Origin of the sequence: Saccharothrix obliqua, from assembly GCF_019375475.1 — a bacterium.
GTDB classification, from domain to species: domain Bacteria; phylum Actinomycetota; class Actinomycetes; order Mycobacteriales; family Pseudonocardiaceae; genus Actinosynnema; species Actinosynnema obliqua.
Genome location: NZ_JAHXGQ010000004.1, coordinates 1 through 230,686, shown reverse-complemented (window position 1 = coordinate 230,686; position 230,686 = coordinate 1). Strand labels below are relative to the sequence as shown.

The window sequence follows — 230,686 nt, the reverse complement described above, 5'->3', positions numbered from 1 at the left end:
GCAACGAGTACATCACGTGTCAGGCGCTCGACGGGGCCGTGTTGGAGGAGCTGGTGGACGACATCTACCTCCCGTTGTTGCGTGGTTTGCGGCTTGACTGAGGTGTGAGTGCGCGTTGTTCAAGAATTTCTCAAGCGGCGTGGCGCACAGTGTGTGCCCCGGGTCACCGCCGACCCGGGCGGCCGGTGGCGGGGAGGTCGACCGGCACGCGGCGGGGTCAGGTAGAGCGGGTGCACCCCAGGCGCCAAGCTCCCGACCCCGCCGCACCCCAACCCCCACCCCGCCGCACGAGCCACCCCCCCGCCCACCCCGGCTGCCGCTGCCCTGACCGCCGCCACGCCAACCGCCGCCGCTGCCGCGCCTCCGCCCTGCGCCGCGCCGCCGCACCCTGCCGCCTCGCGCCGCCGCACCCTGCCTCGCGCCGCCGCGCCTCGCCGCACCCTGCGGCCCCGCCTTCCCACCGCGCCTCGCGCCGCCGCGCCGCCGCACCCTGCGGCCCCGCCCTGCTGCCGCGCCGCCCCTGTCCCGCCGCGCCGCGCCCGGCGCGCCCCTCGCCCCGCCGTCGCGCGGACCCCGCCGCCGGTCCCATCCCGTCTCTCCGTCCAGCCGCTCCACCCCGGAGCGTGGACATCGCCAACGCCCTACGGGGTGTGCGGACCCGCGTGGACGATCTTCACCTAGGCTGGCGCGGACGTTGCCCACGGCGCTTCAGGGAGTGCGAACCGATGGCCGACTCGGCGCGAGAGCTGCTCGACCGCATCCGGCGGGAAGTCGCGGGCGAACACGGCGAGAACCGGTTCCTGCCCCTGGTCGCCGCCGGGCGCGTGCCGGTCGGGGTCATCGGCGCGCTGGCAGCCGAGGAGAGCCGGATCGTGCCCGGCGACTGGCGTGCGTTCCTCACCCTCGCGGCCCGCGCCGAGGACCCCGCCGGGCGCGCGTTCTTCAGCGGCTTGGCGCAGGGGGAGAGCCTCGCGCTCCCGCTGCTGCCACCCCTCGCCGCGGCGGCCGGGTTGGACGAGCACGCGGTCCGCGCCTACCGGCCGCGGCCGGGTTGCCAGGCGTACGCGGCCTACGTGGGGTGGCTCGCGCTGAACGCCCGCCCCGAGGTGGCCGCGCTCGCGATGCTGACCAACTTCGCCGAGTTCGGCGCGTACTGCGGCTCCCTCGCCGGGGCGCTGCGCGAGCACTACGGCTTCGCCGACGACGCGGTGGCCTTCTTCGAGTTCTTCGGCTCGCCCGTGCCGGAACTGGAGGAGCAGGGCCTGGCCGCCGTGCAGGCCGGGCTGGACGCCGGGGTGTCGTTCGACGGCGCGGTGGAGATCGTGCGCCTGCTGCAAGGTTTCGAGCTGCTGTTCTGGAACACCCTGGCCGAGCTAGCCGGGCACCCGGCCGGGTGAGTCGATGCGACCCCCCGCGTGGAGGTCCAGGAACAGGTCCACCACGTCCGGGTCGTACCGCGTGCCGCGCCCCGCGCGCAGTTCACGACGCGCCTCGTCCACGGTGCGGGCGGGTCGGTAGGGGCGTTCGGTGAGCATCGCCGCCCACACGTCGCACACGGCGATCAGCCGCGCCTCCCAGCGGATGGCGCCACCGGCGAGGCCCTGCGGGTAGCCGCTGCCGTCGTACCGCTCGTGGTGCTGCCGGATCGCCTGCGCCACCGGGAAGAAGCCAGGCAGCGTGTCCGCCAGCCGGAAACCGTGGTCGGCGTGCTGACGCACCACCCGCCACTCCTCCGGGTCCAGCGCGGACGGCTTGGACAGCACCGCGTCCGGCACGACGATCTTGCCGATGTCGTGCAGCCTGCCCGCGAGTTCGGCGATGTGCGCGGCCCGCTCGTCGTGCCCGAGTTCGAGCGCCAGCAACCGCGTCCACCTGGCCACCGCGCGGCTGCTGTGCGGCGCGCGCTGCTTGCGGTCCACCTGGTCCGCGACGCGGCACAGGTGGTCGAGCATGGCGGGCTCGCAGTCGGCGTGCGTCGTTCCGACCACGACCCGGTCGCGGCCCGCGAGCTTCGCCGCGTACAGCGAGCGGTCGGCCGCGGCGATCACCTCGGCCGGGTCGCCGCCGTGCTCCGGGTAGCAGGCCGCGCCGACGGACACCGTCGCGGGCAGCCACAACGTGTCGGTGGCGGCGATCGGCCGGTCCGCGACGGCATCGCGCAGGCGTTGCGCGATGGCCGTCAGCTCGCCCGGTCCCGCGCCCGGCACCAGCAGCGCGAACTCCTCGCCGCCGTACCGGGCGACCACGTCGCCCGCCCGCGCCGCACGGCGCAACCGGTCGGCGATCTCCGCCAGCACGCGGTCGCCCGCCGGGTGGCCGTGCCCGTCGTTGATGGACTTGAACCGGTCCACGTCGGCGATGAACACGGCGACCGAACCGCCCGACCGACGTGCCCGTTCCACCTCGATGGGCAGTTGCGCGACGAAGAACCGGCGCGTGTGCAACCCGGTCAGCGCGTCCGTGATGGCCAACCGCCGCTGGTCGGCCACCAACGCCGCTAACCGGGCGATCACCAGGCCGAACAGCGTCGCGCACGCCGCGGCGATCACCGGCACGTCGTGGAACCGGCCGGTGGCGTGCTGCACCACCAGCATCGCGGGCGCGACGAGGGCCGCGGCGCACAGGGCGGCCAGCCGGGCGGGGCCGAGCACGTTCTCGCGCACGGCGGTCGGCTCGGCCACGGCGCCCATCGCGGGGTGCAGTGCCGCCGCGCCCAGCGCGAGGTTGCCGCCGAGCCAGATGGCGTCCAGGTAGTTGCCCGCCTGGAACGTGCCGTTCAGCTGCTGGAGCACGTACAGCGTGTCGGCGGTCAGGATGGCCAGCAGGTTCGCCGACAGCAGCACGAACGCGCCGGGCCGCTTGCCGCTGCCCATGAACAACCGGATCGCCACGGCCAGCATCGCGAGGTCCATGACCGGGTAGGCGACCGTGGCGATCGTGACCACCACCGGCTGGTCGAGCCGGGCACGTGGGCCGATCAGGTACAGCCACGACAGCATCGCCGCGACCACCGCCAGCACGGACGCGTCCAGGGCGCTCGGGAGATCGCGGCCGGGCGTGCGGCGGCGGACGAACAACAGCAGCGCCGCCACCGTCAACGGGTAGTGCCCGAGGTAGAAGGCGTCGGCGGGGGAGGGGTAGCCGGTCCGGTCGAGCAGGTAGTGCAGGACGTAGAAGGTCGAGTCGGCGATCGAGTAGACCACCTGGCCGAGACCGAGCAGCAGCCACGGCAACCGCGCGCCGTCACGCCGGCGCAGCGCGACGGACACGACGACGACCGCGGCGGACGCGCTGGTGAGGCAGTACATGACGACCCGCGCGCCGACGCCCAGTCCCTCGCGGGGGATCGCGTAGTACACCGCGATCGCCACCAACCCGGCCCCCAGGTAGCCGAGCCAGGCCCTGCCCGCGACCGGGTGTGGGCCGTGCACGTTCATGGGTGGACTCCGCTGTCGCCGGAAAGTGGGACGGCTTGGCACGCGGCAGTGGCGGCGCTTACCGCCGTTGGATCATGCCGCACCGGTCGACGGGGGCGAAAGCGAGGTCGACTGGTCCATTCGTGTTGACCGCCACGGTGTCGATCACTCTCGGTCGCGACGCTCCATCGCGCCTGATCATGAGTGGAATATTCCTTCCTATAGCTTCAGTGTTGATTGAAAGAAACCAAAAAGCAGGGGGTCGCCGCGCCGGAGAACCCGACAGTTCTCGCACATGCCTGGAAGGACGGCACCGCCCCGCGTCAGCCGAGCCGCCCCGCCGCAGCGGGCCACCCCGATACGCACGAGCCCATCGGCGCGCGCTGCTCGGCGCACGACCTGCCCGATGCGCCCGGCTCAGCGGGGCAGCACGGGTGAGTCCTCCCGGACCGGGCGGAGGATGACGCGGCCGATCACCTCCACCAGCAGGGCCGCCACGCCGCCGATGGCCGCGCCGACCAGGAGGCGTTGCGGGGTCACCGCCAGCAGGAAGATCCCGTGCCCGATCGCGGGCACGGCGAGGACCAGCGCGAGCACCCCCGCGAGCCCGGCGAGCAGCGCGACCTTCCACGTGTTGAACGGCCGCGCCAGCAGCGACAGCGTCCACAACGACGCGATGGCGACGACGACGGTCGCGACGGTCTGCGCCGCCGACCGGTCCGCCTCCGGCTCCAGACCGCGGATGGTGAGGTAGCCCGCGTACGCCGCGATGCCGATGACCAACCCGGTCGGCAGCGCGAGCCGCAGCACCCGCCGCAGGAAGCCGGGGACGTAACGGCGGTGGTTGGGCGCGAGCGCGAGCACGAAGCCGGGGATGCCGATGGTGGTGGCGGAGATGAGGGTCAGCTGGATGGGCGCCAGCGGGTAGGCGAGGCTGGTGGCGACCACGATCATGGCGAGCACCAGCGAGTAGACGTTCTTCACCACGAACAGGTTCGCGGCGCGCTCGATGTTGGCGATGACCCGGCGACCTTCGGCGACGACGTCCGGCAGGTGCGCGAACCGGCTGTCCAGCAGCACAAGTTGGGCCACGGCGCGGGTCGCGGCGGCGCCGTTGCCCATGGCCACGCCGATGTCCGCGTCCTTGAGCGCCATGGCGTCGTTGACGCCGTCGCCGGTCATGGCCACGACGTGACCGCGGCGCTGGAGCGCGCCGACGATGGCGCGCTTCTGCTGCGGTGTGACGCGGCCGAAGACGGCCTTGTCCTCCAGCACGGCGGCGAGCTGGTCGGGGTCCTCGGGCAGGGTCCGCGCGTCCACGGCTTCCTCGGCGTGGCTGATGCCGGGCAGCCCGACGCGCACCGCGACCGCGCCCACGGTGCGCGGGTTGTCGCCGGAGATGACCTTGAGGGTGACGCCCTGCTCCGTGAAGTAGCGCAGGGTGTCGGGTGCGTCGTCGCGGATGTGCTCGGCGAGCACGACGAGGGCGCGCGGCGTGAGGTCGGTGGGCAGCTCCGAGCCCTCCACGGCGTTCTCGGTGTGGCCGAGCACGAGGACGCGCCGGCCTTCGGCGGCGATCTCGGCGGCGGTGCCCAGGAGGGGTTGGTCGCCCGCGTCGGGGAACACCATCTCGGGCGCGCCGAGCACCCAGGTGCCGTGGTCCTCGGCGGTCACGGCGGACCACTTGCGGGCGGAGGAGAACGGGACGCCGCCGGTCCGCCGCCACTTCGGCGTGGTGAACTCGGCGGCGAGGGCGGTGGAGGTGGCGTTGGCGTCGGGCGCGGCGGCGCACAGCGCCAGGGCCTCGCGGACGTCGGGTTCGTCCTCGGGCTCGACGACGAGCCGGTCGTACACGATGTCGCCGTGGGTGAGGGTGCCGGTCTTGTCCAGGCAGACGGTGTCGACGCGGGCGAGGACCTCGACCGCGGGCAGTTCCTGGACCAGGGTCTGCTTCCGGGCGAGGGAGACCGCGGCGATCATGAACGCCAGGCTGGTGAGCAGGACCAGGCCCTCGGGGACCATGCCGACGAGTGCGGCGACGGCGCCGGTGACGGCGTCCTGCCACTCGTCGTTGTCGGGCACGCGGAACTGGCTCCACAGCAGCAGCGGCGCGACGACCAGCATCATCAGCGAGATCCAGCGCAGCAGCCTGTTGGTGCCCGCGACGAGTTCGGAGTGCACGACGGTGAACCGGCGCGCCTCGGCGGTGAGCCGGGTGGCGTAGGCGTCCGCGCCGACGTGGGTGGCGCGGAACCGGCCGGTGCCGGCGACGACGATGGAACCGGACCGGACCTCGTCGCCGACGGACTTGTGCACGGGGTCGGACTCCCCGGTGAGCAGGGACTCGTCGACCTCCAGGCCGGTGGTGGCGGTGACGGAGCCGTCGGCGACCACCTGGTCACCGGTGCGCAGCTCGATCAGGTCGTCGGCGACGACCCCGGCCACCTCGATCTCGGAGGTCTCGCCGTCGCGGATGACGCGGGCGTGCGGCGCGTTGAGCACGGCGAGCCGGTCGAGGGTGCGCTTGGCGCGCAGCTCCTGGAACACGCCGATGGCCGTGTTGGCGACGATCACCAGCCCGAACAGGCCGTTCTGCCACCGGCCGGTGGTGAGGATGACGATGAACAGGGTCAGCAGCAGCCCGTTGAACGGGGTGACGACGTTGGCGCGGATGATCTGCGCCGTGCTGCGGCTGGTCTGCGCGCCGACCGCGTTGGTGCGGCCGTCGGCGACGCGCTCGGCGACCTGCTCGCCGGTCAGGCCGTTCGCGGCGTCGGGCGCGACCAGCACGGACCTCTCGGACATCCCCACCTCCACCGGTTCTGCGGCCATCCTGCCCCCGGTGATCCGGCCGTGCCCGACCAGGTCACCCGACCGCCCGGTGCTCAGCGCACGTCGGCGACGGTCGCGGCGGCGTTGTCGGAGCCGCCCGCCGCGATGGCGGCGTCGACCAGGACGCGGGCGGCGGTCGCCGGGTCGGCGACCTCGCGGGCCACGCGGGCGATCGCCGCGGCGTCGAGGTGGTGGTGCACGCCGTTGGTGAGCAGGACGAGGCGGCCCGCGCCCGCGGGTCCGGTGGCGAAGCCGGGCACGCCCTTGCGGGCGGTGGTGGTGACGACGTGGTCCATGCCGGGGTGCGCTCGGACGTCCCGGTCGCGCAGGTACTGACCGAGCGTGTGGTCCGCGGTGAGCAGGACCGGTGCGGCGGCGGTGTCGGGCACGAAGTACGCGCGGCAGTCGCCCACCCACGTGACGGTCCAGCCGTGTTCGGCGTCGCCCGCGGCGACGGCGAAGGTGGTGTCGCCGGTGTGGAGGTCGCCGGTGCCGTCCCCGGGTTCGATGTCGCGTGGTGGGGGAGCCGGCCCGTCGTGCGACCGGCGGGTCGGGATGGCGGGCGTTCCGTCGTCGGGTGACCGGCCGACGGGGATGGTGGGAGCGTCACCGGAGAGGGCGTGGCGCACGGCGGGCGGCGCGCCGGCGGTGTCCGCGGCCCACGCCTCGTCGACGGCGGCGGTGACGGCGAGTTGGGCGGCGAGCGCGGCCTCGGCGGTGTCGCCGACGCCGTCCGCGACGGCGATCGCGAACCGGCCGGCGGAGGTGCGCGCGGCGGCGGCGTCGGCGGGCACCCGGCGGTGTCCGCGTGCGGTGGCCCAGCCGGTGGTGCGGCGTACCGCGTGGTCCAAGGCGGTCATGGCGGCCTCCGGTGTGCGTGCCCGGTGTGCGTTCTCTGCCACCGATGGTCCGTGTGGATGCTGAGCGCAACCTGTGAGTTGCCTGTGCGGGGATTCTGGTTTCGGCGGACGGCGTTACCGGCTGCGCCCAATGGGGGGTTTACCGCCGCCCGTGTCCGGGTTGGACTGGACGCCATGCGATCACTGCTCGCCGTCGCGCTCGCCGTGCTGCTCATCGCGCCACCCGCGGTCGCGGAGCCACGTGGCGCGGCACTCGGGTTCGACCTGGACGCGGCGACCATCCCGGACCTGGCCCGCCGGTTCGAGGCGGGCAGCCTCACCTCGGTCGACCTGACCCGCGCCTACCTGCGCCGCATCCGGGAGGTGGACGGCCGGGTGCGTGCGGTGCTCGCGGTGGACCCGACGGCGCTCGCGCAGGCCGCGGCGAGCGACCGGCGGCGTGCCGACGGCCGTGCCCGCGGTCCGCTGGACGGCATCCCCGTGCTGCTCAAGGACAACATCGACACCAAGGGGCTGGCGAGCACGGCGGGTTCCCGCGCGTTGCGCGTCCCGCCTCGCGACGACGCGGAACTGGTGCGGCGGCTGCGGGCGGCGGGCGCGGTGGTCCTCGGCAAGACGAACCTGTCGGAGTGGGCGAACTTCCGCTCCACCCGCTCCACCTCCGGCTGGTCCGCGGTGGGCGGGCAGACGAACAACCCGCACGTGCTGGACCGCAACCCGTGCGGTTCCTCGTCGGGTTCGGGCGCGGCGGTGGCGGCGTCCTTGGCGCAGGTCGCGGTGGGCACGGAGACCGACGGTTCGATCGTCTGCCCGGCCGGGCAGAACGGCGTGGTCGGGTTGAAGCCGACGTTGGGCCGGGTCAGCGCGGACGGGATCGTGCCGATCTCGTCGGTGCAGGACACCGCGGGGCCGATGGCGCGGCACGTGGTGGACGCGGCGTTGCTGATGTCGGTGCTGGACCGGCGCGGCGGCGACTACCGCGTGGGCGGCGACGTGCTGCCGGGTGCGCGGATCGGCGTGTGGCGGCACGCCGGCGCGAGCCCGGAGGTGGACCGCGTGGTGGACTCGGCCGTGGCGGCGCTGCGCCGCGCGGGCGCGACCGTCGTGGACGTCGAGCTGCCCTACCAGGAGCAGGTGGGCGCGGCGGAGTTCCCGGCGTTGACCGCGGAGTTCAAGCACGACCTGGCGCGGTACCTCGCGACCCGGCCGGGTCCGCACCGCACGGTGGACGACCTGATCGCGTTCAACGAGCGCGACCCGGTGGAGCTGAGCCGGTTCGGGCAGGAGCTGTTCCTCGCGGCCCGCGACGCGCCGCCGCTGAGCGACCCGGTGTACCGGGAGCAGCGCCGCACCACGACCGACCTGGCGCGGCGGTCCCTGGACGAGGTGCTGGCGGCACACCGGTTGGACGTGATCGTCGCCCCGACCAACTCGCCCGCGTGGCGGACCGACTACGCGGCGGGCGACGCCTACGTGCTGGGCAGCTCGACGCCCGCGGCGGCGGCCGGCTACCCGAACGCGTCGGTGCCCGCCGGGTTCGCCGGTCCGCTGCCGATCGGGCTGTCGTTCATGGCCGGGCGGGACGCGGACGCGCGGGTGCTGCGGTACGCGGCGGCGTTCGAGCAGGCCACCCGCGCGCGGCAGGCGCCGCGCTACCTGCCGTCGCTGCCCTGACCGATCGCCGTCCAGCGCCACACCAGGGGCGGTCGGCCGCCCTTGGGCAGCGCCGCCGCGTGCTGGGCCGTGCGCTCCAGTCCGGGCACGCGGTCCATGGTGCGGCCCAGGTTCGCGGGGTAGGGCCGGTCGCCGGTCAGCGACTCGGTCACGTCCAGCGCCTGCGCCGTGGTGAACTCCCGGCCCAGCAGGCCGGCGGTGAACGGCGTGTCCCGCCACAGCCGGTCGGCCAGCACCGGTCGGCAGTCGGCCACGATCCGGTCGTGGTCGAACGCCAGCGGCGGCACGGCGTCCAGCGGCGCCCAGGTCGGCCCGTCGGCCGGCGCGGTGGGTTCGAGCGTCGCCCACAGCGCCACCGACAGCGTCGGCCCGCGGGGGTCGCGCGAGGGTTCGTCGAAGGTCCTCAGCTGACCGGTCGCCGACACCGCCGAACCGTCCAGGCCGAGTTTGCCGGTCACCGCGCGCAACGCGGCGTCCCGCAGCCGTTCGCCCCGGCCCAGCAGCACGCCGGGCAACGCCAACCGGCCGGCGAACGGGTCGAGCGCGCGGGGCGCGACACCGAGCAGGACGGTCCGCGCGTCCGGGTCGAACCGCAGCGCGAGCACGTCCACGGACACCAACGTCGACTCGATCACCGCCATGGCGGTGATTGTCCCGCACGTCAGGCCGTCGCCGGCACGCGCACGGCGTAGTCGGCCCGGTCCGGACCGCGGCCCGCGACCTCCACCGGCACGCCGAACTCGCGTGCCAGCCACGTTTCCGGGTCGGGCAGCGGCTCCAGCACCGGTGCGCACCCGGCGGGCAGCACGCCCCGGCGCAGGCGGGTGGTCGTGCCGCCGGTGTGCCGGTAGGAGGTGGCCACGGACAGGTCGTCGGCGTCCAGGTGGGTCACGGCCAGCGCGTCCACCCCGCACACCGCCGCGGCGTAGCGCAGCAGCACGGCGTCCAGGTGCCCGGCCCGCCACGCGCCCTGGTACTCGCCGGTCCCGTTGTGCCGCTCCGGGAACCGGTCGCGCACCGCCGGGTCCTCGGTCGGCAGCGGGCCCGCGCCGTGCCGCGTCTGGTAGGTGCGGGTCACGCCCAGCACCCGCGCGGGCCGCCCGCCCAGCAGTTCCCGCGCGTTGCGCGGGGTCACCGAGGACCACGTGGTGTGCGGGTGGAACCCGTGCCGCTCGTCCAGCAGGAAACCCTGCGCGCCCTCGAACACCAGCCTGCCCCGGTCGGCGAGGCGGCCCACCTCGTCGCCCGACGTGAACCGCACGGCGTCGGCGAACTCCCGGTAGACCGCCACCAGGTCGTCCACCCCGTACCGGTCGCCGACCAGGGGCGCGTAGCAGCGGGCGAGCGCGTCCAGCTTGCGGCGCAACGCGCGGGGCGACGCGCAGTCGCCCACGCGTGGCGCTTCGCCCGGCGTGCCCGGTACTACCTGGTCCTCCACGACGTCGCCGGGCCGGGCGTCGGCGAGCAGCGAGTACCAGACCGTCTCGCCGATGCCCTTGCCGCACGACCCGTGCCGGTCGCGACCGCGGGCGTCCTCCCGCGCCCGGTTGGCCGCGACGTGCCACGGTGTCGTCAGCAACGCGTCGGCGTCCACCGACAGCAGCCGCAGCGGGTCCGGCACGCCGAGCGCGGCCAGTTCCCGCGACTCGGCGGCCAGGGCGAGCGGTTCGACCAGCACGTGCCGGGACAGCACGGTGGGCACACCCGCGAGCGTGCCCGACCCGAACTGGCTGAACGTGTGGTGCCTGCCGCCGGCGACGACGTTGTGCGCGGCCTGCGCGCCGCCGTTGAACCGCACGACCGCCGACACCGACCCGTCGGCGCACAGCGCGTCCACCACCGCGCCCTTGCCCTCGTCGCCGAACCCGAGCCCGACGACGACCACGTGCCCGGTCATGACAGCGTCACGTCGTCGGGGCCGTCGAGCCGCGGGGGAGCGGCCGACGTCGCCAACTTCCGCGAGCCGACCCGGACCAGCGCCTTGCCGACCGCGTCCCGCTCGGCGGCCGAGCCCACGTCGGCCAGGTCGACCAGCGCCTGGTCCAGGTCGACCACGCGCTCCTCCACGCCGATCGTCGCGGCGATCAGCTCGCACACCGCGCCGGGGTCGTCCAGCTTGAGGAAGTTCTGCCCGAGGAGGTCGTGCCAGTGCTCGGCGATCTGCGGGTCGTCGTAGTACGAGGACTGGTTGGGCAGCACGAAGTACACGTGCCACTTGCGGGCCAGCTCCCGGTACACCGACGCGGGGTCGATGTCCTGGCGCACGTCGTCGCCGATGACGCGCCGGATGTGCCGGGCTTCCAGGCGCGGCTTGTTCAGCTCGTCGCCGATCAGGAACAGGTAGCCCTTGCGGCCCCGCTTCTGCCAGGCGTCGGTCACCACGTGGCGGGCCACGAAGTAGGCGGCCAGCTCGTACGACTCGCTCTTCTGCCCGCCGCCGTTGCCCTCCAGGAAGATCGTGCGCAGCTGCTCGTCCATCCGGTTGTCCGACTCGAACTGCCCCACCTGGAGCGGCACGCGGTCGCTGTCGGCGTCGCCGATCGCGCCGAACATCAGCTGCGGGTCGGTCACGTAACCCTTGCGCTGCAACAGGCCGTGCAGCTTGCCCAGCTTGCCCTGCATGATCTGCGGCACCCGGCGCATCGAGCCGGTCACGTCGAACAGCACCGCGATCGGCGTCGAGTCGGCGTGCTCCGCCGAGTCCCGGCACTCGCGTGCCGCCACGTCCAGCGGGTCCAGCGACGGGTGCGCCTTCCACTGGTCGCGGGGCCGCGAGCGCAGGCCCGAGGAGTAGCCGAAGTCGTCGATCCCCTTGGCCGCGCGGAAGGTGCGGGCCGCCGCGTAGGCGTTGTCGTCCCACTTGCCGTGTCCCATGTCAGGCTCCTGTCGTCTCGGGCAGGGCGAACGGGCGGAACACCCGCGCGCCGTGCAGTTCTTCGAGCAGTTCGTCGTACTCGGCGAGCAGGGCGGCGGCGTCCGGGCGGCGTGCCGGGTCGTCCTGCGTGCAGCCGCGCGCGAACGCGCGTTGCTGTTTTTCGTTGGGGGCCAACATGTCCAGCATCAGCGCGTGTGCCATGTGGACATCCGTGGCCGCGGTCACCGGGCCGCCGACCTCCGGTGGGTAGGTAATGGACTTGGCGGTGGCGGGCAGCGGTTGGCCCTCCTCGACCGCGAACGACCACCCGGCGAGCACCACGCCGTGTTGCGCGGGGTGCACCAGGACGTTGTCCGCGACGATCGCGCCGTGCACCAGCCCGGCCCGGTGCGCGCCCGCCACGGCGCGCAGCAGCCTGCGGTGCATCCACGCCCAGTCGCGCCCGTCGAGGCCGGCGGGGAAGGCCCGGCGCACGTCGGCCAGCGTCACGAACCCGTCGACCAGCGGTTCCAGCACGGTGAACGCCCGTTCGCCGCGGCGGACGTCGCCGGTGTCGACCAGTTCCGGGTAGTAGGGGCGCAGCCAGTCGTGCTCGTCGGTGAACCGGCGGAGCGTGCGCAGAGCCGCCCATTCGTTGTGCAGCAGGGGGTTGAGCGCCGGGTTGCGCACGATCTTCACGACGTGGCGGTCGGTGCGGTAGACGTTCGCGACGCTGCCGACGGCGTGCCGCGTGCCGACGGTGTAACTGCCGCGCGGGGTGTGCAGCACGACCGGCCGGGTGCGCCGCCACTGGTCGTAGAGCCGGGTCAGGTCGGCGGAGGCCGCGTGTGCCCGCGTGTCGTGCGGGCCCGAGTGGTCGGGGTGCAGGGCGGTGACCAGTGCCCGGTAACGCTGTCGGGCTTCGGGGTGGCGGTCGGGTTCGGCCGGGCCGAACAGGTCGTCTGCCGAAGCGCCTTCGACCAGTCGGAGCGCCTCTTCCCTCGTGAACATGGTTTGAGTCTAACTGACTCAAACCGGGATCGGCAACAGTGCGTCATCGGATGCGGCGGAAGGGGGACGCTCGGATGGGCTGATTTGGGTGTGGGGGTCGCGGACGGTCAGCTTGCTCCGCCCCGCCCCGCCCCGCGCCGCTCCGCCCCGCGCCGCTCCGCCCCGCGCCGCTCCGCCCCGCGCCGCTCCGCCCCGCCCCGCCTCGCCCCGCCTCGCCTCGCCCCGCGCCGCCCCGCGCCGCCCCGCGCCCCGCCTCGCCCCGCGCCGCCCCGCGCCGCCCCGCCTCGCCCCGCCTCGCGCCCCGCCTCGCGCCGCGCCGCCTCGCCTCGCCTCGCGCCCCGCGCCGCCCGCCTCGCGCCGCCTCGCGCCGCCTCGCGCCGCCTCGCGCCGCCTCGCGCCGCGCCGCCCCGCGTCACCCCGCCGTTCCGCGTCGCCCCGCCTCGCTCGACCCGATCCGGCCCGTGCCCCGCGGCGGTCCAGGTCCGAGCCGACCCCTGCCCGGCTCCCACCCCCCGCCAGCCCCGCTCGGTCCCAGCCCCGCGGGCGGTTGGCGCCTGACGGCAGGGGCGATCGGCCGACCTCGCGCCCGCCCCCGTCGGGTACCGTTCGCGCGAGCACGAGCCGGGGGAGCACGCCATGAAGACCGTTCTGCCTCTGTACGCGGCGGGATTCGTGACCGCTTTCGGCGCGCACGGCATCGCCGCCGGCCTGGGCGGCTACACCCACACGTCACTGCTCGCGCTCGGCATCCTGCTGGCCGTCTACGACGGGGCGGAGATCCTCCTCAAACCCGTGTTCGGCTCGCTCGCCGACCGGATCGGTCCGCGGCCGGTGCTGCTGGGCGGGTTGCTCGCGTTCGCCGTCGCGTCCGCCGCGTTCGTCCTCGCCGGCGACGCGGGCGCGGTCGGTCTCGCCCGGCTCGGGCAGGGCGCGGCGGCCGCGGCGTTCTCCCCGGCCGCGAGCGCCCTCGTCGCCCGCCTGACCCCGGAGTCCGCGCACGGCCGCGCGTTCGGCGGCTACGGCGCGTGGAAGGGCCTCGGCTACACCCTCGGCCCGCTGCTCGGCGGCATCCTCACCGCGCTCGGCGGGTACCCGCTGCTGTTCGCCGTGCTCGGCGTGCTGGCGGTCGCCGTCGCCGGGTGGGCGCTCGCGGTCGTCCCGGCCGTCCCGCCGCTGCCACGCACCCGGCAGACCCTCCTCGACCTCGGCCGCCGCCTGGCCGCGCCCGGTTTCCTGCGGCCGACGACCGCGCTCGCCGCGTCCACCGCCGCCCTCGCCGTCGGTGTCGGCTTCCTCCCGGTGCACACCGCGTCGGCCGGGCCGCTGGTCGCGGGTCTGGCCGTGTCCGCCATGGCCGCCGCCGCGGCGATCGTGCAGCCGTTCGCCGGCCGCGCCCGCGACGCCGGCCGCCTGCGGGAGACCACCGGCATGTCCGCGGGCCTGCTGCTCGCCGCCGCCGGCTACCTGGCCGCCGCCCTCGCGCCCGCCCTGCCCGTGACGTTCGCCGCGGCCGTCGCGATCGGCGCGGGCGCGGGCCTGGTGACACCCCTGGGCTTCGCCGCGCTGGCCGCCACGACCCCGCGCGAACGCCTGGGGCAGACCATGGGCAGCGCCGAGGTGGGCCGTGAACTGGGCGACGCCGGCGGGCCGCTGCTGGTCGGCGGCGTCGCCACCGCGACCGGCCTGCCCGGCGGCCTCCTCGCCCTGGCCGCCGTCCTCACCCTGGCCGCGACACCCCGCCTCCGCCGCTAGGGCAGGCCACGAACACGGCGGGCGCGGACAGGATGACCTCGCCGTCGCGCCGGTCCTGCTGTCCGAACGTGGCCCGCCGCGCGGCCGAAGCCCACGCGGCGGGCGGGACCGGCGCACGGCCGGTCGGGACTCAGAACGGGTAGTGCGCGTGCTCGGTGGCGAGGGTGATCCACCGGGTCGCGGTGAACGCCTCCACGCCCCAACGGCCGCCGAACCGGCCGTAACCGCTCGACTTCACGCCCCCGAAGGGCGCCTGCGGCTCGTCGCCGACCGACTGGTCGTTGACGTGCACGATGCCGGTCCGCACGCGACGCGCCAGCCGGAGGCCCCGCGTGCCGTTCTCGGTGAGGATGCCGCACGTGAGGCCGTGCTCCGTGTCGTTGGCACGCGCCACGGCCTCGTCGTCGGTGGCGAACGTCTCCACCACGCACACCGGCCCGAAAGCCTCGCCGTAGTGCAGTTCCATGTCCGGGGTGACACCGGTCAGCACGGTCGCCGGGTGCAGCGCGCCGTCCGGCTCGCCGCCACCGGTCAGCACGGTCGCGCCCTTGTCGCGGGCGTCCTCGACCAGCGCGGCGACCCGCTGCGCGGACCGGGCGCTCACCAGCGGCCCGATGATGGTGTCCGGGTCGGCCGGGTCGCCGTGCGCGAGCGAGGCGACCTTCGCCACGAAGCGCTCGGTGAACTCCTCGGCGATCCGCTCGTGCACCAGCACCCGGTCGCCGGACATGCAGATCTGGCCGGAGTTCATGAACACGCCGAACGTCGCCGCGTTCACCGCGTGGTCGAGGTCGGCGTCGTCCAGCACGATGATCGCGTTCTTGCCGCCCAGTTCGAGCACGGCGGGCTTGAGGTGGCGGGCGGCGTGGGTGCCGATGATCCTGCCGACCCCGGTGGAGCCGGTGAAGTTGACCACGCGGACCCGCGGGTCGGCGATCAGCGCCTCGGCGACCTCGGCCGCGTCCGCGGGGTCGTTGGTCACCACGTTGAGCACGCCGGCGGGCAGGCCCGCGTCACGCAGCACGTCCGCCAGGAACAGCCCGGACGCCAGCGGCGCGTCCTCGCTGGGCTTGAGCACCACGGTGTTGCCCGCCGCGATGGGCGCGGCGAACGCGCGGGTGCCGAGGATCAGCGGCGCGTTCCACGGCGCGAACGCCGCCACCACGCCGAGCGGCTCGCGCACGGCCAGGCCGAGCGCGCCCTCTTCCTGCGCGGCCAGCACTTCACCGAGCGGCGCGGTCACCGCCGCGGCGGCCTCGCGCAGGACGTTCGCGGCCAGGAAGACGTTGAACCGCGCCCACCGGCTGGTGCCGCCCGCCTCGCCCGCCATCAGCTCGACCGCCTGGTCGGCGCGCTCCTCCAGCAGGTCCGCCGCGTCCAGCAGGATCTTGCGGCGGGCGAACGGGCTCACCGCGGCCCAACCGGCGAACGCCGAGTCGGCCGCGGCGACGGCCGCGACCACGTCCTCGGGCCCGGCGGCGGCCACCGTCGCGAACACCTCGCCGGTGAACGGGTTGACGTCGGCGGTGGTGCGGCCCGACGCCGCGGGCACGTCGGAGCCCGCGATCAACAGGTTGCGGTGCGTCGTCATGGGTTCGGCGACCTCCAGACCGGTGCGGGGTTGGTCGGCAAGCATACGTACCGGTGTTCCGCCGAGTCTTGCACCCTCGTGTACGCCAATTGGCCGTAAGCGCACGCATTCCGGCTGATACCGGTGATGTGAACCACAGTGGCGAACACGGAGTCACAACGCAACTACCGCGTGCTGCCAACGGGAATCACCGGCAGGCCGACAACGTCCGGTCCAGCGCCTCCCGCTCCGGTGGCGTCACGGTCAAGCGGTACCGCGCTTTCACGCCGACGTAGATCCGGGCGTAGGCGCAGCTGTAGGCGGGGTTCGGCGGCATCCACTCGGCCGGCGTCCGGTCCCCTTTGGACTGGTTCACCTCGCCCCGCACCGCGATCAGGTTGCGGAGGTCGTTGGCGGCGGCGGTGCGCTGCTCGGTGGTCCACCCCGACGCTCCGCTGCGCCACATCTCCGCCAACGGCACCACGTGGTCGATCTGCACCTTCGACACGCCGCGGACGGTGTCACCGGTGTACGGGTCGTGCAGCGTGCCGCCGGTGACACCGCACCGGCCCTCCTTGCGCTGGACGCCCACCAGGTCACGCGCCAGCACCTGGCTGCGCTGGTCGCACCCGTCACCGTCCACATCGGACCAGGGGCGGCCGAACACGCACGCCGCGCCGTCGTCGCAGTCCCGCACGTACCCGTCGAGCCCACCCGCCGGGCCCTCCGCGAGCTGCCCGAGCTGGGCGCGCGCCGTGGCGGCGTCCGGTGTGCCGTCCGGCACCTTGTCCGAGCCGGCGCCGCCGGACGGCACCGCGCCGCAGCCGGACAGCGCCAGCACCACCAGGACGCTCAACACGCGCCGTGCCATCGGGTCCTCCGGTTCTCGGGGCGGCGCCCCCGGAGTACCCGGGCCGCGGGGACCCGGTAACGCGTCCCCGCGGCCCAACCCGCTGCGCCGGAAGGAGGTCCGGCCGCCGCGTCCCGGCCGGACCGGTGGCTCAGCGGCCCTGCAACGACTTCACGTTGCGGCCGAACGTCCAGCCGCGCGAACCGTCCCAGTTGATCGACCAGGTCATGAGGCCCTTGAGCTGGCCGCTGAAGCTGTTCCACGCCTGCCCGACCAGGCCGGTGCCCATGTAGCCGCCGCCCGCGCCCGCCTGGGCGGGCAGGCCCGGCACCTGCTTGTCGAACGGCACGCGGATCGTCGTGCCCTGGATGACCAGGCCCTTGTTCAGGCAGTTCGTCTGCGCCGTGAAGCCCTGCACGGTGCCCGCCGAGTAGGAGTCGCCGTTGCAGCCGTACATGTTGCCGTTGTAATACTGCATGTTCAGCCACCAGAGGCGGCCGTTGTCGGCGTACTTCTTCACGATCGGCAGGTACGCGCCCCAGATCGAGCCGTAGACGACGCTGCCGCCGGTCACGTACGCGGTCTCCGGCGCCATGGTGAGGCCGAAGTTCGACGGCATCTGCGCCAGCACGCCGTCGATGATCCGGATCAGGTTGGCCTGCGACGTGGACAGCGAGTTGATGTTGCCGCTGCTGGTCAGGCCGGTCTCGATGTCGATGTCGATGCCGTCGAAGTTGTACTTCTTCAGGATCGGCACCACGGTGGCGACGAACCGGTCGGCCACCGCCGACGAGCTGAGGTCGATGCCCGCGGTCGCGCCGCCGATCGACATCAGGATGGTCAGGCCCGCCGCCTTGGCCGCGCACATCTCGGCCGGGGTGGCGACCTTGACGGTCGAGTCCATCCCGTCTTCCCACAGCACCGTGCCGTCGGAGCGGATCACCGGGAACGCCGCGTTGATCACGTTGTAGCCGTTGTCCCGGATCCGCTGGTCGGTGATCGGGATCCAGCCCAGCGGCGGGTGCACGCCGTTCTTCGCGCCGTCCCAGTTCTCCCAGTACCCGTGCAGCACCTTGCCGGCGGGCTTGGACTTCACCGCGCAGGTGTCCTCGGCCGGTGCCGCGGTCGCCGCGCTGGGCAGCGTCGCGGCCAGGACCACCGCCGCACCGACGGCGAGCAGTCGTGAAAACCGACGAATCATTTCCGAACTCCTTCTCGGCGGCCCGCTTCCGCAGGGGCGGTGCCGCCGTGGTCGTTCTTCGGCGAGGTTCGCCGGCCGATCCCGGGATCAGGGCCGGGACCAGCCGGAACGCTTCGCGGAGAAGGGTTCTCCAGGGCAGCGCACGAACCTCCGGGGTGCTCGCTCACTGGCCCCCAGCGGGTGTCCGCTGGTTTGCGCCGCCAGAAGTGATCTATCGGAAGTCCCATGGAAGCAGGACGGCGGGTCGAGCCACAACCCGACGTTCGGCGGAACCTGGCGGCTCTGGTACGACCGTGGCGTGGCGGACATCGCGGTGGTGGGCAGTGGTGTGATCGGCTTGACGTGCGCGGTGCGGCTGGCCGAGGCCGGGCACCGGGTGGAGGTCGTGTCCGACCTCGCGCCCGGTGACACGGTCTCGGCCGTCGCGGGCGGCCTGTGGTTCCCGTACCTGGCCGCGCCGGCGGACGCGGTGCTGCGCTGGGCGGAGGTGTCGCTGCGCCGGTTCCGGGAGCTGGCGGCGGACCCGGCATCGGGGGTGTGGTGGCGCGAGGGCGTCGTGCTGCACCGGGCGGCCGACCCCGACCTGTCCTGGACGGCCGCCGTGCCCGCGCACCGGGCGGCCCGGCGGGCGGAGCTGCCGCCCGGTGCGGTGTCCGGTGTCGTCTGCTCGCTGCCGGTCGTGGACACGGCCGCGTACCTGGGCCGGTTGGTGGAGCGGTGCGCCCGGCTCGGGGTGGCGTTCCGCCGTGCCGTCGTCGCGGACCCGGCCGACCTCCCGCAGCGCGTGGTCGTGGTGGCCGCCGGCCTGCGGTCCGGCGCGCTGGTCGGAGATCCGGCGCTGACGCCCGTGCGCGGGCAGGTCGTGCGGCTGGCCAACCCCGGGCTGACCAGGTGGCTGGTGGACGACGACAACCCGGCCGGCATGGCGTACGTGATCCCGCGCGGCCACGACGTGGTGTGCGGCGGAACGGCCGAAGCGGGCGAAACCGGCACAACGCACGATTCGGCGGTGGAGCGGGCGATCCTGGACCGCGTCACCGAGCTGGAGCCGCGGTTGCGGGACGCGCCGGTGGTGTCGCGCGCGGTCGGACTGCGCCCGGCGCGGCCGGCGGTGCGGGTGGACCGGGTCGAGCGCGCCGGCCAGGTGGTCGTCAGCTGCTACGGCCACGGCGGCGCGGGCGTGACGTTGTCCTGGGGCTGCGCGGCGGACGTGGTGGACCTGCTCGACGGGTGACCCGGAACCGTTGTGGCGGCGGGGGTGCACGTCCCCTGCCGCGGAACTGCCTTGCGGCGGTTTGAAAAACCGCGGTCACCTGTCCGGCGCAGCCCCGGTCCAGGAGGGTGGGCTCGACGTGCCGGTGTGGCGACGGAGTGTGCCGTCGTCGCGCACGGTCGTGGGTGGTCCGTGGACAGAGGAGGTGTTCGGGTCCGTACACCTTGGACGGTGTCGCGGTGGTTGGTTTCATGGATCGCGGAGGGCCGCTGGTGCGACCGGTGGGATGAGGCCGGGAGCGCACGTGACCGGGGCCGGCGGACGACGTCGACCCCGCGTGGACCTCCACCGGAGGTGGACGCGCGCACGGTGTACGGGCCCGCGCCGTGGCTCCGCGAGGCGGAGTCGGCCACCCGTGAACCCGGGTTCCCGCAATGGAGGAGACCGACGATGTACGAGACCCCCAAGCTGGCCAGGATCGGTGATTTCCGGGCGCTCACCCGAGCCGTTCGGCCGGGCTACCGCCGGGACGGCCGCTACATCCGCGCCCGTCGCCACCACACCGACTGAGGCCACGGGTCTGACCACTGGTTGACGCACGGGCGGGGCGCGGTGGAGCCCACGCCCACGCGGTGACGGGCAACCGTCACCTCGTGCCCCGCCCGTGCCGCACAGACCTCCGCGCGACCGTGACCGGTGACGCGCGGCCCGGCGCCGGAAGACGAGGAAGCGGATGGACCGATGCGGTGCGGACAGCGGGTTCCACGGGCAGGACTGGTTCGCGGTGCTGCCCGACCACGAGGCCGCCGCGGCGGTCGCCGAGCGGTTGCCGCGGGCGGCGTCCCGCGTCACGCACCACTCGGGCAGGCCGTGGCTGGTGGGCCGGTGGGCGTCGACACCGCCGCGGGTGGGCTCGGCGGGCCGGGTGCGGCTGGCCGTGTTCGGCTGGTCCGAGGTGGGCGAGGAGCGCCTGGCGGAACTGGCGGCCGGGGTGCGCGGCGTGGCGGACGTGCCGCGGATCGCGCGCGCGGTGGGTGGCTGCGTCCACGTCGTGGCGTCGGTGGACGGGGTGGTCCTGGCGCACGGCGCGCTCTCGGGGCTGCGCCGCCTGTTCCACATCCGGGTCGACGGGGTGGCGGTGGCGGCGGACCGCGCGGACGTCCTGGCCGCCGCGACGGGGTCCGGTGTGGACGAACGCGCCCTGGCGATGCGCTTGCTGGTGCTCAGCGACGAACTGCCCTGCCCGGTCGACCCACCGCTGTGGCGGGGCGTCACACCGGTGCCGGAGGACAGCTGCCTGGTGCTCGACCGGCTGAGCCCGGTCCGCGTCGTGCGGCGGTGGTCGCCACCCGACCCCGTCCTGACGCTAGCCGAGGGCGCGGCGGCGGTGCGCACGGCGTTGGCGGCGACCGTCGCGGCGCACCGGGAGCCGGGACCGGTGGGCGCGGACCTGTCCGGTGGGCTGGACAGCACCACCGTCTGCTTCCTGGCCGCGCGCGAGGACCGGCCCCTGATCACGTTCACGACCGACACCGGCGAGCCCGACGACGAGGACATGGTGTGGGCCGACCGTGCCGCCGCCTGCCTGCCCGGCCCCGTCACGCGGATCGTCGTCCCGGGACGTGAGGTGCCGCCCCACTACGCCGACCTCACCGAACCCGGTCCCGCCTTGGACGAGCCGTTCCCCGGTGTCGCCGTGCGCGCCGAGTTCACCTGGACCGCCCGGCTGCTGACCGCGCGCGGCGCCCGGCTGCGCCTGACCGGCGACGGCGGTGACGAGGTGCTCCAGGACTCGTCCGAGTACCTGGGCGACCTGCTGCGGGCCCGACCGCTCGCGGGCGCCCGGCGGCTGTGGACGCACTGGCTGGCCGGGCGGTGGCCGTGGTGGCGGGGCCGGCGGCACCTGTGGCCCCGCCGGTCCGCCCGCGTGGAGCTGCGTGCGCTGGCCGCGGGCCTGGTCACCGCGCTGCCCGCGGACGAGCGCCCGCGGCAGGCGGCGCACCTGCCGCCGTGGGCGACACCGGCCGCGGCGGACCTCGTCGCGGATTACCTCCGGGACGCCGGGCGGGGCCTGTCCCGGCCCGCGCCCGGACCCCGGTCGCACACGCAGGCGTTGATGGTGCGGCAGGCCGTGTACTCCGCGCACGTGACCCGCGTGATCGGCCAGTTGTCGGCCGCGGCGGGACTGCCGATGTCCGCCCCGTTCCTGGCCGACGCCGTGCTGGACGCCTGCCTCGCCGTCCGGCCGGAGGAGCGGACGACGCCGTGGTCCTACAAGCCGCTGCTGGTCGAGGCCATGCGCGGCATCGTGCCCGAGCGGTCGCTCGCGCGGCGCACCAAGGCCGAGGGCTCGGCGCTGGTCCACGCCTCCCTGCGCGAGCAGCGGGCGAAACTCCTGGCGCTGTGCGAGGAATCCCGGTTGGCCGCGCACGGGTTGGTCGATCCCGCGGCGTTGCGCGAGGCGTGCGTCACCACCCTGCGGGACAGCCCCTACGAGCCCACCGCGTTGTCCCAGACCTTCAGCGCCGAGCGGTGGCTGCGCGACCTGCCCGTGGCCGGTCCACCGGTCACCGCGGAAATCCCAGTGACGACAAGGGGAATGGCATGACCGTACAGCTGTGCGACACCGTGACGCTCACCGAGACCGAGGACGGCGCGGTGCTGCTCGACCGGCGCTCCGGCGAGTATTGGCAGCTCAACGGAACCGGTTCGCTCATCGTCACCTCGCTGCTGCGCGGCGACACACCCGCCGACGTGGCCGACGCGGTGGCGCGGGCGTACCGGATCGACGCCGACCGGGCGACCACCGACGTCACGGCCCTCATCACCGACCTCACCAACGCCCACCTGCTGACCCGCACCTGACCGCGGTTCAGCCCAAGGCGAGGTCGAACGCGTTGCGCAGGATGCGGCGCACCGCGGCGTCGTGGGGCAACGCCCCGTTGAACGACATGGAGGAGGCGCTGAACACCCAGCCGCCGTTGGGCTTGCGCACCAGCACCATGTCCGCGCCGCCCGCCGGGTTGTCGCCCCGCGCGATGTGCTCCACCCCCGCCAGACCGGGCGGTGTGCGGTCGACCTCCCAGCCGCTGGCCGCGCCGTTGTGGGCGACCTGCCCGAACCGGTCGCCCACCGCGAGCCCGGTGCCCGCCAGCAGCGGGTGGTCCGACACGACGCGGTAGGGGTGGAAGTCCATGTACGCGGGGGAGAGTTCGACGCCCAGCACCTGTGATTCCGACATCCCGGCCACGTGGTACTCGTCGCGGCGGCCGGTCGCGTGCCGGTGCTGGGCCGTGGTCGCGTTCGGGTAGCTCATCCGTTCGTACAGGCCGTTGCCGCCGGTGTTGATCACATGACCACCCGCGGCCAGGTAGTCGACCAGGCGCTGCCGCATGAGTTCCGACCAGTATTCCGGGTGGCTGCCGAGCACCAGCACGTCGTAGTGGCCGAGCCACGTGCCGTCGGCTTCGAGGTCGTGGTCCGCGTAGCAGTCGTACCTGATGCCCTCGGAAGCCAGCCACCGCACCAGGAACAGGTCGCTGTAGAGGGTGTGCTCGATGCGCCCGGTGGGTTCCACGGGGGTCGCGGTGCTCGGGCGCAGGAACGTCACGTGCCGCCGTCCGCCGTCCCCGCCCCGCGAATACTGGTTGTGGCCGCCCCAGTTGTTGTAGGCGTTGTAGGTGTTGGTGGGCAGCAGGAACGCCACGCGCTCGACCGGTGCGGCCGGTCGCACGACGAACGGGACGTGCCGGCGCACACCGCCGGGCGAGGCGAGTTCCCAGGCGTACAGCGCCGAGCCCCAGGTGGCGGGCACGGTCAGGCCGACGCGCTCGGCCCAGCCGCACCCCGCGGTCCGGTAGTCGGCGGGGAGCTGTTGCAGGCCGGTGGCGACGAACGTCGGTCCCCACACCCGCTCCCGACCGGTGTCGAGCCGCACGACCGACGCGGTGACACCGGTCAGGCTGGTCGACACCGGGAACCCGGCGTGCTCGCCCGGCCGGACGCTCAACGTGCTCGCGTACCCCTGCAACGCGCCGGTCGCCTCGACCGAGAACCCGCGCCCGACCTCCACCGCGGCACCGCCACCGGACCAGTTCGGCGGGTTGCCCGCCCCGACCGCGTGCGCGTTGAGCAGGCGGTACCAGTGCAGGGCGTCGTCGTCGCCGGGCACCGCGCCACCGTCCACCGCGACCGCGTAGACACATCCCGCGTTGTCGGAGAACACCTGCTTGTGGATGCCCTCGCCCCAGCCCGCGCCGATCTGGAAGGGCTCCCCGTCGTTGTCCCACAGGCCGGTGTCCGCGTGGTAGCGCCACCAGTGCAGCGGATCGCCCTGGCGCACGCCGTAGATCACGCCGTCGGGACCGGCGGTCAGCGTCTGGTAGGGCTTGAACCCGGTGCCGATCAGCCTGCCCCCGCCGCCGTCGGTCCACCCGGCGGCGGTGTGCTGGTACCACCACAGCGCGCCGTCGGCGTCCTGGCAGTACAGCACGCCGTTCCAGCCGCCGAAGACGCGCGGGAACCGGTCGAAGCCCGCGCCGATCGCGGTGCCCGCGCCGTCGGTCCAGTGCCCTTCGCCGGTCATCGGGTTCGTCACGGCGTAGTGGTACCGCACGATCCGGCCGTCGCCGGTGCGGCCGAAGATCCGCCCGTCCTCGGCCGCGAGCACGTCGGCGAACCGCTGGAAGCCCGAGCCGAACGGGCGGCCCACCCCGGGCGACCAAGCTGCGGTCCCGGTCTGCCAGCCGGTGTGCCGGAACCACAGCAGCTCGCCGTCCGCCTGCAAGCCGTAGATGACGCCGTTGCCCGCCGGGATGAGCCTGAGGAACCGCTGCCTCGGGTCGTACGTCGTGGCGGCGGCCGTTCCCGCGGTCGCTCCCGTGCCGAGCAGGCCCGCTCCGGCGACGACCGCCGCGCCCCGCAGCACCGTCCTTCGTCCGAACTGCTCCACGTCGCTCCCCAATCGGATCGGTGCCCCCGTGCGTGACCAACGGGGACGCTAGGCGGGGCTGCTCACACTCACGTCACAGTCCGGCATAGGCTCCCGCCATGTTGCTTCGGCTGGTGGTCGGGCCATCAGGGCTCCGGTCCCGGTTCCCGGCGGAGGTCGCCGAGTTCTACGACGACCTCGTGACCGGCGCGCGGGTGGTGGCGGCGGACTTCCCGTTCGCGGCGTGGTCCGAACCCGGGGACGCGCCGCCGCACCTGGACCAGGTCGACGTCGCCGACCTGCGCCGCGTGGCGGCTCGACGGGCGGTGTCGGACGGGACCACCCCGCTCGGGACGGGTTCGGCGTTCACCGACCCGGTCCTGGCCGCGGTCTGGGACCGCGGACCCGAGCACGTCGTCGGGCGCGGCGCCCCGCCGGTCGTGACCGGTGTCGCCCGACTCGGCGCGTACGACCACTTCCTGCACCACACCGGTGAACCGGTGGTCTACTCGCCGGCTGATTTCGCCCCGGTGGTGCGGGACAACCGCGCGCCCGGCGGCGTGGTCCTCTCCGCGCCCCGGCTGATCGCCGAACTGCACCACCTCTCCGCCGTCATCGGCCCCGACGCGGGTGTCAACGCACTCGTGGCCGCCGCACGCACCGCCACCGCGGCCGGAGCGGCGCTGGTGGCCGAGTACGCGTGAGCGGCGGGTTGCCGAACCGGCAAGAGAACTGGCCCGCGTCGCGCCGGCCGGTGCACCCTGCGGCCATGACGACAGCCGAGCAGTATTGGGAGAACTTCTACCTGGAGCGGGACCAGGTGTGGAGCGGCGAGCCGAACCCGTTGCTGGTGCGTGAAGCGGCCGACCTGCCACCGGGACGCGCCCTCGACCTCGGGTGCGGTGAGGGCGCGGACGCGGTCTGGCTGGCGCGGCGCGGGTGGCGGGTCGTCGGCGTCGACGTGTCGGCCACGGTGCTCGACCGGGCCGCCGCGCGGGCGGCGGACGCGGCGGTCGCCGACCACGTCACGTGGGAGCGGCACGACCTGTCGCGTACCTTCCCGGACGGCGAGTTCGACCTGGTGTCCGCGCAGTTCCTGCACTCGCCGGTGGAACTGGACGGCGAGCGCGAGTCGGTGCTGCGGCGGGCGGCCGGCGCGGTCGCGCCCGGTGGCGTGCTGCTGGTCGTCGGCCACGCGGGTTGGCCGTCGTGGCACGAGCCGCACGACGAGGTGCACTTCCCGACCACGGCCGAGGTGCGGGCGGCGCTGCGGCTCGGCGACGGGTGGTCCGTCGAGCGGGAGGAACTGGTCGAGCGCTCGATGACCGGCCCCGAGGGGCAGGAGGGCCACCGGGTGGACAACGTGCTGCGGGTCCGCCGCGCCGGCTAGGGCGGGTCCTCGAAGCCGGATGGCGAGGGCGGCCAGGTCGATCACGTAGCAGGCCGGGTGGACGCCGGCGGTGGGGCCGCCGCGGGAGCGGCCGACGGCATGGTCACCTGGTTCGCTGTGCCCGCCACACGACCCGGGCCGCCCCTGTGTGGGGCGCGGGTCGCGGTCGTGCGGCGGCGGCCTGCTGATGGGCGCGCACGATGCCGGAGTCGACCGCCTCGGCGATCACCCGCGCCTTCGCCACCAGTGTGGTCGGGGTGCCGTCGCGCGACCAGCGCCGGAACCGGTTGTGGACCGTCTTCCGGCCCACGGCGTTCCGGCAGGTCGCGCCGTGCCACACCGCCCTAGCCGGTCCGGGCGCGGAGGTGGGCCCGCTCGCCCTGCTTGCCGAACAGGGTGAGCAGTTCGACGGGCGCGGTACCCGCCGCGTCGAAGTAGTGCGGCACGTGCGTGTCGAACTCGGCGGCCTCGCCCGGTTTGAGCACCATGTCCCGGTCGCCGAGCATCAGCCGCAGCCTGCCGTCCAGCACGTACAGCCACTCGTAGCCCTCGTGCACGCGCAGCTCCGGCCGCACCGGCTGCTCGGCCGTGCCGGGGATGATCAGCTTGAACGCCTGGAGCCCGCCCGCGCGGCGGGTGAGCGGGACGAACGTGCGGCCACCGCGGCGCACCGGTCGCAGGTGCACCCGCGGGTCACCGGTCGCGGGCGCGCCGACCAGTTCGTCCAGCGGCACGCCGTGCGCGCGGGCGAGGGGCAGCAGCAGTTCCAGGTTGGCCCGCCGCTGCCCGCTCTCCAACCGGGACAGCGTGCTCTCGGAGATCCCGGTCTCGGCCGCGAGTTCCGCGAGCGTCACGCCCCGCTGCCGGCGGACGGCCCGCAGGCGCGGGCCGACCGCCTTCAGCACGTCGTCCAGGTCGTCCACCCGGTCAGCTTGCCGAACCGGCAAGCCGGGGTGCAACCCGTCAGGCGCGGTCCATCAGCGCGAAAACACCCCATCCGAGGTATTCCCGCTGGTAGCGAACGTGCTGGACCGGGGCGTCGGTGAGTTCCGCACGCATGGTGGGCGCCAGCTCGTCATCCGGGTTGGCGTCGAGCCAGCGCCGGGTGTTGAGCCACTGCGCCGCGGCGTAGCGGTCCCAGCTGTCCTGGTCGGCCAGCACCATCTCCACGACGTCGCAGCCCAGTTCGCCGAACTGCGCCACGAGTCCCGGCAGCGACCGGAACTCCGCGCGGTCCGCGGCGTGGCACGCGCGGGCCGTCTCGTCGTCCTCCGGCTCACGCCGCCAGAACGGGTGGCCGACCAGCATCAGCCCGCCCGGCCGCAGGCTGCGGCGGAGCAGGTCGACGGTGCCCGGCACGCCGTCGCCGATCCACGTCGCGCCGAGGCAGGCGGCGACGTCGACCGGCGTGTCGGCGACGTGCCCGGCCGCGTCGCCGTGCACGAACGCGACCCGGTCGGTCACGCCCAGCGCGGCGGCGCGGTCGTTCGCCCCGGCCAGGAACGCGGTGCTGATGTCCACGCCCACACCGGTGATCCGGTGGTCGCGGGCCCACGTGCACAGCATCTCGCCGCTGCCGCACGCGAGGTCCAGCACGGACGCCTCCGGCGGCAGCCGCAGCGCCGCGCCGAGCGCCGCCAGCTTGGCGTCGTCGAGCGGGTTGTGGATGCGGTGGTGGCTCTCGCGGATGGTGAAGCTACGGTGCAGATCCACTTCGGGAAGTCCTCACGTCGAGGGGGTTTCGGGTCGCGGTGGTGTACCGGCGGTCGAAGGCGCCGGTGAACGGGACCGTCATTCAATGCACCCCATCAGGACGTGGTCGGGATCTGGCGCGCGCAGCGTAGAACGATCACCACGCGGCTGTCGCGGGAATTTCCGCTCAGAACGTGACGTCCACCGTGGCCAACTGGTGGTTGAGCGGCGGGCGGTACACGAGGTCCGGCTGCTCGTACGCGGGCCGGAGGTCGGGCGTCCGGTCCAGCAACGCGCTGAAGCACACGTCGGTCTCCATCCGCGCCAGCGCCGCGCCCAGGCAGTAGAACGTGCCCAGCCCGAACGCCGTGTGCCGGTTCGGTCGGCGGGTGATGTCGAACCGGTCCGGGTCCGCGAACACCTCGGGGTCCCGGTTGCCCGCCGCCATCGCCAGGTAGACGACGTCGCCGGGGTTCAGCGCGTGACCCGCGACCTCGGCCGGCTCCACCGCCACCCGCACGATGGTGGCGGCCGGACCGCCCAGGCGCAGCATCTCCTCGACGGCCGTGCCCATCAGCTCGCGGCGCTGCTTGAGCAACGCGAACTGGTCCGGGTTGGCCAGCAGCAGCGACACCCCGCGCGCGATCAGGTTGGCCGTGGTCTCGTGCCCGGCGAACAGCAGCAGCACGCAGTTCGCCACCATCTCGTCCTCGGTCACGACGCCCTCGCGCTCGGCCGCCACGAAGACGCTGAGCAGGTCGTCGCGCGGCTCCGCCCGCCGTTGCGCGACCAGGCCGCGCAGGTAGCCCTCCATCTCCAGGACGGAGTGCTGGCTCTTCTTGAGCTGGTCGAAGTCGGCGCGGTCGAACAACGCCAGGATGTCCCGCGACCACGCCCGCAACCGGTCGCGCTCGTCGGTCGGCATCCCGAGCATCTCGGCGATCACGTTGGCGGGCAACGGGTAGGCGAGGTCCTCGACCACCTCCATGCGGCCCCGGTCGACCACGGCGTCGATCAGTTCGTCGGCGAGCTGCCGGACGCGCGGGCGCAGGCCGTGCACGGTCGCCGGGGTGAAGTAGCGCTTCAGCAACTGCTGGAACCGGACGTGGTCGGCCTCGTTGGTGTGCCCCATCCACAGCGACACCGACCGCAGCACGGGCGCCAGCTCGGCGCGCTGCTCCGGGGTGAGCCGGTCCAGGCCCTGCGTCAGGTTGGCGGTGGTCAGCCTGCGGTCGCGCAACGCGGCGACGATGTCGGCGTGGCGGGTGGCCAGGTAGCCGTCCAGCTCGCGCACCCGCACCAGCGGGTGCTCGGCGCGCAACCGGTGCAGCACGGGGTGCGGGTCGGCGCCGAGGTCGTGGGCGAACAGGTCGAAGGTGGGGATCGTGGTGGCCGGATCGGTCATGGTCCGAGTCTGTCCGAACGGCGTCGTCGTTTCAGCGGGCCGGATGACTGAATCGGCGAGCATCCGGCGCAACACCGCGTGGGCCCTCCGGGGGTGCCCTCCCGTGGCCGACCGCGGAGGGGTTTGCGACGCTGTTCGGCATGGCGAAGAAGACCACCACCCCGAAGCGCTTCCCACGCGCCCTGTACGAGACCGAGCTGCTCCGCCTCCAGGGGGAGCTGGTGAGGATGCAGGAGTGGGTGCGTGCCTCGGGCGCCCGGGTCGTGGTGGTCTTCGAGGGCCGGGACGCGGCGGGCAAGGGCGGCACCATCAAGCGGGTGGCGGAACACCTCAACCCGCGCGTCTGCCGCATCGTGGCGCTGCCCGCGCCGACCGAGCGGGAGCGCACGCAGTGGTACTTCCAGCGCTACGTGGACCACCTGCCCGCCGCCGGCGAGATCGTGCTGCTCGACCGGAGCTGGTACAACCGGGCGGGCGTCGAGCGCGTGATGGGCTTCTGCACGCCGCAGGAGTACCAGCGGTTCCTGCGCCAGTGCCCGGTCTTCGAGGAACTGCTGGTGGAGGACGGCATCCTGCTGCGCAAGTATTGGTTCTCGGTGAGCGACACCGAGCAGGAGCGGCGGTTCCGGGAGCGGCAGCGCAACCCGCTCAAGCGGTGGAAACTGTCCCCGATGGACCTGGAGTCGATCACCCGCTGGGACGACTACTCACGGGCCAAGGACGACATGCTGGTGCACACGGACACCGAAGTCGCGCCGTGGACGGTGGTGGAGGCCGAGGACAAGCGCAAGGCGCGCCTCAACATGATCGCGCACCTGCTGGACACCATCCCGTGGGAGCCGGTGGAGCGGCCGGAGCTGGTGCTGCCCGAACGCCCCCGGCGCGGCGACTACGTCCGCCCGCCGCGCGAGGTCGAGCGCGAGGCGCCCGACCACGCCGCCGAACTGCTCCGGAAGTCCGCCGGGTGACGCGTGGTCACCGCAGGTCCGCCGGCAGCAGCCGAGTGGTCAGGAAGCGGCGCACGCGGCCCCGACCGTCGAGCCAGCCGTCCAGCAGCCGCCAGCCGTGGTAGTACGTGAAGACGTACGGGTTCCCGCCGGGCGTGTTCACCACCGCCATGGCGCGGTCCACGTCGGTGTCGTCGAGCAACGCCCAGCGCGTCAGGTAAGCGGCGACATCGGCGGCCGGGCGGCCCTCCGCCGCGAGATGGGTCGCGTTGGCCCACACGCCCCACAACAGGTTCTTCGCGTGGTGCACGGCGGCGAAGTCGCTGCCGTCCGGGCGGATGCCCTGCTCGGCGAGGACGTGATCGGTCAACCACCGCTGCGCCTCGTCGTCCGGGAAGACCAGTCGCTGCGCGTGCAGCCCGAAGCCCTCGCTGAGCACGAACGGCGGTGACAGCAGGAAGGACACCCCCAGCTCCGGGCGATCACCCAGGTGGATCTCCTTCAGCAACGCCTCGGCGATGTGACCGGGGTGTCCCTCGTGCGCGACCACGTACAGCAGGTCCGCCAGGTTGAACGGCGTGTCGGCGTTGACGAAGATCGTGGACCGCAGGCCGCCCGCGTAGCGGCCCGCCGCGAGGAACGGCGCGTTCGGCACGGGCTGGCAGTCCACGATCTCGTCGTCGGGCAGCGGCACGATCGCGTCGGTGCGGGCCCGGGTCTCCGCCACCGCCCGGCCGACCAGTTCCGGCAGCCGAGCCGGTTCGCCCAGCGTGTGGGCCCGCTGCCAGTCGGCCAGCCGCCGGGCGAGCGGAACCGCCGCGCGGGGCAGCGCGTGGTCCAGCAAGGCGTGCGCCTCCTCGAACACCGTCTCCGGCACCCACTCCGGGTCGATGCCCAGGCACCGGCGGGTGTACTCGGCCAGCGGCAACACCTCGCCGGCCAACCGGCGCGCGACGGTGCGCAGCGAACGCGTCTGGGCGACCAGGAACGGGGCACGTGCTGGCCCGAACGGGACGCGGGCGAGCAGGGCGTCCGCGTCGTCCACGAGCCGGTGCGGCGCGGGCGGCGGCCCGGACTCGGCTTCCGCGCGCCACTCCACGGGGCCGCGGTAGTCCAACGCCAACCCGGTGGTGCTCGGCCCGCCCGCTATCCGGTTCACCCGCAGCGCGAGCATGGCGTAGTCGCGTAACTAGCCCTGCTGTTCCGACGTCAACGCGCCTCCCGAGACCGCTGGGCGCCCAGTCTACGAAGTCCCGCCGGGTACCGTCGGGTCGTGCGCACCGCCGAACCGCCCGGCCGGGTCGTCCTGCTCAACGGGACCTCGTGCGCGGGCAAGACCACGTTGGCCCGCGCGTTGCAGGACGAGAGCGACGTCCCGTTCGTCTACTGGGGCATCGACACGCTGTTCGACCTGGTGCCGCCGAACTGGGGCGGCGGGCGCGGCGGGCCGCTCAGCCGCGAGGGCTTCCGCTACCACCGGCCGGGACCCACCGCCACCGGTCACCCGGTCCTGGAGATCCGCACCGGGCCGGTGGGACGGCGGATGGTGCGGTCCGGGCAGCACGCGGCGGCGGCGTTCGCGCGTGGCGGTGACCACGTCGTGATCGACGAGATGCTGCTGTCACCGGACCTGATGCCGGCCTGGCTGTCCGCGCTCGCCGGGCTGACCGCGCTGCTGGTGCGGGTGGACTGCCCGCTGGAGGAGGCGGAGCGCCGGGAACTGGCGCGTGGCAACGAACCCGGCCTCGCGCGTGGGCACTACGAGAGCGTCCACGACCACGGCGTCCCGTACGACGCGACCGTGGACACCACGACCGGCACGCCCGCCGAACTGGCCCGGTCCGTGCTGGACCGGGCCTTCGACGCGTGGTGACTCAGTCCCACCAGAACGCCCACGACCGTTCGCCCACCAACCGGTCCGCGTAGGCGGCGAGCGTCTGGGCGTCCCGGCTCTGCCACACGTTGTCCGGGCAGAACGCGAAGTGCTCGGCGGCGACCCGCAACGCCTCCTCACGCGTCGCGGGCGGTGCGGCGACGCTCAGGTACAGGGTGTCGAAGCCGACGCCGACGACCCGCGCGCCGAACCGCCGCTCCCAGTCCCGGACGACCGCGGACACCTCGGCCGTGTCGCCGATGCAGTTCACCGGGCCGGTCCAGCCGAGGGCGGTCAACGCGTCCGCGCCCCGCTCGGCGCGCACCAGGCCCAAGCGCATCGTCCCGAAGACCGCGAACAGCGTTTCGGCGAGGTCGACCGCCGCGTGCTCCGGGTCGGCGGTCGTCGCCGTCGTGGGCGCGAGACCCGGCCAGTCGCCGTACGGCGCGGTGACGCCGTCCCGTTCGGCGGGGGACAGGGCATCGTCCTCGTCTGGTCCCGTGTGGTCGCGCCACCACTCGGCGAGCAGCGCGGCGGCGTCGTGGTCGTCGGGCGAGGACATGTCCTCCGGCGCGACCTCGCCCTCACCCCACGGGCGGAAGTCCTCGGCATCGTCGTCCAACGCGCCGAGCATCAACGGCCACAGACCGGAACGCGGGTGCTCGTCGCGCAACGACCGCCACAGGGCGGGGGAGACCGGGTCGTCGCTGAGCCAGTACGCCGGCCGGTCGTCCTCGGCGTCCTCGGGGACGACGGTGCGACCGGCGGGCAGTGCGACGGACAGGGCGCGGCCGTCCGCCTCCCCGTCCGGGAAGAGCACGCGCAGGGTGTCGGGCAGCGGTGGTTCGGTGATCACCCGGTGGATGGTATGTCGTCGAGCGCGTGGTCCCCGGTGGACGGATCGGTGAGGCGCCCGTCGTGGACCGACACCACCCGGTCCACCCCGGCGAGGTGGGTCAGGTCGTGCGTCACGAGGACCGTGGCCAGCGCACGGCGGTGCGTGAGCCGCGTGAGCAGGTCGATCACCGCCGCACCGCGTTCGTGGTCCAGCGCGCTCGTGGGTTCGTCCACCAGCAGCACGGCCGGGTCGTTCACCAAGGCGCGTGCGATGTTCACGCGTTGCCGTTGCCCACCGGACAACTGGTGTGGTCGCCGTCCGGCCACGTCGGCGAGCCCCACGGCGGCCAACAGCCGCTCCGTGTGACGCGGACGGCGGCCGTCCAAGCGGGCCATCACCTCCAACTGCTCGGCGGCGGTGAGCGACGGCAGCAGGTTCGGCTGCTGGAACACCACGCCGACGTGCTGCCGCCGCAGCCGGGCCAGCTCACCGCGGGACAGGCCCGCGGTGGAGGTGCCGTCGACCACCACCGCGCCCGAATCCGGGGTGATCAGCGTGGCGGCCACCGCCAGCAGGCTCGACTTGCCCGACCCGGACGGCCCGACCACGGCGGTGACGCTGCCCTTGGGCACGGTCAGGTCGACGTGGTCCAGCGCCGTCAGGCGGCTGTCGCCGTCGGGGTAGGTGAGGGTGATATCGCGCAGTTCCAGGCTCATCGGGCACTTCCCAGGGCGGTGAGGGGGTCGACGGAGACGATGCGGCGCACGGCGAGCGTCGCGCCGAGCAAGCCGAGCAGCACCAGCACCGCGGCGGGGACCAGGACCGTCATCGGGGTCAGCACGAACGGCACGGCCTCGCCCAACGCCAGGCCGATGGCGACCGCCAGGCCCGTGCCGACCGCCGTGCCGCCGACCAGCAGCACGAGCGCCTGGCCGAGCGCGTCGCGCAGCAGGCTGGAGGTGGACGCGCCCAACGCCTTCAGCACGGCGATGTCCGTGCTGCGCTGGATGGTCCACACGGTGAAGAATGCGCCGATCACCAGTGCCGAGATGGCGAACAGGAAGCCGCGCATGAGCTGGAGCGAGCCGTTCTCCGCCGAGTAGGAGCCGATCCCGGACAACGAGTCGTCCTTGGCGACCGTCGTCGTGCCTGCTGCCGCGTCGACCGCGCTCAGGTCGACGTCAGACGCGTTGAGCGCGAGCACGGTGGCGAACGCGTCTTGCGTGCGCCATGTTTCGAGGGACGTCCAGACAACCGGTGTGTGGCTGTAGAACTCGTCCTCCGTCACGGCCGTGACGCGGAGACCCGTGCCCGTGAGCGCGACCGTGTCTCCTGTGCGCGCGCCGAGTTCTTCGGCTGCGGTGGACGACAACACGACACCCTCATGCGGGTCCACGGGCGCCAACGGCGAGTCCGGGCTGACGCCGAACACCGTCACCGCCGTGCTCTTGTCGCCTGTGGACGCCTTCGTGGTGGTGATGCCCAACGGCTCGGCGTGCACACCGGAGGTGTTCGCCCACCGTTCCCACTGCTCCCGTGTCACGGCGGAGTCCGCATAGGACGTCTTCGAGCCACCGAAGATGATGTGGTCGGCAGGCAGGCCCGTGATGGCCGAGATGTTCTGCCTGCCCAACCCGGCGGTCAGCCCCGACAGCAACCCCACGAGCAGGGTGATGAGCACTATGACGGTTCCCATGAGGGCGAACCGCCCCTTGGCGAACCTCAGGTCCCTCCAGCCGACGAACATCGCCCAGCCCTTCCGCGTGGTGTGAGTACGTCGTCCACAGTGGTCCCGCGGTGGGGGAGCGGGCATCGCGCGCGGGACTGGAACCCGGGTGTCGGAGGTGCGGTCGACGTCTCCACCTTTCGATTGATGCCGGGTCGGGTGGGCGGTACGTACGCTGGCGGTGCCGATGAACATGCCCGCCGCGCGAACGCTGACCTGGTGCCTGCACCTGCTGGTGGTCGGGCTCACCGCCCTGACCGCCATCCGGGCCGCCGACGCGCGGGTTCCTGTGCTGAGCGCGTTGTTCCTGCTGGTGTACGCGGTGGGACCGGCGGTGTCCCGGACACCGGCGCGTGCCGCGTGGTGGCTCGCGGCGGTCGGCGCGGCGTGGGTGGCGCTGCTGGTCGTGACACCGGACGCGGTGTGGCTCGCGTTCCCGCTCTACTTCGTGCAACTGCACCTGCTGCCCCGGCGCGCGGGCGTGGTCGCCGTGGCCGCCACGGCGCTCGCGGCGGTGCTCGCGTTCAGCGCCCACCAGGGCGCGCCCGCGCCCGCCGCGGTGCTCGGCCCCGCGCTCGGCGCGGCCGTCGCGGTGGCCGTCGCGTGGGGTTACCAGGCCCTGTACCGGGAGAGCGAGCAGCGCAGGCGGCTGATCGAGGAGCTGACCGCGACCCGCGCCGACCTGGCCGACGCCCAGCACGAGGCCGGTGTCCTCGCCGAGCGGCAGCGGCTCGCCCACGAGATCCACGACACGCTCGCGCAGGGCCTGTCCAGCATCCAGTTGCTCCTGCGTGCCGCCGAGCGAGCCCTGCCCGACCGCCCCGAGGACGCCGCCCGGCACGTCGCGCGTGCCCGGCACACCGCCGTGGACAACCTCGCCGAGGCACGCCGGTTCGTGGCCGCCCTCGCCCCGCCGACCCTCGACGGGACGACCCTGGCCGGCGCGTTGGAGCGGCTGTGCGCCACCACGTCCGCCCGGCACCCGCTGACCGCGCGCTTCCACCTGGCCGGGCAGCCGGTGCCGCCGTCCACCGCGCGGGACGTGGCGTTGCTGCGGGTCGCCCAGTCCGCGTTGGCCAACACCGTCCGCCATGCGCACGCGTCCACCGTCGACGTGACGTTGACCTACCACGACGACGAGGTCGTGCTCGACGTCGTGGACGACGGCACGGGTTTCGACCCGGCGGGGCTGCCCGCGCCCGACCCGGTGGCCGGCGGGTTCGGGTTGGCCGCGATGCGTGCCCGGATGACCGCGCTGGGCGGTGCGTTGACCGTGACGTCCGCGCCCGGCCGGGGCACGGCGCTGGCGGCCCGGTTGCCGGCGGTGGCGTCGTGACGCGGCCGGTGCGGTTGCTGCTGGCCGACGACCACCCGGTGGTGCGGGCGGGGCTGCGTGCCGTGCTGGAGACCGAGCCGGACCTGGAGGTCGTGGCGGAGGCGGCGACCGCCGAGCAGGCCGTGGCGCTGGCCGCCGAGCTGGACGTGGACGTCGTGCTGATGGACCTGCGGTTCGGCGCGGGGATGAACGGCGCGCAGGCCACCGCCGCCATCACGGCCCGGCCCGACGCGCCGCGCGTGCTGGTCGTGACGACGTACGACACCGACGCCGACACGCTCCCGGCCATCGAGGCGGGCGCGACCGGCTACCTGCTCAAGGACGCGCCGCCGGAGGAGCTGGCCGCCGCCGTCCGCACCGCCGCCGCGGGCCGGACGACGCTCGCGCCGACCGTGGCGGACCGGCTGGTGAACCGCCTGCGCACGCCCGGCACGGCGTTGACCAGGCGGGAGACGGAAGTGCTCGTGCTGGTCGCGGAGGGGCTGTCCAACCAGCGCATCGGGGAGCGGCTGCACCTGACGTTGGCGACGGTGAAGTCACACCTGGTGCACATCTACGCCAAGCTCGGGGTCGACTCGCGCACCGCGGCCGTGGCCGCGGCGGTCGAGCTGGGGATCATCCGGCGACAGTGACACTGCAATCTTGACAGTGTCGGGTCGAGGTGTCAGGATGATCGCGTGGACGACGAGCTGTGGACGATCGAACAGCTCCCGGACCGGGTGGCCGCGCTGCTGGCCGAGAACTACGACGGGCAGCGCAGCGGCCGGGTGCGGGAGCTGCCGAACGGGCGCGCCATCCGGTGGTACACCACCATCGGGCTGGTGGACCGCCCGGCGGCCCATCGCGGGCGCACCGCGCTCTACGGGCGCAGACAGCTGCTCCAGATCGTCGCCGTGAAGAAGCTCCAGGCGTCCGGGTACTCCCTGGCCGAGATCCAACTGCTGATGATGGGCGCGTCGGACGCGCGGCTGGGTGAGCTGGCCGGCACCTCGTCACGCGTGGACCGCTTCTGGAAGGAACGCCTGGCTCCCGCCGATCCACCACCCGCCGATCCACCCGCTGACAGTGTCAGCATCGTCCCGGCGCTGCGCCTGTCCGACACTGTCATCGTCACGCTCACCGCCGCCGATCGGCTCCCCGACGAGGGCGAGCTGGCCGAGATCCACGCCGCCGCGGCTCCGCTGCTCGACCTGCTCGCCCGCCTGGGCCTCGCGCCCACCCCCGGAGAGGACGACCGATGAGCACCCCGATCGAGGTCATCGCCACCGCGGCGCCCGTCACTGCGGCGCCCGCCACCGACGACGCCGGCCTCGGCTGCCTGCGCACCGAACGCGGCAACCTGCCGCTGGAAGCCGTCGACGTGCGTGCCGCGATCACCGGCCTCGCCGCGCGGACCACGCTCACCCAGGTCTTCCGGAACCCGCACGACGTGCCGCTCGAAGCGACCTACGTGTTCCCGCTGCCGTCCAGGTCCGCCGTCACCGCGTTGCGCATGGAGGCGGCCGGCCGCGTCGTGGAGGGCGTGCTCAAGGAGCGCGGCGAGGCCCGTGCCGACTACGCCGAGGCCGTCGCCGCGGGCAGGCGGGCCGCCATCGCGGAGGAGGAGCGGCCCGGCGTGTTCACCACCCGCGTCGGCAACGTCCTGCCGGGCGAGCGGGTCACCGTGCGGCTGACCCTGGCCGGTGCGCTCGCGTACGAGGACGACGCGGCCGTGTACCGGCTGCCGCTGGTGGTCGCGCCCCGGTACGTCCCCGGCACGCCGCTGGAGGGCGACCAGGTCGGTGCCGGCGTGGCCGCGGACACCGACGCGGTGCCGGACGCGTCCCGCATCAGCCCGCCCGTGCTGCTGCCCGGCTTCCCCAACCCGGTGCGGTTGTCGGTGGAGGTCGACGTGGACCAGGCCGGGCTGCCGCCGGTGACACCGTCGGCCAGCCTGCACGCGACCGTGACCGAGCGGACCGCGACCGGCTTCCGGGTGCGGGTCGAGCCGGGTGCGCGCGTCGACCGCGATTTCCTGCTGCGGCTGTCGTTCGCCGACGAGGGCGTGGTGCGCACGTCGCTCGCCGTGTGCCCGGACGAGGACGGGCGGGGCGGCACGTTCGCGGTGACCGTGCTGCCGCCGAAACCCGACCAGCGGGACCGGGGCAGGGACGTGGTGCTGGTCCTGGACCGCTCGGGTTCGATGCAGGGGTGGAAGATGGTGGCTGCCCGCCGTGCCGCGGCACGCATCGTGGACAGCCTCACCACCGCCGACCGGTTCACCGTGCTCGCGTTCGACAACGTGGTGGACACCCCGCCCGCCCTGCCGGACGGCCTGGTGGAAGCCACCGACCGCAACCGGTACCGGGCCGTGGAGTTCCTGTCCGGGGTGGACGCGCGTGGTGGCACCGAACTGCTCGCGCCGTTGCGGCAAGCGGCCGGCCTGCTGGGCGGGGTGGGGGAGCGGGAACGCGTCCTGGTGCTGGTGACGGACGGCCAGGTCGGCGACGAGGACCGCCTCCTGCGTGAGCTGGCCGACCCGTTGGCCGGGGTGCGCGTGCACACCGTGGGCATCGACCGGGCGGTGAACGAGGCGTTCCTGAGCAGGCTGGCCGGTTCGACGGGCCGGTTCGAGCTGGTCGAGTCGGAGGACCGCCTGGACGAGGCGATGCGTGCCATCCACCACCGCATCGGCAGCCCCGTCCGCACGGGCCTCACCCTCACCGGCAGGGGGTTGGTGGTGGATGAGGAATCCGTGACGCCCCAACCGGTTCCCGACCTGTTCCCCGGCGCGCCGGTGGTGGTCACCGGCCGGTACACGGGCGAACCGGGCGAGCTGGAGCTGTCCGACGACAGCGGCTGGCACGAGCTGCTGAATCCCGTGCCCAGCGACAACCCGAGCCTGCCCGCGCTGTGGGCCAGATCCCGAGTGCGCGACCTGGAGGACCGCTACACCGTGGGCCGCGGCGACCTGTCCGACCTGGAACACCAGATCGTCACGACGTCCCTCACCTTCGGCGTACTGTCCCGTTTCACCGCTTTCGTTGCAGTAGACCCGCGCACCGCAACCCAGCCCGGCGGCCAAACCCACCACGTGGTCCAGCCCGTAGAGCTACCGGACGGCTGGGCACCTGCCGCAGGCGCGTTCGGCGCACCCCCCAACACCTTCGCCCCGTTGTCCGCGCCGCCATCCCCAGCCCCGGCAGCCCCGTTCGCCCACCCCAGGCCGTCCAGGCCAAGGTCGGCAGCCCCTGCCCGAACCCCGGAACTCCACAGGCAAGCCGAACCCACCAGCCACTCGGCCCCCACTCAGCCGGAAACCCTCGCCCAGTTCGCCCAACGCCACCTGGACCTGCTTCGAGCCGCAACCCCCACAACCACAACCGAACTACTGGCCAACCTGGCCACCGAAATCAACCGCCACCACCCAACCTGGGCAGCCTCCGGCGAACCAGCAACCCACATCCAAACCCTCCGCGACCTGGTGACCCGCCTGACAACCCCCACCACACAGCCGGCCGAACTCCTAGAGGACGCCATCACCACCCTGACGACCCTGACCACCACCCCACCCACCCGCCGCAAGCCCTTCTGGAAGCGCTAACCCCACCCGGCCGCCTCCAAGGACCCGCCACAAACACAACTCCGCATCCCACCTGCGGCCGTCATCACCCGACTCACCCCACCCACCCCCGGCCCACATGCGTTTGCCCGCCCTCGTGCCTGGCCCTCGCCCGGTCCGGCGCGCCGCGTCCAGTCCGGGTGCGCCGGACCGGACAACGCTGCGGCCACCAGTTCCGATCGGAGTCGAGCAGTCCGACTGAGCAGCAAATGCGCGCTGCCGCCCAGTAGCTCCGCCGCAATCACGCACCGCATTCGAGGCCCCTCCGGTCTGCGCATTCTTCTCCCGACCGAACCGCAGGGACCCCGGTGGACGAGGAGGGTTCACTCCCCGTCCACCGGCCTGGTCCGTCAGGCGCTCTGGCCACCCCCTGTTTTTCGGCCAGACCGCCCGACCCGGTCGATCCCCCCACTTCCGACTGACGGACCGGTGTCGACTCGCGGACCGGGGATACAGTCGCAGGTGGAGCTGAAGGGAACCTGTAGGAACCTGAAGTGGATTTCAGTGACATGTGACGACGACTGCGTCATCGTGGACACATGCGGGTACTGGTGGTGGAGGACGACCGACGTCTGGCCGGCCTGCTCGTTCGCGGGCTCGTCGCCGAGAATTTCGTGGTCGATGTGGAATACAACGGCTCGGACGGTTTGTGGCGGGCGACTGAACACGCCTATGACGTGATCGTGCTGGACGTGATGCTCCCCGGGATGAACGGCTACCGGGTGTGCGCCCGGCTGCGTGCGGCGCGGGTGTGGACGCCGATCCTCATGCTCACGGCCAAGGACGGCGAGCTGGACGAGACCGAGGGGCTGGACACCGGTGCCGACGACTACCTGACCAAGCCGTTCTCCTACCCGGTCCTGGTCGCGCGGTTACGGGCGCTGGTGCGCCGCGGTGGCATGACCCGGCCGGTCGTGCTGCGTGCCGGTGACCTGGAACTGGACCCGGCCGCCCGCACCTGCCACCGAGGGCACCAACCCGTCACCCTGACCGCCAAGGAGTTCGCGGTACTGGAATTCCTGCTCCGCCGGCAGAACCAGGTGGTCACGAAGGCCGAAATCATCGCCGCCGCCTGGGACGAGGCCCGCGAACCGGACCCGAACCTGGTCGAGGTCTACATCAGCACCCTCCGCCGCAAGATCGACGCACCCTTCCACCGGCACACCATCACCACCGTCCGCGGCATCGGCTACCGCCTCGACGGCCACCGAGAGGCACGCCCGTGAAGCGAAGGATGCCCCAGTCGCGCCGACTGCGCCGACGCATAACCGTGATCGCCATGGTAGTGGTCGCCACGCCGGTACTAGCGGCTGCGGTGCTCGCTGCTGTTTTCCTGAAGGCCGAGGCGATGCGGTTCGAAAACGCGCCGATCACCTCCTTCGGCATCTGCGTCGACGCGCGGGTGGGTGAAAGCAAGGGAGGGGCGGAGGTCCAGAAGTGCGCCAACGATTCATCGGTGGTGTTGAAATGGGCCGAGGTTGACGAGCTGACGTCGAATGACATCACGGAAGAGGAGGTGCCGACCTCCGTCGGGGCGAGTTATCATTCCGTCGCGCTTATCCCGCAACTGTCGATCTGGCCCATGACCGACCCGGAGGAAATATTTTACGCTTTCCTGGGTGATACCGGCGAGGTGTATGAGTCGAGCCCTGTTTCGCAGATCACTCGACTGCGGCCCGGATATAATTCCCGGGGAAGCATGGACCAGGCGGACAGGAGTCGAGCGAAAATCACCCAGGTACAACGCACCCTCAACCACCAGGTGCTGTTGCTGACCGGCGGAGCAGTGCTGTTGATCAGCCTGGTCGGAGGCGTGGTGTGGGTGGCGATGGGGCGGGTGCTGCGGCCGGTGGAGGCGATTCGGCGGGAGATGGCCGACATCACCGAGCACGACCTGTCCCGGCGGGTCCCGGTGCCTCGTGCCCGCAACGAGATCGCCGCGTTGGCCACCACGGTCAACGCGACCCTGGACCGGCTGGAAGTCGCCGTGGAGGACAACCGGCGGTTTGTCGCCGACGTCTCCCACGAGCTGCGCAGCCCCATCGCGGCGTTGCGCGCGGAGTTGGAGATCGCCACCGCCCACCCCGACCTGGCCGACTGGCCTGCCGTGGTGGACGCGGCACTGGCCGACACCGACCGGCTTCAGCAGCTGGCCACCGACCTGTTGCTGCTCGCCCGCCTCGACCACGCGGGGCCCGCCACCGGCTGCGACGCCACCGTCGGACTCGTCACCCTCGTCGTCGAGCACACCGCACGCCGCCACACCACGCACACCCTGACCACCGACCTGCCGGACGACCCGACACCCGTGCACGGCAGCCGCGCCCTGCTCAACCGGCTGCTGGGCAACCTGCTCGACAACGCCGAACGCCACGCCACGACCACCATCACCATCCGCCTCACCACAGCCGACGACCACGCCGTGCTGGAAGTCCACGACGACGGCCCCGGCATCCCGGCCGAGGACCGCGAACGCGTCTTCAACCGCTTCACCCGCCTGGACGACGCACGCACCCGCGACACCGGCGGCACGGGGCTCGGCCTGCCCATCGCCCGACGCATCGCCACCGCCCACCGCGGCACCCTCCACGCCACCGCCAACCCCGACACCCCCGGCGCCCGACTCATCACCACCCTGCCCCTACAGCACACGACACCCCGATCACCACCGACCGCGGAGAGCAGCACGGCGTAGCGCCGGACCCGTTCGGCGAGGGCGCGCCGATGCCACCATATGACCATGGGGTCGGACTGGACGTGGACGTTGGTGTTGCCCGGTGGGGTCTTGCGCTCGGCCGCGGTCGAACGGGTGTTGGCCATCGCCGGCGCGGTGGGGTTGTCGCCGTGGCGGCCGGGCGGGGGGATCAACGGGTTCGACACCGCGCCCGGCCGCGAAGGCGAACACCGCGTGGTGGACTGGGCGCGGATGGTGGACGGCCTCGTCACGGGAACCTGGAGCACCAACCTGTGGACCCGGTCCGAAGTGGACATCTGGTTCTCGGTCAAGCCCGGCGGTCCACAAGACACGGTGACCATGTCCCTGAACTCGTGCCACTCCTGGCGGGAACCCGTCGCGGAGGCTCAACCGTTCCGGGACCTGCACCGGTTGCTCACGGAGCTGTGGGTGTCGATCGCGGGTGAGTTCGGTGCGGTCTTCGGGCGGGTCGAGGACGAGTGGTCGTGGGAGCAGATCTGGGCCGGGTTGGACGATCCCTACTCGTACGACGTCCCTCCGCCGCCGGGTTCCTGGCCGGAGTGGCTGAGTTGGACCACCTACTTCGGCGCCGACCGCTACCGGCGACTGCCGCCCCTCCCCATGGGGCCGAGCGTTCGAGAGATGCCCGACGGCGCGGCGGTGATCGCGTTGTTGGACGACCCGGCCGACGTCGACCCGGTGCGGTTCGCGCGGTTGCACCACGCGTTCCGGCAAGCGTTGGGCCCCACCACCACCTGAGCTGTGACGGACAGGTGGGAGCCGGGGGTGCTCGCTGGACCGGTGGGGAGGCCGACACCCCGATCGACCAAGGGCGTGGCGGGAGCCAGCTCGCTGCGTCGGCGAGGCCGACCGCGGTGGGGTGCCGGTGGCGGAACCACCGGCACCCGGTTCAGCCCACCAGGTCGCGGCTGCCGCCGAGCAGGTGGGCCACCTCGTCGTACTCGCCGATCGCCTCGACCCGGCCGTGGTCGAGCAGCACGATCCGGTCAGCCGCCCGGATCGTGGACGGCCGGTGGGCGATCACCAGCAGCGTGCACTCCGTGCTGATGTCCTCGATGGTCCGCGCCAGCACCGCCTCGTTCGCCGCGTCCAGGTGCGACGTCGGCTCGTCCAGCAGCAGCAACTGCGGCCGGGGCAGGAGGGCTCGCGCGATCGCCACCCGCTGCTGCTCACCACCGGACAGGGTGCTGCCGTGCTCGCCGACCAGGGTGTCCAGGCCCTCCGGCAGCCGGTCCACCAGGCTCTCCAGGCTGGCCAACGCCACCGCGCGCTCGATCTCGGCGTCACTGGCGTCCGGCTTGGCGTACACCACGTTCTCGCGCAACGTGCCGTGCATGACCGGCGCGCTCTGCTCGACCAGGCTGATCGCCTCCCGGCACTCGCGCACGGTCAGGTCGAGCACGTCCCGCCCGCCGAGCAGGATGTGCCCGGACTGCGGCTCGAAGAACCGGGCGATCAACGAGAACACCGTGGACTTGCCCGCGCCGGACGGCCCCACCAACGCCACGTGGGTCAGGCGCGGCACGGTGAACGAGACGTCCCGCAGCACCGGCCGGTCCGGCTCGTAGGCGAACCCGACCTCCCGGAACTCGATGGCGGGCGCGTCCGGGACCGGCTCCGGCGCGTGCGGCTGGGTCCGCACCGGCTGCGGGGACACCTCGTCCTCGGTCGGCACCTCCGCCACGTCGTTCACCCGCTGGAGCGCCGCGAGCCCGCGCTGGAGCGTGGCGAAGACGTCGAACATGTTCGCCAGCGGCGACGCGATGTAGGTGACGTACAGCAGGAAGCCGACCAGGTCGGCCAGCGACGCCGCACCGCTGGCCACGCGCAACCCGCCGACCACCAGCACGGTGATCATCGCGCCGTGCGTGGCGAGGGTCATCGCCGGGTTGATCACCGCGTTGCGCTTGACGGCCTGGATGCTGTTGTCGTAGGACTGCACGGCCAGCTGGCCGATCCGGTCCCGCTCGCGGTCCTCGGCACGCATCACGCGGACCGTGCGGATCGCCGACAACGCCCGCTCCAGCTCCGAACTCATGGCGCCCAGGCTGTCCTGCGCGTCCTCCACGGAACGCCGGATGCCCGCCAGCAGCAACGTGGTCAGGCCGCCGATGGCGCCCACGATCACCGCGACGATCAGGAACATCATCGCGTCCAGCCAGATCATCATGGCGACGCCGCCGATCACGACGAACACGCCGACGCCGGCCTCCACCAGGTCGTAGGCCAGCGAGTCGCGCAGCAGCGTGGTGTCGCTGGTGGTGCGGGTCAGCAGGTCGCCCAGGCGGTGCTGCTGGTACCGGCGCAGCGGCCAGCGCAGCAGCCGGTCCACGATGCGCTGCCGCAGGCCCAGCACGATCCGCTCGCCGGTGCGCTCCAGCAGGTAGTGGCCCAGCGCCGTGATCACCGCCTCCGCCACGAACACCGCGCCCAGCAGCACGAGCGCCAGCACGTACGGGCGGTGGTTGGCGAAGTCCTCGATGGTGCGGGTGGCCAGCAGCGGCTGCGCCAGCCCCATCAGGCCGCCCAGGAGGGACAGCGCCATCGCACCGGCGATCATGGGCCGGTGACCGCGGGTCACGCGGATCAGGTCGCGCCAGTCGACGCGGCGGGCATCGTCTTCCTCCGGCCCGTCGTCCTCCTCGTCCCGTTCGGCGGCGCGGGAAGGACGGATGCCGTTCAACATTCGGGTTCTCTCTCCTGGCGGTCGGGGGGTTCGACGGTCATCAACGGGCGGAAGGCGAGCACCTGCTCGCCCTCGTCAACGGCACGTCCCTCGGCCTCGACCCAGGCGTGCGCGCTGAACGGCGCGGTGCGCGCCCCGACCCGCCACGTCGGCCACACGCCGCGGGTGCGGCAGACCAGCGCGGTGGCGATGGAGCGGGGCAGGCACCCCTTGCCGGCGCAGGTGAGGCTGACCGCGATCACGGCCGACCGCGCGGCCCGCGCCTGGTTGAACGTCGCCGGCGCGGCGCCGCGGCGCGCCAGCTGGAGGACGCGCCGGATGCGGCGCGGCGGCAGGTGGGACAGGAGCAGCGCGACACCCACGGCCGCACGCACCGCGACCCGCGTGCGCCACGGCGGGCGGGTCGCCTCGAACAGGGTCTCCGGTGAACTCACCCGCCCACCACCAGACCGGCGTCCGCCAGTTGCGCCACCAGCTCCCGGATGTCCGCGACGGCCTGCGCCACGTCGCCCGTCCCGTCCTGGGCGCCCGCGAGCAGGGTCTCCGCGATGGTCGCCTCGTCCGCACCCGCGAGCCGCAGCTTCAACGTGGTCAGCCCGCTCGGGTTGAGCTGCCAATACTCCCCGGACCGCTCGTCGAGCAGCACGCCGCCGCCGTCCTCGGCCTCGGCCAGCGACACCTCCGCGCGCAACCGCAGCGTCATGACGCGACCTCCGCGTCCGCCACGGCGACCGGCTGCTCCAGGTCGCGCAACCACCGCTCGCTGCTCATCGTGATCGAGATCGCGTACGGCGTGTACTCGCGGATGCGGAAGCTGGTGCAGGTGTCCCGCAGCGCGTCCGCGTCGATCAGGCCGAGGCGCGACAACCGCGCGTCGTCGCACATCGCGGCCAACCGGTCGACGTTGTCGCGCAGGCCCTCGTGCTCGACGTTGGAGCCCTCGGCCTTGGTGGTCCGCGCCAGGCAGCGCTCCGGCACGATGCCCCGCATCGCCTCCACCAGCAGCGGTTTGTACTTCCACGGTGTCCGGCGCTCGTCGGTGCGGGTCGCCATGCACGCGGTGATCACGGCGTCGTCCAGGTACGGCGACGTCACGCGGATGCCCTCGGCGGCGTAGAGCGGCACGGTCGCGCGCACCAGGCTCGCGCACAGCCGGATGCCCCAGACGGTGTGGTGCGCGGTCCAGTTGTGGCCGTGCTGCCGAGCCGTCGCGGCCTCCTCCAGCAGGAGGTCGCGGGCGAGGTCCACGGCTTCCGGGGTGGCCCAGGGCGGCATCTGCACGAGGTTCGTCGCGCTCTCGCTCTCCAGCGGGGAGGCGATGAGGGCGCGTGCGCGGTCGGCCAGCCAACGCGGGTACGGGCGCCGCCGCTCCAACGCGAAGTGCGCGATGTCGCGCCACCGCACGTGTTCCAGCGCCCGGTAGGCACGCAGGTGCCGCCACGCGGTCAGCGGTCGGGTGCGCAGCAGCTCGAACACGCCGGACGCACCGCCCATCAGCGTCTCGTCGCCGCCGTCGCCGGTCAGGTGGACCTGCGAGCCGGTCGCGCCGACGCGTGCCGCCAGCGACCGGTACATCGGGCGGTCCTCCACGCCGGGGAACGGCTCCTCGGTCGGCGGGAACGGGGCGAGGACGTCGCTGTAGTGGCTGGGGATGCGGTCGCGCGGCACGGTGATGCGGGTCAGGTTCGGCAGGTGCTCGGCCGCCAGGTCCGCCCACAGCGGGTCGTCGTCACCGAGGTCCACGGCCAGCCTGGTCACTGCGGTCAGCGGCCGGCCGCCGCGCGAGGCGAGGAAGCACAGCGTGGTGGAGTCCAGGCCGCCGGACAGGTCGGCGGTCACCGCGAGGCCCGAGTCGAGCCGGGTCCGCACGGCGTCGGCCAGGGCCACGCGCACGGAACCCGCGGCCTCGGCCAGCGTCAGGTCGTCCGGCGGCGGCTCCCAGCGCCGCCGGACCCGTGCCCGGCCGCCGGGTGGCAGCACCAGGCAGGCGTCCTCGTCCACGGCGTGCACGCCGTGCCAGAGCGGGGCGTTCATGACGTGCAGCGGTACTTCCGACAGCAGTACCTTCAACGCCAGCCGCCGCCGGTCGAGCGAGCTGTCGAGGAGGTTCGCGAGCACGTCGGCCCGGGTGGCGGCCACCGGCACGCCCCGCACGTCCGCGTGCACGACGCGGCGCAACCCGGACAGGGTGCCCTGGACACGCGTGGTGCCGCCGACGCTGGCCAGCAGGTGGTGGCAGCCGGCGGGCGAGAAGCCGTCGAGCGCGGCGACGTCCGTGGTGCGCCGGGCGGTCGCGGCCAGTGCCTCGGGCGCGGCGGACGAGAACCCGAGCGTGGCGATCGCGGTGTCGCCGTCGACGCCGACCCGGAGGTCCACCGGGTCCCACCGGCCGAGCAGCCACGGCCTGCCGGACGGGTGGTCCACGCGCCTCGGCACGGGCCCGAGCGCGGACACCACCGCCGCGGCGTCGGGGTGGTCGGGCAGCACGACCAGCCATTCGTCGGCCGGACCGGCTTGATTCATGGGAACGCCCCCCTTCTCGTTCGACCCGGTTCGACCGGTAATTCGCGAAAATCGAGGTGGTGGTGCGGGGTTCACTCCGCCGAGCCCCGCACCACCACGCTCAGCGGCGATCAGAACAGGATCCGCCGCGGCCGGCGACGGCCGTCGCGGTCCTTCTTGACCGGACGGCTGTGCATGGTCAGCCGCTCGAACGAACCGAGCTTCAGCAGAGTCGGCTTCGAGTACATTGCGCACCCCCTTCCCCCGAGTCGTTCCCAATCCGGAACTCTCCCTGTGCACAGGTCTGCACGATCTCGTGCAGCGCCTACGGTACCGAGCGGCGGTGGGTGGTCCAGGATTTTTCGGGAAATTGCTCCCATCGGGCGACGACAACTGCGTGGGCGCATAAATGGTAATTCCAGGCAACACGGAAAGGGTCGAGGTAGGAGCATTTGACCTGGTCACTATCGGTGTCGTGGCGTCCCCCTATCAGGGGTGGTCGGCGGGTGAATCAGTGCTCTGTGATCGACACGTGAGGTGACGGTGGAGCGCGGTCGGGATGCACTCGTTCGGTCCGGTCTATGCTGGAATTGCCTCCCATCGCGATCCGATTGGCCGTGCGCGGTCGTGCGCGACGTCGTGGTGCGCGGCAAGTGGCACGGCCCGCGCCGGCCGCTCCGACCGGCGGTGGACCGTATTTGTGCGGGGACAATTCCGTACAATTCGCACACGCGCGAGCCGGCGGCAATGCCCGGTCGGGTGCGGCGAGCGGACGTGTAGTTCTTTCGGATAATTCTCCGGCGCGTGCTGGTTTTCGCGGGCGGCCCGGTGGGTGTCCAGCGCATTCGGGTCACGCCGCCGGGTGACCACCGTCCGAGTGCGGGTTCGGCGCGGGAGCGCTCTCGTCGTGGTCGGTCCCGGTGCGACCCGGCGACCGCGGCGATGGCCGGGCTTCGGCGGCACCGCGGCGCCCGCGGACGACGGCTCGCGGTCCGCGACCGCGTCGGGCCAGGACCCCGAAGCACCCCGGGGCCGCCACCCACCGCCGCCGCTACGATCGGGACCGGCCCAGCGAGCACCCGGGGGGTGCGGTGGAATTCCAGGAAGTCGTGCGCCGGCGTCGCATGGTCCGCGCGTTCACCGACCGGCCCGTCCCGGACGAGAGCCTGCGGCGGATCATGCGCAACGCGCTGCGCGGCCCGTCCGCCGGTTTCTCGCAGGGGCAGGTGTTCCTGGTGCTGCGCGGCGCGGAGGTGACGCGGTTCCACGAGATCGTGCGGCTGTGGGCGGTCGACACGGTCCGCACCGCGCCGGTGGTGGTCGTCGCGTTCGCGGTGAAGAACGCCTACCTCGACCGGTACGCCGAACCGGACAAGGGGTGGACCGACCGCAGCGAGGACCACTGGCCGGTCCCGTTCTGGTACGTCGACACCGGCATGGCGGTGCTGCTGGTCCTCCAGACCGCCGTGGACGAGGGGCTCGGCGCGGTGTACTTCGGCATCGGCAAGGAGGACTTCGACGCCCTCCGCGCGGAGTTCGGGGTGCCCGCGGACCACGAGCCGATCGGCGCGGTGGCGATCGGGTACTCCGCCGAGGAGGAGCTGTCGCCGACGGCGTCGCCGCGGCGACGCCCGCGCCGGCCGTTCGAGCAGGCCGTGCGGTTCGGCCGCTGGGCGTGAGGGCGCGCACCCGCGCCGGGGTACGCGGCTGATCGGCGGCTGGAACCCGGTCGGCCGGTCTCGGTAGCGTCGGTGGTCGCCGCGGCGGGGGGCCGGCCGCGGCGCCGGCGGTGCGCGGGGGCGATCATGGGTTCTGCTCGACGTGGCGTGTGTCGTGCCGGGGCGCGGTCGAACGGTGCGGGCCCATCCTGACGCCCGGTCGCTTCGCCCGCGCGGTCTTCGTGGTCGCGCTCGTCCTGGCCTACCTCGGCGCGAACGCGATCGGGGTGTACCGGTCGGTGACCCACGTGCGCGAGCGCCCGGACGTGCCCGCGGCGGAGCTGCTGCTCGACGTCGGTCCGCGGTGGACACTGGTGGGCCTGCTGCCGCCGCTGGACGAGCGGGGCAGGCCGCGGCCGGGCGTGGTGGCGGGCTGGGCGGACGGGCCGGACCGCCTGGTGCACACCGTGCTCAAGCACGTCAGCCCCGCGCGTGCCGAACTGGCCCACGTGCTGGCGAGGCCGAGTCGGGGCGAGGCGGTGGCCGGGTGGGGTCGGGGTGGCGACCGGGCGTCCGTCGCGTGCGTCGACCGGACGCCGCCGGACTGCCGCGTCTGGGTGTACGAGACGAGGTACGGGCAGTACACGGAGCGCCTGCTGCGCTCCAGCCCGGACGGGCCGGTCGAGGAGGGCGAGTTCCTCGCGCTGGCACGGGAAGTGGACGTTCGGGCCGAGTACGTGTTGCGGGGGTGAGCGCCGTGCCAAGATCACGCCCGGGAGTCGGACCGGAGGACGGTGGAGATGGACGACGAGCGGCGTGCGCACGACCGCGCGATCATCGCGGAGTTCCGCGCCCGCGGCGGAGCGATCGGCGACCCGCGTGCCGGGCGCGTGCTGGGCCTGCTGCACCACCGGGGAGCGAAGACGGGCCGGTCCTACGTCACCCCGCTGACGTGCCTGCGTGACGACAACCGCTGGCTGGTCGCGGCGGGCAACGGCGGTCGGCCGGAGTACCCGGGGTGGTACCACAACCTGCTCGCCGACCCGGAGGTCGCGGTCGAGATCGGGGTGGTGGCGCACCCGGTGCGGGCCCGGCCGGCGCGGGGCGAGGAGTGGGAGCGGTACGCCGCGCGGTTCCGCGTGGAGTTGCCGGTGTTCGCCGTGTTCGAGGCGGCCGTGACGCGGGACATCCCGATCTTCGTGCTGGAACCGCGCTGACCGCGGTCATGCGGTTCGCACGGCGGGGTGTTGCCGTAACGTCCGCGCATGACGGTCGTGCTGGTCGTCCTGGTGCTGGTGGCGTTCTTCGCGGTGGGCGGCTTCGCGGTGCTCGTCGTCTGCGCGGTGTTCATGCGGATGTGGCGGCGGGCGAAGGCCAAGGGCTACACCGGGCCGGTGGTGGCCGGCGTGCTGGTGCTCCTCGGTCTGCTGCTGCCGGTCGGGTTGATGGCGGTGGGGCTGCTGCTGGGTTTGTCCCCGCTGGTGGCGGCACCGCTCGGCGTGGTGTCGGCGGTGGGCGGCACGGCGCTGGGCGTGTGGCTGCTCCCGCCGCGACGGGTGCGGTCGGGTGCGCGGCGGCGCCCGCGGACCCCGTTCCGCGTGCTGGGCGTGACCGCCGTGGTCGTGTCGGTTGTCGCGCCGGTCGCGCTGGTGTTGTCCGGCCAACCGCTGGACGCGGGACTGCGCCCGATCCTGCCGGCGGTGTTCCTGTCGTACCTGTGCTTCTCCGCCGCCCGGCGTGCCGCGCGGATCACCGCGCCGCCGACGCCCGATCCCCGTCCGGCCGTGCTGTGGATCCGGGGGTTCGGCAACGAGGGCCGGGGGTTCGGCTGCCGGCGGCGTGAGCCGGGCGACGTCCTCATGGAGTCCGTGTTCGACCGCGTGGCCGAGCGCGTCATGACGTTCGAGGAGTATTTCGCGCCCGCCATCGCGGCGGGCCTCGGGCGCGGGCACGGCCTGGGCAACCCGCGTGACTACCTCCCGCCGCACGGGGTGGACCGGGACTACGCGACGGACGACTCCTGGCGCGACCGGTTCCGGGAGCTGGTCGCGGAGGCGCGGTGCGTGCTCGCGTCGCCCGGCGCGTGGCCGGAGCTGCGCTTCGAGTTCGGGGTGGTGCGCGACCTCGACGCGTGCCGCAAGCTCTTCATCTTCACGCCGCCGCGGTCGTCGGCGCGGCACACCCGGCAGTTCAACCTGATGCGCGGCTACCCGAACGAGACGTGGTCGGACTTCGCGGCGGCGCTCGGCGAGGGTACGGGCTTCGACCTCGGCCCCGATCCCGGTCCCGGCGCCGTGGTGGGTTTCGACGACGACGGCCGAGCCGTGGTCCTCACCCGCGCCGCCGCCGGTCCCGCCGACTACGTGGCGGCCGTGCGTGCCGCGCTGCCCGCGGTGGGGTGAGGTCCGGGTGCGCTGGTCCCGGTGCTATGGCGATCTGTGATCTCCCCGGCGTGATCGGGCGCTGACTACGTTCGGGTGACCGCCGGGGTGCGGCCGTCGACAGCCCGCCTCCGCCGCGCTCCCTGCCGCGCGGCCTTCGGCGGTCCCTGCACCGCGAGGAGATCCAGCATGTCCAGACTTCGTGTGCCGCCGGTCGTCGCGATGGTGGTGATGGCGACCGTCGGCGGCTTCGCGGCGGCCGTGCCGCCGGCGCTCGCCGATCCGCCCGTCGCCGAGCAGCCGGTGCTCGCCGCGTTGCGGCGTGACCTCGGCGTCGCCGACCCGGTCGCCCGGCTCGCCGCCGAACGCGCCGCGGCGGAAACCGACCGGGGGCTGCGTGCGGCCCTCGGCTCGCGGTTCGGCGGCAGTTGGTTCGACGCCGGGCGTGGCGCGCTGGTGGTGGCCGTGACCGACGCGCGGGACGCGCGGCTGGTGCGGGCCGGGGGAGCGGAGCCCCGGGTCGTGGCGCGCGGCGAGGCCGTGCTGGCCACCGCGAAGCGCCTGCTCGACCGGGCGGCGGCGAGCGCGCCCGCGGCGGTGCCGGGCTGGCGGACGGATCTCGCGGCCGACACCGTGGTGGTCAAGCACGCGCCCGGCGCGGCGGACCGCGCGCGGCGGTGGGTGGCCGCGTCCGGCGCCGACCCGGCCGCGATCAGTTACGCGGAGAGCCCGGAACGGCCCCGGCCGCTGATCGACGTCGTCGGCGGGAACCGGTACTGGACCAGCAAGTACGGCTGCTCGGTCGGCTTCTCCGTGCAGGGCGGTTTCATCACCGCCGGTCACTGCGGCGAGGTGGGCGAGACGACGACGCAGCCGGGCGGCCGGTTCGAGGGCTCCAGCTTCCCGACCGACGACATGGCGTTCGTGCGGACCAACGCGGCGGAGAACCCGGTCGGCGCGGTCAACGACTACAACGGCGGCCGGGTGGCGGTGAAGGGGGCGCGGGAAGCACCCGTCGGCGCGTCGATCTGCCGCTCCGGCGGCACGACCGGTTGGCACTGCGGGACGATCCGGTCCCGCGACGCCACGGTCGACTACGGCCCGGAGATCGGCAAGGTCTACGAGGCGATCGAGACGTCGGCGTGCGCGGAACCGGGCGACTCCGGCGGCTCGGCGATCTCCGACGGCCAGGCGCAGGGCGTCACCTCGGGTGGTTCCGGTGACTGCAAGGGCGGCGCGGCGACCACGTACTTCCAGCCGGTGCCGGAGATCCTGACCCGGTACGGCGTCTCGCTGCTGACGTCGGACGGCGGTCCGGGCAACCCGCCCGCCTGCGGCACGGCCGCGACCGGTGACGTCACCTCCGGTGGCAGCACCGTGCAGCCGGCGGCCGGTTACTTCGACGCCGGCGCGGGTGCGCACAAGGGCTGCCTCCGGGGGCCGGCGGGCGCGGACTTCGACCTGTACCTGCAAAAGCAGAGCGGCACGTCGTGGCGGACCGTCGCCTCGGGCACCGGTCCCGACGCGACGGAAACGGTGTCCTACAACGGGACCGCCGGCCGGTACCGGTGGCTGGTGCGCTCCTACAGCGGTTCCGGCCGGTTCACCCTGGAGACCACCAAGCCGTAGTGCCGGGTGCGGGAAGAGGGGTCCGCGCGGGCGGCGGACCCCTTTCCCGCGCGCGCCGGACGGCGGTACGGTCGCGAGACCACCCCGGGAGCGGGCGAATCGCCTCGCGCGGGGATGCGGAGGTCCCGTGGAGCTGGAAGTACGCCACCTGCGCGCGCTGGCCGCGATCGACGACACCGGCAGCCTGACCCGCGCCGCACGCCGGCTCGGCATGACCCAGCCCGCGTTGTCCGGGCTGCTGAAGCGGATCGAGCACAGCGTGGGCGGAGCGTTGTTCATCCGCGCCGAGCACGGCTGCCTGCCGACACCGCTGGGCGCGGAGGTGCTGGGTGAGGCGCGGGTCGTGCTGAGCAGCATGACGGCCATCGCCGAGCGGGTCGGCCGGTGGTCCCGCCGCGGTGACCCGTCGGACCCGTTGCGGGTCGGCGGTTACTGCGGTTTCCTGCACGTCGCCGTGAGCAGTTGGCTGCGGGAGCAGCCGTGGTGCGCGGGCGTGAACCTCCAGGAGGACACCGACGAGCGGATCAGCGTCGAGAAGGTGGCGATCGGGGAACTGGACCTGGCCCTGGTGTACCGGCCGCCGCTGCCCGGCCTGAGCACGCCGCCCGGTGTGGCCGACGTGCTGGTGCACGAGGCGGAGCCGGTGTTCGTGGCGATGGCGCACGACCACCCGTTGGCGGGGCCCGGCGCGGTGCGGTTGGCCGACGTCTTCGAGCACCCGTGGGTCGACGAGCCGCCCGGCACGACGCGGTGGTGGACCTACCTGACCCAGGTGTGCCGGGAGCACGGGTTGACGGTGCGCCAACCGCACAGCACGCAGTGCCTGTCCACGACGTTGGCGCTGGTGCAGGCGAAGTTCGCGATCGCGCCCGCGTTGGCGACCAGCGTGGACCGGCCGGGCGGCATCGTGGTGCGTGCCATCGAGGGCATGCCGATGTGGCAGGAACTCCGGCTGTTCTACCGGCCGGACACCGTGGTGGCGGCGCACATCGAGGAGATCCACGCGCACGTGCTGGCGAGCTACGCGGCACGTCAGGGGTGCAGCCCGGCGTTCGACGCGTGGTGGCGCGAGCGGGGGCGGGAGCTGCTGCCGACGGGGTGACCGACGCGTCGGGTGCGACCGCGGTCGAGGAGTTGCGCCGTGAGCCCGGCCGGGCGAGCCGTTGCCGGGTCGGCGGGCTGGTCCCCAGCGCGGCGTGCCAGGAAGTGCCCGCGGTGGCGAGGTGTTCTAAGATAGGTGCCCTAACTTGGATTCCGGAGGTGTCGATGCCTCCCAACCGGGTCAAGACCGGTGGCCGCACCGCACTGGTGTCACCGGGTTCGATCGTCGAGGCGGGCAGGCGGATCGGATTGGCCGACCTGTCCGTGCAGGCCGTCGCGCACGAGCTGGGCGTCAGCACGACCGCCGTGTACCGGCGCGTGCCGAGCCGCGACGCGTTGGAGACCCTGGTCGGCGAGTCGATCCTGGCCGACCTGGAGCCGGTGGACGTGCCCGGCGAGCCGGTGGCGGAGCACCTGCTGCGGTTCGCGGGTCGGCTGCGTGAGTTCGCCCTCGCCCACCGCGGTGTCGCCGCCTACCTCCTGCGCGCGTTCCCGCGCGGCCCGAGCGGCGGGCGCCTGCTCGCCGCGGAGGTCGCCGCGCTGGGTCGGCGAGGCTACCCGCCCGACGCCGCCGCCGTGCTCGCCGGCGCGGTCGCGGCGATCGCCCTCGGGCTGGTCGCCGGCGAGGAGGTGCGGGTGAGCGGCGAGATGGCCGGCGTGCCGCCCGGCATGGGCGCCGAGCGGTACTTCCGCCTGCTGGTGACCTCCGCCGTGGACGGCCTCCTCACCCGCCTGCCGCCGGGTCGTTCGGTGGACGGGCTGACACCCTGAGACGCGCGTGCCGGAGAATGCCGCCCCGGACAGGTGGACGTGATGGGAGCCGGTGTTGGGGGTTCGGATCGCCCTGCTGGGCGAGGTGTCGGCACGGGACGGCGCGCGGTGGGTGGACCTCGGGCCCGCGAAGCAGCGGTGCGTGCTCGCCGCGCTCGCCGTGGACCTCGACCGGGCGGTGACGGTGGACCGCCTCACCGAACGGGTCTGGGGCGCGCACCCGCCGCACCGCGCCCGCGAGACGTTGTCCAGCTACGTGTCCCGGCTGCGGCGGCTGGACCTGCGGCTGGATCGCCGGGCGGGCGGCTACGCGCTGGTCGCCGGCGAGGACGACGTGGACCTGCACCGGTTCCGGCGGCTGTGCGCGCAGGCCAGGACCGCCGACGACCAGCGTGCCGCGACCCTGCTCGGCGAAGCGCTCGGGCTGTGGCGCGGTGAACCGCTGGCCGGGCTGGACGGCGACTGGGCCGCGCTCGAACGCGACCGGCTGCGGCAGGAGCGGCTCGCCGTCGAGTGCGACCTGACCGAGGTGCTGCTGCGGCTCGGCCGGGGCGAGGAGCTGGTGGCGGAGCTGTCCACGCGGGCCGCGCGGCACCCGCTGGACGAACGGGTCGCCGCCCAGTACATGCTGGCGCTCTACCGCGGCGGACGCGCGGCCGACGCGTTGGAGCACTACCGGCGGTTGCACACCCGCCTGGTCGCCGAACTCGGCACCGACCCCGGTCACGTGCTGCGCGACCTGCACGGGCGCATCCTCAACGGCGACCCGTCGCTGACCGGCGCGCCCGCCCGGACCGGCGTGACGCCCCGCCAGCTACCCGCCGCGCCGGCCCCGTTCGTCGGCAGGCACGCCGAGCTGGACCGGCTGGACGCCGCGCTCGACGGCGCGGGCGGCACGGTGGTGATCTCCGCCATCGCGGGCTCGGGCGGCATCGGCAAGACGTGGCTGGCACTGCACTGGGCGCACCGCAACGCGCACCGCTTCCCGGACGGCCAGCTCTTCGTGGACCTGCGCGGGTTCAGCCCGGACGGCACGCCGATCAGCCCCGGCGCGGTGCTGCGCGGCTTCCTCGACGCCCTCGGCGCGGAACCGGACCGGATCCCGGTCGAACCACACGCGCGAGCCGCGTTGTTCCGCAGCATGGTGGCGGACAAGCGGATCCTGGTCGTGCTGGACAACGCCGCCGACACCGCGCAGGTCGCGGACCTCCTGCCGGGCACGTCGGCCGGCACCGTCCTGGTGACCAGCCGCAACCGGTTGACCGGTCTGATCACCGGCCACTCGGCCCGGCACCTGCCGCTGGACGCGTTGGCCGACGAGGAGGCCCGCGCCCTGCTCGCCGACCGCCTCGGCGCGGACCGGGTGGCCGCCGAGCCCGCGGCGGTGGCCGAGCTGGTGGCGTTGTGCGGCGGGTACCCGCTGGCGCTGAGCATCGTCGCCGGCCAGGTCGCCGCCGGCACGCCGATCGCCGACGTGGTCGCCGACCTGCGTGAGTTCGGCCTGGACGCGCTGGCCGACGGCGACCCGGCGGCCAGCCTGCCCGCGGTGTTCTCGTGGTCGCACCGGGCGTTGACCGCCGAGCAGGCCGAACTCTTCGCGTTGCTCGGCGCGGCGCCCGGACCGGACCTCGGGCTGCCCGCCGCGGCGGCGCTCGCCGGGTTGCCGCAGCCCCGCGTCCGGGCGCTGCTGCGCGAGCTGGAGCAGGCGTCGCTGGTGACGCGCGACGCCGCCGGCCGGTACCGGATGCACGACCTGATCCGCCGGTTCGCCGCGGACCGGGCCGCCGACCACGACCGGGACGCCGCCCTGCGCCGCCTGATCGACTTCTACCTGCGCACCGGCCACGCCGGGAACCTGCTGCTGCACCCGTACGTGACGCCGATCGAGCTGGACCCGCCGCTGCCCGGCGTCCGGGTGCGACCGCCCGCCGACGACGCGGAGGCGCTGGCCTGGTTCGACGCCGAGCACGCGGTCCTGCTCGCGATCGTGGAGGCCGCTGTCGCGCTCGGGCTCGACCGGGACGTGTGGCGGTTCGCGTGGACGTTGAACAACTACCACTTCCGCCGGGGCAACCGGACCGACCAGTTCGCGGTGTGGGAACACGCGCTGGCCGCCGCCGAACGCCTCGACGACCCCGCCGCGCGCTTGCTCGCGCACCGCAGCGCGGGCCGCGCCAACGCCGACGTCGGGCGGCCCGAGGAGGCGATGCGCCACCTGTACCTGGCGCTGGAGCTGGCCGAGCGGACGAACGCGCGTGCCGACCTCGCGCACACGCACCACGCGTTGACGTGGTCGTGGCTCCAGCGCGGCGACGACGGGCGCGCCCTGGCGCACGCCGAGAGCTGCCTGGAGATCCACCGGACGATCGGCAACCCGGCGTGGGTGGCGGACGCGCTCAACGCCGTCGGCTGGTGCGCCGCACGCGTCGGCCGCCACGACCACGCCCGGCGGCACTGCCTCGAAGCGCTTGCCCTGCAACGAACCCACGGCGACCGCGACGGCGAGGCGGACACGTTGGACAGCCTCGGGTTCATCGCCCACGAGACCGGTGATCACGAGAGCGCGGTGGACCACTACTCGGCCGCCGTCGCGCTCTACCGGGAGCTGGAGAACGACTCCCAGGCGGTCAGCACGATGGACCGGCTCGCGGCGTCGCTGCTCGCGCTGGGCCGCACCGACCAGGCTCGCGCCACGTGGCGGGAGGCGGAAACCCGGTACCGGGCCCACCAGCGGGACGAGGAGGCCGCCGAGGTGCGCCGCCGCCTGGACGCCTTGGACTCGGCGGCCGAAGCTCCCGGCTCGGCGGGGTGACGCCGCGCCCGGTGGCGCCGCGTCGCCGACCGGCTCCGCCGGCGGTGACACCGTTGAGACGGCCCGCCGCCATTCGGGTGGCCGGCCCCGGCCGCGCGGGTATCCGGCCCGGTGTCACCGCGCGCGATCGGGTTCCGGGGCCGTTCGGATGATTTTCCCGTTCGCGCTCAACGGCAGGTGCGCGCGGTGTTCGAACCGGTGCGGGAGCATGTACGGGGGAAGGCTGGCGTGGATTAGCGCGATCAGGTGACTTGCCGGCACGGGATTACCGGTGTAAGTCGCCAGCAGATCGGTGCGGTCGCCTTCGGTGATCGGCACCACCAACGCCTCTCGTACATCCGGGTGAGTGCACAACACCGCTTCGATTTCGCCCGGCTCGATGCGGTAACCACGCACTTTCACCTGGTTGTCCAGCCTGCCCAGGAACACGAGTTCGCCATCCCGCACCGCCACCCGGTCACCGGTCCGATACCAATGCCGGTCGGTCGGCGGCCCGCCCCCGGTGAATACCCGGGCCATTTCCCCGTCCCACGAGACGAATCGACCCGCGTTGTCCGCCGGGTCCAGGTAGCCGCCGAACCGCTGCGGCCCGCGCAGGCACAGCTCGCCCTCGGCGGCCCGCCTGCCGTCCTCGCCCAGCACCAGGTGCTCGGTGTGCGGGTACGGCGCGCCGATCGGCACGGTGGCCCCGGTCTCGTCGCCGGTGACCTCGTGCGCGCACGTCGAGATGGTCACCTCGCTCGGGCCGTACGAGTTCTCCACGCGGCTGTTCGGCGCGGCCCGGCGCCACAGCGCGGCGAGCTTCGGCGTCAGCCGGTCGCCGCCGAACACGCTGCGCCGCAGGGTCGGCATCGAGCCCGCCGGCAGGCCCTCCAGGCGGTCGGCGACGGCGATCATCGACGGCACCGAGTACCAGTGCGTGATGCCGCGCCCGGCCACGTACTCGACCGGTTTGAGCGCCTCGCGGTGGTCCGGCACGACCAGCGTCGCGCCCGCCGTCCACGTCAGCAGCATGTCGGCCACGGACGGGTCGAAGGTCAGGTCGAAGTTCTGGGACACCCGGTCACCTGCGCGGATACCGCGACGCGGCCCGTTGTGCGCGAGCCACGGCCGCAGGTTGCCCCACCGGATCGGCACGCCCTTCGGCCGCCCGGTGGAGCCCGACGTGGACACCACGTACACCACGGGGTCGTCGGCGGTGCGGCGCGGCGCGGGCCGCACCCGGCCGGTCAGCGCCTCCCGCGCGGACAACGCGAGACCGCCGCCGAGCGCGGCGTGCTGCGTGGTCGCGGCCTCGTCGGCGAGCACGAAGTCGACGCCCGCCGCCGCGGCGAACCGCTCGTTGCGCGCCGGTGGGAACGCCGGGTTCAGCGGCACGGCGGTCGCGCCCAGCCGCAGCGCCGCGAGCCACCCGGTGAACGCGACGACACCGCGCGGCGCGAGCACGCCGAGCCGCGCGGGCACGCCGCCGGAGGTCTCCGCCACCCGCCCGGCGACGCGCTCCACCGCCTCCGCGAGGGTCGCGTAGTCGAGCACGTGGCCACCCGCCTCCAGCGCGGTGCGGTCGTGGAACCGGGTGGCGGCGGCGGTGAACAGATCGAACGGCGACGCCTCGCTCATCGGCGCGAACCCCCACGTTGGCCGTGTGCGGAACTGCCCATTGTCCGGGCTTTTCCCAGTGAACCACAAAATGCCCGAAAAGTGGGCTCGGTGCTCACGGTCGCCACTGAACCGGCCGGTTTCGATCTTGGCGGGATTTTGGTCCTGGCGGGGTGGAAATGTTGTGGTACGGTCCGAACGACTGGGGAATTACGCCGATGGGCAGTTCGGGGACTGCCGCGCGGTGAATTGCGCGGAGTGGTTTCCGGGCGGTCCGGTCCGGACGCCGGGGGACGGGACAATGGCACTCGAACAGGACGACCAGCTGCGCGCGCTGTGGCGTGAGGTGCTGGGTCCGGACGCCGATCCGGCGGCCGGTTTCATCAACTCCGGCGGTGATTCGTTCAAAGCCGTGCTGCTGGCCACCCGCGTGTTCGAGACGACCGGGCGCGACCTGGACTACCTCGACGTGCTGGAGGCCGACGGGCTGGACGCGTTGCGCGCCCTGGTGGCACGCACCGCCCCGCGCGGCTGAGCGCGGCCCACCGATCGCACAACCCCGGGGGAGAGCCATGTCGGGTCACTGGCCGCTCGCGCCCAACCAGGCGGAGCTGTACGTCGCCGACCAGACCGCCGACCACGTCACCGCCTACCACTCGGCGTCCGTGCACGCCGTGCCGCCGGACCTGGACCCGGCCGAGCCGGCGCGCCGCCTCGCGGCGCTGGCGGCGGCCCACCCGCTGCTCGCCGCACGCGTCACGGCGGACGGCTGCTGGGCACCGGCCCGCCCACCGGTGCTGCACGTGCGGGACGCGCCGGACCGCTCGGCGATCCGCCAGGAGTGCGCGCGCCCGTTCGCGCCGCACCGCGGCCCGCTGCTGCGCGCCGTGCTGCTGCGTTACCCGGACGGCGCGGCCGACCTCGTGCTGGTGGCGCACCACCTGGTCACCGACGAGCGGTCCACCGAGCTGATGGCGCGGTGGCTGCTGGCGGGTGAGCGGCCGGAGCCCGCGGAGACCTACCGGCGGTGGACCGAGCGCCTGGCGCCGCCGGACCCGGACCGGGTGGCGGCGGTGCGGGAGCGGCTGCGTGCCGCCGACCTGGACTTGCCGCTGGACTGGGGCCAGGGCGTGCCCGGCGGTCCCGGCGACCGGGCCGACCTGCGCGTGCCCGCGCCGACGTGGCGCGGGGTGCGGCGGTCCGCCGCCGCGCTGGGCGTCACGCCGCACTCGGCGGTGCTCGGCGCGGCGGCCCTGGTGCTGGCCCGCTGGACCGGCGCCGCGAACCCGGTCCTGGGCACCAACGTGTCCCGCCGGTCGGCGCGGCACGCCGACACCATCGGCTACTTCGGCGCGACCGTGGCCGTGCCGGTCGCGGTGGACGAGGACCAGTCCCTCGGCGACTTCCTGCGTGCCGCGCACGACCGCTGCCTGGCCGCGTACCGCACGGCCGACATCCCGCTGTCCGCCGTCACCGACCACGCGCCGCGCTGCGTGGTGGTGCCGCGCACCGGGCGCACGGACGTGGACCTGGGCGCGGCGCAGTTCCCGCTCACCCTCTACCTGGGCGAGGAACCGGACGGCGGCGCGCACGCCCTGCTGCGGTTCCAGACCTCGGTGGTCGGGCGACCCGCCGCCGAGCGGTTCCTGCGCTGCCTCGACGTCGTGCTGGCGGCGTTCGCCGACGACCCCGGCACGCCGACGCACGCCGTGCCCACCATGGCGCGCGCGGACATGGACGCCGTGCTGGCGTCCGGGCGCGGCGCGCACCGGGACGCGCCCGACACCACGATCACCGAGCTGTTCGCCGCACGCGTGGCCGCCGGGCCGGACCGGGTGGCGGTGACGGCCGGCGACACGTCCCTCACCTACGCCGAGCTGGACGACCGGTCCACGGGTCTGGCCCGCGCCCTGGTCGACGCCGGTGTCGAACCGGGCACGCGGGTCGGCGTCCGGCTGGAGCGCGGACCGGACCTGGTGGTCGCGTTGCTCGCGGTCCTCAAGGCGGGCGCGGCGTACGTGCCGCTGGACCCCGACTACCCGGCGGAGCGCACGGCGTTCGTGACCGCCGACAGCGGTCTGCGCGTGGTGGTCGGCGACGTGCCGGACGCGACCTCGGTGCCGCCGTCCGCGCGCGGCTCGGCGGAGCTGTCCCGACCGGCCGCCGGCGACGCCGCCTACGTGATCTACACGTCCGGTTCCACCGGGCGGCCGAAGGGCGTCGTGGTGCCGCACCGCAACGTCGCCGCGCTGCTGGCCGCCGCCGACGGCTTCGGGCTCGGCCCGGACGACGTGTGGACGCTGTTCCACTCCTTCGCCTTCGACTTCTCGGTGTGGGAGGTGTGGGGCTGCCTGCTGACCGGCGGGCGGCTGGTCGTGGTGCCGCACTGGACGGCACGCGACCCCGACGAGTTCCACGCGCTGCTCGCCCGGGAGCGGGTGACCGTGCTCAACCAGACGCCGTCGGCGTTCGCCCAGCTCGACCCCGGTGACGACCTCTCGGTGCGGTTGCTGGTGTTCGGCGGCGAGGCGCTGGACGCCCGGCTGGTGCTGCCGTGGCTGGACGCCTACCCGCGACGGCGGTGCCGGGTGGTCAACATGTACGGCATCACCGAGACGACCGTGCACTGCACGTGGCACGACGTGACGCGGGCCGACGCGCTGGCCGGTCCCGCGCCGGTCGGCCGCCCGCTGCCCGGCTGGGAACTGCACGTGCGCGACCCGCGCGGCCGGCTCGTGCCGCCGGGCGTGGCGGGTGAGATCCACGTCGGGGGGCTCGGGGTCGCGCTCGGGTACCTGCACCGGCCGGAGCTGACCGCCGAGCGGTTCGCGGGCGGCCGGTACCGCAGCGGCGACCGGGGCCGCTACCTGGACGACGGCCGGCTGCTGCACCTGGGCCGCCTGGACGACCAGGTGAAGGTCCGCGGGCACCGGATCGAGCCGGGCGAGATCCGGTTCGCGTTGCTGGCCGACCCGCGCGTGACGGCGGCGGCGGTCGTGGTCCGGCGGTCCGCCGACTCGGCGGCCGTGCGGCTGGACGCATACGCGGTGACCTCGGCGCCCGCGCCGGACCTGCGGGCACGCCTGGTGGAGCGGCTGCCCGCCCACCTGGTGCCCGCGACCGTCACCGAGGTGGGCGCGTTGCCGTTGACCGCCAACGGGAAGCTGGACGTCGCCCGCCTGCCCGCGCCCGGCCCGGTGGTCGCGGAGACCGCCGCACCGGTCCCGGAGGACGGCGTGGAGGCCCGCGTGCGGGCCATCTGGGAGCGGCTGATGGGCGTGCCGGTCGGTCCGGACGACAACTTCTTCGAACTCGGCGGCAACTCGCTGCTCGCGGTGCGGCTGAACGCGGCGCTCCGCGAGTCCGGGTTCGCGACCGTGCGGTTGCGCGACATCTTCCGGCACTCGACCGTGCGCCGGCTGGCCCGCGTGTTGCGGGGGAGCGCGTCGTGACGCCCGCTTCCGCCGCGCAGACCCGGTTCTACCTGCTCGACCAGCGCGACGGCGGTGACACCCGCACGCTGGTCAAGCACGTGGTGGCACACGGCGCGCTGGACCCGGACCGGGTGGCGGACGCGGTGCGCGCGGTGCTGGCGGCGCACCCGGCGTTGCGCACCTCGCTGCACGTGGGCGTCGGGCTGGAGGCGCGGGCGCACCCGGTGGACGACGTGCCGGTGGAGGTCCGCCGCGTCGGGCCGCACCACGTGGCGGACGTGCCGCGCCGCCCGTTCACGCACGGCGCGGGCCCGCTGTGCTCGGTCGCGGCGTTCGTCGGTCCGGAGCGGACGGACCTCGTGGTGTCCGTGCACCACGCGGTGTTCGACGCGCCCTCCACGGCGATCCTGTTGCGGCACCTGGCTTCCGCGTACGCCGGGGAGTCACCGGTGGTCCACGCCGGCGGTCCGCCACCGGACCTCGCGCGGGCGCGGGCGCACTGGGCGGCGGCGCTGGCCGACCTGCCGGAGCACGACACGGCCGTGCCGCACACCGGTCCCGGTGGCGACCCGACCCGGGGTTCGGTGCGGGTGCCGTTGCCGGGGGAACACCTGCGCGCCACGGCCCTGGAGACGGGTGCTTCGCCGTTCATGCAGGTGGTCGCGGCGCTGGGGATCGTCCTCGGCCGCTACGCCGACGCGGACGACGTGCTGGTGGCGGTCGCCGTGGACGGGCGCGGCCCGCGGGACGGCGAGACCGTGGCGTGCTTCCAGAACACGGTGCCGGTGCGGCTGCGGGTGGCGGACCCGGCGACGGTGTTGGACCAGGCGTTGGACGGCGTGCTGGACGCGGTGGAGCACGCCGCGCTCCCGCTGGAGGAGATCCTGGACCTGGCGTCGGCGGACGGCGTGCGGCGTGCGTTGACCCGCGTGCTGTGCACCGAGGTCGGTCCGGCGGCGGCGGTCGAGGTGGGCGGTGTCCGCTGGGAGGTCGTGCCCGGTCCACCGCCCCGGGACGCCGAGTACGACCTGTCCGTCACGCTGGCCCCGGGACCGGAGCTGGTGGTGGAGTACCGGGCCGACCTGGTGGCCGGGCCGGTGGCGCGCCGGTTCGCCGACGCCGTGGCCCGCGCCGCAGCCGGTGATGTGGACGTGCTCGGACCGGACCGCGTGGTGCTCGACCGCCTCGCCGCCGGGCCGCCGCTGCCGCCGACGCGGCCGGTCACGGAGCTGGGTGGCGCACCCGACGTGATCGCCGTGCGGGACGGCGCCTCGGCGTTGACCTACGGCGAGTTGTCGGCGGCGGCCGACGTGCTGGCGCGGGCGCTGGTGGCGGCGGGCGTGCGGCCGGGCGACCGGGTCGGGGTGGCGTTACCGCGCGCGGTGGACCTCGTGGTCGCGGTGCTCGGGGTGTTGCGGGCGGGCGCGGCGTACGTGCCGCTGCCGCCGGACAACCCGCCGGAGCGCTTGCGGCACATGGCGTCCGACGCGGCGTTGGCGGTCGTCGTCGGTTCCGGTGTGGACGGTGTGGACGGTGTGCCGGTGGTGCCGGTGCGACCCGAACCCGTGCCGGCGGAGCTGCCCGTCGTCACCGGCGGCATGGCCGCGTACGTGGTCTACACGTCCGGGTCGACCGGGCTGCCCAAGGGTGTCGTGGTGCGGCACGGCAACGTCGCCGCCCTGCTCGCCGCGTTCGACCTGGTGGTGCCGGATCTCCCGGAGCACGTGGTCGCGGCCACCGCCCTGTCGTTCGACATCAGCGTGCTGGAACTGCTGTGGCCGTTGGCACGTGGGCGGACCGTGTTGCTGACCGACCACCAGCGGGTGGCCGGGTGGTCCGCGCCGGGTGCGTTGTACCAGTGCACGCCGACCGTGGCGCGGGTGTTGGCGGCCGACCCGGCGGGCCGGGACTTCCTCGGGGGCCTCGGTGTCCTGCTGGTCGGCGGGGAACCGCTGCCGGACGACCTGGCGGCGCGGCTGGCGGGCCTGGTGCCGGGACCGGTGTGGAACTGCTACGGGCCGACCGAGACGACCGTGTGGTCCACGGTCTGGCGGGTCGGTGGTGGACCTGTCCACATCGGACACCCGTTGGCCGGAGAGCGTTGGCACGTCGTGGATTCGCGCTCGCGACCGCGACCGGTGGGTGTGCCGGGGCGGCTGCTGCTGTCCGGCGCGGGCGTGGCCGCGGGTTACTGGCGGCGACCCGGGCTGACCGCCACGCGGTTCCACGCGCTGCCCGACGGGTCGTTCGGCTACGACACCGGTGACGAGGTGCTGGTGGACCCGGAGCACGGGCTGCGGTTCGTGGACCGGGCCGACGCGCAGCTCAAGGTGCTGGGGCAGCGGGTGGAGCCCGGCGAGGTGGAGGCCGTGCTGACGCGGCACCCGGCCGTGGGCGGCGCGGTGGTGGTGCCCGCGTTCGACCGGACCGCGCTGGTCGCCTACGTGGTGGCGGACCGGGTGGACGGGCTCGCCGAGCACGCCCGCCGGTTCCTGCCGCCGACCATGGTGCCCGTCGCGTTCCACGCGGTGGCGGAACTGCCGCGCACGGCGCACGGGAAGCTCGACCGGGCGCGGGCGGCGGCGTGGGCGGCCGACCTGGCGCCCCCACGTGCGCCGGACGGCGCGGCATTGGCCGTCGTGACGGGCTTGTGGGCGCGGGTGCTCGGCCGGGAGGTGTCCGACGTGGACAGCTCCTTCTTCGAACTCGGTGGCAGCTCGGTGCAACTGCTCCAGGTGGTGGCCGCGTTGCGGGAGCGGTACCCGCGGGTGCGGGTGGCCGACCTGTTCCGGCACGTCACGGCGCGGGCGCTGGCCGGGAGCCTGGAGCGGGGCGACGCGCCGGAACCGGCCGCGGGCCGGGGCGCGCGACGGGCGCGGGCGGTCGCGGGGTGGGCACGACGAGGGGAGCGGGCGTGAACATCGCGGTGGTGGGGTTGGCGATCCGGGTGCCCGGCGCCGGATCACCGGAGGAGTTCTGGGCGAACCTGGTGGCGGGTCGGGTGTCGTTGCCCGGCGTGGGTGACGACGGCCTGCCGCGCGCGGGGCAGCTCGACCGGGTGCGGGAGTTCGACGCCGACCTGTTCGGGCTGCCACCCGCGCACGCCGCCGCCACCGACCCGCAGCACCGGGTGCTCGCCGAACTGGTGTGGGAGGCGTTGGAGCGGGCCGGGTTGGACACCACGCGGTCGTCGGACGCGGTGGGCGTGTTCGCGGGCTGCGGCCCGGACACCTACCTGCACCGCAACGTGCTGCCCGCGGGGGACGTGGTGCGTGCGCTGGGTTCGCAGCAGGTCCGGCTGGGCAACGACCGCGACTTCCTGGCGACCGCGCTGTCCTACCGGCTGGGGTTCACCGGGCCGAGCATGACGGTGCAGACCGCGTGCTCGTCGTCGTTGGTGGCGGTGCACCAGGCCGTGCGGGCGTTGGCGACCTACGAGTGCGACGTGGCGATCGCGGGCGGTGTCACGGTGCAGCTACCGCTGAGCGGGCGGTACACGCCGGTCGAAGGGGGCATCACGTCGGCGGACGGGTTCTGCCGGCCCTTCACCACCGGGAGCACGGGCACCGTGCCCGCGAGCGGGGCGGGGGTCGTGGTGCTGCGGCGTGCCGAGGACGTCGGGGTGGAGCCGGTGCTCGCCCACATCGTCGGCACGGCGGTGAACAACGACGGCGCGGACCGGATGAACCTGGTCGCGCCGAGTCCGCGCGGGCAGGCGGCCGTGCTGCGGGAGGCGTTGGAGGTGGCCGGGCTGTCCGGGTCGGACGTCGGGTTCGTGGAGGCGCACGGCACCGGCACCGCGCTCGGCGACCAGGTCGAGCTGTCCGCGCTGGCCGAGGTGTACCGGGGCAGCGCGCTGGGCTCGGTGAAGGCCAACGTGGGCCACACCGACACCGCCGCGGGCGTCGTCGGGTTGGTGAAGGCGGTGCTGGCGCTGCACCACGGGGTGCTGCCCCCGACACCGCGCCAGGACGGCGACGGGCCGGACGTGGAGCCCGGCGCGGGCTTGCACGTGCCGCGCGAGGTGCTGCCGTGGCCGGACACCCTGCCGCGCCGCGCGGCGGTCAGCTCGTTCGGGCTCGGCGGGACGAACGCCCACGTCGTGTTGTCCGCCGTGCCTGCCGAGCCCGCGCCGGCTGCCTTGTCCGCGGACGAACCGGGGGCGGCGTCCGAAGGTCCCGGCTCGGTGGAGGAGTCGGGGGAAGGCGAGGCCGTGGTGGTGTTGTCCGCCGCGACCGAGGAAGCCGTGCGCGAGCAGGCGCACCGCCTCGCCGCGTTCCTCGCGGAGGACCGGTCGCCGTTGCCGGACGTGGCTTCGGCGCTGTGGCGCGGTCGGCGGCAGCTCGGGTGGCGGTGGGCCGGTGTGGCGCGGGACCGGGACGCGTTGCGTGCCGCGCTCGCTCGGCCGGACGGGGTGCGGCGGGCGGTGGCGGAACCCCCGGTCGCCGTGGTGCTGCCCGGCCAGGGCGGGCGGGTCGCGGGCGCGGGGATGCTGCGTCACGGGCCGTTCCGCGCGGTGTTCGCCGAAGCCGCCGACGCGGTGCGCGACGCGGCCGGCCCGGTGCTGCACGACTTCGCCGACTGGGCGCCGGACGACCCGCGCCTCGGCCGCACCGAGGTCGTCCAACCGCTGCTGTTCGCGGTGCAGTGGGCGGCGTTGCGCGTCCTCGCGGAGCGGGGCCTGGTGGCGGACGTGCTGCTCGGGCACAGCGTCGGCGAACTCGTGGCCGCCGCGCACGCCGGGGTGTTCGACTTCGCCGACGCGGCACGGGCGGTGGTGCGGCGGGGCGCGTTGATGGGCGCCGCGCCCGCCGGTGTGATGGTCGCCGTGCGGCTGGGCGAGCAGGACGCCCGCGAACTGGCGGGTGAGCTGGACGTCTGCGTGCTGAACGCGCCCGACAACACCGTCCTGGGCGGGCGACCGGACGCCGTCGCGGAGTTCGAGGAGCGTTGCCGGTCCCGTGGCGTGCAGGCCAGGCGGTTGCCCACCGCGCACGCGTTCCACTCCGCCGACATGGCCGCCGCGGCGGAGGAGTTCACCGGTTTCCTGCGCGGGGTGCGGTTGGCCGAGCCGCGGCGGGCGGTGCTGTCGAACGTGACCGGCGTCGCGCTCACCGCCGGGCAGGCGACGGACCCGGCGTACTGGGGCGGGCAGGTGCGGGCGACGGTGCGGTTCGCCGACTGCGTGCGCGCGCTGCCGCCGGGCCTGGTGGTCGGCGTGGACCGGGACGGCGCGGTCACCAAGCTGGCGCGGCAGGCGTTGCGGCGGTCGGGTGTCGACGCGTTGGTGCTGGACCTGTTCGGCGGGCGCGGCGCGACCGGTGACGAGGAACCGCGCGGCTTCACGACGGCGGTGGCCCGCGCCTGGACGGCGGGTGTCGACCTGACGCCGGTGACCGGACCCGCGCGGCACGTCCCGCTGCCCACCTACCCGTTCTCGACGCGGCGGCACTGGCTCGGTGACGACGACACCACCGCCGAAGCCGGACCGGCGGCCCCGCCGGTGACGCCGGACGACCTCGCGGCCCGCGTGATCACCGTGTGGCAGAACGCGTTCGGCGGTCCGCCGCTGCGGCTGGAGGACGACTTCTTCGCACTCGGCGGCACGTCGTTGCAGGCGGCCCAGCTGGTCGCGGTGGTGAACGAGGAACTGCTGCTCGACGTCCGGCTGCACGACCTGTACGAGTGCTCGACGCTCGCCGACTTCGTGGACCGCGTGCGGGACGTCTCGACACGTCGCGACGACGCGGAACTGCTGCGGCTGCTGGACGAACTCGAAGCCGAGGAGGAGGCGCGGCGATGACCACACCGGCGGACCGGTTGCGGGCCATGTCACCGGACGAGCGGGCTCGCCTGCGCGCGGAGCTGCGGGCGAAGGCCACCGCGGGCCCGCCGCCCGCCCGGCTGAGCCTGTACTTCTTCGCCAGCGCGGACAGCATGCCCGCCGACCGCTACTACGACCTGGTGCTGCGTGCCGCCGAGCACGCCGACCGCGCCGGGCTGCACGCGGTGTGGCTGCCGGAGCGGCACTTCGTCGACTTCGGCGGTTTCTCGCCGAACCCGGCGGTGCTGGCGGCCGCGGTGGCGGCACGCACCCGGCGGCTGCGGGTGCACGCGGGCAGCGTCGCCGCGCCGTTGCACCACCCGGTGCGGATCGCCGAGGACTGGGCGCTGGTGGACAACCTGTCCGGCGGTCGGGTCGGCGTGTCGTTCGCGAGCGGCTGGCACCGGGACGACTTCGTGCTGGCGCGGGAGGACTTCGAGCGGCGGCGCGTGGTCACGTCGGAGACCGTCGAGCGGGTGCGGTCGCTGTGGCGTGGCGAGGTGTCGCGCCTGCCGACGACCGCGGGCGGCGTGGCGGAGGTGCGGCTGAGCCCCCGCCCGGTGCAACCCGAGCTGCCGGTGTGGCTGACGGCGGCGGGCAACCCGGCGACGTTCGCCGAGGCGGGCAGGCTGGGCACGGGCGTGATGACCGCGCTGCTCGGCCAGACGCTGCCCGCGTTGCGGGACAACGTCGCCCGGTACCGGGCGGCGTGGCGGGAGGGCGGGCACGCGGGTCGCGGCGACGTGGTGGTGATGGTGCACGCGCACGTCAGCGACCGGCCCGACCTGGAGGACCGGCTGCGGCCCGCGATGCACCGCTACCTGGCGGCGTTCCGGCGGCAGACCGGCGGCGCGGCCGACGAGGTGCTGCTGGAGGAGGCGTTCCGCAGCTACCTGCGCGGACCGCTGTCGCTGCTGGGTGGACCGGACAAGGCGCGGTCGGTGCTCGCCGGGCTCGCCGCCGCCGACGTGGACGAAGTGGGGTGCCTGGTGGACTTCGGACTGCCCGCCGACGAGGTGCTGGCCGGCCTGCCCGCGCTCACCGCGCTGGTCGGGGGTGCGGCGTGAGCGTCGACGACCGCCTGGCCCGCCTCACGCCCGAGCAACGCGCCGCGCTGGCCGGGAAGCTCGCCGCCGCGAAGGCCGGTCCGCCGCTGCGGCGCAGGCCCGGTCCGCGTGACCGGTTCCCGCTCGGCCTGGACCAGGAGCGGCTGTGGCTGCTGGACCAGCTCGACCCCGGCAGCACCACCTACACGCTGAGCTTCGGCCTGCGGTTCCGGGGCGCGTTCGACGAGGCCGCCCTGATCGACGCCGCGCACGCCGTGGTGCGGCGGCACGAGCTGCTGCGCAGCGTCGTCGTCGTGGACGACGGCCGGCCGGAGTTGGTCGTGCGCCCCGACGCGCCGGTGCCGGTGCGTCGGCTGGACCTGCGGGGCGTGCCGGACGCCGAGCAGCGGCTCGCCGAGTTCGTCGCCGAGCAGGTGGACACGCCGTTCGACCTGACCACGGGACCGTTGCTGCGCTTGGGGATCGTGCGGCTGGCGGACGACGAGCACCAGGTGTGCGAGACGATGCACCACTCGGTGACCGACCAGTGGTCCTACGTGCGGCTGAACCGGGAGCTGTTGGAGCACTACCGGGCCGCGCTGGAGGACCGCGTGCCGGACGTGCCGGAGCTGCCGGTGCAGTTCGGCGATTTCGCGCACTGGCAGCGTGAGCTGTTCGCGGCCGACCACCGGCACCGCGAGTTCTGGCGGGACCACCTCGCGGGCGCGCCGACCACCCTGCCGCTGCCGTACGACGGTTCGCCGGACACCGCCGACCACGCCGGGGCGCACCACCGGTTCGTGCTGGACGAGCGGGTCGGCGCGGCGTTCCGGCAGCACACCCGCGACCGCCGCACCACGCTCGCCACGTCGCTGCTCGCGGTGTACGTGGCGTTGTTGTTCGAGGAGACCGGCGAGCGGGACATCGTGGTCGGGCTGCCCAGCGTGACCCGGTCGCGGCCGGAGAGCCGGGACTTGATCGGGTTCCTGCTGACGAACGTGCCGGTCCGGGTGCGGCTGCCCGCGGACCCGACGCCGGACGACGTGCTGCGGGCCACCACCGCGGCGTCGGCCGCGGTCGCCGAGCACCGCGAGGTGCCGTTCGCGGAGATCGTGTCGGCGGTGTCGCCGGACCGCTCGGCCACCCGGTACCCGTTGTTGCAGACCATGCACCTGGTGCTGGACTTCGACGACACGATCTTCCACGTGCCCGGCGCGGAGGTGTACGCCAACGGCGTGCGGGACGGCGTGTCGCCGATGGACCTCACGGTCGGCTGGTGGCGGGCGGGCGACCTGATGTACGGCCGGTTCGAGTACCGCACCGCGTTGTTCCGCCCGGCCACGGTGGACCGGCTGGCGCGTCGGCTGCTGACCCTGGTGGACGTGTTCACGCGCGAGCCGGGCACACCCCTGCGCCCGCGCGCCGTGCCGGTGGCGAGCGCGCCGTCCGTGTTGTCCGCCCGCACCGCCGAAGCCCCCGACGAGGACCGGCTGGCACGGGCGCGGCAGGCGTGGTGCGAAGCGCTCGACCTGCCCGACGCGGCGCCGGACGACACGTTCTTCGACGTCGGCGGCACGTCGGTGCTGGCCGTGAAGCTGACCAACCGGCTGCGCGCGGCGGGTTTCACCGCGACCGTGCGGGACGTGTTCACCCACCCGACGCTCGCCGGCCTGGCCGCGCTGCCGCGGGCCGACCGGACCGGCGCCGCGCCCCGGAGCACGCCGGACAGCGCGCCCGCCGGTCCGGAGCAGGAGCTGTTGCTGACCGCCGGGATGCCCGCGGTCGAGCGGTGGGCGCACACCCTGGTCCTCGACCCCGGCGGACCCGTGGACGCGGACCGCCTGCGGGACGCCGTCGCGGCGGTCGTCGCCGCGCACCCCGGTCTCACCACCACGTTCCGGCACGACGGCCGGTGGACCGCGCACCGGGGCGACCGCTGGGGCTGGCTGGTGACCGGTGACGGGCCGGACGAGGTCGCGCACCGGCAGCGGGCCGGGTTCGACATCGCCTCGGGACCGCTGTTCGCCGCCGCGCTCGCCGGCGACCGGGTCGTGCTGACCGCCGCCCACCTGGTGATCGACGGGCTGTCGTGGGACGTCGTGGTGGACGACCTGGCCCGCGCGTACGCCGGGGAGCCGCTGCCCGCCGAACCCGTCGACCCGCTCGCCCACGCCGCCGCGCTGCGCGCGGTGTCGGCCGCGCCCCAGGCGGACTACTGGCGCACGCGGCAGCAGGCGGTGCGCCCGGTCGCGTGGTCGACCGGCGAACCGACGCTCCAGGGCGACGTGGTGGAGGTCGAGTCGACCGCACCGCTCACCACACCAGGCACGTACCAGGCGGAAGCGCTCACGGCGGTGGCGCGGGCGTTGCGGCCGTTGACGGAGGACGTGGTGCTGACCGTGGTCGCGCTGGGGCGGGAGCCGGTGGCGGCGCTGCCGTACTGGGACGGCGCCCGCTCGGTCGGTTACCACGCCTGCTCCTACCCGCTGCACGTGCCGTCCGACGACCCGGCGGTGGTCGCCGCCGCGCTGCGGGCCGTGCCGGACGGCGGCAAGGGCTACGGGCTCCTGCGTGCCGCCGGGGAACTGCCGCCGGTGCACCCGGCGGTGAGCGTCAACTACGTGGGCGCGCTCGGCGCGGACCCGGGACCGTTCCGCCGGGTGCGGGAGATCGGGCCGACCGGCAACGACGCGTTCACGCGCACCGCCGACGTGGACGTGGTGGTGGCGGTGGCGCCGGACCGCGTGGTGTTCCGCTGGCGGTACAGCCCCCGCGCGGTGCGGGCGGACCTGGTGCGGGAGGTGGCGGACCGCGCGGCGGAGGCGTTCACCGCGGTGGTCTCGGCCGTCGACGCGGCGCCCGGCGAGACGGCGTTGTCCGACGCGCGGATGGACGAGTTGTCCGCCGAGCTGAGCCGGGCCCGGCGGGCGGCCGGGTGAGGCGTCCGCTGATCGTCCTGCTGACCGCCAACTACCTGTCGTGGTTCGGCAACGCCGTCACGGTCGTCGCCGTGCCGCTGTACGTCTTGCAGGAGACCGGGAGTTCGCTCCAGACCGGCCTGGCCGGGTTCGCCAACACGCTGCCGCTGGTGTTCGCGGGCGCGGCCGGCGGCGTCCTGGTCGACCGGTTCGGCGGGCGGCGCGTGGGCGTGCTGTCCGACCTCGCGGCCGGGGTGTGCATGGTGCTGGTGCCGCTGCTGCACGGCACGGTCGGGTTGCCGATGCCGGTGCTGCTGGCGTTGCTGTTCGGCCGCTCGCTGGCCGCGACGCCCGCCGGCACGGCCCGGTTGAGCCAGCTCGCGCCGCTCGCCGAGGCCGCCGGTGTGCGCCGGGAGACCGCGAACACGGTGCACCACTCGGCGCAGCGGCTGGCGCTGGTGCTCGGCCCGCCGCTGGCCGCCGCGCTGGTCGCGGTGACCGGGCCCGCGCCGACCCTGTACCTGGACGCGGGCAGCTTCCTGCTGGCGTCCCTGCTGACCTTCCTCGGCGTGCCCGCCACCGAACGCCCGGCCACGCCGCGTGCCGGGTTCGCGCGGCAGCTCCGGGACGGTTTCGCGTTCGTCGCCGCGACACCGGTGATCGGCGCGATCCTGGCGGTGCTCGTGGTGACGAACTTCGTGGACGACGCGTTCGCGCCGGTGCTGCTGCCGGTGTACGCCACGGAGGTCGCGGGTGACGTGCGGGCACTGGGCTGGCTGCTCGCGGCCGGTGGGGTCGGCGCGGTCATCGGCACGTTGGCGTACGCGCCCGCGAGCCGCAACGTGCTGAGGAACCGGTACGCGACGTTCATCGGCTGCTTCGCCGCGGTCGCCCTGCTGCGGGTGCTGATGGTCTACCTGCCGGGCGTGCCCGCGATGGCGGCGTTGACGTTCCTGGTGGGCCTCGCCGGCGGGCCGCTGAACCCGCTGCTCGCGACGGTCATGCAGGAACGGGTGCCGGAAGGGCTCCAGGGGCGGGTGTTCGGGTTGACCGGCGCGGTGGCGTTCGCGTCGGTGCCGCTGGGCGTGCTGTCCGCCGGGTGGTCGGTGGAACTGGTCGGGCTGCGGTACTCGCTGCTCGGGTTCGCCGTGGTCTACCTGGCGCTGGTGGTGGTGGCGCTGCGGCTCAAGTCGCTGCGGGAACTGGACGAGGGGGCGCGGTTGTGACGGATCGGCTGCGGGGCAAGGTGGCCGTGGTGACCGGCGCGGCGCGTGGCGTCGGGCGCGCGTGCGCGGTGGCGTTCGCGGCCGAGGGCGCGGACGTGGTGCTGGTGGACGTGGCGGCGGACGTGCCGGGCGTGCCGTACCCGCTGGGCACGGAGAGCCAGTTGGAGCACACCGCCGACCTGTGCCGCGAGCACGGCGGCGAGGTGGTGGCGGCGGTCGCCGACGTGCGTGACCTCGCCGCGCTGCGGCGGCTCGCGGACACCGCCCTCGACCGGTTCGGCGTGGTCGACGCGGTGGTGAACAACGCGGGCATCGCCGCGCCGTCCGGGAAACCCGCGCACGAGATCACCGAGGACGAGTGGCTGCTGATGCTCGACGTCGACCTCAGCGGCGCGTGGCGGGTGACCACCGCGTTCACCCCGGCCATGGTGGACCGCCGGTCGGGCAGCGTGGTCAACATCGCGTCCACGGCCGGCCTGGTGGGCTACCGGCACTTCGCCGGGTACGTGGCGGCGAAGCACGGGCTGGTCGGCCTCACCAAGGCGACCGCGCTGGACCTCGCGCCGCTGCGGGTGCGGGTCAACGCGGTGTGCCCGGGCAACATCCGCGACGACCCGGCGGTGGAGGGGCGGATGCTGTCCGAGATCGCCCGCAGCCTCGACGTGCCGGTGGCCGAGCACGAGGCGGCGTTCCTGGCGAACCAGCCGATGAACGCGCTGGTCGAGCCGACCGACGTGGCCGCAGCCGCGGTGTGGCTGGCCTCCGACGAGGCCCGGCACGTCACGGGCGCGGTGCTCACCGTCGACGCCGGGTACACGGTGAGGTGACGCCGTGACACCCGCGTCGCCCGCCGAGCGGCGGTTCTGGTTGGCCGAGCGGATCCGGCCCGGCGCGCTCGCCGCCGTCGCGTTCGGCCGGGTTCGGGTGGACGGACCGGTGCGGGAGCCGGAGCTGCGTGCCGCGGTGGCCGCCGTGCTGGCCCGGCACGAGGCGTTGCGCACGGCGTTCGCCGTCGTGGGCGGCGAGCTGGTGAGGTCGGTCCGCCCGGCGCCCGCCGACCCGGTGCGCGTGCTGCCGCCGGGCACCGGGCCGGACGAGGCGGCGGCCGGGCTGGCCGCGCGGCCGTTCGACCTGGCGGAGGGCGAGGTGTTCCGGGCTGCCCTGGTGCCGGACCGGCACGGCGCGGACCTCCACCTCGCCGTGCACCACGGCGTGTTCGACGGGTTGTCCGAGGAGGTGTTCACCGCCGACCTCGCCACCGCGTACGGCGCGGCGCTGGCCGGTGCGGACCCGGTGCTGCCGGTGCGCGGCCGGTCGCCGGTCAGCGGCCCGTCGCCGGCGGAGGAGGCGGAACTGGCCGCCTACTGGCGGGACGCGCTCGCGGGCGCGGGCGACCTGCCGGACGGCGGTGTCGAACTCGGGTTGCGGGAACTGGCCGACGACGTGCTGGTGTCGGTGCCCGTGGATTGCGCGCCCGACACCGTGGCCCGCGTGCGTGCCACGGCGCGGCGATTGGCGTGCTCGCCGTTCGCGGTCGTGTTCGCCGCGTACGGGCGGGCGTTGGCCGAAGTCGGTGGCGTCACGGACTTCTGCGTGGGCACCGCGGTGTCGGTGCGCGAGCGGGGTGCGGAGGACGAGGTGTGCTGCGCGCTGAACACGCTGCCCATCCGGTTCCGCGACCCGGCGCGGCCGGACGTGGTGGCCGCGGTGTGGGACGCGGTCGTCGCCGCGCTCGGGCACGCCGCGTTGCCGTTCGACCGGATCGTGGCCGCGGCCCGGCCCGCGCGTGGCAGGCGGATGCCGGTGCACCAGGCGTCCTTCGCGTTCCAGAGCTGGACCCGGGCCCGGCACCCGGCGGGACCGGCGGTGCTGCGGTCGGTGCCCGCGCCGCAACGCGGCCTCCAGCACGAGCTGCTGCTGGAGCTGCGTGACGAGGGCGAGGCGTGGCCGGGTCGGGCGCAGGCCGTCTCGCGGTCGTTCTGGGCGACGCGGCTGGACGAGCTGGCCGGCGCGTTCCACCGGGCGCTCGCCGACCTGACCACCCGACCGGAGGGATGAGCGATGCCGACGAGGATCATGTGCCTGCCCCACGCGGGCGCGGGAGCGAGCGTCTACCGGCCGTGGCGGGACCACGGCTCGGGGGCCGTCCGCATCACGCCCGTCCAGCTGCCCGGCCGGGAAGAGCTGTTCGTGGAGGACTTCTACCCGACGATGACGCGTGCCGCCGAGGGCACCGCGGCACGGGTGCTGGCGGCGGCGGGGGGTGAGCCGTTCGCGTTGTTCGGCCACAGCTTCGGCGCGGTCCTCGCCTACGAGACGGCGCACGTGCTGGTGGCGCGGGGCGCGCCACCCCGTCACCTGGTGGTCAGCGGCGCGCTCGCGCCGCCCCGCGTGGTCGGGCGGATGCCGGTGTCCGGGCTGGACGACGACCAGCTGGCCGCGGGCGTGCGGGACATGATCGGGTACGACCACGAGGCGTTGCGCGACCCGGACCTGCGGGAGCTGCTGCTGCCCGTGCTGCGGGCGGACATGGTGCTGCTGGAGGACTACCGGCCGACCACGCGCCCGCTGCCGACGCCGATCACGGCCCTGCGCGGCGCGGACGACGTGATGGTGAGCGCCGCGGCCAGTCGGGAGTGGGCCGACCACACGTCGGAGCGGTTCGCGCTGCTGGAGCTGCCCGGCGGGCACATGTACTTCACCGAGGCGTTCCCGCTGCTGTGGAAGACGGTCGAGGACCTGCTGTGAACCTCGTGGACGAAGACCCGGAGCTGGCGGGCGCGCTGGCGGCCGAGGTGCGCGCGCAGCACGACACCCTCGCGCTGGTGGCGCACGCGAGCCTCGCCGACCCGTCGGTGCTGGCGGCGGCGGGCGCGGTGCTGAACAACGTGACCGCCGAGGGCTACCCCGGCGCGCGGTACCACCCCGGCGCGGCGCGGTTCGACGTGGTGGAGCGCTTGGCCGTGGCCCGCGCCAAGGCGGTGTTCGGCGCGCGGTACGCCAACGCGCAGCCGCACTCGTGCTCCTCGGCGAACCTGGCCGTGCTGGTCGGCCTGCTGCCACCGGGCGGTGTGCTGCTCGGCATGGACCTGGACGCGGGCGGGCACCTCACGCACGGCGCGCCCGCGTCCGTCACCGGGCGGCACTTCCGCGCCGTCCACTACGGACTGGCGGGCGGGCTGATCGACTACGACCAGGTCGCGGAACTGGCGCGCGCGCACCGACCCGCCGTGGTCGTAGCGGGCGCGAGTTCGTACCCGCGTGCGTTGGACTACCGGCGGTTCCGGGCGATCGCGGACTCGGTCGGCGCGTACCTGGTGGCCGACATCTCGCACGTCGCCGGGCTGGTCGCGGCGGGCGAGCACCCCAGCCCGATCGACATCGCCCACGTGACCACGACCAGCACCTACAAGCAGCTCGGCGGTCCGCGCGGCGGCCTGATCATGAGCGGCGTCGAGCACGACCGCCCCGGACCGGGCGGCACGGGCACGCTGGCGGAGCTGATGCAGCGCAGCGTGTTCCCGCGCACCCAGGGCACGCCCAACCCGGGCGCGATCGCCGCCAAGGCACGTGCCCTCGACCTCGCGCTGCGGCCCGACTTCCGGTCCTGGGCACGCCGCGTGGCCGCCGACGCACGCGCGCTGGCCGCCGGGCTCGTCGAGCGCGGCCACCGGGTGCTCACCGGCGGCACCGACAACCACCTGGTGCTGCTCGACCTCCGCCCGCACGGCGTGACCGGTGTCGTCGCGGAACGGGCGCTGGAGGGCTGCGGCATCCTGGCCAACCGCAACCGCGTGCCCGGCGACACCCGGCCGCCGCTGGTGGCGAGCGGCCTGCGGCTGGGCACGAACGTCGTGGCGCGACGCGGCATGGGTCCGGCGGAGATGGCGCGGTGCGCGGAACTGGTGCACGTGGTGCTCGCCGCGGTCGCCCGCGACCGCTTCGACGGCGAGGTGCGCGCCCGCGTCCGGGCCGAGGTCGCCGCGTTGTGCGCGGAGTTCCCGCTGCCGTTCTACCCGCTGGAGGTGGGCGTGTGAGCACGCTGCTGCCGACCGACCGGGCCCGCGTGCCCCGCCCGGTGCGCCGCACGGCCGTGGTCCGCGTGCCCCGACCCGGCGGCCACCCGGTGACCCGCTTCGCGGAGGCGTTCGCGGAACTCCTGCGCCGCTACACCGGCCGGACCGAGGTGACGTACGAGGAGTGCGTGCTGCTCACCGCCGACGACGGCGCGCGGCGCGAGTTGACGGTCGTGGTCGGCGACGACCTGACCGCCCGCTACGACGCGGACCTGTTCGACGAGGGCACGATCCGCCGCCTGCTCGGCCACCTGGGCGTGCTGCTGGACGACCCGGACGGCGCGCTGCCCACGCCCGCCGAGCAGCGGCTGCTGCTGGTGGCGTGGAACGACACCGCGGCACCCGTGCCGGAGGGCTGCGTCCACCACCGCTTCGAGGCGCGTGCCGCCGCCCAGCCGGACGCCGCCGCCGTGGTCCGGGGCGACCGGGCGTGGACCTACGACGAGGTGAACCGGGCCGCCAACCGCCTCGCGCGCCGGTTGCGCGGCCTCGGCGTCGGTCCGGACGTGCGGGTCGGACTGGGCCTGGACCGGTCGCCGGACCTGCTGGTGGCGGTGCTCGGCGTGCTGAAGGCGGGCGGCGCGTACGTGCCGCTCGACCCGGGCTACCCGCCCGCCCGGCTGGCCGGGATGGGGCGCGGCGCGGACCTGGCGGTGCTGGTGACCCGCACCGACTTGGCCGTCGACCTGCCCGGCACGCCGACCGTGCTGCTGGACCGCGACCCGTTGCCCGGTCCGGACACCGACCTCGACGGCGGCGCCGGGCCGGACGACCTGTGCTACGTGATCTTCACGTCCGGTTCGACCGGCGCGCCCAAGGGCATCGCCCTGCGGCACCGGGGCGTGCTGAACAACCTGGTGGACCTCAACACCCGCTACGCGGTCGGTCCCGGTGACCGCGTGCTGGGCCTGTCGTCGCCGAGTTTCGACATGTCCGTGTACGAGCTGCTGGGCATGACCATCGCGGGCGGGACGCTGGTGCTGACCGACGCGGACCCGGCGACGTGGGCGCGTGAGCTGGTCGACCGGTCGATCACCGTGTGGAACTCCGCGCCCGCACTGCTGGAACTCGTGCTGGAACGCCTGGCCGGGCCGCTGCCCGCGGTGCGGCTGGTGCTGCTCGGTGGCGACTGGGTGGCCGTGTCGCTGCCGGACCGGTTGCGCCGGCACGCGCCCGGCGCGCGGGTGGTCGTGATGGGCGGGGCCACCGAGTCGTCCATCCACACCACGCTGTACGAGGTGGAGCGCGTCGACCCGGCGTGGACGTCCATCCCGTACGGGCGGCCGATGGCGAACCAGCGCGTGTACGTGCTCGACGAGCGGATGCGGCCGGTGCCGGTCGGCGTGCCCGGCGAGCTGCACCTGGCGGGCGTCGGGCTCGCGCGCGGCTACCTCGGACAGCCGGAGCTGACCGCCGAGAAGTTCGTGACGTGGTCGTGGGGACCGGTGCGGGAGCGGCTGTACCGGACCGGCGACCTGGTCCGGTACCGGCCGGACGGTCGGCTCGAACTGCTGGGGCGCTTGGACTTCCAGGTGAAGGTCAACGGGTTGCGGGTCGAGCTGGGCGAGGTGGAGGCGGCGTTGCGGCGGGTGCTCGGCACCCCGGACGTGGTGGTCGCGGCGGCCACCGACCCGACCGGCGACCGGCGGCTGGTCGGGTACGCGGTGGGTGCGTTCGACCCGGCGGGGGTGCGTGCCGAGCTGGCGGCCGTGCTGCCGCGCTACCTGGTGCCCGCGGTGGTGGTGCCCGTGGACCGCCTGCCACTGAGCCCGAACGGCAAGGTCGACCGGCGCGCCCTGCCCGCCCCGGTGTGGTCCGCGGGCGGCGAGTCGCCGGCGGACGAGGTGGAGGAGCACATCGCGGCCGTGTGGCGGGACCACCTGGGTGTCGCCGAGATCGGCCGGGACGCGGACTTCTTCGCGCTCGGGGGCGACTCGATGAAGGCGTTGCGCGTGGTCCGCGAGATCGACCCGGCGTTGACCATGGCGGACCTGTTCGCGCACCCGACGGTCCGGGACCTGGCCCGGCGGCTGCGCGGGTAGGCGCCGGCACCGGGCGATCCCGCATCAAATTCCTCGGAATTGGCTTTCGCAGATCACCGGCGGAGGGTGGCGGTCGTGCATCCGCCCGTGCGGCTGCACATGCGTTTCGGGGCGGGCGGGAATCCCGAGCCGTCCGACCGGGCACGGTGTCGAACACAGCTCGATATGCACCCTTCTCGGATGCCGAAGTACCTTTTCGTGATCCCGTCGATACCTCTCCGGCACGGCAAGTTCACACTTTTGTGTGGTTCTGGGGTGGTCAGCGGAGTGAGCCCCGTATCACCGCCGAGCGGTGTCCGCCTCAGGTCGGGCGGCACGGACCACCGCATTCCGGCGTGCACGTCGTCCGCAACAGTGCGGGCACAACCGCCCTATGCCCATTTACCGCGTTAACCGAGCCACCCGGCGAGGGGCTTAGGATACGCCCGCTTCAAGGAATTCATGGTCGGTTACCTCATTGCTTCGACGCCCGCGGGAGGGCATCGGGTGGTAGTGGAAGACCCGGGCCGGGCCGGCGGCCACCCGGTGGTGAACTCCGCGTCGGGCCACGCGGGAACGGTGTTCCAGGCGAACAACGTGAACGGCCCCGTCTCGCTCGGCGTGCCGAGGTGCGAGCCGCAACCCGGCCTGGTGTCGGTCGAACCACCGGTTGGCAGGCTCGCCGGCGAGCTGCACGGCCGGGACGCCCTGCTGGCGGGGCTCACGGCCGCGGTGGACCGGGCGGACGGCGCGTTGATCGTCTTATCGGGGGCGGGTGGCCTCGGGAAGACCGCGATCGCGCTCGCCCTCGCCCGGCGCCTGCGGCGGCGCGCACCGGACTTCCCGGTGTGGTGGGTGGACGCGGCCACCGGCCCGGGGCTGGTCGCCGGCCTGCGCGAGGTGGCCCTCGCGGCGGGAGCCGACCTGCCCGACGTGGTGTCGGCGTGGTCGGGCGGCCGGTCCGCGCCCGACCTGCTCCACCAGGCGCTGCGGAAGGCGCCCGGACCGTGGCTGCTCATCGTCGACAACGCCGACGACGTGCGCCTGCTCGCCAACGGCGGGTCGCCGAGCGACGGCACCGGCTGGGTGCGCCCGGTCACCGGCACGCGTGGCGTCGTCCTGGTCACCACCCGGGAGCGATCCGCCCACGCCTGGGGGACCGCCGCGGAGCACCACGACGTCCGGCCGCTCGCGCCCGACGCGTCGATCCGGCTGCTCAACGCCGACTCCGCCGCCGCGGCGGAGGCGGGCGAGCTGGCCGCGCGCCTCGGCCACATGCCGCTCGCGCTGCACCTCGCGGGCCGCTACGTGACCGCGGTCAGGGACGGGCTGGACGTGCCCGGCCTGGTCCGGCCACGCGACTACGCCGAGTACGGGGACATGTTCCGGGAGCGGTTCCCCGAGATCGACGCCCTGCACCGGCTGGGTGGCGAGCCCGACGAGCGGCGGCTGCTCAACCGCACCTGGGAGCTGTCGCTCGACCTGCTCACCGACCGCGGGCTGCGCTGGGCGCGGCAGCTGCTCCGCCTGCTGGCGTGCTTCGGTCCCGGCGCGGTGTCCTCCCTGCTGCTCGACGCACGGGTCCTCACCGGAACGGCGTTGTTCGAGGGCATCACGGCGGAGGACGTCGAGGCCACCCTCCGCGGCCTGCTCGACCTCGGCCTCCTGGAGCGCGCCGAACCACGCGCCCCCGAGTGCCTGTGGCTGCACCCGGTGATCCGCGAGGCCAACCGCCACCAGCAGGACGTGGTCGACCACGTCGCCACCTACCTCGCGCTGTGCCTGGCGGTGCTGGACGGCGCGACCACGGAGCTGGGCTTCGCCGCGCCGGACCGGGCCCGGTGGGCGGTGCTGGCGCCGCAGTGCGAGTACGTGGTCGCGCAGGTGGAGCAGCGTTCGGCGGAGCTGCGCCCCCGGTACGCGTGGGAGCTGATGGCCAGCAAGCTGACCTGCCGGCTCGGTCGGCTCGCCCGCGCCACCGGGTCGTACGCGCGGGCCGCCGACCAGTTCGACGCCGCGGTGCGCGTGCGCACCCGCCACCTCGACCGGTGGCACCCCGAGGTGGTCGCGATCCGCCGCGAGCGGCTGTCGCTGGAGTGGGAGCACCGGCCGGCGCGCGCGGTGCTCGACGGGCTCGCGGCGCTCGCCGAGAGCTGCCGCGCGTGGCTGGGCGAGCAGGACCCGCTGACCATCGCGTGCCTGCACGACGTGGCGCAGGCGCGTGCCGAGGCGGGGGAGGGCCGCGTCGGCGAGCACTACCGCGAGGTGGTCCGGCTGCGGCGGCGGCTGCTCGGCCACGACGACGTGGAATCGGTCAGCGCGCAGCTCGCCCTCGTCACCGCCCTGTGGGAGAACGGCTCGGACGCGTGCGAGGCGGAGTTCGGCGTGCTGCGCGCGATGGTCGACGGGCTCGGGGACGGGTCGGCGGTCGACCGGGAGTCGCTGCGCGAACACGTGGCGGGGTTGCTGGCGCGGTACCGCGAGACCCGCGGGTGATCACGGCAGCGTTGCGAAACGGCTGGTACGCGTCTTTTGTCGGTGGGCGTCGCTAGCCTCCGCCCCATCGAATCCGAGATCGACCCCCCGCGGGAGGGAACGTGAGCTGGCTGGACGCCGCGTCCGGTTACCAGGTGCGGTTGCGTGACGACGGACGCCTGGAAGCCCGGAACGCCAAGGGCAAGGTGCTGTCGGCGGTGCCGGCGTCCATCAAGGACGATCCGGGTGTCGTGCAGCTCCGGCAGCTCGCGGAGTGGCTGGACCGGCACGCGGCCGAGTGCCTGTCCGCCGTGGACGGTTGGATGGTGCGCTCGCTGCCGGTGCCGACCGCGCTGCTGGTCGAGGTGTGGCCGGACGAGGCGTGGGCGTCGGCCCTGCGCGACCTCGTGGTGGTGGCCGACGGCGAGGTCGGCTTCCTGCGCGACGCCGACCCGGAGCGCGGGCTCGGTGTGGTCACATTGGACGGCGACACGGTCCGGCTGCGGCCGGAAGCGGTGTCGATCCCGCACCCCGTGCTGCTGGAGGACCTGGCGGAGCTGCGCGAGTTCGGCGCGGAGCTGGGCGTCGAGCAGCGGGTGCAGCAGCTGTTCCGGCAGACGTTCCCGCGCACGCCCCACGCGGCGGGCAAGACCTCTGTGGACACCTACGCGGGCGGGAAGTTCGAACAGCTCAACCACGCGCTGGGCCGGTGCCGCTCGCTCGGCTACCCGGTGCGCGGCGGCGACGCGGTGTACGCCGCGTTCGAGGGCGGGCGGGTCGTGGAGGCCCGCTTCTGGCTCGGCTCGGACTACCCCGAGGGCGAGACGTGGACCGGCGAGCTGCGCTGGTCGCTGGATGACGGGACCGCGGTGCCCCTGTCCGACGTCGGACCGGTCGCGTGGTCGGAGGGGATGCGCATGGCCTCGGCGATCCACGCCGGGCGCGTCGTAGAGGAAGCGGTGGCCCGGTGAGCGAGCGCGACGAGAAGGCGATGATCGCGGCGGGCGCGGTCCTGCCCGGCACGGATTCGGTCGGCGACGACCGCGACACCATCACGGCCCGCCACTACACCCACCCCGGTCTCGCCGACCGCGTGGTGGTGCGGCTGGTGCCCGAGGTGCTCGGCCGCGCCGAGGACCTCACCGCCGAGTACCTGGGCTTCGCCGCACCGGCGCGCACGCCCGGCGTCGGCGTCGGCAAGCGGGTCGCGCTGGGCTTCCCGGCGTGGGCGCTGGTGCACGACCCGGCGAACGCGCACCACGCGTTGAACCTGGTGAAGGACGTGGAGCGGCTGGCGCGCACCGCCAAGTCGCGCGCGGGCGCGGCCAAGGACGGGTTCACCGCGCTGGCCGCGATGCTGGGCCGGTCCGCGCCGCACTTCCTGCCGACGTTCTACGAGGAGGCCGGCCGGATCTTCCTGGAGCACGGCAACCACACGTTCGCGGCGAGCATGTTCGGCAAGGCCCGCGAGGCGGAGGAGGTGCACGACCTGGCGGTGGACCCGGAGCGCACCCGGGAGGTGTTCCTGGAGTTCGCGTTCGCGGGCGCGCTGACCGCCAAGGCGTTGTCGGCGCACTCGAAGGGCTTGGCGCGCAAGCACGACCCCGATGCGGCCTACGAGTTGTTCGTGACGTTGTGCGTGGAGCGCACCCGTGGCGGCCTGCCCCCGTACACGGGGATGCCGGAGGACCTGCGGCGGCTGGCGAAGGCCGCGAAGCGCGACGTGAAGGCCGAGGACGAGCGCGTGCTGCGGGCCGTGCTGGAGAGCGCTTCGGTGAGCCGGGCGGGCGCGGCGTTCTGGCGGTCCTACCGGGATTCGCTGGTGGCGCTGGCCGGGCGCGACGCCGAGGTGCGTGCCGTGCTGCTGTCCTTCGTGCCCGACTCGACGTCCGTGCTCGACACCTGGTTCGAGATCCTGACCGCGAGCGGCGCGTCCCGCGAGCTGGTCGAGCCGGGCGGCGCCGCCCACGCGGCCGAGTGGCTGTCGAAGGTCATCGCCGTGCGCAACGGCACGTGGCGCACGGTCGGCCGGTCGCGGGTGTTGTTGGAACTGGTCGAGGCGATGGCGCCGCGGCTGGTCGCCGACGGCCACGAGGTGCGCGCGCTGCGCGGCTGGCGGCAGGACGAGCTGGACCTGCTCGACCTGCTGGTGGCGCACGGCGTGCCGCTGCTGGCCGCCGAGCGGGACATCTCGCTGCACGTGTCCGGCTGGCTGGCCGACGAGGGGGAGGGTCGCCGCGACCTGGCCGCGCTCGCCGGCTCCGGGCTGTTCGGCGAACCGCTCGGCCACGGCGTCGTGGAGTTCCTGCGCGGTGCGTCGCGGGGTGAGCGGTCGGTCTCGGTGGAATCGCTCAGCGACGTGCTGGTGGTGCCCGGCCTGCGGACCGCCCTGCGCGACTGGGTGACCCGCCGCGCGGGCCGCTCCGTCACCGCGCTGCCCGAACTCGTGCGGCACCTGGACCGGTTCGCCGTGCTGCGCCTGCCCGAGGCGTTCGTGGACGTACCCGAGGCCGCCGAGGCGCTGGGCGCCACCGACGTGGCCGCCGTGCTGCACGCGACGCTGCGCGCCGGCCTGGTGGACGAGCTGGGCTGGCCCGCCCTGGACGAGGCGGTCGAGCGGCTGTCGGCCATGCCGGGCGCCGACGAGGACATCGAGCTGTGCGGCGAGGGCTGGCCGGCCCTGGTGCTGCGGCGCGGTGACGCCCTGGTGGTGGTCGGTCCGGACGGCATCCTGGCCGAGCACCTGCTCCGCATCCCGGCGGGCACCCGCAACACGTGGGCGTTCCGCCCGAGCACGGCGTGGGTCGACGGGCGGCTGCTGGTCCGGTGGCACGGCAACGACGGCGAGCACGGCTACTGGTCCGACGCGCCCGACCACGTCTTCGACCCGGGCAGCGGCTCCAGCGCCTACTACCGGCGCGACAAGCCGCAGCCGTCGATCGCGTTGCCGAACGGCGCGCGGTTCGGCGGGCAGCGCGCGCTGCACCCCGGTGACACGCAGGTCGACGAACCCCGTCGGGCCTACAGCGACGGCACGTCCTACTGGACCTACGCCTACCAGGAGAGCCGGTACCGCTGGAGCGAGGTCGACCCGGCCACCGGCGACACCGGCCGACCGAGCGTGCCCCGGTTCCTGGAGGAGTTCGCCGTCGACGGCACGCGGCTCGACCACGGGCGGTGCGACCTGCGGCCGACCGCCCCGGGCACCGAGCACAGCCCGCTCGGCGCGGCGGGCGGCCTGCACGGCTGGCGGGTGCGGAAGGAGGCCGACGGCTCCTGGCTGGGCGAGGGCGTCGACGGCCGCCGCGTCCGCCTGCCGAGCGGCAACCGCCGCCCGACCGGCCTGCTCGACCTGCCGGGCACCCGCCTGGTGCTCGACGCCGACGACGACTCGGCCGCGTTGCTGGACGAGAACGGCCTCGCGCTGGCGGAGCTGTCGGTCGGCGCGTACGTCCAGGAGTACGCCGCCGGCACCCGGTTCGTGCCGCCGCCCGCGTGGTGGCACCTGCTCCGGCCCCGTGACGAAGCCGGGTCGGCCGCGTTGCGCGGGGTGACCGGGGAAGCGGTGGCGGCGATGCTCGCCGCGGTGCCGGACGAGGACGACCGGGAGCCCCGGTCGGCGCGGCTGACCGCGCTGGCCCGCGGTGAGCGGGACGGCCTGGCCCGCGCCGTGGCCGACGCGTTGCCCGGCCTGACCCACCCGGCGCTGCTCGCGGGGGTGGTGGACGTGGTGCGGTGCGCCGCGCGGCTGCGGCGGTCGTTCCGCGAGTACGCGGAGATCGCCGAACGCGCCCGGCGGGTGAACACGTCGGTGTTCGCCCCCCGGGGGCCCGCGATCAGCGAGACCGACGTCGACCGGGCGCTCACCTGGTTCAGCGGCGGCCGGGGTTCCCGCGAGGGCAGGCGCACCGCGCTGCCCGAGCTGCTGGCCGCGCTGGGCGCGGCGGTCGCGGAGCCGGCGGGGCGCGAGCTGCCGTCCACCGACCACTCCGACTGGTGGGCCGTGCTGCCCGACCTGGCCTCGATCGCCTACCGCGCGGCGTCCCCGCTGACGCCGGAGAACCTGCGCACGGCGGCGGTCGTGGTGTTGCGGTCCATCGCGGACAGCGGTCTGGCCGAGCACCCCGGGCAGTGGCGTGCCGTCGAGGTGACCGTGCCGAAGGGCGGTGCGAACCCGCTGAACCGGCTCGTCCCGGTCGGCGACGGGTTCATCGCGCCGTTGACCGAGCACCGTCGTGGCAACCGGCCGACCTGGTACGGCGGCGTGCAGTTCACCCGCACGCCCGGCGAGTTCGCGCTGCCGCGCGGCTGGACCCTGGAGCGGGGGCAGGTGCTGGAGCGGCCGTTCGGGAAGGAGCGGATCGAGCGGTTCCTGACCGCGCTCGCCGAACGCGGACCCGTGCCGTGGCGGCCGGAGCCGGTGGGCGAGCTGTCGGCGGCGACCGGGCTCGGCACGGCCGAGGCGACCGTGCTGCTGGCCGGCATGGCGGGCGTGGACCGCTGGGACGCGACCTACCTGACCACCGACGAACGCCGCCTGCTCGGCCTGTCCGCGGCCGGTGCCAAGGCGGGCAAGGAGCGGCTGCGCCCGCTCACCGACGAGTACCGCCGGTCGCTGCTGGCCGCCGCCGTGCCCGCCGACCCGGCGGACCTGTGGACCACCGGCCCGGACGTCGCCGCGGTCGCCGAGGTGTGGGTGGCCGAGCACGGCCGGCGGCGGCCCGTGCCGGACGACGTGCTGGTGGACGCGGCGAAGCTGCTGCCGCTGTCCGGTCCGGGTGACCGGGTGACCGGTGTGCTCAACGCCGGCGGCACCAGGTGGTTGGCCGAGGGCTCGGACACCCGGATCGTGCAGGGCGCGATGGTCCACGGCAACCAGGGCGGCTTCCGGGAGTCGGTGCTCCGGGCCGTGCCGGACACCCTGCTGTGGCTGGCCAACCGTCTCCCGGCGGGCTCGCCGCTGCGGCCGGGCCTGGCGGAAGCCCTCGCGCTGGCCCGCCTGCGGGTCGCCGAACCCGGTTTCGCCGTCGACCTCGGCAACTGGGTGGACCGCACCGACCTGGCCGCCCTGGTGCCGTTCGAGCTGCCCGCCGAGGACGCGGCGATCGACCGGGGTTGGCTGCACGTGATCGGGTCCACCTCGCACTACTGCCGCCTGGTGGTCCGACCCGGCCTGGTCGGGCCGGCGGACCGGGCGTTGTTCGACGCGTTGCTGGAGCTGACCGGGGCGAGCGAGGTGCGGCGGGCGTTGGAGCTGCTCGCCGACGAGGGCGTCGCGGCGGCCTGCGCCGTGCCGCCGACCGGTGACCCGGAGGCGTACCACCAGGTGCCGGACCAGGCGCTGGTGGCGGAGGTCGCCGAGCGGTGCGGTCTGGTGGAGGACGCGGCGGTGCTGTACCTCCAGCTGCTGGCGCTGCCCGACCCGACGGACGCGAACGTGGCCCGGTGGACCGGCTGGAAGCCGGCTCGGCTCCGCAAGGCGCGTGCCGCGTTGGCGGAGACGGACCTGGTGTTGACCGCGAAGCGCGCCCGCGCGGGCCGTTCGCTGTTCCTGCCGGGCGGCTGGCTGGCCCTGTCCGCGCCACACGTGCCGCTGGAGAGCTGGAAGGCGCCGATGTTCGGCTTCACCGATCACCCCGCCGGCGTGATCGCGCCCCGCGAACCCGTCGCCGCCCTGTTCGCCCGTGCGTGGCAGCGGGTGCTCGACGGCGACGCGCCCGCATACGAGGAACTCAGGACCGGAGGACGCAGGTGACCGCCGCACGGCAGATCGACCCGGCCGAGGACGCGCACGCCGCGGAGCTGGCCTTCCTGGCCGCCCACGACGACGGTCCCCGCCCACCCGGCTGGCGGCTGACGCCGCGTGCCGTCGTCACGTTCGTCACCGGTTCCGGCGACGCGTTGGCGTTGCCGGAACCCGTGGCCGGGCTGCCCGCGCGGATGGTGATCAGCCCGAAGTTCGTCGGGGAGCGGGCCCTGGTGGAGCGGGCCGTGGTGACGCTCGCGGGCGAGCGGGGCCTGCTGCTGGTCGGCGAGCCCGGCACGGCGAAGTCCATGCTCTCCGAACTGCTGGCCGCCGCGGTGTGCGGCAGCAGCCAGCTGGTCGTGCAGGGCACCGCGGGCACAACGGAGGACCAGCTGCGTTACGGCTGGAACTACGCGTTGCTGCTGGCCGAGGGGCCGAGTCCCCGCGCCCTCGTGCCGTCGCCGGTGCTGACCGCGATGCGCCGAGGCGGCGTGGTGCGGGTGGAGGAGGTCACCCGCTGCCTGCCCGAGGTGCAGGACGCGTTGGTGTCCATCCTGTCCGACCGCCGGATCGCCGTGCCGGAGCTGTCCGGCACGGAGGGCTCGACGGTGCACGCCGCGCCCGGTTTCACCGTGATCGCGACGGCGAACCTCCGCGACCGGGGTGTGTCGGAGATGTCGGCGGCGCTCAAGCGGCGCTTCAACTTCGAGGCGGTGGGCCCCATCGGCGACCTGGCCGCGGAGACGGCCCTCGTGCGTCGCCAGGCCACCGCCGCGCTGGATCGCGTGCGCGCGCCGTTCGCGGTGGACGACGTGGTGCTGGAGGTGCTGGTCACGGCGTTCCGCGACCTGCGCAACGGCGTGTCCGAGGAGGGGTGGTCGGTGGAGCGGCCGTCCACGGTCATGAGCACGGCCGAGGCGGTGTCGGTGGCCACCTCGCTGGGCTTGGCCGACGCGTACTTCCCCGGCGACCGCGACCCGTTGTCCCTGCTGCCCGGCCACCTGCTCGGCGTGGTCCGCAAGGACGACCCCTCCGACGCCGCCCGCCTGCTCGGCTACTGGGACGGCGCGGTGCGCAGGCGGGCCGAGTCGGGCGCGCGCACCTGGCGCAGGCTGTGGGAACTCCGGGACGTCCTCGATGCCTGACCCGACCCACCTCCGACCCGCCGGCGCACCCCTCGCGCCGGCGGGCGCCCACCCCACCGCGCCGCCGGCTGGTGAGGCCGGCGGTTCGGAGACCGGCGGCCCCGGCACGGCGAAACCCTCCGGTGCCACCGCTCCGGCGGGCGCCACCGGTCCGGCCGGTGTGGCTGATCTCGCCGGTGCCGCCGGTGTCGCCGGTCCGGTCGGCGTTGCCGATCCCGCCGGGTTCGCCGAATCCCTCGGCGCTTCGGCCGGCGGGCAGCCCGACCGGCCCCGGCTCCCGGTCTCGGCCGGCCGCTCCGCTCTGTCCAATTCCGACGTCCCCGCCGGCTCGGCGGGTTCGTCCGAAGGTTCGGACCGCTCCGGCGGTCCGGCTCCGTCCGGGCGCTCCGACGCCGAGGAGGACTTCGCCGCGGCCGAGCGGCTGGCGGCGCACCGCGCACCGTTCCTCATCGGGGTGCGCCACCACTCGCCCGCCCTGGCCGCCGTGATGCCGGAGTTGTTGGCGGCGGCCGATCCCGAGGTGTTGTTGATCGAGCTGCCGGCGGAGCTGGGGGAGTGGCTGCCGCACCTCGCGGACCCGGAGCTGGTCGCCCCGGTGGCGTTGTCGGGTGCCGGGCGGGACGGGGGCGGGTTGGCGTTCTACCCGTTCGCCGACTTCTCGCCGGAGCTGGCGGCGATCCGCTGGGCTCACCGGAACGGCGTCGAGGTGCTCCCGTGCGACCTCCCGCTGGCGGCACCCGACCGGGGTTACCGGGCGGTGGCGGGTGGCACGTCGCCGTTGACCGACGCGTTGTGCCGGTCCACCACCGGCCGCGACGGCGACGACCTGTGGGACCGCCTGGTGGAGGCGGTCGCGCCCGGCCAGTCGCCGGAGGCGGTGCGCCGCGCCGCCCTCCTGGTCGGCTGGGCGATGCGCCAGGACGCGGCGGGTGGTTCCGGTGTCGACCCGTACGACCTGCGTCGCGAGGAGTGGATGCGGCGCGTGGTGGCGGGTGCGGGAGGGCGGCGGACGGCGGCCGTGGTCGGGTCGTTCCACGCGGCGGCGTTGTTGGGCGGGCCGGTCGCGTCGGACGACGTGCCCGGTCGGGACGTGGTGACTTCCCTTGTCCCGTACGGGTTCGCGTTGCTCGACGAGCGCTCGGGCTACCCGGCGGGCATCCGCGACCCCGAGTGGCAGCAGGCGGTCCTGGAGGCGGCGGGCGATCCGGCCGCCGTCGAGGGAGCCGCGGCGTCGGTGATCGTCCGGATCTGCGCCCGCATCCGCGAACTGGGCCACCCGGCCGGGCCGGGTGAGGCGCGCGAGGCGCTTCGCCTGGCGGTCGACCTGGCCCGGCTGCGCGGCCTGCCCGCGCCCGGTCGGGGCGAGGTGGTCGAAGCGGTGCAGTCCGTCCTCACCCATGCCGAACCGCTCGGCCGCGGTCGCGTGGTGGCGCGGGCGGCGGGTGACGTGCTGGTCGGCACGCGGACCGGCGTCCTCGCGCCCGGTACGCCGCGGTCGGGCCTGGCCCCGGCCGTGGAGGCGTTGCTCGCCGAACTCCGCCTGCCCGGTCCGGGTTCCCGCGAGCCGGTGTCGCTGCGCCTGGACCCGTTGCGGTCCGACCTGGACGCCCGTCGTGAGACGACCCTGCACCGGTTGCGGGTGCTCGGCGTGTCCTACGGCGAGCCGACCGGGACCACGGGCGTGGGCGGTGGCGACGCGTTGACCACCCGGTGGACCGCTTCCTGGACCCCGACCACGGCGGCGACCCTGCCGGTGGCGGGGTTGTGGGGCGCGACCCTGCCGCTGGCCGCGCACGGCAAGCTGCGGGCGCGGCGCGCGGACCGCGAGCGGGCGGGTGGCCCGACCGCCGAGGACGTCCTGGGCGACCTGGCGACGGCGGCGTCCTGCGGTCTGCCGGACCTGGTGCGGGAGGTGCTGACCGACGCGGCGACCGTGCTGCCGTCCTCCGGGACGTTGCGCGACCTGCTGTCGGGCCTCGACCTGCTGGACCGCCTGCGCTCGGGCCACGTCCCGGGCACGCCGCCGGACGTCCTCGACACCCACCCGTTGCTGGCGCGGGAGTGGGAGACGTCGGCCGTGGCGCAGTTGGCGGGGCTGGCCGGTTCGGAGGACCCGGCGGACGCCCACGCGCTCGTGGAGCTGGGGCAGCGGCACGACGCGCACGGCAGCGGCATCCGCTTGGCGGCCACGTTGCGGCGCTTGGCGGACGAGGGCGTGCCGTTGATCGCGGGCGCGGCCGGGGCCGCGCAGGTCCTGCTCGGGCTGACGACACCGGCGGAACTGGGTGGGCGCGTCGCGTCGTGGGTCGACACGGCCACGACGCCGGACCGCAGGCGCACGCTGCGCCAGGGGTTGACCGGTGTGCTGGCGGCGGCGACCCCGCTGCTGGAGACGACGGAGGCGCTCGACCCGTTGCTGGAGCGGGTCGAAGCGCTGGGGGACCAGGCGTTCCTCGAACGCCTGCCCGCGCTGCGGGGTGCTTTCACGTCGATCGGCCCGGCGGCTCGGGCACGCGTGCTGGCGGTGGTGGAGGAACGCACGGGCGACCGCTTGGACGTGGCGGGCGCCTTCGACCCGGAACTGCTCGCGGTGTGGTTGGCAGCGGAGCACACCGCCCACTCCACCCTGACGGCCCACCACCTACCCCGCCCCGCCACCCTGGCGGACCACCCCGCGACGGGCGACCCGCACTCGAACGGCGGGCCGCCGGCATTCCCGGCGGATGCGGTGGGCGGGTCCGCCGGGCTGTCGGCGGATGCCGGCGCTGCCGGTCCGGTGGCCGCCGGGCGGGGAGCGGATGCCGGGCCTGCCGGTCCGGTTGCCGCGGGGTGGGCGGCCGATGGTGGGCCTGCCGGTCCGGTTGCCGCGGGGTGGGCGGCCGATGGCGGGCCCGCCGGTCCGGTTGCCGCCGGGTTGGCGGCGGATGTCAGGGCCGCCGATCCCAGTAGCGGTCGGACGTTGGCCGCCGCCGTCCGGTGGCGGTTGGTGTTGGGGGCCCGGGGTGAGCGGCCGGCGGGCGCGGCGCGGTATGCGGCGGCGTTGGACGAGTTGTACGGGCATGACCGTGGTGAAGGCGCGGTCGCGGGTGGGCTGGGCGCGGATCTCTCCTCGCCGTTCCCCGATGTGCGCGAGTGGTCCGAAGAACTCCGCTCGTTGTTCGGCGAGCGGGTTCGCGAGGAAGTGCTCGCGGCGGCTGCCGAGGGTGGTCGACTCGAGGCGGCGCTGGAGATCGACGCCGACTCCGTCCGGCCGTCCGTCGAGCTGCTGCGCAACGTGCTGTCGTTGGCGGGCGGGTTGTCGGAGCACGCGTTGGCCCGCCTGCGCCCCCTGGTGGAACGGCTGGTGCGGGAACTCACCGCGCAGCTCGCCAACCAGGTCCGGCCCGCGCTCGCGGGCATCCAGCTCCCGACACCGACCCGGCGGCCCGGTGGGCGGCTCGACCTGCCGCGCACCCTCCGCGCCAACATGGCCACCGCCCGTCGTGGTCCGGACGGCCGCGTGCTCGTGGTGCCGGAGCGCCCGGTCTTCCGCACCCGCGGCCGGCGGGCGACGAACTGGCGGCTGGTCCTGGTGGTCGACGTGTCGGGCTCGATGGAGGCGTCCACGGTCTGGTCGGCCCTGACCGCCGCCGTGTTCGCGGGTGTGCCGTCGCTGTCGACCAACTTCCTCGCGTTCTCCACGGAGGTGGTCGACCTGTCCGAACGCGTGTCCGACCCGCTGGCGCTGCTGCTGGAGGTCCGCGTCGGCGGCGGCACGCACATCGCGGGTGCGTTGCGGCACGCGCGATCCCTGGTGACCGTGCCGGAGCGGACGATGGTGGTGGTGGTCAGCGACTTCGAGGAGGGGGGCCCGGTGGCCTCGCTGGTCGGGCAGGTGCGGGAGCTGGTCGACTCCGGCGTCACGGTGCTGGGCTGCGCCAGCCTGGACGACCGTGGCAAGGCCCGCTACTCGACGTCCGTGGCGGGCGCGCTGGTCGCCGCCGGGATGCCGGTGGCGGCGCTGAGCCCGCTGGAGCTGGCGCGCTGGGTCGGGGAGAAGGTGCGCGGATGACCCCGCCCCCGGTCGCGCCCGCCGTGGTGGCCGACGTGCTCGACGCGCTCCCGCCGCGGCTGCGCAAACGCGTGGACGGCGCGCTCGGCAAACCGGCCGCCTGGGAGGTGGTCGGCGACGCCGACTCGGCCCGCGCCGAGCTGGACGCCGACACCACGATCACCTGGACCCTCCGCTCCGGCGTCCTCACCGCCGCCGACGACCTGGTGTGCAGCTGCCTGCTCGCACCCCGGTGCCTGCACCGGGGCCTGGCGGTCGCCGCCGCGACCGTGGTCGACCCGGCGGACGGGTCCGCGGGGGTGCCCGAAAGTGCAGACCCGGCGGACCCTTCGGGCACAGTCGGGGGCCTGGAGGGCGAGGCTTCCACGGCGGTCGGCCCGGCTGGGCGGGAGGCTCCCGCGGGAGTCGGCCCGGACGGGCGGGCCGCCGCCGAAGCGTCGGCGCGGGGAGCGTCCACAGCGGCCGGTCGGGCCGGCGCCGAGGCGTTGGAACAGGAGACGCCCACGGCGGTCGGCACGGCTGAACGGGCCGCTGCCGCAGCGTTGTGGGAGGCGTGCGGCGCGGTGCTGCGGTCCGGTGCGCAGGGCAGCGGCGCGGTGGTGCGGGCCGAGTTGTTGCGGGCGGTGCACACGGCGCGGGTCGCCGGGTTGCACCGGGCGGCGGCGGGTGGGTTGCGGATCGCGGCGGCGTTGGCCGCGGCACGCGCCGGGGACTCGTCGTTCGACCGCGAGGTGCTCACCGCCGAACTGGTCGACCTCCTGCTGCTGTGCCACGACCTGCGCGTGGTCCCGTCCGCGACCAGCGAGTTGCGGGGCACGGCGCGCCGCGAGTACCGGCCGATCGGTTCGCTGCGCTTGTTCGGCGTGTGCACCGAAGCCGTGGTCACGACCTCCGGCTACAGCGGTGTGGTGACGCACCTCGCCGACGAGTCCGGTGTGCTGTGGACGGTGCCCGCGATCATGCCGGGTGGACCCGAGCGGGTCGGCGCGGCGGCGAGCGGGCCGGTGGCGATCGGTGAATCCGGGCTTGCCCAACGGGAACTGGGCCGGGTGGGGTTGCTGCTGTCCGGCGGCACGGCGTCGGCGGACCGGCGGCTCGGCGCGGGCCGCGCGGTGCGTGCCGTGCGGGCGGCCGGCGTGGCGTGGGACGAGGCACCGCTGCGTGCCCTCTGGGACGTGCCGCTCGCCGACCAGGTGGCGCGGGCGTTCGACGCGGGCGCGCGGCCCGAGACGCACCGGCCGGCGGGCGCGGATCTGCTGTTCTGCACCGGGACCGTGCTCGGTGTCGCGGACGGCGCGTTGCGCGTCGAGACCGCCACCGGTGCGCTGGACCTGGTCGGCGACCACGACCGGGTCCGGGAGAACCTGCGGGTCCTCGCCGGTGCGGGCGGCGTGGTGCTGCGGTTCGTGGCCCGGCTGCGGCCCGACCGACCGGGTGTGGCGTCGGCGCTCGCCGTCGCGGGTGATCTCGCGCTGCCCGCGGGCCTGCACGGCCACGTCGACCTCGGGCTGGACCGGCTGCAACGGGCGAACGTCGACGGCCGGGCGGGGGAGCTGCCACCACGTCCCGCGCCGGCCGACCGGGTGCCGCCGCCGTTGCGCCCGCTGGAGAACGTGTTGCACCGGGTGACCCTCGGTGGACGGGCGGTAGCGGCGGTCGCCTCCACCTCGCGTGAAGTGAACGCGTTGTCCCGCAACGGCTTGAGCACCACCGCCGAACTGCTGTCCGATCTGGCGCTGGCGTGCCGCGACCGGGAGCGGGACGCGTTCGGGCGGGTGGTCCGGGACGCGGGTGACGCGTTCCCGACCGCGTGGCTGCGAGCCGGCTTGCACGTTCGCGAGTTCACCCGCGCGGTGTCGCGGCGGTGGTGGCTGGACGCGGTGACCCCGTCCTGACCCGGTGTCCGCTGTGGACCGCCGAGGGGCGCGGGCTGTTCGAGCGTGGAACAGCCCGCGCCACCGGAGTCCCGCGGCTGCGCCGATTTCCCGTCCGGTGATCGCGATGTGATTTACGCGGATGTGGTTGACATGTGAAAAGTTTTGTGGATGAGGTGTCGGCGGGTAATGCTGTAGGTGGAACGCGACCGGTAGATCCAATGTGGATCAGCACCGCCTGGTTGTGGGTCCTGCTGCGGAATTCGTCGATGGCCGGTGTGGTCGTGCGTGGGGTGATCGCGCGCGGGTGGACCCGAATTCCCGTGTGCCCCGAACTGTTCGGGCCGCGGGCACGGCAGTGGTTCGGGCCGCGTGCGTTTGATCCGCGTTGCGGGCACAGGGGTGGTTCGGGCCGCGGGCACGAGATCGACTCCGGTCGCGTGCGCGGAACCACCGGAGTGGTGGGCACGAGATCAATTCGCGCCGCACGTGCGAGGTCGTGCGGCGGTGTGTTCCGTGCGGGCGGAAGACGGTTTCGGGCGGGTCCCGGCGGCGGTCGCGCGATTGGGAATTGTGGGCCGGTTCTCCGTGAGGTGCGCTATGTCCGTTTTCCGATCCAGTCGTCCGGTGGTGCGCGACCGCGGGTTCCGGGTCGCGCTGATGACGATCGTCTTCGTGGTGGGCGTGGCGGCGCCGGTTCCGGCGGTCGGCGCGGTAGAACGTGACGCCGTGACCGCTGGTGGCGAGAAGGCGTACCCGAGCACGGGCGCCGCGAAGTCGTTCTGGTTGCACCTGAACAGCACGCCGGTGAGCGACGTCATGGCGGCGGTCGAGGCGAAGCGGCACGAGTACGTCGTGCTGAACGCCTGGGAGGGCGACCTGCTCCGCAAGCTCAAGGCGAGCAACCCCGCGGTCCAGGTGTTCGTCTACAAAGACCTCTCCTCCACCCGCAGCTACGCCTGCCGCGCCGGTGTGGACGACCGGTTCCTGCCGGCGGGCATCGGGTACTGCGTGGCGAACCGGGACCACCCGGAGTGGTTCCTCACCGGACCGAACGGCAACCGCTTCGAGTACAGCGGGTACGCCGGGCACTGGCAGATGGACGTGGGCAACCGCGCGTACCAGGACGCGTGGGCGACCAATGTGGTCACCGAGGCGAAGGCGACCGGCTTCGACGGCGTCTTCATGGACAACGCGTTGTTCCCGTGCGACGCGTACCACCCGGGCGTCTGCCCGGTGAAGTACCCGACGGACGCGGAGTTCCAGAACGCCTACAAGTCGATGTTGGCCAACATCAAGGGCCGGTTCGCCGACGCCGGTCTCACCACGATCGGGAACCTGTCCAACGCCCGCCTGCACGGCGACGTGTGGAACGCCTACACCGAACACCTCGACGGCGGTTTCGACGAGTGGTGGCTGGTGTTCGACCGGAACAACATGCTGCCCGAGTACGACCGGGGCTGGAGCAAGCAGGTCGCGGAGATCTCCTCCGGCGAGGCGCGCGGCAAGATCACCTGGGTGCAGCCGCACTTCACCTCCGGCGACGAGCAGCAGATGCGGTACGCGATGGCGAGCTACTACATGGTGGTCGGCACGCGGAGCGCGATCGCGGAGATGGGCGTCACGGACGGGTACGGCGACCCCACCGCGCGTAGCGCCATGTACGCCTGGCGGCTGGGTTCCGCGCCGGAGACGTACCGCGCGATCGGGACGAACCTGTTCCGCCGCGACTTCGCCTGCGGCGTGGCGCTGGTCAACGCCAACCCGACCGGCGCGGCGCCGGTGCGGGTGCCGCTCGGCGGGACCTTCGTGGACGAGGCGGGTGCCGCGGTGACTTCGGTGTCGCTCGGCGGCACGTCCGGGGCGGTGCTGCGCAAGCCCTGCCCGTGATCGCCGTGACCAGGGGCGACGGCCCCGCGTCTCAACCGGTGCGCCCCCTGGTGTGAGACCGGTTTCACACCCGCCGGAACCCTGTCCGGGCAAGGTTTCCAGCCCCTGGTAGCCGTCGGCTACGCGGTGGAACTTGATGTTGGATCAATCTACGGTGAGCAATAGGGGGCCGACTGTGGGTGACCGCACCGGGTGAGTGGCCGCTACACCCGGGACCCGGCGGCCGACCGGACCGGCAAAGGGGGAGCGGAATGGTGCATCCGGGGTTGCGGGTACCGCTGACGAACATCGGCGGGGTCCCGCCGTTCGAGGTGTTCCTGCCACTGGGGCGGGACAGGCACCCGGACACGGCCTCACCCGGACCGGACCGCCTCACCGTGCGTTGCGCCGCCGAGCGGGCGCTGTGCCTGCTGGTGTCGGGGCAGGACTGGGTGGGTGCGATCCGCAGTGCCGAGGAGGCGCTGGCGGACGAGGTGTGCCGGGCGAGCGAGATGTGCGTGGGCCGCGCGTTGTCCACGCTGGTCTACGGCGGTGAGCTGGTGCCGGCCGACGAGCACAGCCTGCTGCTCGCGGACCGGCCGGGCGTCGCCGGTGTGCCCGGTGTCGTGACGTTGCTGCGTGCGCGGGTGGCGCGGCTGTGCGGTGACGTGGACCGGGCACGTGAGCTGCTGGGCTCGCTGGTCGAGTCCGACACCGGCCAGGTGACCAGGATGGTGGCGGTCGCGTGGGCGGTCGAGCTGTGCGCGGAGTGCGGTGACGTGGACGGCGCGCGTGCGCTGGCCGCCGCCCACGACCTGGACGGCGTGCTGGCGTCCGGCGTCGCGTGCCGCCCGGTGCTGCTGTCCGCGCGTGGGGCGGTGTCGATGGCCGTGGGCCGGTTCGGCGACGCGGTGGCCGACTACCTGGCGTGCGGCCGGGAGCTGGTGTCGCGCGGCGTGGTGAACCCGGCGGTCATGCCGTGGCGCAGCGAGGCGGCGCTGTGCGCGTTCTCCGCGGGCCGCCGCGGTCTCGCGTCGGCGCTCGCGCGGCAGGAGTACGCGGCCGCCGTCGCGTGGGGCGAGTCGCGGACGGTCGGCCGGGCGCTGGCGGCGGTCGCCGTGGTCGACGGCGACGGCCAGGAGGTGGAGCTGCTGGAGGAGTCGGGGCAGCTGCTGGAGCTGGCGCAGGCGTGGCCGGAACTGGGGAAGGTCTGCTACGAGCTGGGTGTCCGGCTCGCCGCGCGTGGTGACGTCGCGGGCGCGCGCCAGCACCTGGGCCGGGCGCGGGCGCTCGCGGGCCGGGTCGGCAACCCGGGTCGGGCGGCGCTCGCGGAACGCGCGCTGCTCGGCGTCGCGCCGCCCCGCCGCCGGGCGCTGACCCGGCAGCAGGCGCGGATCGCCCGCCTGGCCATCGCCGGCTACTCCAACAAGGAGATCGCCGCGAAACTGTTCCTGGCGCTGCGGACCGTGGAGTTCCACCTTTCCAGCGCCTACGACAAGCTCGGCATCACCGGCCGGGAGGAACTGCGCACGGCGCTCACCGACTGCGCCTGAAACTTCGGACCCAGACGAAAGCCGCCCGCCCGCACGCCGGATCGCAATACGCGGTCCGACGTGCGGGCGGGCGTGCTCATTCCGGGAGCGTGTCCCGCGCCACAGCCCCGGTTGCCCTTGTGCACTACGGGCTTGCGGGTCACCCGTAGGTTCCCGCCGCAGCCCTTGTCGCCTGCGAAGCGACCGTGCCAACATCGGTCACACAGGAAACAAGACGGCTGTCCGTCTTCCGCAATCCATTAGATCGCCCGCGTTTGTTCCGCGTGCCGCGGAACTGGATGAAGGGTTCGCCATGTCCGATGAGCCGGATCTCGCCACGCAGGTGAAACTGCTCGCCGAGCGCGTGCGGGAGTTGGAGAACGTGCGCGAGCTGAACGCCCTGCGTCACGGGCTGCCCCGGCTGATCAACGACAACGCGTGGGACCGGGTCGGCGAGCTGTTCGCCGAGGACGCGAGCCTGGACTACGGCGCGGTGGGGCAGGCGGAGGGCCGGGCGGCGATCGCCGACTACTTCGCCGGCCTGCCGGCGCGGATCGACGCCGACAACCCGGTCGCCTCGGGTGTGCTGGTGAAGCAGTTCGTGCACGGCCACGACGTGGAGGTCCTGGGCGACCGCGCGACCGGGGTCTGCTACTTCGAGGAGAAGGTCGTGTTCGACCGCGAGAGCTACCTCGTGGCGGGCAAGTTCGACGACGAGTACACCAGGGTGGACGGCCGCTGGCTGTTCTCCGCGATCAAGCTCACGACGTTCTGGGTGATCCCGTACGACAAGGGTCACACGCGCTGACACGTCTCTACTGGGGGATACGATGCTTCAGCAGAACACCACCAAGCGCATCGGCTATTGGCTGGTGCTGCTCCACCAGGCGTTCGACGCGGCCACCACGAAGGCGCTGCGCGACGTGGGGCTGAACCGGCGCCAGTGGCAGGTGCTGCACGCGATCAGCATCGGCGTCCGCACGGTGTCGGAGATCGACGAGGCGTTCCGGCCGTTCCTGGTGGCCGACCGCGAGGAGTCCTACCGCCCGGTGGTGGAGGACTTCGCGCACCGCGGCTGGGCCGAACTCGACGGTGACGTGATCACCCAGACCGACGCGGGCGTGTCCGCGCACGAAAGCGCCGAGGTCCTGGTCAACGCGCACGCCGACAAGCAGCTGCGCGGTATCACGCAGGAGGAGTTCCTGCTCGCGAACGACGTGCTGCGCCGGATCGCGGAGAACATGCGGGCCGGCGAGTCCTGATCCCGGGCGGTTTCCCGCCGGCGGCTCACCGGGACCGCGCGCACCGCGCGGTCGTCCGGTCGGTGTCGGCCGCCCTTTTCCGGGAATGTCCGCTCGGGCGACAGATGGGGGTTCTGCCGTGCGAAAAGTGCTGGTCGCCAATCGTGGCGAAATCGCGGTGCGCGTGGTCCGGGCGTGCCGGGACGAGGGCATCGCGAGCGTCGCGGTGTACGCGGAACCGGACCGGGACGCGCCGCACGTGCGGCTCGCCGACGAGGCGTTCGCGCTGGGCGGTGACACACCGGCCACCAGTTACCTGGACGTCGACCGCGTGCTGGCCGCGGCGCGTGCCTCCGGCGCGGACGCCGTGCACCCCGGCTACGGGTTCCTGTCCGAGAACGCCGATTTCGCGCAGGCCGTGCTGGACGCGGGCCTGACGTGGATCGGGCCGTCGCCGGCGGCGATCCGCGCGCTGGGCGACAAGGTCGAGGCCAGGCGGATCGCCCGCGAGGTGGGCGCGCCGCTGGTGGCGGGCACGTCGGAGCCGGTGTCGGGCGCGGCGGAGGCCGTGGCGTTCGCGGACGAGCACGGCCTGCCGATCGCGATCAAGGCGGCGTTCGGCGGCGGCGGGCGCGGGCTGAAGGTGGCCCGGACCCGCGAGGAGATCGCCGAGCTGTACGAGTCCGCGGTGCGCGAGGCGACCGCCGCGTTCGGGCGGGGCGAGTGCTTCGTCGAGCGGTACCTGGACCGGCCACGGCACGTCGAGACCCAGTGCCTGGCCGACCGGCACGGCAACGTGGTCGTGGTGTCCACCCGGGACTGCTCGCTCCAGCGGCGGCACCAGAAGCTGGTGGAGGAGGCGCCCGCGCCGTTCCTGTCCGCCGAGCAGAACGCCGAGCTGTACCGGGCGTCCAAGGCGATCCTGAAGCACGCCGGGTACACCGGCGCGGGCACCTGCGAGTTCCTGGTGGCCGTGGACGGCACGATCTCCTTCCTGGAGGTCAACACCCGGCTCCAGGTGGAGCACCCGGTGACCGAGGAGGTCACCGGCATCGACCTGGTGCGCGAGATGTTCCGGATCGCGCGTGGCGAGCGCCTGGACTACCCGGACCCGACACCGCGCGGGCACTCGCTGGAGTTCCGGGTCAACAGCGAGGACCCCGGCCGCAACTTCCTGCCCGCGCCCGGCGCGGTCGTCGTGTTCGACCCGCCGTCCGGTCCGGGCGTCCGGCTGGACTCCGGCGTGGAGGCCGGTTCGGTCGTCGGACCCGCGTGGGACTCGTTGCTGGCCAAGCTGATCGTCACCGGCGCGACCCGCGAGCAGGCGTTGCGGCGGGCGGCCCGCGCGCTGGCCGAGTTCCGGGTGGACGGTGTGCCGACCACGATCCCGTTCCACCGCGCGGTGGTGGAGGACCCGGCGTTCGCGGAGGACTTCACCGTCCACACGCGATGGATCGAGACCGGCTTCGACAACCGCGTGCCGCCGCACACCGCGCCCGCGGAGCCCGCCGCCGCCGCGCCGCGGGAGACCGTGGTGGTGGAGATCGACCGGCGGCGGCTGGAGATCTCGCTGCCCGCGGTGGCCGTCGCACCACGTGGCGGTGTCGCGACGGCGGTGCGCAAATCGCGGGCCGCCGCCGCCCGCAAGGCCGCTCCCACCGGCGACGCGCTGGTGTCGCCGATGCAGGGCACGACGGTCAAGGTCGCCGTCGAGGAGGGGCAGCAGGTCGAGGCGGGCGACCTGGTGATCGTGGTGGAGGCCATGAAGATGGAGCAACCCCTGGTCGCCCACCGGGCCGGTCGCGTGCGCGACCTGGCCGCCACCGTCGGCGCGGCCGTCGCGTCCGGCGCGGTGGTCTGCCGGATCGCCGACTGATCAGCGGTTCCACGAACTTCCTGGGGAGAGACGAATGGACGCTTCGGTAGTCGTCGTCGGCGCCGGCCCGGCCGGTCTCATGCTGGCCGGGGAACTGCGCCTGGCGGGCGTCGACGTGATCGTGCTGGACAAGCTGCCCGCCCGCACCGGCGAGTCGCGCGGCATCGGCTTCACCATCCGCACCGCGGAGGTCTTCGACCAGCGGGGCCTGCTGCCCCGGTTCGGCGAGCTGAGCACCGGGACGTTCGGGCACTTCGGCGGCATCCCGCTGAACCTGGGCGTGCTGGGCGCGGCCCGCGAGTCGGCCAAGACCGTGCCCCAGTCCGCCACCGAGGAGGTGCTGGAGAGCTGGGCGCGCGGCCTCGGCGCGGACATCCGGCGCGGTGTCGAGTTCATCGGGTTCACCGAGGACGCGGACGGCGTGGACGTGACCGTGCGCGGCACCAACCGGACGCTGCGCACCCGCTACCTGGTCGGCTGCGACGGCGGGCGCAGCGCGGTGCGCAAGCTCGCGGGCTTCGACTTCCCCGGCACGGAGGCCACCACGGAGCTGTTCCTGGCCGACGTGCGGGGCGTCGACATCGAACCCCGGATGATCGGCCAGCAGGTGCCCGGCGGCATGGTGATGGCCGCCCGGCTGCCCGACGGCACGCACCGGGTCATCGTCGGCGAACGGGGCGCCCCGCCCCGCCGCCGGTCGGGGCCGCCCGAGTTCGCGGAGGTCGCGGACATCTGGAAGCGGCTCACCGACACCGACATCTCACACGCCGAACCGGTGTGGGTGAGCGCGTTCGGCGACGCCGCCCGCCAGGTCACCGAGTACCGGCGCGGTCGGGTGCTGCTCGCGGGCGACGCGGCCCACGTGCACCTCCCGGCGGGCGGCCAGGGCATGAACACCGGCATCCAGGACTCGGTGAACCTGGGCTGGAAGCTCGCCGCCGTGCTGCGCGGCACCGCACCGCTCTCCCTCCTGGACACCTACCACGAGGAGCGGCACGCGGTCGGCCGCGCGCTGCTGGCCAACACGAAGGCGCAGAGCCTGTTCATCCTCGGCGGCCCGGAGGTCACGCCGCTGCGGGACGTGCTGGGCGAGCTGCTGCGCTACCCGGAGGTGGAACGCCACCTCGCGGCCCGCGTGAGCGGGCTGGACATCCGCTACGACGTCGGCGGCGGGTCGAACCCGCTGCTCGGCCTGCGGGTGCCGCACCTGGAACTGGACCGCGGCGGCCGGCGCACCAGCACCACCGAGCTGCTGCGCTCCGGCCGCGGCGTCCTGCTCGACCTGGGGGACAACGAGGTCCTGCGCCGCCGGGCGGAGCCCTGGGTGGACCGGATCGACATCGTCACCGCCACCGCGCGCGACACGCCCGCGGGCGTCACCGCGGTGCTGGTCCGGCCCGACGGCCACGTGGCCTGGGCCGCGCCCGGAAGCCACCACGACCTGCCGATGGCCCTGAACCGCTGGTTCGGGCCGGTCGGCTGACCTGACGGAGAGAAGATGCACAGCACCCTGATCGTGGCTCGGATGCAGCCGGAGTCGGCAGGCGACGTCGCCGCCCTCTTCCGCGAGTTCGACCAGACCGAGATGCCCCACCGCATGGGCACCCGCCGCCGGCAGCTCTTCCAGTACCGCGGCCTGTACTTCCACCTCCAGGACTTCGACGGCGAGAACGGCGGCGAGCTGATCGAGGAGGCCAAGACCGATCCGCGGTTCGTGCAGATCAGCGCCGACCTCAAGCCGTTCATCGAGGCCTACGACCCCAAGACGTGGCGCTCGCCCGCCGACGCGATGGCGAGCCGCTTCTACCACTGGAGCACAACGTGACCCGCCGTGTGGTGATCACCGGGGTGGGCGTGACCGCGCCCGGCAGCCCCGGCGTCAAGAACTTCTGGGACCTGCTGACCGCCGGGCGCACCGCGACCCGTCGGATCTCGTTCTTCGACCCGTCGCCGTTCCGCTCCCAGGTGGCGGCGGAGGTGGACTTCGACGCGGAGCTGCACGGCCTGAGCCCGCAGGAGATCCGCCGGATGGACCGCGCCGCCCAGTTCGCGGTGGTCACCGCGCGGGAGGCGATCGCGGACAGCGGCCTGGAGTTCGAAGCGCTCGACCCGAGCCGCATCGGCGTGACGATCGGCAGCGCGGTCGGCGCGACGATGGGCCTGGACCAGGAGTACCGGACGGTCAGCGACGGCGGCCGGCTGGAGCTGGTCGACCACAACTACGCCGTGCCGCACCTCTACAACTACATGGTGCCCAGCTCCTTCGCGACGGAGGTCGCGTGGGCGTCGGGCGCGGAGGGCCCGAGCACGGTGGTCTCCACCGGCTGCACCTCCGGCCTGGACGCGATCGGCTACGCGGCCGACGTGATCCGGGAGGGTTCCGCGGACGTGATGGTCGCGGGCGCCACCGACGCGCCGATCTCGCCGATCACCGTGGCCTGCTTCGACGCGATCAAGGCGACCACGCCGCGCAACGACGACCCGGAGCACGCCTCCCGCCCGTTCGACGCGTCCCGCAACGGGTTCGTGATGGGCGAGGGCGCGGCGGTGTTCGTGCTGGAGGAGCTGGAGAGCGCCCGGCAGCGCGGCGCGAAGGTCTACGCCGAGGTCGCGGGTTACGCGACGCGCTCCAACGCGTTCCACATGACGGGGCTGCGGCCGGACGGCAAGGAGATGGCCGAGGCGATCCGGGTGGCGCTGGCCGAGGCCCGGCTCAACCCCGAGGACATCGACTACATCAACGCGCACGGCTCGGGCACCAAGCAGAACGACCGGCACGAGACGGCCGCGTTCAAGCGCAGCCTGGGCGAGCACGCCTACCGGACGCCGGTCAGCTCCATCAAGTCCATGGTCGGCCACTCGCTGGGCGCGATCGGCTCCATCGAGGTCGCCGCGTCCGTGCTGGCGATGCAGCACGACGTGGTGCCGCCGACGGCGAACCTGCACAACCCGGACCCCGAGTGCGACCTGGACTACGTGCCCCTGGTGGCGCGGGACTGGAAGACCGACGCGGTGCTGTCCGTGGGCAGCGGGTTCGGCGGTTTCCAGAGCGCGGTCGTGCTGGCGAACCCCGATCGGAGCGCGCGATGACCGAGGTCGTCGTCACCGGGCTCGGCATCGCCGCGCCGACCGGGCTGGGCCTGGACGCCTACTGGGCCAACACGCTGGCGGGCGTGAGCGGGCTGGGCCGGGTCACCCGGTTCGACCCGTCGAACTACCCGGCGCGGCTGGCGGGCGAGATCCGCGACTTCGCCGCGGAGGAGGTGCTGCCGAGCAGGCTGCTGCCGCAGACCGACCGGATGACGCGGATCGCGCTGGTGGCCGCCGACTGGGCGTTCGCCGACGCGGGCGTGGTGCCCGCCGACCTGCCGGAGTACGACGTCGGCGTCATCACGGCCAGCCACTCGGGCGGTTTCGAGTTCGGCCAGAACGAGCTGCGCGCGTTGTGGAGCAAGGGCGGGCAGTACGTCAGCGCCTACCAGTCGTTCGCCTGGTTCTACGCGGTCAACAGCGGCCAGATCTCCATCCGCAACGGGCTGCGCGGCCCGAGCAGCGTGGTGGTGACCGACCAGGCCGGCGGCCTGGACGCGTTGGCCCAGGCACGCCGCCAGATCCGCAAGGGCACCTCGATGGTGCTGGCGGGCGCGGTGGACGCGTCGATCTGCCCGTGGGGCTGGGTGGCGCAGCTGACCAGCGGCCGGTTGAGCGAGCGGGACGACCCGGCACGCGCCTACCTGCCGTTCGACGACCGCGCCGCCGGGCACGTCCCGGGCGAGGGCGGCGCGCTGCTGGTGCTGGAGAACGCCGAGCACGCCCGTGCGCGTGGCGCCAGGGTCTACGGCGTGGTCGCGGGCCACGCGTCCACGGTGGACCCCGCGCCGGGCCGGGACCGCGCGCCCACGTTGCAGAAGGCGATCGACCACGCGCTGGCCGACGCGGGCGCGGTGCCCGACGAGATCGACGTGGTGTTCGCCGACGCGGCGGCCGTGCCCGAGCTGGACCGCGCCGAGGCGGAGGCGATCACCAAGGTGTTCGGCCCGCGCGGCGTGCCGGTGACCGCGCCCAAGACCGGCACCGGCCGGCTGTACTCGGGCGCGGCGCCCCTGGACCTGGCGGCGGCGCTGCTCGCGATCCGCGACGGCGTGCTGCCGCCGACGGTCCACACCACCCTGTCCGAACGCTACGAGCTGGACCTGGTGACCGGCGCGCCGCGCCGCGCGGACGTGCGGTCCGCGCTGGTGGTGGCGCGCGGCCAGGGCGGCTTCAACTCGGCGATGGTCGTGCGCGCGCCGCGCTGACCCACACGAAAGGACCTGGCCATGGCGGTCGACAAGTTCACCATCGAGGACCTCACGCGCATCCTGCGCGAGGCCGCGGGCGCCGACGAGGGCGTCGACCTGGACGGCGACATCGCCGAGACCGATTTCGAGGAACTGGGCTACGAGTCGCTGGCGCTGCTGGAGACCGGTGGCCGGATCGAGCGCGAGTACGGCATCAGCCTGGACGAGGACGCGCTCGCCGCCGCCCGCACCCCCACCGCGCTGGTGGACCTGGTCAACGCACACCTCGCCGCCGCGCAGGCGGTCTGAGCCGACGAGGGGATTAGACATGACCGACGAGGGCAGGGTTGCGCTGGTCACCGGCGCGACCAGTGGTATCGGCCTGGCTTCGGCCCGGCAGCTCGCCCGCCAGGGGCACCGCGTCTTCCTGTGCGCCCGGGGGGAGGAAGCGCTGGTGCGGACCGTCAAGGACCTCCAGGACGAGGGCCTGGACGTGGACGGCACCACGGGTGACGTGCGGGAGAAGGCGGACATCGCCAACGTCGTCCAGGCCGCGGTGGACCGGTTCGGCACGATCGACGTGCTGGTGAACAACGCCGGGCGCAGCGGCGGCGGCGTGACCGCCGACATCGAGGACGACCTGTGGCTGGACGTCATCGCCACCAACCTCACGAGCGTCTTCCTGGTCACCCGCGAGGTGCTGAACACCGGTGGGATGCGCAAGAAGGACCGCGGCCGGATCATCAACATCGCGTCCACCGCGGGCAAGCAGGGCGTGGTGCTGGGCGCGCCGTACTCGGCGTCCAAGCACGGCGTCGTGGGCTTCACCAAGGCGCTGGGCAACGAACTCGCGCCGACCGGCATCACCGTGAACGCGGTGTGCCCCGGCTACGTCGAGACCCCGATGGCGCAGCGGGTCCGGCAGGGCTACGCGGCGGCCTACAACACCTCCGAGGACGCGATCCTGGAGAAGTTCAACGCCAAGATCCCGCTCGGCCGGTACTCCACGCCGGAGGAGGTGGCGGGCCTGGTCGGCTACCTGGCCTCGGACGTCGCCGCCTCGATCACCTCGCAGGCGCTCAACGTCTGCGGCGGCCTGGGCAACTTCTGATCCCACCGACCCCCCGAAGGAGCCCCGCATGACCGGGAACCCCGTCCGCGAGGTCGAGCACTCGATCACCGTGCACGCCGCGCCGCAGGACGTCTACCGGCTGCTCGCCGAGGTGGAGAACTGGCCCCGCCTGTTCCCGCCCTCGGTGTACGTCGACTACCTGGAGCGCGACGGCAACAGCGAGCGCATCCGCATCTGGGCCACCGCGAACGGCGAGCCGAAGAACTGGGCGTCGCGCCGCGAGCTGGACCCGGAGAACCTGCGCATCACGTTCGCGCAGGAGGTGTCCGCCCCGCCGGTGGCCCAGATGAGCGGCACGTGGGTCATCGAACCGCTCGACGACGACAAGACCCACCTCCGGCTGCTGCACACCTACCGCGCGATCGACGACGACCCCGAGGGTCTGAAGTGGATCGACGAGGCGGTGGACCGCAACAGCAAGGCGGAGCTGCCGTCGCTGAAGGCGAACGTGGAGCTGGCCACGCAGACCGCCGAGCTGACGTTGTCCTTCGAGGACAGCGTGCAGGTCAACGGTTCGGCGAAGGACGTGTACGACTTCATCAACGAGGCCGGCCGGTGGAAGGAGCGCCTGCCGCACGTCGCGTCGGTGACGCTCACCGAGGACACGCCCGGCCTCCAGGTGCTGCGGATGGAGACGCTCACCAAGGACGGCTCGTCGCACACCACCGAGTCCGTCCGGGTCTGCTTCCCGCACCACAAGATCGCCTACAAGCAGACCACGCTGCCCGCGTTGATGGACCTGCACACGGGCTACTGGACGTTCGAGGAGGACGAGAAGGGCGTCACCACGGCCACCTCGCAGCACACCGTGATCCTCAACGCCGACAACATCGCGAAGGTGCTCGGCCCGGACGCGGGCGTGGCGGAGGCCCGGCAGTTCATCCGGGACGCGCTGGGCAACAACAGCCGCGCCACCCTCGGCCACGCCAAGAACTACGCGGAAGCGCGGCGTTAAGGCGATGGACACCGACGTCGTGGTGGTGGGCGCGGGCCCGGTGGGGCTGCTGCTCGCGGGCGACCTGTGCGCCGGCGGCGCGCGGGTCACCGTGGTGGAGCGGCTCACCACGCCCACCACGGAGTCCCGCGCCTCCACGCTGCACGCCCGCACCATGGACGTCCTGGCCGAGCGGGACGTCCTGGGCAGGCTCGGCAAGCTCCCGTCGGGTGGCCCCGGCCACTTCGGCGGGCTGCCGCTGGACCTGACCCTCGCCGACCCGGAGCACCGGTTCGCCGGGCAGTGGAAGTGCCCGCAGACCCTCCTGGAGCGCGTGCTCCAGGAGCGGGCGGTGGAACTCGGGGCACGGGTGCGGCGCGGCGTCGAGCTGGTGGCGTTGACCGAGCAGGCCGACCACGTGGTGGCGGAGACCGCGTCCGAGCGCGGTCGGGAGCGGATTACCGCCGCCTACCTGGTCGGCTGCGACGGCGAGGACAGCTCGGTGCGCGTCCTCGCCGGCTTCGACTTCCCCGGCGAGGACGCCACGCTGGAGATGCTGCGTGCCGACGTGGTGGGGCTGGACATCCCGAACCGGCGGTTCGAGCGGCACCCGAAGGGGCTGGCCACCGCGTTCCGCTGGCCGGACGGCAGCACGCGGGTGATGGTGCACGTCTTCGGCGCCACGCCCAGGCCGCGCACCCCGGACTACCCGGAGATCGTCGCGGCGTGGGCCGAGGTGACCGGCGAGGACATCTCCGGCGGCACCCCGACGTGGCTGAACGCGTTCGGCAACACCCGGCGGCAGGCCGCGTCCTACCGGCGGGGTCGGGTGCTGCTCGCGGGCGACGCGGCGCACCGGCAGATGCCGGTCGGCGGGCAGGCCCTCAACCTCGGCCTCCAGGACGCCGCCGCCCTCGGCGGCGAACTGCTCGCCGCGCTCGGCGGCCACGACCGGTTGGCGCGTTACGACACCACGCGGCACGCGGTCGGCGCGCGCACCCTCACCAACATCCAGGCACAGGCGTTGCTGCTGCTCGGCGGGCCGGAGGTGGAGCCGTTGCGCGACACCTTCGCCGAGCTGATGCGGTACGACGCCGTCCGCGGGCACCTGGCCCGCATGATCAGCGGCCTCGACGGGCCGCCCGCCACCGCAGAGGATCAGGGGACCACACGCATGGGCAAGCTCGACGGCAAGACCGCGCTGGTCACCGGCTCCAGCCGGGGCATCGGCCGCGCCACGGCGCAGCGGCTCGCGGAGGAGGGCGCGCTGGTCGCCGTCCACTACGCCGCCAACGAGGAGGCCGCGAACGAGACCGTGGCGCTGATCGAGAAGGACGGCGGCCGGGCGTTCGCGGTGCGTGCCGAACTCGGCGTGCCGGGCGACGTGCACGAGCTGTTCCTCGGGCTGGAGCAGGGCCTCAAGGAGCGCACCGGCGACACCACGCTGGACATCGTGGTGAACAACGCGGGTGAGCAGACCGCGGCGGGCCTCGCGCCCGAGGACGTGACGCCGGAGCAGCTCGACCGGCTGTTCGCGGTCAACGCCAAGGCCCCGTTCTTCATCGTGCAGCGGGCGTTGTCGCTGCTGCCCGACGGCGGCCGGATCATCAACATCTCCTCCGGGCTGACCAAGTTCGCCAACCCCGAGCAGGTGGCGTACTCGATGACCAAGGGCGCGGTCGAGCAGATCACGCTGCACTTCGCCCGCCACCTCGCGCCGCGCGGTATCACCGTGAACACGGTCGCGCCGGGCATCACCGACAACGGCAGCCCGGTGTTCGACATCCCGGAGGCGGTCGAGGCGATGTCGCAGCTCTCCGCGTTCAAGCGGGTCGGCAAGGCCCGCGACGTGGCCGACGTGGTGGCGTTCCTGGCTTCCGACGACGCCCGCTGGGTGACCGGCTCGTTCGTCGACGCCAGCGGGGGCACGCTGCTCGGCTGACCGCTTTCGATTGGGGGACAAGGCCATGACGACCGTCCGGGAACCGGCTGGGTTCGTCGAACAGATCGAGGCGCTGACCGCGCTGAAGGAGACGAGCCGGTCGGGCGCCGACCCGCGCGCCACCGAGCGGCAGCACGCCAAGGGCAAGCTCACCGCGTACGAGCGCATCGAGCTGCTGCTGGACAAGGGCAGCTTCACCGAGATCGAGCCGTTGCGCAGGCACCGCGCCACCGGGTTCGGGCTGGAGGCCAAGCGACCGCACAGCGACGGCGTGGTCACCGGCTGGGGCACCGTCGAGGGCCGGCGGGTGTTCGTGTACGCGCACGACTTCCGCGTTTTCGGCGGCGCGCTGGGCGAGGCGCACGCGCAGAAGATCCACAAGGTGATGGACCTGGCCATCGCGGCGGGCGCGCCGCTGGTGTCGCTCAACGACGGCGCGGGCGCCCGCATCCAGGAGGGCGTGTCGGCGCTGGCCGGGTACGGCGGCATCTTCCAGCGCAACGTGCGCGCGTCCGGTGTCATCCCGCAGATCAGCGTGATGCTCGGCCCGTGCGCGGGTGGCGCGGCGTACTCGCCCGCGTTGACCGACTTCGTGTTCGCGGTGCGCGAGGTGTCGCAGATGTTCATCACCGGGCCGGACGTGGTGCGCACGGTGACCGGCGAAGAGGTCTCGATGGAGGGCCTCGGCGGCGCGGACGTGCACGGCGCGACCTCCGGTGTGGCGCACTTCGTCTACAACGACGAGGAGTCGTGCCTGGCGGACGTCCGGCTGCTGCTGTCGATGCTGCCGCCGAACAACCGCGAGCTGCCGCCCGTGGTGCGTGGCGACGACCCGGTGGACCGGCGTGGCGAGCGCCTGCTGGACCTGGTGCCGACCGACGCGACCCGCGCCTACGACGTGCGCGACGTGATCGAGGAGATCGTCGACGACGGCGACCACCTGGAGGTGCACGCGTTGTGGGCGCCGAACCTGGTGTGCTCGTTCGCCCGGCTGGACGGCCAGCTCGTCGGGATCGTGGCCAGCCAGCCGTCCGCGCTGGCGGGCGTGCTGGACATCAAGGCCAGCGAGAAGGGCGCGCGGTTCGTCCAGTTCTGCGACTCGTTCAACATCCCGCTGCTCACGCTGGTCGACGTGCCGGGCTTCCTGCCCGGCGTGGACCAGGAGCACGACGGGATCATCCGCCGCGGCGCGAAGCTGCTGTACGCGTACTGCAACGCCACCGTGCCCCGGGTGTCGGTGGTGCTGCGCAAGGCGTACGGCGGCGCGTACATCGTGATGGACTCCCGGTCGATCGGCGCGGACATCGCGCTGGCCTGGCCCACCAACGAGATCGCCGTGATGGGCGCGGAAGCGGCGGCGGACGTCGTGTTCCGGCGGGAGATCGCCGCGGCCGACGACCCGGCGGCCACGCGCCGGGAGAAGATCGACCAGTACCGGCGGGAGCTGGTGCACCCGCTGTACGCCGCGGAACGCGGCCTGGTGGACGACGTGATCGACCCGCGCGAGACGCGCTCGGTGTTGATCCGCACGTTCGCGATGCTGGAGACCAAGGACGCCGACCTGCCGCGCCGCAAGCACGGCAACCCGCCGCAGTGACCGCGCCGGAGAAGACGCGGCCCGAGGTGGTCGTGCCGTCGCCCCGGCCCGCGCCGGCCACGCGGGCCGGGGACGTCGAGGTCGCCGGCGCACCGGCGGACGCGGAACCCGCCCTGCTGGTGCGGGTGGTCAAGGGCGAACCCGACCTGGTGGAGCTGGCCGCGCTCGCCGCCGTCCTGCGCAGGCACGTGGCGGAGGAGCCGCCGCCCGCCGGGCCGGGCCGCCGGTCGGCGCGGTGGCGGCGACCGGAACGGGCAGGCGGGTTCGCGGGAGCCCGGAGCTGGCGCGACTGATTGGAGCACACGATGGACGTCGGTTTTCTCTTCGACCTGCGCAACCCCGCCCGGTGGGAGCGGCCCTGGGCCGACCACTACGCGCGCAGCCTGGAGCTGTGCGAGGAGGCCGACGCGCGTGGCGCGGACGGGGTGTGGTTCACCGAGCACCACCTGTTCGAGGACGGGTACCTGCCGCAGCCGCTGACGTTCGCCGCCGCCGCCGCCGCGCGGACCAGGCGGGTGCGGATCGGCACGGCCGTGCTGCTGCCCGCGCTGCGCAAGCCCGCCCAGCTCGCCGAGGAGGCGGCGGTGGTGGACCTGATCAGCGGCGGGCGGCTCGAACTCGGCATCGGGGCGGGCTACCGGGTGCCCGAGTACGAGTTGTTCGGCGCGAACCCCAACCGCAAGTTCGCCGAGACCGAGCGGGTGGTCCGCGAGGTGCGGCGGCTGTGGGCGGAGGGCGGCATCACGCCGCTGCCGCTCCAGGACCCGGTGCCGCTGTGGGGTGGTTTCTACGGCCCGCGCGGCGCGCGCCTGGCCGGTCGGCTGGGCATCGGGCTGCTGCACATCTCCGCGGAGATGTTCGTGCACTACCGCGAGGGCCTGGTGGAAGGCGGCCACGACCCGGCCACGGCCAGGGTGTCCGACCTGCTGCCGGTGCTGCTCGCCGACGACCCGGACGAGGCGTGGGCGCGGGTCGCGCCGCACCTCGCGCACCAGCAGAACACCTACCGGCTCGGCTCGGTGGAGGGCACCGACCACCCGGCGCCGCCGCTGCTGGAGCCGGGACCCACCCGCGACCGCCGCACCGAGGGCCCGTGGGCGCCGCTGGAGGTCATGACGCCGGAGGAGGCCGTGGACCGCATCCGCGAGCGGACCCGCGGCCTGCCCGTGCGGCACCTGGTGTTCTGGGCGAGCGTGGCCGGGATGCCGGACGACCTGGTGACCCGGCACGTCGAGCTGGTGTCCCAGCGGCTCGCGCCGGAGCTGAAGCGGGAACCCGCCCGTGCCTGACGGTGCGCGGTGGGACCGCCGGGCCTGGGCGCTGCTGTTCGTGCTGTCCGGGAACATGCTGCTGGACGCGGTCGAGGTGGCCGTGGTGCTGCCCGCGCTGGTGCCGATCGGCGCGGAGTTCGGCGTGCCGCCGCTGGGCGCGCAGTGGGTGATGAGCGGTTTCGCCCTGGGTTTCGCGTTGCTGCTGGTGCCCGGCCCGCGGCTGGCCGCCCGGTTCGGCCGCAAGGAGGTCTACCTGGCGGCGATGCTGGTGTTCGCGGCGGTGTCGGTGGTCGGCGGGCTGGCCACCTCGCCGGAGCTGCTGGTCGCGAGCCGCGTCGTCAAGGGTTTCTGCGCCGCGCTCACCGCGCCCGCCGGCCTCGCGATCATCGTGTCGGTGTTCGAGGGACCGGCGCAGCGGCGGGCGGTCTCGGTGTACTCGCTGTTCGGCGCGGCCGGGTTCACCGTCGGCCTGCTGCTGTCCGGCGTCCTGTCCGGGGTGAGCTGGCACTGGACGTTCCTGTTCCCCGCGCCGGTCGCCCTGGTGCTGTTCGCGGCCGGCCTGCGGGTCGTCCCGCGTGCGGCGGTCGCCACGCCGCCCCGGCTCACCGCCGCCCTGCTGCGGGATTCCGCGCTGCTGCGCGCCGGGCTCGGCGCGTTCGTGCTCAACGGCACCTACATCGGGCTGCTGCTGCTGGTCACCGTGCAGCTGCGGGACCTCGCGCCGTGGCAGCTCGCGCTCGCGCTGCTGCCGGCGAGCCTGCCGCTGGTGTTCGCCGCGCCGTACGGCGCACGCCTCGTGCAGCGGTTCGGCACCGCGCGGCTGATCGCGGCCGGCGCGGTGTGCTCGCTCGCGGGCGACGCCCTGTACCTGGCGCGGCCGGACCCCGAGCCGTACGCGACCGGCCTGCTGCCCGTCCTCCTGCTGGTGGAGGCGGGTTTCGTGTTGTCGTTCGTCGCGCTCAACGTGCAGGCGACGGCGACCGTGCCGCCCGCCCAGCGCGCGGTCGCGGTGCCGGTCTACCAGGCGTTCGTGCAGTTCGGCTCGGTCGCCTCGCTGCCGCTGGTCGCGTTCCTGCTGGCGCGGTCGCCGCGGGCCGCGATGGTGCTGGTCACCGCCGCGGCGGTGGTCGGCGCGGCGGTCGCGCTGGCGGGTCTGCGCACGTCCACCCCACGAAAGGTCCCGTCATGACGTCACCGCTCAACCTCCTGGTGATCGTCGGGAGCGTCCGCGACACGCGGTTCGCGCCGACCGCCGCCGCCTGGTTCGCCGAGCAGGCGCGCCACCACCCGGACTTCGCCGTGGAGGTGCTCGACCTGCTTGACTACCCGCTGCCCCTGGTGCTGCCCGCGCCCGGCCAGGACCCGGACCCGGGCACCACGCGCGTCCGGGACGCCCTGGGCGCGCGGCTGGCCGCCGCCGACGCGTTCGTGGTCGTGACGCCCGAGTACAACCACGCGCCGCCCGCGGTGCTGAAGAACGCCATCGACTGGTTCAACACCGAGTGGAACGCCAAGCCGGTCGGGTTCGTGTCCTACGGCGGTGCGGGCGCGGGGCTGCGTGCCGTCGAGCACCTGCGGCACGTGTTCGCCGAGCTGCACGCCATGACCGTGCGCGAATCGCTGAGCTTCACCAACGTGTGGAACGTCTTCCAGGACGGCGCACCACGCGACGGCGAGGACAGCGCGCTCGCCGCGAAGGTCATGCTCGACCGCCTGTCCTGGTGGGGGGAGACCCTGCGCTCCGCCCGCGCCGAACGCCCGTACCAGCGCTGATTCGAGAGGTGTAACCCGTGTCCGATGTGCCCGAGCGGCCGTTCCGGTTCGGCATCTGCCTGTTCACGCCCGTCGAGCGGGACGACTGGGTGAAGAAGGTCAAGCTGGCCGAGGAACTCGGCTTCGACGTGGTGTCCGTGTCCGACCACCTCGGTATGCCCGCGCCGCTGCCGACCCTGGTGCTCGCCGCCGAGGCGACCGAGCGGATCCGGATCGGGACCCTCGTGCTGAACACGACGTTCTACCAGCCGACCGTGCTGGCGCGGGACATCGCGACCATCGACCGGTACGCGGGCGGCCGGGTCGAGGTCGGGTTGGGCGCGGGCTACGACCGCAGCCAGTTCGACGCCGCGGGCCTGCCGTGGACCAGCGCGGCCGAGCGGGTCGCGCACCTGGAGCGGACGGTCGACCGGCTCAAGGCCGAGCCCGGACCGCCGGTGATGATCGCCGGGCGCGGCGACCGCGTGCTGCGGCTGGCCGCGGAGAAGGCGGACGTCATCGCGTTCACCGGCACGACCAGGGTGCGCCGCGACGGCGACGGCCTGCGGCTCGGCGGCCTGGCCGAGATCAGCGACCGGGTCGAATTCGTCCGGGGGCTGCTCGGACCCCGGGCCGGGCAGGTCGAGCTGAACATTCCCATCCACCGGGTATTGCCGCCGGGTGGCGGCCACGGGGTGACCGATGTGTGGCAGAATGATCTCGACCTCACCACCGATCAGTTGGTCGAGTTGCCGTCCGTGCTGGTCGGAACGCCCGAAGAATGCGCGGAGCAGTTGTACGCGGCGCGGCAGCGTTTCGGTATCAGCTACTTCAGCGTCCTGGAACCCGAGATGAGCGCGTTCGCGCGCGTCATCGAGGTGCTGCGTTGAGCGTGGGCGGGCCGTGGTCGCCGAATTCGCCCGATTCATAACCGAAATTCATAACCAGGGAGCATGGTTTGACGAGGACATACGTGATCACGGGTGCCAGCGACGGCATCGGTGCGGCCGTGGCGCGCGAGCTGTTCTCCAGGGGAGACCACGTGGTGGCCCTCGGCACCAACCCCGAGAAGGGCGCGGCGCTGGTCCGCGCCGCCGAGCGCGCCCCGGGCAGCGTGGAGTACATCCAGGCCGACCTCAGCCTGGTGGCCAACAACCGCCGGGTCGTGGACTCCATCCTGAACGACCACCCGGCGATCGACGGCCTGGTGCTGTGCGCCCGCTTCTTCCGCACCTACCGCCGGGTCACGGCGGACGGCTTCGAGGACAACTTCGCGCTGTTCTACCTGAGCAGGCTGCTGTTCAGCTACGGGTTGCGGCCCGCGCTGGAGAAGACGGACAAGCCGGTGATCGTCAACGTCGCGGGCCCCGGCCACGACACGCCGGTCGCCTGGAACGACCTCCAGAGCGAGCGCGGTTACGACGGCGTGCACGCGATGTTCATGACCGGGCGGCTGGACGACCTGCTCGGCGTGACCTTCGCCGAGCGGTACGGCGACGGCCCGGTGCGGTACGTGCTGTTCCACCCGGGCACCACGTCCACCGGTTTCGTCGGCGAGTTCGACCCGCCGACCGCGGCGTACATCGAGCAGCAGAAGGCGTTGGCGAAACCGGCCACCGCGGTGGTGCCGCCGATCGTCCGGTTGCTGGACAACCCGCCCAAGCAGCCGTTGACCGCCTTCAACATGTACAGCGAACTCAGCACCCGCAGCTCGCTGTTCTCGGCGAAGGACGCCGAGCGGTTGACGAAAATCACCGATGAACTGCTGGAGCGGGTGGACGGCTAGCGCGTAACGCGGCCCCCGGATGTCACGCGCCGTGATTTCACGGTGCGTCCATTCGGGGGCCGTGCCACGACCGAGGTGACCGGGGGTATTCATGGATTTGCGGTTGACCGGCCGGCGGGCGCTGGTCACGGGATCGAGTTCGGGTATCGGCGCGGCGATCGCGGAAATCCTCGCGGCCGAGGGCGCGGACGTCGTCGTGCACGGCCGCGACCGCGCGCGGACCGAGGCGCTGGCCGACAAGCTGCGGGGACACGGCAGGCGGGTGGACGTCGCGCTCGGCGACCTGGCCACCGACGAGGGCGCGGAAGGTGTCGTGCGGGCGACCGCCGAGGGTGGCCCCGTGGACATCCTGGTGAACAACGCGGGTGCGACGGACCTGGTGCCGTGGGCCGCCGCGACGCCCGACCTGTGGGCCAAGTCCTACCAGGTGAACGTGGTGTCCGCGGTGCGGATGATCCACGCCTTCGTGCCCGGTATGCGGGAACGGGGCTGGGGCCGGGTCGTGCAGATCGGCGGCGGGCTCGCCGTGCAACCGATGCCGATGCAACCCCAATATTCCGCCGCGCTGGCCGCGCGGCACAACCTCGCGGTTTCCCTCGCGCGTGACCTGAAAGGCACCGGGGTCACTTCCAACGTGGTCGCGCCCGGTCCGATCATGGTGGAGTACATGCGGGACTGGCTGACCGGTGTGGCGGCCGAGCGCGGATGGGGCAGCGATTTCTCGGAAATCGAGCGCAAGGCCGCCGAGGAATGGGTGCCGAACGACCTCGGTCGGTACGGGACGCCGGACGAGGTGGCCGGTGCGGTGGCTTATCTGGTGGGGCCTCTGGCCGATTTCGTGAACGGTGCGGTGATCCGCGTCGACGGTGGTCACGTCAAATCCTACTGAGCAGTGCCGACAACCAGGGAGTGGAAACGCAAATGGGTGCCGAGCAGCAGTCGGAAAATCCCGGGTTCGAGCCGGTGCTGCCGCCGGGGGCGCGGTCCGACCCGCGTGGCCTGATCTTCCACCTGGCGGCTGCCAAGTGGTCCATCGGCACGATCCGCGCCCTCGTCCAACTGGGCGTGCCCGACCTGCTGGCGGACGGACCCGCGACGGCGGGCGAACTGGCCGCGGCGGCCGGTGTCGACCCGTCCCGCCTGGGCCGCTTGCTCGCCGCGGGCGCGACCACGGGGCTCCTGGACGAGGTCGAGACGGACCGCTACGCGTTGTCGCCGGCCGGCGAGGGGCTGCGGACCGGTGGTGAAGGGCGTTTCCGGGACGTGCTGCTGCTCCTCACCGATCCCATGATGTGGCGACCCCACGAGAACGTCGCGCACACCATCCGCACGGGCGAGTCGGCGTTCGAGCACATCTTCGGCCGGCACTTCTACGAGCACCTGCGGGACGACCCGGAGGCGTCCGCCGTGTTCGACCGCGCGATGTCCCAGAACGACGGGCCGGACACCTACGAGCTGTTCGAGGGGCTCGATTTCGCCCGGTACCGGCGGATCGCCGACGTCGGTGGCGGGCGCGGCAGTTTCCTGGCGGAACTGCTGCGGCGGCACCCCGACCTCGAAGGCGCGGTGTGCGATCACCCGGTGGCGGTGGCCGGCGCGGCCGAGGAATTCCGCCGCCGCGGTGTCGAGGACCGGGCGAGCGCGATTGAGACGGATTTCTTCGAAAAGGTGCCGGGAGGATTCGACGCGTACCTCGTCAAGCGCTCCCTGCAGAATTGGGACGACTCGGCCGCGGTACGTGCCCTCACCCGCGTCCGCGAGGCCATCGGCGACGATCGGGACGCGCGGCTGTTGATCGTCAACCACGTTCTCACCCGATCAGGCGTACCCGATCTCGGTAAGCTGTCCGATATCGAGATGATGGTCGTTCTCGGCGGTCGGGAAAGGGGGTGGGCGGACTGGACCCGCGTGGCCGCTGAGGCGGGCTTCGCACCGGAAGGCGAGCCCGCTGCCGGACGGGTGGTGCTGTTGACGTTCCGTCCGGTCTGATCGACCACCTCCGGCCCGCAGTGCCGCGGGCCGCGATCACCCACCGACGACCCGGCCGCGGGCCGGGTTTCGCCGTGAGCCCCCGCACCAGCCCGGCTTCCGCCGCCGGTCCCGGGGCCGCGGCCGGGTGGTCGCGCCGCGTGGAGCGCCCCACCGCACCGGACCCGTGCGCCCGGCCCCGAGCGGGGCCGGCGCGCGCCCCGGTGAACCGTGCGCCGACCGGGAGGCTCGATCAGGGAAGACCGTCGAGTCACTACACGGAAACCCCGTGGTCGGCCGCACGCGACTGCGGGGAGTTGGGGGTTCGTGGTGCAACAAGACGTGGAACCGGCAGGTGGCGGGACGGATCGGGGTTTGCCCGCCGCGTGGGGCGGGCTCTCGCTGGAGGAGGCGCGCCGGGCGCGGGCCGACCTGGTGGAGCGCGGTCGGTGGGGCGAGGCCGACGAGATGGTGCGCGACGCGATCGAGGCCATCCTGGCCACGCCGTCCGGCGCGCGGGGACCGCAGCTCGCCGGACTGGTGTACGTGCCCGGCAGTCCCGCGCCGGACGCGGACGAGTGCGACCGGCCGGACCCGGGTTCGCTGCCGGAGGAGCAGCGGCTCGCGATCCGGGCGATGCAGCTCGCCAACCGGGGCACCGACCGGGAGGAGACGATCGCCACCGCCCGGCGGCTGCTCGCCCTGCCCGGCGGGCGTGGCGCGGGCGCGTTCTGGTGCGCGATCGTCGCACTGGCCATCTGCGACGAACTCGACCTGGCGATGGAGCACTGCGTCCGCGCGGTGCGCGACCCGGACGTGATGAGCGACGGCGACGCGCGGGGCGTGGTCGCGCTGCTGATGGCACGCCTGATGTGGCTGGGCGGCGACCCGGCGGGTTCGGCGAAGGTGCTCGCGGGTTCGTTGCGGCGCAACGTCTGCGAGCAGGTCCGCGGCCTCGCGGTCGCGTGGCTGGTGGCCGCGCTGGTCGACCTGGGCGAGTCGGACCGCGCGCACGACCTGTTGCTGGAGCACGACTTCGGGGGTCCGCTGACCGGCGTGCAGGACCGCGCCGCGTTGTTCCTGGCGCGGGGTTCGCTGCACTTCGCGCTCAGCCAGTTCGACCGGGCACTGGAGGACTTCCTCGACTGCGGTCGGGAGCTGTCCGCGTGGGGCGTGACGAACCCGGCGGTCGCGCCCTGGCGGTCACGGGCGGCGGTGTGCGCGAACGCGCTGGGCCGCACCGACCTGGCCCGCGCCCTGGTGTCCAAGGAGCTGGCGGCGGCCCGCCGGTGGGGCAACCCGCGGCTGATCGGCATGGCGTCGCACGCGGCGGCCGTGGTGGCGGGTGCGGACCCGGAGGCGTTGCGCGACGCGGCGTCCGCCCTGGACGGCAACCTGGCGCTGGGCGAGTCGCTGTACGCCCAGTACGACCTGGCGCTGGCGCTGGGCACGCGGGAGCGTTACGGCGAGGCGCGCAAGACCCTGGAGGCGGTGCGCGACACCGCTCGCCAGGCGGGTTACGCGGTGTGGGTGGAGCGCGCGGAGGCGGCGTTGACCAGGATGACGACGCTGGACGGCGCGGGCGGCCTGACCCGCCAGGAGCGCAAGATCGGGGAACTGGCCCGCACCGGCCGCAGCAACCGGCAGATCGCCGAGGAGCAGTACCTGACCGTGCGCACGGTGGAGTTCCACCTGTCGCGGGTGTACCGCAAGCTCGGCATCGCCGGCCGCCGCGACCTCAAGGCGATCCTCACCCCGCTGTCCTGACAGGACCCTCCCCGGCCGGCTGTCCCGATCAGCCGGCCGGGGAGGTCTCAGGCGTTGAGCGCGGACAGCTCGCGCGGCGCCTCGACGGGCACGGCCGCCGGTCGGCGGCGCGACCGCCACCGGGTCAGGCCGGCGAGCGCCACCGCGCCCAGCAGGCCGAGCACCGCCAGCACGGCGCCCAGCGGCAGGCCCGGCGGTGTCCAGCGGATCGAGAGCCGGCCACCCGTGACGTCCGCGGGCAGGTCCACCGCGAGCAACCCCGCCGGGCCCTGGCGCGCGGGCAGCGGTCGGCCGTCGAGTTCCACCGCGTAGCCGGGCCACGCGAGCCGCGCGAACACCAGCGTCCCCGCGGTGCCGGCCGGCTTGGTGAAGCGCACCGCCTCGTCCCGGTCGTCCGGCGCCACGTCCTCGGTGACCTCGACGCCCGCGGTCGCGTGCGACAGGCGGCCCTTCGGCCACGGCAGCGGCTGCTCGCGGGTCAGCACGGTCTCCGTCGCGGACCGGAACGTCACCGCCCACCCCGGCGGCGGCTGGACGTCCGGGCGCAGCTCGTTCTCCACCACGACGCTGCCTACGCGGATCAGGTCGACCAGCGGGCGGCCGTCGACCGCGGTCGGTGCGAAGATCCGCTCGAAGCTGCCCGCGCACGTGCCGCCGTGGTAGACCATGCACGTCGCGGCGGCGAAGTCGCGGAACTGGAGGCCGGTGTACGAGCCGACCGACGTCAGGCCCGCGACGAGGCCGACGTTGCCGGGCAGCACCGTGCCCACCGGGAACGTCGCGCCCCGGTGCGGCGGCGTCCGCTCCCGCAGCTCGGTGATCGACCTCGAATACTTGTGCACGGCGACGTCGCCGTTGAACGGGAACCACACGGTCTGCACGGCCAGCGCCACCGCCACGCCGAGCACCAGCACGCCGTAACCCGCCACCGCGCGCCACCGGGCCAGCGCCACCGCGAGCGCCACGCCCACCACGCCCAGCGCCACCGCGACCAGGTGGTTGCGCCACAGCCACGGCCCGGCCGCGAACGCCAGGTAGGCGGGCAGCGCCAGCGCGCCCGCCGTCCACAGCACCCGCCGCCGCACGTGGTCCCGCCGCGGCCCGCCGGTCAGCAGCACCGCGAACACGACGCCGAACGCCAGGAACACGACCTCCAGGTGCCGCAACGGGAAGCGGAACATCCACAGGTTCGACGGGCCCACGGCCAGCAGCAGGTACACCGCCGCGACCGCGAACACGCCGACCAGCGGGCGCCACCCGGTGCGGAGCCTGCCCCAGTGCAGCCACGGCAGCAGCGGCACCACGAACCACGCGAAGTACGCGCTGGGCGTGAGCATCCGGACGCTCTGCCCGAATCCGCGGATCATCGGCTGGTGGCTGATCATGCTCATCAGCGGCAGCTCGGACAGGCGCGGCATCAGCACGCCGTCGCTCGCGAAACCCTGGCCCGCGCGCACGGTCACCGACGAACTGCCCAGCAGCGGCAGGTACACCAGCGGCACCAGCAGGGCCACCAGCCCGCCCACCACGACCAGCCGCACCACTGCCGCCCGGTCCCGCCGCAGCCACGTCTCCACCAGCAGCGCGGCCATCACCACGCACACGCCGAGCAGCCCGTACGGGTTGCCGGTGGTGACCGCGAGCGCGCCGAACAGGAACGGCCACAGCGGGCTGCCCGCGCTACGCGCCATCCGCCGCGCCGACCACCAGGTGAACGGCAGCCACGTGAAGGCCATCAGCCCGGCCGCCCACGTCGCCGCGTCGTAGTAGAGGGTGAACCCGCTGAACGGCAGCGCCACCGCGACGACCGCCGCCGCGCCGCGCCCCGCGCCGTACTCCCGGCACAGCAGGTACACGCCCAGCGCGAGGAGCGCCAGGAACTCGGTCTTCACCACCACGGCGGCGACGGCCAGGTCCTCGAACCGCGACACCAGCACGTAGTTGGCGAGGTTCACCGGGTTCCAGATGCCGAACAACGCCTCGGCGGCGATGTTGCCGCCCATCCAGCTGTCCAGGTCCAGCAGCGGCGGCCAGTCGCCCGCCAGCAGCCGGTCGCCCAGGTGGTGCCAGGTGGGCAGGAACTGCACCGCGCTGTCGTCCCACACGTAGAACAGGCGGTTGCGCAGGAACGGGATCTGGGCGATCAGCACGACCGCCGCGCAAACACCGAGCGCCACCAGGGGGTTGCGCGCCGGTCGGTGGACGAGCGCCGTCACGACGTGCGTTCCTCTTCCCTGATCGGTGCCGCGGCCGGCTTCTGGCGGCCCAGCAGGACCAGCTGCGCGACGATGAACGTGAACGGGATCGCGACCACCGCCGCGAGCAGCGGCGCGATCCGCTGGTTGACGTCGAACCACGTCACCAGGGCGTACAGGCCGGCCGTGGTGACCACGAAGTTGGTCACGTTGGACAGCGGGAACAGCAGGAAGGTCCGCAGCGACGGCCTGGTCCGGAACGTGAAGAAGCAGTTCAGGAAGTACGAGCCGACCATGGCCACCACGAACGCGACGACGTGTGCCGCCAGGTAGGGGAGCAGCAGGCGCAGCACCAGGTAGAGGCCGTAGTAGACGCCGGTGTTGACGACGCCGACGAGTCCGAACCGGACGATGCGACCGAGCTTGGCGGTCACCGCGGCGTCCGCTCGGTGAACGGCCCGGCCACCATCTGGTTGACGGCCTCCGCGGCGTGCTCGGGCATGGCCGGGCCCAGCGGCAGCGTCACCGGCGTGGGCCCGGTGCCCGCCGACTCCTTCACCAGGAAGTGCGGCCGGCGCTTGGCCTCGAAGTAGATGCGGCCGACGTACTCGCCGATGACGCCGAGGAACAGCAGTTGCAGCCCGCCCAGCACGAGCACGCCGCACATCAGGGTGACGTAGCCGGGCACGTCCACCCCGTGCCGCACGGCGTTCACCAGCACCCAGATCGCGTAGCCGAACGCCACCGCGGTGACCAGCGCACCCAGGTAGATCGCGACGCGCAGGGGCTTGGAGTTGAACGACACCACGCCGTCGATGCCGTAGTTGAGCAGCTTCCGGAACGACCAGCTGCTGCGCCCGTTCTGGCGGACCACGTTCTCGTAGTCGATGACCGCGGTGTCGAAACCGATCCAGGAGAACAGGCCCTTGGAGAACCGGTTGTACTCGCCCAGCGACAGCAGCGCCTGCACGGCGCGGCGGCTGAGCACCCGGAAATCACCGACGCCGTTCTGGAGTTCGACGTCGATCACCCGGTTGATCAACCGGTAGTACAACGCGGAGACCAGCTTGCGCACCGGTGCCTCGCCGCGGCGGGTTCGCCGGGCGATCACCTGGTCGTAACCCGTGCGCACCAGGTCGACCATCCGCGCCAGCAGCTCCGGCGGGTGCTGGAGGTCGGCGTCCATGATGGCCACGAAATCGCCGGTGGCGTGGCCGAGGCCCGCCAGCATCGCGGCTTCCTTGCCGAAGTTGCGGCTCAGCGCCAGGTACTTGAACCTGTGGTCGCGCTCGGCGAGCTGCCGCAACAGCGGCAGCGTGCCGTCGGTGCTGCCGTCGTCGACGAGCAGGACCTCGAAGTCCTCGCCCATCGCGGGCAGCGTTCGCGTCAACTCCGCGTAGAGATCGTCGAGCCCGGCTTCCTCGTTGAAGCACGGGACCACCACCGAGATCCGCACAAGTCCCCTCGAAACCCCTCGCGGCACATGCGTGCCGAATACTCTCCGCCTACTTGGAATACCACTGACGAGTGACGCGCGGCGGCTCTGCGGAGTTGCCTGACGTCACCTTGATCACCGTTTTCGCGCTGTCGCCTTCCGGTCGGTAGCCTGTCCGCCGCAGCAGGGGAGTAAATGCGACTTGGGGGCATCGGTTCATGGCGGTTGCACGGCCGTTGGCACTGCTCGTGGGACTGGCGCTCGCGGTGCTGGTGGCCTGCGGGGACCCTACCGCACCGCCTTCGGCCGCCGACGAGGTCGCATACCTTCAGGTGGTCGCCCACCACGACGACGACCTCTTGTTCATGAATCCCGACGTGCGCGACGCGGTCCGTTCCGGAAACCGCCTCATGACCCTGTTCCTCACCGCGGGCGAGGCGGAGGAAGCCGACGCGAACGGCTACTCGGCGGCCCGCCAGGCGGGGGCGCGGGCGGCCTACGCGCGAATGGCGGGCGTGCCGGACGAGTGGGACGGCGCGGTGCTGCCGCTGGCGGGCGGGCGGACCGGTGAGCGGTACTCGCTCAAGGCCCGGCCGCAGGTGTCGCTGGCGTTCCTGAACCTGCCGGAGGACGCCGACGCCCGCGCGGACGGCGGCCGGGGCGCGTTGCGCAGGCTGTGGCGCGACCGGGGCGGCTCCTTCTCGGTGGACACGCTGCTGCCCACCGGCGGCCGGGTGACCGAGTCGTCCCGGTACACCGGCAACGACCTGATCAAGGTGCTGGCCGAGCTGATGTCGGACTTCCGCCCGACCGTGCTGCGCACCCAGGACGCCGACCCGGACCCGTGGGGGTACGAGTTCTGGCTGCCGTGGCACGACCACCCCGACCACGTGATGGGCGCGCGGTTCGCCGCCGCGGCGGCGGAGGTCTACCGCCGCACGTCGGGCCACCCCGTGCTGACCGAGGTCTCGTACCGGGACTACAACACCGAGTCGGCCCCGGTGAACCTGAGCCCGGCGCAGCAGGAGGACAAGCTCGCCGACTTCGGCGCGTACCAGAAGCACGACCTGCTCGCCCGCGGCGCGCCCTACGACCGGTGGGCGCGCCGCCTGTACTACCGGTGGGACCGCGGCACGTCGTGGGTGGGTCGCGCGGACGACGGGACGCTGCGCGCGTTCGCCGCGCGTGGCAGGCAGCTGGTCGGCTGGCGGCAGTCCGGTGACCGCTGGGAGGCGCTGGAACCCGACCACGCGGACGGGCCGCTCGCGCCGGGGCTCGCGGTCGGTCGTGGCGTCGGCGGCCTCACCGTGTGCGGGCGGCGGCTGGACCGCGACGAGATCACCTGCCGCGACGACCGGGGGTGGGCGGCGCTCGGGACACCGGGCCCGCCGGGTGCGACGCGGCTGGGGACACCGGCCGTGGCCGCGCACCGCGACGGTCGGCTGGTGGTGTTCGTCCGCGACGCGAGCGGCGGGGTGAGCCGGGTCGAGCAGGACGGCGAGGGCCGCTGGGGTGACTGGCGCGGCCTGGGCGGCTCGGACGTGCAGGACGGGTTGAGCGCCGTGCCGGGGCCGGACGGCGTGCCGGAGGTGTACGCGAGCACCCGGCGGGCCGTGGTGCGCTGGAGCGGCGGGTGGGACGCGGGGTTCCCGGGGATCGGCCCGGCCGGCCCGCCGGTCGCGGTCGTCGACGGCGACCGGACGACGGTCGTGGTGCGGGTGGCCGACACCGGGGAGGTGGCGCGCACCACGCGGTCCGGCGGCACGTGGTCGCCGCCGGAGCGGGCGCCCGGACCCGGTGGCCCGGGTGGGCCGGCGGCGGTGGTCGCGCACGGGGGCGTCGTGCTCGTCGGCCGGGCGGCCGACGGTGGCGTGGCGACGGACGTGGGTGGTTCGTGGCAGGGCATCGGCGGCGCGCCGCTGGACCACCCGGCGGCGGCGGTGGACGGCTCCGGCCGGCTGGTGGTGCTGGCGATCGGCGCGGACGGCGACCTGCACACCACCACCCGGCCGAACCGCGACGACCCGTTCCCGCCCTGGCGGTCCTGAGCGTGGAACTACCATGGCCGTCGTGACGAGCCCCGGACGTGCGCGATGAGCAACACCGAGACCAGTCCCGCCGAGGTGGTGTGCGCCGCGCGGGCGGCTGCCGCGCGGGTCGAGGTGCTGACGCCGAGGGACGTGCCGCTGGGCGGTCCGCGGGCGATGACCGTCCGCCGCACCCTGCCGCAGCGGGACCGGTCCATGATCGGCGCGTGGTGCTTCGCCGACCACTACGGCCCGGACGACGTGTCCGCGACCGGCGGCATGGACGTGGCACCGCACCCGCACACCGGCCTCCAGACCGCGAGCTGGCTGTTCAGCGGTGAGATCGAGCACCGCGACAGCCTCGGCGTGCACGCCCTGGTGCGGCCCGGCGAGTTGAACCTGATGACCGGCGGGCACGGCATCTGCCACTCCGAGGTGTCCACGCCGGGCACCACCGTGCTGCACGGCGTGCAGCTGTGGATCGCCCTCCCGGACGCGCACCGGGACGCGCCGCGCGACTTCCGCCACCACGTGCCCGAGCCGGTGGCGTTGCCCGGCGCGGTGGTCCGGGTGTTCCTGGGCGAGCTGGCGGGCACGACGTCGCCGGTGCCCGCCTTCACGCCGCTGCTGGGCGCGGAGGTCGTGCTGGAGCCCGGTGCCGACCTCGTGCTGGACGTCGACCCGGGGTTCGAGCACGGCGTCCTCGTCGACCGGGGTGCGGTGGAGCTGGCCGGCGCCCGGGTCGACCACGCCGAGCTGGGCTACCTCGCGCCCGGGCACGACGCGCTGCGCCTGGCGAACCCCGGCGGGGGCCCGGCCCGCGTGATGCTCCTCGGCGGCCGGCCGTTCGGCGAGGAGATCGTGATGTGGTGGAACTTCGTCGGCCGCGACCACGACGAGATCGCCCGCTTCCGCGCCGAGTGGCAGGCCGAGTCCGACCGCTTCGGCCGCGTGGCCGGGTACCCGGGCGACCGCCTGCCCGCCCCGGCCCTGCCCAACGGCAGGCTCCGCCCGCGCGGCAACCCGCCGCTACCACCCCGCTAGCCGAGCCGCCGCCCTGCCGCGGGATCGGCGGGCGCGCCGGACCGACTGCGCCGCCCGGCTGCTTCGGTGGGCTGCCGCCGTATCGGCGGCGGCGATCGGCGGGCGCGATCGGCTCAGAGCGCGGCGACCCGGTCGCCCACCACGTCCGCGATGCGGCGCACCCAGTCGCCGGGCTCGGCGGTGCGGGCGGTCAGCCACACCTGGCCGATGCCCAGTTCGGCGTACCGCCCCATGGTGGACAGGAAACCGGACACGTCGTCCAACGGGTCGGGGTAGAAGTTGAGGGTCTTCTCGATGGTCGCCGGGTCGCGGCCGATGTCCGCGCAGTGCCGCGCGAGCACCCCGACCTTCCGCTCCACGTCGGCGACCTCGCTCTCGAACAGGTTGCACGCGTCGGCGTACCGGGCGACCAACCGCAGCGTCTTCCGCTCACCGCTGCCGCCGATCAGCACCGGCGGCCTGCGGAGGGGCCGCGGCACGCAGACCGTCTCCGCCAGGTGGTAGTGCTTGCCCTCGAACGGGCCGTCGTCGTCGCTCCACATCTGCTCGCAGACGCGCAGCGCCTCCTCCAACCGCTCGAACCGCTCGGCCACCGGCGGGTACGGGACGCCGAGGCCGATGTGCTCCCGCTCGTACCAGGCTGCGCCGAGGCCGAGCAGCGCGCGCCCGCCGGACAGCACGTCGAGCGTCGCCACGATCTTCGCCAGCAGCCCGGGGTGCCGGTAGGTGACACCGCTGACGAGCGTCCCCAGCGTGATCCGCTCGGTCACGGCGGCCACGTACCCGAGGGTCGTGTAGCCCTCCAGCACGGGTTCCGGCGGTCCGCCCAGCACCTCCATCTGGAAGTAGTGGTCCATCACGGTGAACGTCGCGAAGCCCGTCTCGTCGGCGGCGCGTGCCGTGTCGGCGATCGCGCCCGCGAGGGCGCCCGGCTCGTCGACCAGGCTGAAGTTCGGGAAGTGGACGGACAGTTTCACGGATTCCCTCCCTGGGATCGGCGTCCTCCACTATCGCGGACGGCCGCCCGCGAGGCCGATCACCCGTTCGTCGGTGATCGCGCCGTCCCTCCACATCGGACGGTTCAGTGGTGCGCCGCCAGCGCGCGCCCGATGTACTGGGCGCTGAGCAGGGCGAAGATGTACGCCTGCATCACCTGGATCAACGCTTCCAGCAGGGTGATCGCGATCGCCAGCGCGAAACCGACCAGGGCCACCGGCTTGAGCGGCAACGCCGCGTGCAGGAGCAGGAACTCCCCGCCCAGCACGAACACGACGACCAGCAGGTGACCCGCGAACATCGCCGCGAACACCCGGATGGCGAGGGTCAGCGGGTCGAAGAAGAACTTCAGGACGACCTCGGTCGGGATCAGCAGGCCCCACAGCACCGGTTTCGGCACGTCCGGCACCACGAACTGGTTGCGCAGGTAGCCCCGCAACCCGTGCCGCCGGATACCGGCCCAGTGGTAGGTGGGGAAGACGACCAGGACCGCGAGCGCCACCGGGAAGCCGGAGTGCGCCATGGTCGGGAACTGCACCAGCGGGATGATCCCGAAGATGTTGTTGACCAGCACGAAGGTGAACAGCGACAGGATGAGCGGCACGTACGGGCGGTAGTCCTGCCCGCCGATCTGCTCGCGCGCGATGGTGTTGCGCCCGAGGTCGTAGACGGACTCGGCGGCGAACTGGAGCCGGCCCGGCACGATCCGCAGCCGGCGCGAGGTGATCAGGAAGAACGCGGCGATGATCAGGGTCGACAGGACGACCAGGATCATCGGCTTGGTGACCCACCCGAAAACCGCCGGCGGGAACAACGTCTCCGCACCCGGTGGGTTGAACGTCTCGTCGGCCATGGGCGCCCCCTCGTCCAAGGTCTTGACGCGGATTTTACTTGATCGATCTGCGGCGCGGGAGTGGTTTTCGGCGGGCGTGCTTGATCGTCCGCGTGCTCGCCGCACGTAGAGTCGGCGGCAGGAACCAGGAGCAGGAGGAGCACGTGGTGGAGATCCGTCGAGGCGGACCGGACGACCTGCCGGCGGTCATGGCGATGCTGGACGGCGCGGTGGCGTGGCTGGACGCCTCCGGCCGCACCGGGCAGTGGGGCAGCGAGCCGTTCTCGGCGGACGAGGGGCGGACGACGCGGATCGCCGACCGGTTGCGCGACCACGAGGTGTGGGTGGCCGAGGTCGGGGGTGAACCGGCGGGCGTGCTCACCCACGCGCCCGAACCGCCCGACTACGTGTCCGCGGCGGACGAACCCGAGCTGTACGTGACGCTGCTGGTCACGTCGCGCTCGTTCACCGGGCGCGGCGTCGGGTCGGCGTTGCTGGACCACGCGCGCGAGCAGGCCCGGCGGCTGGGCGTCGAGCTGGTGCGCGTCGACTGCTACGCGGGCGGTGACGGCCGCCTGGTCCGCTACTACGAGGGCAACGGCTTCACGCCCGTCCGGCGGTTCGAGGTCGGCGAGTGGCCGGGTCAGCTCCTCGCGGACCGGGTCGCACCCGCGACGACGGCCGGCTGACCGCGGAACAAGCCGCCGCACCGCCGCGAGCCGGGCCGGCGCTCCACCCGAGGAGGGCGGGCGGCGGCCCGGCCGGTGAGCGGTGCGCGCGCTCCCCGGTCAGATCCGGCCGCGCACGCGGTCGGCCACGATCAGCAGGTAGTGGAAGCTGCCCTCGCGGTACGCGGTGAGGAACGACTCCTCCACGCCGGTCGCCACCGACGACTTCTCCCGCAATTCCCAGTACGGAATGGTGTCCGGCGTCAGGTCGACCACCTCGATCGGCACCAGGTTGTTCGCGGTGAGCGCTTTGAAGTACGCGCTGCGCGGGTGGACGCTGCACGTGTAGCGCTCGTCGATCTGGCTGACCGCCTTCGACCGGCCGCCGGTCACGTCGTTGTAGCAGCCGGTGATGCACACGTACCGGCCGCCGTGCTCCAGCAGCCGCGAGAATTCGCTGAACAGCTCGAACAAGTCCACGTACATGGTGGTTTCGTTGGTCCACACACCGCGGAAGGAGCCGCTCTCGAAACCGGTGTCGAGCATGTTCCGGAAGTGGAAGCGGACCTGGTCCGCGACCTCCCACTTCGCCGCCTGCTCGTTGGCGAATTCGACCTGTTTCTCGGAGATGGACACGCCGTCGACCCGGCAGCCGTACCGCTGGTTCGCCATGATGCTGGTGCCGCCGCGGCCGGAGCCGCCGTCCAGCAGCCGGTGGTCCGGCCCGGTGCCCGCGAACCGGTCGAGCAGCACGTTCGCCTGCGCGGTCTCCAGCCGGTGCAGCTCGGCGATCACCCGCGCGTCCCGCGTCTCCTCCGGGCCGGCCAGCACGGACTCGTCGTACGGGCCCAGTCCGTAGTGGTGGTGGTAGATGCCGTCGACCTCGCCGAGCCGGATGTTCACCGGATCCCGCTCGGCGTTCCAGTACGCCGCGACGGAACGCTGGTAGTCGGTGCGCAGCACACCGGGTGCGACTGTGGTCATGGAAGAGTGCTCTCCTCGTGCGGTGCACGCCGATGCGCGATGGCGCCGGCGAAAGAGAAATACCCGGAGACAATTCGTTCGGTGCGCAATATTCCTGGTCGCGACCGGGGACGACGCTAGCACCGGCTATTTGACCGTGTACAGTCGCCCGAATGGGTAGGGGGTGCGTCCGGCCGGTGACTGCTCCGGTTGGCGCGGCGAGGTCGACCCGATTCGGCGAATTTCCGATTTCCGCGGGACGCACCGTATTCGGACGCCCTCGCCGGCGGCGCGCGGAGCACCGCGCACGGCGACCGCGACACCAGAACGGCGCAGCGGGCGGCGGTTCGCCGTCACGACGAGTGCCCGCCGCACCGCCACGCCACCGCGGTCGGGAACGCACCGACCGGCACCCGCTTGCCGCATTCCGGCGCGGCGTTCGCGGCGGTCGGTTGCACCGGTTCCGGCCGGTCCGCACGCCGAACCGGCGGGCGGCGGCGGGCGGGCGGCGGCCATTTCCCGCGACAGCGCGTGACCGCGGCACGCGCACCGCTCGCGGAACCTCTGATCGGGATCCCGCAGCGCCGGTCAGGAACCGGAGGCGGTGAGCAGGAAAGCGGGGGAGGACCAGTAGTCGTGCAGCGGCGTGATCCGGACGTCCCGGAACCCGGCCCGCGCCACCTGGGCGGCCCAGGCCGTGGCGGGCTGCTCCCACGTGGAGCGGACCGCGCCGGGCAGGAGCTGCCCGGTGAGCACCGGCATCAGGAAGCCCTGCGCCACCAGGTCCCGGTCGGCGTCGTACTCGGCGAGCCCGCGCTCGTAGGTCGCCGCCAGGAACTCGAACCGCTCGTCCGGCGTCAGGTCCGGCACGTCGAACTCGACCAGGGCGAGCTTGCCCACCGCGGGCGCGAGCGCGGCCAGGACGCCGTCCCGGTCCTCGTGCGGCAGGGTGTGCAGGGCGAACGTCGACTGCGCCACGTCGAAGCGGCCCTCGGCGTCGGCGAGGAAGTCCTCGACCCGGGTGTTGCGGGCGTCCAGCCGGATGCCGTCCGGCACGCCGCGCACGGCGGTGCCCAGCAACGCGGCCGACGGCTCCACCAGGGTGAGGCGGGGCCGGTGGTGGCCGAGCGCGGGCAGCAGCGCCCGGCCGTCGCCGCAGCCGACGTCCAGCAGCGTTTTCGGCCGCACCCGGTCGTAGAGGTCGTTGAGCGCCCGGCTCACGGCCCGGTACAGCCCGACGTTGCCGCCGCCTTCGATGAACGCCTGGAACGCGGCGGGCCGGTCGTACACCGTCCCGTCCGCGTCACTGGCCAGGTACGCGGCCAGCGCGCGGCCCAGCGGGGTGCGGACGGTGGACGCCAGGGCACGGGCCCGGTCGGGCGTGCCGGCGGCGAGCGCGGCGAGCGCGGTGGTGATCGTCACGGCTCCAGCTTGGCAAACGCGGCGCCGGGCTCGTGGCGCACCCACCGCAATTCTGCGCCTTCGGCGGAGTGCGGCGCCTCGCCCGCGTGGCCCAGTGATCGCGTGGTGTTAAGCGGAACCCGTTGTGCCACAAGCATTCCGAGCGGAGTTGTGCGGATGGGACGGGTCCGGGCACGCGGTAACGGCCCGCCCCGCGCCACCGATGCCCGCCGTGAGCCGGGGACCGTCCGAGTCCCCGGTCGAGAGGCGGAGAACCCCATGTCCTTATCCGGTGCGTTCCGGCGCAGATCCGGCGCGGGGACCACGCGGCTGGTCGTCGCCGCGGTCCTCGCCGCCCTGTTCGTCCCAGTGGTACCCGCGCCGCGAGCGCAGGCCGAGCCGGCGGCGGCGGCCCCGGTGGTGGCGTTCACCGACACCCCGGCGGGCGCGACCGTCGGCACGCCGTACACGTTCTCCGGCACCGTCACCGAACCCGCCGCCGTCACGTTCGTCGAGGTCTCCACCGATGGTGGCGCGCTGTGGGGAGCGGCCACCCGGGAAGCCGGGTCGACGTCCTGGCGCCACACCTACACGCCGGCGACGTCCGGCGCGGCCGAGTTGCGGGTCCGCGCCCTGGACGCCCAGCGGAACCCGCTGAGCACCGCCTCCGCCACGGTCGCCGTCGCCGCCCGCGTCTGCCCGTGCGGCCTGTGGCGCGACGCCGACACCCCGCGCGACGCGGACCTGACCGACGGCGCCGCGCTCGAACTCGGCCTGCGGTGGCGGGCCTCGTCCGCCGGTTTCGTGCGCGGCGTGCGGTTCTACAAGGGACCGAACAACACCGGCACGCACACGGGCAGCCTGTGGACCGCCACGGGCACGCGCCTGGCCACCGGCACGTTCACCGACGAGACGGCGAGCGGCTGGCAGACCCTGACCTTCCCCTCGGCGGTGGAGGTGAGCGGCAACCAGACCTACGTGGTGTCGTACCTGTCGCCGACCGGGCACTTCTCCGCCGACACCGACTACTTCGCCCAGTCCGCGCGGCACGTGGAGCCGTTGACCGGCGAGCAGTCGCTCCCGGAGAGCGGCAACGGCGTGTTCCGGTCCGGCGCGGGCTTCCCGGACCGCAGCGCCCGGCACGCGAACTACTGGGTGGACGTCGTGTGGGCGACCGAGTCGGGCGCCGACACCCGCGCGCCCGGCGTCACCGCGACCACGCCGGTCGGCGGCGCGGGCAGCATCGCCCTCACCGACGCCGTGACCGCCACCTACGACGAGGTGCTGGACCAGTCGTCGGTGGAGTTCACCGTCACCGGTCCCCAGGGTCCGGTCGCCGGCACGACGGTCGTCACCGGCGGCACCACCGCGAGGTTCACCCCCGCCGCGGCGCTCGCGGCGGCCACCGCGTACGCGGTGCGCGTCCGGGCGCGGGACGCGGCGGGCAACCAGGCGGCCGAGCACAGCTGGGTGTTCACCACCGGCGCGCCGCGCGCCGTGAACTGCCCGTGCACGGTGTGGGACGACTTCGCCCGCCCGACCGAGGCGGCCTCCGCGGACGCGGCGGCCGTGGAGGTGGGGACGAAGGTCCGGTTCAGCGGGCGCGGCGAGGTGCTCGGCGTGCGGTTCTTCAAGGGCTCGGGCAACACCGGCACGCACACCGGTTCCCTGTGGTCGGCCACCGGGCTGCTGCTGGCGACCGGCACGTTCACCGACGAGACCACCACCGGCTGGCAGACCCTGACCTTCCTCAACCCGGTTGTCGTGCAGGCGAACACCACGTACGTCGTGTCGTACTACGCGCCCAACGGCCACTACTCCGTCGACACCGGGTACTTCGAGACCCAGCAGGGCTACGGCGGCGTACGGGCGCTCGCGGACGGCGAGGACGGCGGCAACGGCGTGTACCGCTACGGCGGCGGGTTCCCGACCGGCAGCTACAACCGGAACAACTACTGGGTGGACGCGATCTACCGGAACGGCCTCAACGGCGACACGACGCCGCCCACCGTGGCGGCGCACACGCCCGCACCGGACGCCGCTGCTGTGCCCGTGGGCAACACGGTGTCGTTGACCTACAGCGAACCGATCGACCCGGCGTCGCCGCAGGTGTGGCTGACCGACCCGGGTGGTGTGCGGCTGGACGGCACGTTCGTGCTGTCCGACGACCAGAAGACCGTCACGTGGACTCCCCGCGGCAAGCTGATCGCGGGTACCGCGTACACGGCGCACGCGCTCGCCGCGGACGTCAACGGCAACACCACCGCGTCGACCGCGGAGTGGCGGTTCACCACGGAGTCCTTCGCCGCCTGCCCGTGCTCGTTGTTCAGCACGGCGACCACGCCGGCGCAACTGGCGAGCGCCGAGGCGGCGGCCGAACTCGGCGTCCGGTTCAAGGCCACCTACAACGGCCAGGTGACCGGCGTGCGGTTCTACAAGGGCGCGGGGATGGGCGGTGGTCACACCGGCTCCCTCTGGAACGCCACGGGCACGCGCCTGGCGACCGGCACGTTCACCGACGAGACCGCGACGGGCTGGCAGACGCTGACCTTCGCGACCCCGGTGGACATCCGCGCCAACCAGATCTACGTGGCGTCGTACACCGCGCCCGACGGCCGGTACATGATCCAGAACGCGTACTTCCAGCCCAGGGAGGTGAACTCGCCGCCGTTGAACGCGCCGCGGCACGCGTGGGACAGCCCCAACGGCCTCTACGGCGCGGGCGGCGTGTTCCCGACGACCAGCTACGACGGCAACCACTACTGGGTGGACGTGGTGTACACGTTCAGCGGTGACGTCGTGCCGCCCGTGCACGCCAGTCACACGCCGCTGGACGACGCCACCGAGGTCGACCTGAACGGTCCGGTGACGGCGACGTACGACGAGCCGGTGGACCTGGCGAACACCACCGTGACGGTGACCGACGGCGGTGGCGCGCGGATCGCCGGCACCCTGACCCGAACGCCCGACGGGCACACCGTCGTGTGGACGCCCAAGGCGCGGCTGTCGGCGAACACACGGCACACGGCAACGATCCGGGCGGCCGACGAAACGGCGAACTACGAACCCACGGCACGCACGTGGCGCTTCACCACCACCGTGACGCAGGCGTGCCCGTGCACGTTGTTCAGCGACGCGATCACGCCGGCGTTGGACTGGGAGCCGTTCACGTACTTCTACAACGTCGGCATCCGCTTCTCGCCCACGGTGAACGGCACCGTCACCGGGGTCCGCTTCTACCGGACGCCGTGGAACGAGGGCACGCACACCGGCTCGCTGTGGGCGGAGAACGGCACGCGGTTGGCGACCGGCACGTTCACCAACGAAGGGACGGGAAGCAGTTGGGAGACCCTGACGTTCACGGATCCGGTGCCGGTGACGGCCGGGACGACGTACGTGGCGAGCTACACGCCGCAGATGCACCCGGCCCGCAACCGCGGCTACTTCGACGGCTACCGGATCGACTCGCCGCCGCTGACGACGCCGTTGACCGGCGTCACCTCGGTGTACGGGGGCACGGGGATGCCGAACGTGTCGGCGGTCGGCACCAACTTCTGGGTCGACGTGGTGTTCGTGCCTGCCGGGCAGTGAGCACCCGGCACGCCGGTCCGGAATGAGGAACGCGGGCCCGGGGGACGACTCGTCCCCCGGGCCCGCGGTGCGTCAGGCGTTGATCTCCTTGGGCTCGGACTCCGCGGTGATCGAGATCTTGCGCGGCTTGGCGCGCTCGGCGATCGGCACGCGCAGGGTCAGCACGCCCGCCTCGAAGTTCGCCCGGATGCGCTCGGTGTCCAGGGAGTCGCCCAGGAACAGCTGCCGGCTGAAGACACCGCGCGGGCGCTCGGCCACCTGGTACTCGCGGTCGGTGGTCGCGGGGCGCTCGGCACGCACGGTCAGCACGTTGCGCTCGACGTCGAGGTCGATCGAGTCCGGCCGCACACCCGGCAGGTCGAACTGCACGACGAACTCCTCACCGTCGCGGTAGGCGTCCATCGGCATGGCCGCGGGACGCGTCGCCGTCCCGTTGGTCCCGAAGAACTGCTGGGTCAGCCGGTCCAGCTCGCGGAACGGGTCGGTGCGCATCAACATCGTCGCCACTCCTTCCACACCTCTCGGTTCCGGCGGTCTCGTCCGCCGCTCACCCTTGACAACGCACGGCTCAACTTTGCTGTTCCCGGTGAGGCAAGATTTTTTCGGCACGCCGGTCAACCAGCACGGACGTGGTGGCCACGACCAGGCCGGCGAGGCTGAGCGCGACCCCCACCCACGCCGTGGCCGCGAAGCCCCACCCGGCGGAGATCGCCAGCCCGCCGAGCCACGCGCCCGCGCCGTTGGCGATGTTCAGCGCCGAGTGGTTGGACGACGAGGCGAGCGACGGCGCGTCCGGCGAGGCGTCCATCAGCCGGACCTGCAACGCCGACGCCAGCACCTGCGACGCGAACCCGAGCAGGAACACCGACGCGACCGCCGCCGCGGGCTGCGCCGCGGTCAACCCGAAGACGGTCAGGACGACGGTGACCGTCACCAGCGCCCCGAAGACGGCGCCCATCACCGAGCGGTCCACGAACCGGCCGCCGACCGCCGCGCCGAGCGTCATGCCGAGCCCGAACACGGCCAGCACCCACGGCACCGCGCCGGCGGGCAGACCGGCGACCTCGGTGGTGAGCGGTGAGATGTAGGAGTAGACGGCGAACATGCCGCCGAACCCGACCATGCCGGTGAGCAGCGCGAACCACACTTGAGGACGGCGGAAGGCACGCAGCTCGGCGGCCACGCCCGCGTTGTGCGTGGCGGGTACCGGTGGCAGCCACTTCGCCAGCGCCAGCGTCGTGGCCGCGGCGATCAGGGCCACCGCGACGTAGGCGGCACGCCACCCGACCTGCTGCCCGGCGGCGGTCGCGACGGGGACGCCGACCAGGTTGGCCAGGGTGAGCCCGACCATGATCCGGGCGACGGCGGTGCCGCGCCGCTCCGGTGGCACGAGTCGCACCGCCACCACGGCGGCGATGCCGAAGTACGCCCCGTGCGGCAGGCCGGAGAGGAAGCGGGCGGCCAGCAGCGTCCCGGCGCTCGGCGCGGCGGCGGACAGGCCGTTGCCCGCGGCGAGCGCGACGGTGAGGGCGAGCAGCAGACCCTTGCGGGGCAGCTTCGCCGCCAGGCCCGCGATGAGCGGCGCGCCCACCACGACGCCGAGCGCGTAGAGGCTGATCGCGTGGCCGGCGGTGGGTATCGAGATGTCGAACGTGTCGGCCACCTGCGGCAGCAGCCCCATGGTGGCGAACTCGGTGGTGCCGATGGCGAACCCGCCGAGCGCCAGGGCCGACATGGCGGCCACGCCGCCGCGTGCGGTGGGCGTGGTGGGTTCGGTGGTGACGGCGGTCATCTATCTCCCATGGGCAGGGTGGAGGCGTCCCGTGTCGGCGTTGACCGCGACCGATGCTGAACCGATTTTACGTGCTCATTCGCCCTGGTCAGACGTGTCAGGGCGCACACGTGGCCCAAGGTAAGGGATCGTTCACCCTTTCGCCTCGGGCACGCACCCCAACGGCCGTCGCCACCCACCGCGCGCGACTGCGAGGCTGTGCGCCGGGTTCGGCGGCCGGCACCGGGGGCCGCCCGGAAGGGACACCGACCAGAGGAGCGTTCGTGAGCCGTGCCGTCGTGACGCCGATCCCCGTCGCCCGCGGTGCCGTCCCGGTGCTCGGGCACGCGCCCGCGATGCTGCGCGGCCCGGTCCGCTTCCTGTCGTCGCTGGCCGGTCAGGGCGACCTGGTGCGCATCGCGCTCGGGCCGGTGAAGGCGGTCATGGTGTGCGACCCGGAGCTGGCGAACCGCATGTTCCTGGACGACCGGACCTTCGACAAGGGCGGCCCGTTCAGCGAGCGGGCCCGCGAGGTGGTCGGCAACAACGTCGCGTTCTGCCCGTACCACGAGCACCGCCGCCAGCGGCGGCTGCTCCAGCCCGCGTTCCACCCCGACCGGTTCCCCGGGTACGGCCGCACCATGGCCGCGCAGATCGGGGAGCAGGTCGACGGGTGGCGCGACGGCCAGGTGCTGGACGTGCCGACGCGGATGACCATGCTCACCACGAACGTGCTCACCGCGACCATGTTCTCCGACACCCTGTCCCCGGACGAGCTGCGCCGGTCCCGGGAGGACGCGGACGTGCTCGCCACCGACTTCCTGTTCCGGATGCTGGTGCCCGACCCCGTGCTGCGCCTGCCGCTGCCGGTGAACCGCCGCTTCGACCGGGCCAGGGTGCGGATGCGCCGCACCGTCGACCAGCTCGTCGCCACCCGGCGCGCCACCGGCGGCGACCGGGGCGACCTGCTGTCCGCGTTGCTCGCCGCGCACGACGCCGAGTCCACCGGCGACGAGCGGACCCTGTCGGACGAGGAGATCGTGAACCAGGTGATGACGTTCCACCTGGCGGGCAGCGAGACCACCGCGACCACCCTCACGTGGGCGTTGCACCTGGTCGCCACCCACCCGGACGTCGAGCGCCGGCTGCACGCCGAGGTCGACGCCGTCCTGGCCGGCCGCACCGCCGGTTACGACGACCTGCCCCGCCTGGAGCTGACCGGGCGGATCATCACCGAGACGCTGCGGCTGTACGCGCCGGCGTGGCTGCTGACCCGCCGCGTCACGCGGGACACCGAACTCGGCGGGCACGCCCTGCCCGAGGGCACCGTGATCGCGTACAGCCCGTACCTCATCCACCACCGCGCCGACCTGTACCCGGAACCCGAGCGGTTCGACCCCGACCGGTGGGACGCGACCCGCGGCCCGACGCCGCCGCGCACCGCGTTCCTGCCGTTCGCGCACGGGGCGCGCAAGTGCATCGGCGACCGCTTCAGCCTCGTCGAGGCGACCTTGGCGCTCGCCTCCATCGCGGCCAGGTGGCGGCTGGCGCACGTGCCCGGCGACCCACCGGTGCGGCCCGCCGTGTCCGCCGTGATCCGTCCCCGCCGGCTGCGGATGCGGGCGACCGCGCGCGGTGGCGCGGCCCACCAATAGGGTCTGTGCGTGCCAATCGCATTCGACACGACCGGTCTCCAGCAGCAGGACCCGACCACCTGGTTCAGCCCCGCCACCGGCGACCGGGTGAGCCTCCGGTTCTTCGACCTGGTCCCGGACCTGCCCGCCGCGCTGGAGGACCTGCCGAGACTCCGGTACGAGCTGGCGGTGCTGTACGGGGAGTCCGGGTGCCTGATCGAGGCGCACACCGTGCTGCTGGGCGGCGTGCCCGCGTTGCTCCAGGTGCTCAAGCTGCCGCTGCCCAACCAGCCCACCGGGCAGGTGTTCGTGGCGTCGTTCACCGTGCCGAAGGTCGCGTCGAGCGCGGTGCTGATGAACCAGGCGCCGGAGCGCGGCACCACCGGGACGCGCGAGGCCGTGTTGATGGCGCGGGTCGGTTTCCAGAACTGGCTCATGCCGCACCCGTACGCGCCGCAACTGCGGGGGAGGCTGCCGTTCCACGCGGGTGACGACCCGCGCTTCGACCCGCAGTTCCCGGACCACCCGTTGACCAGGGTCCGGGCGTGGGCGCACCACGTGCTGCGGACGGCGGCGGTCGACCCGAGGTTCGCGGCCCTGCCGCCGTTCCCGGGACCGAACCGGACGCACACCGCGCCGCCCGGTGAGCACGCCGACCCGAGCCCCGTCGCACCGGAGCCTGCCGTCGAGCCCGGGACGAGCACGCCGGGCGAAGCCGCGCCGGACACGCCCGCGCCTGCCGCGCCGAACCCTGCCGTACCAAGCCATGCCGTGCCCGAGCCGCCCGCGCCCGTTGCGCCGAGCCATGCTGCGCCCGAGCCGCCTGCGCCTGCCGCGCCGAGCCACGCTGCGCCCGAGCCGCCTGCGCCCGTCGCGCCGAGCCATGCCGCGCCGGAGTCCGCCGATGAGAGCGCCGCCGGACCGGCTCACGCCGCGCCCGAGCCGGTCGCCCCCGCCCCCGGAGCCCCGGTCGCCGCGTCCGACCCCGGTGGTTCCCATGCCGGAGCGCCGAGCCACGCGGCACCCGACTCCCCGGCGGCGGAGGTGGGGCCCGCCGTCGGCTCGACGCTCACCACGGTGGTACCCGGGCTGCCCATCGGCGGGTACCTCCCGCTCTGGGTGGGGGACGAGTGCACGTTCTGGCGCATGGACAACCCCGCCGACGTCCTCGACCTGCTCGGCCGCGGCCTGCTCGCCCGCGCACCGCTCGCCGAGGGCCGGTTCCGCGACCTGGTGGCGCTCGATCCCGACTCCTCGACCATCGTGCTGCTCAACCGGTACCGGTCGGACGACGGGAACATCGCCGCCGGCATCGCCGGGCTCACCCGCGTCAGCGGGCAGGAGGCGAGTGACGGCATGACCGAGGACACGCTGGTCGAGGCGTTCCGGTGGGTCGGCCGCGCCAGTGCGGCGGCGGCGGAGCGGGGGGAGTGCGTGACCGTCGAGCCCGGCGCGCACACCGGCGAACTCCAGGAGCCGTACGTCCTCATGGTCGTGCAGGACTTCGACGGCGAGAAGCTGTCCGTCGTGCAGACCGCACCCACCCCGCCCGCCGACTTGCCGCTGTGGCAGGGCAAGCCGTCCATGAGCGGGCCCGCGACGGTGGACGGGATCGTCGCGGGCGGCCTCCTCGCCATGTACGCGATGGACACGTGGGGCATCCACCCGCTGCACATGTGCCTCACCTTCGGTCCCGCGCCGAGGCTGGTGCGCCCCGGCGGCTGATCGACGGCGGGCTGATCAATCGCGAGCCCGGCCCGCGGGGGCCTGGTCGGCGGAGGTCGGGTCGCTGGGGGCCTGGTCGCTGGGGGTCGGGTCGGCGGTGCCCGGTCCGTGGAGCCCGGGCTGCGGGGCTCGGTCCCCGGGGACCCGGTCGGCGGAGGACGGGTTGGCGGGGGCCTCGGGAGCCTGGTCGGTGGGGGACTGGTCGGCGTAGACGTGGATCGCGACGACGCGACCGCCCGCGATGGTCATCCCGAGCACCGTCCCCGAATCGCTCACCAGGCCCAGCCCGCCGTTGACCAGGGCCGGCCGCGCGGAACCGGACAGGCGGGCGAACAGCAGCGCCTGGCGGGCGACCTCCGCCGCACCCCGCACGACCGCCGCCATACCCGGCCGCAGCGCGCTGACGTCCACCCGCAGCACGACGTCCGGGTCGAGCACGGTCAGCAACGCGTCGAAGTCCCCACCCCGCGCGGCGGCCAGGAAGGCGGCCACCACCTCGCGCTGCCTGGCCAGACCATCCGGCACGGGCGCGCCGCCGCGCACCCGCCGCCGCGCCCGGCTGGCCAACTGCCGGGCCGCGGCGGGTGTGCGCCCGACGATCGGCGCGACCTCGTCGAACGGCACCCCGAACAAGTCGTGCAGCACGAACGCCAGCCGCTCGGCGGGCGCCAGGGTGTCCAGCACGACCAGCAACGCCAACCCGATGGAGTCCGCGACGACCGCCTCGTGCTCGGGGTCGTCCACGGCGGCCACCAGGGGTTCGGGCAGGTGCGTGTCCAGCGGGTCCTCGCGGCGCGACGCGCGGGAGCGCAACGCGTCCAGGCACACCCGCCCGACGACGGTCGTCAGCCAGCCGCCGAGGTTCGCCACGTCGGCCGCGCCCGCGCGTTGCAACCGCAGCCACGTCTCCTGCACGGCGTCGTCCGCTTCGCTCAACGAGCCCAGCATCCGGTACGCCACGGCACGCAGGTGGGCCCGGTTGGCCTCGAAGCGCTCCGCCAGGGAAGTGGTGTCGTCCACGGTCAGGTCCTCCGCTCGCTGTGCCATCACACGGCTGACGGATGAGATCACGCGGATGTGACCGGGCGGAGCGAGGTCATCCGAGCCTGGCGAACCTCCGCAGGTGGTCGAGGTCCGGCACGAGCACGTCCCGCCGGTAGTGGCTGATCACGACGCCCGCCTTGCGCAGGTCGCTGAACGCCTTCTCCGCCGTGCGCGGTTTCATCCCGGCCATGGACGCCAGCTCCACCTTGGTCAGCGGGATGCCCAACGTCCACCCGCCGCGCTCCTCGCGGCCGTAGGAGCCGACCAGCTCGGCCAGCACCCGCGCGACCCGCTCGGCCGCGGTGTGCGACAGGAAGTCCCGGCGGCGCTTGTTGGCCCAGCGGAGCTGGTCGTCGATCACGCCGATCAGCTCGACGAACATGTCGTTGCGGCGGTGCAGGAACGCGCTCAGCTCGGCGCTGGTGATCAGCTTCGCCACGACGTCGCCACACGTCACGACGGTCGCGGAACGCGGCTTGTGGTCGAGCGCGGCCATCTCGCCGACCAGGTCGCCCGCGACCCGGATGGCGAGCACGGCGGTGTCGCCGGCCTCATCGGTGACCTGCACCTTCACCACGCCGTCGAGCAGCAGGAACGCGTGCGTGTCGTGCGCGTCCTGCTCGATCAGCTCGCGGTCGGCGGCGTAGCGGACCACCGTGCCGATGGACAGCAGCTCCTGCCGGGTGTGGTCGCGCAGCCTGCCGAGCAGGCTGTGCCCGGGCCACTGCGGATCGGTGACCAGACCGGGGCGGAGCAGGGGCTGCTGCGGCGGGACGGCACCGCGGCTGAGCGGGATGGCGGGTTTGGTGCGGGCCAGCAGCCGGGCGGCCTCCTCGACCGGGACGTGCACGTCCTCCAGCGCCCGGCGCGCGCCGAACTCGCCCGCCTGCGCCTCGCACACCCGCAGCTGCCGGGTCAGCAGGCGGGTCGCCGGGTGCGCCGGGCCGAGCACCGTGCGCGCCCGGCCGGTGGCGGTGCGCACCGTGTCCAACGCGCGCCTGGCCTGCGCGAGCGCGCCCTCCACGCGGGCGACCTCCAGTTCGGCGGCGGCCAGGTTGGACTGGGCGACCAGGGCGTGCGGGTGGTCGGGGCCGAGCTTGGCCACGGCGAGGTCGGCCGCGCCGCGCAGGCTGGGCAGCACGAGCTGGGCCTGCGCCGCGGAGCGCCGCGCGCGGGCCAGCTCGAACTCGGCGGAGGCGAGGTTGGCGCGGGCGACCAGGGACTGCGGGTGGTGCGCGCCGAGCGCGGCGATCGTGCGGTCGGTGGCCTCGCGCAGGTCGGCGATGGCCTCGCCGGCCCGCTCGGCGCCACCCGCGTCCAGTGCGAGCTGGAAGCGCGCGGACCGCAGCTCGACCAGCGCGGTGAGCGTGCGGGGGTGGTCCGCGCCGAGGGTGGCGGTGGCGCGGCGCAGGTCGGTCTCCAGCCGACCCGGGTCGCCGACGGGGTCGGCGAGCAGTTCGGGCGACGCGGCGACGTGGTCGCCGACCGCCGCGGGCACCCGGTCCGCGTTGGCGCGGGCGACGCCCACGCCGATCGCGGCGGCCAGGGGAGCGGCGGCCGTCTCGCCCGACCACTTGCCGCCCTCGGCGAGGGTGTGGCCGTAGGTGATCCCGGTGGCGGTGGCCGGTGCGCCGGTCCACGGCGACGAGATGTGGCGGCCCACGAGGTCGGTGCGCCCGCGCGCGACCGCGACCAGCGCGCGCTGGTCGCGCACCTTGGCGGCCTCGTCGCTGCCGGGCTCCACGAGGTCGAGCATCGCGTCCAGCAGTTCCTCACCCGCGTCGGCCGACCCGATCCGGGTCAGCGCGGCCACGCAGCGCAGCAGGCGGTCGAGGTGCCTGCGCGCGGTGATGGCGTCGAGCGTGTCGGCCAACTCGACCGCGAGGTGCCGTGTCTCCCGCCGGTCCGGGACGGAACGGGACAGGGCGGTTTCGAGTTCGACCACTCGGCTGTTCATCCGGCACTCCAGGTGGCTGGTGGTGTGCGTCCAGGGGCGTGAGGACCGACTCGTACTGCCGGCGTGGAATCGGTCCCCATAGCGCGGATATCGCGGGTCATGGGTGTTCGTTAGCCCGACTGGTGACATCGTTACGACAGGAATGGTCGGATGTTCCGACTGAAGCCGCAAATGTGCGGACTGCTTCACCCGCTATTCGCGGAAGGCCCCGTTTTTCGCGGCTCGCGGAGAATGCCACGGACCGCATTGGGAGCGCTCCCGCACCTGCTGCGCTGGGGATGTGCGGTCAAGGCGGCGTACTGGTGCATCCGTGCCCCCGGCAAACCCGGACGGATTCGTTTTGCCTGTCACCGTCCGTGCATCGAAGGACTTGGTGGTCCGGGCATCGGACGTCTTACCGACCGGTACTCATGAATTGTCGTCGGGTTCCACGGGTGGCCGGTGCACTTCACAAGCTCATCGGCCCGGTGGCCCAAGACCACCCGGACGGAGCAACGCCGGTGGCCGTGGCAGAGTTTGCGCCATGCGGGTGGGGGTGTTGGGGCCGCTGACGGTCGACGACGGTGACGGGCACGCCGTCGGGATCGGCGGCACGCGGGTGCGCGCGCTGCTGGTGCGGCTCGCGCTCGCCGCCGGCCGGGTCGTCACCGTCGAGGAACTGGCCGCCGCGCTGTGGCCGGACGACAAGCCCGCCGACGAGGTGGGCGCGGCGCGGTCGCTGGTGTCCCGCCTGCGCCGGAGCCTGCCCGACCCCGCCGCGCTGCGGTCCGCGCACGGCGGCTACCTGCTGGACGTGCCACCGGACGCCGTGGACGCCCACCGCTTCGACCGGCTCGCCCGCGACGCCCGGCACGCGCTCGCGGCGGGTGACCACCGGGCCGCCCGGCGGCTCGCCCGCGAGGCGCTGGACCTGTGGCGCGGTCCGGCGCTCGCGGACGTGGCGGGCCTGCCGTTCGCCGTCGGCCACCTGGCGGGCCTGGAGGAGGCGCGGCTGGCCGCGGCGGAGGACGCCGCCGAAGCCGGCCTCGCGTGTGGCGAGGGCAGGCAGGTGGTGGCCGAGCTGACCGACCTGGCCGCCCGGCACCCGCTGCGGGAACGGCTCCAGGCCCTGCTGCTGCGCGCCTTGTTCGCGGCGGGCAGGCCCGCCGAGGCGCTGGCCGGTTACGAGGAGGTCCGCCGCCGGCTCGCCGACGAACTCGGCGCGGACCCCGGACCCGAGCTGCGTGCCGCCCACGAGCACGTCCTCCGCGCCGAAGCGCCCGAGCCGCACCGGACCGGCAACCTGCGCGTGCCGCTGACCAGCTTCCTCGGCCGGGCCGACGACCTGGACCGGGTCGAGGGCCTGCTCGCCCGGCACCGCCTGGTCACCCTGGTCGGGCCCGGTGGCGCGGGCAAGACGCGGCTCGCCACCACGGCCGCCGCCCGCCTGCCGCGTGGCGCGTGGCTGGTGGAGCTGGCGCCGGTGACCGACCCGGCGGACGTCGCACCGGCCGTGCTCGGCGCGCTCGGCCTGCGCGACCAGCGCACCGTGGACCGGCCGGTGGGCCGGTGGGACGCGGTCGGGCTGCTGGTGGAAACCCTGTCCCGCACCGAGACCCTGCTGGTGCTGGACAACTGCGAGCACGTGGTGGACGCCGCCGCCCGCCTGGCCGAGGAGCTGCTGGGCCGCTGCCCGGCGTTGCGCGTGCTGGCCACCAGCCGCGAGCCGCTGGGCGTGCTCGGCGAGGCGATCCTGCCCGTGCCACCGCTGGACGTGGACACGGCCGTGCGGCTGCTGGCCGAGCGCGCGGCGGCGGTGCGGCCCGGGTTCGAGGTCACCGACGCCAACACACCCGTGCTGGTCGAGGTCTGCCGCCGCCTCGACGGCCTGCCGCTGGCCATCGAGCTGGCCGCGGCCCGGTTGCGCTCGCTCACGCCCGAGCAGCTCGCGGCCCGCCTGGACGACCGGTTCCGGCTGCTCACCGGCGGCAGCCGCACCGCGATGCCGCGTCACCGGACGTTGCGCGCGGTCGTGGCCTGGAGCTGGGACCTGCTGGACGACGCCGAACGCGATTTCGCCGAGCGGCTGGCGGTGTTCCCGGCGGGCGTCGACCTGGAGGCCGCCGAGCACCTGGTGGGCGAGGACGCGTTCGACCTGCTGACCGCGCTGGTCGACAAATCGCTGCTGCACGTCGTGTCCGGCGGTCGCCACCGGATGCTGGAGACCATCCGCGAGTACGGGTTGGAACGCCTCGCCGAGCGCGGCCTCATGCGGGCGGCACGCGCCGAGCACGCCCGCTACTACCGGGACCTGGCCGAGCGCGCCGAGCCCCACGTGCGTGGCAAGGAGCAGCTCACGTGGCTCGCCCGGCTGGACGCCGAGCGCGACAACGTGCTGGCGGCGCTGCACTTCGCCGCCGACGACGGCGACGCGGACACCGCGATGCGGATCGCGGCGGCCATGAGCATGTTCTGGACGGTGCGCGGCAACCGCTCCGAGTCGGTCAACTGGTTCCGGCTGGCGCTGGGCGTGCCGGGGGAGGCGCCGCCGGTGGCGCGGCTGGTGGTCTCGACGTTCCTGCTGCTCAACGACGCCATCGCGACCGGGTTCCGGAACATGGAGCAGCACGTCGTGGTGGTCCGCGGTCTGCTGGTGGGCGTCGACCGGCAGCACCCGATGGCGGTGCTGGTGGAGCCGATGACCGCGTTGTTCCTGGACGACTCGGACCGCGCGCTGGCGGACGTGGCGGCCCGGCTCGACCACCCGGACCCGTGGACCCGCGCGATGCTGCGGGTGGTCGCCGGCGCGGCGCGGGAGAACGTGGGCGACATGCGTGGCGCGCGGGAGGACCTGGAGACCGCGATCGCCGGTTTCCGCGAGGTGGGTGACCGGTTCGGCCTGTCCCAGGCGCTCACCGCGGTGGCCGAGGCGCACCTCGCGTTCGGCCGGCCGGAGCTGGCGGTGGCCGCGCTGGAGGAGTCCGTGGCGTTGCTGCGGGAGGTCGACGACACCGACGACGCGACGCACGAGCGCATCCTCCTCGTGCACGCCCGGATCCAGCTCGGCGAGCTGGCGCGTGCGGAGGAGGAGTGCCGGGTGCTGACCCGCCCGCTGCCCGGTCCGTGGTCGTCGCGCAGCGAGGCGTTCGCGCGGGTGGTGCTGGGCGACCTCGCACGTCGCCGCGGCGACCTGGCGGAAGCGGCGCGGCAGTACGAGACGGCGGCCGTCGTGCTGGACCAGGCGCCGTTCGTGGTGGCGCAGTTCTCGGCGGTGCTGCTCGCCGCGCGGGCGCACCTGGCCACCGCGCGCGGCGAGGACGCGGCACACCTCGTCCGGGAGGCGGCCGAGCACGCCGTCCGCGGGCGGGACATGCCGGTGCTGGCGCGCGTCGCCGTCGCGGCGGCGGACCTGCACCTCCTGCGTGGCGACAGCACGGCCGCCGCCAAGGCGCTCGGCGCGGCCGAACGGCTGCGTGGCGCGCCCGACCCGCTCAACCCTGAGGTGGTGCGCGTCGCCGACGCGTTGCGTGCCGACCTCGGCGCCGCCGCCTACGACCTGGCCTACGCGTCCGGGGTGGCGCTGGACCCGGCCGACGCGGTTGCCGCGGCGATACCGGACTGATCGATCGCGGGTCACCCGTCGGTGTGGCCACCGTTCTGGTTGGCCACCCCCGGTATCGGGTACTCCGCGGTAGCCGGCGCGGTCGGCACCGTCGTGGTCTCCGAGTGCTGCGACGAGGGGGTGCCCCATGATGGTGACGGGTTGTCGGATCACATCGCGTGCACACCGGCGGTTCGGTGGGGTTCTGGGCGCGGTGCTGTTGATCGCGTCCCTGTCGAGCGCGGTGGCGGTCGGCGCCCAGTCGGTTCCGGCGTCGCCGGGCGAGGTGGTGCCGGGCGGGTTCGGGTCGTGGGCGGAGCTGCTGGCCGTGCAGGCGCGGCTGGACGTGGCGGCCGACCAGGTCGTCGCCCTCGGGGGAGAGGGGTTCGCCGGCACCGTCACCGCCGCGGAGAACCGCGAGCTGCGGGTGTACTGGAAGGGCGTGCTGCCACCGGACACCGCCGACCTGGTGACGCGGTTGCGGGGCGAGGTGCCGGTCAGCGTGCTCCCGGCGCCCTACAGCGGGCGGGAGCTGTCGGCGGAAGCGGCCCGCCTGATCGGGCTGGCGGGTGTGACGTCGGTGGCCCGGGAGCACGACGGCAGCGGCCTGGTCGTGGCGACCCGCGAGGAGGCCGCGTGGTCGGCGTTGTCGAGCGCGGTGCCGCTGCGCCGGACGACGAGCACCCCCGTGCCCGCCTCGCGCGGCGCCGACACCCCGCCGTACTGGGGCGGCGCCCGCTGGAGTTCGCCGACGGGCCAGTGCTCCACGGGGTTCGCGGTGCGCGTCGGCGGTGCGTCGAGGATGTTGTCGGCGGGGCATTGCGCGAACAACGGCGAACGCGCGCGCAGCGGTGGCGGCCTGGACATGGGCGAGGTGTCCGGGAAGGACGAGGGGCACGACCGCCTGCTGATCCACGCCGACTCCGCGGGCCGGGTCTACGACGGCGGCGTCGGCACCGGCGAGTTCTCCAAGGCCGTGGGCGGTGCTCGCGCCAACCACGTGGGCGACTGGCTGTGCACCTCCGGGGCGTTCTCGGGCGTGCGGTGCGGGAGCCGGGTGACCGCGGTCGGCCTGTCCGTCCGGATCCAGCGGCCCGACGGCACCGAGTACGTGATCAGCCCGGTCGCCGCGGCCGAGCAGGTCGACCGGCTCGGCGCGGTCGGCAACGGCGACAGCGGCGGCCCGGTGTTCGACCTGTCCGGGCCCGACCCGGACCACCCGATCGCCAAGGGCACGCTGTCCGCCATCGACCTGAGCGCCGAAGCGCTCTGCCAGGGCGTGCCCGCCGGCGAGGGGAGGCGGTGCGCGTGGCGGTTCTTCCACATCGACGTCGTCGACTCGCTCACCGCCTACAACGCCACCATCGCCACCGGATGACGACGTCGATGGGTTCGCCCCGAACGAGGCGAACCCGTCGACGTGGTGATCAGGTGCGGCGGCGGTAGGCACGCACCGCCAGCGGGCCGAACACCAGCACGAACACCGCCGACCAGAACAACGACCACAGCACCGGGCCCGCCACCGGCCCGCCGAGCAGCAACCCGCGCGACGCGTCCATCACGTGCGACACCGGGTTCACCGCCACCCACGACCGCAGCCAGTCCGGCATGGTCGCGGCGGGCGCGATCATGCTCGTGCCGAACGTCAGCGGGAACAAGGCGAGGAACGCGATGCCCTGCACCGCGCCCGGTTCCCGGGCCAGCATCCCGACCAGCACGAACGCCCAGCTCAGGGAGAACGCGAAGAGGATCACCAGCAGGCACGCGGCGAGCGCGGACAGCAGGTCGGTCTCCACCCGGAAGCCCAGCACGTAGCCGAACGCGAACAACGACACGACCGCCACGACGTACCGGATGAGGTCGCCCAGCACCGAGCCGATCAGCGGCGCGGACCGCCCGATCGGCAGGCTGCGGAACCGGTCGAACACGCCCTTGCGGATGTCGGTGTTCAGGTTGACGCCGGTCGCCATGCCGCCGAAGACCGTGGTCTGCACCATGATCGCGGGCAGCAGCAGTTGCAGGTAGTCGTGCGTCGAGCCGGACACCGCGCCGCCCAGCAGGTACACGAAGACGACCACGAACACGACCGGCTGCAACGTCACGTCGAGCAGCTGCTCCGGCGAGCGCAGGGTTTTGATCAGGCTGCGCCTGGCCAGCGCGAGGCTGTGCCGGACCAGCCCGAACGGCCGCGGCGCGACCGGCGCGGGCAGGACCCGCTCCGCGGTGATCGTCACGCCGCCACCTCCTCGGCGCGCTCCGTGTGCTGCCCGGTGAGGCTGAAGAACACCTCGTCCAGGCTGGGCAGCCGCAGCGACAGCTCGGTCACCCCGATGCCCAGCAGGTCCAGCCGCTTCACCACCTCGGTGAACGCGGCGTCGCCGTCCACCGGCACGGTCACCACACCCCGGCTCGGCGACTCCGGCTGGTGGCCGGACACGGCCGCCAGCACACCGGCGGCGTCGGCGAGCCGGGCCGGGTCGGCGGGCCGCACCAGGATCGTCTGGCCGCCGACGACCGCCTTCAGCGACGCGGGCGTGCCGTGCGCGATGACCCGGCCGTGGTCGATCACGGAGATCTCGTCGGCCAGGGCGTCGGCCTCCTCCAGGTACTGCGTGGTGAGCAGCACGGTCGCGCCGTCCGCCACCAGCGACCGCACCTGGTTCCAGATGTCGTCGCGCTTGGCCGGGTCCAGACCGGTGGTCGGCTCGTCCAGGTAGATCACGTCGGGTCGCCCGACCAGGCTCGCCGCCAGGTCCAGGCGCCGCCGCATCCCGCCGGAGTAGGTCTTGGCGGGCCGGCCCGCCGCCTCGGTCAGGTCGAACTCCGCCAGCAGCTCGGCGGCACGCACCTTCGCCTCGGCGGTGCGCAGGTTCAGCAGCTGCCCGATCAGCACCAGGTTCTGGGTGCCGGTCAGGTCCTCGTCCACCGACGCGTACTGCCCGGTCAACCCGATCATCCGGCGGACCCGCGCGGCGTGCCGCACCACGTCCAGCCCGCCCACGGTGGCCCGCCCGCCGTCCGGGCGCAGCAGCGTCGCGAGGATGCGGACCGCCGTGGTCTTGCCCGCCCCGTTGGGTCCCAGCACGCCCAGGACCGTGCCCGGTCGCGCGGCCAGGTCGATCCCGGCCAGGGCGGTGGTCTTGCCGTACCGCTTGACCAGCCCCTCCGCCTCGAAGGCGTGTTCCATCTCGTTCCTCCACCTCGTGTTGTCCGGCCAAGGGTGCGGGGCGGGCGTGTCATCGGGTGGGCAGGCGCGTGTCAGGTGCTGTCATCCGCCTGCCGGCGTGGCACGTGGTCCGGACCTCCGGGTGACCGCAGGTGGTCGGCGGCACCGCGGTCGGTGGGACCACGCGTCCGCGCGGATGTCGGTCTTCGGGCCACAACCGTTGGCGTGCAACGGAAAACGGTTGCCGAACGGCGAAGTGAGACGATCGGTCGCTCTCCGTGCCCGCGGTTCGCGGGGGTGGTGCGTTCCGGGGACGGCGCTTGTTGATGTCCGGGCGCCGTTGTAGCGTGCGCGTCGTCGCTGCCCGGCCGGGACGGGGACACCGGGGCGCCGTTGGTGCGCCTCATTGGGATGTGTCACCGGTTCTGCCCGACTCACCGTCGGGCTCTCTCGACCACCGCATGGAGGCAGTCGATGACCGTTGCGCACGACGACCCGTACGTGCGACGGCTGTTCGAGGAGATGGCGGCGCTCGTCACCGACCGCGTCGGCGACCCGGACGCGATCCACGGGCAGCTCACCGAACTGGCCGCGACCAACGCGCCGGACGTGGCCCGGTACTGGAAGCAGGTCGGTGCCGGCGTGGGCGTGCCCGACACGGCCTACAAGGACGGCGGACCGCACCTGTTCCCGGACGCGCCCGCCGTGCGCGTGTTCCGGACCAGCGGCACCTCCGGGTCGGTCCGCGGCAGCGTCCGCTACAGCGGGCTCGGCCTGGAGCTGAAGAACCTGGCCGTCCGCGCCAACGGCCGCCGCCACCTGCTGTCCGGCGGCGTGAAGCCGGTCGTGGTGCGGGTCGCGCCGACCGAGGAGGCCGCGCCGGACATGGCCGTCGCGTTCGACATGGCCCGGTTGCAGGAGGAGTGCGGCGATCCCGCGTTGAGCACGTCCGTGATCGGCCCGGACGGCGTCGACTACGCGTTGCTGGAGAAGACTTTGGACGCGGCGGTCGCCGAGGGGCTGCCGGTGGTGATGGCGGGCCCGAGCTTCGCGTACGTCAACATCTGCGACCGCCTGGAGAGCGAGGGCAGGCGGTGGGAGCTGCCCGCCGGGTCCCGCATGTACGACGGCGGCGGATTCAAGGGGCGGTCGCGCGTGATGCGGGTGGACGACCTGCGGGCCAAGGTGCGCCGCACGTTCGGCATCCGGGAGTTCGACAACATCTTCGGGATGACCGAACTGGCCAACCAGCTCTACGACGCGGCGGACGTCCCGGTGGGACCGCTGGGCGAGCGGCCCAAGGAGCAGCAGCCGTTCGGCCGCGCCCGGGTGCGCGACCCGCGCACCCGCGAGCTGCGGGAGGAGGGTTCGGGCCTGCTGGAGATCGTCGACCTGTCCGTGCTGGACCGGCCGCACGTGCTGCTGACCGGCGATCTGGGCATCGCGACACCGCACGGCGTCGCGGTGGCGGGCCGCATCGCGGGCAGCACCAGCCGGGGTTGCTCGCTGTCCCTGGACGAGATGACCGGAGAGCGGTGAGCGGCGTGAGCGTGTCCTGGATCCCGTTCGACGGGCCGACCGAGTCGTTCACGCTGGCCGCCGGCGGGCACCGGTGGCGTGGTGAGCGGCCGGTCGACTGGGCCGCGGCGGGCGACCGGCTGCGGCAGGCCCGCCGGCGGCTGCGTGAGCTGCCGGTGCGGCAGGTGGTGGCGGCGATCGACGTGGTCGCCGAGCGGTGGGCCAAGCGCGACTTCCCGGAGCGGCGGGCGGCCGTCGCGGCGGCGTCGCTGGTGACCGGCATGTCGGCGGAGACGGTGGACCGGGCGCTGGACGCCGAGACCGGCAACCTGCGTGCCCCGTCGTTGATCGCCGCCCTGGAGCGCGAGTTGGGCGACCCGGAGGTGCTGGACGGTTTCCGCGGCGGCACCACCGCGATCGGCCCGGACGTCACGCTGGCCGTGTTCTCCGGCAACGTGCCGGGACTGCCCGCGCGGTCGCTGGTGCGCGCGCTGCTGGTGAAGTCGGCGGTGATCGCGAAGGTGCCCGCCAAGGAACCCCACTTCACCGCCGCGTTCCTGCGCAGCCTGCACGAGGTGGAGCCGGTGCTGGCGGACGCCGTCGTGGCGACCTACTGGGACCGCGCGGACGACACCGCCATGTCCGCCGCCCTGGCGCAGGCGGACGCGGTGATCGCGTACGGCGGTGACGAGGCGTGCGCGGCGATCCGGGCGCGGGTCGCACCGCACCAGATCTACGAGGAGCACGGCCACAAGCTGTCGTTCGGCGTGGTGACCGACGGGTGGCTGCGGCAGCACGGCCCGGCCGAGGCGGCACGCCGGATCGCGGCCGATTGCAGTGATTTCGACCAGCACGCCTGCCTCTCGCCGCAGGTGTACCTGGTGGCCGCCGAGCACGCCCGCGAGGTGGCCGAGCACGTGGCGGACGCGATGCGCCGGGCCGCCGCCGACTGCCCGCCCGGGCAGGTCGGCGACCAGGACGCGACGGCACTGCAACACCGCCGGCTGATCGCCGAGTGGCGGGCGGCGTCGTCGGCGGGCAGCGGGGTGTGGGCGGCCGACGGGCTGGACTGGACCGTCGTGCTGGACGACACCCTGCTGCCGCTCAGCGGCGCGGGGGACCGGGTCGCGCGGATCGTCGCGGTGCCGGACGTGGACGCGGCGGTCGACGTCATGCGGCCGTACGCCGCGCACCTCCAGAACGTCGGGCTCGGCGCGGTCGGCGACGAGTTCTGGCGTGCCGCCGGTGAACTCGCGCGGCTCGGCGTCAGCCGGGTCGCCGAGCCGGGTGCGATGAGCCGTCCCGGGATGGCGTGGCGGCACGACGGGCAGCCCCGGATCGCCGGGTTGCTGCGGTGGTGCGACGTGGAGTTGCCGGACGGCGTCGAGCGCTGATCGCTGATCACGCGGCGGAGGGGTCCTTCGGGGCCCCTCCGCCTTGCTGAGCGCGCCCGAGCCCTTCCACGCCAACGGGTTCACGACTGCGGACTCCCGCGAGGGTGCTGATCTTATTTCACTTAATTCCTTCAGTGTCGTCTGAAATGAGCCTCGAGTCGCCGAATCCGCACCCAGCGCACGCCTCACTACCGGCCACGAGCGGCAAGATCCCGCACCGCTGTGGGGTCACCGGGGGCAAGCACACTGCCCGAACAGTGCCCGTCGGGTCCTGTCGACCCGGGGTCCGGCGTTGGTAGGCAGGGGGTGGCAACCCACTGGTCCACGCCCGGAACGGGGACGATCTTGCACGCTCAGGACAAGGTAGAACCGAACCCGCCGCGTGCACCGCGGCGGGTCGCCGCGCCGGCCGGTACCCCGGCGACCGAAGCCGGGGCCTCGCGCCTGTCGCCGGAGACGCTGCCGGTGCTGCAACGCAGTGTCGGCAACGCCGCGGTGGTCAGGATGCTGAACGGCGGTCACGACCACGAGACCGACCCGCACGCCGTGCAGCGGTCCGCGGTGCACAACGTGCTGCGCTCGCCCGGACAGCCGCTCGACGAGTCGACCCGCACCGAGATGGAGGCCAGGCTCGGGGCCGACTTCTCCGACGTCCGGCTGCACACGGGCACCGCCGCCCGGGACTCGGCCGCGGAGATCGGCGCCACGGCCTACACCTCCGGCCACCACGTGGTCGTCGGCCGCGGCGGTGCGGACCGGCACACGCTCGCCCATGAGCTGACGCACGTGCTCCAGCAGCGCTCGGGACCGGTGAGCGGCACGGAGGTCGAGCCGGGACTGGCCGTGTCCGATCCGGGCGACCGGTTCGAACGGGCGGCGGAGGCCAACGCGCACCGGGTCATGGCGGGCCCCGTGCCGCGCGAGGCCGCCGCTGTGGCCCAAACGCGGCGGAACGGCGCGTCCGCGGCGCATGACCACGCGTTCGTCCAACGCACCAACGACACCGCGACCGCCACACTGACCGCGCCGAAGGTGGGAGAAGAAGTCGAGGGACCCTGCGGCAACTTCCGCCGCGATCGGCAATGGGTGGTCGACCCCCCTCAGCAGGGAGTGATCATCCAGGAGGTGACCCGGACCTTCAACGTCGAGCTGTTCGACCCCGACTCCGGCAGTTGGAACCGGATCGAGGGGCAGGCCCTGGACGATTACCTCGCCAACAGCGGTGGCTCGGCCGACGCCCGGGTGAACCGCTACTGGGAGCTGTGGAGGGTCAATGCGCAGGGCAAGGTCGGTGACGAGGGCACGGACACGTTCGGGATGACTTCGTTGATCCGGCATGAAGGGCAGGTCCCGGACACCACCAGGGGGTCGTTCACGATCCGCGGCAGGGCGTACTTCTACCCCACCAAGCGGTTGCCGGCGACACTCGGCTTCAAGCGCAATGCGGTGCGCACGGCGGGGGGTCTGTTCAGCACCTTCGACGAGCCGCAACTGGGCGACCTCACCCCGGCTTCCGGACCGATCACGTACACCGTGACCGCGGTATGGGACAGCACCGACTTCCGGAGCGATGCGGAGAAGGCAAACACTCCAAACGATCCGAAAGACCCGTACGTCCCGGAAGGGGCGTGGAGCGTCGTCACGGAGACGCACTAGAGCGTGGGGCGAGCCGGATCACCGGGCCGGCGAGGGTGAAGGAGGTCGGGTGGGACCGGGTCGTCGTGGCGGGTGGCCTGCCGCGCACCCGGGTACCGCCTAGATGTCCGGATCGGCCAAGGGGTCCGAGCGGCCTCTGCGCAGGGACTCGAAGTGACCGAGGTTGCGGGCAGCGGTCAGGCGGTCGCGCAACCGGGCCACCGCCAGGCGCAGCTCGGACTCGACCTCCACGGGATCGACCTCCGGTTCCGGGGGTCGATCGGCACTTCGATGGTTCACGCGTGTGCATTACCCGACACGGGGCGTGGGCAAACAGGCGTCTCGGTTGGCTGCTGTGACCGCTCTCACGGCCGGCTGGTGGAAATCGGTTTCCGCGCCGGGCACCCGGCCGGTGAGGATCAATCACGTGGCTGTCGTGACTGAAACCGTTGCCCCGTCGGCGCCCCGGCCGTTCGCGCCGTTGATCGCCGTGAGCTTGCTGACCGGGCTCGGGTACGCGCTGGCGACCCCGTTCATGTCGCTGTTCCTGATCAAGGAGTTGTCCGCGAGCCCGTTCGCGGTGGGCGCGTTCCTGTTGACGACGTCGTTGGCGGCGTTGGCGGTGAGCACGGTGCTGGGCCGCTGGTCGGACGCGCGTGCCGTGCGGCGCAAGCTGATGGTGTACGGGTCGTTGGCGGGCGGGGTGTCGTTCGGGCTGTTCGCCGTGGTCCGGAACTACTGGCTGCTGCTGGTGGTGTCGTTGACGCTGGCGGCGGTGGCGTCGTCGTTGATGCCGCAGATGTTCGCGTACGCGCGGCAGGCGTTGGAGCGCACGGGTTCGGCGCGTGCGCCGTTGGCGATCAGCACGTTGCGGACGATGCTGTCGGTGTCCTGGGTGGGTGGCCCGCCGGTGGCGGCGCTCCTGGTGGACTGGTCGGGTTTCCTCGGGCTGTTCGCGGTGTCGGCGGTGGTTTACTTCGTGGCGGCGCTGGTGACGGTGTGGGCGTTGCCGGAGCTGGGTGGCGTGGGGGAGTCCGCGCGACCGGCGGACGGGGCGGGGCCGCGGCGGGAGATCGTGCTCGCCGCGTTGGCTTTCGTGCTGCTGCAAGGCGCGACGGCGGTCGGTGTGTACGCGATGCCGTTGTACGTGACGGAAGTGCTGCACGGGTCGACCAGTGACGCCGGTCTGGTGCTCGGCCTGTGCGCGGCGTTGGAGATCCCGCTGATGCTGGGGTTCGGTGCGCTGGCGATGCGGGTGGATCACCGGGTGCTGGTGCTGGCGGGCGGTGCGGTGGCGTTGGCGTACTACGGCGTGATGCTGTTGACGACGGCCACGTGGCAGGTCGCGGCGGCGCAGGCGTTGCACGCGGTGGTGATCTCGGCGGTGATGGGCGTGGGCATCTCGTACTTCCAGGACCTGGCGCCGGATCGGCCGGGTTATGCGACGACGCTGTACTCCAACACGGCGAAGGTGAGCGCGATGCTGGCCGGTCCGCTGCTGGCGCTGGCGCAGGTGTTCGGCTACCGCAGCGCGTACGGGATCGGGCTGGTGATGTCGGCGGCGGGCTTGGCGTTGCTGCTGCTGGCTCGGCGGCGGGTGGTGAAGAGCACCGCGTGAGGGTCGGGGTCAGTCGAACGCGGCGCGGCGTGCGGCTCGGCGCAGGGTGCGCAGCAGCACGGGGCCGGTGACCAGGACGAGCACGGTGGTGGTGATGGCGCGGCCGACGTCCCAGCCGAGGGAGGTGGCGGTGCTGAACGCGACGAGGCGGACGAGGTTGTCCAGCACGGGCCCGCCGGGTTGGAAGGACAGGGCGGTGCTGCCCGCGGACAACGCGAACGGCCAGAACGACAGGTTGAGCAGCAGGCCGTAGGCGAGCGCCGCGAGTGCGGCGTACCCGGCGAGGAGGGCGAGTTCGGCGCGGCCCCGCAGGGGTGGGAGCAGACCCGCGCCGAGCGCGACCCACGCCGCGCCGAGCATCTGGTAGGGCAGCCAGGGCCCGACGCCGCCGGTGAGCAGGGCGGAGGCGAACAACGTGGTGTTGCCGAGGACGAACCCGAAGCCGGGGCCGAAGACGCGGCCGGCGAGGACGAGGACGAAGAAGACGGTTTCGAGGCCGGCGGTGCCCGCGCCGAGCGGCCGGATCGCGGCGCCGAGGGCGGAGAGCACGCCGAGCATGGCGACGGCCTTGGCGTCCATGCCGCCTTCGCTGATCTCGGCCAGGGCGACGGCGAGCACGAGCGGCAGGAGCAGGGCGAACACCCAGGGCGCGTCGGTGCCGTGGGCGATGCCCGCGTCGGGGGAGGCGAGCAGCGGCCAGCCGAACGCGGCGACGCCGATGACGCCGGAGACGACCAGGGCGAGCGCGGCGCGGGGCCGGACGCGGACGGGGGCGGTCACCGGGCCGCCAGGGCGGTCTCGACGTCGGCGACGGTGAGCCACGGCTGCGGCGCGAGGATCTTCGCGACCTGCGGCGCGAAGGTGGGGGAGGAGGTGACGACGTCGGCGGTGGGCCCGTCGGCGACGACCTCGCCCTCGGCGAGGACGACGACGCGGGTGGCGTACTCGGCGGCGAACTCGACGTCGTGGGTCGCGAGCAGCACGGCGTGGCCGTCGTCGGCGAGGTCGCGCAACGCGGCGGCGAGCCGGGTCTTGGCGGGGTAGTCGAGGCCGCGGGTGGGTTCGTCGAGCAGCACGACGCGGGGCCGCGGGGTGAGGGCGACGGCGAGGACGAGGGCGAGCCGCTGGCCCTCGGACAGGTCGCGGGGGTGCCGGTCGTCGGGGATGCCGGGCGCGAGGGTGTCGAGCAGTGCCCGGCACGTGCCGGCGGTCGCGGCCGATTCGCGGTCGGCCTGGGCGCACTCGTCGCCGACGGTGTGCAGGTACAGCAGGTCGGCGGGTTGTTGGGGCACGAGCCCGACGGCGGCGCGGCGTGGCGCGGGTTTGAGGTCGGCGGGGTCCGCGCCCGCGACGGTGACGTGGCCGGCGGAGCGCTTGCCGGTGCCCTGGAGCGCCCACAGCAGGCTGGACTTGCCGGAGCCGTTGCGGCCCATGACGGCGACGCGCTCGCCCGCGCCGGCGGTGAGGTCGACGCCGCGGACGGCGTCCACCGCGCCGTAGCGGACGCGCAGGCCCCGGGCGCGCAGCAGTTCGGGGCCGGGCCGGGTGGCGGTGCGCGTGGGTGTGCCGAGCAGGTCGCGCAGGGGTGCGGCGCGGCGGCGGGCGTCGCGGACGGAGACCGGCACGGGCTGCCAGGCGGCGAGCCGGCCGAGGCGGACCACGGGTGGTGCGACGGGTGCCGAGGCGAGGACCGCGCCGGGGTCGCCGGCGACGGGTGGCGCGTCGCCGGGCAGCCAGACGACGCGGTCGGCGTACTGGGCGACGCGTTCGAGCCGGTGCTCGGCGATCAGGACGGTCATGCCGAGGTCGTGGACGAGGCGGTGGAGGGCGGCGAGGACGTCCTCGGCGGCACCGGGGTCCAGGGCGGAGGTGGGTTCGTCCAGGACGAGGGCGCGGGGGTGGGCGGTGAGGGCCGCGCCGACGGCGACGCGTTGCTGCTGGCCGCCGGAGAGGGCGGGCAGCGGTCGGTGCCGGAGGTCGGCGAGGCCGAGCAGGTCGAGGGTTTCCTCGACGCGCTTGCGCATGACGGCGTTGGGCAGGCCGAGGGATTCCATGGCGTAGGCCAGTTCCTCCTCGACCGAGTCGGTGACGAACCCGGCCTGCGGGTCCTGGCCGACGAGCCCGACGACGTCGGCCAGGTCGCGTGGCGGGTGGGTGCGGGTGTCGCGGCCGTCGACCAGGACGCGGCCGGTGAGGGTGCCGCCGGTGAAGTGCGGCACGAGGCCGTTGACCGCGCGCAGCAGGGTGGACTTGCCGCTGCCGGTGCGGCCGACGACGAGGCACAGTTCGCCCTCGGGCACGTCCAGGTCCACTCCGGACAACACGGGTGCGGGTGCGTCGGGGTAGGTGACGGAGACGTTCTCGAACCGGATCATGGCTTCTTCCGTTCGGCGAGCAGCACCGGTGCGAGGGCGCACAGCAGGCCGATCGCGGGCAGCACCGGCAGGGTCGGCGGTTCCAGCGGGACGGTGGCGGGGGTGAGGTCGGCCCCGCCGAGGTGGGCGGGCGCGAGGTGGGTGGCGAGCAGGGCGGCGAGGCCGGACGCGACGATCAGCAGTTCGCGGCGTCCCCACGTGTCGGGGCGGTAGCGGCTGCGGCGGACGCGGCGGGAACCGGTCCACAGGCCGGCCACGGCGAGGACCGCGCCGACGACCAGGACCGGCACGCCGACCAGCGGTGGCGAGCCGCCGTCGAGCAGGCCGTAGGCGCCGACGCACAGCCCGACCAGGCCGCCGAGGACGAGGACGCCGGTGAGGGCGCGGGTCGTGGCGGGCAGGCCGGCGCGGCGGCCGTAGCCGCGGGAGTCCATGGCGGCGGCGAGCACCAGGGACCGCTCGAAGGCGTCTTCGAGGACGGGCACCAGCAGCAGCTTCACCGCCCGCACCCCGCGCACGGCGCCGCCACGCAACGCGCGGGCGCGGCGGACCGATTTGGCCGAGGCCACGAGCTGGGGTGCGACCGTCATGGCGACCACGACGGCCACGCTGACCTCGTAGAGCGCGGCGGGCAGCGACCGCAGCAGCCGCTTGGCGTTGGCCAGGGCGTTGGCGGCCCCGACGCAGCACAGGAGCGTGGCGAGTTGCAGGCCCTGGCAGCCGGCGAACACCAGGCCCTCGGCCGTGACGGGGCCGCCGAGCCGGATGCCGCGCGCCCACTCGGGCAGCGGCACCTCGGGCAGGGTGAACAGCGTGGTGGGTCCGCCGATGCCGCCGAGCAGCACGTGGAACACCACGCGGATGCCGATGACGGCGAGCCCGAACTTGAGGAACACCCCGTAGGAGTCGGCCCACGGGGTGTCCTGGCGGCAGGTGACGGCGACGAACCCGGCGACGGCGATGACCAGGCCGAGCAGGACCGGGTTGGTGGTGCGGCCGGCGACGGCGGCGAGCGCCACCGCCCACAGCCACCACGCGCCGGGGTGCGGCGCGCTCATCCCGCCCGGCGGCGTCGGCGCGCCGTGCGGAAGCCGAGCGCGGCGAGCAGGGCGATGACGGCGAGACCGGCGACCGTCCCGATGACGCCGCCGGGTCCGTCGGGGGTGCGTTCGGACGCCACCGGGGTGATCCCCGCCGGCGGTGACGTCGACGTGGTCGAGCCGGTGGACGTGGTCGGCGGTGGTGTGGTGGTCGGTGGGGGTGGGGCGGCGGTGGTCACCGGGGCGGTGGTGGCGGCGGGTTGGTCCGGCTGCCGCGGTTCCGGTGGCTGTGGGCTCGGGGGTTGCGGTCCCGGGGGTTGAGCGCCTGGTGGTTGGGCTCGGGCGGGCGGTGGTTCGGTGGTGGCCGGCGCGGGTGGCGTGATGCCGGGTCGGCCACCCGCGCCGAACGCCCAGCCCTCCACGGCGCCCGGCGCGGGGTCGTGCGCGCTCGCCCCGGTGTCGCTGTACACCCAGGGGCCGCCGGGCGTGCCGTGCCAGTACGACCAGTAGGCGTCGGCGGGGGAGGCGTTCACGCACGGGTCGGTCGCGGGCAGGTCGTCGATCCGGCACACGAAGCCCGCGAACCTGGCCGCCGACCGGTAGCCGAAACCGGCGGCGGCCAGGGCGGTGAGGCCGCTGTCCGGGTCGCCGGCGGCGCACCCGGTGCGCACCCCGCCGCCGAGCGCGCCGAAGTCGACCACGACGGTCACCCCGGCGCAGCCCGCGGCGGCCCCGGCGGGCGCGGGTGCGCCCACCAGGAGCAGGCCGATCGCGGCCAGGGCGGCGGTGAGCCTCACGGTGCGACGGAGGGCGCGGTCCCGGCGCCGAACGCCCAGCCCTCCACGCTGCCCGGCGCGGGGTCGTGGGTGCTCGCGCCGGAGGTGGCGTACGCCCACGAGCCGCCGGGCGTGCCGTGCCAGTACGACCAGTAGGCGGTGGTGGGCGCGCCGTTGCACGGGTTGGGCAGCGCGTTGATCCGGCACACGAAGCCGGGCTGGCGCGGCACGAAGGCGTAGCTGAAGCCCGCGCCGGTCAGGGCGGCGAGGCCGGTGGCCGGGTCGCCGGGCGCGCACGCGGTCTGCACCGCGCCGCCCAGGGCGGTGAAGTCGACCACGACGGTGACGCCGGACGTGCCGGTGCACGGCGCGGCCTGCGCGGCGGGTGACGTGGCGACCACCGCGCCGCCCGTCGCGACGAGCACGGCCAGGACCGACCAGAGCTTGCGGATCATCGCTTCTCCTCCGTGGTGTGACGCTTGCGGGACAGGGCGACGGCGAGCACGCCGGCGGCGAGCAGCAGCACGCCGAGCCAGAGGGCGGGACCGACCACCGCGCCGGTCCGGGCGAGGTCGCCGCCGGCGGCCACCACGAACCCGGCGGTGGTGGTCGTGACCTCGGTGGCGGGTGGCGCGGCCGAGGTGGTCGGGACGGTCGCGGTCGTCGTCGTGGGGGTGGTGGTCCGGGTGGGGCAGTCCGGGACGGGCGCGGCGGGGCGGTCGCCCGCCGAGGAGATGTCCAGGAGGCTCGTGCCGGCCAGGCCGAGGACGGCCTGCGCGGTGGCGCGCACCGCGTTGCCGGGCCGGAAACCGCCGGCGTCGTAGGCGATCGCGCCCGCCGCGGCGTCGCCGCAGCCGACTTGGAGGCCGACCAGGTGCGCGGCGGCGCGGTCGGCGGCGGCGGTGCGCCCGCCGACGCGCAGCGCCTGCGCGGCGAGACCGGTGCTGTTGGCGTTGGGCGCGACCGCGTCGGGCAGGCCGTCGTCGACGAACCCGCCGTCCGCCTGCTGCCGCGCGGCGAGCCAGTCGAGGGCCGCGGTGGCGTCGGCGGCGCGCCCGGCGGCGAGCAACGCCTGCACGGCCATGGCGGTGGCGTCCACCTGCGGCTCGCACCGCGGTTGCGCGAACTTCAGCGGGTAGCCGCCGCCGGGGCAGGCGCCGGCCGCGAGGTAGTCCACGGCGGCGGGCGGCGCGGCACCGTGGCGTTCCAGCGCGATGACCGCGATGGACTGGGTGAAGTTGTTGGTGAGGTCGCTGGGGAAGGACGTCCGGTCGGTGAACCGGCCGGACGGGTCCTGCCGGGCGAGGAGCCCCTGGACGAGGTCCACGCCGCCGAACGAGGTCGGGTCGCCGCCCTGCGCGAGCACGGCCAGGGCGAGCTTCGCGTAACCGCCCGCGTACTGCGAGCCCTCCTCGTCGGAGACGAACCCCTGGACGACGTCCGGTCGGCCGAGCCACGCCAGCGCCTTGGCGGCGTTGTCCTGGGCGACACCGGCCGCGTCGAACGCGAGCAGCGCGTCGATGGTCAGCCCCTGGTCGGGGTAGGCGGTCCCGCCGGCCACGACCTCGAACCGCTCGCCGTCGACCAGTTGGCGGGCCAGCCACCCGGCGGCGGCTTCGGTCGGTGACTTCGCGGTCACCGGTTCGGCATGTGCCGTGCCGGATAACGCGGGCAGGACGGCGGTTGTGACGGATAACGCGGACAGGGTGACGGCGACCGCGACCGCGGTCCGTCTCAACGGCATGGTTCGGCCTTTCCGGGCACGCCGCGAATCGAACCCCGGACAGCCCGTGACGGACCTCCCCGAGCCCCGACCCGTGGACCTCGACGGGTGTGAGGAGCAGCGCACGGCGGGTGTTCGGGCTCACCCCGGATGGGGTCTACCGTTGCGGGTCAGCGCCGGACTTCGACCGGCTTCCCCCGTTTCGCGCGCGATTGCCGATCGTCTGTCAATGGCCATGGCATGTCAATCCGCCTGTGGCGCGATGCCATTCACTCGTACGTACGGTTACCGTCGTCCAGATCAAACGAGGGGAAGAGGGGTGTGGAATGGCGACTCTGGCGTCGGTGCGCGACGGCTTGGTGGCGTGGGTCGCACGGCGTTCGGTGACGCGGTGGGTCATGGGGAAGGTCGGTTCGCGTGCGTTGTCGCTGCTCCCGGACCGGGCGCTGGTCCCGCTGAAGCGGGACGGGCTCGTGCCGGTCGCGGAGCTGGAGCGGATGAGGGAAACCGGGCCGATCCACCGGTTGCCGGTTCCGTTCGGCGTGCGGGTGTGGTTGGTCACGGGCCAGCCCGAGGCGAAAAAAGTGCTTTCCGACACAGATGCGTTCAGTAACGACTACGCACAGCTCGGTGCGGCGGTGGGCATCCAGCAGACGCCGGGTGGTCTCGGGTTCGCGGACCCGCCCGACCACACGCGGCTGCGCAAGCTGCTCACGCCGGAGTTCACCATGCGGCGGCTGTCCCGGCTGGTGCCCCGGATCGACGAGATCGTCACCGAGCGCCTGGACGCGATGGCCGCCGTGGACGGTCCGGTGGACCTGGTCAAGGAGTTCGCGCTGCCGATCCCGTCACTGGCGATCTGCGAGCTGCTCGGCGTGCCCTACGAGGACCGCGACCGGTTCCAGGAGCTGGCGGCGGCCCGGTTCGACCTGTTCGGCGGGGCGAACTCGGCGCTCGGGGCGATCTCCGAGTCGCTGAAGTACATGGAGCAGATCGTGCGCCGCGAACGCCGTTCGCCGGGTGACGGCCTGCTCGGCATGATCATCCGCGAGCACGGCGACGAGGTGAGCGACGAGGAGCTGGCCGGGCTCGCCGACGGCGTGCTGACCGGTGGCTTCGACACCACCGCCAGCATGTTGGCGCTCGGCGCGATCGTGCTGCTGACCGACCCGGCGGCGCGCACCGCGATGCGTGACGACGACCAGGCGGTGGGTCCGCTGGTGGAGGAGCTGCTGCGGCACCTGAGCGTCGTGCAGGTCGCGTTCCCCCGGTTCGCCAAGCGCGACCTGGAGATCGCGGGCGTCGCGGTCAAGGAGGGCGACGTGGTGGCGGTCTCGCTCAGCGCCGCCAACCGCGAGGGCCTGGCCCGGATGGACTTCGACGCCGCCCGCAAGGTGTCCGCGCACCTGGCGTTCGGCTACGGGGCGCACCGCTGCGTCGGCGCGGAGCTGGCCCGGATGGAGTTGCGCGCCGCCTACCCGGCGCTGCTGCGCAGGTTCCCGAACCTGCGCCTGGCCGAGGAGCGGCCGACGTTCCGGACGGCGTCGATCGTGCACGGGGTGGACTCGCTGATGGTCCACACGCGCTGATCGTCGCGACGGGGCGGTGTGCGGTGTCACCCACCGCACACCGCCCCGTCGCGTTTCCACCGTGAAGCAGGGCTTAAGGCAACTCCACAAGCCTTCACTGTTCATGAACGACCGCGTGGGCCACCGTGGAGCCATGGCGAACCGATCAGTGGTGCGGATGGCGGTCCTGGCGTTGGTGTGGGGCTCCGGGTTCCTGTGGATCAAGCTCGCCCTCACCGGGCTCCCGCCCGCGTGGGTGGCCGTGATCCGCTGCGCGCTCGGCACGGCCGTCCTCGCGGGCCTCGCCGCCGCCCGCCGCGAGCGCCCGCCCCGCGACCGGACCACCTGGGCGCACCTGGTCGTCGCGGCGTTGTTCTGCAACGCCCTGCCGTTCCTGCTGTTCGGCATCGGGCAGCAGACCGTCGACTCCGGCGTGGCCGGCGTGGTCAACGCGACCACCCCGCTGTGGTCGCTGCTGATCGGCCGGTTCACCGGCGAGCGCGGCCTGACCCCGGCCCGCGTCGCCGGCCTCGTCCTCGGTTTCGCGGGCGTCCTGCTGATCTTCGCGCCGTGGGAGGGCCAGGACCGGTTCGGCTGGGGCGTGCCGGTGCTGGTCGGCGCGGCCGCCAGCTACGCCGTGGCGTTCGCCTACATGGGCCGCCACCTGGTGGGCCGGGGCGGGCCGATGGCGGTGTCCGCCGGGCAGATGGCCACCGCGACCGGGCTGACCGCGCTCGCGCTGCCGACGGCGGGCCCCGTGCACCTGAACCCCACCGCGGTGATCGCGGTCGTCGTCCTCGGCGTGTTCGGCACCGGCGTCACGTTCTTCCTCAACTACCGGATCATCGAGGACGAGGGCCCTACCAGCGCCGCCACCGTCGGCTACCTGCTGCCCGTGGTGTCGGTGGCCCTCGGCGCGCTGGTGCTCGACGAACCGCTCACCCTCCGCACGCTGGCGGGCATGGCGGTGGTGCTGGCCGGTGTCGCCCTGACCCGCACGACCCGCACCGGCGTCGTGCCACCCCCGGCACCGGTCGAGCCGGCTCGGCCCGACCGGTGAGCGACCTCAGCGACCGGTGTCGTGGGGCAGGCCGACGTAGTTCTCGGCGAGGCTGGTCGCGGCGGCGGTGGAGGAGCACACGTAGCGGAGCTGGGCGAGTTGCAGTTGCGCGTCCAGCTCGTCGCCGGACCTGTGCAGCATCGACGTCATCCACCACGAGAAGTGCGTGGACCGCCACACGCGCCGCAGCGCGCGCTCCTCGTAGCCGTCGAGCAGGTCGGTGCGGCGCTCGGTGAAGAACGCGTCGAGCGCTTCGGTCAGCACCGCGACGTCCGCCACCGCCAGGTTGAGCCCCTTCGCGCCGGTCGGCGGCACGATGTGCGCGGCGTCGCCGACCAGGAACAGCCGGCCGTGACGCATCGGGGTGCTGACGAAGCTGCGCATCGGCGTGATGCCCTTGTCCACGATCGGACCGGTGCGCAGCGTCCAGCCGTCGAGGCCGAGCCGCGTGGCCAGGGCGTCCCAGATCCGGTCGTCGGACCAGTCCTCGATGCGCTCGGCGCGGTCCACCTGGAGGTAGAGGCGGCTCAGCCGGGGCGACCTCATGCTGTGCATGGCGAAACCGTCCGGGTGCCAGGCGTAGATCAGCTCGTCGGTGGACGGGGGCACCTCGGCCAGCACGCCCAGCCAGCCGTACGGGTAGTCGCGCTCCCACGTGTGCCGCAGGGCGTGCGGCACGGTGGGGCGGCTGATGCCGTGGAAACCGTCCGCGCCGACCACGACGTCGGCCTCCACCACCCGCGGCGCGCCCTCCCGGTCCACGAAGGACAGCCGGGGGCGGTCGGTGTCCACGTCGTGCAGCGCGGTGCCGGACACCTCGAAGTGGACCGCGTCGGCTCGCACGGCGAGCAGGTCCTTCACCACCTCGGTCTGCCCGTACACCCACACGGAACGCCCGGTCAGCGCGTGGAAGTCGATGCGGTGCCGCTCGCCCGGCCACTGGAGGTGGATGCCGTCGTGCCGCAGTCCCGCCGCGGTGAGCCGGTCGCCCAGCCCGGACTTCACCAGGAGGTCCACCGTGTCCTGCTCCAGCACGCCCGCCCGGATGCGTGCCTCCACGTACTCCCGTGACCGGTTCTCCACCACCACGGAGTCCACGCCCCGCAGGGAGAGCAGGTGGGACAACAGCAGACCGGCGGGACCCGCGCCGACGATCGCGACCTGTGTGCGCATGGGGTCAGCCTCGGCCGGCCGGGGGAGCGGCGGGTAGTCCCGACTGCCACTGAGTGGCAATCCGTCGTCAGCCCAGGGCGCGTGCGATGCCGCGCGCGGCGACGCGCAGCGGCGCGAGGTGGCGGGTCGGGTCCTTGCGGGTGGCCAGCACCAGGCCGATCGACGCGACCACCACGCCGTCGGCGTCGGTCACCGGCACGGCGACCGAGCACGTGCCCAGCGTCATCTCCTGCGCGGTCCGCGCGTAGCCGCGCCGTCGGACCTCCGCCAGCTCCCGCAGCAGGCGACCGGGTTCGGTGATGGTGTAGGCGGTCACCTTCGCCGCGTTCGCGACGACCTCCGCCACCACGTCCGGCGGCGCGTGCGCCAGCAGCACCTTCCCGACGCCGGTGGCGTGCAGCGGGAGCCGACCGCCCGCGCGGCTGACCAGCCGCACCGAGGACCGGCCGTGCAGGCGTTCCACGTAGAGCGCCGAGCCGCCGTCGCGCACGGCGAGGTGCACGTTCTCGCGCGTCACGTCGTAGAGGTCCTGGAGGAACGGCAGCGCCGCCTCCCGCAGGTCGCCCTGCACGCGGGCCAGCAGCCCGAGCCGCCACAGGCGCCTGCCCACGACGTACCGGCGGTCGGGGAGGCGTTCCAGCAGCTCCAGCGCGACCAGCTCGGCGGCGAGCCGCCGGGTCGTGGACAGCGGCAGCCCGCTGCGTCGGGACAGCTCGGTGAGCGGCAGGCCGGCGCGGGACCCGTCCAGGGCGGAGAGCACGTCGAGCGCCTTCGCCAGCACGCCGCGGCCCGGTTGGTTCGATCCTCCGGCCATCAGCCGACCCCACTGATCATCTATTCTCTCTATAACTTCAGTGTGGAATGAAAAGATTCATTCCACCGGTGATCGACGAGCCGGAATGAACACCTCCACCACCCGCAAGGAAGACTCACCGCCCGGGAAGGCCGTGAGTGTGCGGCACCGCGGGGTCGGAGGGGATGTCGCGGTCGATGTGGTCGGCGTGGAACAGGGCTTGCGCCAGCAGGCCGCGCACGTGGTCGTTCGCGGCGGAGTAGTAGACGAACGTCCCCGCGCGTCGGCCGGTGACCAGGCCGGCGAGCCGGAGCTTGGCCAGGTGCTGGCTGACCGCGGTGGGGGCGGCGCCCGCCAGTTCGGCCAGGCAGGCGACGGAGGACTCGCCCTGGAGCAACGCCCACAACACCTTGATCCGGGTGGGGTCGGCCAGCATCCGGAACGACTCGGCCGCGAGGTGGACCTGTTCGTCGGTGGGCATGTCGAACTCCGGCCGCGAGCTGTGCATGGCGGTCACCCTACCCACCTGTTCCACTTGCTGCGTATCTGCGTGGATGCGCAGATAGCCTGTTATGGTCGGGCGGCACGGTTCGACGTCGCGCGAGCACGAGGGTGGACTTCGCCATGTCCCAGCAGCACGATCACGCACACGGCGGTCTCTGGTCGCGGTTCAGGCACGCGGTGACACCGCACAGCCACGACACCGACGTGGACACCGCGCTGGAAGCCAGTGCCCGCGGGATGCGCGCGCTGTGGATCTCCTTCGCGGGTCTGCTGATCACCGCGGTCGCGCAGGCGGTGGTCGTGGCGATGAGCGGGTCGGTCGCGTTGCTGGGCGACACCCTGCACAACTTCGCCGACGCGTTGACCGCCGTTCCGCTGGCGATCGCGTTCCTGCTCGGCCGCCGCGCCGCCACCCGGCGCTTCACCCACGGCCTCGGGCGCGGCGAGGACCTGGCCGGGTTGGTGATCCTGCTGGTGATGTTCGGCTCCGCGGTCCTGGCGGCGTGGACGGCGGTCGACCGGCTGCTCGACCCGCGGGAGGTGACCGGGCTCGGCTGGGTCGCCGCCGCCGGTGTCGTCGGGTTCGCCGGCAACGAGGTGGTCGCGCGTTACCGCATCGCGGTCGGCCGCCGGATCGGCTCGGCGGCGCTGGTCGCCGACGGCCTGCACGCGCGCACCGACGGGTTCACCAGCCTGGCGGTGCTGCCGGCGGCGGCCGGGTCCTGGGCCGGCTGGGGGTGGGCGGACCCCGCGGTGGGGTTGCTGATCACCGTCGCGATCCTGGCTGTCCTGTGGGGTGCGGCGCGGGAGGTGCTGTCCCGGGTGCTCGACGCGGTCGACCCGGCGCTGGTGGACACCGCCGAGCGGGCCCTGGCCGGCACGCCGGGCGTGCGCGGGGTCGACGCGGTCCGGTTGCGTTGGGTGGGGCACGGGTTGGTGGCCGAAGCGGAGGTCGACGTCGACCCGGGGTTGTCCCTGCGGCGTGCGCACGAGATCGCCCACGACGCGGAGGGCCGGTTGGCCGGTGCGCTGCCGAAGGTGCGCCGAGCCCTGATCCACGCCCACTCCGCCGAGCACCACGCCGGGCCGGTCACCCGTGAACCGGAGGATGTCGTTTCGTGAGGTCCGGGGACCACGCGCGGTCGTGGCCCAGACGGTCGAGCCCGGTGTCCCCTCGCGGGCCGGCGGAGTAGTCGCCTCCCGGTGGGCCCCGGGCGCTCCGGGGCCCACCGGCGGGTCAGTCGGCGACGCGTTCCTTGGCCTCGGCGATGTCCTCCTCGGTGGGTGCGTCGTCCTGGGTCAGGGCGAGCCGCCAGTAGCCGGTGAAGTCGATGCGCCGCTTGTCCACGCCCCGGTCGTCGACCAGGTGGCGGCGCAGGCCGCGGACGACGCCGGCTTCGCCGGCCAGCCACGCGTAGGGCGTGCCGGCGGGGAGGCGGGCGGCGCGCACCGCGTCGAGCAGGCCGGTGCCGCGGCCGGGTGGGGTGTCGCCGCGGTGGACCCAGTGGAGGTCGAGGTCGGCCGCGGTGTCGAGGGGCTGGTGCTCGGTGGCGTCGCGGACCTCGACGTAGGCGGTGGTGGGGAAGCCGGCGGGCAGGGCGGCGAGGTGGGTGGCGATGGCGGGCAGGGCGGTCTCGTCGCCGGCGAGGAGCAGCCAGTCGGACCTGCCCAGCGGCTTGCGGTAGGCGGCGGAGGGCCCGTAGCGGCCGAGGGTGTCGCCGGGCTGGGCGTGCTGTGCCCAGCGGGTCGCGGGGCCGGCGTCGGGGTGCAGGACGAAGTCGACGTCGATCTCGTGGGTGTCGGGGTGGTGGGCGCGGACGGTGTAGCTGCGCATCCAGGGGCGTTCGGGTTCGGGGATGGCCTGGTACGCCTGGTACCAGCCCATCCCGTACTTGTCGTCCTTGGCGGCGGGCAGGTCGGGCACGGGGTGGCCGTTCTTGGGGAACAGCAGTTTGAGCTGCTGGTCGGGCCAGGTGGGGAAGTCGTCGAGGCCGTCGCCGGTGAACCGGACGCGGGTGACGTGCGGGGTGATCGGGTGGGTGGCGGTGACGCGCAGGAGTGGCACGGTTTTCCCCGGGTCAGCTGTGGTTGACGTAGGTGCGCAGGTGGCGTGCGGTGAGGGTGTCGCCGTCAGCGACGAGCTGGGCGGGTGTGCCGGTGAAGACGACCTGCCCGCCGTCGTGCCCGGCGCCGGGGCCGAGGTCGATGATCCAGTCGGCGTGCGCCATGACGGCCTGGTGGTGCTCGATGACGATGACGGTGTTGCCGGCGTCCACGAGGCGGTCGAGCAGCGCGAGGAGCTGGTCGACGTCGGCGAGGTGGAGGCCGGTGGTGGGTTCGTCCAGGACGTAGGTCGACGCGCGCTCGCCCATGTGGATGGCGAGCTTGAGGCGTTGCCGCTCGCCGCCGGAGAGGGTGGTCAGCGGCTGGCCGAGGGACAGGTAGCCGAGACCGACGTCGGCCATGCGGTCGAGGATGGCCCTGGCCTGCTTCTCGGTGAAGAAGTCGCGGGCCTCGGTGACGGGCATGGCGAGCACTTCGCTGATGTTCCGGCCGCGCAGCCGGTGTTCGAGGACCTCGGCGGTGAACCGCTTGCCGCCGCACTCCTCGCAGGTGGTGGCGACGCCGGCCATCATGGCGAGGTCGGTGTAGATGACGCCGAGGCCCTTGCACTTGGGGCACGCGCCCTCGGAGTTGGCGCTGAACAGGGCGGGTTTGACGCCGTTGGCCCTGGCGAACGCGGTGCGGATGGCGTCCAGGAGCCCGGTGTAGGTGGCGGGGTTGCTGCGGCGCGAGCCGCGGATGGGTGACTGGTCGACGGTGACGACGTCGTCGCGGGTGGCGACGGAGCCGTGGATGAGGGAACTCTTGCCGGAGCCCGCGACGCCGGTGACGACGGTGAGGACGCCCAGGGGGATGTCCACGTCGACGTTGCGGAGGTTGTGCAGGTCGGCGCCGGTGATGGCGATGTGCCCGGTGGGCGTGCGGGGTTCGGTGCGCAGTCGGGCGCGGTGGTCGAGGTGGCGGCCGGTGAGGGTGTCGCCGGCGCGGAGGCCGGCGACGGTGCCGGTGTAGCGGATCTCGCCGCCGTGGGTGCCCGCGCCGGGGCCGAGGTCCACGACGTGGTCGGCGATCTCGATGGTCTCGGGCTTGTGCTCCACCACGAGGACGGTGTTGCCCTTGTCGCGCAGGCGCAGGAGGAGTTCGTTCATGCGCTGGATGTCGTGGGGGTGCAGGCCGACGGTGGGTTCGTCGAAGACGTAGGTGACGTCGGTGAGCGCGGAGCCGAGGTGGCGGACCATCTTGACGCGCTGGGCCTCGCCGCCGGAGAGGGTGGCGGACTGGCGGTCCAGGCTGAGGTAGCCCAGGCCGATCTCGACCAGCGAGTCGAGGGTTTCGCGGAGGGTGGCGATCATCGGCGCGACGGAGTCGTCGTCGATCTTGGCCACCCAGTCGGCGAGGTCGCTGATCTGCATGGTGGAGCAGTCGGCGATGTTGAGGCCGTCGATGCGCGAGGAGAGCGCGGCCTGGTTGAGGCGCGCGCCGCCGCAGGAGTGGCAGGCGGTGAAGGTGGCGGCGCGGTCCACGAAGGCGCGGGTGTGGGCCTGGAGGGATTCGCGGTCCTTGGTGAGGAAGAGCCGCTGGACCTTGGGGATGAGCCCTTCGTAGGTGACGGTGTTCTTGCCGATCTTGACCTTGGTGTTCTCCTTGTGCAGGAAGTCGGCCCACTGCTGCTCGGTGTAGTCGGCGAGCTTGGCGTCCGGGTCCACGAAACCGGAGGTGGCGTAGATCTGCACGTACCAGGAGTCGACGGTGAAGCCGGGCACCTTGATCGCGCCCTCGTTGAGCGATTTGTCGCGGTCCACGATCTGGTCGAGGTCGATGGCGGAGACGCGGCCGAGTCCCTCGCACTCCGGGCACATGCCCTCGGGGAGGTTGAAGCTGAACGCGCCGGAGCCGCCGACGTGGGGCGTGCCGAGCCTGCTGAACAGGATGCGGAGCATGGTGTGGGCGTCCGTGGCGGTGCCGACGGTGCTGCGCGAGTTGGCGCCCATGCGCTCCTGGTCGACCACGATGGCGGCGCTGAGGTTGCGCAGCGCGTCGACGTCGGGGCGGCCGAGGTTGGGCATGAAGGATTGGATGAACGCCGTGTAGGTCTCGTTGATGAGCCGCTGCGACTCGGCGGCGATGGTGCCGAACACGAGGGACGACTTGCCGGAGCCGGAGACGCCGGTGAAGACGGTGAGGCGGCGTTTCGGGATGTCGACGTCGACGTTCTTGAGGTTGTTCTCGCGTGCGCCTCGGACTTCGATGACGTCGTGGCTGTCGGCGGCGGTGGCCATGCCCTGCTTCCCCCTGGTTTGTTTATGCCGTAAAGTCCGGGACAGGTTAGTTTACGGTATAAGGAGATGCAAGCGTGGTGGTGTTCGCCGGGCAAGGGGACGCGCGCCGGTCGATCTCGCTGCTGTGGCGCGTGGCCGAGGGCGGTGCGCCCCGGCCGGGGCTGAGCGTGGACGCCGTCGTGGACGCCGCCATCGCGGTCGCCGACGAGCAGGGGATGGGCGCGTTGTCCATGCGTGCCGTGGGCGAGCGGCTGGGCCGCACGGCGATGGCGCTCTACACCTACGTGCCCAACAAGGCCGAGTTGGTCGACCTGATGTACGACAAGGTGCTCGGCGAGCTGCCCTCCGCGTACCCGCTCGACGACGGGTGGCGGCCCGCGCTGGCCGCGTGGGCGGGCGACGTGCGGGCGTTCTACCTGTGGCACCCGTGGGTGTTGCAGGTGTCGCAGGCGCGGCCGGTGCTGGGGCCCAACGAGTTCACGATGCTGGAGACGCTGCTGGGCATCCTGCGCGAGACGGGGCTGTCCGCCGTGGTGCTGCGTGGTGTGGTGGGCGCGGTGGGGCAGTTCGTGCGGGGCATGGCGGGGGTGATCGCCGACGCGCGGCGTGCGGCGCGGGAGACCGGCGTGTCGGACGAGGAGTGGTGGTACGCGCGGACGCCGGTGCTGGCGGAGTACGCGGCGGAGCTGAGCGAGCGGTTCCCGCTGTCGGCGTGGATCGGCGAGGTGGAGCCGCCCGCGGCCGACGAGTGCACGCCGTACCTGGAGCGGGAGGCGGAGCGGAACTTCGCGATCGGCCTGGAGGTGCTGCTGGACGGCATCGAGGCCGCTGTCGCCCGGTCGGCGGAGGGAGGTGGGACCGATTCCTGACTTCGCGTTCGATTTCGACTTCGACGAGGTGGTCGCGCGGCTGAGAGCCGCGGGGTGCGTGTTCGCCGAGGACGAGGCGCGGTTGCTGGTCGCGTCCGCCGGGTCGGCGGCGGGGTTGGCGGAGTCGGTGGCGCGCCGCGTCGCCGGCCTGCCGCTGGAGCAGGTGCTGGGCTGGGCGGAGTTCCGGGGACTGCGGATCGCGGTCGAGCCGGGCGTGTTCGTGCCGCGCCGCCGCACCGGGTTCCTGGTCGAGCGCGCGGCGCCGTTGGTGCGGCCCGGTGCCGTCGTGGTGGACCTGTGCTGCGGGTCCGGCGCCGTGGGCGCGGCGTTGGCGGCCGAGGCGGCGGCGGTGGTGCACGCGGCCGACGTGGACCCGGCGGCCGTCCGGTGCGCGCGCCGGAACCTGGACCCGGAGCGGGTGCACGAGGGCGACCTGTTCGCCGCGCTGCCCCCGGCGTTGGCCGGTCGGGTGGACGTGCTGGTGGCGAACGCGCCTTACGTGCCGACCGACGCCATCGGCACGATGCCCCCGGAGGCCCGCGACCACGAGCCGCTGGTGGCGTTGGACGGTGGTGCGGACGGCTTGGACGTGCAGCGTCGGGTGATCGCGCAGGCCCCGGCCTGGCTGGCTCCGGGTGGCGCCCTGCTGATCGAGACCAGCGCCGCCCAGGCGGGGTCGACGGCATCAGCCTTCACGGCCGCCGGGTTCACCGCCGACGTGGCGCGTTCGGCGGAACTGGACGCGACCGTCGTGATCGGCCGGCTCGGGACGCCCTGAGCCCGGGTTCCCTGCCGTGCTTGGCGCCCGGCTGCTCGCCACTCTCGACTGGCGACCCCGTTGGCTACGCTTCGCGTCCATGCCGAAACTCTCCGCTATTCCACTCGTGGTGGTAAGCGTCCGCGCCGTGGCCGAGTTCAGGGCTGCGGCACGAGCCCACGAGGAGAAGGCCCGAGTGTGAGAGACCTGATCAGCCGCAGCACCCGCGGCCAGTTCCGCCGGCTCATGACCGACATCAGCAGTTACATGCGCGTCGCCGACGCGTTCCAGGACGAAGGTTTCGCCCCCAAGCCCGACTACGCCCGAGGCGACTCCGACGTGCGGCGGGCCGTCACCCAGCACTACCTCGAAGCCGTCGACTGGACCGACCCCGCCCATGTCGGCCGCGCCTGCCGGGCATTCGAGCGGCTGCTCGCCGAATTGGCCCCCGGCACCGCCGAGCTGCGACGCTTCCACGACTCCCTGCGCCGCGACGGCTGCACCGTCGACCCCGCGACCGGCTGGATCACCCCGCCCGCCGACCCCACCCCGCTGCGGTCCCTGGCCGCTCTCGTCGACGCCTCCGGCATCCAGGAACAACTCGACCGCATCCAACGCACGATCATCGACGACCCCGCCCTGGCCATCGGCAGCGCGAAGGAACTCATCGAGAGCACCGCCAAGGCGGTACTCACCGAATGCGGCCGCCACGTCAACGACAAAGACGACCTCCCCGCACTCGCACGCGCTGCCCAGGAAACCCTCGGCCTGCACCCCTCCAGCTGCTCACCCGGCCCCGACGGCAGCGACGCCGTCCGCAAGATCCTCGGCGCCGTCACCACCATCGCCATCGGACTCGGCGAACTCCGCAACCGCGGCTACGGCACCGGCCACGGCGCGGCAGGCCCCCGTGTCGGGCTCCACCCCCGACACGCACACCTCGCCGTCAACGCCGCGGTCACCTGGTGCCAACTCCTGCTCGACACCCTCGCCGACCCCGACGCCCCCTGGCACAAGACCCCCTAACGCCTACCGACCGGCGGTCGAGCCGGCCACGGTGGGTGGTGGCCGGTCGTGGCCACCACCCACCGGGTCAGGCGGGGTCGCCGCCGTTGTTGAGGAAGGCCCGCACCGCCCCGTCGTCCGGCTTCACCAGCAGGTAGTCGTCGCGGCCGTCGCCGTTGACGTCGGCGAACGTGATCATGCTGAGCGCCGATCCGTCCACGCCGCTCGCGACCTGGCCGCGTGACACCCAGCCGGGGGTGGAGCCGGTGTCGCCGCCGATGTTGAGCCACGCGTGCACCACGCCGGTCCTGCGGTCGACCTTGAGGTAGTCGTCGCGCGGGTCGCAGTTCATGTCGGCGAACACCAGCTCGCCGCCGCCCGCGCCCGAGGCGATCTGCCCGCGGGGGATCCAGCCCGGGTTCCCGCCGGAGTCGCCGCCCGTGTTGATCCACGCGTCCACCGCGCCATCGGGGTGCACCCACAGGTAGTCGTCCCGGTCGTCACCGGTGACGTCGGCGAAGCGCACCTCGGGACTCGGCGCGCCCACACCGCCGGCGATCCGACCGCGCGACACCCAGCCCGGGTTCCCGCCGGAGTCACCGCCCGTGTTGATCCACGCGTCCACCTCGCCATCGGGGCGCAACCAGAGGTAATCGTCACGCCGGTCGCCGTTGATGTCGGCGAAGACGACCTCGGAGGCCGGTGCGCCCACGCCGGAGGCGATCCGACCGCGCGAGATCCAGCCGGGGTTGGCACCGGTGTCGCCGCCGGTGTTGAGCCAGGCGTCCACCGCGCCATCGGGGTGCACCCGCAGGTAGTCGTCGCGCCGGTCGCCGTTGATGTCGGCGAAGCTGATCTCGAAACCGGTCGCGCCGACACCGGAGGCGATCTGGCCCCGGTCGATCCACCGGCCGGGAACATCGGAGCAGCCGGGGTTGCCGGAACCGGGCGGGCCGATCCAGCCGGCGTCCGCCGCGTCGATGACACCGCGGTAGAACGCCGCGGCCAGCTTCTGGTAGCCCCGGTCGTCGGGGTGCAGCCCATCGGCCAGGTTGGCCGTCGTGACCGCGTTCGTGTCGACCAACGTGACGTGCTTGCCCGCTCGCCGCCGTTCCGCCACCACGTCGGGGATCGCGCGGTTGTAGGCCGCGATCCGCTGCTGCGTCACGGGGTTGGCGGCCGGCACGATGGTCGAGACCACCAGCGTGGTCTGGGGAGCGGCGCGGAAGATCTGGTCGATCAGGCCGCCGAGCCGGGCCGGCGCCCCGCCGGGATCGGTGTTGTTGTTCATGTCGTTGGTGCCGAGGTGCAGCAGCACGACGTTGGGCTGGTGGACGGCCAGCGCGGCGTCGGTGATGCCGGCGACCTGCCCGATCGTCCAGCCGCTGTGCCCCTCGTTGGGCAGGGCGCCCGGCCCCGAGCGCTGGGAGCCGACGAGTTCGACCGGGCCGCCGAGTCCGGCCAGCTCCCGCAGGCCCGCCAGGTAACCGGAACCGTCCGAACTCGCGAACCCGTACGTGATCGAGTCGCCCAGCGGCATGATCCTCAGGCTCCCGACGCCCCGCCGCGCCAGCTCCTGCACCATCCTGAGGATGGTGTTGGCGACGTTGGAGTTCAGCAGGTCGGCCAGCCCGTTGAGCGGTGTCCGCCAGTTGGTGAAGATCGCCGCGTACCGGCGGAGCGCTAGCTGGATGCTCTCGATCAGCCCCTGCGTACCGCCGGTGAGGAACTCCACCAACCGGCCGAGCAGCGCGCCGCCGACCGCGCCGGCGAGGGCGACGGCGAGCGTCTGGCCCCACGCCTGCCCGTCGATCGGTTTGCCGTCCAGTTTGACGCCGATCAGTTCGGTGACAGCCGCGCCCAACGCGCCGCCCACGGCTCCGCAAACCGGTGCCGCCGCCGGCGCACCGACGTTGAAGGCCAGCAGGCACAACGCGGCGGAGGCGGCGCCCGCGGCGAAACCGGCGAGGCTCGCCACCAACTTCTTCCAGAAACCGTCCCAGAAACCGGCGGTGCCGATGTCGCCGGCCGGCACCACGAGCACCACGCTCTCGCCGACGGCGTGGATGGCGCCGCCGAACCTGATGCCGTCCTCGGCCCGCGGTGCGAAACCGACGCTGTCGCGCTGGAACCGCAGCGTCAACGCCTGGCTCAGGGACAGGCCCCTGCCCATGTCGGCGCGCGTGGTGTCGACCACCTGGCCGATCGCCTGCCGCCACTGGTCGGGCCGCTGCGTGACACCGAAGTCGAGGACCGCCACCAGGTCGTCGTCGGTGTTCGCCAGCCGGCGCAGGTCACCGGCGTCGCCGGCGCAGCCCAGGCGCAGCCCGCTGCTGCCGTCGGGGACCGGTTGACCGGCGAACGACGAGCCGAACGACTCGCACCCGTCGTCGCCCACCGCGACCGCGGGCTGGACGCCCACCAGCAGCGACGCCAGGACGGCGATCACCACGCCGACACAGGTCGAGGCTCTGCTTCTCCGGTCGACCACGGGTCGTGCGGTCGCGAATGCCGACGGACTGCGTAACAGAAGGTTTCTCACAAACCGTCAGCATGCCGACGGCGGTCTTCCCGTCGCGCGAACGCGACCCGAACGGGCTCGGATCATGCCCTTTCCGACCACCGCGGGAATCCCACCACCGGCCGCCTGGTCGATCCGCGTCAGCCGCGGGAACCGTCAGCGCACCAACACGGGCTGCCCCGGCCGGTTCTTCCTACTGGGGCCGCACGCCGTCGTCGAGTTGCCGTTGGACGCGTGCGGCGTCCTCGTCACGTCCCTGTTCCCGGTACAGGTCCAGTGCTTCCCGCCAGGCGGTGCGGGCGTGGTCGTGCTGGAACAGGGCGGCGTACGGCCGGCCCAGCCGGTCGAGGATGCCGGCGGCCGCGTACGTGTGGCCGCGGTCGCGGACGATGGCGAGCGCCCGCCGGTAGTGGGTGATGGCCTGGCGGTGATGGCCCGCGTGGTGGGCGATGTACCCGAGGCTCTCCAGGGCGGCCGCCTCACCTTCCGAGTTGTGGTGGCGGCGGTGGAGGTCGAGGGCGGCTTGACAGTGGGCGCGGGCCGTGTCGTGGTCGCCGAGTCGGGCTGTGAACCAGCCCGCCTTGTTGAGCGCCTCGGCGGCCGGCACGGGCTGGTCCAGGGCGACGTAGAGGTCCCGGGCCCGGGTGACGTGGTCCAAGGCCCGCCGGTGGTCCCCCCGCTGTCCCCAGAACCAGGCGGCCATCTGGTGGGTACGGGCCTGCTCGGCGGTGTCGTGGTGCTGTTCGGCCAGGGCGAGGGCCCGGTCGAGGTGCCCGATCGCCTCCTTGTGGCGTCCGAGGCTGACGTAGGCCAGGCCAAGGAACCGATGGGCGAGAGTGCGCGAGCCGGGATCGGGCAAGTACGCCGCGGCCGCCACCGCGGCCCGCCACACGGCAAGCCGGTCGTGGCGGTGTCCGCGCCGTACGTGGAAGGTCCGCAGCACCCAGGCCAGCCGCCAGACGGTGTGGTGCCATCCGCGGGCGATGGCGGTGTGGTGCGCGGCCAGCAGGCAGGCGTGTTCGCTGTCGAACCAGGACATCGCCGCCGCCGCGTTCGAGAGCGTCCGGGCGTGGACGCCGGGCACCGGCGGATCGACCCGGATGGGTGGGCGTTCCGGGTGCAGCAGGCGGTCGGCGGCATACGCGGTGTGCAGGTAGAAGTCGACGACCCGGCGCAGCGCCGCATCCGCCAGGTCGTCGGGTAAGTGGTGGGTGTCGGTGGCGTACAGGCGAACGAGGTCGTGCATCCGGTACCGGCCGGCGGCGTCCCGGTCGAGCAGGCATGACTGCTCCAGGCCACGCAGGACCACGCGGGTGCGGGTGGTGGACAGACCGGTGAGGCCGGCGGCGGCGGCGAGGCTGATGTCCGGGCCGGGTGCGAGGCCGAGCAGCCCGAACACCCTGGCCTGCTCGTCGGTGAGGGTGCGCAGCGACCACGAGAGGGTCGCGGGCAGGCTGGCGGACGGGTCCTCGCTGTCCAGGGCGCCGAGACGGGTGGCGTGGTCCCGGAGTTCGGCGGCCAGCTCAGCCAGGGGTGGGTCGGGGGTGGTGCGGGCGCGGCCGGCGACGATCCCGAGTGCCAGGGGGAACCCGCCGCAGTACGCCAGCAGCTCCTCGACGGCGTCGGGTTCGGCCGCCACCCGCTCAGCGCCCAGTCGGGTGATCAACGCCTGCCGCGCTTCGACGGGTGCGAGCACCCCTACGCGCAGGTGGTGGGCGCCGCGTCGGATGACCAGGCTGCTCAGGTGCCGGCGGCTGGTGACCAGCACCGTGCAGGAACCGCCCGGCAGCAACGGGGCGACCTGCGTCGCGTCGATGGCGTTGTCCAACAGGATCAGCATCCGCCTGTCCGCCACCAGGCTCCGGAACAACGCGGCTCGGGCGTCCGGGTCGGCCGGGATCCGGCCGGGGTCGACACCGAGGGCGTCGAGAAAACGCCGCACCACGACAGGGGGATCCAGCGGCGCGTTGGCGGGGGAGAAGCCGTGCAGGTCGACGAACAGCTGTCCGTCGGGGAACCGGTCGAGGTGTTGGTGGGCGCAGCGCAGGGCGAGCCAGGTCTTCCCGATCCCGCCGGCTCCGGCCAGGGCGGAGATCACCACCGTGCCGCCCTGGCCGGCCGTTTCGTCCAGCGCCGCGCTCAACCGGGCCAACTCGTCGGCGCGGCCGACGAACCCCGCCGGGACCGGGGGCAACTGCCGTGGCACCGGAACGCCCTGCTGCGCGGCCCGCGCGGGGGCGGTCGACAGCGAGATGTGCCGGATGGTTCCCGCCTGCACCACCGGACCGATGTCCGCGCTACCGACCTGGTTGTGGACGGTGGCATCCTCCGTCATGCACGCCAGTCTGACCGGGCGCCGGCGTCGTCGCGGCGAGGTTCGACGACACCATCCTCATGGAGCACCCGGACCGGTCGCCCGCCACGCCGACTCGACGGCGCGTGATCCCGCGCCGGGACGCGTCACGCGCCCACCACGCCATCGGTGATCTCGCGGACCACGTCGAGCTGGCCGAGGTGGCGGGCGTACTCCTGGAGCAGGTGGAAGAGGATCCAGGCCAGGGTGGGGCGCGGGAGCGGGACGTCCCACCGGGCCGCCTGCTCGGCGAGGTCGTGCCGGGCGGCGATCTCGCGGGACCGGGCGCACTGCTCCAGGTAGAACGCGCGGACCCGGGCCGCGGTGTCGCCCTCCTCCAGGGCCCACTCGGCGTTCTCCACCCGCGGGTTGCCGCGGGGTTCGGGCACGTCCTCACCCGCGAACGTCCACCGCAACCACCGCAGCTCCACGTACCCGAGGTGCTTGACCAGGGCCAGCGGCGTCCAGCCGGACGGCACGCGGCTGGTGCGCAGGTCCTCTTCGGACAACCCGTCGACCTTGCGCAGCAGGGCGTCCCGGTAGAAGTCGAGGTACGCCGCGACCAACCGCACGGGGTCGGCGAGGTCGGTCGCGGGTTCGGTCGGCGCGGTGATGGTGGCGCGCACCCGGTCGCCGTCGACGGTCAGCCGCGCGCCCGCCCTGGCCAGGACGGTCCGCGCCGCGTGGTTGGCGGTGGCGGTCTCGGCGGTGACCGTCCGGATGCCGCGACCGGGCGCCTCCTGCACGACGCGGCACAACGCGGTCAGGCCGACGCCGCGACCGCGGGCCGACCGCGCCACCCACATGCCGGTCTCCCCGGTCGCGGTCAGGCGGATCATGCCGACGGTGCGACCGCCCGCCACGATCTCGTGGGCGTCGGCCAGGAAACCCCGGTAGAAGGCGCGGAACTCGTCGGGCCGGTCCGGCGTCCAGCCGGGTGGCATCACGTCGGCGGGGTCGGCGTCGGCCGAGGCGAGCGCGAGCAGCCGTTCCAGGCCGTCGTCGTCCAGCGGGCGCAGGCGGATCACGTCGGTCACGAGCCCCATCCTGGTGCCCCCTACCCTGGTCGCGGTACCGGATTACAGGCAGGCGGGAACGATGTCGGCGACGCGGTTGCTGGTCCTCGGCGTGGTGCGCGGTTACGGGCGGGCACACGGCTACCTGATCGGCAACGACCTGATGTCGTGGGGCGCGGGGGAGTGGGCCAACGTCAAGTGGGGCTCGATCTACCACGCGCTCAAGCAGCTCACCCGGGACGGTCACCTGCGGGACGAGCTGGTGCCGCCGGCCCGCACCGACTACCTGCTGACCGCCAAGGGCGAGCAGGAGTTCCAGCGGCTGCTGCGGGACGCGTTGCGCCACCCCGGCACGCGCCCGGACGCGTTGGGCGCGGGCCTCGCGCTGCTGCCCGCGCTGCGTCGCGCGGACGCCGTGGAGCTGCTGCGGGAACGGCTGTCCGCCTTGGAGGCCATGCGCGCGGACGCGCTCGACCAGGCCGGCAGGGGCGGTCGACCGGGGCACGTGCGGGAGCTGTACGGGTTGTGGGCGCACACCGCGGACACCGGCATCACGTGGACGCAAGGGCTGCTGGCGCGGCTGGAAGCGGGTGAGCACCCGATGGCGGGCGAGCGTGATTCGCCGGGAACGCCCGGGAGCTGGGCTACACTCAAACTTGAGTAGCCTAGGGGGAGCGCTGAACACAGCTCTGACGCGGTGCGCGGTCGTGTTCGAACCGGCCGATCCGCCACGCATGTCGACCATGGCCTTCTACGGGAGCGACCTGCCCGCCGACGTCCCACGCGCCGCGTTGGACGTGGTCGGACCGGACGGCACGCGTCGCCGGGTGCCCGCGGTGCGGCTGCCCGTCGCCGAGGCGGTGCCGCTGCTGTCCGCGGCCCGCCGCGCGGCCGACGCGCACCCCGCCGCCGCGTTCTGGGGCGCGGCCGTCGTCGCCGCGCTGCACCTGGTGGCCCGCGGCCGGCTGCGACCCGCCGTCACCGACGGCGACTTCGACGCCTGGCGGGTCGGGCCGTTCGACGCCGCCGACACCCGCCGCGTCGCCGACCTGGCCGCCGCGATGCCCGCGCACGCCCGCGCCGTGCCGCTGCCCGGCCGCGACCCGGCGGAACTCGCCGAGGCCGAGCCGCTGGTCCGCGCGTTCCTGGACGCCGTGGCCGACACCATGCCGCGTGGCGCGGCGGCGGTGCGCGTGGCGGGCGCGCCGCCGTTCGCCGCCGTCGAGCCCCAGCAGGTGCCGCACCTGCGGGACTGGGCCGGGCAGGGCGTGCGGATCTCGCTGCGCGTCGAGGGCCTGGAGGCGTTCCGGGCCGTGGTGCAGGTGCACAGCCTCGCCGACCCGACGTCGGTGGTCGACGCCGCGGTGCTGTGGGCGGGTGACGACCGGGGCGCCCGCGCGGAGGCGACGGTCGCGATCCGCCGCGCCGCCCGCGCCTGGCCGCCGCTGGAACGCCTGCTCGACCAGCCGGTGCCCGACGAGGTGCCGCTGCCCGACCCGGACGTGGCCGACCTGCTGCGTGACGGCGCGGTGCGGCTGGCCGCCGCCGGTGTCGACGTGCACTGGCCCAAGGACCTGGTGCGCGACCTCAGCGCGCACGTGGTGCTCGGGGGCGACGACCGGGGCGACCGGCCGTCGTTCTTCGGCCCCGACCAGGTCACCGCCGTGAACTGGCGGCTCGCGCTCGGCGGCGACCCGCTCACCACCGAGGAGCTGGACCGGCTCGCCGAGGCGCACCGGCCGGTGGTGCGGCTGCGCGACCGCTGGACGCTGGTCGACCCCGAACTGGCCCGCCGGGCCCGCGAGCGGCAGCTCAAACCCGTCACCGCGATCGACGCGCTGGGCGCGGCGCTCTCCGGTGTCGCCGACGTCGACGGCGAGCAGGTGCCGGTCGCCACCACCGGGTGGCTGGACGAGCTGCGTGCCCGGCTGGCCGACCAGACCGGCGAGCCCGTCCCGCAACCGCCCGCGTTGCGCGCGACCCTCCGCGACTACCAGTTGCAGGGCCTGCGGTGGCTGCACCGCATGACGTCGCTGGGCCTGGGCTGCTGCCTGGCCGACGACATGGGCCTGGGCAAGACCATCACGCTCATCGCCCTGCACCTGCACCGCGGCACGGGCCCGACGCTCGTGGTGTGCCCGGCGTCCCTGCTGGGCAACTGGCAGCGGGAGGTCGAGCGGTTCGCGCCCGGCGTCCCGGTGCGCCGCTACCACGGCGCGGGCCGCGAAGTCGCCCACGAGGGTTTCGTGCTCACCACCTACGGCACCATGCGGGTGGACGCCGACCGGCTCGCCGACGTCGAGTGGGACCTGGTCGTCGCCGACGAGGCGCAGCACGTCAAGAACCCCGCCTCGGACACCGCGAAGGCGTTGCGCCGCATCCCCGCCGCCGCCCGCGTCGCCCTCACCGGCACGCCCGTGGAGAACACCCTCACCGAGCTGTGGGCGGTGCTCGACTGGACCACGCCCGGCCTGCTGGGGACGCTGCCCGCGTTCAAGGCGCGCTGGGCGAAGCCGGTCGAGGCCGACCGCGACCAGGCCGTCGCCGCCCGGTTCGCCGCGCTCACCCGGCCGTTCCTGCTGCGCCGCCGCAAGTCCGACCCGGGCATCGCGCCCGAGCTGCCGCCCAAGACCGAGACGGATCGGCCCGTCGCCCTCACCCGCGAGCAGGCCGGGCTGTACGAGGCGGTCGTGCGGGAGGTCATGGCCGAGATCGCCGACGCCACCGGCATGGCCCGCCGCGGCCTGGTGGTCAAGCTGCTCACCGGGCTCAAGCAGGTCTGCAACCACCCCGCCCAGTACCTCAAGGAGAACGAACCCAGGCTCGCCGGGCGCTCCGGCAAGCTGGAGCTGCTCGACGAGCTGGTCGACACCATCGTCGCCGAGGACGGCGCGGTCCTGGTGTTCACCCAGTACGTCGCGATGGCCCGGCTCATCGGCCGCCACCTCGCCGAACGCGGCGTCGACAGCCGGCTCCTGCACGGCGGCACGCCCGTCGCCACCCGCGAGGACATGGTGCGGCGCTTCCAGGACGGCGAGACCTCCGTGTTCCTGCTGTCCCTCAAAGCCGCCGGCACCGGCCTCAACCTCACCCGCGCCGACCACGTCGTGCACTACGACCGCTGGTGGAACCCCGCGGTGGAGGACCAGGCCACCGACCGCGCGTACCGCATCGGCCAGACCCGGCCCGTGCAGGTGCACCGGCTCATCGCCGAGGGCACCATCGAGGACCGCATCGCCGAGATGCTGCGCGCCAAGCGCGACCTCGCGGACGCCGTGCTCGCCCGCGGCGACGCCGCGCTCACCGAACTCACCTACGACGAACTGGCCGACCTGGTCGAGTTGAGGAGCGGCACGTGACCGAGCGCGTCAAGGGCTTCCCGGCGTTCGGCAAGGGCGTCCGCCGGGTCCGCTCCTGGTGGGGCCTCGCCTGGCTCCAGGCGGTCGAGGACACCTCGCTCGCCCAGGAACCGCTGCGCCTGGGCCGCAAGTACGCCCACGCCGGGCTGGTCGGCACCATCACCGCCAGCCCCGGCCTGCTCACCGCCACCGTCTACGACGCGGGCGACACCTACCGCACCTCGGTGCGGCTCGCCCCGTTCACCGACGCGGAGTGGCGGCGATTCCTGGACAAGGTCGCCGACAAGGCCGGTCACCTCGCCGCCCTGCTCGACGGCGAGGTGCCGCGCGACCTCGCCGACACCGCCGCCGACGCGGGCGTGCGGCTGCTGCCCGGCATCGGCGACCTCGACCCCGAGTGCACCTGCCCCGGCTGGGAGCTGCCGTGCCGCCACGCCGCGGCCCTGTGCCACCAGGTGTCGTGGCTGCTCGACGCCGACCCGTGGGTGCTGCTCCTGCTGCGTGGCCGGGACCGCGACGAGGTTGTCGCGGGCGCGCGCCCCGCCGCGGGCACCTCCGCCGTCGCCGCCTACGCCGCCGACCCGGTGCCGCTGCCCGCCGACCCCGCGCCGCCCGAACCCGCCGCGACCGCCGAGTTCGCCCCCGCGCCCGGCGTCGACCCCGCCGCGCTGGCCCTGCTCGTCGCCGACGCGGCGGCCAAGGCCCGCGCGTTGCTGCTCACCGGTGAGCTGCCCGCCCTCGACGCGCGTCGCGACCACGTCCGCATGGCCGCCACCCACCGCGCGACCCACCCGGACCTGGTGGACCGGCTCGACGTCGCGCACCGCGAGGTCGCCGCGTGGCAGCAGGGCGGTGCCACCGGGCTCGACGTCCTGGAGCACGCGTGGACTCCGGCGAGGACCGACACCGCCCGCGCGCGGGCCGCGTGGCGTGACGCCGAGCTGCCCGAACCGCGGGTCTGGCGCAACCGGTGGACGGCGGGCGACCGCCAGCTCCGCTACGGCCGCGACGGGCGCTGGTACCCGTACCGGTCCCGCGGGGGCGACTGGACACCGGCCGGCACCCCGGCCCGCGACCCGGCCGCCGCCTACGCCGAAACCACCACAGATGTGGTACCACAGGTGTGGTAAACGGGGATTGAGCTGGAGGTTTGCTGAAGTCTGGGACCCGCGGCCCCGCAATGGTGCCTTCCGGGCTACGAGCGAGGGCGGGTCGTGCGGTCCCGCCCGCCGGCCTCGTGACGCGCGGACGCGCTGCCCGCGGAACCAGCCGGGGCAGACCGCTTCGCCGGTACCGGGCTAGGTGATCACACCCGGCAGGGTGGTGGCCGTCCGCTTCCGGCGCAGCCACACCTTCCGCGAACCGTCGCCGAACAGCAGCGTCCTGGACAGCTCCCACCCGGAGAACTCCGCGTGGATCGCGAGCTGCGTCGTCGCGGTGCGCCGGGAGATGCCGGCCGGCAGCCGCAGCGGCCGGTACTCCCAGTCCCCGTCGACCACCCCTTCGCTCATGTCCCGATCACCTGCATCCCTTGGCCGTCCCCGGACGCGACGAAGACGCGTCCGCTGCCTGGATCCACCGCCACGGCGTTCGGCTGGCGCACCGTCGGGAACCGGTGCTTCTCCACCGGCTCACCACCCGCCACGTCGAACGCCACCACCTCGTTGCGCTCGGTAAGCGTGACCCACAGCAGATCCCGGCGCGCGTCGTAGGCCAGCCCGTAGGGCGCGCCCGGCACCGGGTACCGCTGCCGCATGATCAGCGGGTTCACCGAGAACGCCATCAGCTCGCCGCCCCGCGTGTCCACCACCAGCACCCGGCCGAAGCGGTCCGCGACCATCGACGTCGCGCCGTCACCGGCCCGCAGCCCCGCGCCCAGGCGCGGCCCGGAGCGCTCCGGGTCCGGGTCGGCCGACAGCCTCAGGTCGAACACCGCGCTGCGCGGCCGGTCCAGCACCACCGCCTCGCCGTCCGCGCCGACCACGAGGTCCGGGCTCGACACCCCGGTCACCGCCCGGTCGCCCACGTCGACCAGCTTCGCGTCGCGGCGCGCCACCACCGTCCGGTCGCCCACCACGGCCACGTCCACCGGGCCGCCGTCGACCGCGCGCTCCGCCGTCGAGCCGTCGCCGCGCACCGTGACCACGACCCCCGCGCCCGGCACCGGGGCCTCCACGTCCTCGCCCACCGCGGTCAGCTTCTCCGCCACGCCGGGCAGCGGCACGACCACCGGGTCGGCGAGCGCGTCCAGCGGGAACAGCCGCACCGACGGCGGTTCCGCCACCGCGACCGCCACCCGCGAGCCGGCCACCACGACCGACGTGGCGCGTCCCAGCGGCACCACCGTCCCGGCGGGCGCGGCGGACTGCGCCGGCGACACCGCCGGTCGCGCCGGTTCCAGCGTGGCGGCTATCTGGAGCGGGTCGGCGGGGTTCTCGCCGGTGGAGCAACCGGAGAGCAGCGCGGCTCCGGTGAGCACCACCGCGGCCAGTCGGCGCAACGTCGAACCTCCAGGTAACCCGATCGCGGAACGTGCACCCAGCATCCATCACGAATCCACCATCGTCACGCAGGGGGAGGGTGTTGTCGTTGGTCCGGGGGAGTGGTAAACGGCCGCCGGTCGTACCTCGACCGGGGTTTTCGCGACTATCCCAGGTGGAAACGGGAGGTACGCGGATGACGGTCGAGGGGCTGCGCACCAGGCACGTGGAACTGCTCAGGGACCGGCGGGTCGTGGACCACCTCGACCCCGGACCACGTGCGGCGCAGCCCCCGCCGCACCGCTACCACACGTGGACGCAGGTCGCCGCCGAACCGGTCGCCACGCGGCTCGCGCGCCTGGTCGACGTCCGCGCCCGGCCGGCCGCCTACCGCCACGACCACCTGCGGGACCTGCAACGCACCCTCGACGCCGTCGCGCCCGAGGTGCTGCACCTGGCCCGCGTCGCCGGCTGGGCCACCGGCACCCCCGTCCTGGCCGGCGTGTTCCCCACCGGCACCCTCGACGGGCTGTCCGTGCCGGTGCCCGGCCGCGGGGTGCTGGTGCTGGTCAACAGCGGCGTGCCGGACCTCGTCGCGACCGTGCTGAAGATCATGACCGGGGCGCTGCCCAACTACGGCACGCCGCCGCTGCTGGACGCCGAGCAGGCGTCGTACGCGCTGGCCGAGGCCGTCAACGCCTACCTGTACGGCAACGGCGCGGTCGCGGCCCAGCCGCTGCCCGAGCTGTCCGGCCAGCGGCTGGCACTGGTCGGGCTGATGCTCAGGCGGGCGACCCAGTTCGTCATCGCCCACGAGGTGGCGCACGTCATCGCCGGGCACCTGGTCACCGCCCGCCGCTGGACCGACCCGGACACGCCGGTCGGCGCGCTGGACGCGCAGTCCGTCGGCTGGCCGCGCGAGCACGAGGCCGACCGGATCGCCGCCACCATCATGCTGCACACCCTGGACGACCTCGGGCCCCGTGAACTCGACGTGCACGAGCCGTGCCTGGTCGGCGCGCTGCTGCTGGTGCTGTTCCTGCACGAGGTCGTCGACCGGCTCGCCGCCGAACTCGGGCTGGTGGTGCCGTTCGCGGGCAGCCACCCGCCGCCCGTGCGACGCATCCAGACGCTCGTGGAGCACCTGGCCGAACGCGTCCGCACCCCGCGTGCCCTCGACCTCGCCGCCGACGTCGCCACCTGGCTGGAGGACCAGGTCGCGGGCGTGCGCGACTGGTTCCGGCTGGCCGAGGAGGTGGGCGCCGCGCACTAGGGGCTGCGCTCGAAGCGGGAGCGCGGCCCCCGCCGGCCTACCCGAGGGGGCGCTCCGGGTAGCCGAACTCGATCGCGCTCACGTCGTCCAACGCCGCCCGGATCGCGGACGGCAGGGTCAGGTCCTCCGCGGCCAGCGACCCCAGCAGCTGACCCGTGTCACGCGCGCCCACCACCGGCGCCACCACGCCCGGCCGGTCCCGCACCCACGCCAGCGCCACGCTCAGCGGGGAGGTGCCCAACCCGTCCGCCGCCGTCGCCACCGCCTGCACGATCCGCGCCGCCCGCTCCGTGCGGTGCTGCTCCACGTAGCCCGCGAAGTGCGGTGACGCGCCCCGCGAGTCCGACGGGGTGCCGTTGCGGTACTTGCCGGTCAGCACGCCCCGGCCCAGCGGCGCCCACGGCAGCAACCCGATCCCGTGGTGTGCCGCGGCGGGCGCGACCTCGCGCTCCACGCCCCGCTCCAGCAGCGAATACTCCACCTGGTTGGACACGATCGGGAGGTGGCCGGGCAGGGCGGCGGCGGTGCCGAGCTGCCAGCCCGAGTAGTTGGACACGCCCGCGTAGCGGACCTTGCCCGAGGCGACCGCCGCGTCCAGCGCGGACAGCGTCTCCTCCAGCGGCACCGCGGCGTCCCAGGCGTGCAGCTGCCACAGGTCGATGTGCGTCACGCCCAGCCGCCGCAGCGAGCCGTCCAGCGCGTTGAGCAACGCGCCCCGCGACGCGCCGCCGCCGAACGGGCCGTCGTCGCGACGCGCCACCGCCTTGGTCGCGATGACCAGCTCGTCCCGGCGCACGACCTCGCCCAGCAGGCCGCCCAGGATGCGTTCGCTCTCGCCGTCCACGTACACGTCGGCGGTGTCGACCAGCGTGCCGCCCGCCTCGGTGAACGCCATCAGCTGCGTGGCGGCCTCGTCCGCGTCCGTGTCGCGGCCCCAGGTCATCGTGCCCAGGGCGATCCGGGACACCCGCAGGCCGCTGCGGCCGAGGTAGCGCTGTTCCACGTGGGGAAGCCTAAACCGCGCGTGGCGGGCCGCCGGCGCGCGGTCGCGGGCCGCCCGGCCGGGTTCACCCGCACGGGGTGCTCTGGCGCAGGCGGGTTACCCGCCGGTAGGGTCCGGGCCGTGCGACTGGGACTGAACCTCGGGTACTGGGGCGCGGGCAACGACGCCGCGAACCTCCAACTGGCCAAGGAAGCCGACCGCCTGGGCTTCTCGGTGGTGTGGGCCGCCGAGGCCTACGGCTCCGACGCGCCGACGGTGCTGGCGTGGGTGGCCGCGCAGACCGAACGCGTCGACGTGGGCAGCGCGATCCTCCAGATCCCCGCCCGCACGCCGGCCATGACCGCGATGACCGCCGCGACCCTGGACACGCTGTCCGGTGGCCGGTTCCGCCTGGGCCTCGGCGTGTCCGGGCCGCAGGTGTCGGAGGGCTGGCACGGCGTGCGGTTCGACAAGCCGCTGGGCCGCACCCGCGAGTACGTCGACATCGTGCGTGCCGCCCTGCGCCGCGACAAGCTGCGTTACGACGGCGAGCACTACCGGCTGCCGCTGCCCGACGGCCCCGGCAAGGCGTTGACGCTGACCGTGCACCCGGTGCGCGAGCACATCCCGGTGTACCTGGCGTCGGTCGGGCCGAAGAACGTCGAACTCACCGGCGAGATCGCCGACGGCTGGCTCGCGGTGTTCTTCTCCCCGGAACACTCCGGCCCCTCGCTGGACGCGTTGCGCGCCGGCCGGGCGAAGGCCGGGCGGACGCTCGACGGTTTCGACGTCGTGCCCACCGTCCCGCTGCGCGTCGGCGACGACTGGCGCGACTGCGCCGACCACGTGCGGCCCTACGCGGCGCTCTACGTCGGCGGCATGGGCAGCCGCGCGAAGAACTTCTACAACGACCTGGCCGCGCGGATGGGCTACGCCGCCGAGGCGGCCGAGGTGCAGGACAAGTACCTGGCCCGCGACTACCGGGGCGCGATGGCCGCGGTGCCCGCCGACTTCCTGGACGCGACCTCGCTGCTGGGCACCCGTGAGCGGATCGCCGAGCGGATGGTGGCCTACGCCGAAGCGGGGGTCACCACACTCACCCTTTCGCCGATGCTGCAAGATCTCGATCAGGGGATCGCGGCGCTGCGCACCGCGACCGAAGCTCTGGATCTGGCGGGAGTGGGTAGTTGAGCTGGTTGCAGGCCCTGGTCCTCGGACTCGTCCAAGGATTGACGGAATTCCTGCCCATTTCGTCGTCGGCGCACGTGCGGATCGTGTCGACGCTGTTCTTCGGCAACGACGCGGGCGCCTCGTTCACCGCCGTGATCCAGCTCGGCACCGAGCTGGCCGTGCTGATCTACTTCGCGAAGGACATCGGCAACTTCATCGCCGCGTGGTTCAAGGGTCTGTTCAGCCGGGCCGCGCGGCAGACCGAGGACTACCGGATGGCCTGGTACGTGATCATCGGGTCGATCCCGATCAGCGTGCTCGGCTACGTGTTCAAGGACGAGATCCGCAGCTCGCTGCGCAACCTGTGGATCACCGCGACGGTGCTGGTGGTGTTCGGCCTGCTGCTGGGCCTGGCCGACCACCTCGCCAAGCACGTGCGGACCAAGCTGGAGCTGAAGGACGCCGTCGGCATGGGCCTGGCGCAGGCGCTGGCCCTGATCCCCGGCGTGTCCCGCTCCGGCGGCACGCTCACCGCCGGCCTGTTCCTCGGCCTGGACCGCGCCGCCGCCGCCCGGTACTCGTTCCTGCTGGCGCTGCCCGCGGTGTTCGGCGCGGGCGTGTTCTCCATCCCGGACGTGCTCGACCGGTCCGAGCCGAACGCGGCGTCCGTGCCGCAGATGATCGTGGCCACGGTGGTCGCGTTCGCCGTCGGTTACGCCACCATCGCCTGGCTGCTGCGGTACGTGTCCAAGCACAGCTACTCGGCGTTCGTCTGGTACCGGCTGCTGGTGGGCATCGTGCTCATGGGCCTGCTGTCGATGGGGCTCATCAACCCGACATAAGGTTGGGGTCGTGGCTACCGTGATCTTGCTGCGACACGCCCGGTCCACCGCCAACGGGTCGGGCGTGCTCGCGGGTCGTCAGGAGGGCGTCGGGCTCGCCGAGCGCGGCACGGCGCAGGCTGCGGACCTGGTGCGCCGGCTGGCCGGGGTACCGGTCGACGCCGTGGTGACCTCACCGCTGGAGCGCTGCCGGCTGACCCTCGCGCCGCTGCTGGCCGACCGGGGCCTCACCGCCGCCGTCGAGCCGGACCTGGCCGAGGTCGAGTACGGCGAGTGGACCGGTCGAGCGTTGAAGGAGCTGCTGGCGGAACCGCTGTGGCAGGTGGTGCAGCAGCACCCGTCCGCCGCGGTGTTCCCCGGCGGCGAGGGGCTGGCCGCCGTGCAGGCCCGCGCGGTGGCCGCGGTCCGCGCCCACGACGCCCGGATCACCGCCGAGTTCGGGCCGCGCGCGGTGTGGGTGGCGTGCAGCCACGGCGACGTGATCAAGGCGGTGCTGGCGGACGCGCTGGGCGTGCACCTGGACGGTTTCCAGCGCATCGTGGTCGACCCGGCGTCGCTGTCGGTCGTCCAGTACACCGAGACCCGCCCGTTCGTGCTGCGCGTCAACGACAACGGCGGCGACCTGTCCGGCGTCGTGCCGCCGCCCGCGCCGACCTCCGACGCGGTCGTGGGCGGCAGCACGGGCGCCTGAACCGCTGCCTCCGCGGCCGGTCGTGATCCTGGCCTGCTTGTTGGGCAGGTCCAGATCCTCGATGTCCAGGGCGAGCACCGCCGATGTGTTGTCCAGGTACACCGCGTCCGGATTCGTGATCACGGACCACGCGGCCGGCCTCATCGAGTTCCTCCAACACGTCTTCGACGCCGTCGACGACCCGAAGGCGCGAACCCCCGACCATGCCGCAGGGGACGGTTCCCTGATCCACTCGGAGGTCAAGATCGGGAACTCCCTCCTGATGGTCGCGGACAGGAAGGCGGACTGGCCGTTCACCCCTGCGTTCACACAGGTGTACGTTTCTGACCCTGTTGCCGTGCTCACCCGGGCAAGCGAGCGGGGAGCGACCGTCATCACGGACGTGTCCCCCTTCTACGGCGGCTACGACATCGCGCGGTTCCGAGACCCGTGGCAGAACTTGTGGTGGCTGTTCGCGCCGGCCGAGCCCGGCCATCCCGCTGAGGACCGGGTTGAGGGCGACGGGGACTGGGAAAACGCGGAATCCAACCCGGTGTATACAACCCTGGTCGAGGCGATGCGCACGTTGACCGATCCGCGGGGCGCCACACCGCCGGCATCGGGAAGCTGATCGACGGACCCCGAGACCCCGCCGTGTCGCTGGATCTCGGGCTTCGTTCAGCTCACCAAGGTCACTTGGTGTTCAGCTGGCGCGAGAGGAACTCCGTCACGTCGGCACAGGCGGCGAGCGGACCGGGACGACGAGCCGCATCCCGCGGGCCGAGGGCCACCGTCCCACTCGGCGGCGATGGCGATATCGGCCCGGGCGCGATCAGGGCGGCCGAGGCTCGGCGTTCAATCCTGGCCGGTTCTTCCCCTGACCCCGTCCTGGTCGCGTCGAGTCTGACGTGTGGCCCCCGGACAGTGCAGGGTAGTCCGGGGGCCACCGGTCGGGCGGCGGATCGCCATCGGCCGGGGCGGACGACCAAGTGCACTGATCGTAGGTGCGCGAATGCCCCGGATACCGCCCTCATTGGACGTGAAGCGATTTCAGGTTTGTTCCGCCCGCGCAGGTCAGCCACCTGCACATCGCTCGCAAATCGAGCAAAACCGCAGCTCAAACTATGTGGAAACACTGTGGAAACAAAACCGGGCAAGACTTCGCCCGGCCCATTCCGCTGGGCCGTTCGGTCGCGGCCGGACGCCGGGTGCTTGTTTACAGTTAACAGCCGGCCGTGCGCTGTGCGTCACAGTCCGAGGCGCGTGACAGCGTTGTCCTCCAACGGGTTCGCCGTCCGGATGTAGCGGTGCACGGTGCGCGGGTTGGTCCACCGGCCCTGCCGCATGATCTCCCGGTCGCTCGCACCGCCCAGCGCCGCCTGCGTCGCGAAACCCGCCCGCAGCGAGTGACCGCCGAACAACGCCGGGTCCAGGCCCGCCCGCAACGCGTACCGCTTCACCAGGTCCGCCACCGCCCGGTCCGACATCGGCCGCCCGCCCAGCCGGCCGTGCCTGCTCACCGCCGGGAACAGCGGACCCGCGTGGCTGCCCGGCCGGTACGAGTGGCAGCGGTGCGTGGCCGCCTCCGCCGGCTCGTCCGCCAGCAGGGCACGGGGATCGGCGGCGGTCAGCACGTCCACCCAGTCCGCGAACGCGCACACCGGGCACGTCGGCCGCCGAGCGCCGCGCGGCAGCACCACCCGCTGCCGGTGCCCGCCCGTCTGGTCGGTCTTCGTCACGCCCAGCTCCACCAGCAGCAGCGGCTCCTGCGAACGCGGGTCCACGTCCACCACCACGTCCTCCAGCCGCAGCGCGGCCAGCTCGCTGCGCCGCAACGCGCCCGCGAAACCCACCAGCAGCAGCAACGCGTCCCGGCGGCGCGCCACCCCGGTCGGCCAGCCCGGCGCGGGTCGTTCCGCGAGCAGCGCGGCCAGCGTGTCCAGCAGCACCGGCCGCTTGCGCCGCGGCTGCTCGCGGCGGGTGCGCCGGATGCCGCGCAACGTCAACCGCACCACGTCCGACCGGGTCGGCGACGGCAGGCCGCCGGCCGCGTGCACCGCCGCGATCGCCGCGGCCTTGCGCTCCAGCGTGGACGCGCCGAACGCGGGGGAGCCGTCCGGTCTCGTGCTCCGCGCCGCCACCGCCAGGTACACCGCGACGTCCACCGGGTCGGCCGGCAACGCCTGCCTGCCCTCCTGCTCGCACCACGCCGCCCACGCCACCCAGTCCGAGCGGTAGGCGCGCAGCGTGTTGGGGGACTGGGCGGCACGCAGGTAGCCGGCGAGCGCGCCCGCCTGCTCGTCGTCGAAACGGCGGCGGACCTGCTCCAGCGCGGCGAAGTCGACCAGCACCGGGTTCGTGACGCGGTCCAGCCCGGCCCGCACCGGCTCCGGGAGGGTCACGATGATCACCGTACCACCGGGCGGTCGCGCGACCGCCCGTCCTTGACGGGGATCGCTACGATCTCGCCATGCGCGCCCTACACCACCCGGACGTGGAGGACCTGCGCCTGGCCGCGGTGTTGAGCGCGCTCGCCGACCCGGTCCGCCTGCGCATCGTCGCCGAACTCGCGCGCTCCGGCGGGATCGTGTGCGGCCAGTTCGACGTGCCGGTGAGCATGTCGACGCTCTCCCACCACCTCAAGGTGCTGCGCGAGGCGGGCGTGCTGCGGGTGATCCCGCAGGGCAGCTACCGAACCCACCAGCTGCGCACCGACGACATGGAGCGCCGCTTCCCCGGCGTGCTGGGCTCGATCACCCGCGCCATCGGCGCGGCCTGACTCACCCGCGCACCCACAGGCAGAACGGGTGGCCCACCGGGTCCAGGAACACCCGCACGTGCCGCTGCGGCTGGAACTCGGCCGCGGTGGCGCCCAGCTCCTCCGCGCGGCGGCTCTCCGCCACCAGGTCGTCCACCTCGATGTCCAGGTGCGCCATCATCTGCTGCCGACCCGGCGCGCGGGGCCACGTGGGCGGCTCGAAACCCGGCTCGGCCTGGAACGACAGGCCGACCTCGCCGGGCGCGGGGCGCACCGAGGCCCAGTCCGGCTCGTCGGTGTCCAGCTCCCAGTCCAGCAGGTCCCGGTAGAACCGGGCCAGCGCCTGCGGGTCGGGCGCGTCCAGCACGGTCGCGGTCAGCTTTCGCACCGGCCCAGTGTCCCGGCCGGACGCGGTCGCCGCGAATTGTGCGGCTGTTCGCGTGAAAACCACGCGGAGTGCGGGATCGGACGTCGGAGCAGCCGGTAGACAGCGCGCACGAGGTCGATTCCGCATTCGGCCCGGGAAAGACAGGAGGCCGCTCGTGCGAACTCGGTTCAGGGCGTTCCTGGTGGTAGTCGCCGCGTTGTCGCTGCTGACCGCACCGGCCGCGCACGCCGCGCCGCGGCCGGTGGCGTCGCCGTTGCACCCGGCGGCGAACGCGGTCGCCGGCTATTTGATCCACAACGCGAAGTCCGGCCTGTGCGCGGACATACCGGGTTTCGGCCCGGGTGCGCCGGAGGCGCCGGTGACCCAGTGGTACTGCCGGTTCGGCGCGCTCGACAACCAGATGTGGGAATTGGTCAGCGCGGACGGCGTGGACTTCGTCATGCGCAACACCGCCGACGGGCTGTGCATGGACGTCCACGATTACGGCGCGGTCGAAGCGGGCGCGTTGGTCGGCGAGTACCACTGCCGGCCGGGCGCGGTGGACAACCAGGTGTTCTACCTGGAGGAGGTGCCCGGCGGGTGGGCCATCCGGCACCGCGTCACCGGGTTCTGCCTCGACGTGACCGGCGCGGCGGGCACCGGCGGCCCGGACGCCCGCCTCACCCTGTGGCCGTGCGACCCCGCGGACGACCACCAGTGGAACTTCATGGTGTGACGTGGTGGACCTCGTGCGTGCGGGCGACGGGCGCGCCCGCACGCGCCTCCGCCTGCCGCTCGGTGAGCGTGTGGCCGACGTGGGTGAGCAGGAGCCGGTCGGCGTCGCGGGCGGCGGTCGCCGCGTCCTCCGGGGTGCAGTGGTGCGGGCTCGGCGTCGTGCCGTCCGCCTCGCACAGGAACAGGTCGGCGCCGGTCGCCAGCGAGCGCAGGGCGGCGCACGGTCCGGTGTCGCCGGAGTAGGCGAACACCGCGCCGCCGTGCTCGGCGCGCAGGCCGAACGCGGGCAGCCCGTGCTCCACGGCGAAGCTGGTCAGGGTCATGTCGCCGACCTCCGCGCGGTGCCCGTCGTGCAGCTCCCGCACGTCGAACGCGGCGCTCGCCGGGTTGGGCCCGGCGCTCGCCAGGAACGCCTCCAGCCGGGCCGCGAGACCGGGCGGGCCGAGCAGGGGCACCGGCTGCGGCGGGTGGAGGTCGGCGAACAGCAGGGCGTAGTACGCGGTCAGCAGGTCCGCGGTGTGGTCGGCGTGGGTGTGCGACACCCAGATCGCGTCCAGCCGGTCCGGGGCGGTGTGGCGTTGCAGGTTGGCCGGCGTGCCGGGGCCGGCGTCGACCCACACGGCGGTGGTGGGCGTGCGCAGCAGGTAGCCGGAGCACGGCTGGTCCGGGCGCGGGTAGGGGGTGGCCGTGCCGAGCACGGTCAGCGTGAAGGTCACGGGGCGGTGTGCCGCAGCACGTGCACGCCCGCCGCGGTCTTCAGGTAGGCCCACGTGGTGCTGCCGTCGGTGGCCAGGCCGAGGTGGGAGGCGGAGGCGGTGGTCAGGTCGTCGGGCAGGGCGACGCGTGCCCAGTCCTCGCCGGTCCAGCGGTGGTAGGCGGGCCGGGTCTCGAAGCTGCGGCGACCCGCGCGCACGCCCCACGTCCAGCCGGGCGCGACGCCGTGCAGGCTCAGCCGCTCGGTGTCGGCGGGCGCCGCGACCGGGTGCCAGCGGCGGCCGTCGTAGTGGTGCAGGTGCAGGCCGTCGGTGTCGTGGGCGTGGGCCAGCCACAGGTCGTCCGGCGACGCGGCGGCGAGGCGGGCGACGTGGCCGTGGTCCAGGCGCGGCCCGTGCAGGTCGGTCCAGGCCGCGCCGTCCCAGTGCACCAGCACCGGGTACTCGTAGGCGGCGGGTCCCGCGCCGGTCAGGCCGCCGCCGCCCGCCCACACGTCGTCCGGCGCGGCGGCGGTGACCGTGTGCAGGGTTTCCCGGGGCGAGGTGAGGACGGTGGTCAGCGTCCAGTCGTGGCCGTCCCAGTGGAGCGTGTCGCTGCCCGCCCCGACGATGTGCACGTCGTCGGGGCTGAGCGCGAGCACCGCCTTCACCCACGGGATCGCGGGGGTGACCACGTCGTGCCAACGCGTGCCGTCGTAGTGCAGCACCAGGGGCCGGCCGCCGCTGTTGCCGACGGCCCACACGTCGTCCGGCGCGGCGGCGGAGATGCCGGCCAGGCTGGCGGCGGCGGCCGGTTCGGGCAGCGCCTCCTCGGCCCAGTCGACGCCGGTCCAGCGCAGCACCAGCGGTGTGGAGGCGCGGCTGGTGAACACACCCGTGGTGCCGGCGAGCCAGGCGTGGTCGGCGTCGGTCATGGCCAGGTCGGCCAGTGCGGTGCTGTGCGGAAGGGCAGGCACGGGCACGGGTCGGAACAACTCGTCTCCCCCTCGATGTGTCCCCGACGCGTCGCCTCACCATCAGCGGACGGTGATGGCCCGGGTGCGTGTCGTGCTCGGGTTCTGACTTCTACACCGGTGGCGGGTCGGCGGCGACGCCGGGGTGCCCGGCCGCGGTCACAGCCAGTCGGAGCAGGTGGTGACGGTGAACCCCCGACCGGGGAACACGGTGTCCGCGAAGAAGTCGTGGACGGCCGGGTCGGGGTCGGCGCAACCGTCCCGCAGCACGGTCACGTGGTAGCCGCGGTCCGCCGCGTCGTAGCAGGTCGCGGCCACCATCGCGCTGGTCGCGACGCCGGCGACCACCACCGTGCCGACGCCCGCGGCACGCAGCACGAGGTCCAGGTCCGTGCCCGCGAACGCGCCGGCCCGGCGCTTCAGCACCACCACGTCCCCGGCGTCGACCGGCAGGTCGACCTCGGTGCCGGGCGAGCCCTCGTGGAAGGTGTCACCGGATTCGTGGAACGACCTGAACAGGGCGTTCCCGGGCGGCAGGTCCGCGCCGTTGGGCCGGAGGGCGAAGCGCACGAACACCACGGGCACACCGGCCGCGCGGGCACGCGGCAGCAGCTCGGTGAGGGGCGGCACGACCTGCCGGGCGAACGGGTAGTTGCCCGTGATGCCCCGCTGGACGTCGCCGATGATCAACGCGGTGGTCATGGAGGCTCCCCCTGGTTCTCCGGTGATCGACAGCGGGTGAAGTTACCCAATGGGGTGAGCCCGGTGGTGATTGACGTCAACGCGTACCGGCGAGCACCTCGGTCAGCACCCGCAGGGCCGGCCGGTAGGCGTGCTCGGCGGGCGTGCCGTACCCGATGACCAGACCCTGCGGGGTGGTCGGGCCGGGCCGGTGCCAGTGCTCGCGGAACCCGCCCAGCGCCAGCCCGCGGGCGGCGGCGGCCGTGCGGGCGGCGTCCTCGTCCGGGTGGCGCACCAGGACGTGCAGACCGGCCGAGACGCCGAGCGGCGCGTGCTCGCGCAACGCCTCCACCAGCAGGTCGCGGCGGCGGCGGTAGCGGAGGCGGCAGGACCGGATGTGCCGGTCGTAGGCGTGGGACGTGATCAGGTCGGCCAGGGTGAGCTGGCCGTGCGCCCCGGCCTGGCGGTCGGTGTGCCGCTGGAGGTCGACCACGTCGTCGACCAGGCGTGGCGGGAGGACCAGCCAGCCCAGCCGCGACCCCGGCCCGAGGGTCTTGGACACGCTGCCCGCGTACACCACGTGGTCGGGCGCGGTGCCCTGGAGCGCGCCCACGGGTTGCCGGTCGTAGCGGAACTCGCCGTCGTAGTCGTCTTCGACCACCACGGCCCCGGTGTCGCGTGCCCAGTCGACCAGGGCGCGGCGACGGGCCGGGTGCAGGGTGACACCCGTCGGGTACTGGTGGGCCGGTGTGACGACGGCGGCGGTCACGTCGTCGGGGAACGCGTGCGCGCCGTCCTCGTCCACCGGCAGCGGCACGACCCGCGCGCCGGCGTGGCGCACCACCTCGCGGTGGAACGCCAGGCCCGGGTCCTCCATGGCGATCGGCCCGCCCAGGACCCGCGCCAGCAGCGACAGGCCCCGCACGTAGCCGGTGGTGACCACGACGCGCTCCGGGTCGGCCTGCACGCCGCGGGTGCGGCCCAGGTACCCGGCGAGCGCGCGGCGCAGCTCGACCCGGCCGCGCGGGTCGCCGTAGCCGTGCGCGTCGGCGGGCGCCGCGCCCAGCGCGCGGCGGGTCGAGCGCAGCCAGTCGGCGGTGGGGAACAGGGTCAGGTCGGGGCTGCCGGGCCGCAGGTCGTGGCGTGGCGCGTCGGCCGGTCCGGGTTCCGGCGCGGTGCGCGCGGGAGCGGGGTGGGCCAGCGGCGCGACCAGGGTGCCCGCGCCGCGCCGGGCCGTGAGGTAGCCCTCCGCCACGAGCTGGTCGTAGGCGGCGGACACGGTGTTGCGGGCCAGGCCGAGTTCGGCGGCGAGCCGGCGGGTGGCGGGCAGCCGCGTGCCGGGCGCGAGGCGGCCGGTGCGGACCGCGTCCCGCAGCGCGTGCTCCAACGCGGCGCGGCGGCCGGCGGCGGGATCGAGGTCCAGGTGCAGGTCCAACCCCGAAGTGGCCCACGTCTGCGACACGGGATTGGACCTTAGCAAGGGGCCAATGCCGCCATAGGGTGCGTGCATGACGATCCGACTGCCGGTGAGCGACCTGACACCGGCGACGCTGGCCGCGATGAGCGGCCTGTCCACCGCGTCGAAGCAGAACTCGCTCGACCCGCTGCTGCGGGAACTGGTGCAGATCCGCGCCTCCCAGATCAACGGCTGCGCCTACTGCACCGACCTGCACACCCGGGCGGCCCGCGCGGCGGGCGAGCGGCAGCAGCGGCTCGACCTGCTGCCGGTGTGGCGCGAGGCGCCCGGTTTCGACGACCGGGAGCGTGCCGCCCTCGCACTCGCCGAAGCCGTCACGGTGCTGTCCTCGGGTGTGCCGGAGGACGTCCGGGCCGAGGCGGCGGAGCAGTTCGACGAGCGCGAGCTGACCGAGCTGCTGTGGGTCATCGCCGTGATCAACACGTGGAACCGGATGGTCGCCACCACCGGCGCGTGGGAGGTTTCCCGGTGAGCCGCGACCAGCGGGCCGCCGCGTTGCGCGCCCTGCACGTGCCCGGCCGGCCCGTGGTGCTGCCGAACGTGTGGGACGCGGCGTCGGCGCGGGTGGTGGCCGGGTTGTTCCCGGCGGTCGCCACGGCCAGCGCCGCGGTCAGCGCGGCCCTGGGCTACGACGACGGCGAGGACATGCCCGCCGACGAGGCGTTCGCGGCCGTGGCACGCGTCGCGCGGGCCGTGTCCGTGCCGGTGACCGCCGACGTGGAACGCGGCTACGGCCTGCCGCCCGCCGAGATCGCGGCGCGGCTCGCCGACGCGGGCGCCGTCGGCTGCAACCTGGAGGACTCCGCGCCCGCCACCGGCGAGCTGCTGCCGCTGGAGCGGCAGGTCGAGTTCCTGGGCGAGGTGCGTGCCGCCGACCCGGCGCTGGTGCTCAACGCGCGCGTCGACGTGTTCCTGCGCGGCGGCGCGTTCGAGGAGGCCGTGACGCGGGCGCGGGCCTACCTGGCGGCGGGCGCGGACTGCACCTACCCGATCGGCGTGCCCGCCGACCGGGTCGCCGAGTTCTGCCGCGCGGTCGGCGGCCCGGTCAACGTCGCGCACGGGCCGGGCGCGCCCACCCCCGCCGAGCTGGGCGGACTCGGCGTGGCGCGGGTGAGCTTCGGCCCCGGTGTGCACCGGCTGCTGCTCGCGCGGCTCGCGGAGGTCGCCACCGACATCCACGCCGGCGGCTCCCCGTACCGGGCCTGACGACGCGGCGGTGGTGTGGCCGCGCCGATAATCGGCGGCCCCACCACCGCCGCACCACTATCCTGATCGGCAGCATGAACACCACCGCGCACGCCGACCTGCACCGACGCCTGTCCGACCTGATGACCGGGGACCAGCGGCGGTTGCGCCGCCGGCTCGACGGGGCGCGCAAGGTCCGGGACGACAAGGCCCGCGAGGCCGTCCACGCCGAGATCGCCGCCGAGATCGACCGGGCCGAGCTGCGGGTGGCCCTGCGCCGCGAAGCCGTGCCGAAGATCACCTACCCGGCGGAGCTGCCGGTCAGCGCGCGCAAGGACGACATCGCGGCCCTCATCCGCGACCACCAGGTGGTGATCGTCGCGGGCGAGACCGGCTCCGGCAAGACCACCCAGCTGCCCAAGATCTGCCTGGAGCTGGGCCGGGGCGTGCTCGGCCAGATCGGCCACACCCAGCCGCGGCGGCTCGCCGCCCGCACCGTCGCCGAGCGCGTCGCGCAGGAGCTGGGCACGCCGCTGGGCCAGGCCGTGGGCTACAAGGTGCGGTTCACCGACCAGTCCGGCGACGACACGCTGGTCAAGCTGATGACCGACGGCATCCTGCTGGCCGAGATCCAGACCGACCGGATGCTGTCCCGCTACGACACGATCATCATCGACGAGGCGCACGAGCGCAGCCTCAACGTGGACTTCCTGCTCGGCTACCTGCGGCAGCTGCTGCCCCGGCGGCCGGACCTCAAGGTCGTCATCACCTCCGCCACCATCGACCCGGAGCGGTTCTCCCGGCACTTCGGGGACGCCCCGATCATCGAGGTGTCCGGCCGCACCTACCCGGTGGAGGTGCGGTACCGGCCGATCGTGGACCCGGACGACCCGGACGCCGACCCCGACCGCGACCAGACGCAGGCCGTGTGCGACGCGGTCCGCGAACTCCAGGCCGAGGGTCCCGGCGACGTGCTGGTGTTCCTGTCCGGCGAGCGGGAGATCCGCGACACCGCCGACGCGCTGGCCGCGTTGCAGCTGCCCGCCACCGAGATCCTGCCGCTGTACGCGCGGCTGTCGTTCGGCGAGCAGCACCGCGTGTTCCAACCGCACCGGGGCCGCCGGGTGGTGCTGGCCACGAACGTCGCCGAGACGTCGCTGACCGTGCCCGGCATCAAGTACGTGGTCGACCCCGGCACCGCGCGCATCTCCCGGTACAGCAGCCGGCTCAAGGTGCAGCGGCTGCCCATCGAGCCGATCTCGCAGGCGTCGGCCAACCAGCGCAAGGGCCGCTGCGGGCGCGTTTCCGAGGGCATCTGCGTCCGCCTCTACAGCGAGGACGACTTCGACGCGCGGCCCGAGTTCACCGACCCGGAGATCCTGCGCACCAACCTGGCGTCGGTCATCCTCCAGATGACCGCGATCGGGCTCGGCGACATCGCCGCGTTCCCGTTCATCGACCCGCCGGACGCCCGCAACATCAACGACGGCGTGCAGCTGCTCCAGGAGCTGGGCGCGATCCTGCCCGCCGAGCAGAAGCTCACCCCGCTGGGCCGCAAGCTCGCGCAGCTGCCGGTCGACCCGCGGCTGGGCCGGATGGTGGTGGAGGCCGACCGCAACGGCTGCGTCCGCGAGGTCATGGTGATCGCCGCCGCGCTGTCCATCCAGGACCCGCGGGAACGGCCGGCCGACAAGCAGCAGGCCGCCGACGAGCAGCACGCCCGGTTCCGCGACCCCGACTCGGACTTCCTGGCCTACCTGAACCTGTGGCAGCACCTGCGCGAGCAGCAGAAGGCGTTGTCGTCCAACCAGTTCCGCCGGCTGTGCCGCGCCGAGTTCCTGAACTACCTGCGGGTGCGGGAGTGGCAGGACATCTACACCCAGCTGCGGCAGGTCGCCAAGACGCTCGGCGTGCACGTCAACGAGCAGCCCGCCGAGCCGCGCAACGTCCACATCTCGCTGCTGTCGGGCCTGCTGTCGCACATCGGCGTCAAGGACGTCGTGAAGCGCGACGGCGGCAAGCGGCAGGCCACCGAGTACCTGGGCGCGCGCAACGCCAAGTTCGCGATCTTCCCCGGCTCGGCGTTGTTCCGGAAACCACCGCAGTGGGTGATGGCCGCCGAGCTGGTCGAGACCTCCCGGCTGTGGGGCCGCATCGTGGCCCGCATCGAACCGGAGTGGGCGGAGAAGCTCGGCGAGCACATCGTCAAGCGCACCTACAGCGAACCGCACTGGGACGCCAAGCGCGGCTCGGTGGTGGCGCTGGAGAAGGTCACCCTCTACGGGGTGCCGATCGTGACCTCCCGCAAGGTCGGCTACGGGCGCATCGACCCGGAGCTGTCCCGGGAGCTGTTCATCCGGCACGCCCTGGTGCAGGGCGAGTGGACCACCCACCACCGGTTCTTCCACCGCAACCGGGAACTGCTCGACGAGGTCGCCGAGCTGGAGAACCGGGCGCGCCGCCGCGACATCGTCGTGGACGACGACACCCTGTTCGACTTCTACGACCAGCGCGTCGGCGCGGAGGTCGTGTCCGCGCGGCACTTCGACACGTGGTGGAAGCAGGCCCGGCGCGACCGGCCGGACCTGCTCACGTTCGACAAGGACATGCTGGTCAACGACCGCGTCGGGGTCACCCCCGAGGCGTACCCGGACCACCTGACGCGGGGCGGGATCGAGCTGCCGCTGACCTACCGGTTCGAACCGGGCGCGCCCGTCGACGGCGTCACCGTGCGGCTGCCGCTGCCCGCGCTGACCACCATGCCCGACGACGCGTTGTCCTGGCAGGTGCCCGGCCTGCGCACCGACCTGGTGATCGCCCTGATCCGGTCGCTGCCCAAACCGGTGCGCCGCAACTTCGTGCCGGTGCCGGACGTGGCCAACGCGGCGTTGTCCCGCATCGACCCGGACGAGCCGCTGCTGCCCGCGCTGGAGCGCGAGCTGCGTGCCCTGACCGGCGTCGTCGTGCCGCGCGAGGAGTGGCAGCTCGACCAGGTGCCCGAGCACCTCAAGCTCACCTTCCAGGTCGTCGACGAGGACGACCGGCAGCTCGCCAGCGGCAAGGACCTGGGCGCGCTCAAGCAGCAGCTGCGTGGTCAGCTCCGGGAAACCCTGGCCGCGGCCGCCGCCAACCTCACCCGCACCGGCCTCACCACGTGGGACCTGGACGAGCTGCCGAAGACCGTGCGGCGGCAGCGGTCCGGGATCGTCGTCACCGCCTACCCGGCGCTGGTCGACAAGGGCGACAGCGTCGCCGTGGAGATCCTGGACACGCCCGGCAGGCAGGAGGTGGCGATGCGGCGCGGCACGCGCCGGCTGCTGCTGCTCACCGTGCCGTCGCCGGTGAAGTCGCTCCAGCGGGGGCTGACCAACGCCGAGAAGCTGACCCTCACCCGCAACCCGCACGGCGGCGTGGCGCCCCTGCTCGCCGACTGCATCGCCGCCGCCGTCGACCACCTGGTCACGTCGGCGGGTGGTCCCGCGTGGAACGCCAAGGGCTTCGCCCGGCTCACCGACTACGTGCGCAAGTACCTGGGCGAGACGGTGTTCGACGTGGTGCGCGAGGTGCGCAACGTGCTCGACGCCGCGCAGGACGTGGAGCTGCGGCTCGGCCGGGTCAAGGGCGCGGTGTTCGAGGAGTCGGTGAGCGACATCCGCGCGCAGCTGGCCGGCCTGGTGCACAACGGGTTCGTGACCGGTGCGGGCGCGGCGCGGCTGTCCGACATCCACCGTTACCTCCAGGGCATCGCCCGGCGGGTCGACAAGCTCACCGAGAACGTGCGCCGCGACCGGGACTGGATGGAGCGCGTCCACCAGGTCCACGCCGAGTACCGCGACCTGCGCGCCCAGCTGCCCGCCGACGAACCGCACCCCGAGCTGGACGAGGTGCGCTGGATGATCGAGGAGCTGCGGCTGAGCTACTTCGCCCAGACCATCCCCACCCGCTACACGGTGTCCGACAAGCGGGTGTTCAAGGCCCTCGACGCCGTGCCGCGCTGAGGGTGCCGCGCTGAGGGTGCCGCGCTGAGGGTGCCGCGCTGAGGGTGCCGCGCTGAGGGTGCCGCGCTGAGGGTGCCGCGCTGAAGGGTGCCGCGACGGCCGGGTCGCGCCCGGCCGTCGCGGTGGTGCTCACTCGCAGCCCTCCAGCAGCACCCGCAACGCGTCCGCCACCACCGACCTGGTCTCCGGCGCCAGCGGTTCCAGCAGGCGCGCGAACCGGGCCATGTGCTCGCCGAGCACCGCGTCCACCAGCACGCGGCCCTCGTCGGTCAGCCGCACCCGCACCACCCGCCGGTCCACCGGGTCCGGCACCCGCACCACCAGGCCCTTCGCGGCCATCCGGTCGATGCGGTTGGTGATCGCGCCCGCCGTGACCAGCGCCGCGTGCAGGAACGCGCCGGCGGTCAACCCGTCCGCGCCGCCCGCCCGGCGCAACGTCGTGAGCACCTCGAACTCGCCCGGCTCCAGCTCGTACCGCGCCAGGAAGTCCTTCAGCTCCCGCTCCACCAGCCGGGACAGCCGGGTCACCCGCCCCAGCACGGCCACCGGCGACGTGTCCACGTCCGGGCGCTCCACGCGCCACTGCGCCAGCACCACGTCCACCTCGTCACCCACCGAAACCCCTCCCCGTGCTCCGACGTCCCGCGCGGTGAATCCCCCTCGACCACCGCGCCGTGCGGACGCCCCCTCGCCGACCGGGTCTCACCGGTCGCGCGCCAGTTCCTCGGTCGCCGCCCGACCGGCCTCGGTGGTGCGTCGCAGGAAGTCCGCGACCAGGGCCAGCTGGTCGTCGTCGTAGTCGGCGAGCACCCGGTCCACCGCGGCGTTCATCCCCGCGTACAGGCCGTACAGCTCGTCGTGCCGTTCCGCCAGGGCCCGCACCAGCACGGCCCGCCGGTCCGGGCCGTTCGGGTCGCGCTCACGCGCCACCCAGCCGCCGCGCTGCAACCGGTCGAGGATGCCGGTCACCGTCGCGGGGTGCAGGCCCGCGCGGCGGGACAGCGCGGACGGCGTCAGCGGGCCGTGGTCGAGCACCAGTTCGAGGCAGTCCAGGTCCACGTCGCGCAGCTCCAGGCGCGTCCCGACCTCGTGGTTGAGCAGGGACAGCTGGTTGCGCAGGGCCCGCAGCGAAGCCCTGATACCCGTCACCGCCCCGTGTCGCCCACCAGGTTCTATGTAACTCATATGATATGTTCTCCGTATCGTATCGGCCTCACACAAAGCGTATCCGGGAGACACACCCGCATGACCGTTCTCGTGACCGGGGCGACCGGCACCGTCGGCCGCCAACTCGTGCAGCAACTGCTCGCCGCGGGACACCAGGTCCGCGCCCTCACCCGCGACCCCGAGCACGCCGACCTGCCCGCCGAGGTGGAGGTGGTGCGTGGCGACACCACCGACGCGCGGTCGCTGCGCCCCGCGTTCGCCGGGGTCACCGCCGCCCATCTGATCAACTTCGGGAACACGTACCGGCCACTGCCCAACGGGCCCGAGATCGTCGCCGAGGCGCAGGCCGCCGGCGTCCGCCGCGTCACCATCCTCGGCGGCTGGAAGGAGGGCACCCTCGAACCCGCCGTCCGCGCCAGCGACCTGGAGTGGACCCACGTGCGGCCCGGCGAGTTCATGTTCAACACCCTGCCCGACTGGGGTCCGCCGCTGCGTGACGGCGACGTCATCCGCGAACCGCACGCCGACCGGCCGAGCACCCCCGTGCACGAGGCCGACATCGCCGCCGTCGCGGCCGTCGCGCTCACCGAGGACGGGCACCACGGCCGCACCTACCCGCTGACCGGCCCCGAGACCATCTCGCCCCGCGTCAAGCTCCGCCTGCTCGCCGAGGCCACCGGTCGTGACCTGCGGTTCGAGGAGCTGACCCCCGACCAGGCCCGCGCGTTGTGGACGGAGCGGCCACCCGCGCTGCGCCTGTTCGGCGTCGCACCGGGCGGCCCGGCGGAGAAGGCGGAGTACGTGATCAACCGCTACGCCAACATCCCGCCCGAGGGACGCGCCACGACGGACACCGTCGAACGCGTGACCGGCCGCCCCGCCCGCAGCTACGCCCAGTGGGCCACCGAGAACGCCGACCGCTTCCGCTGCTGAGAACGCGTTCCACGCCCGGCGTCGAGCCGGGTCGCGGTCGCCCCGTCCGGTGGGCGGGGGAGCACCCGCCCACCCGGTCGGTCGGCCCTGGGTGCCGCCGGGCGTTTCCCCCGCACCACGCCTCGCCCGCCCGGAGGTCGACCCGACCTCCGCGGCGCGCCGGGTCCGCTCGACCGGCCGCCGTCCCGGCGCGGGCGGCCCCGCTCTCCACCGCCAGTCGGAGCGCGGCAACCCCACCGGCGGCACGCGGCGGCCCGCGCCCACCCGCACGCTCACCCCGCGGGTCGGCGCACGACCGGCGCGGGGTGGTGCGTCGTCACGGCGTGGCCACGCGGTGCAGCGTGATGGTGGTCCAGGCGCCCACGTGCACCTGGTCGCCGTCCGCCAGCGGGTGCGGCCGGTTGGGGCTCAACGGGTCCGGCGAGCCGTTCACCGTCGTGCCGTTGGTCGAACCCAGGTCCACCACCGACCACCCGCCCCCGCCCGCCACCAGCAACGCGTGGCTGTGCGACACGCCCGGGTCCTCGGGCGGGCCGACCAGGTCGACGGTGGGGAAGATGCCCCGGGACCGGCTCCGCCGCCCGATCGTCACCTGCGTGCCCGCGAGGTCGAACCGGCGTGGCGGGCAGAACTCGGGGAAACCCACCGCCGCCGCGTCGGGACCGCCCGCCGCGACCACCCGCGCGAAGTACGCCCGGTCCGCCTCCACCGTCACGTGCCACCGCACCCGCTCCGGCGCTTGCACGGCGGCCGGGGCGGGTGCCAGCGAATCGTGCCCGCACTCCTCGCAGAACCGGCCGTCCCGCACCGCGCCGCACACCACGCACGCCTCGGCCGGATCGGGAGCGACCGCGGTGACCGGCGCCGGTTCCAGCGACATGCCGCACACGTCGCAGTAGTCCTCCGTGACCGAGTCGTGGCCCGCCGGGCAGCGCGCCATCAACGGCCCTTCCCGACCCGCTTGGTCACCGTGGACCGGGTGTCCAGGGTCATCTCGTCGGCGTCGGCGACCCGCGCGCGCAGCCGCACCGTCCCGCTCGGCGCGTCCTCCACCTCGACCACCTTGGCCAGCAGCTTCGCCGTGTCCGCGTTGCCCGACTCGTGCGCCAGCCGCACCGCGCGGCCCAGTTTCGCCGTCGCCGTCTCCACGTCACCGGACTTGCGCGCCTCCAGGCCGTCCCGGATCGCCTCGGCCAGCTCCGCCTGCCCCGTGTAGTGCGCCACCTCGGGGCTGAGCCGCGTGGACAACGCCGTGTCGTCGGTCCACGCCGCCAGCACCCGGCCCTGCCCCAGCACGTCGCCGTCCGGACCGACGAGGCTCGCGCGGGCCGCCAGCATCCGCTGCCCGACCTCGGCGGGCCTGACCCGCACCGCGACGTGGTAGTCGCGGCTCTCCGCGCCCGCCCACGCGCCGGTCGGGTACTCGCCGGTGCGCTCGGCGACGTCGGCCCGCCGGTCGGACAGGTCCAGCAGGCCCGGCGCGACCTGCTTCACGTACAGCACCTCCGCGCCCTCCGGCGTCCACAGCCGCAGCGAGACGTCGGCCACCGCCTTCTCCATGGCGGTCGCCGTCATCGCCCGGAAGTCCTCGGCCAGGTCGGCCGGGTCGGGGATGATGTCCACCGTGCCGAGCAGCGCCTCGGAGATCCGCCGCAGCTCGGCCACCTGCCAGTCGGTGCCCACGCCCCGGCAGTCGCCGGTGAACCGGCCCGCCACCCGGTCCAGCACGCCGGTCAGCTCCTCCGGCGTCTCGTGCTGGTTCTGCCCGTCGGTCAGCAGGATGACGTGCCGGGGACCCCGGTCGTGGTCGGCCAGCAGGCGGTCGGCGAGCAGCAGCCACTGGCCCATGGCGGTGCCGCCGTCCGCGGTGAGCCGGGCCACCGCGCGCTTCGCCGCCTCGCGTGAGGACGTCGACGCGGTCGCCAGTCCGTTCGCCGGGTACACCACGCGTGCCGACTCGGTGCCCGCGATGACCGCGAACCGGACGCCGTCGCGCAACGCGTCCAGCGCGACCCGGGTGGCGCGCTTGGCGGCGGCCAGCTTCGCCGGCGGGTACCGCATCGAACCGGACGCGTCCACGATGAGCACCTGGGCCGCGGGGTCGGCCGCGACCTGTTCCGGCTCACCCGCCGCGGACACGGTCAACACCGCGTGGACCTCCGCCGCCCCCTCCGGCAGGTACTCGTTCTGGAAAACCTCGACGGCGAACTCAAGCGCCATGCCCACCCCGCAGTTGGACGACTACCACCGTGACGTTGTCGTGCCCCCCGGCCTTCAACGCGACCTCCACCAGCTCCCGCGCCACCTCCACCGGCGGCACCCCGCGCGGCAGCGCCGCCCACAGGTCCTCCGGTTCCGGCAGGTAGTTCCACAGCCCGTCGCTGCACAGCACCAGCAGCCCCGGTGTCTCCACCCGGAACGTCACCGCCTGCGGCGCTTCGAGCTGCGAGTCCGCGCCCAGCCACCGCGACAGCACGTGCGCCCGCCGGTCGGTCAGCGCCTCCTCCTCGGTCAGCACGCCCTCCGCGACCAGCTGCGCCGCCCAGGTGTCGTCCGTGGTCAGCCGCGCCGCGCCGGTCTCGCCCACCAGGTAGGCGCGGGAATCGCCCACCCAGCCGACGGTGGCGGACTCCTCGGTCACCAGCGCCGAGACGAACGTGCAGGACGGCGCCACCTCCTCCGCGCCGGGCCGCGCCAGGCGCCCCACGGCCGCGTCCGCCGCCAGTGCCGCGTCGGCGGTGGCGGCCTCCGGGTCGCCACCCGACTGCACGGCCGTCAGCAGCACGTCCAGCGCCGTGTCCACCGCCACCTGCGACGCCTGCTCGGCACGCTCCGACGACGCGACCCCGTCGCACACCACGGCCGCCGCGCCCCGCGCCCGGACCCGGCCGAACGCCAGGGAGTCCTCGTTGCGCTGCCGCCGCCGGCCGCGGTCGCTCACCCCGGCCAGGCCCGGCAGCACGAACTCCACCCGGTCCCGCGCCGGCGGCCGGGCCCGCCCGCACCGCACGCAGAAACCCTCGGCGTCCAGGTCGCCACCGCACGCGCAACGCGGCTCGGCCACCGCATCGGGACCGCCCACGGGTGTCCGCTGCACCCGCAGGTTGCGCCCGCACCCCTCGCAGAAGCGGTCCTGCGGCGACACCGCCGCGCCGCACGCGGGGCAGTTCTCCTTCGAGGGTTCCATGTTCACACCAACGTCCTGGGCCGGACCGCGTTCGCGCGGTCAACGAGGGCGATCCGCTCCTCCGGGGTGTCCGCGAGTCGCGCCAGCTGCCGGTAGCAGCGCTCCAACCCTGCCCGAAGGCCGGTTTCGGTCAGCTCGCAGCCCAGCAGTTCCCCGGCCGGACCGGAGCCGTGGGCGGGCAGCGCGCCCAGCGCCGTGCTCAACAGCTCCACGGTCAGTCCGACGCGCCGCGCGACGTCCAGTTCCAACGCCGACAGCCACGTGCCCGCGGCGACCACGTCCGCCAGTTCGCCGCCCGCCTGCGCGCGCACCGCCGCGACCCGCGCCGCCACGTGGTGGCTGGAGGTCTCGGGCACCCCGTGCAGCACCTCCACCGCCGCCGCGCGCTCGCCGCCGGCCAGCAGCACCCGCGCCAGGCCGAACGCGGCGCTGACGGAGGAGTGGTCGGTCCGCCACACCACCCGGTAGTACCCGGCGGCGGCCTCCGGGTCACCCGCCAGCTCGGCGGACACCGCCAGCGCCAGCTTGGGCGCGGCCTCGCCGGGCACCACGTCGCACACCCGGTCGAACGCCTCCCGCGCCTCGGTGAACCGGCCGCGGGCGAGCGCCACCAGGCCCCGGAACCAGTCGGGCCGCCAGTCGTCCGGGTGGAGGTCGACGTCGTCCGGAACGGCGGGGGCCGCGCCCCCGGGGGGCCGGCCGGTGACGCCCGGGTCGGCGAGAGCCTTCAGCTCGGCCGCCGCCTCGTCCGCGCGGCCCGCGCCGAGCAGCGCCCGCACCACCTGCAACCGCACCTCGACCGTGGTCACCGGCGCGGCGCGCAGCGCGGCCACCAGCCGGTCCGGGTCGCCCGCCGTCGCGGCGGTGGCCAGGAAGCCCGCGGCCGGGTCGGTCGGGTCCACCTGCGGCACCGGCAGCCCGGCGACCGCCTCCCGCGCGTCCGGCGCGCCGTCCACCCCGAACGCCCTCCGTTCCGGCGTGAACTGCCGCGACGCGCCCGGCCGGGGTGTGCCGTCCTGCTGCGCCAGCACCTCCCGCAGCACGCCGGTGAGCTGCTCGGCCATCTCCTCCGCCGACCCGAACCGCTGCTCCGGGTCGCGGTGCGTGGCGCGCTTGAGGAACCGGTGGAACGAGTCGTACCGCGCGAGCAGCGGCTGCTCGTCGGGTGTCGGCAGGGACTCCTTGTGCGTGCGGCGGAAGTCGAACGGGAAGCTCGTCACCGCCAACGCCCGGCCCACCGTGTACAGGTCGGACGCCACCGACGGGCCGAGCGCGCCGATCTCCGGCGCCTGGTAGCCGATGGTGCCGTAGATGGGTGAGTCGCGGTCGTCCACGCGCCGCACCGCGCCCAGGTCGATCAGCTTGAGCTGCTCCTCGGTCTGGATCACGTTGTCCGGTTTGAAATCGCAGTACAGCAGGCCGAGGTCGTGCAGGTAGCCCAGGGCGGGCAGCACCTCCAGCGCGTAGGCGATGGCCTGCGGCAGCGGCAGCGCCTCCCGGCCCGAGCCGTCCGCCCGGACGGCCTTGACCATGTCCTTGACCGACGTGCCGCCGACGTACTCCATCACGATGTAGTCGACCAGCCCGCCGGACTCGCGGTCGGCGTGCCGGACGAAGTTGTGGATCTCCACGATGTTCGGGTGCGACACCTCGGCCAGGAACCGCCGCTCGGCCTCGGCCGCCGCCATCGCGTCGGCGTCGTCGCTGTCCAGCAGGCCCTTGAGCACCACCCAGCGCGCGCTGACGGCGTGGTCCAGCGCCAGGTAGATCCAGCCCAGCCCGCCGTGCGCGAGGCAGCCCAGCACCTCGTACTGCTCGTGCAGCACCTCGCCGGGCCGCAGCTTCGGCGTGAACGAGTAGTGGTGGCCGCAGTGCGCGCAGAAGCCCTCCACGCGGCCCGGCCGCCCGTCCCGGCCGCGGCCGACCTCCTTGCCGCACGCCGAGCAGAACCGCTTGGCCTCGGGCACCTCCGGGTCGGCCAGCACGGCGTCCCGGGCGTCCCGCGCGGGCACCCTCGGCACCTCCACCAGGCCCGCGCCGAGCCGGCCCCGGCTCGCCGAGCGCGTCGACGCCGACCGCCGGGACCGCCCGCCGGAGGAGGTGGTCGTGGCGCCGGTCCACGGTGCGGTGCCCGGTCCCGTGCTCGCGCCGGTGGCGGTCGTCGCCGGCGCTTCCAACCCGCACCGGTCGCAGAACCCGTCCGCGTCGACCTCGCCGCCGCACGACGGCCGTGGGCACACCCTCATCGCGCCGCCTCCACCCGTTCCAACACCGCCCGCTGGTAACGGGCCACCGCCACGGTCCCCGCCCGCAGGTCGCACGGCGCGGAGAACAACACGTCGCGGGCCGCCCGGTGCAGTTCGGCCAGCCCGGCGTCCTCGGCCAGGCCACGCGCGGTCGCCTTCGCCCGGTAGGCGTCCAGCCGACCCCGCAGCTCCGACCGCCGCGCCAGCGATCCCGTCAGCTGCGCCACCACCGCCCGCAGCCGCGTCAGCACCTCGTCCGCCGCCGCCTCGACCTCGGCCAGCTCCCGTTCCCGCACGTCGGGGAACCGCGCCCGGAGCGCCGCCAGCGCCCCGTCCGGCGCGGGCACGTCCGGCAGCGGCGGGTGCGGCCCCGCGACCCGCGCCACGACCCGCGCCCGCAGCTCCACCGCGTCGGCCCGCCGTGCCGCCGCCTCGGCGAGCCGGGCGGCCACCGCGTCGGCCCGCGGTGCGAAACCCCCCACCAGCGCCACCAGCTCGGCGACCCGCGTCGGCAGGTCCGCCGCCGCGGTGTCCGGGGTGAGCGGGTCGGCCGCGGCACGCCGCCGCGCCTCCGCCACCTCGTCCCGCAACCGCGTCACCGTCGCCGAGTCCCCGAGCCCGGCCAGCCGGGCGGCGGGCGCGTCCAGTTCCGCGAGCCGCCGCGACCACGACTCGTGCACCTCGTCGAACAACGCCAGCAGCGCCGCGTAGCGGTCCTTCATCCGCGTCACCAGCTCGCCCAGCGTGATCCGCTCCGCCGGCGCGGCGCGCCCGGTCAGCGTGCGCCCGGGCACCGGCCCGGCGAGCACCACCTCCGGTCCGGTGAGCAGCCGCCGCAGCTCCGCCGGGTCGCGGGTCGCGTCGGCACGCGCCAGCACCGCCCGGTAGACGTCGAACCACTCCCACAGGCCCACCACGTCCGCCTCGGCCGCCGCCCAGCGCCGCGCCGTCACGCCGGCGGGTGTCGTGCCGCGCAGCAGCCGGTGGCCCGGGTGGTCGTCCATGGCCAGCAACGCCTGCGCCACCCGGTCGCTCTCCGCGCGCAACCGGGTCAGCTCCGCGTCGACGTCGAGGTCCTCGGCCACGGTCAGTCCCGGTAGGTCGCGACCGGAGGAGGTGGCGGGTCGCCCAGCCACCGCCGGTGGAGCGCGGCCCACGTGCCGTCCGCGCGCAGCCGTTCCAGCAGCGCGTTGGCGAACCGCACGAAGTCCTGGTCCTGCTTCGGGAACGCCATCCCGTACGGCTCGGCGGTGAACACCGCGCCGACCACCTTCGTGTACGGGTCCTGCGCGGCGAACCCGGCCAGGATCGTGTTGTCCGTGGAGATCGCGTCGACCTGGCCCTGCTGGAGCAGCACCAGGCAGTCCGTCCAGTTCGGCACCGCCACCGGGATCGGCTTGCCCGGCGCGTTCGCGACGTTCGCCAGCGAGCTGGAACCCTTGGTGGCGCACACCTTCCGCCCGGCCAGCGCGTCGATGCCGGTCACGTCGGACGAACTGGGCACCAGCACCCGCTGCCCCGCCTGGTAGTAGACCGTGGAGAACGACACCCGCTGCCACCGCTCGCAGTTCATCGTCATCGTGCGCACCACGACGTCCACCTGCCCCTGTTCCAGGGCCGGCATCCGCTCCTCCGAGGTGAGCACCTTGAACTGGACGCGCGTCGGGTCGCCGAAGATCGCCCGCGCCACCTCGCGCGCCATGTCGACGTCGAAACCCTCCAGCTCACCGGAGAACGGGTTGCGGAACCCCATCAGGTAGGTGTTCTGGTCCACCCCGACGACCAGGCGGCCCTTGTCCCGGATGCGTGCCATCGTCGTGCCGGCGGGCATCCGGCCGGGCTCGGGCAGCGGGCCGTCGGGCCGGAAGCTGGCCGTCGCGTCGCACGAGGCGTCCGCGCCGGGCGCGGTGCTCGGCGGCGCGGTCAGCTCCACCACACCGGCGGGCGCGGGCACGACCGCCGACCGGCCGCCGATCTCCGGCGCGGCGCTGGGCACCGCGCCGCAGCCCGCCGCCACCACCGCCAAGACCGCGGCGGTGACCGCCCACCGCACACCCCGCGCCGTCATCGGTACTCCTTCAGCCGCTGCCACAGCCCCGCCGTCGACGCCACCGCCGCCACCAGCGCCAGCAACACCACCACGGGCACCGCACCGGTGAGCGCGCCACGTGCCCGCGCGATCCGGTCCGCCAGCCCCGACCGCGCCTGCGCCAACGCGTCGGTCAGGTTCGCGTCCACCGCGTCGAACGCCGCCGCCGCCGCGCCCGCGCCCAGCGCCCGCTCCACGGCCTGCGTGAAATCGCCCCGGTCGTCGGCCTCGCGGACCGCGGTGTGCGCGTCACGCCACCGGTCCAGCTCGACGCCGGCACGCGCCAGCGGTGGCGCGCTGCCGACCAACCCGCGCAACTCGGCGGACGCCTCCTTGTACGCGCTCTCGTAGATCCCGCCGTTCCCGCGTGCCACGAGCGTCAGCATCTCGTCGCCGCGTGCCTTCAACGCGGCGATCCGCGCCTGCGCGACCACGTCCGCCAACACCGCGTCGTCCTCGCCGGACGACGTGTGCGCCACGACCACGAGCGACGCGACCAGCACCCACAGCAGCGACACCACGACCGCCGCCGTCGCCGCCAGCAGACCCACGTTGAACACCCGGTTCGTGCGGCGCGTCAGGTACCGCTGCGCCAGCACCAGGGCCGCCAGCAGCCCCGCGCCGAGCAGTCCCTCCGGCCACGGCGGGGAACCGGCGTCGGCCAGGTCGCGCACCACGTTCGCGGTCTGCACCCGGTACAGGTCGTGCGCGGCGGGCAGCAGCGCGGACCGCATCAGGTTCGACGCCTCCCGCAGGTACGCCGCGCCCACCGGGTTGCCCTGCCGGTTGTGCGTGCGCGCCGTCTCCACCAGCCCCGTGTACACCGGGAGCTGCCCGGACAGCGTGGCCAGCGGTCCGACCAGCTCGGGGGAGCGGGTGACCTCGCTCGCGGTGGACAGCGCCGCCGCGGCGCGTGCCACGTCCGCCTCGTAGCGCTGCCGCAACCCGGGCGACTCGACCCCGCCGGACAGGAACGCGCTGGCGGCCGTCGCGTCCGCGTCGGCCATCGCCCGGTAGACCTCCTGCGCGGCGTGCGCGAGGGGTTCACCGCGGTCCGCCACCGCCACCACGGCGTCCGACCGGTCCCGCACCGACGCCACCGTCAGCGCGCCCACCAGCAGCGTCGCGGCGATCAGGCCCAGCGCCAACGCGGTCAGCCTGCCCGGCGTGCTGCGGGCCAGACCGGTCACGCGGCGCACGGCGCCCCGGTTCCGCAGATCCTCGACCAGCACGACCGCCCCCTCTCCGGAGTGATCGGCGCCACTCGCCGCGTCGTTAGCGTAGATCGGCCGGGGCGCGCGGGTGGCCGGTTCACGTGACCGGACCCGAACCGCCGCGACTACGCTCGACGCGGTGATCGTCATCGCGCACGTCAGCGACACCCACTTCGACGGCGGTTCGCGTGCCACGGAACGCGCCCGGCGCGTCATGGCCCACCTGGAGTCCCTGCCCGGTCCGCTGGACGCGATCCTGGTCAGTGGCGACATCGCCGACCACGGCCTCACCCCCGAGTACGAACTGGCCCGCGCCCACCTGGTGTCCTCGAAGGTCCCCGTCCTGACGCTGCCGGGCAACCACGACGCACGCGGAAACTTCCGGTCGGTGCTGCTGGGCGAGCCGGCGGGGGAGGAGCCGGTGAACCGGGTGGCGGAGGTGGGCGGCGTGGTGTTCGCGCTGGCCGACTCCAGCATCCCCGGCCGCGCGGACGGGCTGCTCGGCGAGCCGACCCTCGCGTGGCTGGAGTCCGTGCTCTCGGCCGGCGCGCCGACGGTGGTGTGCTTCCACCACCCGCCGGTCGAGGTGCACGAGCCGACGATCGACGCGATCCGCCTGGGCGACGCCGACCGGCTCGCCGACGTCCTCGCCCGGCACGACAACGCGCTGGCGGTGCTGTGCGGGCACGCGCACACCGGCGCGGCCGCCACGTTCGCGGGCCGGCCGGTGCGCGTCGCGCCCGGCGTGGTGTCGACGCTGCGGCTGCCGTGGGAGTCCGACCAGGTCATGGACCGCGATCTACCGCCCGCGATCGCCTACCACGTGCTGACCGGCGACGGCCGCCTCACCACGCACTACCGGGTCGTGCCGTAACGCTCACCCGGGCGTTCCCGGGCGCGCGGGCAGGGGCAGCGGCAACGCGGGCAGGCCGTCGATGCTGCGCCCGTTGTAGTCCTTCTTCGCGCAGTACGCGGCGAACTCCTCGTCGGTCTTGCGCCCGAACACCTCCGCGTGCACCGTGCGCTCCTCCCGGTAGTCCATCAGCGGCACCGCGAACCCGCACGTGTCGCTGACCAGCTTCGCCGTCACCACGACCACCGCACGCAGCCCCGGCCCGTCCGCGTCGCCGAAACCCGCCACCAGTTCGGCGAACCGCGGGTCGTCCCGGAACACCGGCTCGCCCGTGCCGTGCACCCGCACGATCGTCGGCGGGCCGTCGAAAGCACACCACATCAACGTGATCCGGCCGTTCTCCCGCAGGTGCGCGATCGTCTCCGCGTGGCTGCCGCCGAAGTCCAGGTACGCCACCCGCCGGTCGTCCAGCACCCGCCACGACCCGGCACGCCCCTTGGGCGACACGTTCACGTGCCCGTCCGCCGCCAGCGGCGCGGTCGCCGTGAAGAACACCGGCTGCGCCTCGATGAACGCCCGCAACCTGTCGTCGATCCGCTCGTAGACCTTGCCCATGTCGGCCAGTATCACCGCGAACGACGCGATGTGGACGGGTCGTCCCACCTCGCGGGCGCCGGAAACCCGTTGCCCGCCGGGGCCGCCGCCACCAGACTCCGCGCATGGCACCAGAGATCCGGCGCTCCCTCGTCCTGCACTCCCGGCTCCGCCGCGATCCCCACGCGTTGCTGCGCGGGATGCTCGACCGCGTGCCGCCCGGCACGCGACCGGACGCCCCGGTGGCGGAGCTGGAGCAGCGGATCGCGGACCTGCTCGGCAAACCCGCCGCCCTGTTCTTCCCGAGCGGGACGATGGCGCAGCAGACCGCGTTGCGGGTGCACGCGGACCGCACCGGCCGCCGCGTGTTCGCCGCCCACCCGCACACGCACCTGGCGCAGTGGGAGGAGCAGGGGCACCAGGCCGTGCACCACCTGCTGCACCGACCGGTCGGCGACCACCACGAGCTGATCACCCGGGACGACCTGGCCCGGGTGACCGAACCGTTGGCGGCGTTGCTGCTGGAGCTGCCGCAACGCGACATCGGCGGCCTGCTGCCGGAGTGGGACGACCTGGTGGCGCAGACGTCGTGGGCCCGCGAGCGCGGCGCGGCCACGCACATGGACGGCGCGCGGCTGTGGGAGTCCCAGCCGTACTACGACCGCCCGCTCGCCGAGATCGCCGCCCTGTTCGACACCGTCTACGTGTCCCTCTACAAAGGACTGGAGGGCGTGCGGGGCGCGGTCCTGGCGGGCGACCGGGAGACGATCGACCTCGCCGCGCTGTGGCGCACCCGGCTCGGCGGCGCGCTGCGCGACGCGTGGCCGTTGGCCGTCGCCGGGCTCATCGGCCTGGACGAGGTGCTGCCCAGGATGGGCGAGTTCCTGGCCCACGCCCGCGCCATCGCCGCCGCCGTGAACGCCGACGGCTACGCCCGCACCCGGCCCGCGGTGCCGCAGACGTCGATCTTCCACGTCCTGCTGCCGGTGCCCCGGCAGGTGGCGTCGGCCGCGTCCCTCCGGCTGTTCCGGGAAACCGGGATCGAGCTGCCCGTGCACGCGCGTGCCACCGGCGACCCCGACCGCAGCGCGCTGGAGCTGTCGGTGGGCGTGGCCGCCCTGGAGTTCACGCCGGAGGAGGTGGCGGCGCTGCTGCGCCGGTTGCGCTGACCACGCGGGGGATCGGCCGGACCGGTTGGCGCAGCACGGTTCTCCGCTTCGCGGGCGCGGTCCGGCGCGGATCGCTCAGGTACACCTCGTGGTGCGCGCCGCCGAAGGTCAGGTCGTGCTCGGCCAGCCACTCGTCGTGCAGTTGGGCCAGCAGCGGCCCCTCGTCGTCGTAGGAGCCGATGTGCAACGCCTGCGCGGCCGGCCCCTCGTGCAGCACCAGGCGGCGGAGGTCGGCGATGCCGGGCAGCCCCTTCTTCGCCGTCGCGGCCCGCTTGGCGTCCTCGACGGCCTCCGGCGTGATCCAGTCCGGCAGCACCACGAGCATGGTCCACTGCCAGGAGTCCTTGGCACGCGCGGTGAACACCGACGCGTCGGCGGCCCACCACAGCCCCTCCAGCGGGCCGACCACGAAATCCCGGCCGTCGCGCTTGCCCGCGAACTTCAGCGTGTAGGCCACCGCGTACAGCGCCTCCACGGCACGCGCGTAGGCGGGCGCGGTGTTCGGGTCGCCCGCGCCGTCGACCGCGAGGAAAGCCTGCTCGGGCACGTCCACCAGCGCCCACGCGGTGTTCTTCGGCGCGTACAGCGCCTTCAGCTCCCGCTTGACGTCGTACGGGGTCACGGTCGTTCTCCTGCCGGTTCGAGCGACGCCCGGTACGCGTCGAGCCACGCCTGCTCGGCGGCGATCTGGGCGAGCGAGTAGTCGAAGATCGCGCGGACGAACGGCGGCGCCCCGGCCCGTTCGCCGGCCCGCCGCACCTCCTCGCGGCGCGCGGCGAGCGCCGCGGCCCGCCGGTCGAGCGCCGCCCGCAGCCGGTCGGCCGGCACGGCGGGCTGGTTGGCGAGCCCCACCAGCAGCGGCGGGAACAGCGGGCGTGGTTCGGCGATGGCCGCCTCGGCGGCCTCCGCGCACGCGCGCCTGCCCTCGTCGGTGGCGGCGTACACCTTGCGTGCCGTGCTCCGCCGACCCGGGTCGCGCCCGACCTCGCCGATCAACCCCCGGTCGCGGAGTTTGCCCAGCAGGTAGTAGATCGAGCTGAAGCCGATCTCGGTCCACTCCCGCATCCCGCGCGCGCCGATGACCTCCTCCAGGTCGTAGCCGTGCCGGGGGCGCTCCACGAGCAGACCGAGCAGGGTGAGTTCGGCGGGCGTGAGGTCCACCCGACTATCCTAGCACTGGAATACCGTCAGGCGTGGGGTCCCGCCGTCACCGGCCCGAGCACCAGTTCGGCCCGCGCCTCCAGGAACCCCGCGACGCGCTCCACCTGCTCCTCCAGCTCGCCCCGCCGGGACGCCGGCAGCGACCCGAACACCTCGACGGTCACCACCAGCCGCCGACCCGACCGCCGCTGGTGCCACACCCCGGCCACCACGCCGTCCACCAGCAGCACCGGGTAGTTGCCCGCCTGGCCGCCCGCCAGCGCCCGGTGCCGGGCGACACCGGGGAACAGGTCCTCACGCGGGTGGCTGCCCACCACGAAGGCGTCGAAGTACGGCAGCAGCAGCACGCCGCGCGGCGGGTCGGCCGGCCACGCGTCGTCGCCGCGCACCACGTGCCCGCCGGCCACCGCCACCACGTCGGCCCGCGCGAACACCCCGTCCGCCCACGACTTCGCCGCACCCAGCCACCGCGCGAAGTGGGCGGGCGTCGCCGGCCCGTACGAGCGCAGGTACCGGTGCAGCAGCCGGACCGGGCCGTCCGGGTCGGGCACGACGCCCGGCAGCCACCGGGCCGGACTGGTGTACGCGGCCTTGCGGCCCTTGTTGGGCGCGAAGCACATCGCACCCCGGTAGGTCGCCGTCACCAGGGCGTCCGTCCAGCGCGGCCACTTGTCGCCGAACGCCTCCTTCACCCGGTCGCCCGCCCACGGCCCGGTCCGCGCCACGACCTGCTCGGTCAGCTCGTCCACCGTCAGCTCGGCGTCCGCCAGGGCGTCCGCGATCGCCGCCACCACCAGGTCGGTCTGCTCGGCGGTCAGCCACGAGGCCGGCGTGATCAGGGACTGCTGCGCGCCCAGCCACACCGGCAGGTCCGCCGCGGGCAGCAGGTGCACCGTGCCGCGCGGACCGCGGGTCTTCACCAGCGACCGGTCCACCCACAGCGCGTCGCGCACCGCCTGCCGCGTCGCGCCCGGCACCCGCAGCCCGATCGACAGCTCCGCCGCCGACATCACCTGCGCGTGGGCGCCGCACATCGCGCGCACCACGTCCACGATGGACGCGCCGGGCGTGGTCAAACCGTGCCGGGCCAGCCGGCGCGCCACGACGCCCCCGGTCGACGGGGCGTCGGGGCGAGTTGATCGAGTCTCGGTCACGGGGCCACGCTAACCACGATCCAGGACCACTACTGTCCTCGATCGGCCGCGGTTCGTCCGGTGTGGACCGAAGAAGACGCCGTCGAGGTGCTGCGCGCGTGGCCCGGCGTCGACCCCGCACGGGTCGGCCTGGTCGGCTGGAGCCAGGAGCGGTTCCGCGACCGCCCCTGGTACCCGCTTGGTGTCCCTGGTCTACGACCTGCCGGAACGGGTGGACTTCGTCCGCCGCGACATGGACGTCGACCCGGCCGGGCGACTACCGCGGCTCGGCGTGCCGCTGCCGGCCCTGTTCGGCGGCGCGGACGACTTCCCGCGCGCCGACCACGACCTGTTCACCGCACCGCCCGCGCCCGACGTGCCGCGCGGCGACCGGTTGGCCGCCGGGTTCCGGCCCCTGCTCACGTCGTTCCCGGCCGGGTGAACTCGGCCACCGGCAGCCCCGGCTCGGGCTCGAACACGCGCGCGAGCCGGAAACCCAGCCCCTCGTAGAGCGCGATCGCGGGCGCGTTGGCCGCACCCGTGGCCACCGCCGCCGGACCGCCCAGCGCGAGCACGGCCGCGACCAGCCGCCGGCCGACACCGCGCCGGAACCGGTCCGGGTCGACGCACAGCCGGTCGATGTCCAGCACCCCGTCCACCCGCGCCCACGCGACGAACCCGGCGAGCACGCCGTCGACGTGCGCGCCCAGCCACCGCAGCGGCCGGGCGCGCATCCCGTGCACCGTCTCGCGCAGCGCGGGGATGGCGGTCGAGCCGATCAGCTCCGCCTCCACCGCGTACGAGCGCAGCCCGATCCGGTGCACGGCACGCGCCACGGCGTCGTCGGAGAGGTCCAGTTCCACGATGTCCACCGCGCTCACGCGTCCAGGAGCGGGATCAGCTGCTCCTCCTCGTACGTCAGGTGTGCCGCCAGTTCGGCGACCAAGTCGTCCACCCGGGACACCACGTCCGCGCCGCCGTCCGCGAGGACTTCCCGCAGCCGCGCGAGCAGCACGGCGATCCGCTCGTGCTCCTCGCGCAGCCGGGCGAACACGTCGTCCAGCCCGGGGTGGCGGTCGTGGAGCGCCGGGAACATGTGGTCGTCCTCGACCCGGTGGTGGAACTCCATGCCCTGGCAGAAGGTCAGGCAGTTGACCCGCAGCTGCGCGCCCAGCCGGGGCCCGGACGCCGCCGCCTCCCGGCGGATGATCGACAGCTCGCGGCGGAACGCGTCGTGCACCACGCGCAGCCCCTCGCCCATCGACCCCGCGTTCGGCGGACCGGGCGCGATCTGCGCCAGCGCCACCACGGGGATCACCCGGCGGGTCTTGGCCTGGTACTCGCCCCACCCGGCGTCGGCCTCGACGGCGCGGGCGAACAGCTCGTCGCGTTCCGCGCCGGTCAGCACGGTCGCCGCGGCCTCGTAGGTGAAGACCCCGTCCTCGACCGTGACGCGCGGGTTCGCGACCAGGTTGTGGTACCAGGCGGGGTGCCGGTCCGCGCCGCCCGCCGAGCCGATCACCAGGATGCGGTCGCCGTCGGGCAGGTAGGCCAGGGGCGTGGTGCGCGGGTGGCCGGACCGCGCCCCGGTGGTGGTGAGCAGGATCAGCCGCGCGTCGGCGAACCAGCCGCCCACCCGGCCGCGGTTCGCGCGGAACTCCTCGATCACCTGCTGGTTGAAGTCGAGCGCCATGGAAGAAGTGCGGTCCTCTCCGGATCCGGTGTCTGGGGCGAAACCGTCCGCGTGCGGCGCGGTGTCCGGAGGAGGTGCGGCGGGGCCCTGGCCCGCCCGCTGCTCAAACCTGAGCCGGGTGCCCGTCTCGGTAGTGGCCCATGGCCGACCCGGCAGTCACGGCGCGAACCCTAACCGGCCCGCGGCCGGTGGAGCAACCCGGTCCCGCCCCCGCGAGCGCCGGGGCGGGACCGGTGTGTCAGGGTCCGACGCGGTCGAAGCGCAACGAGGTGTAGCCGGCGGCGTCGGAGTAGATCTGCGCGATGGTCGCCGCGCCCTCCGCGTCGACCCGGATGGCCTGCAACCGGATCGTGGTCGGCCCGTCGACCCGGACCACCTCGCTGATCGGCGCGGTGTGGTTGCTGCCCGTGCCGGCGGCGCCCGCGTTGCGGTCGATGATCTGGTTGACCAGCCGCTCGCTCTCCGGCACGGCGCTGTTGGTCGTGTCGTTCCACAGCCGGGCCGTGATGTAGGAGTTGAACGACGGGACGCCGGACAGCCGGCCGCGCACGTCGGCGTCGATCTCGTAGGTGCCGGCCCAGGGCAGCGTGACCACCAGCGGGGTGCTGGTCCAGACCCCGGCGGGCAGGTCCACCTGGGCGTGCAGGTGGGCGACCGCCTGGTCGGCCTGGACCTCGGGCTCCGCCGCCCCGACACCGCCCTGGACGACCACCGCCGTGGTCGCGACCACCACCACGGCGCCGACCGCGGCCAGCGTTTTCCGCAAGTGCCTCATCACTGTTCCTCTCCGTTCGACCGTTTTCCGGCCCTTTGCCGCGCGGGCCGGGAAAAGCCCGCTCCGGTGCGCGCCGGACCGCGCGAATTAACGACGCAGCGGGTGAACGCGTCGATTCGCGGGAATGGGTGGGGGGAAATTCGGGCCGACCACCGGGTGGGCCGGCCGCCGTACGTCGCTCAGCGTAGGGCCGGCCAGGCGTGCCCGCGATCGGCTGAATGAATGAAGCCGCACTGGTCCGCGAACCCGCTTTTTTGCCGTTCCGGGCCAACTTGAGCGGTAATCGACTCCGCACCGCGGTGGCCCCGGACCGCGATCATTCTTCACCGCACTGCGCATGTCGGCACACCAAGTCGGCGCCGTCTCACGTGTTTGCGGGGCGGGCGGTAACACCGGGAGCGTCGGGTTATGGGCTTCGTTCTGCCGGTTCTCGTTCCGCGGCTGCCGCGAGCCGGTCGGCCAACGCCTTGAGCGCGTGCCTCAACTCGGTGGGGTGGTGGATGGTGAAGGGCCATTGCAAGGAGGCCAGCAGGTGGGCCATGCCGTCCAGGCGTTCCGCCCGGGCGCGCATGAGGACGCCCGTGCTGTCGGCGGTGAGGGTGGCCACCGAGCGGGGCAGTCGGCGGGCGATCTCGTCGATGGGTCCGTGGATGGTCACCTCCACCTGCCAGCGGTAAGGGACCTGCGCCAGGGCCGCGGTGAGGTGGGCGACGACGTCGAAGTTCTCGGGGACCGTGAAGTCGCGGGCCCGGGGGGTGACGGATTCGACGCGGTCGACGCGGAAGGTTCGCGGGGCGCCTCGGAGGTGGTCGTGGCCCACGAGGTACCACCGGCCGCTGTGGAAGACCACACCGTAGGGGTCGACATCGCGTTCGGTGCCCTGCCGGCGCCACGACTGGTAGCTGATGCCGACCGTCGTGCGGCTGAGGGTGGCTCGGGCCAGGGCGAGCAGGATGCCGGTGCCCGGTGCCTGCCCGATCACGGCGTTGGCGGTGAACGCGAGGGACTCGCGGACGGCGGCGAGCGGTTCGCGCAGCGCTTGCGGCAGCACCCTCTCGATCTTCGCCAGGGCACCCGCGGTGGCCACCGTGGTGCCCATCCCGACTCGTTCCGCGGCGACCAGGCCCAGGACGACGGCGAGTGCCTCGTCGTTGGTGAGGACCAGCGGGGGCATTCGGTATCCGCGAGCCAGTCGATAGCCACCGTAGCGACCGCGTTCCGCCTCCACGGGGATGCCGAGGTCCCGCAGGTGAGCGGTGTACCGGCGCACGGTGCGGACATCGGTGCCGAGGCGGTCGGCCAGTTCGGCTCCGGTGAGCGTGGCGTGCGACTGGAGGAGTTCCAGCAGCGTCAACACGCGGGTGAGGGGATGCGACACGGGTCACCCAACATTTCAGGGCGGATTTTGTCCTGTATTGAGCCTACGCTCCCGGCGACACCACAACTCAGGGAGATCACATGGCCACGTTCGTACTTGTTCCCGGCGCCTGGCTCGGGGCGTGGGCCTGGGAAGAGACCGCTCGCGCTCTGCGGGAACGCGGCCACACCGCGGTAGCGGTCACGCTGACCGGCCTGGCCGAGCGGGCCGATCTGGGCGGTCCCGAGACGGACCTGGACACCCACGTGGGCGACATCGCCGATCTTGTCGAAGGGCGGGACCTGCGCGGCGTCACGTTGGTCGCCCACAGCTACGCGGCCGCTCCGGTCACCGCCGCCGCGGGGCGCCTCGGTGATCGGCTGGAGCGCGTGGTCTACGTGGACAGCGCCCCGTTCACGGAGGGGATGTGCATGCTCGACCTCATGCCGCCGCAGGTAGCCGGCCAATTGCGCGAGCAGGTCGCCGCCTTCGGCGATGGCTGGCGGCTCGCGATGCCGCCGGTCGAGGTTCTCGGCATGTCCAGCAGCCTCGACGGGCTCGACGAGCCTCAGCGGAAACGACTGCTCGCGAACGCCACTCCGCACCCGTTCGGCACCTACACCCAGCGCCTCGCCGAGACTGCCGACCCCGCCCCCGGAGTGGACCGCGTCGTGATCGCCTGCCACGACTTCACCGGCCTGCTCGACGCCGGGATCCCGATGCTGGCCTACCTGAACCAGCCGCCGTGGCGGCGCTTCGACCTGCCCACGGGGCACTGGCCGATGCTCTCGGCACCCGTCGAACTCGCCGACGTCCTAGACGCGGCCGTCTCCTGAGTCGCCGAGTCGCCACAACCCCATGCCTGACCAAGAACGTGTCGGAATGTCGCCGGCCGGCGCACAAGCGCCGCGGGCGGGGTCCGGGAGGCCACAGCGGAGGCGGCGGGTCCGGCGGGCGTGCCCGACTCGCCCTCCGGATCCGTCCGAAGAGGACGCCGAACACGGGGACTGAAAACGGCCCCTGATCACCCGCGGCCGGGCTCTCCCGCACGACCGGCGGCGAGGAGCACCGGCGGCGAGGACCACCGGCCCGCTTCCCCTGCCCCACCGCTCCTGTCCCACCGCTCCGGCACCGCCCGCACCTCCCGGACCAGGTCGGCTGAACATCAGGCAATACGAGCCGACCTGTGCTGAGGAGCTACGTCGCACCCGGCCTGGCCGCAGTTCGCCAGGCCGACGAAGCCCTGGCCGATTCCCGCCGCAGCCGGCCGGGACGCCGTGGCGGTCTGGTGCCGTAATGGTCCGGTGCCGTAACGGTCCGGTGGCCGGGGTGGCCGCGTGCGGCGTGGCGTTAGGCGGCGGGGGTAGCGGGGCGGGAGGGGTAGCGGGGTAGTGGGTGCTGGGCGTCGGGTGGTGTGAGGGGTCGGGTGGGCAGGGGTGGTGGGCGAGGCGCGGCGTTCGATTTCTCACCGAGGGCTGGTAACAGTGTTTCCGTACATTTTCGGGCCCAGCGCCGCCCAGTCGCGTTACGACGTTCACCCCTTGGGTAAGGGCTGGGTGCGGGATGTCCTTCGCCCGCCGGAGAGGGAGGAGGCTTCGGCCGGTCGGACCGTTACCACCGCCGAGGCCGCACCGCGCAATCGGTTGATAATAGCCGCAGCGGCAAATACACGGAATGGTCGGGAAGAGTTTGGGCCGGTCGGGGTGTCGCCCGGCCCAACAGGTGCGCGGCCTCGGGCAGACGCGGTCTCGGACCGGGCGGCAACCCGACCGGCCCGAGACCGCACCTCGGCCGGTGCACGCGTCAGCCGCGATCAGGTCGACTTCTGCCCGTCCAGCGCCTCCCGCAGGATGTCCGCGTGCCCGGCGTGCTGCGCGGTCTCCGTGATGACGTGCGTCAGCACGCGCCGCACGCTGCGCACCGCGCCCGGCTCGTGCCAAGGCGCCTCCGGCAGCGGGTGGGTCGTGGACAGGTCCGGTACGGCGGCGACGACCTCCGCGGTCCGCGCGGCCACCTCCTCGTACCGCCGCACGATGTCGGCCAGCGTCTCGCCGGGCAGCACCCGGAAGCCGTTCTGGTGCTCGATCACCCATGCCGGGTACTCGCGCGCGGTGCCCGCCGCCATGTCCGCCCAGGTGACGCCCTCGGGCAGGGCGAAGTTCATCGCCGACGGCCCTTCGACCGCGAACCGCACCCAGTTCTCCTCCATGGCGGTGACGTGCTTGACCAGGCCGCCCAGGCACAGCTCGCTCACCGTCGTGCGCTCGGCCGCCTGCTCGTCGGTGAGCCCGCGCACCGTGGTGAGCAGGGCGGCCCGCGCGACGGCGAGCTGGTCGAGCAGGTCGGCGCGCTCGGCGTCGAGGGAGGCGGTCTTCGTGGTGCTCACTGCGGGTCCTTCCGGTTGTTCTCGCTGGCGTGGACCACACTCGCAGCCGAAGAGGCCAGGTTGTGTCCTCTACCGCGGGCATCATGGCGTCGTGCCGAAAACTTCCGCGCGGCTGCTCGCGCTGCTCTCGCTGTTGCAGGCCCGCCGCGACTGGCCGGGCGCGCTGCTGGCCGAGCGGCTGGACGTCAGTGCGCGCACGGTGCGGCGGGACGTCGACCGCCTGCGCGAACTCGGCTACCCGATCACGGCCGTCAAGGGGCCCGACGGCGGGTACCGGCTGGGCGCGGGCGCGGAACTGCCGCCGCTGCTGTTCGACGACGACCAGGCCGTCGCCCTCACCGTCGCGCTCCAGATCGCGGTCACGAGCGGCGCGGGGATCGAGGAGGCGGCGGCACGGGCGTTGAACACCGTGCGCCAGGTCATGCCCGCCCGGCTGCGCCGCCGCGTCGAAGTCCTCCGGTTCACCGCGGTCGAGCGCTCCGGCCCGCAGGTCGCCCCCGGTGTGCTGATGGTGCTCAGCGCCGCCGTGCACGCCCGTGAAGTCCTCCGGTTCGCCTACGGCGACGACCACACCGCGCCGCCGCGCCGGGTGGAACCCCACCACCTGGTCACCCGCGGCGGGCGCTGGTACCTCCTCGCGTGGGACCTCGACCGGGACGACTGGCGCACGTTCCGCGCGGACCGGATCACCCCGCGCACGCCCACCGGCCCCCGGTTCCCGCCACGCGACGTGCCCGGCGGCGACGTGGCCGCGTTCGTGTCCGCCCGCTTCCGGGGCGGCGTGGGCGGCTGGCCCTGCCGCGGCGAGGTGATCCTCGACCTGCCCGCCGACGCGGTGTCGCGCCACCTCCGCGACGGCCTGGTGGAAGCCCTCGGCCCGGACCGCTGCCGACTCGTCCTGGGCTCGTGGTCGTGGCCCGCCCTGGCCGCCGCGATCGGCGGGTTCGACGCCGACGTGGAGGTGGTCGGGCCGCCCGAGCTGAAAGCGGCCTGCGCCCGGTTGGCCCGCCGTTACGCCGCCGCCGCCCGTTGACGCGCCGGGTATTCGAGCCCGGCTCGCTTCGCTGATTTCCGGATCCAGTGGAATAGATATCGGATACGCCATCCGCCGCGCACCGCAAAACCCGACTAAAGAAGGTACCGGGGTGCGGTGCGCGGGAACACGCTGGGATAAGCCGGAATTGTCCGGTGCCGGTCACGTTGCGACGTGCCCGGGTCAACCCACTGATCGGCGCGGTGCTCCCGCGCTTCCCTGTGAAAGTGAGTTGCCGGTATGCGCAAGATCGTCAAGGGGCGGCGGTTGGTCGCCCGCTCCGCAATCACCCTGGTAGCCGGCGCCACGGCCGCCGGATTCCTGATCGCGCCCGTCGCCTCGGCGACCGGCGTCGACGGGTACGCGCCGGAGGTGGCCGAGGTCGCGATCTCGGAACTGACCTCGTCCGAGGGCGTCTCGCCCGCCGAGGCGGCCGAGATCCTGCGCACGCAGGACGTCAGCGTGCGCACCCTGGGCCGGATCAGCGACACCCTGGGCGCCCGCGTGGCGGGCGGCTACCTGGACGCCAAGGGCAAGCCGGTGGTGAACGTGCTGGACACCGCCGCCGCCGAGCAGGTCCGCGCCGCCGGCGCCGAGGCCAAGCTGGTGCGGCACTCCACCGCGGCGCTGGCGTCCGCCCAGGACGCGCTGGAATCGGTGCCCGCCGTGACGCACACCTCGATCGGGTTGGACCCGAAGACCAACCAGGTCGTGCTGAGCGTGTCGGACGCGGCGACGGGCGGCGACCTCGCCGGGCTGCTGCGCACCGCCGACCGGCTCGGCGACCGCGTCCGCGTCGAGCGGGTCCGCGGCGAGATGCACCTGGCCATCTACAACGGCGAGGCCATCACCGGCGGCGGCACCCGTTGCTCGGTCGGCTTCAACGCCAACAAGGGCGGGCAGAACTACATCGTCGACGCCGGGCACTGCACGCGCGCGGTGTCCCAGTGGAACGTCGGCCCGTCCCAGGGCGCGAGCTTCCCGACCAACGACTACGGCCTGATCCGCAACACCAGCGGCAGCGCCCCGGGTGCGGTCACCCTGTGGAACGGCTCCACCCAGAAGATCAGCTCGCACGCGGAGGCGACGGTCGGGCAGCGGATCCAGAAGAGCGGCAGCACCACGCGGCTGACCTCGGGTTCGGTGCAGCGCCTCAACGTCACCGTGAACTACTCCGAGGGCGCGGTGCACCAGCTGATCCAGACCAACGCCCTGGTCAACCCCGGTGACTCCGGCGGCTGCCTGTTCTCCGGCAGCGTCGGCCTGGGCATCACCTCCGGCAAGAGCAGCAGCACCTCGTACTTCCAGCCGGTCGGCGAGGCGCTCACCGCGTACGGCGTCACCCTGAACCCCTGATCCGGGGCGACACCCGACGGCGGGGGCGTGGCCGGAGCACCCCGGCCACGCCCCCGCCGCGCCGCGCTAGGACTCGCCCCGGATCCTGGCGGACCCGATCGAGGCCGCGGTGATCGCCCTGGCCGCGGTCTGGGTGGACGAGTTGTTGTCGAGGTTGGTCAACGACGACTGGTTGAGCGCGTGGACGACGAACTCGTAGGTGTTCACCGTCGAGGGCGAGCACGGACCCTGGTAGCCGTAGAGGCTCGCGCTGCCCCGGTAGTACACCTGCCGGGCCCCGGCGGGCACCGCGGGCCGGTAGGCGTGCTGGACGTTCTGGGGCAGGGACGTGGCGCTCACCGGGATGTCGTAGATGACCCAGTGGATGAGGTTGGCGTTGTCGAGGTCGCGCATGACGATCGCGTAGCTCTTGGCCGCCGTCGGCGCGCCGGACCAGGCCAGGGGAGGGGACTCGTTCTTCTTGGCCGGGTCGCTGTCGCCGCTGGTGCACTCGTGCACCTTGGGTATCACGCCACCGTTGGCGAAGGCGGCGCTGGACAGGGTGAACGCGTTCCGGTCCGCCGTCGACGAGGCGGCCGACGCGGGGAAAACACCGAAGGTCAGGGCGATGAGCAGGGTGTACAGCACGATACGTGTGCTTCTCACTGGAGGCTCCCGAGGAGACTTGGGGTTCCTGTGGTCCATCCATGTGGTGTTCGTGCGGCAGCCGGGACCAGCGTATGCCGCACCGGGCCCGCCGACTAGGCGTTCGCCCGCCACAGGCGTTCCGCCGCCTGCACGCGCAACGCGTCACCGACGAGCGGCGGGGTGCCGTGCAGGGCCTCCCAGCGCGCGTTGTGCGCCGCCGTCCACAGCCCGGCCGCCCACGCGACCTCCAGTTCCGCCGCGGTGAACCGGCGTCCCCGCGCCTCCTGGTACGCGGCCAGGAACGCGGCCGTGCTCGCGACCGGCACGAGGACCGGCGGCGTGGTGTTGGCGAACATCGTGCCCGCCGCGCCCACCAGCGCCGCCTCCGGCTGCCACGCCAGGCTGTCCCAGTCGTGCACCATCCACACGTCCCCGTCGTGCCAGCGGAGGTTCTGCGCCTCGAAGTCCGCGTGCCCCAACACGCACGGCAGGTCCGCGGACCGCAACCGCTCGCGCGCCCGAACGGCGGTGTCGACGACGAACGCCGGCACGGCGCCCTGATCCCGTTCGTCCAGCTCCGCGATCGCCGGCCACAGGCCGGGACCGCCGTGGTCCCACCGCACCCAGCGCGGGTTCGGCAGCGGCGGCGCGACGGACACGGCGGCCAACTCGCGCATCAGCCACGCGAACACCCGCGCGCAACGCACGGCGACGGCCGGCGAGTCCCCGTGCAGCACCACGCCGCCGGGCCGGTGCTCCTCGGCGTGCACGGCCGGCGTGCCGACCGCCGGCGTGAGCGGTCGGGCGCACGGGAACCCCCGTTCCGCCAACCACCTCTGCGCGGCAACGCACGACGCGGTCCGCCCGCCGTCATCCCGCGCTTTCACCACGACCTCGCGCCCGTCGGCCAACCGCAACCCGAACACCGCCGACATCTGCCGCAGCTCGAACAGCACGCCGACCGGCTCGGCGCCCAACCACTCCACGCACCAGGGCGGCAGCCAGCCGGGCAGGTCGTCCACGGTGTAGACCATGCCACGTCCGGCGGTCCGCTTGGAGGGTCACTTCCGGAGGTGTCAGGAGAGGCGGGGGAACGCCGCCCACTCCTTGATCGCGAACTTCGTGCCGTCACGTGCGACCTCCGCGGCGCCCCGGCCGCCGAAGTGCGCGGGGAAGACGAGCGCCCCGCTCTCGGCGGCCTGGCCGAGCAACCTGCGGCGGGTGGCCCGCGCCGCGGCCGGGTCCACGCAGAAGCAGGAGTCGACGTCCGGCTCCACGATCTGGAGCGGGGTGTGCACCAGGTCCCCCACGAACAGGGCCCGGTCGCCGCCGGAGTCCAGGACGAGCGCGGACGAGCCGGGGGTGTGGCCGGGCGCGAGGTCGAGCCGCAGGTTCCGGTCGATCCGGTACGACCCGTCCCACAGGTGGGTCAGGCCCGCCCGGTGGACCGGCGTGACGCTGTCCTCGAAGGCGTTCCGGTCGCCGCGCGCCGTACCGCGCTCGCCGGCCGGGTCCCAGAACTCGAAGTCCGGCCGCGCGATCAGGTACGTCGCGTTGGGGAAGGTCGGCACCCACGTGCGGCCGTCGAGGCGCGTGTTCCAACCGACGTGGTCGACGTGCAGGTGCGTGTTGACCACGACGTCGACGTCCTCGGGTCGCACACCGGCGGCGGCGAGGTTGTCGAGGAAACCGTTGTCCCGGCGGCTCCACACCGGCACGTAGGGCCGGTCCTCGTGGTCGCCCACGCCGGTGTCCACGAGGATCGTGCGCCCCTCGCTGCGCAGCAGCCAGGACTGGACCGCGGTGTGGCACTCGTCCGTCTCGGGGTTCCAGAAGTCGGGCGCCAGCCAGTCGCGGTGCGCGTCCCACGAGCCCTCGGGACTGTCCGGGAATAAGTGAGCCGGCGACATGCCGACCGGGCCGTAGAACTCCTTGACGCGGGTGACGGTGACATCGCCCAAAATGATCTCGTCCAGAATGATCTCGTCCATGGAACCGATCATGGACACGCGGACGGGCGCGCACCACCCTCGCGTTGTCCCGCCCCCTCCGCGCAGGGGCGGAACGTGAGCACGACTCCCGGCCGGCGAGGGATTCACAGTTTAGATCCGACCGGGGGAAAAATCTGGCGAACGACCTGAACCCGCGGGGCGCACTGGTATCCCGGTTCGACACGGGAAGGAAGCGTGGTTCGGGGGTTCGTGATGGTGGTGGAGTTCGGAGTGCTCGGTGGTGTGCGGGCGCAGCGGGACGGCACGCCGGTGGACCTCGGGCATCCCCGGCAGCGCGGCGTCCTGGGCGTGTTGTTGGCGGAGGCCAACCGGCCCGTGCCCGTCGAGCGGTTGTTGGACCGCGTGTGGGGTGAGCAGCCGCCGCGTCGTGGTCGGGACA

The 230,686-nt window shown here is 73.9% G+C and carries 188 protein-coding genes, 1 pseudogene and 1 riboswitch (1 of these 190 cut by a window edge); of the genes and pseudogenes, 107 read left to right on the top strand and 82 right to left on the bottom strand.

Annotated elements, in window-relative coordinates; translation table 11 throughout:
- A protein-coding gene (locus KZQ38_RS14465; RefSeq protein WP_219442250.1) for a TetR/AcrR family transcriptional regulator crosses the window boundary here: on the top strand, window positions 1-101 show its 3' end. It extends 493 nt beyond the left edge of the window; 101 of the gene's 594 nt are visible here — the last part of the coding sequence; its start codon lies beyond the left edge, outside the window; the stop codon is at window positions 99-101.
- A 624-nt stretch (window positions 102-725) separates the two neighbouring features.
- Window positions 726-1,397 carry a thiaminase II/PqqC family protein gene (locus KZQ38_RS14460; protein ID WP_219442248.1) on the top strand — a complete coding sequence of 224 codons (672 nt, stop codon included), beginning with the start codon at window positions 726-728 and terminating at the stop codon, window positions 1,395-1,397.
- Here the strand turns inward: KZQ38_RS14460 and KZQ38_RS14455 are convergent.
- The 3 genes from KZQ38_RS14455 to KZQ38_RS14445 all read right to left on the bottom strand — a co-directional run bounded on the left by KZQ38_RS14455 (window position 1,374) and on the right by KZQ38_RS14445 (window position 7,108).
- Window positions 1,374-3,437 carry a diguanylate cyclase gene (locus KZQ38_RS14455; RefSeq protein WP_219442246.1) on the bottom strand — a complete coding sequence of 688 codons (2,064 nt, stop codon included), beginning with the start codon at window positions 3,435-3,437 and terminating at the stop codon, window positions 1,374-1,376. The two genes, KZQ38_RS14460 and KZQ38_RS14455, sit on opposite strands and share 24 nt — an antisense overlap.
- 396 nt (window positions 3,438-3,833) lie before the next feature.
- On the bottom strand, window positions 3,834-6,221 hold the full coding sequence (locus KZQ38_RS14450; protein WP_219442244.1) for an HAD-IC family P-type ATPase: 2,388 nt from the start codon (window positions 6,219-6,221) through the stop codon (window positions 3,834-3,836).
- Window positions 6,222-6,301: 80 nt separating this feature from the next.
- The gene (locus tag KZQ38_RS14445; protein WP_219442242.1) at window positions 6,302-7,108 is read right to left on the bottom strand and encodes a PP2C family protein-serine/threonine phosphatase; all 807 of its coding nucleotides are present in this window, start codon (window positions 7,106-7,108) and stop codon (window positions 6,302-6,304) included.
- A 174-nt stretch (window positions 7,109-7,282) separates the two neighbouring features.
- On the opposite strand from KZQ38_RS14445, the gene KZQ38_RS14440 reads away from it, so the two are divergent.
- Entirely contained in the window at window positions 7,283-8,782 is a 1,500-nt protein-coding gene (locus KZQ38_RS14440; RefSeq protein ID WP_219442240.1) for an amidase, read from the top strand.
- Here KZQ38_RS14440 and KZQ38_RS14435 read toward each other — a convergent pair.
- Genes KZQ38_RS14435 through KZQ38_RS14420 form a run of 4 tightly spaced genes read right to left on the bottom strand, consistent with a single transcriptional unit; the run spans window position 8,761 to window position 12,647 of the window.
- Complete coding sequence (locus tag KZQ38_RS14435) at window positions 8,761-9,423, bottom strand: NUDIX hydrolase (RefSeq protein ID WP_257901416.1); 663 nt, start codon at window positions 9,421-9,423, stop codon at window positions 8,761-8,763. The genes KZQ38_RS14440 and KZQ38_RS14435 overlap by 22 nt on opposite strands.
- A gap of 20 nt (window positions 9,424-9,443) precedes the next feature.
- Window positions 9,444-10,679 carry an adenylosuccinate synthetase gene (locus KZQ38_RS14430; RefSeq protein ID WP_219442238.1) on the bottom strand — a complete coding sequence of 412 codons (1,236 nt, stop codon included), beginning with the start codon at window positions 10,677-10,679 and terminating at the stop codon, window positions 9,444-9,446.
- Window positions 10,676-11,656: a hypothetical protein gene (locus KZQ38_RS14425; RefSeq protein WP_219442237.1), complete on the bottom strand. Its 981-nt coding sequence runs from the start codon at window positions 11,654-11,656 to the stop codon at window positions 10,676-10,678. Before KZQ38_RS14425 ends, KZQ38_RS14430 begins: the two co-directional genes overlap by 4 nt.
- A gap of 1 nt (window position 11,657) precedes the next feature.
- Entirely contained in the window at window positions 11,658-12,647 is a 990-nt protein-coding gene (locus tag KZQ38_RS14420; protein WP_219442235.1) for a protein kinase family protein, read from the bottom strand.
- A gap of 636 nt (window positions 12,648-13,283) precedes the next feature.
- On the opposite strand from KZQ38_RS14420, the gene KZQ38_RS14415 reads away from it, so the two are divergent.
- Window positions 13,284-14,399, top strand: a complete 1,116-nt coding sequence (locus KZQ38_RS14415) for an MFS transporter (protein WP_219442233.1) — start codon at window positions 13,284-13,286, stop codon at window positions 14,397-14,399.
- 130 nt (window positions 14,400-14,529) lie between these two features.
- Here the strand turns inward: KZQ38_RS14415 and KZQ38_RS14410 are convergent, their stop codons facing one another.
- From KZQ38_RS14410 to KZQ38_RS14400, 3 genes are all read right to left on the bottom strand, one after another.
- The gene (locus KZQ38_RS14410) at window positions 14,530-15,990 is read right to left on the bottom strand and encodes an aldehyde dehydrogenase family protein (RefSeq protein ID WP_219442231.1); all 1,461 of its coding nucleotides are present in this window, start codon (window positions 15,988-15,990) and stop codon (window positions 14,530-14,532) included.
- Window positions 15,991-16,177: 187 nt separating this feature from the next.
- Window positions 16,178-16,840: an HNH endonuclease family protein gene (locus tag KZQ38_RS14405; RefSeq protein ID WP_219442230.1), complete on the bottom strand. Its 663-nt coding sequence runs from the start codon at window positions 16,838-16,840 to the stop codon at window positions 16,178-16,180.
- Between the two features lie 130 nt (window positions 16,841-16,970).
- Window positions 16,971-18,020 carry a chitinase gene (locus KZQ38_RS14400; RefSeq protein WP_219442228.1) on the bottom strand — a complete coding sequence of 350 codons (1,050 nt, stop codon included), beginning with the start codon at window positions 18,018-18,020 and terminating at the stop codon, window positions 16,971-16,973.
- Window positions 18,021-18,318: 298 nt separating this feature from the next.
- Between KZQ38_RS14400 and KZQ38_RS14395 the strand changes: the two genes are divergently transcribed.
- The 4 genes from KZQ38_RS14395 (at window position 18,319) to KZQ38_RS14380 (ending at window position 22,098) form a co-directional block, all read left to right on the top strand.
- Window positions 18,319-19,254, top strand: coding sequence for an NAD(P)/FAD-dependent oxidoreductase (locus tag KZQ38_RS14395; RefSeq protein ID WP_219442226.1), 936 nt, complete (start codon window positions 18,319-18,321; stop codon window positions 19,252-19,254).
- A gap of 429 nt (window positions 19,255-19,683) precedes the next feature.
- Entirely contained in the window at window positions 19,684-19,803 is a 120-nt protein-coding gene (locus KZQ38_RS14390; protein WP_219442216.1) for a lasso RiPP family leader peptide-containing protein, read from the top strand.
- Between the two features lie 163 nt (window positions 19,804-19,966).
- Window positions 19,967-21,841, top strand: coding sequence for an asparagine synthase-related protein (locus KZQ38_RS14385; RefSeq protein ID WP_219442207.1), 1,875 nt, complete (start codon window positions 19,967-19,969; stop codon window positions 21,839-21,841).
- On the top strand, window positions 21,838-22,098 hold the full coding sequence (locus KZQ38_RS14380; RefSeq protein WP_219442205.1) for a lasso peptide biosynthesis PqqD family chaperone: 261 nt from the start codon (window positions 21,838-21,840) through the stop codon (window positions 22,096-22,098). The genes KZQ38_RS14385 and KZQ38_RS14380 overlap by 4 nt, the downstream gene beginning before the upstream one ends.
- 7 nt (window positions 22,099-22,105) lie before the next feature.
- Here the strand turns inward: KZQ38_RS14380 and KZQ38_RS14375 are convergent, their stop codons facing one another.
- Window positions 22,106-24,184 (bottom strand): N,N-dimethylformamidase beta subunit family domain-containing protein, encoded by a 2,079-nt coding sequence (locus KZQ38_RS14375; protein WP_219442203.1) that lies wholly within the window; start codon window positions 24,182-24,184, stop codon window positions 22,106-22,108.
- A 98-nt stretch (window positions 24,185-24,282) separates the two neighbouring features.
- Here KZQ38_RS14375 and KZQ38_RS14370 point away from each other — a divergent pair, with 98 nt between their 5' ends.
- Entirely contained in the window at window positions 24,283-24,867 is a 585-nt protein-coding gene (locus KZQ38_RS14370) for a putative DNA-mimic protein (protein ID WP_219442201.1), read from the top strand.
- Between the two features lie 65 nt (window positions 24,868-24,932).
- Entirely contained in the window at window positions 24,933-25,553 is a 621-nt protein-coding gene (locus KZQ38_RS14365; RefSeq protein ID WP_219442200.1) for a class I SAM-dependent methyltransferase, read from the top strand.
- A 344-nt stretch (window positions 25,554-25,897) separates the two neighbouring features.
- On the opposite strand, the gene KZQ38_RS14360 is transcribed toward KZQ38_RS14365, so the two are convergent.
- The 3 genes from KZQ38_RS14360 to KZQ38_RS14350 all read right to left on the bottom strand — a co-directional run bounded on the left by KZQ38_RS14360 (window position 25,898) and on the right by KZQ38_RS14350 (window position 28,650).
- Window positions 25,898-26,476 carry a helix-turn-helix domain-containing protein gene (locus tag KZQ38_RS14360; protein WP_219442198.1) on the bottom strand — a complete coding sequence of 193 codons (579 nt, stop codon included), beginning with the start codon at window positions 26,474-26,476 and terminating at the stop codon, window positions 25,898-25,900.
- Between the two features lie 40 nt (window positions 26,477-26,516).
- Complete coding sequence (locus KZQ38_RS14355) at window positions 26,517-27,266, bottom strand: class I SAM-dependent methyltransferase (protein WP_219442196.1); 750 nt, start codon at window positions 27,264-27,266, stop codon at window positions 26,517-26,519.
- A gap of 166 nt (window positions 27,267-27,432) precedes the next feature.
- Window positions 27,433-28,650 (bottom strand): cytochrome P450, encoded by a 1,218-nt coding sequence (locus KZQ38_RS14350; protein ID WP_257901414.1) that lies wholly within the window; start codon window positions 28,648-28,650, stop codon window positions 27,433-27,435.
- A 140-nt stretch (window positions 28,651-28,790) separates the two neighbouring features.
- Here KZQ38_RS14350 and ppk2 point away from each other — a divergent pair, with 140 nt between their 5' ends.
- Complete coding sequence (gene ppk2 / locus KZQ38_RS14345) at window positions 28,791-29,618, top strand: polyphosphate kinase 2 (RefSeq protein WP_219442191.1); 828 nt, start codon at window positions 28,791-28,793, stop codon at window positions 29,616-29,618.
- A gap of 7 nt (window positions 29,619-29,625) precedes the next feature.
- Here ppk2 and KZQ38_RS14340 read toward each other — a convergent pair whose 3' ends face one another.
- Window positions 29,626-30,771, bottom strand: a complete 1,146-nt coding sequence (locus tag KZQ38_RS14340; protein ID WP_219442189.1) for a hypothetical protein — start codon at window positions 30,769-30,771, stop codon at window positions 29,626-29,628.
- A gap of 99 nt (window positions 30,772-30,870) precedes the next feature.
- Here KZQ38_RS14340 and KZQ38_RS14335 point away from each other — a divergent pair, with 99 nt between their 5' ends.
- The gene (locus tag KZQ38_RS14335; protein ID WP_219442187.1) at window positions 30,871-31,470 is read left to right on the top strand and encodes a chloramphenicol phosphotransferase CPT family protein; all 600 of its coding nucleotides are present in this window, start codon (window positions 30,871-30,873) and stop codon (window positions 31,468-31,470) included.
- Between the two features lies 1 nt (window position 31,471).
- On the opposite strand, the gene KZQ38_RS14330 is transcribed toward KZQ38_RS14335, so the two are convergent.
- The 3 genes from KZQ38_RS14330 to KZQ38_RS14320 are packed head-to-tail and all read right to left on the bottom strand — an operon-like array spanning window position 31,472 to window position 34,055.
- On the bottom strand, window positions 31,472-32,326 hold the full coding sequence (locus KZQ38_RS14330) for a DUF4253 domain-containing protein (protein WP_308258399.1): 855 nt from the start codon (window positions 32,324-32,326) through the stop codon (window positions 31,472-31,474).
- On the bottom strand, window positions 32,323-33,024 hold the full coding sequence (locus KZQ38_RS14325) for an ABC transporter ATP-binding protein (protein WP_219442185.1): 702 nt from the start codon (window positions 33,022-33,024) through the stop codon (window positions 32,323-32,325). The genes KZQ38_RS14330 and KZQ38_RS14325 overlap by 4 nt, the downstream gene beginning before the upstream one ends.
- The gene (locus KZQ38_RS14320; protein WP_219442183.1) at window positions 33,021-34,055 is read right to left on the bottom strand and encodes an ABC transporter permease; all 1,035 of its coding nucleotides are present in this window, start codon (window positions 34,053-34,055) and stop codon (window positions 33,021-33,023) included. Before KZQ38_RS14320 ends, KZQ38_RS14325 begins: the two co-directional genes overlap by 4 nt.
- 166 nt (window positions 34,056-34,221) lie before the next feature.
- On the opposite strand from KZQ38_RS14320, the gene KZQ38_RS14315 reads away from it, so the two are divergent.
- The 7 genes from KZQ38_RS14315 (at window position 34,222) to KZQ38_RS14285 (ending at window position 42,425) form a co-directional block, all read left to right on the top strand.
- Window positions 34,222-35,370: a sensor histidine kinase gene (locus tag KZQ38_RS14315; protein WP_219442181.1), complete on the top strand. Its 1,149-nt coding sequence runs from the start codon at window positions 34,222-34,224 to the stop codon at window positions 35,368-35,370.
- A complete protein-coding gene (locus tag KZQ38_RS14310) occupies window positions 35,367-36,002 on the top strand; it encodes a response regulator (RefSeq protein WP_308258398.1) in 636 nt (211 codons plus the stop codon). The genes KZQ38_RS14315 and KZQ38_RS14310 overlap by 4 nt, the downstream gene beginning before the upstream one ends.
- Window positions 36,003-36,047: 45 nt before the next feature.
- Entirely contained in the window at window positions 36,048-36,611 is a 564-nt protein-coding gene (locus tag KZQ38_RS14305; protein WP_219442179.1) for a MerR family transcriptional regulator, read from the top strand.
- Window positions 36,608-38,953, top strand: coding sequence for a VIT domain-containing protein (locus KZQ38_RS14300; RefSeq protein WP_219442177.1), 2,346 nt, complete (start codon window positions 36,608-36,610; stop codon window positions 38,951-38,953). Before KZQ38_RS14305 ends, KZQ38_RS14300 begins: the two co-directional genes overlap by 4 nt.
- Window positions 38,954-39,510: 557 nt before the next feature.
- Window positions 39,511-40,197: a response regulator transcription factor gene (locus KZQ38_RS14295; RefSeq protein WP_219442176.1), complete on the top strand. Its 687-nt coding sequence runs from the start codon at window positions 39,511-39,513 to the stop codon at window positions 40,195-40,197.
- Window positions 40,198-40,250: 53 nt separating this feature from the next.
- Window positions 40,251-41,666 carry a sensor histidine kinase gene (locus KZQ38_RS14290; protein WP_257901413.1) on the top strand — a complete coding sequence of 472 codons (1,416 nt, stop codon included), beginning with the start codon at window positions 40,251-40,253 and terminating at the stop codon, window positions 41,664-41,666.
- Window positions 41,667-41,711: 45 nt separating this feature from the next.
- Window positions 41,712-42,425 (top strand): hypothetical protein, encoded by a 714-nt coding sequence (locus KZQ38_RS14285; protein ID WP_219442171.1) that lies wholly within the window; start codon window positions 41,712-41,714, stop codon window positions 42,423-42,425.
- A gap of 151 nt (window positions 42,426-42,576) precedes the next feature.
- Here KZQ38_RS14285 and KZQ38_RS14280 read toward each other — a convergent pair whose 3' ends face one another.
- The 5 genes from KZQ38_RS14280 to KZQ38_RS14260 all read right to left on the bottom strand — a co-directional run bounded on the left by KZQ38_RS14280 (window position 42,577) and on the right by KZQ38_RS14260 (window position 47,123).
- The gene (locus KZQ38_RS14280; protein ID WP_219442169.1) at window positions 42,577-44,373 is read right to left on the bottom strand and encodes an ABC transporter ATP-binding protein; all 1,797 of its coding nucleotides are present in this window, start codon (window positions 44,371-44,373) and stop codon (window positions 42,577-42,579) included.
- Window positions 44,367-44,807 carry a lasso peptide biosynthesis B2 protein gene (locus tag KZQ38_RS14275; RefSeq protein ID WP_219442167.1) on the bottom strand — a complete coding sequence of 147 codons (441 nt, stop codon included), beginning with the start codon at window positions 44,805-44,807 and terminating at the stop codon, window positions 44,367-44,369. Before KZQ38_RS14275 ends, KZQ38_RS14280 begins: the two co-directional genes overlap by 7 nt.
- Window positions 44,804-45,076 carry a lasso peptide biosynthesis PqqD family chaperone gene (locus tag KZQ38_RS14270; protein WP_219442166.1) on the bottom strand — a complete coding sequence of 91 codons (273 nt, stop codon included), beginning with the start codon at window positions 45,074-45,076 and terminating at the stop codon, window positions 44,804-44,806. Before KZQ38_RS14270 ends, KZQ38_RS14275 begins: the two co-directional genes overlap by 4 nt.
- Window positions 45,073-46,896, bottom strand: a complete 1,824-nt coding sequence (locus tag KZQ38_RS14265) for an asparagine synthase-related protein (RefSeq protein WP_257901412.1) — start codon at window positions 46,894-46,896, stop codon at window positions 45,073-45,075. The genes KZQ38_RS14270 and KZQ38_RS14265 overlap by 4 nt, the downstream gene beginning before the upstream one ends.
- Window positions 46,897-47,006: 110 nt before the next feature.
- Window positions 47,007-47,123 carry a lasso RiPP family leader peptide-containing protein gene (locus tag KZQ38_RS14260; RefSeq protein ID WP_219442164.1) on the bottom strand — a complete coding sequence of 39 codons (117 nt, stop codon included), beginning with the start codon at window positions 47,121-47,123 and terminating at the stop codon, window positions 47,007-47,009.
- An 843-nt stretch (window positions 47,124-47,966) separates the two neighbouring features.
- On the opposite strand from KZQ38_RS14260, the gene KZQ38_RS14255 reads away from it, so the two are divergent.
- The 8 genes from KZQ38_RS14255 to KZQ38_RS14220 all read left to right on the top strand — a co-directional run bounded on the left by KZQ38_RS14255 (window position 47,967) and on the right by KZQ38_RS14220 (window position 57,227).
- A complete protein-coding gene (locus KZQ38_RS14255; RefSeq protein ID WP_219442162.1) occupies window positions 47,967-48,554 on the top strand; it encodes a nitroreductase family protein in 588 nt (195 codons plus the stop codon).
- Between the two features lie 221 nt (window positions 48,555-48,775).
- On the top strand, window positions 48,776-49,285 hold the full coding sequence (locus KZQ38_RS14250) for a hypothetical protein (protein ID WP_219442160.1): 510 nt from the start codon (window positions 48,776-48,778) through the stop codon (window positions 49,283-49,285).
- A 48-nt stretch (window positions 49,286-49,333) separates the two neighbouring features.
- On the top strand, window positions 49,334-49,750 hold the full coding sequence (locus tag KZQ38_RS14245) for a nitroreductase/quinone reductase family protein (protein WP_219442158.1): 417 nt from the start codon (window positions 49,334-49,336) through the stop codon (window positions 49,748-49,750).
- Between the two features lie 48 nt (window positions 49,751-49,798).
- The gene (locus KZQ38_RS14240; RefSeq protein ID WP_219442156.1) at window positions 49,799-50,935 is read left to right on the top strand and encodes a hypothetical protein; all 1,137 of its coding nucleotides are present in this window, start codon (window positions 49,799-49,801) and stop codon (window positions 50,933-50,935) included.
- A 168-nt stretch (window positions 50,936-51,103) separates the two neighbouring features.
- Complete coding sequence (locus KZQ38_RS14235) at window positions 51,104-52,543, top strand: S1 family peptidase (RefSeq protein WP_219442154.1); 1,440 nt, start codon at window positions 51,104-51,106, stop codon at window positions 52,541-52,543.
- Between the two features lie 127 nt (window positions 52,544-52,670).
- Window positions 52,671-53,645 (top strand): LysR family transcriptional regulator, encoded by a 975-nt coding sequence (locus tag KZQ38_RS14230; protein WP_219442152.1) that lies wholly within the window; start codon window positions 52,671-52,673, stop codon window positions 53,643-53,645.
- A gap of 164 nt (window positions 53,646-53,809) precedes the next feature.
- Window positions 53,810-54,415 (top strand): TetR/AcrR family transcriptional regulator, encoded by a 606-nt coding sequence (locus KZQ38_RS14225; protein ID WP_219442150.1) that lies wholly within the window; start codon window positions 53,810-53,812, stop codon window positions 54,413-54,415.
- A gap of 52 nt (window positions 54,416-54,467) precedes the next feature.
- Window positions 54,468-57,227, top strand: a complete 2,760-nt coding sequence (locus tag KZQ38_RS14220; protein WP_372452238.1) for an AfsR/SARP family transcriptional regulator — start codon at window positions 54,468-54,470, stop codon at window positions 57,225-57,227.
- 114 nt (window positions 57,228-57,341) lie between these two features.
- On the opposite strand, the gene KZQ38_RS14215 is transcribed toward KZQ38_RS14220, so the two are convergent.
- A complete protein-coding gene (locus tag KZQ38_RS14215; RefSeq protein ID WP_219442146.1) occupies window positions 57,342-58,847 on the bottom strand; it encodes an AMP-binding protein in 1,506 nt (501 codons plus the stop codon).
- A gap of 280 nt (window positions 58,848-59,127) precedes the next feature.
- Here KZQ38_RS14215 and KZQ38_RS14210 point away from each other — a divergent pair, with 280 nt between their 5' ends.
- The 41 genes from KZQ38_RS14210 (at window position 59,128) to KZQ38_RS14010 (ending at window position 119,609) form a co-directional block, all read left to right on the top strand.
- Window positions 59,128-59,361, top strand: a complete 234-nt coding sequence (locus KZQ38_RS14210) for a phosphopantetheine-binding protein (protein WP_219442143.1) — start codon at window positions 59,128-59,130, stop codon at window positions 59,359-59,361.
- Window positions 59,362-59,398: 37 nt separating this feature from the next.
- Window positions 59,399-62,278 (top strand): non-ribosomal peptide synthetase, encoded by a 2,880-nt coding sequence (locus KZQ38_RS14205; RefSeq protein ID WP_219442141.1) that lies wholly within the window; start codon window positions 59,399-59,401, stop codon window positions 62,276-62,278.
- Complete coding sequence (locus tag KZQ38_RS14200) at window positions 62,275-65,178, top strand: amino acid adenylation domain-containing protein (protein ID WP_219442138.1); 2,904 nt, start codon at window positions 62,275-62,277, stop codon at window positions 65,176-65,178. The genes KZQ38_RS14205 and KZQ38_RS14200 overlap by 4 nt, the downstream gene beginning before the upstream one ends.
- Window positions 65,175-68,063 (top strand): type I polyketide synthase, encoded by a 2,889-nt coding sequence (locus tag KZQ38_RS37085; RefSeq protein WP_219442136.1) that lies wholly within the window; start codon window positions 65,175-65,177, stop codon window positions 68,061-68,063. Before KZQ38_RS14200 ends, KZQ38_RS37085 begins: the two co-directional genes overlap by 4 nt.
- A complete protein-coding gene (locus KZQ38_RS14190) occupies window positions 68,060-69,151 on the top strand; it encodes a MupA/Atu3671 family FMN-dependent luciferase-like monooxygenase (protein WP_257901411.1) in 1,092 nt (363 codons plus the stop codon). The genes KZQ38_RS37085 and KZQ38_RS14190 overlap by 4 nt, the downstream gene beginning before the upstream one ends.
- Window positions 69,148-72,069, top strand: coding sequence for a condensation domain-containing protein (locus KZQ38_RS14185; RefSeq protein WP_219442134.1), 2,922 nt, complete (start codon window positions 69,148-69,150; stop codon window positions 72,067-72,069). The genes KZQ38_RS14190 and KZQ38_RS14185 overlap by 4 nt, the downstream gene beginning before the upstream one ends.
- On the top strand, window positions 72,066-73,274 hold the full coding sequence (locus KZQ38_RS14180) for an MFS transporter (protein ID WP_219442132.1): 1,209 nt from the start codon (window positions 72,066-72,068) through the stop codon (window positions 73,272-73,274). The genes KZQ38_RS14185 and KZQ38_RS14180 overlap by 4 nt, the downstream gene beginning before the upstream one ends.
- A complete protein-coding gene (locus KZQ38_RS14175) occupies window positions 73,271-74,101 on the top strand; it encodes an SDR family oxidoreductase (RefSeq protein WP_219442130.1) in 831 nt (276 codons plus the stop codon). The genes KZQ38_RS14180 and KZQ38_RS14175 overlap by 4 nt, the downstream gene beginning before the upstream one ends.
- 4 nt (window positions 74,102-74,105) lie before the next feature.
- The gene (locus tag KZQ38_RS14170; protein WP_219442127.1) at window positions 74,106-75,332 is read left to right on the top strand and encodes a condensation domain-containing protein; all 1,227 of its coding nucleotides are present in this window, start codon (window positions 74,106-74,108) and stop codon (window positions 75,330-75,332) included.
- A gap of 3 nt (window positions 75,333-75,335) precedes the next feature.
- Window positions 75,336-76,022, top strand: coding sequence for a thioesterase II family protein (locus tag KZQ38_RS14165; protein ID WP_219442125.1), 687 nt, complete (start codon window positions 75,336-75,338; stop codon window positions 76,020-76,022).
- Complete coding sequence (gene glyA / locus KZQ38_RS14160) at window positions 76,019-77,311, top strand: serine hydroxymethyltransferase (RefSeq protein ID WP_219442123.1); 1,293 nt, start codon at window positions 76,019-76,021, stop codon at window positions 77,309-77,311. The genes KZQ38_RS14165 and glyA overlap by 4 nt, the downstream gene beginning before the upstream one ends.
- On the top strand, window positions 77,308-79,392 hold the full coding sequence (locus KZQ38_RS14155) for a non-ribosomal peptide synthetase (protein WP_219442121.1): 2,085 nt from the start codon (window positions 77,308-77,310) through the stop codon (window positions 79,390-79,392). Before glyA ends, KZQ38_RS14155 begins: the two co-directional genes overlap by 4 nt.
- A gap of 486 nt (window positions 79,393-79,878) precedes the next feature.
- Window positions 79,879-81,867 (top strand): AAA family ATPase, encoded by a 1,989-nt coding sequence (locus KZQ38_RS14150; protein WP_219442119.1) that lies wholly within the window; start codon window positions 79,879-79,881, stop codon window positions 81,865-81,867.
- A gap of 101 nt (window positions 81,868-81,968) precedes the next feature.
- Window positions 81,969-82,817 carry a DUF4132 domain-containing protein gene (locus tag KZQ38_RS14145; RefSeq protein ID WP_219442117.1) on the top strand — a complete coding sequence of 283 codons (849 nt, stop codon included), beginning with the start codon at window positions 81,969-81,971 and terminating at the stop codon, window positions 82,815-82,817.
- Entirely contained in the window at window positions 82,814-87,601 is a 4,788-nt protein-coding gene (locus KZQ38_RS14140; RefSeq protein ID WP_308258397.1) for a hypothetical protein, read from the top strand. The genes KZQ38_RS14145 and KZQ38_RS14140 overlap by 4 nt, the downstream gene beginning before the upstream one ends.
- The gene (locus tag KZQ38_RS14135) at window positions 87,598-88,737 is read left to right on the top strand and encodes an ATP-binding protein (RefSeq protein WP_219442115.1); all 1,140 of its coding nucleotides are present in this window, start codon (window positions 87,598-87,600) and stop codon (window positions 88,735-88,737) included. The genes KZQ38_RS14140 and KZQ38_RS14135 overlap by 4 nt, the downstream gene beginning before the upstream one ends.
- Complete coding sequence (locus tag KZQ38_RS14130) at window positions 88,730-92,788, top strand: DUF5682 family protein (RefSeq protein WP_257901410.1); 4,059 nt, start codon at window positions 88,730-88,732, stop codon at window positions 92,786-92,788. The genes KZQ38_RS14135 and KZQ38_RS14130 overlap by 8 nt, the downstream gene beginning before the upstream one ends.
- A complete protein-coding gene (locus KZQ38_RS14125) occupies window positions 92,785-94,683 on the top strand; it encodes a hypothetical protein (protein WP_219442113.1) in 1,899 nt (632 codons plus the stop codon). Before KZQ38_RS14130 ends, KZQ38_RS14125 begins: the two co-directional genes overlap by 4 nt.
- A 579-nt stretch (window positions 94,684-95,262) precedes the next feature.
- Window positions 95,263-96,552: a putative glycoside hydrolase gene (locus KZQ38_RS14120; protein WP_219442111.1), complete on the top strand. Its 1,290-nt coding sequence runs from the start codon at window positions 95,263-95,265 to the stop codon at window positions 96,550-96,552.
- 251 nt (window positions 96,553-96,803) lie between these two features.
- Window positions 96,804-98,084 carry a helix-turn-helix transcriptional regulator gene (locus tag KZQ38_RS14115; RefSeq protein WP_219442109.1) on the top strand — a complete coding sequence of 427 codons (1,281 nt, stop codon included), beginning with the start codon at window positions 96,804-96,806 and terminating at the stop codon, window positions 98,082-98,084.
- Between the two features lie 292 nt (window positions 98,085-98,376).
- On the top strand, window positions 98,377-98,871 hold the full coding sequence (locus KZQ38_RS14110) for a nuclear transport factor 2 family protein (protein ID WP_219442107.1): 495 nt from the start codon (window positions 98,377-98,379) through the stop codon (window positions 98,869-98,871).
- A 22-nt stretch (window positions 98,872-98,893) separates the two neighbouring features.
- A complete protein-coding gene (locus KZQ38_RS14105) occupies window positions 98,894-99,325 on the top strand; it encodes a winged helix DNA-binding protein (protein ID WP_219442105.1) in 432 nt (143 codons plus the stop codon).
- Between the two features lie 85 nt (window positions 99,326-99,410).
- On the top strand, window positions 99,411-101,180 hold the full coding sequence (locus tag KZQ38_RS14100) for an acetyl/propionyl/methylcrotonyl-CoA carboxylase subunit alpha (protein WP_219442103.1): 1,770 nt from the start codon (window positions 99,411-99,413) through the stop codon (window positions 101,178-101,180).
- 34 nt (window positions 101,181-101,214) lie between these two features.
- Complete coding sequence (locus tag KZQ38_RS14095; RefSeq protein WP_219442101.1) at window positions 101,215-102,663, top strand: FAD-dependent monooxygenase; 1,449 nt, start codon at window positions 101,215-101,217, stop codon at window positions 102,661-102,663.
- Between the two features lie 15 nt (window positions 102,664-102,678).
- Window positions 102,679-103,005, top strand: a complete 327-nt coding sequence (locus KZQ38_RS14090; RefSeq protein WP_219442099.1) for a TcmI family type II polyketide cyclase — start codon at window positions 102,679-102,681, stop codon at window positions 103,003-103,005.
- Window positions 103,002-104,270: a beta-ketoacyl-[acyl-carrier-protein] synthase family protein gene (locus KZQ38_RS14085; RefSeq protein ID WP_219442097.1), complete on the top strand. Its 1,269-nt coding sequence runs from the start codon at window positions 103,002-103,004 to the stop codon at window positions 104,268-104,270. Before KZQ38_RS14090 ends, KZQ38_RS14085 begins: the two co-directional genes overlap by 4 nt.
- On the top strand, window positions 104,267-105,478 hold the full coding sequence (locus KZQ38_RS14080) for a ketosynthase chain-length factor (RefSeq protein WP_219442096.1): 1,212 nt from the start codon (window positions 104,267-104,269) through the stop codon (window positions 105,476-105,478). The genes KZQ38_RS14085 and KZQ38_RS14080 overlap by 4 nt, the downstream gene beginning before the upstream one ends.
- 21 nt (window positions 105,479-105,499) lie before the next feature.
- A complete protein-coding gene (locus KZQ38_RS14075) occupies window positions 105,500-105,769 on the top strand; it encodes an acyl carrier protein (protein WP_219442094.1) in 270 nt (89 codons plus the stop codon).
- Window positions 105,770-105,788: 19 nt separating this feature from the next.
- Window positions 105,789-106,571 (top strand): 3-oxoacyl-ACP reductase FabG, encoded by a 783-nt coding sequence (gene fabG / locus KZQ38_RS14070; protein ID WP_219442091.1) that lies wholly within the window; start codon window positions 105,789-105,791, stop codon window positions 106,569-106,571.
- 28 nt (window positions 106,572-106,599) lie between these two features.
- Entirely contained in the window at window positions 106,600-107,547 is a 948-nt protein-coding gene (locus KZQ38_RS14065; RefSeq protein WP_219442089.1) for an aromatase/cyclase, read from the top strand.
- A gap of 4 nt (window positions 107,548-107,551) precedes the next feature.
- Window positions 107,552-109,468 carry an SDR family oxidoreductase gene (locus KZQ38_RS37080; protein ID WP_308258396.1) on the top strand — a complete coding sequence of 639 codons (1,917 nt, stop codon included), beginning with the start codon at window positions 107,552-107,554 and terminating at the stop codon, window positions 109,466-109,468.
- A gap of 25 nt (window positions 109,469-109,493) precedes the next feature.
- A complete protein-coding gene (locus tag KZQ38_RS14055) occupies window positions 109,494-111,065 on the top strand; it encodes an acyl-CoA carboxylase subunit beta (protein ID WP_219442087.1) in 1,572 nt (523 codons plus the stop codon).
- Window positions 111,062-111,358 carry an acyl-CoA carboxylase subunit epsilon gene (locus KZQ38_RS37075; RefSeq protein WP_219442085.1) on the top strand — a complete coding sequence of 99 codons (297 nt, stop codon included), beginning with the start codon at window positions 111,062-111,064 and terminating at the stop codon, window positions 111,356-111,358. Before KZQ38_RS14055 ends, KZQ38_RS37075 begins: the two co-directional genes overlap by 4 nt.
- Window positions 111,359-111,370: 12 nt before the next feature.
- Entirely contained in the window at window positions 111,371-112,354 is a 984-nt protein-coding gene (locus KZQ38_RS14045) for an LLM class flavin-dependent oxidoreductase (RefSeq protein WP_219442083.1), read from the top strand.
- Window positions 112,347-113,525: an MFS transporter gene (locus tag KZQ38_RS14040; protein ID WP_219442081.1), complete on the top strand. Its 1,179-nt coding sequence runs from the start codon at window positions 112,347-112,349 to the stop codon at window positions 113,523-113,525. Before KZQ38_RS14045 ends, KZQ38_RS14040 begins: the two co-directional genes overlap by 8 nt.
- Window positions 113,522-114,109, top strand: coding sequence for an NADPH-dependent FMN reductase (locus KZQ38_RS14035; RefSeq protein WP_219442080.1), 588 nt, complete (start codon window positions 113,522-113,524; stop codon window positions 114,107-114,109). Before KZQ38_RS14040 ends, KZQ38_RS14035 begins: the two co-directional genes overlap by 4 nt.
- Window positions 114,110-114,126: 17 nt before the next feature.
- Window positions 114,127-114,978 (top strand): TIGR03621 family F420-dependent LLM class oxidoreductase, encoded by an 852-nt coding sequence (locus KZQ38_RS14030; protein WP_219442078.1) that lies wholly within the window; start codon window positions 114,127-114,129, stop codon window positions 114,976-114,978.
- Between the two features lie 68 nt (window positions 114,979-115,046).
- A complete protein-coding gene (locus tag KZQ38_RS14025; RefSeq protein ID WP_219442076.1) occupies window positions 115,047-115,874 on the top strand; it encodes an SDR family NAD(P)-dependent oxidoreductase in 828 nt (275 codons plus the stop codon).
- Between the two features lie 91 nt (window positions 115,875-115,965).
- Entirely contained in the window at window positions 115,966-116,763 is a 798-nt protein-coding gene (locus tag KZQ38_RS14020) for an SDR family NAD(P)-dependent oxidoreductase (protein WP_219442074.1), read from the top strand.
- Between the two features lie 32 nt (window positions 116,764-116,795).
- Window positions 116,796-117,863, top strand: a complete 1,068-nt coding sequence (locus KZQ38_RS14015) for a methyltransferase (protein WP_219442072.1) — start codon at window positions 116,796-116,798, stop codon at window positions 117,861-117,863.
- Between the two features lie 354 nt (window positions 117,864-118,217).
- Entirely contained in the window at window positions 118,218-119,609 is a 1,392-nt protein-coding gene (locus KZQ38_RS14010) for a helix-turn-helix domain-containing protein (protein WP_219442070.1), read from the top strand.
- A 47-nt stretch (window positions 119,610-119,656) separates the two neighbouring features.
- Here KZQ38_RS14010 and KZQ38_RS14005 read toward each other — a convergent pair whose 3' ends face one another.
- From KZQ38_RS14005 to KZQ38_RS13995, 3 genes are read right to left on the bottom strand one after another with little or no spacing between them, the layout of a single operon-like run.
- Complete coding sequence (locus KZQ38_RS14005) at window positions 119,657-121,825, bottom strand: hypothetical protein (protein ID WP_219442068.1); 2,169 nt, start codon at window positions 121,823-121,825, stop codon at window positions 119,657-119,659.
- Complete coding sequence (locus KZQ38_RS14000) at window positions 121,822-122,238, bottom strand: GtrA family protein (protein WP_219442066.1); 417 nt, start codon at window positions 122,236-122,238, stop codon at window positions 121,822-121,824. Before KZQ38_RS14000 ends, KZQ38_RS14005 begins: the two co-directional genes overlap by 4 nt.
- Window positions 122,235-123,260, bottom strand: coding sequence for a glycosyltransferase family 2 protein (locus tag KZQ38_RS13995; protein WP_219442064.1), 1,026 nt, complete (start codon window positions 123,258-123,260; stop codon window positions 122,235-122,237). Before KZQ38_RS13995 ends, KZQ38_RS14000 begins: the two co-directional genes overlap by 4 nt.
- Before the next feature lie 197 nt (window positions 123,261-123,457).
- Here KZQ38_RS13995 and KZQ38_RS13990 point away from each other — a divergent pair, with 197 nt between their 5' ends.
- Together KZQ38_RS13990 and KZQ38_RS13985 are read left to right on the top strand one after the other, a co-directional pair.
- A complete protein-coding gene (locus KZQ38_RS13990; protein ID WP_219442063.1) occupies window positions 123,458-125,287 on the top strand; it encodes a PIG-L family deacetylase in 1,830 nt (609 codons plus the stop codon).
- Window positions 125,288-125,332: 45 nt separating this feature from the next.
- On the top strand, window positions 125,333-126,310 hold the full coding sequence (locus KZQ38_RS13985) for a pirin family protein (RefSeq protein ID WP_219442061.1): 978 nt from the start codon (window positions 125,333-125,335) through the stop codon (window positions 126,308-126,310).
- Window positions 126,311-126,423: 113 nt separating this feature from the next.
- Here the strand turns inward: KZQ38_RS13985 and KZQ38_RS13980 are convergent, their stop codons facing one another.
- Window positions 126,424-127,287 (bottom strand): LLM class F420-dependent oxidoreductase, encoded by an 864-nt coding sequence (locus KZQ38_RS13980; protein ID WP_219442059.1) that lies wholly within the window; start codon window positions 127,285-127,287, stop codon window positions 126,424-126,426.
- A gap of 104 nt (window positions 127,288-127,391) precedes the next feature.
- Complete coding sequence (gene atpB, locus KZQ38_RS13975) at window positions 127,392-128,159, bottom strand: F0F1 ATP synthase subunit A (RefSeq protein ID WP_219442057.1); 768 nt, start codon at window positions 128,157-128,159, stop codon at window positions 127,392-127,394.
- Window positions 128,160-128,197: 38 nt separating this feature from the next.
- Between atpB and KZQ38_RS13970 the strand changes: the two genes are divergently transcribed.
- Window positions 128,198-128,827: a GNAT family N-acetyltransferase gene (locus KZQ38_RS13970; protein WP_257901409.1), complete on the top strand. Its 630-nt coding sequence runs from the start codon at window positions 128,198-128,200 to the stop codon at window positions 128,825-128,827.
- 99 nt (window positions 128,828-128,926) lie between these two features.
- Here the strand turns inward: KZQ38_RS13970 and KZQ38_RS13965 are convergent, their stop codons facing one another.
- Window positions 128,927-129,790 carry a geranyl diphosphate 2-C-methyltransferase gene (locus KZQ38_RS13965; protein ID WP_219442055.1) on the bottom strand — a complete coding sequence of 288 codons (864 nt, stop codon included), beginning with the start codon at window positions 129,788-129,790 and terminating at the stop codon, window positions 128,927-128,929.
- A 567-nt stretch (window positions 129,791-130,357) separates the two neighbouring features.
- The gene (locus tag KZQ38_RS13960; RefSeq protein WP_219442053.1) at window positions 130,358-131,191 is read right to left on the bottom strand and encodes a class I SAM-dependent methyltransferase; all 834 of its coding nucleotides are present in this window, start codon (window positions 131,189-131,191) and stop codon (window positions 130,358-130,360) included.
- Between the two features lie 258 nt (window positions 131,192-131,449).
- Between KZQ38_RS13960 and KZQ38_RS13955 the strand changes: the two genes are divergently transcribed.
- Window positions 131,450-134,761 carry a DUF4082 domain-containing protein gene (locus tag KZQ38_RS13955; RefSeq protein WP_219442051.1) on the top strand — a complete coding sequence of 1,104 codons (3,312 nt, stop codon included), beginning with the start codon at window positions 131,450-131,452 and terminating at the stop codon, window positions 134,759-134,761.
- Between the two features lie 72 nt (window positions 134,762-134,833).
- On the opposite strand, the gene KZQ38_RS13950 is transcribed toward KZQ38_RS13955, so the two are convergent.
- On the bottom strand, window positions 134,834-135,259 hold the full coding sequence (locus KZQ38_RS13950) for an Hsp20/alpha crystallin family protein (RefSeq protein WP_219442049.1): 426 nt from the start codon (window positions 135,257-135,259) through the stop codon (window positions 134,834-134,836).
- Window positions 135,260-135,329: 70 nt separating this feature from the next.
- On the bottom strand, window positions 135,330-136,553 hold the full coding sequence (locus KZQ38_RS13945) for an MFS transporter (RefSeq protein WP_219442047.1): 1,224 nt from the start codon (window positions 136,551-136,553) through the stop codon (window positions 135,330-135,332).
- A 263-nt stretch (window positions 136,554-136,816) separates the two neighbouring features.
- Between KZQ38_RS13945 and KZQ38_RS13940 the strand changes: the two genes are divergently transcribed.
- Window positions 136,817-138,187: a cytochrome P450 gene (locus KZQ38_RS13940; RefSeq protein WP_308258395.1), complete on the top strand. Its 1,371-nt coding sequence runs from the start codon at window positions 136,817-136,819 to the stop codon at window positions 138,185-138,187.
- Between the two features lie 9 nt (window positions 138,188-138,196).
- Window positions 138,197-139,891 (top strand): hypothetical protein, encoded by a 1,695-nt coding sequence (locus tag KZQ38_RS13935; RefSeq protein ID WP_219442043.1) that lies wholly within the window; start codon window positions 138,197-138,199, stop codon window positions 139,889-139,891.
- Window positions 139,892-140,092: 201 nt separating this feature from the next.
- Here KZQ38_RS13935 and KZQ38_RS13930 read toward each other — a convergent pair.
- A pseudogene (locus KZQ38_RS13930) lies at window positions 140,093-140,911 on the bottom strand (sigma-70 family RNA polymerase sigma factor); the annotation flags it as partial.
- A 76-nt stretch (window positions 140,912-140,987) separates the two neighbouring features.
- Window positions 140,988-142,892, bottom strand: coding sequence for a Crp/Fnr family transcriptional regulator (locus KZQ38_RS36140; protein WP_257901408.1), 1,905 nt, complete (start codon window positions 142,890-142,892; stop codon window positions 140,988-140,990).
- A 523-nt stretch (window positions 142,893-143,415) separates the two neighbouring features.
- Between KZQ38_RS36140 and KZQ38_RS13920 the strand changes: the two genes are divergently transcribed.
- Window positions 143,416-146,493, top strand: a complete 3,078-nt coding sequence (locus KZQ38_RS13920; RefSeq protein WP_219442040.1) for an AfsR/SARP family transcriptional regulator — start codon at window positions 143,416-143,418, stop codon at window positions 146,491-146,493.
- Between the two features lie 193 nt (window positions 146,494-146,686).
- Window positions 146,687-147,850: a chymotrypsin family serine protease gene (locus tag KZQ38_RS13915; protein WP_219442038.1), complete on the top strand. Its 1,164-nt coding sequence runs from the start codon at window positions 146,687-146,689 to the stop codon at window positions 147,848-147,850.
- Between the two features lie 49 nt (window positions 147,851-147,899).
- On the opposite strand, the gene KZQ38_RS13910 is transcribed toward KZQ38_RS13915, so the two are convergent.
- Together KZQ38_RS13910 and KZQ38_RS13905 are read right to left on the bottom strand one after the other, a co-directional pair.
- Window positions 147,900-148,706 (bottom strand): ABC transporter permease, encoded by an 807-nt coding sequence (locus tag KZQ38_RS13910; RefSeq protein ID WP_219442036.1) that lies wholly within the window; start codon window positions 148,704-148,706, stop codon window positions 147,900-147,902.
- Window positions 148,703-149,659 (bottom strand): ATP-binding cassette domain-containing protein, encoded by a 957-nt coding sequence (locus KZQ38_RS13905; RefSeq protein WP_219442034.1) that lies wholly within the window; start codon window positions 149,657-149,659, stop codon window positions 148,703-148,705. The genes KZQ38_RS13910 and KZQ38_RS13905 overlap by 4 nt, the downstream gene beginning before the upstream one ends.
- 453 nt (window positions 149,660-150,112) lie before the next feature.
- Here KZQ38_RS13905 and KZQ38_RS13900 point away from each other — a divergent pair, with 453 nt between their 5' ends.
- The 3 genes from KZQ38_RS13900 to KZQ38_RS13890 all read left to right on the top strand — a co-directional run bounded on the left by KZQ38_RS13900 (window position 150,113) and on the right by KZQ38_RS13890 (window position 154,206).
- Window positions 150,113-151,177, top strand: coding sequence for a LuxE/PaaK family acyltransferase (locus KZQ38_RS13900; RefSeq protein ID WP_219442032.1), 1,065 nt, complete (start codon window positions 150,113-150,115; stop codon window positions 151,175-151,177).
- A gap of 5 nt (window positions 151,178-151,182) precedes the next feature.
- Entirely contained in the window at window positions 151,183-152,550 is a 1,368-nt protein-coding gene (locus tag KZQ38_RS13895) for an acyl-CoA reductase (protein WP_219442030.1), read from the top strand.
- A gap of 465 nt (window positions 152,551-153,015) precedes the next feature.
- Window positions 153,016-154,206, top strand: coding sequence for an eCIS core domain-containing protein (locus KZQ38_RS13890; protein ID WP_308258394.1), 1,191 nt, complete (start codon window positions 153,016-153,018; stop codon window positions 154,204-154,206).
- 99 nt (window positions 154,207-154,305) lie between these two features.
- Here the strand turns inward: KZQ38_RS13890 and KZQ38_RS36135 are convergent, their stop codons facing one another.
- Window positions 154,306-154,437 (bottom strand): hypothetical protein, encoded by a 132-nt coding sequence (locus KZQ38_RS36135; protein WP_257901407.1) that lies wholly within the window; start codon window positions 154,435-154,437, stop codon window positions 154,306-154,308.
- A gap of 184 nt (window positions 154,438-154,621) precedes the next feature.
- On the opposite strand from KZQ38_RS36135, the gene KZQ38_RS13885 reads away from it, so the two are divergent.
- Window positions 154,622-155,803, top strand: a complete 1,182-nt coding sequence (locus tag KZQ38_RS13885; protein ID WP_308258393.1) for a sugar efflux transporter — start codon at window positions 154,622-154,624, stop codon at window positions 155,801-155,803.
- 9 nt (window positions 155,804-155,812) lie between these two features.
- Here the strand turns inward: KZQ38_RS13885 and KZQ38_RS13880 are convergent, their stop codons facing one another.
- From KZQ38_RS13880 to KZQ38_RS13855, 6 genes are read right to left on the bottom strand one after another with little or no spacing between them, the layout of a single operon-like run.
- Window positions 155,813-156,583, bottom strand: coding sequence for an ECF transporter S component (locus tag KZQ38_RS13880; RefSeq protein WP_219442026.1), 771 nt, complete (start codon window positions 156,581-156,583; stop codon window positions 155,813-155,815).
- A complete protein-coding gene (locus tag KZQ38_RS13875; RefSeq protein WP_219442024.1) occupies window positions 156,580-158,178 on the bottom strand; it encodes an ABC transporter ATP-binding protein in 1,599 nt (532 codons plus the stop codon). The genes KZQ38_RS13880 and KZQ38_RS13875 overlap by 4 nt, the downstream gene beginning before the upstream one ends.
- Window positions 158,175-159,236 carry an energy-coupling factor transporter transmembrane component T gene (locus KZQ38_RS13870; RefSeq protein WP_219442022.1) on the bottom strand — a complete coding sequence of 354 codons (1,062 nt, stop codon included), beginning with the start codon at window positions 159,234-159,236 and terminating at the stop codon, window positions 158,175-158,177. Before KZQ38_RS13870 ends, KZQ38_RS13875 begins: the two co-directional genes overlap by 4 nt.
- The gene (locus tag KZQ38_RS13865; protein ID WP_219442020.1) at window positions 159,233-160,015 is read right to left on the bottom strand and encodes a hypothetical protein; all 783 of its coding nucleotides are present in this window, start codon (window positions 160,013-160,015) and stop codon (window positions 159,233-159,235) included. The genes KZQ38_RS13870 and KZQ38_RS13865 overlap by 4 nt, the downstream gene beginning before the upstream one ends.
- Window positions 160,012-160,449, bottom strand: coding sequence for an SCO2322-related protein (locus tag KZQ38_RS13860; RefSeq protein WP_219442018.1), 438 nt, complete (start codon window positions 160,447-160,449; stop codon window positions 160,012-160,014). Before KZQ38_RS13860 ends, KZQ38_RS13865 begins: the two co-directional genes overlap by 4 nt.
- A complete protein-coding gene (locus KZQ38_RS13855) occupies window positions 160,446-161,738 on the bottom strand; it encodes a prenyltransferase/squalene oxidase repeat-containing protein (RefSeq protein WP_219442016.1) in 1,293 nt (430 codons plus the stop codon). Before KZQ38_RS13855 ends, KZQ38_RS13860 begins: the two co-directional genes overlap by 4 nt.
- Before the next feature lie 88 nt (window positions 161,739-161,826).
- Window positions 161,827-161,952, bottom strand: a riboswitch (cobalamin riboswitch).
- Window positions 161,953-162,043: 91 nt separating this feature from the next.
- Between KZQ38_RS13855 and KZQ38_RS13850 the strand changes: the two genes are divergently transcribed.
- Complete coding sequence (locus tag KZQ38_RS13850) at window positions 162,044-163,306, top strand: cytochrome P450 (protein ID WP_219442015.1); 1,263 nt, start codon at window positions 162,044-162,046, stop codon at window positions 163,304-163,306.
- Window positions 163,307-163,439: 133 nt separating this feature from the next.
- Window positions 163,440-164,345: a DMT family transporter gene (locus KZQ38_RS13845; protein ID WP_219442014.1), complete on the top strand. Its 906-nt coding sequence runs from the start codon at window positions 163,440-163,442 to the stop codon at window positions 164,343-164,345.
- A 6-nt stretch (window positions 164,346-164,351) separates the two neighbouring features.
- Here KZQ38_RS13845 and KZQ38_RS13840 read toward each other — a convergent pair whose 3' ends face one another.
- The 3 genes from KZQ38_RS13840 to KZQ38_RS13830 form a co-directional block, all read right to left on the bottom strand.
- Window positions 164,352-165,518: a 4-hydroxybenzoate 3-monooxygenase gene (locus KZQ38_RS13840; protein WP_219442012.1), complete on the bottom strand. Its 1,167-nt coding sequence runs from the start codon at window positions 165,516-165,518 to the stop codon at window positions 164,352-164,354.
- Window positions 165,519-165,585: 67 nt separating this feature from the next.
- Window positions 165,586-166,332 (bottom strand): IclR family transcriptional regulator, encoded by a 747-nt coding sequence (locus KZQ38_RS13835; protein ID WP_219442011.1) that lies wholly within the window; start codon window positions 166,330-166,332, stop codon window positions 165,586-165,588.
- A 115-nt stretch (window positions 166,333-166,447) separates the two neighbouring features.
- Window positions 166,448-166,819 (bottom strand): ArsR/SmtB family transcription factor, encoded by a 372-nt coding sequence (locus KZQ38_RS13830; RefSeq protein ID WP_219442009.1) that lies wholly within the window; start codon window positions 166,817-166,819, stop codon window positions 166,448-166,450.
- A 173-nt stretch (window positions 166,820-166,992) separates the two neighbouring features.
- On the opposite strand from KZQ38_RS13830, the gene KZQ38_RS13825 reads away from it, so the two are divergent.
- Window positions 166,993-167,937, top strand: coding sequence for a cation diffusion facilitator family transporter (locus KZQ38_RS13825; RefSeq protein ID WP_308258392.1), 945 nt, complete (start codon window positions 166,993-166,995; stop codon window positions 167,935-167,937).
- Between the two features lie 115 nt (window positions 167,938-168,052).
- On the opposite strand, the gene KZQ38_RS13820 is transcribed toward KZQ38_RS13825, so the two are convergent.
- Both KZQ38_RS13820 and KZQ38_RS13815 read right to left on the bottom strand, forming a co-directional pair.
- Window positions 168,053-168,880 (bottom strand): siderophore-interacting protein, encoded by an 828-nt coding sequence (locus KZQ38_RS13820; RefSeq protein WP_219442006.1) that lies wholly within the window; start codon window positions 168,878-168,880, stop codon window positions 168,053-168,055.
- Between the two features lie 13 nt (window positions 168,881-168,893).
- Window positions 168,894-171,158 (bottom strand): ATP-binding cassette domain-containing protein, encoded by a 2,265-nt coding sequence (locus KZQ38_RS13815; protein WP_219442004.1) that lies wholly within the window; start codon window positions 171,156-171,158, stop codon window positions 168,894-168,896.
- 74 nt (window positions 171,159-171,232) lie between these two features.
- Between KZQ38_RS13815 and KZQ38_RS13810 the strand changes: the two genes are divergently transcribed.
- The 3 genes from KZQ38_RS13810 (at window position 171,233) to KZQ38_RS13800 (ending at window position 173,810) form a co-directional block, all read left to right on the top strand.
- Window positions 171,233-172,027 carry a TetR/AcrR family transcriptional regulator C-terminal domain-containing protein gene (locus tag KZQ38_RS13810; RefSeq protein WP_219442002.1) on the top strand — a complete coding sequence of 265 codons (795 nt, stop codon included), beginning with the start codon at window positions 171,233-171,235 and terminating at the stop codon, window positions 172,025-172,027.
- On the top strand, window positions 172,011-172,805 hold the full coding sequence (locus KZQ38_RS13805; RefSeq protein ID WP_308258391.1) for a putative protein N(5)-glutamine methyltransferase: 795 nt from the start codon (window positions 172,011-172,013) through the stop codon (window positions 172,803-172,805). Before KZQ38_RS13810 ends, KZQ38_RS13805 begins: the two co-directional genes overlap by 17 nt.
- 225 nt (window positions 172,806-173,030) lie before the next feature.
- Window positions 173,031-173,810, top strand: coding sequence for an abortive infection family protein (locus KZQ38_RS13800; RefSeq protein ID WP_219442000.1), 780 nt, complete (start codon window positions 173,031-173,033; stop codon window positions 173,808-173,810).
- A gap of 67 nt (window positions 173,811-173,877) precedes the next feature.
- Here KZQ38_RS13800 and KZQ38_RS37070 read toward each other — a convergent pair whose 3' ends face one another.
- The 3 genes from KZQ38_RS37070 to KZQ38_RS13785 form a co-directional block, all read right to left on the bottom strand.
- Complete coding sequence (locus KZQ38_RS37070; protein WP_219441998.1) at window positions 173,878-176,241, bottom strand: GDSL-type esterase/lipase family protein; 2,364 nt, start codon at window positions 176,239-176,241, stop codon at window positions 173,878-173,880.
- Between the two features lie 262 nt (window positions 176,242-176,503).
- Complete coding sequence (locus KZQ38_RS13790) at window positions 176,504-178,645, bottom strand: ATP-binding protein (RefSeq protein WP_219441996.1); 2,142 nt, start codon at window positions 178,643-178,645, stop codon at window positions 176,504-176,506.
- A gap of 125 nt (window positions 178,646-178,770) precedes the next feature.
- Window positions 178,771-179,700 carry a GNAT family N-acetyltransferase gene (locus tag KZQ38_RS13785; protein ID WP_219441993.1) on the bottom strand — a complete coding sequence of 310 codons (930 nt, stop codon included), beginning with the start codon at window positions 179,698-179,700 and terminating at the stop codon, window positions 178,771-178,773.
- Between the two features lie 61 nt (window positions 179,701-179,761).
- Between KZQ38_RS13785 and KZQ38_RS13780 the strand changes: the two genes are divergently transcribed.
- From KZQ38_RS13780 to KZQ38_RS13770, 3 genes are read left to right on the top strand one after another with little or no spacing between them, the layout of a single operon-like run.
- The gene (locus tag KZQ38_RS13780) at window positions 179,762-180,343 is read left to right on the top strand and encodes a PadR family transcriptional regulator (RefSeq protein ID WP_219441991.1); all 582 of its coding nucleotides are present in this window, start codon (window positions 179,762-179,764) and stop codon (window positions 180,341-180,343) included.
- A 43-nt stretch (window positions 180,344-180,386) separates the two neighbouring features.
- Complete coding sequence (locus KZQ38_RS13775; protein WP_504739557.1) at window positions 180,387-183,038, top strand: SCO1167/SCO6262 family helicase; 2,652 nt, start codon at window positions 180,387-180,389, stop codon at window positions 183,036-183,038.
- Window positions 183,035-184,168 carry an SWIM zinc finger family protein gene (locus KZQ38_RS13770; protein WP_219441990.1) on the top strand — a complete coding sequence of 378 codons (1,134 nt, stop codon included), beginning with the start codon at window positions 183,035-183,037 and terminating at the stop codon, window positions 184,166-184,168. The genes KZQ38_RS13775 and KZQ38_RS13770 overlap by 4 nt, the downstream gene beginning before the upstream one ends.
- 168 nt (window positions 184,169-184,336) lie before the next feature.
- Here KZQ38_RS13770 and KZQ38_RS13765 read toward each other — a convergent pair whose 3' ends face one another.
- Window positions 184,337-184,549, bottom strand: a complete 213-nt coding sequence (locus tag KZQ38_RS13765; protein ID WP_219441988.1) for a DUF5703 family protein — start codon at window positions 184,547-184,549, stop codon at window positions 184,337-184,339.
- The gene (locus tag KZQ38_RS13760; protein WP_219441986.1) at window positions 184,546-185,538 is read right to left on the bottom strand and encodes a YncE family protein; all 993 of its coding nucleotides are present in this window, start codon (window positions 185,536-185,538) and stop codon (window positions 184,546-184,548) included. The genes KZQ38_RS13765 and KZQ38_RS13760 overlap by 4 nt, the downstream gene beginning before the upstream one ends.
- 176 nt (window positions 185,539-185,714) lie before the next feature.
- On the opposite strand from KZQ38_RS13760, the gene KZQ38_RS13755 reads away from it, so the two are divergent.
- Entirely contained in the window at window positions 185,715-186,791 is a 1,077-nt protein-coding gene (locus KZQ38_RS13755) for a M48 family metalloprotease (protein ID WP_219441984.1), read from the top strand.
- A 37-nt stretch (window positions 186,792-186,828) separates the two neighbouring features.
- On the opposite strand, the gene KZQ38_RS13750 is transcribed toward KZQ38_RS13755, so the two are convergent.
- Window positions 186,829-187,794 carry an aldo/keto reductase gene (locus tag KZQ38_RS13750; RefSeq protein ID WP_219441982.1) on the bottom strand — a complete coding sequence of 322 codons (966 nt, stop codon included), beginning with the start codon at window positions 187,792-187,794 and terminating at the stop codon, window positions 186,829-186,831.
- Between the two features lie 120 nt (window positions 187,795-187,914).
- Between KZQ38_RS13750 and KZQ38_RS13745 the strand changes: the two genes are divergently transcribed.
- The 4 genes from KZQ38_RS13745 to KZQ38_RS13730 all read left to right on the top strand — a co-directional run bounded on the left by KZQ38_RS13745 (window position 187,915) and on the right by KZQ38_RS13730 (window position 191,086).
- Window positions 187,915-188,964: an LLM class F420-dependent oxidoreductase gene (locus KZQ38_RS13745; protein WP_219441981.1), complete on the top strand. Its 1,050-nt coding sequence runs from the start codon at window positions 187,915-187,917 to the stop codon at window positions 188,962-188,964.
- Window positions 188,961-189,785, top strand: coding sequence for an undecaprenyl-diphosphate phosphatase (locus KZQ38_RS13740; protein WP_219441979.1), 825 nt, complete (start codon window positions 188,961-188,963; stop codon window positions 189,783-189,785). Before KZQ38_RS13745 ends, KZQ38_RS13740 begins: the two co-directional genes overlap by 4 nt.
- A 10-nt stretch (window positions 189,786-189,795) precedes the next feature.
- Window positions 189,796-190,476 carry a histidine phosphatase family protein gene (locus KZQ38_RS13735; RefSeq protein WP_219441977.1) on the top strand — a complete coding sequence of 227 codons (681 nt, stop codon included), beginning with the start codon at window positions 189,796-189,798 and terminating at the stop codon, window positions 190,474-190,476.
- A 61-nt stretch (window positions 190,477-190,537) separates the two neighbouring features.
- Window positions 190,538-191,086, top strand: a complete 549-nt coding sequence (locus KZQ38_RS13730; protein WP_219441975.1) for a VOC family protein — start codon at window positions 190,538-190,540, stop codon at window positions 191,084-191,086.
- Between the two features lie 616 nt (window positions 191,087-191,702).
- Here the strand turns inward: KZQ38_RS13730 and KZQ38_RS13725 are convergent.
- On the bottom strand, window positions 191,703-192,857 hold the full coding sequence (locus tag KZQ38_RS13725) for a site-specific integrase (RefSeq protein ID WP_308258390.1): 1,155 nt from the start codon (window positions 192,855-192,857) through the stop codon (window positions 191,703-191,705).
- A 68-nt stretch (window positions 192,858-192,925) separates the two neighbouring features.
- On the opposite strand from KZQ38_RS13725, the gene KZQ38_RS13720 reads away from it, so the two are divergent.
- Window positions 192,926-193,234 (top strand): ArsR/SmtB family transcription factor, encoded by a 309-nt coding sequence (locus KZQ38_RS13720; RefSeq protein ID WP_219441971.1) that lies wholly within the window; start codon window positions 192,926-192,928, stop codon window positions 193,232-193,234.
- 1 nt (window position 193,235) lies between these two features.
- Here the strand turns inward: KZQ38_RS13720 and KZQ38_RS13715 are convergent, their stop codons facing one another.
- The gene (locus tag KZQ38_RS13715; RefSeq protein ID WP_308258389.1) at window positions 193,236-193,601 is read right to left on the bottom strand and encodes a VOC family protein; all 366 of its coding nucleotides are present in this window, start codon (window positions 193,599-193,601) and stop codon (window positions 193,236-193,238) included.
- Window positions 193,602-193,755: 154 nt separating this feature from the next.
- Between KZQ38_RS13715 and KZQ38_RS13710 the strand changes: the two genes are divergently transcribed.
- A complete protein-coding gene (locus KZQ38_RS13710) occupies window positions 193,756-194,316 on the top strand; it encodes an RICIN domain-containing protein (protein ID WP_219441967.1) in 561 nt (186 codons plus the stop codon).
- On the opposite strand, the gene KZQ38_RS13705 is transcribed toward KZQ38_RS13710, so the two are convergent.
- The 4 genes from KZQ38_RS13705 to pdxR all read right to left on the bottom strand — a co-directional run bounded on the left by KZQ38_RS13705 (window position 194,306) and on the right by pdxR (window position 198,124).
- Complete coding sequence (locus KZQ38_RS13705) at window positions 194,306-195,031, bottom strand: MBL fold metallo-hydrolase (protein WP_219441965.1); 726 nt, start codon at window positions 195,029-195,031, stop codon at window positions 194,306-194,308. The genes KZQ38_RS13710 and KZQ38_RS13705 overlap by 11 nt on opposite strands.
- On the bottom strand, window positions 195,028-196,002 hold the full coding sequence (locus tag KZQ38_RS13700; protein ID WP_219441963.1) for a hypothetical protein: 975 nt from the start codon (window positions 196,000-196,002) through the stop codon (window positions 195,028-195,030). The genes KZQ38_RS13705 and KZQ38_RS13700 overlap by 4 nt, the downstream gene beginning before the upstream one ends.
- 138 nt (window positions 196,003-196,140) lie before the next feature.
- The gene (locus KZQ38_RS13695) at window positions 196,141-196,683 is read right to left on the bottom strand and encodes a cysteine hydrolase family protein (RefSeq protein WP_219441961.1); all 543 of its coding nucleotides are present in this window, start codon (window positions 196,681-196,683) and stop codon (window positions 196,141-196,143) included.
- Window positions 196,684-196,759: 76 nt separating this feature from the next.
- A complete protein-coding gene (gene pdxR / locus KZQ38_RS13690; protein WP_308258388.1) occupies window positions 196,760-198,124 on the bottom strand; it encodes a MocR-like pyridoxine biosynthesis transcription factor PdxR in 1,365 nt (454 codons plus the stop codon).
- A 46-nt stretch (window positions 198,125-198,170) separates the two neighbouring features.
- On the opposite strand from pdxR, the gene KZQ38_RS13685 reads away from it, so the two are divergent.
- The 3 genes from KZQ38_RS13685 to hrpA all read left to right on the top strand — a co-directional run bounded on the left by KZQ38_RS13685 (window position 198,171) and on the right by hrpA (window position 203,322).
- Entirely contained in the window at window positions 198,171-198,611 is a 441-nt protein-coding gene (locus KZQ38_RS13685) for a carboxymuconolactone decarboxylase family protein (RefSeq protein WP_219441957.1), read from the top strand.
- Window positions 198,608-199,345 (top strand): isocitrate lyase/PEP mutase family protein, encoded by a 738-nt coding sequence (locus KZQ38_RS13680; protein WP_219441955.1) that lies wholly within the window; start codon window positions 198,608-198,610, stop codon window positions 199,343-199,345. The genes KZQ38_RS13685 and KZQ38_RS13680 overlap by 4 nt, the downstream gene beginning before the upstream one ends.
- Before the next feature lie 74 nt (window positions 199,346-199,419).
- On the top strand, window positions 199,420-203,322 hold the full coding sequence (gene hrpA / locus KZQ38_RS13675) for an ATP-dependent RNA helicase HrpA (RefSeq protein ID WP_219441953.1): 3,903 nt from the start codon (window positions 199,420-199,422) through the stop codon (window positions 203,320-203,322).
- 129 nt (window positions 203,323-203,451) lie between these two features.
- Here hrpA and KZQ38_RS13670 read toward each other — a convergent pair whose 3' ends face one another.
- Window positions 203,452-203,937 (bottom strand): MarR family winged helix-turn-helix transcriptional regulator, encoded by a 486-nt coding sequence (locus KZQ38_RS13670; RefSeq protein WP_219441951.1) that lies wholly within the window; start codon window positions 203,935-203,937, stop codon window positions 203,452-203,454.
- Between the two features lie 87 nt (window positions 203,938-204,024).
- Window positions 204,025-204,507 (bottom strand): MarR family winged helix-turn-helix transcriptional regulator, encoded by a 483-nt coding sequence (locus KZQ38_RS13665; protein WP_219441949.1) that lies wholly within the window; start codon window positions 204,505-204,507, stop codon window positions 204,025-204,027.
- A gap of 60 nt (window positions 204,508-204,567) precedes the next feature.
- On the opposite strand from KZQ38_RS13665, the gene KZQ38_RS13660 reads away from it, so the two are divergent.
- A complete protein-coding gene (locus KZQ38_RS13660; RefSeq protein WP_219441947.1) occupies window positions 204,568-205,422 on the top strand; it encodes an SDR family oxidoreductase in 855 nt (284 codons plus the stop codon).
- A gap of 316 nt (window positions 205,423-205,738) precedes the next feature.
- On the opposite strand, the gene KZQ38_RS13655 is transcribed toward KZQ38_RS13660, so the two are convergent.
- Genes KZQ38_RS13655 through KZQ38_RS13625 form a run of 7 tightly spaced genes read right to left on the bottom strand, consistent with a single transcriptional unit; the run spans window position 205,739 to window position 214,176 of the window.
- Complete coding sequence (locus KZQ38_RS13655; protein ID WP_219441945.1) at window positions 205,739-206,362, bottom strand: FHA domain-containing protein; 624 nt, start codon at window positions 206,360-206,362, stop codon at window positions 205,739-205,741.
- Entirely contained in the window at window positions 206,362-207,642 is a 1,281-nt protein-coding gene (locus KZQ38_RS13650; RefSeq protein WP_219441943.1) for a vWA domain-containing protein, read from the bottom strand. Before KZQ38_RS13650 ends, KZQ38_RS13655 begins: the two co-directional genes overlap by 1 nt.
- Entirely contained in the window at window positions 207,632-208,609 is a 978-nt protein-coding gene (locus tag KZQ38_RS13645) for a PP2C family protein-serine/threonine phosphatase (RefSeq protein WP_219441941.1), read from the bottom strand. Before KZQ38_RS13645 ends, KZQ38_RS13650 begins: the two co-directional genes overlap by 11 nt.
- Window positions 208,610-208,611: 2 nt before the next feature.
- On the bottom strand, window positions 208,612-210,855 hold the full coding sequence (locus tag KZQ38_RS13640) for a serine/threonine-protein kinase (RefSeq protein ID WP_219441938.1): 2,244 nt from the start codon (window positions 210,853-210,855) through the stop codon (window positions 208,612-208,614).
- Window positions 210,852-211,940, bottom strand: a complete 1,089-nt coding sequence (locus tag KZQ38_RS13635; protein ID WP_219441936.1) for a hypothetical protein — start codon at window positions 211,938-211,940, stop codon at window positions 210,852-210,854. The genes KZQ38_RS13640 and KZQ38_RS13635 overlap by 4 nt, the downstream gene beginning before the upstream one ends.
- A 2-nt stretch (window positions 211,941-211,942) precedes the next feature.
- A complete protein-coding gene (locus KZQ38_RS13630; protein ID WP_219441934.1) occupies window positions 211,943-212,923 on the bottom strand; it encodes a glutamate ABC transporter substrate-binding protein in 981 nt (326 codons plus the stop codon).
- Window positions 212,920-214,176: a GlnX family signal transduction membrane protein gene (locus KZQ38_RS13625; RefSeq protein ID WP_308258387.1), complete on the bottom strand. Its 1,257-nt coding sequence runs from the start codon at window positions 214,174-214,176 to the stop codon at window positions 212,920-212,922. The genes KZQ38_RS13630 and KZQ38_RS13625 overlap by 4 nt, the downstream gene beginning before the upstream one ends.
- A 121-nt stretch (window positions 214,177-214,297) precedes the next feature.
- Between KZQ38_RS13625 and KZQ38_RS13620 the strand changes: the two genes are divergently transcribed.
- The gene (locus tag KZQ38_RS13620; RefSeq protein WP_219441932.1) at window positions 214,298-215,032 is read left to right on the top strand and encodes a metallophosphoesterase; all 735 of its coding nucleotides are present in this window, start codon (window positions 214,298-214,300) and stop codon (window positions 215,030-215,032) included.
- 3 nt (window positions 215,033-215,035) lie between these two features.
- On the opposite strand, the gene KZQ38_RS13615 is transcribed toward KZQ38_RS13620, so the two are convergent.
- Window positions 215,036-215,626 (bottom strand): pyridoxamine 5'-phosphate oxidase family protein, encoded by a 591-nt coding sequence (locus tag KZQ38_RS13615; RefSeq protein ID WP_219441930.1) that lies wholly within the window; start codon window positions 215,624-215,626, stop codon window positions 215,036-215,038.
- Between the two features lie 104 nt (window positions 215,627-215,730).
- Here KZQ38_RS13615 and KZQ38_RS13610 point away from each other — a divergent pair, with 104 nt between their 5' ends.
- Entirely contained in the window at window positions 215,731-216,774 is a 1,044-nt protein-coding gene (locus KZQ38_RS13610) for a threonine aldolase family protein (RefSeq protein WP_219441928.1), read from the top strand.
- On the opposite strand, the gene KZQ38_RS13605 is transcribed toward KZQ38_RS13610, so the two are convergent.
- Genes KZQ38_RS13605 through KZQ38_RS13595 form a run of 3 tightly spaced genes read right to left on the bottom strand, consistent with a single transcriptional unit; the run spans window position 216,731 to window position 219,089 of the window.
- On the bottom strand, window positions 216,731-217,396 hold the full coding sequence (locus tag KZQ38_RS13605; protein WP_219441926.1) for a GyrI-like domain-containing protein: 666 nt from the start codon (window positions 217,394-217,396) through the stop codon (window positions 216,731-216,733). The two genes, KZQ38_RS13610 and KZQ38_RS13605, sit on opposite strands and share 44 nt — an antisense overlap.
- Window positions 217,393-217,935: a PadR family transcriptional regulator gene (locus tag KZQ38_RS13600; RefSeq protein WP_219441924.1), complete on the bottom strand. Its 543-nt coding sequence runs from the start codon at window positions 217,933-217,935 to the stop codon at window positions 217,393-217,395. Before KZQ38_RS13600 ends, KZQ38_RS13605 begins: the two co-directional genes overlap by 4 nt.
- Window positions 217,936-217,961: 26 nt before the next feature.
- A complete protein-coding gene (locus KZQ38_RS13595) occupies window positions 217,962-219,089 on the bottom strand; it encodes a winged helix DNA-binding domain-containing protein (RefSeq protein ID WP_308258386.1) in 1,128 nt (375 codons plus the stop codon).
- 181 nt (window positions 219,090-219,270) lie between these two features.
- Here KZQ38_RS13595 and KZQ38_RS13590 point away from each other — a divergent pair, with 181 nt between their 5' ends.
- Window positions 219,271-219,510, top strand: a complete 240-nt coding sequence (locus KZQ38_RS13590; RefSeq protein ID WP_219441922.1) for a hypothetical protein — start codon at window positions 219,271-219,273, stop codon at window positions 219,508-219,510.
- Here KZQ38_RS13590 and KZQ38_RS13585 read toward each other — a convergent pair.
- The 4 genes from KZQ38_RS13585 to KZQ38_RS13570 form a co-directional block, all read right to left on the bottom strand.
- Entirely contained in the window at window positions 219,488-219,949 is a 462-nt protein-coding gene (locus tag KZQ38_RS13585; RefSeq protein ID WP_219441920.1) for a GNAT family N-acetyltransferase, read from the bottom strand. The genes KZQ38_RS13590 and KZQ38_RS13585 overlap by 23 nt on opposite strands.
- A complete protein-coding gene (locus tag KZQ38_RS13580; RefSeq protein ID WP_219441918.1) occupies window positions 219,946-220,761 on the bottom strand; it encodes a nitroreductase/quinone reductase family protein in 816 nt (271 codons plus the stop codon). Before KZQ38_RS13580 ends, KZQ38_RS13585 begins: the two co-directional genes overlap by 4 nt.
- Before the next feature lie 238 nt (window positions 220,762-220,999).
- Window positions 221,000-221,536, bottom strand: coding sequence for a hypothetical protein (locus KZQ38_RS13575; protein WP_219441916.1), 537 nt, complete (start codon window positions 221,534-221,536; stop codon window positions 221,000-221,002).
- Window positions 221,537-221,942: 406 nt separating this feature from the next.
- Window positions 221,943-222,893, bottom strand: coding sequence for a helix-turn-helix transcriptional regulator (locus KZQ38_RS13570; RefSeq protein ID WP_308258385.1), 951 nt, complete (start codon window positions 222,891-222,893; stop codon window positions 221,943-221,945).
- Between the two features lie 101 nt (window positions 222,894-222,994).
- Here KZQ38_RS13570 and KZQ38_RS13565 point away from each other — a divergent pair, with 101 nt between their 5' ends.
- Window positions 222,995-223,729 carry an alpha/beta fold hydrolase gene (locus KZQ38_RS13565; RefSeq protein ID WP_219441912.1) on the top strand — a complete coding sequence of 245 codons (735 nt, stop codon included), beginning with the start codon at window positions 222,995-222,997 and terminating at the stop codon, window positions 223,727-223,729.
- Between the two features lie 977 nt (window positions 223,730-224,706).
- On the opposite strand, the gene KZQ38_RS13560 is transcribed toward KZQ38_RS13565, so the two are convergent.
- Complete coding sequence (locus KZQ38_RS13560; RefSeq protein ID WP_219441910.1) at window positions 224,707-225,279, bottom strand: DinB family protein; 573 nt, start codon at window positions 225,277-225,279, stop codon at window positions 224,707-224,709.
- Window positions 225,280-225,370: 91 nt separating this feature from the next.
- Between KZQ38_RS13560 and KZQ38_RS13555 the strand changes: the two genes are divergently transcribed.
- On the top strand, window positions 225,371-226,312 hold the full coding sequence (locus KZQ38_RS13555) for a helix-turn-helix transcriptional regulator (protein WP_219441908.1): 942 nt from the start codon (window positions 225,371-225,373) through the stop codon (window positions 226,310-226,312).
- 240 nt (window positions 226,313-226,552) lie between these two features.
- A complete protein-coding gene (locus tag KZQ38_RS13550) occupies window positions 226,553-227,668 on the top strand; it encodes a S1 family peptidase (RefSeq protein WP_219441907.1) in 1,116 nt (371 codons plus the stop codon).
- A gap of 66 nt (window positions 227,669-227,734) precedes the next feature.
- On the opposite strand, the gene KZQ38_RS13545 is transcribed toward KZQ38_RS13550, so the two are convergent.
- The 3 genes from KZQ38_RS13545 to KZQ38_RS13535 all read right to left on the bottom strand — a co-directional run bounded on the left by KZQ38_RS13545 (window position 227,735) and on the right by KZQ38_RS13535 (window position 230,286).
- Complete coding sequence (locus KZQ38_RS13545; protein ID WP_308258384.1) at window positions 227,735-228,313, bottom strand: YbhB/YbcL family Raf kinase inhibitor-like protein; 579 nt, start codon at window positions 228,311-228,313, stop codon at window positions 227,735-227,737.
- Window positions 228,314-228,408: 95 nt separating this feature from the next.
- Window positions 228,409-229,329 (bottom strand): aminoglycoside phosphotransferase/kinase family protein, encoded by a 921-nt coding sequence (locus KZQ38_RS13540; RefSeq protein WP_219441903.1) that lies wholly within the window; start codon window positions 229,327-229,329, stop codon window positions 228,409-228,411.
- 42 nt (window positions 229,330-229,371) lie between these two features.
- Window positions 229,372-230,286, bottom strand: coding sequence for an MBL fold metallo-hydrolase (locus KZQ38_RS13535; RefSeq protein WP_219441901.1), 915 nt, complete (start codon window positions 230,284-230,286; stop codon window positions 229,372-229,374).
- A 195-nt stretch (window positions 230,287-230,481) separates the two neighbouring features.
- Between KZQ38_RS13535 and KZQ38_RS13530 the strand changes: the two genes are divergently transcribed.
- Window positions 230,482-230,686 (top strand): AfsR/SARP family transcriptional regulator (locus KZQ38_RS13530; protein ID WP_443706239.1); only part of this gene is annotated, 205 nt, incomplete at its 3' end.

What these genes read in the sequence shown, in the direction of transcription:
- KZQ38_RS14460 (WP_219442248.1), top strand. Translation starts at nt 726, where the DNA reads ATGGCCGACTCGGCGCGAGAGCTGCTCGACCGCATCCGGCGGGAAGTC.
- KZQ38_RS14455 (WP_219442246.1), bottom strand. Translation starts at nt 3,437, where the DNA reads ATGAACGTGCACGGCCCACACCCGGTCGCGGGCAGGGCCTGGCTCGGC.
- KZQ38_RS14450 (WP_219442244.1), bottom strand. Translation starts at nt 6,221, where the DNA reads ATGTCCGAGAGGTCCGTGCTGGTCGCGCCCGACGCCGCGAACGGCCTG.
- KZQ38_RS14445 (WP_219442242.1), bottom strand. Translation starts at nt 7,108, where the DNA reads ATGACCGCCTTGGACCACGCGGTACGCCGCACCACCGGCTGGGCCACC.
- KZQ38_RS14440 (WP_219442240.1), top strand. Translation starts at nt 7,283, where the DNA reads ATGCGATCACTGCTCGCCGTCGCGCTCGCCGTGCTGCTCATCGCGCCA.
- KZQ38_RS14435 (WP_257901416.1), bottom strand. Translation starts at nt 9,423, where the DNA reads ATGGCGGTGATCGAGTCGACGTTGGTGTCCGTGGACGTGCTCGCGCTG.
- KZQ38_RS14430 (WP_219442238.1), bottom strand. Translation starts at nt 10,679, where the DNA reads ATGACCGGGCACGTGGTCGTCGTCGGGCTCGGGTTCGGCGACGAGGGC.
- KZQ38_RS14425 (WP_219442237.1), bottom strand. Translation starts at nt 11,656, where the DNA reads ATGGGACACGGCAAGTGGGACGACAACGCCTACGCGGCGGCCCGCACC.
- KZQ38_RS14420 (WP_219442235.1), bottom strand. Translation starts at nt 12,647, where the DNA reads ATGTTCACGAGGGAAGAGGCGCTCCGACTGGTCGAAGGCGCTTCGGCA.
- KZQ38_RS14415 (WP_219442233.1), top strand. Translation starts at nt 13,284, where the DNA reads ATGAAGACCGTTCTGCCTCTGTACGCGGCGGGATTCGTGACCGCTTTC.
- KZQ38_RS14410 (WP_219442231.1), bottom strand. Translation starts at nt 15,990, where the DNA reads ATGACGACGCACCGCAACCTGTTGATCGCGGGCTCCGACGTGCCCGCG.
- KZQ38_RS14405 (WP_219442230.1), bottom strand. Translation starts at nt 16,840, where the DNA reads ATGGCACGGCGCGTGTTGAGCGTCCTGGTGGTGCTGGCGCTGTCCGGC.
- KZQ38_RS14400 (WP_219442228.1), bottom strand. Translation starts at nt 18,020, where the DNA reads ATGATTCGTCGGTTTTCACGACTGCTCGCCGTCGGTGCGGCGGTGGTC.
- KZQ38_RS14390 (WP_219442216.1), top strand. Translation starts at nt 19,684, where the DNA reads ATGTACGAGACCCCCAAGCTGGCCAGGATCGGTGATTTCCGGGCGCTC.
- KZQ38_RS14385 (WP_219442207.1), top strand. Translation starts at nt 19,967, where the DNA reads ATGGACCGATGCGGTGCGGACAGCGGGTTCCACGGGCAGGACTGGTTC.
- KZQ38_RS14380 (WP_219442205.1), top strand. Translation starts at nt 21,838, where the DNA reads ATGACCGTACAGCTGTGCGACACCGTGACGCTCACCGAGACCGAGGAC.
- KZQ38_RS14370 (WP_219442201.1), top strand. Translation starts at nt 24,283, where the DNA reads ATGTTGCTTCGGCTGGTGGTCGGGCCATCAGGGCTCCGGTCCCGGTTC.
- KZQ38_RS14365 (WP_219442200.1), top strand. Translation starts at nt 24,933, where the DNA reads ATGACGACAGCCGAGCAGTATTGGGAGAACTTCTACCTGGAGCGGGAC.
- KZQ38_RS14350 (WP_257901414.1), bottom strand. Translation starts at nt 28,650, where the DNA reads ATGACCGATCCGGCCACCACGATCCCCACCTTCGACCTGTTCGCCCAC.
- ppk2 (WP_219442191.1), top strand. Translation starts at nt 28,791, where the DNA reads ATGGCGAAGAAGACCACCACCCCGAAGCGCTTCCCACGCGCCCTGTAC.
- KZQ38_RS14340 (WP_219442189.1), bottom strand. Translation starts at nt 30,771, where the DNA reads ATGCTCGCGCTGCGGGTGAACCGGATAGCGGGCGGGCCGAGCACCACC.
- KZQ38_RS14325 (WP_219442185.1), bottom strand. Translation starts at nt 33,024, where the DNA reads ATGAGCCTGGAACTGCGCGATATCACCCTCACCTACCCCGACGGCGAC.
- KZQ38_RS14320 (WP_219442183.1), bottom strand. Translation starts at nt 34,055, where the DNA reads ATGTTCGTCGGCTGGAGGGACCTGAGGTTCGCCAAGGGGCGGTTCGCC.
- KZQ38_RS14315 (WP_219442181.1), top strand. Translation starts at nt 34,222, where the DNA reads ATGAACATGCCCGCCGCGCGAACGCTGACCTGGTGCCTGCACCTGCTG.
- KZQ38_RS14300 (WP_219442177.1), top strand. Translation starts at nt 36,608, where the DNA reads ATGAGCACCCCGATCGAGGTCATCGCCACCGCGGCGCCCGTCACTGCG.
- KZQ38_RS14295 (WP_219442176.1), top strand. Translation starts at nt 39,511, where the DNA reads ATGCGGGTACTGGTGGTGGAGGACGACCGACGTCTGGCCGGCCTGCTC.
- KZQ38_RS14290 (WP_257901413.1), top strand. Translation starts at nt 40,251, where the DNA reads ATGGTAGTGGTCGCCACGCCGGTACTAGCGGCTGCGGTGCTCGCTGCT.
- KZQ38_RS14285 (WP_219442171.1), top strand. Translation starts at nt 41,712, where the DNA reads ATGGGGTCGGACTGGACGTGGACGTTGGTGTTGCCCGGTGGGGTCTTG.
- KZQ38_RS14280 (WP_219442169.1), bottom strand. Translation starts at nt 44,373, where the DNA reads ATGTTGAACGGCATCCGTCCTTCCCGCGCCGCCGAACGGGACGAGGAG.
- KZQ38_RS14270 (WP_219442166.1), bottom strand. Translation starts at nt 45,076, where the DNA reads ATGACGCTGCGGTTGCGCGCGGAGGTGTCGCTGGCCGAGGCCGAGGAC.
- KZQ38_RS14265 (WP_257901412.1), bottom strand. Translation starts at nt 46,896, where the DNA reads ATGAATCAAGCCGGTCCGGCCGACGAATGGCTGGTCGTGCTGCCCGAC.
- KZQ38_RS14260 (WP_219442164.1), bottom strand. Translation starts at nt 47,123, where the DNA reads ATGTACTCGAAGCCGACTCTGCTGAAGCTCGGTTCGTTCGAGCGGCTG.
- KZQ38_RS14245 (WP_219442158.1), top strand. Translation starts at nt 49,334, where the DNA reads ATGGACGACGAGCGGCGTGCGCACGACCGCGCGATCATCGCGGAGTTC.
- KZQ38_RS14240 (WP_219442156.1), top strand. Translation starts at nt 49,799, where the DNA reads ATGACGGTCGTGCTGGTCGTCCTGGTGCTGGTGGCGTTCTTCGCGGTG.
- KZQ38_RS14235 (WP_219442154.1), top strand. Translation starts at nt 51,104, where the DNA reads ATGTCCAGACTTCGTGTGCCGCCGGTCGTCGCGATGGTGGTGATGGCG.
- KZQ38_RS14225 (WP_219442150.1), top strand. Translation starts at nt 53,810, where the DNA reads ATGCCTCCCAACCGGGTCAAGACCGGTGGCCGCACCGCACTGGTGTCA.
- KZQ38_RS14215 (WP_219442146.1), bottom strand. Translation starts at nt 58,847, where the DNA reads ATGAGCGAGGCGTCGCCGTTCGATCTGTTCACCGCCGCCGCCACCCGG.
- KZQ38_RS14210 (WP_219442143.1), top strand. Translation starts at nt 59,128, where the DNA reads ATGGCACTCGAACAGGACGACCAGCTGCGCGCGCTGTGGCGTGAGGTG.
- KZQ38_RS14205 (WP_219442141.1), top strand. Translation starts at nt 59,399, where the DNA reads ATGTCGGGTCACTGGCCGCTCGCGCCCAACCAGGCGGAGCTGTACGTC.
- KZQ38_RS14190 (WP_257901411.1), top strand. Translation starts at nt 68,060, where the DNA reads ATGACCACACCGGCGGACCGGTTGCGGGCCATGTCACCGGACGAGCGG.
- KZQ38_RS14165 (WP_219442125.1), top strand. Translation starts at nt 75,336, where the DNA reads ATGCCGACGAGGATCATGTGCCTGCCCCACGCGGGCGCGGGAGCGAGC.
- KZQ38_RS14130 (WP_257901410.1), top strand. Translation starts at nt 88,730, where the DNA reads ATGCCTGACCCGACCCACCTCCGACCCGCCGGCGCACCCCTCGCGCCG.
- KZQ38_RS14125 (WP_219442113.1), top strand. Translation starts at nt 92,785, where the DNA reads ATGACCCCGCCCCCGGTCGCGCCCGCCGTGGTGGCCGACGTGCTCGAC.
- KZQ38_RS14120 (WP_219442111.1), top strand. Translation starts at nt 95,263, where the DNA reads ATGTCCGTTTTCCGATCCAGTCGTCCGGTGGTGCGCGACCGCGGGTTC.
- KZQ38_RS14115 (WP_219442109.1), top strand. Translation starts at nt 96,804, where the DNA reads ATGGTGCATCCGGGGTTGCGGGTACCGCTGACGAACATCGGCGGGGTC.
- KZQ38_RS14110 (WP_219442107.1), top strand. Translation starts at nt 98,377, where the DNA reads ATGTCCGATGAGCCGGATCTCGCCACGCAGGTGAAACTGCTCGCCGAG.
- KZQ38_RS14105 (WP_219442105.1), top strand. Translation starts at nt 98,894, where the DNA reads ATGCTTCAGCAGAACACCACCAAGCGCATCGGCTATTGGCTGGTGCTG.
- KZQ38_RS14100 (WP_219442103.1), top strand. Translation starts at nt 99,411, where the DNA reads ATGTCCGCTCGGGCGACAGATGGGGGTTCTGCCGTGCGAAAAGTGCTG.
- KZQ38_RS14095 (WP_219442101.1), top strand. Translation starts at nt 101,215, where the DNA reads ATGGACGCTTCGGTAGTCGTCGTCGGCGCCGGCCCGGCCGGTCTCATG.
- KZQ38_RS14090 (WP_219442099.1), top strand. Translation starts at nt 102,679, where the DNA reads ATGCACAGCACCCTGATCGTGGCTCGGATGCAGCCGGAGTCGGCAGGC.
- KZQ38_RS14080 (WP_219442096.1), top strand. Translation starts at nt 104,267, where the DNA reads ATGACCGAGGTCGTCGTCACCGGGCTCGGCATCGCCGCGCCGACCGGG.
- KZQ38_RS14075 (WP_219442094.1), top strand. Translation starts at nt 105,500, where the DNA reads ATGGCGGTCGACAAGTTCACCATCGAGGACCTCACGCGCATCCTGCGC.
- fabG (WP_219442091.1), top strand. Translation starts at nt 105,789, where the DNA reads ATGACCGACGAGGGCAGGGTTGCGCTGGTCACCGGCGCGACCAGTGGT.
- KZQ38_RS14065 (WP_219442089.1), top strand. Translation starts at nt 106,600, where the DNA reads ATGACCGGGAACCCCGTCCGCGAGGTCGAGCACTCGATCACCGTGCAC.
- KZQ38_RS37080 (WP_308258396.1), top strand. Translation starts at nt 107,552, where the DNA reads ATGGACACCGACGTCGTGGTGGTGGGCGCGGGCCCGGTGGGGCTGCTG.
- KZQ38_RS14055 (WP_219442087.1), top strand. Translation starts at nt 109,494, where the DNA reads ATGACGACCGTCCGGGAACCGGCTGGGTTCGTCGAACAGATCGAGGCG.
- KZQ38_RS14045 (WP_219442083.1), top strand. Translation starts at nt 111,371, where the DNA reads ATGGACGTCGGTTTTCTCTTCGACCTGCGCAACCCCGCCCGGTGGGAG.
- KZQ38_RS14035 (WP_219442080.1), top strand. Translation starts at nt 113,522, where the DNA reads ATGACGTCACCGCTCAACCTCCTGGTGATCGTCGGGAGCGTCCGCGAC.
- KZQ38_RS14020 (WP_219442074.1), top strand. Translation starts at nt 115,966, where the DNA reads ATGGATTTGCGGTTGACCGGCCGGCGGGCGCTGGTCACGGGATCGAGT.
- KZQ38_RS14015 (WP_219442072.1), top strand. Translation starts at nt 116,796, where the DNA reads ATGGGTGCCGAGCAGCAGTCGGAAAATCCCGGGTTCGAGCCGGTGCTG.
- KZQ38_RS13990 (WP_219442063.1), top strand. Translation starts at nt 123,458, where the DNA reads ATGGCGGTTGCACGGCCGTTGGCACTGCTCGTGGGACTGGCGCTCGCG.
- KZQ38_RS13985 (WP_219442061.1), top strand. Translation starts at nt 125,333, where the DNA reads ATGAGCAACACCGAGACCAGTCCCGCCGAGGTGGTGTGCGCCGCGCGG.
- atpB (WP_219442057.1), bottom strand. Translation starts at nt 128,159, where the DNA reads ATGGCCGACGAGACGTTCAACCCACCGGGTGCGGAGACGTTGTTCCCG.
- KZQ38_RS13965 (WP_219442055.1), bottom strand. Translation starts at nt 129,790, where the DNA reads ATGACCACAGTCGCACCCGGTGTGCTGCGCACCGACTACCAGCGTTCC.
- KZQ38_RS13955 (WP_219442051.1), top strand. Translation starts at nt 131,450, where the DNA reads ATGTCCTTATCCGGTGCGTTCCGGCGCAGATCCGGCGCGGGGACCACG.
- KZQ38_RS13950 (WP_219442049.1), bottom strand. Translation starts at nt 135,259, where the DNA reads ATGTTGATGCGCACCGACCCGTTCCGCGAGCTGGACCGGCTGACCCAG.
- KZQ38_RS13945 (WP_219442047.1), bottom strand. Translation starts at nt 136,553, where the DNA reads ATGACCGCCGTCACCACCGAACCCACCACGCCCACCGCACGCGGCGGC.
- KZQ38_RS36140 (WP_257901408.1), bottom strand. Translation starts at nt 142,892, where the DNA reads ATGAACAGCCGAGTGGTCGAACTCGAAACCGCCCTGTCCCGTTCCGTC.
- KZQ38_RS13920 (WP_219442040.1), top strand. Translation starts at nt 143,416, where the DNA reads ATGCGGGTGGGGGTGTTGGGGCCGCTGACGGTCGACGACGGTGACGGG.
- KZQ38_RS13905 (WP_219442034.1), bottom strand. Translation starts at nt 149,659, where the DNA reads ATGGAACACGCCTTCGAGGCGGAGGGGCTGGTCAAGCGGTACGGCAAG.
- KZQ38_RS13900 (WP_219442032.1), top strand. Translation starts at nt 150,113, where the DNA reads ATGACCGTTGCGCACGACGACCCGTACGTGCGACGGCTGTTCGAGGAG.
- KZQ38_RS13875 (WP_219442024.1), bottom strand. Translation starts at nt 158,178, where the DNA reads ATGATCCGGTTCGAGAACGTCTCCGTCACCTACCCCGACGCACCCGCA.
- KZQ38_RS13870 (WP_219442022.1), bottom strand. Translation starts at nt 159,236, where the DNA reads ATGAGCGCGCCGCACCCCGGCGCGTGGTGGCTGTGGGCGGTGGCGCTC.
- KZQ38_RS13860 (WP_219442018.1), bottom strand. Translation starts at nt 160,449, where the DNA reads ATGATCCGCAAGCTCTGGTCGGTCCTGGCCGTGCTCGTCGCGACGGGC.
- KZQ38_RS13855 (WP_219442016.1), bottom strand. Translation starts at nt 161,738, where the DNA reads ATGCCGTTGAGACGGACCGCGGTCGCGGTCGCCGTCACCCTGTCCGCG.
- KZQ38_RS13850 (WP_219442015.1), top strand. Translation starts at nt 162,044, where the DNA reads ATGGCGACTCTGGCGTCGGTGCGCGACGGCTTGGTGGCGTGGGTCGCA.
- KZQ38_RS13845 (WP_219442014.1), top strand. Translation starts at nt 163,440, where the DNA reads ATGGCGAACCGATCAGTGGTGCGGATGGCGGTCCTGGCGTTGGTGTGG.
- KZQ38_RS13840 (WP_219442012.1), bottom strand. Translation starts at nt 165,518, where the DNA reads ATGCGCACACAGGTCGCGATCGTCGGCGCGGGTCCCGCCGGTCTGCTG.
- KZQ38_RS13835 (WP_219442011.1), bottom strand. Translation starts at nt 166,332, where the DNA reads ATGGCCGGAGGATCGAACCAACCGGGCCGCGGCGTGCTGGCGAAGGCG.
- KZQ38_RS13830 (WP_219442009.1), bottom strand. Translation starts at nt 166,819, where the DNA reads ATGCACAGCTCGCGGCCGGAGTTCGACATGCCCACCGACGAACAGGTC.
- KZQ38_RS13815 (WP_219442004.1), bottom strand. Translation starts at nt 171,158, where the DNA reads ATGGCCACCGCCGCCGACAGCCACGACGTCATCGAAGTCCGAGGCGCA.
- KZQ38_RS13800 (WP_219442000.1), top strand. Translation starts at nt 173,031, where the DNA reads ATGACCGACATCAGCAGTTACATGCGCGTCGCCGACGCGTTCCAGGAC.
- KZQ38_RS13790 (WP_219441996.1), bottom strand. Translation starts at nt 178,645, where the DNA reads ATGACGGAGGATGCCACCGTCCACAACCAGGTCGGTAGCGCGGACATC.
- KZQ38_RS13780 (WP_219441991.1), top strand. Translation starts at nt 179,762, where the DNA reads ATGTCGGCGACGCGGTTGCTGGTCCTCGGCGTGGTGCGCGGTTACGGG.
- KZQ38_RS13765 (WP_219441988.1), bottom strand. Translation starts at nt 184,549, where the DNA reads ATGAGCGAAGGGGTGGTCGACGGGGACTGGGAGTACCGGCCGCTGCGG.
- KZQ38_RS13755 (WP_219441984.1), top strand. Translation starts at nt 185,715, where the DNA reads ATGACGGTCGAGGGGCTGCGCACCAGGCACGTGGAACTGCTCAGGGAC.
- KZQ38_RS13730 (WP_219441975.1), top strand. Translation starts at nt 190,538, where the DNA reads ATGTCCAGGGCGAGCACCGCCGATGTGTTGTCCAGGTACACCGCGTCC.
- KZQ38_RS13720 (WP_219441971.1), top strand. Translation starts at nt 192,926, where the DNA reads ATGCGCGCCCTACACCACCCGGACGTGGAGGACCTGCGCCTGGCCGCG.
- KZQ38_RS13695 (WP_219441961.1), bottom strand. Translation starts at nt 196,683, where the DNA reads ATGACCACCGCGTTGATCATCGGCGACGTCCAGCGGGGCATCACGGGC.
- KZQ38_RS13685 (WP_219441957.1), top strand. Translation starts at nt 198,171, where the DNA reads ATGACGATCCGACTGCCGGTGAGCGACCTGACACCGGCGACGCTGGCC.
- hrpA (WP_219441953.1), top strand. Translation starts at nt 199,420, where the DNA reads ATGAACACCACCGCGCACGCCGACCTGCACCGACGCCTGTCCGACCTG.
- KZQ38_RS13665 (WP_219441949.1), bottom strand. Translation starts at nt 204,507, where the DNA reads ATGAGTTACATAGAACCTGGTGGGCGACACGGGGCGGTGACGGGTATC.
- KZQ38_RS13660 (WP_219441947.1), top strand. Translation starts at nt 204,568, where the DNA reads ATGACCGTTCTCGTGACCGGGGCGACCGGCACCGTCGGCCGCCAACTC.
- KZQ38_RS13655 (WP_219441945.1), bottom strand. Translation starts at nt 206,362, where the DNA reads ATGGCGCGCTGCCCGGCGGGCCACGACTCGGTCACGGAGGACTACTGC.
- KZQ38_RS13650 (WP_219441943.1), bottom strand. Translation starts at nt 207,642, where the DNA reads ATGGCGCTTGAGTTCGCCGTCGAGGTTTTCCAGAACGAGTACCTGCCG.
- KZQ38_RS13645 (WP_219441941.1), bottom strand. Translation starts at nt 208,609, where the DNA reads ATGGAACCCTCGAAGGAGAACTGCCCCGCGTGCGGCGCGGCGGTGTCG.
- KZQ38_RS13640 (WP_219441938.1), bottom strand. Translation starts at nt 210,855, where the DNA reads ATGAGGGTGTGCCCACGGCCGTCGTGCGGCGGCGAGGTCGACGCGGAC.
- KZQ38_RS13630 (WP_219441934.1), bottom strand. Translation starts at nt 212,923, where the DNA reads ATGACGGCGCGGGGTGTGCGGTGGGCGGTCACCGCCGCGGTCTTGGCG.
- KZQ38_RS13615 (WP_219441930.1), bottom strand. Translation starts at nt 215,626, where the DNA reads ATGGGCAAGGTCTACGAGCGGATCGACGACAGGTTGCGGGCGTTCATC.
- KZQ38_RS13610 (WP_219441928.1), top strand. Translation starts at nt 215,731, where the DNA reads ATGGCACCAGAGATCCGGCGCTCCCTCGTCCTGCACTCCCGGCTCCGC.
- KZQ38_RS13580 (WP_219441918.1), bottom strand. Translation starts at nt 220,761, where the DNA reads ATGGCGCTCGACTTCAACCAGCAGGTGATCGAGGAGTTCCGCGCGAAC.
- KZQ38_RS13575 (WP_219441916.1), bottom strand. Translation starts at nt 221,536, where the DNA reads ATGAGGCACTTGCGGAAAACGCTGGCCGCGGTCGGCGCCGTGGTGGTG.
- KZQ38_RS13565 (WP_219441912.1), top strand. Translation starts at nt 222,995, where the DNA reads ATGGCCACGTTCGTACTTGTTCCCGGCGCCTGGCTCGGGGCGTGGGCC.
- KZQ38_RS13550 (WP_219441907.1), top strand. Translation starts at nt 226,553, where the DNA reads ATGCGCAAGATCGTCAAGGGGCGGCGGTTGGTCGCCCGCTCCGCAATC.
- KZQ38_RS13540 (WP_219441903.1), bottom strand. Translation starts at nt 229,329, where the DNA reads ATGGTCTACACCGTGGACGACCTGCCCGGCTGGCTGCCGCCCTGGTGC.
- KZQ38_RS13535 (WP_219441901.1), bottom strand. Translation starts at nt 230,286, where the DNA reads ATGGACGAGATCATTCTGGACGAGATCATTTTGGGCGATGTCACCGTC.